The following is a 230,686-nucleotide window of genomic DNA, read 5'->3' as shown; positions in this document are numbered from 1 at the left end:
CTGTGTCAGGCTCTATAAAAAGTTATCGGAACGAAAATATGATTGATAAGATATATTCTGAGCTGATGAAAAATGATAAAAAATTGAAAGCCTTTGACAATAAACTCATCGAATCTTTTGAAGAAAGCAGAAATGTTTTAGCAATTTACGGCCAAACCCTGCAGAAATCAGAGTCTTTTTATCTTGATGCCCATCAGCAGGCGGCAAGTATTAAAGATTCTCTTCTGAAACAGCAGATTCAAAAGGAGATTAAAATAAGCGCCGATCAATACGATCAGAAGATAAGCAAAGTAAAAGAGCTCATCGGAAAAGTGAATAAGAGCAATGATGACATCAACAATCTGTATACTGCTTTTAAAATCAGAAAAACACTTCCTGAAATAGAAAAATACCAAAACGGGCATCCTCTGAAAACAGACAGCCTTGAAACTCTCATCAATAAACAGAACCAATTGGTGAACGAACTGAAAAATCTTAAATAAAAAATGAATTATACCACGAAATGGCTTGATAATGCAATCAGAACTGAAGAATTGGTAGACTTTTTCATCACCCACAAAACAGATTCCTATATTTCGCACAGTGAAATTATTTACGGAAGAGCCTTAGATGCCAATCACTGGAGTCCTGATCTTAAAACCATTTTAACGAAACAATTTGAGTCCGGATTTGATGAGGATCAAAATTCAAAGTTAAAAATCCTGATTGCTGAAAACGGGGATAGAAAAATCGTTGGAATGTTGATTTTTAATATCGTTAATGGATTTAAAAACTATGCCATACTGGAAGATATGTTATTGGATGGTTCTTTAAGAGGACAGTCACTGGGAAGCACACTGCTGGAGAAGGCTTTAGAGGAATCCAAATCTTGGAATATCAGCTTTATGATGCTGGAAAGCGGGACTGACAATGCCGGAGCTCATCATTTTTTTAATAAATATGGTTTTAAAAAGGTATCTGAAAACTATATTTTAACCTTATAACAAGATCAGAAATCAATCCTTATGAACAGCATTTCAATCATAGGAGCTGGAATCGGAGGCCTGGCTTTGGGAAATACTCTAAAACAACATGGACTGGACTTTACGATCTATGAATCCGCCGCGGAAATAAAACCTGTGGGAGCAGGAATTATGATGGCTATCAATGCCATGCAGATCTTCGACCGTTTGGGCATGAAAGAAAAAATTGAAAATGCAGGAAATAAAATCCATGGAATTTCTATAACGGATGAGTCCTTAAAACCGATTACCCAAACCAATATTCTTCCGCTGGAAAAAAAATACAATTCCTGTAATGTAGCCATTCACAGAGCTGAACTTCAGAAAATTCTGGCTGAAAATATAGGCTATAAGCATATTAAACTTGATCATTCTTTGAATAAGATTGAAAAAACGGAGAATTATTCTTTATATTTTGACAACGGAACCCGGACAGAAAGCCAGATTGTCTTTGGTGCTGACGGCATCAAATCAAACATCCGGAATCAGATTCTGAAGACAGGAAGCATACGGAATGCAGGGCAGAAATGCTGGCGGGGATTGGCTGAATTTGAGTTACCCGAAAAATTTAATCATGAAGCTTTTGAAATCTGGGGAAAAGGGAAACGTTTCGGTTTTGTAAAGATCTCAGAGAAAAGGGTGTATTGGTATGCTTTGGTTAATGAGCAAAAATACAAACGCTACTTAGATATCTCTGAAAATTTTCAGGAATTTCACCCGCTTGTTTTAAACATTCTTGAAGCTACTTTAGCAACAAATATTATTCTAAATGATATTATTGACCTGTCTCCTATTCCAGCCTGGTATTCTCAAAACCTCTGCCTGATTGGAGATGCCGCTCATGCAACAACTCCTAATATGGGTCAGGGAGCCTGCCAGGCCATTGAAGATGCCTACATTATTGGAAGATTATTGGAAAACACAACGGATTTCAATCAAGTTTTTAAGGAGTTTCAAAGAATCAGAAGAAAGAAAGTAGATCATATCGTAAGTACAAGTTGGAAAATCGGAAAGATCTCTCAATGGGAAAAAGGAAATTCTTTACGGAACTTCTTGATGCAGCTTATCCCCGGAAGCACCAACCGGAAACTGGCAGAAAAAATTGTTCAGCTGGAATTATAATTAGGGCTCTTAATGAGCTTTTTCTCCATAAAATACTTTCTCTCTTTTTAAATAAGGAGTTTTATCCATATAATTTTAAAATAAACGAATAAAAATTATAATTGCAACATTGTTGCTTTTGTTTAAAAAATAAAATAAACTATTATTTTAAATTAATAATATTCAACGAATTAACCTTTACATTTGTTTTTTTTTCAAGCTTTAAAATGGAATGGTATTTTTCATATATTTAAGTACGAAAAATTAAAAAATGAAAAAAATATTCTATGTACTCATCTTAATGATAGGATTACAAACCACATACGCACAGGAAGTCCCATTGCTGGACAGAGAATTATTTTACGGAAATCCCGAAATTTCCGGCGGACAGCTGAGCCCGGATGGAAAATGGATCTCATTTATGAAACAATATGAAGGGATCATGAATATCTGGGTGAAAAAAGTAGATGAACCTTTTGATAAAGCCCGTCCGCTGACAGACAGCAAGCGCCCGCTGGCAGGATATTTTTGGTCCGAAAACGGAAAATACATCCTGTATGTAAAAGACAAAAACGGAGATGAAAATATGAATATTTTTGCCGTGGATCCTACTGCAAATGCTACCAAAGGTGTTCCCGAGTCAAGAAATCTGACTCCACTTAATGAAGTGACGGCTCAGATTCAGATGGTCAGTAAAAAAGATCCTGATTTAATGATGATCGGATTGAATAACCGCGATAAAGCATGGCACGACCTGTATTCATTAAAAATTTCTACCGGTGAACTGAAAAAGATCTATGAAAATAAAGACCGCATTACAGGATATGAATTCGATTGGGACGAAAAGCTACGAATTCTGTCTAAGACCGATGAAAAAGGGGTAACTCAGTTCCTGTATAAAGAAGGCGACAAACTGACTCCTATCTATGAAACATTGGTAACGGAAGGTGCTTATATTCCCAGCTGGAATGAAGATAATTCAAAATTCTATCTGGTAACGGATAAAGGAAATCTGGATAAATCCACGTTGTTTCTTATGGATCCAAAAACCAAAGAGATGACAAAAATTGAAGCTGATCCGAAAGGAAAAGTTGACTTCGGAGGTTTATTCATGGATAGAAATACAAGAAAAATGATTTCCACAACATACACAGGAGATAAAACGGAAAACTATTGGAAAGACAAAACATGGGAAGCGAATTATAAATTTCTTCAAAGTAAATTCCCGGGAAGAGAAGTTGATTTTTCAAGCTCTACGAAAGACTATTCTAAATTCCTGATCTCTGTTTGGGGAGACAAATATGCTTCCGAAGCTTATTTTTTCGATGCTAAAACGAAAGAACTGATCTTCCAGTATACTCCGAGAACTGAGCTGAAAAAAGTAGAAAAGTATCTGGCTTCTATGACCCCGATTACTTATAAAAGTAGCGATGGACTTGAAATTCCGGCTTATTTAACGGTACCTACAGGATCAACAGGAAAAAATCTTCCGACAGTTGTTTTGGTTCACGGAGGACCAAAAGGACCAAGAGATTATTGGGGTTATAACGCTACCGTACAGTTTTTAGCCAACAGAGGATATGCCGTATTACAGCCTAACTTCAGAGCAAGCGGTGGTTATGGTAAACAATTTAAAAATGGCGGAGACTTACAATGGGGCAAATTGATGCAGGATGATATTACCTGGGGAGTAAAATACCTTATTGACAAAGGAGTCTCGGATAAAAACAAAGTGGTCATTATGGGGGGAAGCTATGGAGGCTATGCAACACTGGCCGGTTTGGCATTCACACCCAACCTGTATGCCGGAGGAGTAGATATTGTAGGCCCTAGTAATATTTTCACACTTCTGGACTCGGTTCCTGCTTATTGGGAATCCGGACGTGCTTTCCTGTATGGAATGGTAGGTGATCCCAAAACTGAAGAAGGTAAAAAACTGATTAAAGAAGCAAGCCCGCTGTTCAGTGTAGATAAAATTGTAAAACCATTGCTGATTATTCAGGGAGCCAATGATCCAAGAGTAAAACAGGCCGAGGCAGATCAGATTGTAATAGCCCTTCGTGATAAAGGAAAAAAAGTAAATTATATCCTTGCAGATGATGAAGGACATGGTTTCAGAAAGCCTGTAAACAATATGGCTATGTATGCCGAAACCGAGAAATTTCTTGCAGAAGTTATTGGTGGAAGATATCAGAAAGAGATGCCTGAAGCTGTTGCAAAACGTCTAAAGGAAATGACCGTTGATATTACAAAAGTGACATACACACCAGCTGAAAAAACATCAGGTGCTGCCCAGAAACCTGTTAAATAAATAGAATTGCCGGGCCAATTTAATCCTATAAAAAGGCTGTCCTCTTTTTGGGCAGCTTTTTTATTTTTTCCTAAAATAAGTTGACAAAAACTCGATTTATTTAAGAAAAAATATTTTTTATTTCTTCTCTTTATTAAATTTTTGATATTGTTTGAAATAGTTAGTGAACGATTCACTTTCTTTCGGATTTGATTTTTGCCATGCTTTTAAAGCCTCGCTCTGCTCCTTATAATCAAGCAATTTTTGGCTCTCTATAATTGCATTTCCTTGTGTTTTTATTTCCTGCAGAACTTCAGTTCTTATCTCTTGCTTCGTACGAACACTTTCCTTGTACCACTTCACTCCCGAAAGAGCACTAAAGATTCCTAATCCCCAGCCCGATAGAATAATAAAAAAGGAGACATATAAAAGAGGCTTATAGTGATTAAAATAATCTTTGTAGGTTTCAAGCTGATTCAGATCTTCCGGAGAAATTCCTACTTTGATATTCCCCACTTTTTCCTTCAGTTCCTTCAAATTTTGCTCAATAAAGTATTCCGTTCCTTTTAATTTTTTATCCATAATGGAAATCCCGGAATTTAGGTTTTGAAATTCTTTGTAAAGAGATTCCGTTTTAATCTTGAGCCATTCCATTTGTTCCATCAAGTTGGGGTCTTCCGTACTGAAATTTTGATTTTCTTCCATAAATGATTTTTATACTTAAGACTTATTCCTTTGTTTTCATATATAAAACCTGATACAAAATCTAAAAATGAATGATTTTGTTCTATATAATAATGTTTTTCAGGCTATAAAAAGTTAAAATTTAGAAACGAAACAAAAAATAAATATCACAAACAATTGAATATTAATAAAATAAAACTCATTGATTTTTCAAGATGAGGATATAGTTGTTATCAATCAATATAATGCTCATTTTTTACGTTACAAATATAAATTGGTTATAAAAATCCATGTTAATGTCGATATTAATTAAATAAACACTCATGTTTCAATGGATTTTATGAAAATTAAATAATTTAGATAGATCATAAACAATATTTTTATTCAGGAATAATGATGAATGGGCTTACAGTGAAAGATTAAAATAAAAAAATACAAGAAAAAATATCCTCGCACTTATATGAAAGTACCAAAACAACTCAATGTTTTCAGAAGAAAATTGATGCATAATATTACAAAAAATATAGGCAAATCAAGCTCTTCTACTATACTACATGTCCAAAATACAACTATAAAAAAAATCTTAATTTCACGGCCAAACCATAGGTTAGGAAACCTTTTATTGCTTACACCTATTGTTCAAGAGGTTGCCAATACCTTTCCCAATGCCAGGATTGATTTATTTGTAAAAGGAAGCATTTCTCCCACTATTTTCAAAAACTACGAAAATATTGATCAAATCATCCAACTTCCGAAAAAGCCATTTAAGAATATATTCAAATACATAAATGGCTGGTTTTTATTACGTTGGAAAAAATACGATTTGGTGATCAACTCAACCCACGGTTCATCATCCGGAAAACTTTCCACCCGTCTGGCTAATGCCCAATACAAATTTTACAGTGAATGGGATGATGAACTTCATCTAAAATACTCCGACTATCAGCACTCCGCGAAAAATGTAATATACAATCTGAGAAAGTTCCTAACACAATTGGGGTTTGAAGAAAATACAAGCAGACTTCCTTATTTAAATATAAAGTTGGATAAAGATGAAATAGAGACCGGTAAAAGAAAACTAACGCAAATCAACAACAATAACAACAAAACCATTTGTCTGTTTACCAATGCAACAGGAGATAAATGCTATTCCGAAGATTGGTGGAATTCTTTTTATGGACATCTACAATCTGAGTTTCCTGATTATAACTTTGTGGAACTTCTGCCAGTAGAAAATATTTCCAAGTTAAATTTTAAAATTCCTACTTTCTATAGCACCGATATTCGTGAAATGGGTGCATTCATTGCCAATACCAGCATTTTTATCGCTGCCGATAATGGAGTCATGCATTTATCGGGTGCAGTAGGAACGCCAACAGCAGGGTTATTTTCGGTCACTAATGAACATATGTATAAACCTTACAATGACAAAAGCTTTTCTGTAAATACAAACAATGTCAATGAAAATGAAATATTAGATCTGATAAAAAAAGTACTTCAGGAATGAACTATATACAAGTGCTAAACACATGATATCAATAAAATTTGAATATATTAATACTACACCTAAGTTACTATGAATCATATTTTTGCAACAGATTACTCACATCACATAGGTGATATACTTCATATTATAAAAAATTTTAAAAATGAAGGAACTTTAATAGGACCCGGAACCAGAAATATTGTTAAATGGATCTCCATTAACAATATGATGCTCAATTTTAAATCATTTAAGCAACATAATATAATCAATAGGCATGTATACAAATATTACAGGAAATCTAAAGCAAAACGTTCTTTCGAATATGCCCATTTGTTGATTTCTAAAAATTTCTATACACCAAAACCTATCGCTTATGTAGAATTTCACGACTGCATTGGATTAACGAACAGTTATTATATAAGTGAACAGCTGGAGAATAGCTTTACATTACAAGATGTATTTCTAGGCAAAAATTCTTTTGAAGACTGGAAAGAAATTGTTAAGGGATATACTTTGTTAATCTATCAATTGCATGAGCAAGGAATTGAATTCATTGATAATTCTCCCGGAAACTTTTTACTAAAGAAAATGGATAATGAATACCGCTTTTTTTTAGTAGATTTAAACAGAATGAATTTTCACCATCAGTTTGAAATTTATGATCGGTTCAAAAATTTTGCCCGATTAACGAATGATCCGGATATCCTTAAAATCATAAGCCTGGAATATTCACTATTATCGGGAATTTCTCAGGAACACTGCTTAGAACAAATCGTTAAAGCCACAAAAAGACAAGAAACCAAGCGTAAAATAAAAAAAGTATTGAAATTTTATAAATACTTTCTAAAATAACATTCTGGAATCAATATAATTTACAAAAGGCTGCCCTATTCGGCAGCCTTCTATTTAGTAGGTTAAAGTAAGTCCGGCTCCCCAGCCCGTTTCAACATCATAATTTCCGGAGACCGATAACCATTTCTGTAAAATATACCTTAGTCCGGTAGAAAATTCACCATCAGAATTAATGCTGAAATTCGCTCTCACTCTTCGGGAAATAGGAATATCTTCCCTGCTGAGTTCCAGCAATACCTTTCCGTTATGATCTACACTTGCATCTGCTGTCACCAACATGGGCAGAAGATATTGCACACCAACGATAGCAGTATATTGGCTTCTGGAAGCTTTTTCCTGTCCGAACCAGGTTTTCTTACCGCGGAATTTCATTCCTGCATTTTCAGCCATCTGCCGCTCCATAATTTCGTGATTCTTCTGTACACGGAAACCTGCATAAGGAAGTGCCCATTGAAATTTCCCCAAAAATCTTCCGACTTTAACGTTTCCTTCAAAGTGATCAAAGTTCCAGTTAGAATGAAATTCATTCAGATTGGCCCATCTTGGTCCGAACATCGTCATGCTTTCCCCATGTATCTTATTGCTTGCCACATCCAACATGCCCATGGAACTGATCATTTTATTGTCTTTCAAAAAGTTTTTCCAGGCCAGTTTTCTGTTGGGAAGCTGCGGATTGGGTTTTGAATCTTCGTAGCTGAATATCCTTCCCATTCCGGCCATCATATGGTATAAAATATGACAGTGGAAAAACCAGTCGCCATCCTGATTGGCTGCAAATTCAATGGTATTGGTTTCCATCGGCATAATATCTACTACATTTTTCAGCGGGGAATATTCTCCTTTTGAATTGATAAGTCTGAAATCATGACCATGAAGGTGCATCGGGTGGCGCATCATGGAATTGTTGTACATTGTAATTCTAAGAATTTCCCCTTTTTTTACAAGAATTTTATCTGTTTCTGTAACCGTTTTATTATCCAGTGTCCACAAATACTGGTTCATATTTCCTTCCAGTGTAAATTTGAGTTCTCTTACATTATCATCGGGAAGAATCGTTTTTTCGGGTGATTTCAGAAGATTGTAAGAAAGTCTTTTGATTGTTTTTTCTTCCTTCATATCCATCCCTGAATGATTGTCATGATTCGTGGTGGCTGAGGCTCTCGAAGCCACCTTTGAATGATCTTCTTCCTTAGTCTTAATACCCATCATCTCATTCATGTGCTTCATCGTCATTTTTCTCTGGCTTTCCGGAAGTTCAGGATACATCACTTCATTCATATCCATTACCTGGTTGCCCATCTTCATGTTCATCGGTTTCATATTTCCACTCATTTCCATCATGCCATTCATCATTTTCATTCCTTCAAAAAGTAACAGTCTCGGCAGATTGGGTGCTTCTACTTTTTCACCGGATCCAAGCCACAGAGAGGCGTGTCCTACTCTGTCTTCCGATGTGGAGCGGAATTCAAAGCTTTTGTTTTCAGGAATAGTTACTTCAATATCATACGTTTCAGAAACCCCGATGATAAGACGGTCTACTTCTACCGGAACCACATCGTTTCCGTCATTTCCTACCACTTTTATTTTTCCGCCACCATAATTCAGCCAGAAATAAGTGGAAGAACCGCCATTGGCAACCCTCAGCCTTACTTTATCGCCTGCTTTCAGGTTTGAATAATCAGAACTTGGAAGTCCGTTGATTAAAAATTTATCGTAGTAAACGTCACTTACGTCCATGGCTTCCATTCTTTTCCATTCATTCAGGGCTTTTGTCCCGAAATTTCCTGATTTAATGGCTTCCCAATAACTTTGAACCGCATTTTTCTTGATCGCATACCAATCTGTATTGGCCATATGAAGTCTTCTGGCGATCTCCATAGGATCTTCATCGCTCCAGTCGCCCAACAATACAGGAATTTCCTTTGTGTAAGACGGTTGAGGTTCTCCTTCTCTTTTATTGAAGACCAGAATTCCATTCATCCCGATCTGCTCCTGAAGAGCTTCGTGGGAATGGTACCAGTACGTTCCGTTTTGAGATACTCTGAATTTATATACATGCGTTTCTCCGGGAGTTACAGGTTTTGTCGTAAGATACGGAACCCCATCCTGCTCATTCGGTAAAATAACCCCATGCCAGTGAAGACCGGTATTTTCTTTAAGCATATTATGAAGATGAATCTCCGCAGTATCCCCTTCCGTAAAATACAAGGTTGGTGCCTGAAGCTTTCCGTTGATGGCAATCGCTCTACGGCTTTTTCCCGTGAAATTGACGATGGTATCTTTAACATACAGATCATATCTTACCGTTTTTCCTCCGAAAGTTACTTTCCCGTTTTCGGAATTTCTTTTGAATACAGGTTGATCTTTTTTCTGTGTTTCTGTTGTAAAGTGTTGATGATTTTCTTCAGACTGAGGCTTGGATGTTTTCTCTGTCTGAGCTTTAACTTTATTTGTGCTATTTTTAATTTCTGCTGATTTTTGTTCTGTTTTAAGCTTCTGCGACTGTTCCGCCATGTCTGGGGTTACTGCAACAGTTTTCTTTACCAGCGTCATATTGCATTTCGGGCAGTCTCCTGGTTTTGAAGACACTACTTCCGAATGCATTGGGCAGGTATAAAAAGTTTTCGTTGTTTGAGCGAAGGTAAAAACAGAGAACAAAAGCATCAGAAATAGGATGAAATTTTTCATAATTTTCCGAACTTTTCAAAGATGTAATGCTTAAAGTTAATTACACTTAAAGCAACGCAACTTATTGTTTTAAAATCTAATACAATACTTATTTTATTTCTGACTTCACATTTCCACAAGTAAGCATAGACTTCCCGTAGTATGGATTGGCGATCTGTTTTTCATCGCTTAGCCAGTTTGAATCTGCCATTGGGCAATATTGTACGTAAACCGGGTTTTCTGAAAGCTTAAACTCCTTTGTTAAAGCAATCATATTTTCGGAAAGGTTGGAAAAAGTTTCTCTTTGTGCTGAAATACTTCTGGCGTCTGAGATGGCTGTGGCATCTTTTCTCAGAATATTCAGATTGCCTTCGGAAACAAGCTTGAAATCAACTGTTGAAGCTGTTTTAATGAATTCAGTAGCTGCTTTCGACGTTTTGTCTGCATCATCTGAAGATAAAGCTGATTTGATGGCAATATAATTCTGGTATAATTTCGAAATCTGAGCGTCTTTTTTAGACTGTGCGGAAAATAAACCTATTGAGAATATAGATAAAGCTGCTGTAATGATATACTTTTTCATTGTTTTAAATTTTAGAATTAATTTTTAATAAAGGATAACTGATGCACGTCATGTGCAGAACCGTGTTGTCTGTCAGGGCATGATCATCTGAACAAAACCAGACAACTTACGGATCCTAAATCCTAAAATTACAATGATTGATATAGAGCGGAACCGGCCTGTATTCGGGTGGCCCGTTGATCTTTATCTGAGTGAATTTTGTTGCTGAAAAAGATTTGTCCTGAGAAAAAAACTGATGCTGGGCAAAGGCAGGAGCAATCAGACTCAGAAAATCGATCGTCAGCAGATCAGACTTTTGGGAGTCATCTACTTTTACTAATTTAACCTCTGTTTTACAACATCCTTTCTTTTCTTTAACCTCACATTTCCCACAGATATCTGTTGTTTTCTGGCTTACGGAAATCAGTTCCTTCATACAGAAATGTATGCTGAAAGCTGCTCCGGAAGAGAATCCAAAGTAGAAAACAGAAAATAATATGGCAAGAATCTTTTTCATTGATAGGACAAAGTTAAAGATATCTCAGAAGCCTTTGTTATAAAATTCTGTATACTTGTTACAAAATTCAGCCAGCAAAAAAGCTTCTGAAAATCTCAGAAGCTTTCTTTATATTGTACTGTCAAAGGCTAATTTCTTAATTTAAGTTATCAGGAGCTCTCCCACTAACTTCCAGCCTCTAACTTCTAATTTCTCAAAATTACAGTTTGAATTCAAGTTTTACATTGAAGAAACGCCCGGTAAGACGTACCGGAACCGGATACATTACATTTGAATTGTAATCTGTAATCCATTGGTTGGCCACTGTGTTATTGATGTTAAATGCATTGAAAACCTGCACCCCTAAAGTCAGTTCTTCAAAATTACCCCAGAACCCGTAACGTTTTTTCTTGTCTTTGGAATCAATGAATACTTTTGAAAGTCCCAAATCCACTCTTTTATAAGAAGGCAGCGTTCTTTGATACTGATAAGGATCTGTAAATACCGGTGCTCCGTTCGGAAGTCCCATAGCATATACCAGGGTAAGATTGACACGCATTGACGGGAATTTCGGCATATAATCCTGGTAGAACATCGCAAATCTGAATCTCTGGTCTGTAGGTCTTGGAATATCTCCTCTGCCATCGATATTTTCATAGACTCTCGCGTAACTCGCAGACAGCCAGGAATCTACTCCGGGAACAAATTCTCCGAATAATCTGGTATCTATTCCATAAGCATATCCAGAAGCATTGTTCTTACCAGAATAACGGATTCTTACATTGTCCATATAATAAGGAATCAGATCATCCATTTTCTTGTAATAAGCTTCAGTAGTCAGCTTAAATGGTCTGTCATACATATAAAACTCGTAGTCGTTGGCAAGAATTAGCTGCATAGAACGCTGAGATTTTATACTGGAATTAAAGTTTCCGTTAAGATCTTTAATTTCTTTATAAAAAGGAGCCTGATAATAGATTCCTCCGGAAAGTTTGAAAAGCATATCCGTATCCCAGTCTGGCTTTATAGCAAACTGGAATCTTGGTGAAAAAATAGTTTCTTTATTAAAACTCCAGTTGGAAACCCTTGCTCCGGCATTAACAAATACTTTGCTGGCACCCCAGTAAAACTTTTGAGAATACTGTGCATAGGCAGACAATCTTGAAGGTTCTATCTTGTTTCGTCCTGAAATCTGATAAAATAAGTTCAGATCTCCTGAATCTCCCGTTCTGGGATCGTCAATAGGACGGGGAATGCTATATCCTGCTGCGTCTACCAACTTCCATTCATTGGTATTGTCATTCAGATTTTCTTTTTCGTATTTAAAACCTACTTCTATATCTGTATTGATATTGGGAGAAAATTTAGCTCTGAACTGAGTTCCGTACGTTCTCACAAACAGGTCATTTCTGGCATGCTCTATCTGTCCGCCACCATCAAAAGAAGGATTAGGTGATCCGCTTACAGGGTCAAAAGTCTGAATTTCATAGCTTGAAGCAATAGTATAGTATTCTTTTTCTCTGTTTTGATAGGAAAAACTATCCAGTGTAAACTTCCATTGGTCTGAAGGCTTATAGTTCAGAGAGAAAGTTCCCATCATATTCTTATACATATCCTCTTCTTTCCCGCCGTAACCAATATTAACCGTGATAGGCTGCTGAAGGCTTCCGAAAGTGACGCTTTTGGCCTTAGGAACCATTTCGTAGTCATTCTTGGAATAATATCCGATGAATGACATAGAGAATTTATCACTGAAATGATAATTGATATACGACTGGAAATCCCAATACGTAGGGTTAAAATCCGTATCCTCATTCAGGGTATTCAAAACGAGATTCGTGTTTCTGTATCTTCCTGAAAATAGAGCCGTTAATTTTTTATTCTTTGAAGCTAAACCTGTTGTCAGTCTTCCCCCGATTAAACTGGCTTCCCCTGAAAGTTCAAATTTCTCAGGTTCCCGGTAGTAAATATTAAGGGCAGAAGACATTTTATCCCCATATTTAGGTTCAAATCCTCCTGCAGAGAAGTTGACTGCTGAAACCATATCAGGATTAATGATACTCATTCCTTCCTGCTGCGAATTTCTGATCAGAAAAGGTCTGTAAATCTCAATATCATTAATGTAGATAAGGTTTTCATCATAGTTTCCACCACGTACCATATATTGGGAAGACAGCTCGGTGTTGGAGTTTACGGAAGGAAGCGTTTTAAGAAGTCCTTCAATTCCGCCGCCGATAGTGGCGATCCCTTTAGCATCTTTTGCTGAAATCCTGACATTGGTAATGTCGTTGGTTTTTCCGACCACTTTTTTCTGGAAAACGACCTCCTCAATATCGGTTACTTTATCTGCTGTATCTCTTTTTCTATTTTGAGAGAAAATAAGCATAGGAACCATAAGGCTCAACGGTAAAACTAGTTTTTTCAAAAGAAATATTTTAAGAATTTCTAAAAATAGGGATTTTTTAACAATTACAAAATGGATTCTCTGATTCTTGTTAATTTCTGTAATAAATCTTCCAACAGATCCAGTCTTAGCATGTTTGCACCGTCTGATAGCGCAGTCTCAGGGGTAGGATGAGTTTCAATAAAAATCCCGTCTGCTCCTACAGCAATTCCTGCTTTGGCTACTGTTTCTATCAGATCCGGTCTTCCTCCTGTAACTCCGGAGCTTTGGTTAGGCTGCTGTAAGGAATGGGTAACGTCCAAAATAACAGGTGCATATTCTCTCATCGTAGGAATACCTCTGTAATCAACAACCAAATCCGTATATCCGAATGAATTTCCTCTTTCAATAATTGCTACTTTCTGGTTATTGGAATCGGTAATCTTCTGAACGGCAAATTTCATGGATTCCGGGGAAAGAAATTGTCCCTTTTTCAGAGTTACACACTTCCCTGTTTCTGCCGCAGCTACCAAAAGATCAGTCTGACGTACTAAAAATGCAGGAATCTGCAATACATCAACATACTGCGCAGCCAGTGCTGCATGCTCATTTTCGTGAATATCTGTGGTCGTTGGTATATTGAAGGTTTCCCCTACTTTTCTAAGAATTTCCAGAGATTTTTCTTCTCCAATGGTGGTAAAAGAATCTACACGGCTTCTGTTTGCCTTTTTAAAACTTCCTTTGAAAATATAGGGAATGTTGTATTTGTCTGTTATGCTGATTACTTTTTCTGCAATTCTTAATGCCATATCTTCTCCTTCAATAATGCAAGGACCGGCGATCAGGAAAAAGTTTTTGGAATCTTTGTGGTGTATATTATCTAAATACTGAATCATTTTTATGTAAATTAAAAAGTTCAGTAAAAATACTTATAAAGTTTCAGAATCGGAAATTATTTGAGGAGTTTGATTCGTTGGGTTGCGAGTTTCGGGATACGGGAAAATAAATGGAATATTGGAAAGATCTAAAGAAAAATTAAACATTTCCGTGAAAAATATACACAATCATGTGTGCTCATCTGTGAAATCCGTGGTTAAAATAATTATAATCTCACGCAGATTTCACGGATAACGTAGAGTCTTATTGTTCTTTGAAATATATAAAGCAACCATCAGTGCTCATCTGTAAAATCCGTGGTTAAAATAATTATAATCTCACGCAGATTTTACGGATAACGCAGATTTTAATCGTCAGTTTCTGCAAATGTAAAGCATGTATACGCAATCATCTGCCCAATCTGAACAATCAGCGAGAACAAAATAAATAAGTTGATCAGCCCATTTTCTTCAGAATCTTCTCAAAAGTATTAACATTCCGGCTTGTGAACTGATCTTTAAGACTTTTCTTACCTAAAACTTTCCCAAAAGAAGAATCCAGCGTATTTCCTTTTGGAACCTGCCAATAAAACAGTTCTTCCTTAATCTCCGCTTTTTCATTTTCAGCTTTGGAAGCCGCTTCAAACTCCTCCATCAAAACATTCTCCACTCCGGGATTTCCTACAAAACCATAAATATGCAGGTCGTCATTTTTTTCAAAAGGAATGCTGTTCCAGAAAATCTCAGTTTCTTCCTTAGATTTTACAAATAAAAAAGCTTCATAGGAAAAATGATCAGACATCGCTTTTTCCAGAATTACCTTTAAATCTCCTGCATTTTTGTCAGAAGAAAATACAATATTTCCTGAGGCCAGCACAGAAGCTACCTCTTTCGTTCCGGCTTCTTTAAAAACCTGGCACACATCGGCCATTTTCATATTGGTTCCTTTTACGTTTACGCCACGGAGAAAAGCACAGTATTTCATAGTTTTTAGGGATTAGGTGAGAGGTGTTACAGTATTAGAGTTTGAGGGCTTGAGGGTTTGAGAATAATAACACATACATTTCTAATGTCCAACTCCTTCAATCTTTCAATTTTTAAATCATTTAATCTTTCAATCTATCTTCACATACAAATTGTAATCCGTCCCTGAAGGCTTTAAATGATAAATCTTTTCCAGAATGCGGTTATCACTTTTCAGGTTATCTTTTATTCTGAATTCTTTTAAAAGTTTATAATGAGCCTGATAATAGGCGGCATCCTTTCCTGTAAACAGATTATTGTAAGAAAGAAGGTATTTTGGCTTTCTGTTTTTTACAGTATTGAGCCAGTAGTGGGCTTTATCTTTTTTAACCTCAGTCTGGATCTGTTTGTCTACCAATCCTACTTCATCAATGGTTTTCAAACCGGAAAAATAAGGAACATAACCCGCAGGTTCAAGTAAAATCCATTGGTTTTTATCTTTTTCATATGAATTTAAAAACAGACCTATTTTTCTGCGGTAATTCCATTCTCCGTTTCCTGTAGCAATAGAATGTATGGTTTGAAAAACGGTCATCGGAAGAATATAAAATACTACTAAAAGAGACAGCCATAGATTTCGTTTCTCTTTCTGTTCCAGAACAAAAATAAGGACAGGAACAAAAAGTAAAAGCTGAGGCACCCAGTAATACCAGTCGAATAAGCTTTTCTGAGAAATAAAAATAATTTGTTTTACCCATCCGAAAATAAAGATCATCCAAAGAAAATAATTTCTCTTCTCTCTTTGTCTTACCAGATAAATAAAGCACAACAGCTCAAAAATAAGGACGATAACCGTTACCGGATTAAAGTTTCCGGGAAGTTTCAGCATTCCCCAGAAATTACCAAAGCTTACAAGGAAATAGTCGAGATTCTGTGCAAAAGTAAAATCATGTTCGTAAAGAAGTTTTTTGGCTACAATCGTATTATTCACGAGTTCTCCAAAATATAGCCAGTTGAAGGAAAGTACAGACAAAAGACCTAAAATTCCACCCCAAATATAGCTCCATCTGATCTTTCTGTTCCAAAAGATATCCACCAAAAATACAATTCCGAGGAAAATAATGGTATCAATTCTGGTGAACATAATCAGGATCGGCAAAAGAATCAAAGCCCATTTCCTGCCTTTACTGAAACCGTAATACAGAAGGGACATTTCCAGAAAGAAGAGAATCCCATACTCCATTCCCAGAATAGAGATCTTCACAGCAGGCGGCAAAATTCCGATCAGAACTATAAAAATAGCTTTATGCCAGGGATTTTTAAGAGTAAGATGGGCTAGAAATAATGTTCCGATTGTAAAAAGGATGGAATTGAAAATCAAAAGGGGTTCAATAAAATATTCTTTCCCTAAAACCAGATTGAACAGATAGGAAACAAAAACATAAAGATGGGTGGTAGAGGCTGAAATCTTGGTTTCTCCGTTAAAGCCTATTACACCGTAGTCTAATAGATTCTGGGCCACTCTCCAGGTTATGAAAGCATCTTCCTGGATATAATGAGTCAGTAAAAAGAGAAGTTTTAATAAGACCGTAAAAATTACGGCATAAATTGGGAGTCTGTTATTTTTATTTTCTGCCATCACGCATTTTTAGTTTGACAAATATAATCTTAAAATTCAGGAATCCCAATAACAAAAAAACGGAACTTCGGTTCCGTTTTTGTTAGCTGTTTTTATTCTGTTGCTTTGATAATTGCTTTGGTAATCTGTTCCTCTTTTTCCTTTGAATAAGTGGAATCAAAAGGTTCCATCACATCAAATAAATACTGGTAGAACGGCGTAATTTTCTGCACGTTTTCAGATTCTTTTATGGCTTTTTGTTTTCCCATCTGCTGAAGGTCTTTGATAAAAGTATTGAACTTTTTATCAATCGGTTCTATGGATTTTACAAGGTAAGCATAGGCTTTATCATCCTGCCCTAGCTTTTTGTAAGCATCAGTAACCGCAGCTACCACAAGAGAATATTCCATAGGTTTTGTTCTCATCTGTCTTCTTGCGAAATTCTGATCTGCAGGAGCAAGGCTTAAATAATAATCATATTCTTCAAAAATTCCTTTTTTAAGAATTTCCGCCAGCTGAAGCCCTTTCTGTTCCTGTCCTGCTATGATATATCCTGTAACCATTGCGCTCAATGAACGGGGATCGTTGAATTTCTGAGCAGGAATTTCTTTTGAAGCCAGATCCAGTAATTCTACCGCTTTAGCTTTCTGTCCGCTTAATGCCAATGCTGAAGCAGCTCTGCTTGCCGACATTCTGTAGCTCATGATATTGGAAGTAGCGGTTTCATCAAAATGACTGTTCAAATCTTTAAAATTCCCCCATCTGAAGTTTTTCACTACGTTGTATAAAGAATTGGCATCTACTCTTCCCATATCTCCGTCTACGCTCTGAGCGGTATGGATTGGAACTAATCTGTAGCTAAATCCGTCAAACTGAAGATATTCATCAAGATAAAAAATATTTTCACTGTCATAGATTCCTCCTGATGAGAAATTGATCGGACGCTTCCAGTCGAAATTCGCCAGCATATCCAGCATGATCAGGTTGTTTTTATAAAGGGTGTTTCCTTTGTACGTGATCATAATCTGGTTTACTACGTTCGGAAGATCTGCCTGGGTAATAATTCCTGCTCTTAATGCATTTTCTTTGTTTACAGGAAGGATGAATTTGTCTACCGGAAGAATATTATATTTTTCATACTTTTCTTCCCCGAAATACATTTTTAAAAGTTCATCCTTTTCCGGAGATTTAAATTTAATGAAATCAACAGCTTCTTTTAATGTCAATGAATCCTGAGTAAGGTATTTTTTGAAAGCTCCGAATTGGGTATCCGGAACGCCCTGTTCTTTCAACATAGAGAAAACGCCTTCCCAGTCTTCTTTTTTCATCATATAGATCTGGTCGTTTACTCCATCCCTGTAATCATCATGAGTCAATTCACTTGGAATTCCTGCTGCATTATATGTTTTTCTCTTTACCTGATCAAGGTTCCAAGGTGTTGAAGCTAGAGTAAAGTTGACTACTTTTACATCATCTCTGAATCTTTCTGTTTCCTGAATGGCCCAAACAGGGTAAGTATCATTGTCTCCGTATACGAATAAAATATCATTTTTCGGAAGCGATTTTAATACGGAATAAGCATAGTCATAAGCTGTATATCGATTGCTTCTGTCATGTACGTTGTAATTCTGGAAGCCCATCATAAACGGTACACCTAATAAAACTACTCCCAGAGCAATATTAGCTCCGTTAGATTTTACTTTAGACTGAATAAACCATAAAATAGCTCCGGCTCCAAGACCAATCCAGATCGCAAATGCATAGAAGGAACCTACCATCGCATAATCCCTTTCTCTTGGTTCAAAAGGTTTTACTCCTGTATAGAAAATAATTCCGACACTGGTTAAAACAAATAATGAAAGAAGCGCATAGAATCTTCCAAAGTCTCTGTTTAGCTGGAAAAAGAAACCAATCAATCCTAAAATTAAGGGTAAAAAGAAGAACTTCACCGTACTTTCATTCTGGAATTTAGCAGGCATTTTATCCTGATTCCCCAATAAAGCATTATCTATAAAAGAAATCCCCGAAATCCAGTTTCCTTTGGTGTTTTCCATATTTCCTTCAAGATCGTTCTGTCTTCCTACGAAGTTCCACATCAGGTATCTTACAAAATAATACCCGTTCTGGAAAGTGATGAAATAATCCATATTCTGAGCCAGTGAAGGCTTTTGAACATTAATCAGGTTATAAGGCTTCACCTTTAAATAATCTGCTGCGGTAATGGATTTATCTTCATATTTTGCTCTAAGCTCGTCAAAGATCTGTTTTGCCTGAGGATTGTCCGCTACATCTTCATTGCCATAATTGAAGGTAAAATCAGGAGCTCCATACATAGAAATGTAGTTGGCCATCACATCTTTATCTTCGTTGAACATTCTCGGCATTAAGCTCACCTGAGATTTACTGAAAACATAGTTGAAACGGTCTCCTGTTTTTCTGTACGTTCCGGTTTTCTCATCTTTTTCATAGATTTCTCCGGTCTTCTGAGTCTTGAAACTTCCGTCTTCATTTTTCTCAATTCCGTTGGCATCAAGGAAAGCGGTGTAGTTTTGTCCGTAGATCGTCGGCCAGTCACCGTATTGTTCTCTGTTGTAATAATCCAGCATACCGATTGCCGTATCCGGATCGTTAAGGTTCATCGGTGGATTCGCATTCGCTCTGATGGGAATAACCATCCAGCATGAGAAACCGATAATCATATAAACCACAGACAATGCAGCAGTCTGAAAAATATTTTTCTTTGCTTTTCTGGCATACTTAATCATAAAGAAACACGCCAGTGTCATTAAAATAAATGCAGCTATCGTTCCCGAGTGGAAAGGAAGTCCAAGACCGTTCACGAAGAATATTTCAAGTCTTCCGAACATCGTCATAATCAATGGGAAAATAATTTTGAAAACAATAATCAAAATTCCCAAAGTAATGGCATTGGCCCAGATAAAGTTTTTCCAGGTGAATTTGTAGTTTCTTGCATAGTACACCAGACATACAGCCGGTACTGCAAGCATCCCCATCATGTGAACCCCTACGGAAAGACCTAATACAAAGAAAATAAGGATGATCCATCTTTCGCTGTCTTTCGCCAGATATTCGTTTTCCCATTTGGTAATTAACCACACCAAAAGAGCGATAAACATAGAAGCCATGGAATATACTTCTCCTTCTACTGCAGAGAACCAAAAGGTATCTGAGAAGGTAAAACATAACGCTCCTACTGCTCCTGCAAAAAGAATTGAAATTTCCTGATGTTTTGTTACTTCATCAAAATCTTTGTTTAAAAGTCTTCTTACAAAATGGGTAATCGTCCAGAATAGAAATAAAATCGTCAGCGCACTGAACAATGCAGACATTGCATTGATTACGATAGAATAATTTTCACCTTTCCCTAAAGCAAAAATGGCTGCCACGGCACCCACAATCTGGAATAAAGCCGCTCCGGGAGCATGCGTTACTTCAAGTTTTACTGCTGAGGAAATGTACTCGCCGCAATCCCAGAAACTGAAATTGGGTTCTATGGTCGACAAGTACGTGAAAAAGGCAATGACAAAAATCACCCATCCTAAAACGGTGTTCCATTGCTTAAAAGTCCAATTTTTCATAGTATTAAATCAATTACGCGAAAATAAGGCTTTTATAGCATTCTATGGTGTTTTTAACAAAATTTAAAAAAAATGGCGTAGTATTTGTGATCGTACTTGATTGAAGATTGCAAATCAGAAAATAAATTTTACCGAATCGCTGGCTTGAAGTCAAACAAAAGTTTAGTAATTATTTATTTTTTTGTATTTTTGCGGTCAGATTTTTATTGAAAATAACAAATAATGAGTAATGTTTACGATAATATTCTTGGCCTAATAGGAAATACTCCTATGGTGAAGCTTAATACTGTTACAAAAGATATTCCTGCAACCGTTTATGCCAAGTTAGAATCATATAATCCTGGACATTCCACAAAAGATAGAATAGCACTTCATATTATAGAAAACGCTGAACAAAAAGGTTTATTAAAGGAAGATTCTGTAGTTGTAGAAACTACCTCCGGAAATACCGGTTTTTCTATTGCAATGGTCTGTATTATTAAAGGATATAAATGTATTCTTGCGGTAAGCGACAAAACAAAGCCTGAGAAAATTGCTTATTTAAAAGCATTAGGCGCAACTGTATACATTTGTCCCGCCAATGTTGCAGCACATGATCCCCGATCTTATTATGAAGTAGCTAAAAGAATAGCTTCAGAAACACCAAATTCAGTTTATATCAATCAGTATTTCAACGAGTTGAATATTGACGCACATTATCAGACTACAGGTCCTGAAATTTGGGAACAGACAGAAGGTAAGGTAACGCACCTTTTTGCCTGCACTGGAACGGGTGGAACATTGTCTGGTTCGGGAAAATTTTTAAAAGAGAAGAATCCCAATATTAAAATCATTGGTGTGGATGCCGACGGATCTATCCTGAAGAGCTACCACGAAACCGGTGAGATTCACAAAGAAGATGTTCATCCTTATCAGATTGAAGGAATGGGAAAAAATTTAATTCCTGCTGCTCTTCTTTTTGACAAAGTAGATGAATTTGTAAGAGTAAACGACGAGATGTCTGCCTACAGAACCCGTGAAATAGCCCTTAAAGAAGCTATTATGGGAGGGTATACTACAGGAGCCGTTACCCAGGCACTTATTCAGTATTCCCAGTCTCATGAACTTACCAAAGATGATATCATAGTGCTTATATTCCCTGATCACGGATCAAGATATATCACTAAAGTATACAGCGATAAATGGATGGCTGAACAAGGCTTTGTCAATAACTGTGTACACAATTACGATGAAGTTTTCAAAACGGAATTCATTAAATAGAAATCAATAACCCACGATACAAATCAGGCCTTTTGTGTTTTACAGGAAAGGCTTTTTAAATTTACTTATACAAAATGTTGGATATTTTTGAAAGAATAAAAGAAAATCCAGGACCTCTTGGACAGTTTGCAGATTACGGAGAAGGCTATTTTATTTTCCCAAGACTGGAAGGGCCTATCGGTCCCAGAATGCAGTTTCAGGGAAGAGAAGTAATTTTCTGGAGTGCTAATGACTATTTAGGATTATGCAACCACCCGGAGGTTATAGAAGCAGATGCCAAAGCTGCTGCAGAATATGGAATGTTCTACCCTATGGGCGCAAGAGCTATGTCCGGTGAAACGGATCAGCACCTTCAGCTGGAAAAAGAACTGGCAGATTTTGTACAAAAAGAATCAGCGTATTTATTAAACTTCGGTTACCAGGGAATGGTTTCTACCATTGATGCTTTGGTAAGCAGAAATGACGTTATCGTATATGATGTAGATTCTCATGCGTGCATCGTAGACGGTGTGAGGCTTCACTCCGGAAAAAGATTTACTTACAGACACAATGATATTGAAAGCCTTGAAAAAAACCTTCAGAGAGCGACTAAGGTAGCAGAAGAAAACGGAGGCGGTATCCTTGTGATTACTGAGGGAGTTTTCGGAATGAGAGGCCAGCAGGGAAAACTTAAAGAGATCTGTGATCTTAAATCAAAATATAACTTCAGACTTTTAGTAGATGATGCCCACGGATTCGGTACTCTTGGAGAAACAGGAGCCGGAGCTGGTGAAGAGCAGGGATGTCAGGATCAGATTGATGTGTACTTCTCTACTTTCGCTAAATCTATGGCTGGTTTCGGAGCTTTCCTTGCGGGAGATAAAGAAATCATCAGATATCTGAAATTCAACCTTAGATCTCAGATTTTTGCTAAGTCTCTTACGATGCCAATGGTTATCGGAGGATTAAAAAGACTGGAGCTGTTGAGAACAAGACCTGAAATTAAAGCTAAACTTTGGGAAAATACCTACAAGCTTCAGAACGGTCTTAAAGAAAGAGGCTTTAATATCGGGGACAGCAATACCTGTGTAACTCCGGTTATGATGCAGGGAACTCCTGTAGAGGCTACTCTTCTTGTAAAAGATTTAAGAGAAAATTACAGAATATTCACTTCTGTCGTAGTATATCCGGTAATTCCGAAGGGAATGATTCTTTTAAGACTTATTCCTACCGCATCTCACACGGATGCAGAAATTAATGAAACACTGGCAGCGTTTGAAGCCATTCATGATAAATTAGTAAGTGGTTACTATAAAGAGCAGGAACAGAAACTGCTGCAGGAGCAGGGTTTAAGTTTTAAGCCGATCTAATTTGAAAAAATAGAAAAACCACTGAATTATTTCAGTGGTTTTTTATTGATTGTCTATCCTATAAAATGTACAAATAAAAATGAAGTTCAAAGGTTATCTGTTAGGAATATTGTCATCCGTATCTTACGGACTTATTCCCATCTTTATCCTGCCGTTGAAGCAGGCTCATTTTTCAATGGATATCACTTTGTTCTACAGATTTTTATTTTCGGCCTTAATGGTGGGCGGATATCTTCTGTATTCCAAAGAGGGTTTCAGAATCAATAAGAAGGAAGCTTTGATTCTTAGTGTTTTAGGAATCTGCTATGCTCTTTCTTCGGAATTTTTATTCATCGGGTATGATTTCCTGACACCGGGAATCGCCTCTACCGTTCTCTTTATTTATCCTGTAATAGTGGCATTAATCATGTTCTTTTTTTATAAGGAAAGATTAACAAAACTCTCTGTCATGTCTCTGTTTCTGGCTTTTGCAGGCGTTATTGTTCTATGTTTAAAAGGAGAAAGTATGGAGATCAATTTTGCAGGCCTCGGAATTGTTATGCTGAGTTCATTATTTTATGCACTCTATATGGTGATAGTCAATAAATCGGATCTGAAAGTATCCGGATTTAAGCTTTCCTTCTACTCCATGATTTTTACGTCTGCATTTTTTATGCTTAAAGCTTCTATGGAAAGTGAGTCTTTTGCCATACCTTCCGTATCGGTCTTCGTGAACTTCATTATTTTTGCATTTCTCACCACAGTTATTTCCAGCCTTTGCCTTGTGTACGCCATAAAATATATCGGATCTACTCCTACGGCTATTTTGGGAGCATTGGAACCTGTAGTTGCCGTCATGGTAAGCGTTCTTATATTTCATGAAAAGTTCACCACCAATCTGCTTATTGGTATTACTCTGATTCTTTCAGGAGTGACTCTTAACGTGATTGCAGATCATAGAAAATCAAAACGTGACCAGTATAAAACATTAAAAAATGCCTGACGTTGGTCAGGCATTTTTCTTTATTTCATTTTATTAAACATATAACGGGCAATCTTCCATTTTCCGTCTTCTTTCTGCATGACAAACAGTTCGCGGTTTTCTTCCGGCGTTGTTTTTTTGTCTGCATGAATTAGTTGGGTTCCCTTAGACATGGTACGGGCAATTGCATAGTTATCATTAATCACCGTAACCTCTTCAATGGTAAATTTCACATTGAGCTGTAATGTCTTAAAAACAAAGTCATAAGCTCCTTTCAGCTGTTCCTGTCCTTCCGCACTGGGTGCTCCCTGAGGCATAAAAATTCCGTTTTGGGTATATAACGGCAGTACCTGTTCAGTAGATGAAGCATTCAGTGCGTTTCCATAGGCGTAAAGAGTTTCCTCTATATTCTTTTTTATATTGGTTTCCATTGTTGTATTCTTTTCTGTTGTTGTAGTTGAAGGATTGTTATTTTCTTTTTTTCCGGTGCAGGCTGATAATAGAAGAATAATCTGGGCTGCTATCAATAAGTTTTTCATTATTACAGTTTTGATTTAGCTTCTTCAAGGCTCACTGCTTTTCCAAGCTTACCGAATTCATGAAGATCTCCGAAAACTTCAATTCGGATCGACTGATCTATTCCCCCCACTTTTAGAGGATCAAAACCTGAATTCCTGATCACATCTTCAATATCATGATCAATTCCTTCATCATCGGAAGCATAAAACAGAACGTCTTTTTCAGGTTGGTGATTGGAAGATGAGGCCAGGGTTCCCGCACTAAGCGTACCGAATGCCTTTACCAGCTTAGATCCTTCAGGCAAAATGGCTTTGTTCAATTCTCCCGCAGATTCTCTTTCACCAATCACTTTTTTTAATCCACCATTTCCATCCGGAGCAATAGGATTAGATACATCAACAATGATCTTGTTGCGTAAGCTATTCCCGTTGTCATTGAAGAAATCTTTAAAAGAACCAAACCATATGGCCGGGATAATAATATCTGCAGTATTGATTGCCTCTTCAATGCTTGCACTTTGAGCAAATCCTCCTGACTGTGCAGCAAAATCATTGGCTTCTTCAGCATTTCTTGTTGCTACAATTACCTGGTGTTTGTTGCTTACTAAATTACCGGCTACTGCTTTACCAATATTTCCTAATCCGATAACTGCTACTTTTTTCTGTGTTTCCATTTTCTTTAAATTTTAATGTTTTTGTATACACCAAAATTAGTATGGACAGACCCAAAAAATCGACAAACAAGTTTAAGAAAACATCTTGACATTTGTTAAGCTAAATTCTTAACATAGTTTCATAAAACAAATTATTATTTTATTCTTTTTGCCCGGATTTTACTGAGAAACTGAGGGGTAATCCCCAAATAGGAAGCAATTTGAGTATTGGAAAGGCGATTGGCCAGCTGAGGATACTGTTTAAGGAAAAACTCGTACTTCTCATCGCCGGTAGCACTGATATTCTGAAGCATGCGGTTCTGAAGTTCAATAAATTTCTGTTCAATAATGACTCTGAAGTTACGGTCAAACTTTGGATAATAAGTATAAAGGTACCAAAGATCTGTCTTCTCAATCTGGAGCACAATAGAATTTTCCAGGGCTACGATATACAGTTTGCTGGGCTTTTTATTATGAAAGCTGTCAATATCTACAATCCAGTCATTTTCTGACGCAAACTGGAGATTATGCTCAATACCGTCTTTGTCTACACTATACATTTTAAAACATCCGGAAACAATAAATGTATAATACAGACATATCTCGTTTTCCTGTAAAATAAATTGTTTTCTCTTGATTCTTCTTTCAGTTATTCTGGCTTTTAATACTTCTGTTTCCTCCTTCGAAAGCGGAATATAGCTTTTAAAATAATTGATAAGAGAAGCTGTTTCTTTTGACATTATTATAAATGTGTTTTTATACTGATCATAAGGTGATCGCAATATAACCCTGTTAATTGATTTCCAAAAGATATTCGAAATCAATCTCTATGACAATATATCAAAAAAAACTGAAATTAAAACTTATCCCTATTTTAAATTTACACAAAATATTAAGGCTTCCAAAAGCTCCATAATTTGCCATTAAAAACAGCTAATAGCTTTGAGGCCGTATCGTAAACAATCATTCCTGCTGACGGATTGATGATATTTAAATGAGGATGAGCAACTTTTGGAAGTACCATTGCCTTATCTGTATCTTCAAGTACCAATATACCGGGCGTATTCGTATGATTCCCAATTGATGTTCTTCCGGTTGAAGCTTCAGGTTCGTTATATTGAACCGTGACTCCATCCAGACCCGTCATAGGGTCTACCGTTGTTCCTGTAGTGCCTACTGTAAGGTCTTTCCATCCTGCATTATATTTTACTTTAACCTTATGATCCGTAAGATCAAAGACAATAGAACCGTTTACAGCTGATGCTAATGCAGATACTGAGCTTATCCAGGGGAGAATAATTCCTCTGTCTTCAGCTCCAAAATCGATGGAGGCGGATGGAGATGCTACTGTTTGTTTTCCGATTGCAATTTGTGCCGAAAGAAAAAAAGAAATTGTTAAAAGATATAATGTGATTATTTTCTTCATTTGATAAAAATTAAATTTATGGACAGGTTTGGGTATTAAAGCATTTCCAGCCGGAAGCAGTACCGTCTATGTTAATTTGCAGGCAGTTTAACGTTGTATTGTACACCATCATTCCTTCTACCAGATTGGCTGCAGGAATGGCTGAAATCTCAGCTGAAGAAAGCCTGTTAGGAACAAAACTTTTTGTTAAAGCTTCCAGCGCTATCCAGCCTCCTTTTCTTAACATTGGCCAATTTCCAGTCTCTTCTCCAGCGCCTGCTCTGTTTAAAGCAGTAATACCAAAGTTGGTATTCAGCACATTCCCATCGGTAATAGAGGGTTTGTAACAATAACAGTTTTTAATCGTGCTGTCGGCAGCATCACCAACTCCTTGTCCTTCATCTCCTCCCATATCTGCGGGACCTCCGTTATCAACCAGAACCGGAACTCCTTTAACATCAACATTTCCAAGTATTGTTCCGGTAAGATCTATTTGTTCAGGAGAAACATTTTCATCGCCTTCAATGGCATCAAAACAACCGTCTCCGTCGGAATCAAGATCCAGATAATTAGGAATTCCATCACCATCCAAGTCATTCCCGGCACATGCCGACTGGCTCGCAACAAACGCCCATATATTAGCAAAAAGCCGGTCACTGTTAGAGGTAATTGCACTTCCCGGTGTGATTCCTCCTACAACGGTGAAGATATCTACATCTGCTACCAATAAGTCATTATAAACCGCATCAAAATAGATAACAGGTCTATTATTACGATCTACGGCTATGGTATTAGCGAAGCAGGAAGTCGTACCAGAGGAAAAATAAGCCTGAAAGCTTCCACCCTGATTAAAAGAATTGATACTCCCGAAAGGACCACTAAAAATTTTGGTACTGCCAGCAATACCTACCGGAAAATCGGGATTTACATTTCCTGAAATAATATCAGCTCCCCAGGCCTTTGTCTGAAACTGAGTGGAAATTACAAAGTTTTTAAGTGAATCATTTGACCAGTCTTTAATCGCCAGTAATTCACTATCCGATAAATAAGAAGATGAGCCGTTATCAATTCCACCTAAAAAAACAGCATTTAAATTCAGACTGGTTATGCTTGCTTTGGTAATAGGATTATCCGTAATCGGGACTAATACAATATCTGCTTTTACTGTTCCGGAAGGACCAAAATTAGCAGGATTCGTAAGTTTTAAGGCAGATGATCCACTCATGTACATTCCATCAAAAGTATACCCGTGAAAACCTGTTTGGGTATCCAAATCTCTCGAATCCTGTATATAACCTACACGGATAGTTTGTCCGGATAAAGCACAACTGTTCTCTACGATGTCCAGAATACCATCATTATCATTATCCAGATCACAGTTGTCCTGAACTGCATCTTCGTCTTTATCTAAACAGGATGACACACTGCTATCAGCTGAAAAACCAACTCCCTGCCCCTGGTCTCCTCCTATATCTGCAGCCCCACCTGAATTAACCAATATAGGAATTCCGTGACTATCTACTTTGCCCAGTATTTTACCGTTTGCATCTACCTGAGATAATGAAACTTTTTCATCTCCTTCAATAGCATCAAAACAACCGTCTGCGTCTGAATCATTATCCAGATAATTTGGAATTCCATCGCCATCCAAATCATTACCAGCACACGCTGACTGGTTGGCAACAAAGGCAAAGATATTGGCAAAAAGCCGGTCGTTATTGGAGGTTATTGCGCCTCCCGGTGTAACTCCACCCAATGTGGTAAATGTATCTACATCCGCTACCAATAAATCATTATAGACATTATCAATGTGCATTACATTTCTATGTCTGGCGTCAACAGCTGAAAAAGCTGCAAAGCAAGGATTAAAAGAAGAACCAAAATAAGCTTGGAATCCTCCTCCTTGATTAAATGATCTTATACTCCCAAATGGCCCGTTAAAAATTTTATTACCTACTGCCAGACCTACCGGAGTATCAGGATTCACATTTCCTTTTTTGATAGATGCTCCCCAAGCGGGTGTCTGAAATTGTGTAGCCACAACAAAATTCTTAGGAGAGTCGTCTGACCAATCTTTAATAGCAACAAATTCGCTATTAGACAAATAAGAGGTTGAACTATTATCAATTCCTCCTAAAAAAATGGCATTGAGGTTCAAGCCTGTAATGCTTGCCTTAGTAATAGGATTAGCATTAATAGGTACCAGCACAATGGTTGCTTTTACAGTTCCGGAAGGTCCGAAATTAGCAGGATTAGTAAGTTTTAAAGCAGATGAACCGCTCATATACATTCCATCAAAAGTATAGCCGTGAAAACCTGGTTGTGTATCCAAATCCCTTGAATCCGGTATATATCCGATACGGATAGTTTGTCCAGATAAGGTACAACTATTTTCAATTATATCTAAAATACCATCATTGTCATTATCAAAATCGCATTGGTCCTGTACCAGATCTCCATCGATATCCTGCCCATAAACTCCATTCAATCCGCCAAGCCAGAATACAATAAAAAAGGTAATAATTTTTTTTTTCATAAGTTAAGCCTACATGTGTGTTTTTTATTTTTGAAAACACTGCATTAAGAATTATCTGTAAAATCTTAATTTAGTATTTCCGCATATTTAACTGCATCATTCAAGAAAATTGATATGATTATTACAGTTAAAATTCGGTCCCAAAAATGCAATAATTCATTCTTAAAATTATAAATACAGGTGCTAACTTATTGTTAATAAGAATCACACTTTAGAGATAAAAATGTTATTTATGACAATAATAAAATATTTAATTTCAAGTAATTAAATAATCAATATTGTTAAATATAGAGGCTCGATCAAATAACTCTTTATTTGCAGTTTAACTATATATTCTACTCCATTTTCAATGAAAAACTTTTTTGGAAATGGGTAAGAAAATATCTAACTTTGGTCCATCTATTAAAAATAGCAGTACAGCGCTATACTTTTTTAAAATAACTTTGCAAAAATCTCCTGTTGAAAGACCTGCTTCTTATCACTCCGCCTTTTACCCAGCTTAATACTCCTTATCCGGCAACTGCTTATATTAAAGGCTTTCTGAATACAAAAAATATTTCCAGTTATCAGATTGATCTGGGACTGGATGTCATTCTGGAATTATTTTCAAAAAACGGAATCGAGAAAATTTTCAACATGCCTATCCATCTTCAGGAAGTGTCTGAAAATTCACAGAGAATCTATGCGCTGCGCGAAGAATATTTAAAAACAATAGATCAGGTTATCCCTTTTCTGCAAGGAAAAACACCAACACTTGCAAGACAGATATGCAGTATGAATTTTCTTCCGGAAGCTTCCCGTTTCAACCAATTGGACGATATGGATTTCGCATTTGGAAATATGGGACTTCAGGACAAAGCAAAACATCTTGCCACACTTTATCTGGAGGATATTTCGGATTATATCATTGAAAATATAGATCCTGATTTCGGATTCAGCAGATATGCGGAACGTTTAGGGAAAAGTGCAAATTCATTTGATGAATTATATGCCAAGCTTTCTGAAAATAAGACATTTATTGATGAATTTACACTGAAAATTCTACAGGAAAAATTAGAATTAGTCCAACCCAAACTGGTTTGTTTTTCGATTCCTTTTCCCGGAAACCTGTATGCAGGATTCAGGTGTGTCCAGTTTATAAAAGAAAATTATCCCCATATCAAAACAGCGATGGGCGGAGGATTTCCTAATACGGAATTAAGAGAAGTAAAGGATCCGAGAGTCTTCGAGTTTTTCGATTTTATTACGCTTGATGATGGAGAGCTTCCTCTTGAGCTTCTTTGCAGCAACTTAAATTCTGAAGAGGAAAATAAGGAGTATAAAAGAACTTTTGTAATTGAAAACCAAAAGGTTACCTATAAAAACAGTTCTAAAAGGCACGATTATAAGCAGTCAGACATCGGAACTCCGGATTATACCGATCTGCACCTGGATCAATATATTTCAGTCATTGAGATTGCCAACCCGATGCATAGTTTGTGGAGTGACGGAAGGTGGAATAAACTGACTATGGCTCACGGTTGTTATTGGGGAAAATGTACTTTCTGTGATATTTCTTTAGATTATATAAAAATTTACGAACCTATTTCCGCGAAAATTCTGGTGGACAGAATGGAAGAACTCATCAGAACAACCGGAGAAACCGGATTCCATTTTGTAGATGAAGCTGCCCCTCCTGCCTTAATGCGTGAAGTGGCACTGGAGATTTTAAGACGAAACCTGGTCGTTACCTGGTGGACCAATATCCGGTTCGAAAAAAGTTTTACCCAGGATTTATGTTATCTGCTGAAATTATCAGGGTGTGTCGCGGTTTCCGGAGGACTTGAAGTCGCCAGTGACCGATTGTTGAAACTGATTGATAAAGGGGTTTCCGTGGAGCAGGTTGCGAGAGTTACAAGGAATTTCACCGAAGCCGGGATTATGGTTCATGCCTATCTTATGTATGGCTACCCGACTCAGACGGTTCAGGAAACGGTAGATTCTTTGGAAATGGTGAGACAGATGTTCGAAATGGGAATTTTACAGAGCGGATTCTGGCACCAGTTTGCGATGACGGCTCACTCACCTGTAGGAATACGCCCTGAAGAATTTGGAGTAACTCCGGTGAAGGAAGAAATTCTCTTTGCCAATAATGATATTGATTTTAAAGACAAAACAGGAATCGACCACAGTAAGTTCAGTTTCGGTTTGAAAAAATCTCTTTTCAATTATATGCATGGAATTAATTTTGAGTTTCCACTTCAGGAATGGTTTGATTTTAAAATTCCGAGAACAACAATTCATCCGGACCACATTCATGATTGCCTTTTGGATGAAGCCCAGTTTAGTTTTAAAGGGAATTCAAAAGTGGTCTTTTTAACCAAAAACGTAATCGCTGAGAATCGCGTAAAAAATAAAAAGAAATACTCTGGGACGTATACCTTACTTACATTCCACTTAAAAACAAACATTATCAAGATTGATCTCGAACAAGCTCTAGCAGAATGGTTAATCAAAATATTGGAAGAACATTCCATAGAAAATCCGAAAAGAATTACAGTTCAACAACTTAAAGATCAGTTTGAGGAAAATTTTGAAGATTTTGAACTGTTCTGGTTTTCAAAACCAATACAACAACTTAAAGAAAATGGAGTCATTTTGAGTCTCTGATTTAATCACAAAAAAATCCCGGGAAATTCAATTTCCGGGATTTTTTATAAATTATCAGGTTTAAACCATTAAGATCATTGAAGGAGGTAAGAATAATTAAGATAAAATCTGAAGATTTTTATTTCCTCAAGATTGGGGATAGTTATTTCAATTTTTATTTTACCGTATTATCTTTCTCTACCGGACCTACAATTACTTTTTCCTGTACTTTAATAAAGCTTGGATCCATAATTGCCATGCGCTCTGCAATGGCCTTATAAGTCGGATATTTTAGGATAGATGCTCTTCCCGACATTTCCCTGTAAAGAGTAAAGGTCTTTCCTCCTGCTGTTTTCAGCTGTTTGGTCGTGGTAATATACCTTCCAATTAATTTACTTTTAGCATCATAGATCTCAATATCTACAAATGACTTATCGGTAATAGTGTCTTCCGAGCCAAAGCTTACCGGGAGATTGGTAAAATACCCTACAGGAACCCCGTTGGACAGAATCTCTCCTACTTTATTGACTTCAATATTCAGTTTATCTATTTTACTTCGGGTGGTGTAGGCATCTTTTGTCTTGGAATCCAGTTTTCTTTTGGGAACCTCTTTAAAAATTTCGTCCAGAGTCTTAATATTAATTCCTTTATTATCAATAATTTTCAAGCCTTTTATTGAGGTATAAACAGCCGATCTTTCTTCGCCGGAAAATGCAGAAGGAGAAATATAATCCAGTTCTATTGTTTTATCTCTGTTGTAAACCCTGTTTAGTTTTATATAGCTGTCTCTTACTGAATCCACGATGCTTTTATCAATAAATTCTATAGTATACATCGGGGTTTCCTTCAGGTCCATGAAAGTATAAATATTGGATTTATTTGAGATTTTAGCTACATGAACTCCATCCAGACTTATGATTCCTCTTTTGGTTTTAAAATTCTGAGCACTGAATAAAACACTCAGAACGGTAAAGAATATGATTGTACTTTTCTTCATAAAATCAGACTTTTACACAATAAAAAAAGTGTAACCAAAGTTACACTTTCTTGAAAATATATTTAGCTTTCATTTAATTATTCACAAAGGATGATACCTTTATTATGATTAAATTCTACAACACCGCTTTTGATAGAATAAGAAAAAACAGAGTCTTTATCGTTTTCCTTAGTTAGATTTTTAGCATAAGCTTCTTCAACTGAACCTGTAAAAAGCTTTACTTTGCCTCCGATCAAAGAAGAAACAATTCCTGCGTGGTTGTTCATGATGTGAAATTCACCATTTTTTCCAGGCAATAATACTGATTCTACTTCTCCTTCAAAAACTACGTATTCTGGTGTTAAAATTTTTATATTCATATTTCTTAGATTAAAGAGAAAAGAGAAAAGAAAAAAGAAAGAGACAGTGTCTTTACTCTTTTTTCTTTATTCTATTTATCTAGTTAAGCGTTTTCAGCTAACATTTTTTGTCCTGCTTCGATAGCTTCCTCGATAGTTCCTTTCAAGTTGAAAGCAGCTTCCGGTAGGTGATCCAGTTCACCATCCATGATCATGTTAAATCCTTTGATGGTATCTTTGATATCTACCAATGATCCCGGAATACCTGTAAACTGTTCTGCTACGTGGAAAGGCTGAGATAAGAATCTCTGAACTTTTCTAGCACGGTAAACTACTGATTTATCTTCTTCAGAAAGTTCTTCCATACCAAGGATTGCAATGATATCCTGAAGCGCTTTGTATCTCTGAAGAATTTCTTTTACTCTCTGAGCGCAGTCATAATGCTCGTCACCGATAATTTCCGGAGCAAGGATTCTTGATGTAGAAGCCAATGGATCTACAGCCGGGTAAATACCTAATGAAGCAATTTTTCTGTCTAGTACTGTAGTTGCATCCAAGTGAGCAAACGTAGTTGCAGGAGCCGGGTCAGTTAAGTCATCCGCAGGTACGTAAACTGCCTGTACTGAAGTAATTGAACCGTTTTTAGTTGAAGTAATTCTTTCCTGCATCGCTCCCATCTCAGAAGCAAGAGTTGGTTGGTAACCTACCGCAGAAGGCATACGACCAAGAAGTGCAGATACCTCAGAACCAGCCTGTGTAAAACGGAAGATGTTGTCTACGAAGAAAAGTACGTCTCTACCTTGTCCGCTTTCACCACCATCTCTGTAGTACTCAGCTAATGTAAGACCAGAAAGGGCTACTCTAGCTCTTGCACCTGGCGGCTCGTTCATCTGTCCGAAAACGAATGCAGCTTTAGAATCTTTCATAGCTTCTAGGTCTACTTTAGAAAGATCCCAACCTCCGTTTTCCATAGAGTGCATGAAATCATCACCATACTTGATAATTCCTGATTCAAGCATCTCTCTCAAAAGGTCATTTCCTTCTCTCGTTCTTTCACCTACTCCGGCAAAAACTGAAAGACCTCCGTGTCCTTTTGCAATATTGTTAATCAACTCCTGAATCAATACTGTTTTACCTACACCGGCACCACCGAACAATCCAATTTTACCTCCTTTTGCATAAGGCTCAACTAGGTCGATTACTTTAATACCTGTAAATAAAACTTCTGCAGAAGTTGAAAGTTGATCAAATTTCGGAGCTGGTCTGTGAATTGGAAGACCACCTTCCTTAGATATATTTTGAAGTCCGTCGATAGCATCACCAACAACGTTGAATAGTCTTCCGTTTACAGCTTCACCGATTGGCATTGTAATAGGATCTCCATAGCCGATTACTTCCTGACCTCTTTTAAGACCATCTGTAGCGTCCATTGCGATACATCTTACTGTATCTTCTCCAATATGCTGTTCTACTTCTAAGATTACTTTTTCACCGTTTTCTTTTGTAATTTCTAACGCATCATAAATACTTGGAACTGCTTCCACATCTGTAAATACCACGTCGATTACCGGACCAATAATTTGAGAAATTTTACCTTTAATTTGGTTTGCCATTGCTAAATTTTTTCTTGGTGCAAATATAATGATTCTTGATAAACCCGCAATTGGTAAAAAAAAGATTTTTATCATGCTTTTTATATAATTTCCCAATCTAACAGTTTACCAGTATAACAATGTTGTTTACTGAAAATATTGCTTCATTGGTAAATTGGTACATTGGTACATTATCTTTATATTTGCAGTCAAAATTTTTCCGTTTTGAAAGTTTTCAAAAATTTTAAAGATTATTCCTCTCAAAAGCCTTTAGCACTGTCTTTAGGAATGTTTGACGGAGTACATCTTGGACATAAAAGTATTATCGACGAACTGATAAAGGTGGGTACAGAAAATAATCTGGAAACTGCCATACTTACTTTTTGGCCGCATCCCCGATTTGTTTTTAACCCGAATGAAGATCTCAAACTTCTGAATACGGTGGATGAAAAGAAAGAATTAATTGAAAAATACAGCATTGATCATTTATTTCTAAAAGAATTTGATGAAGAATTCAGAAATCTCACAGGAGAAGAATTTGTACGCCAGATATTGATTGATAAACTGAATGTTAAATACCTTATTATAGGTTACGATCATTCGTTTGGAAAAAATAAAAGTGGAAATTTTGAGCTTCTTCAAACACTCTCCCAGGAACTTGATTTCGTTGTAGAGCAAATGGAAGCCATTAATATCCACGAAAATAATATCAGCTCAACCAAAGTACGTAATGCGCTTCTTACAGGAAATATTAAAGAGGCCAACGAAATGCTCGGATACTCCTACTCTGTTTCCGGAACGGTTGTTCATGGGAAAAAAATAGGAAGAACCATTGGCTATCCTACTGCCAATATTGATACGGAATCTATTAAACTTCTTCCTAAAAAAGGAGCTTATATTGTAGAAACAGAAGTGAAAGGCCAGCAATACAAAGGAATGCTCAGCATTGGCACCAATCCTACTGTAAATGGCGAAAAATTAACCGTTGAAGTTTATATCCTTGATTTTGAAGGAGATATTTATGGTGAAGAAATCACAGTAAAATTCAGAGATTTTCTCCATGAAGAAATTAAATTTGAAGGTCTTGAAAAACTGATTGAAAGATTGGATGAGGATAAAAGGCTGACGCGGGAGTTTAATTTTTAAATTTAATTACTTAATTCCAGCGGATTTCCATATTTCAGGTTTTCCTCTCTTTCTTTTTCTCTTTGTCTTAACATTTCCTGTCCTTTTATAATGGTTGTTCCGTAGCTTGCAAGTACTGCAGCGGCATTGGCTTGAACATCTCTCAATGCTTGCTTTAATTTTGGTTGCGTTGTTTCTATAGCTCCGGTATATCTGCTTTCCTTAATGTTAATTAATTTACCTTTCAGTTGAGAATTAGGCACAGATTTTACCAGTTCAAAATCATAATCTCCTTTCTCATCCGTTATTTTAATGATCAAGCCAGGCAGTCCACTGAATTTCATCGGACCATAAGGAAAAGGAATTTCGGGAGAGTACCAGGCAATCCAGTTTCTTCCTTTAAAGTTCACCTCTGCTTTTTTACAATTGATTGTATTGATTATCCTTGTCTCATCCACAAGTTTCCAGTTCTTAATGACCGGCGCTTTGTAAGTAAGTAATGTCATGAAAGCGGATTCAAAGTACTGTATACCTTCATTCGATTGTATAATGGTAAAGTTTAAATTGGTTTTTGGAATCACAACTCCTTTTTTCCAACCAAGAGTTATACTTCCATCTGGATTTTTTGTCGTTGTTCCCGAGCTCGCCGTTACCGAATCTCCTTTCAATGATAGAGTACTTGCAAAAAATGCCCGATCATCAGCTATCCGTAATGATAAAAGTTCTTCATGTCTGTAATCATTCCGTTGATCAAATTTAGCTTTTAGCAGATAGGTAAACTCGCCGCGTAAGGTCTCTTTGTTGTATGATTGAGCATAAAATATAATACTATAAAGCAGGATTAATAGTTGAAATATTTTTTTATGATAACGCATAACAGGTTCATTATAAAATTGCACTTATACTGCTGTAGTAATTTCCACTATAAGTTTCAAATTGAGATTAATTTATACTACACCATTACTAGAGCCACTATGGGTGGGTTTCGGACAGTAATTTGCTTCAATTTTATCTCGCCATTCGCTTGCTTGTTGTGGAGTCCAATCTTGAGTTGTAGTAGCTTGTACACCACAAGAAGTATCAGCAAACCAAACTTGTCCAGCTTTTACTATTTTAAGTTCCTTTCTGGATAATTTTTTTAAATTTTTCATTGTAATAAATTTTTAAATGTTAAAATTAATTTGTGTTTAAACTTTCTGTACATTGGGTTTCAACAGTCCAAAGAAAAAAATAAAAAAACACTAAACAAATTTTAATGATCACAATTGTTTGAAAAATTTATTCTTGTAAATTATTAATTTTCAGTATTTTAAAATATAATTAATTCATTCGATAAATATGTAATTATATTTTAATTTTAAATAGTGGCAGTTATTCAAATTTTAATTTAAAATAATGAAATAGGTTCTCCTGAAAAAATTACATCTTTTAAAACTATTTTTCATCTACCGAAAACCATACGTAGAATTTTTTTCTATGTATGAAATAAGGAATTGAGCCAAAATTTACGATTCTAAGAATTTATAATTTCTTCTCTCGCCTTTTTAGTTAATGAATTAAAAACCAATTCATAAGACTGGTCAATCATTTTAAAAATAAGATCTTTTTTCAATCCGTCTGTCAGTACTGAATTCCAGTGGGTTTTGTTCATATGAAAGGCGCCAGTAATCTGGGGATGCTGCTCGCGGAGTTCTGCGCTCCATTCCGGATCGGTTTTTACATTGATACTTAATGGCTGCTTTTCTAAAGGCATTAATAAAAACATTTTCGTTCCCACTTTCATGACAAGTGTTTCATTATCAAAAGGAAAGGTTTCCGTAACTCCTTTTTTGGCAAGACAGTAATCTAGAATTTCGTTGGCATCCATATTTTTATGAGTAATGAGTAACTGGTAATAAGTAATTAATGATCATTGATATTAATTTCAAATTTAGTAAATTTAAGAGAGAAAATACGGTCTCTAAAAATTACAATTATTATGAAAGCTTTGGTAATAGGTGCTACGGGCGCCACAGGAAAAGATCTGGTAAAACAACTTCTCAATGACAAAGAGTTTGAAGAGATTGATATTTTTGTACGAAAACCGGTAGAAATTCAGAACGAAAAGCTGAAAATACACGTTGTTAACTTTGAAAATCCAGAGGAATGGAAGGATAAGGTAAAAGGCGACGTTGTGTTTTCCTGCTTAGGAACCACACTGAAAGATGCCGGAAGCAAGGAAGCTCAAAAGAAAGTAGACTTCGGTTACCAGTATGAATTCGCCAAAGCTGCCCGGGAAAATGATGTGGAAGATTATATTCTGGTTTCCGCCTACGGAGCCAATCCGGCATCCAAGATTTTCTATTCCAAAATGAAAGGAGAACTGGAAGAAGCCGTAAAACAGCTGCATTTCACCAAAATTACGATTTTTAAACCCGGAATACTTGAAAGAAAAGATTCCGGAAGAACAGGAGAAGTTTTGGGCAGCAGAATTATAAAATTTGCCAATAAACTGGGACTTTTGGAAAGCCAGAAACCTTTACCTACGGATATTCTGGCCAAAGCAATGATCAATTCTTCCAAAATAAAGAGCAATGGTTATTCCAGTATTAAGCTGGGAAATATTTTTTGTTTTGCGGATAAGAAGTTTGAGAGTTAATTCGCTTGGCTTCATATAACAGAATACTATAAATAAACGCTTCGACTCCGCTCAGCGTGACACAGATAATACAAGACGTATTGTTTGATATTGTCACATTGAATGAAGTCGAAGCGTTCGTTTGTATAGTTTTTAACTTACTTCAGATACTTTGTAATAGCCTCGTCAGTAGGTTTTGTCGTGCTGATGAAGGTATCTACCAATTTTCCGTTTTCATCAATCAAAAACTTTGTGAAGTTCCAAAGGATGGTTGTATTCTTTACTCCGTTTAGATCTTTCTCTGTTAAATACTTGAAAATAGGTGCGGTATCATCCCCTTTTACAGAAACTTTTGCGGCCAGAGGGAATGTAACTCCATAATTTTTTTGACAGAACGCTCCAATTTCTGTATTGGTTCCTGGCTCCTGACCTCCAAAATTATTGGCCGGAAATCCTACGATCACCAATTTATCTTTATATTCTTCATATACCTTCTCCAGATCAGCATATTGCGGTGTAAATCCACATTCTGATGCTGTGTTGACGATAAGAATTTTCTTTCCTTTAAAATCGGCAAAGTTGATCTCGCTACCGTCAAGACTTTCAACTTTGAAGTCATATATTGTTTTTCCCATAAGTTCTTTGGTTTTAGCTTGAGAAATTTCACTTTTCTGATTGATACAGCTCTGTAAAAATGCTGCACATGAAAGCAGCCATAAGAAAATATTTTTCATTTTTTACAATTTAGTTGGCAGTTTTGCCGTAATTATTGGTCTTTTAATGAAACATCAAAACTTCATTAAATCAGATTAAAACTTAAAAATATTGGCCGGAAATACTTTGTTGATCTCCACTCTGTTCAGAATCATTGTATAATCACCGTCTTTTTTGGTGCTTGAAGACTCAATTCTGAAGGACATCACAAGGTTTCCTACTTTTTTATAATCCGAATAGATCAGGGTTTCGTCTTTTTTAATTTCTTTCAAAAGCATATAGCTTTTTACATCAAAATAATAGATGTTTTTATTGACATTTTTCGTCAGTTCCACTTTATGACAATAGATCTCTCCTACTTTTTCTTTTCCAAGATATTTGGCATCAAAGCCTTTATTTTCCCAGTCTATAAAATCGTTATCAAAACTTTCCGGTACATATTCAGGGTATTCCTGAAGTTTGTTGGCTGCGTAATTCATAGCATATCCTTTATTCCCGTCATAGCCTTCAATAGCAGTTTCTTTACCACTAATGCTGATCACTGTTTTTGTAAGATTGGGACGTTGCTGATAAATTTTTATAGGATACTCATCTTTGATTCCCAAGATCACTTTTCCCTGCAGCAACACTGAATTTAAAAGCTTCCAATTCGTTAATCCTCCGGACAGTTCTATGTTTTTATCTATAATTTCCTTTGCCGTCTGTGCAAAAGATAACTGAGAGGATATCAGCACGAATACTAAAAGTAATTTCTTCATTAATCTTATTTATAATTCAAATATAAGAGGAATTGGGAGAAAAGCAAAGAGAAAACAGCAAAGAAAGCCGGGAAGACTGATAAGCTGATTCAAAATTTCACTTTCTCAGCTTTCTTTGCTATTAAATTAGTTTCCTCGCTTTTTCCAGATCCTCCGGAGTATCAATTCCTACCCCGATGAAATTGGTTTCTACTAATTTGATTTTCATTCCGTATTCAAGATAGCGGATGCACTCTATTTTTTCTGATATTTCAAGCGGCTTCATTTCCAGTTTGGAGAACTGAAGTAAGGCATGTTTTCTAAAAGCATACACTCCAATATGTTTAAAATAACTGATATCATAAGAAACTTCTCTGTGAAAAGGAACTACGGAACGGCTGAAATAAAGGGCAAATCCGTTGTTATCTGTGATTACTTTCACGTTATTCGGGTTTTCAATTTCCTCTTTTTCAGTCAGCTTAATTTTTAATGAGGCCAGGGAAATTTCCTGATTATCATCTTCTTTAAAGACATTAATCAATTGCTTTAAAGGCTCCAGTTTCAGGAAAGGTTCATCACCCTGTACATTGATCACGATATCACAATCTATGTTCTGTACGGCTTCAGCAATACGGTCGCTTCCGGTTTCATGCTGTCCCGTCATGACTGCTTTTCCGCCATTTTTCACAATTTCACCAAAAATAATTTCAGAATCCGTTGCCACAAAAACTTCATCAAACAATCCTGTTTGTGAAACATTCTGATAGGTAGTGGTGATGACTGTTTTATCACCCAGCATCTGCATCAGTTTTGCCGGAAAACGGCTTGCTTCGTAACGTGCAGGAATGACAGCTATGATTTTCATGTATGATTAAAGTTATAAATTATGAGTTGATATAATTGGCTAAAAAGATAATTCCGTAAATCCAGAAGATATACAAAAATGAGTAAAATAGTCCAAAGGCCATGCTTTTCAATACATTTCCCTTGCATTTTCCTGAATTTTTAAAAACAAGACGTAACGCCCTGAAAAAGATCCAATATAACATAGCCATAAAAAATAAAACGGCACACCAAAAGAAGACTCCCAGAAAATATAAAAGAAAAACAAGAAGTATGGAAATCAATATCCACAGAATAATGGATATAATAATTCCTCCGATTCCGTCTCCCACTGCACCACCGTCAAAATCAAAGCTTCCAATTTCAGGAGTTTTATCTGAAAATATTTTGATTCTTTCTTTGGTCAAGATAGGTCCGATATTATCTCTCAGTTTTAAACCGTAATACAATCCACAACTGATAAACAGGAAAAATACAACCGTTAAAATTGAAGTAGATATAACAGAATTCTGGAATAAAGACCTGTGAGAGCCTGTTCCTGAAAGCCATACACTCAGAATAACCAAAACAATGATTCCTAATGTGGAAAAGCTAAGCAGCCTGGTTTCCAGAAACATTTTTTTGGGAAATTTCATTTAATACAACCTGGTTTTATTAATATCTTATTTTTTTAATGTACCAATATATCAATGTAACAGTTTACCAATACTGTAAGTACCGAATTTGTTACATTGATAGATTGTTATGTTATATTGTTACATTAAATTATTTAAGGTTATTCAATGCATTCTCAAGCTTTGGAAGCATTACTTTGATCTCATCTACTGCTAAACCTCCAACAGAAGCACGGAACCACGGTTCAGATTTCGCTTCTCCAAAAGCCGAGAACGGTACCAGAGCAACGCCTGCATCATTAATCAGATAGAATACCAGATCAGAAGAGTTTTCAATCACAGATCCATCAGGTTTTGTTTTTCCGATATAATCCAGTCTGATGGTAAGATACAAAGCTCCCATTGGCTCAATACTTTCTACAGCAAGCCCTTTCCCTTTTAAATCCTGGATTCCTCCGTGAAGAACTTTTAAGCTTTCTTCAATTTTCCCTTTGAAATCATCAACAAAAACATTAACGTTTTCAGGGTTTTCAAAGAATTTAGCAGTAGCTTCCTGCTCCGGTTTAGGGGCCCATGCTCCCACATGCGTCAGAAGCGCTTTCATTTTGTCAAGAATATGAGACGGCCCGAATCCCCATCCTACACGTACACCTGTTGCAGCAAGGCATTTAGAGATTCCGTCGATATAAATAGTATATTCCTTTAGTTCAGGGAAAAGAGAAACCGGATCTACATGTTTTGCCCCGAAAGTAAGGTTTGAATAGATCTGATCATACATCAGGTACAATGGTTTTTCATCTGCCCCTCTTTTTTTATTTTCTTCAAGGACCAGTTCGCAGATCGCTGAAAGCTGCTCTTTGGTAAACATGGTTCCTGTAGGGTTCAGTGGTGAACATAATGCCAACAATACTGCTCCTCCTAAGTGAGGTCTAAGATCGTCTGCTGTAGGAAGGAAATTGTTTTCAGGCGTGGTTTTCACTTCTACTGCGTCTGCAGAAGTAAGATAAGCATAATGGTTGTTGTTCCATGAAGGTGTAGGATATACCACTTTATCACCTTCATCAACGATCGTTTTATACACAGCATAGATCAATGGTCTTGATCCGGCAGTAATTAAAATATCGTTGGGTGAATACTCCAGGTTCCATCTGTTTTTAAGATCTTTGGAAACTTCTTTTCTTAAAGATAAAAGTCCGTTGGCTGGCGGATAATTCGTCAGATTATTCTGATATGCCTTCTGAATCTCCTCCTTCAGCAATGCCGGAATAGGATATAGATCAGAATTCAGGTCACCAATAGTAAGATTGGCTATCTCTGCCCCTTTTGCTTTTAAATCATTTACTTCATTACCAATTTTTACAATTTCGGAACCAATCAGGTTCGCCGCTAATTTTGAAACTTTCACTTTATTTTTATTTAAATTTACTAATAATTACTTTCAACATTCATTTTATCACGTATCTGCTCTACAGACATTCCGGCATCAAAAAGACTGACGAATTCCTGAGCTCTCTTTGCCGTATATGAACCGGGATATTTTTTTATAATCCTTTTATATTCATTTCTGTTTTCTTCATATAATTTTCCGTCTGCCGTTTCGTACGTTGGGGTATTATCCATTCCGTACAGATAATCATACAGATAATTATTATATTCCTTTTTAACCGTTTTCTGCAGAGAACTTTTAGGATATTTCTTCAGAAAATTTTCCCAGAATATCAATCTTTCTCCCAATTCCTCCCAGGTAATAATAAGCCCTGCATCTGCTGCATAATTATCTTTGGCTTCTACCGCATTCTGAGCTATATAGGCATTGTAATCCGGCGTTAATTTGTTTTTAAACAGAATATAATAATAGTCAGGAACCGATTGTATTTCCGTCATTCCTTCTCCTACTTCTCTGAACTCCAGTCCTTCTTTATTAAGCCGGGCAGCCAGTTCTTTTACATGCTCCGGGAATTTATAACTTTCCGTTTCGGAATCATAGTAATTAACGTATTTATCCAAAACATCGGCATGCAGTCTATTGAGGCTTTCCGTATATTTATTTCTTATTTCAACGTAATCTTCATATACCTTATTGTTTTGCCCGAGACTTCCTTCCGCTATTTCCTTTTGGGTTTTTGCGTGATAATAATGAAGAGCTTTCATATAATCCTCCATCTTATATGCAGGAGAATATAAAGTATCAATCGGTTTAAACAGGTCTTTCTTTGTATCTGTTATGGCTGCCGAATCGCGAACTGTTTTTGGTTCTGATTCTTTCCCTACCTCTTTTTTACAGGAAAAAACAAACACGGACAGCATACAGGCTGCTAAAATTCTTTTTATCATCTTCTGAAGAGAACTCCGCAAGATTAATCCAGCTTTAAATCTTTTCTTACCTCCTCGATTTTAGCTTCAAGCGATTTCAGTTTATCTTTAAAATCCGCTTCAGAAGTCACCGTATCTTTTACTGAAATATAAAACTTAATTTTCGGCTCTGTTCCGGAAGGTCTTACACAGACTTTGGTTCCATCCTGAGTATAGTAAATCAACACATTCGATTTTGGAATGTCGTTCATTACTTTTCTTTCGTTTTTCGAAATGGTCAAACTTGTTTGCTCTTTGAAATCCTTTACTTCTTCCACTAATGATCCGGCTAATTCCTTTGGAGGATTTTCACGGAAATTCTTCATCATATTCTGGATTTCTTCTGCCCCTTCTTTTCCTTTTCTTACGATATTCACCAGTCCTTCGTAATACATTCCAAGATCTTCGTAAATCTCGATCATGTACTGATACATTGTTCTTCCGTTGGCTTTGCACCATGCAGCAATTTCACAGGCAACAAGGATACTTCCGCATGAATCTTTATCGCGGACGAAATCTCCGGTCATAAAACCGAAACTTTCTTCCCCGCCACAAACAAATTTTTGTGTCCCTTCCGCTTCACGGATCATTTTTCCGATCCATTTGAATCCTGTTAATCCGGATTTACATTCGACTCCGAATTTTTGAGCAATATCAAAGAAAATATCTGATGTTACAATTGTAGAACCAATGAACTCTTTTCCTGTGATTCTCCCTTGTTTTCTCCATTCATTTAAGATGTAGTAAGTAAGGATTGTATTGGTCTGATTACCATTCAGAAGCTGCATGTCTCCATCCAGATTTCTTACTGCAATTCCTAATCTGTCCCCATCCGGATCTGTTCCAATAACGATATCCGCGTTGGTAATTCTTGCCAGATCCATTGCCATTTCCAATGCTGCAGGCTCTTCCGGGTTTGGAGATTCTACCGTGGTAAAATTACCGCTCGGAATCATCTGTTCTTTTACCAGATCCACTTTTTTGAATCCTGCTTTTTCCAGCGCTTTAGGAATTGTGGTATAGGTAGTTCCGTGGATAGAAGTGAAAACAATATTTAAATTCTCTTTTCCTACATTCTGGTAGGTTGAATTTTCTATGCAGGCGTCGATATACACGTCATCCTGTTCTTCTCCGATCCATTCTATCAAATCATCATTTCCGTTGAATTTAATTTCATCAAACTTCACAGAATATACTTCATTGATAATGGCTTCATCGTGTGGCGGAACAATCTGTGCTCCGTCATTCCAGTATACTTTATAACCGTTATATTCAGGCGGATTGTGGGAAGCTGTAAGTACAATTCCCCCATTGCATTTCTTGTCCCTTACGGTAAAGGATAATTCAGGAGTCGGTCTGTGATCCTTGAAAAGAAGCACTTTAATCCCGTTTGCTGTTAAAACATCAGCCACCAGTTTCCCGAATTCTTTTGAATTATGGCGTACATCATAAGCAATCGCCACTTTGATTTCCTCTCCTTTAAACTGCTGAAGCATATAATTGGCCAGTCCCTGTGTAGCCTGCCCTAATGTATATTTGTTCAAGCGGTTAGTTCCTACTCCCATGATACCTCTCATTCCTCCTGTACCGAATTCCAGTTCTCTGTAAAACGAATCTTCCAGATCCGGAGAATTGCTCTCTATCAGTTGTTGTACGGCATCTCTTGTTTCTTTATCGAATGTATCACTTAACCAAAGTTGTGCTTTTTCTAATGTTGTCATAAGTGTATTTAAGTTTGAAAGCGGGAAGTCTGAAGATGGAAAGTATTTTGTACCTCAATTCATGTATCCTGCTTTTATTTACTATTCTTTTTATTCTGTTTTGAAGATGGAAGCTTGAAGAGATTTTGCATTCAAATTTCCTTCTTTGTTTTTACTATTCTGTTTGTTTTTGTTTAGAAGATGGAGACTTGTGGATGGGAGGAATCCTTACAATCAAATTTGAAACTCATCCATTTCTTTTTTATCCATTATAACTTCCCTCATCCAGCTTCCGTCTTCCTTCTAATTAATCCAATTTCTTATTCTCCACACGAGCCTGCTTATCAATTTTAAAGGCACGGATCGGGCTGTTATAATAGATGAATTTTGCTGTATTCTGAACATTTCCTTTTAACGAATCTTTTACATTCACTTCTGCGTAATTTCCATTCCTGGAATCAATATTCAGGTTGTCTATTTTCCAGTACGGCGCAATCAGACTTGCTGTATCTGAGATTTTTATCAGTGCATTTTTAGTCAGTCCCAAAAAGTTGGCCCTGCTTTTATTCTGCATGTCTACTTCTGCTCTTCTTGTGTTCACCGAACCCATAAAAGTAGCATAATTTTTTAAATTAAGCCTAAAATTATCGGTCTTAATTTCACTGGAAATATTCATTTCTACAGAATCTGCTATAGCGACTTTTTCAAGATTATACTTTGAATAAATGGTCACATTATAGAAATCTACCCCTTTTGTCCCCCGCTTTTCTTTGATAAAAAGCGTTTTGTCTTTCACATCTATATCCAGGTTATCAGCTACATTGGGATAGGTCTCGATTTCCACGAAATTCTTTGCTCCTCTGGCATAAAATACCCGGAACTTTCCTTCCATATCAAGATTCACAAATTCTGAAACATCCACATCTTTCCTTTCAATATTTCCCTTCGGAGAAACTTTTCCACAGGAAACTGCCACAACAAGCAGGGAAATGTACCCTATTTTTTTCATATTTAATTTAAAATATTCGATATAAACATCCATTGAAAATGCTCACAGAAAGTTTCTGCAAGCCAATTTATTTAACAAAAATAAGATTAAAATTTCTAAAAAGACTTATTCTTGCAGGGATAAATGACCGTACTTTTACAATAAAAAGAAAATATCCCAAAAAGTAAAATCTCTTTGGGATATTATTATCTTAACTGATGCTGTATCTCAATTAGATCACTTCATCAATATTATAGTTTTTATGCTCCCTGTTGGTTCTGATGATCATTTCGCCTAAGAATCCGGCAATGAAGAGCAATGTTCCCATAATCATCATGGTCAGAGCAATATAAAACCACGGATTATTGGTAATTAAATGTCCGTAAATTCCTCTTGCCACATCTATCAGCTTCGAAACTCCCAGCCAAAGCGCAGAAAGAAAACCTACAATAAACATGACAGTTCCCACAGCCCCGAAGAAGTGCATAGGCCTTCCTCCAAAACGGCTTACAAACCAAAGCGTTACCAAATCCAGAAAGCCTCTGATAAACCTTTCCGTTCCGAATTTTGAAGTTCCGTAAGGTCTTGCCTGATGCTGTACCTCTTTTTCCGTAATTCTTCTGAATCCGGCATTCGCAGCCAAAACAGGAATATAACGGTGCATATCTCCATATACGTCAATAGATTTTACAACCTGTTTTTTATAGGCTTTAAGACCACAGTTGAAATCGTGAAGATAAACTCCCGATACTTTTCTGGCAGCCGCGTTGAACAGTTTTGACGGAACATTTTTCGTCATTACATTATCAAAACGCTTCTTTTTCCAGCCTGAAACAATATCATAATTATCATCAACAACCATTTTGTAAAGCTCAGGAATTTCTTCCGGAAAATCCTGCAAATCAGCATCCATTGTGATTATCACATCACCGTTTGCTCTTTCAAAAGCGGCATGAAGTGCCTGAGATTTCCCATAATTTCTGGAAAATTTAATAGCGTGGATCTGAGGGTGCTGAACCTTCATATTTTCAATAATGCTCCACGAAAGATCCGTACTTCCGTCATCTACAAACCATATTTCATAGGATAAGCTGTTGGAATAACAAACCTTATCAATCCTCGAAAAAAGCTCTTCCAGAGATGCTTCTTCATTTAATAACGGAATAACTATAGATAAATTCATTTAATTCTGATAAAAATTATTCTTGATTTTCTGTTTCCTGATACACTGTTCTCGTTCTGAAAAACGCTCCAAAAAACACCGACAAAACTACGTAAAATATAAGAATTGCCGCAAAATATCCTGAAAAATGACTTGCAGTAAGCATATCTTTTCCTTTAACGGCTTCCGGAGAGAAACTTGGGAGCCTTTCCTGGTATTTTTTGTCTAATTCATCAATGTCTTTCTGATGCTTCATAATCTTCCTTGCAGACTGATATTCAGTATCCAATTCTGTTTTCTGTCTCTGTACATACTGATAGTTCAGAAGCTTTTTAGCATCTGTATCTCCGAAATTCAGAAAGGCATACATACTGAAGATGGAAAGAATTCCTCCGATGAACATCGGAATGAACGCTCTTGAAAACGCATCTTTAAAACTTACCACTCTATTTTTGTTCCAGAATGTTTTTACAGACCAGAAAGCTCCTCCTGCATATAAAATAGGGAGAACAAATGCATTGATTTTCAAAGAAGTATCAAAATAATTGATTCCCGAGAAAAAGAAATAAGCTACAAAAAAGATGATCATTGTAGCGATAAAAAGTATAATTCCTAATGTTGATGGACTTTTCGTCATGTTAGATTTTTTAAAAAAAGTTGAAAAATTATTGCTCTAAATTCCAGCTGTTTAGCTTTATTACTGCATTTTTTCGACTAATTTTCTTTAATAATATTTTGAAGTTTATAAATTATTCCTACCTTTGCAACGGCAAGTCCTAAACAACCAGCTCCTGAGAATCCTCCAGGGTGGGAACACAGCAAAGGTAATCGGTCGTAGCGGTGTGATTTAGGTAGCTTGCCATTTTTTTTTGATTTAAGTTGAAGTAAGGTAATTGAAAGATTATCTTTTTTTGTTTCTATACTTTTCAACATTCCGATTCTCATTTTCAAATTACCTTTCTTTTTTTAATTAAAATTCAAACTCCTCTCCTAATTTCGGAAGAATAAGTTCTACATTCTGATCAGAAAAATGTTTCAAAGCACTTTCGTGATTGATTTCTATAGCAGGAAAAGTATCAAAATGACATCCGATTACTTTTGGAGTCTTCAATAATTCTGCTGCTGCAAAAGATGCTTTTCTAGGACACATGGTATAATGGCCGCCAACAGGAAGGATAGACAGGTCTATATTCCCGAAAAGCCTTGGAAAAAGCTCCATATCGGACATTACTCCCGTATCTCCTGCAAGATAGATGTTCTTACCTTCAGGAAGTCTGAAAATATATCCCACAGGAACGCCTCCATAGCTTCCATCCGGGAACGAACTCGTGTGGTGAGCCGGTACCATGGAAATTTTAAGATCGTCGATTTTTGCCGACCCTCCTAAGTTCACATCATCTTTATTTTTTGCTGCGGTAAAGTAAGCACAGATTTCAGGAACTGCAATAAGGGTTGCTTCCGGATGAAACTGCAGCACCTCTTCCACATCAGCAATATGATCTCCGTGTGCATGAGTCAATAATATATAATCGATCTTCTGAGCCGATATATCAAAACCGGACTCCGCTTTTTTATAATTGTAAAAAGGATCGCACAAAATTGTTTTGTCCTTGTAAGTGAACAAAAAACAGTTTTGTCCTAAAAATTGTATTTTCATTTTAAATTGATTTTTAAATTAAGTACATGAAATCGTTGAATTGAACAAAATATTATACAACAATAAACATGTAGACAGTATGATCAGAGTCTGGAAAATAAATAACGGTCTTTGAGGCCTGATTTTTCCTGTCAATAGTAAAAATCCCATCACTCCATTGGCAACAACTATTAAAGTGATTAAAAGGGGAATCAACGCAATATCAAAGATAGACGAACCTTCACTTAACTCCTGAATCACTATATAAAGCAGAGACAGGGCTACAACAATAGATAAACATGATATAACCTTATTTACTATATTATTCATTGATTTTCTATTTTTGTGGAAATTTATCCTCAATTAAGTTGAGCTTAATTCCATGCTCAAGATACGCTTTACAACCGTCCAAAACAGTCGTAAAACCACCTGTATTATCATTAACCGTTCTCAGCAGCGCTTCACCCGACTGAGCAAAGCCATAGCTCTTAATGACCACAAGCGTCCCTTTTTCCATTTCTTTAAATTCATAATCCACCTGTACTGCCGGATCGCCCCATTCTGTTTTGATCAGCTGGTTTGGAACAATATCGTGAACCTTGACATCAGACTTTACGCCATACATTTCCCATTCCCAGGTTAAGGTTTTACCCACTTCCAGTTTTCCTGTAGATTTTGTAAACCAGAACTGCGTGGTTATTTCAGGATTGATAAATGCCTCAAAAACATCCGAAACCGGTTTTCTGATCAGCATCTGAGCTTCAACAAAAATATCAGTACTCATAATCGTATTATTTTAGTTAAAAAAATTGAGTCCAAAAGCTGTAAGAACTGCCATCATGAAAGTCATAATTCCGACCTGTTTCAGATATTGATCCAGTTCTTTCGGTTCTTTCACCACCATAATATTTCTTCTCAGCTTCATTAAAGGTAGTAACAGAATCATTACGATAAATACATAATAGTTCTGAGTTTGTATAAAACCATTTACCCCCAGAAATACAAGAATTAAGATTAATGGAAGCTGTAACAGCACCATTTCATAAATCATTGCATTTTTAAAGCCTATTCTCAGGGCTAAACTCTTTTTACCGGAAAGTCTGTCGCTTTCAATGTCTCTCATGTTATTAAGATTCAAAACCGCCATACTCATCATACCGATGGCTGTTCCCGGAAGCAGCATATCCCAGCTGAAAGTCTTTGTAAACAGGAAATAACTTCCGCATACCGATACCAATCCGAAGAATACAAATACAAAAAGATCTCCCAATCCCATGTATCCGTACGGTTTTTTTCCTACCGTATATCCTATTGCCGCTAAAATACAGGCAATACCCAATCCTATGAAAGTATAGAATTCTTTCATGAAATCAGGGAAAAAAGCAATGTATAAAAGAGCAATTGTTGCCACAAATGACAACACCGAGAAAAGAATAACCGCATTTTTCATTTGCTGAGCCGTGATCTTTCCTGAAGCTACCGCCCTTGATTCTGCTTCGTTGATTCTTTTGGCATCAGTTCCTTTCACGCCATCACCATAATCATTGGCATAGTTTGATAAAACCTGATACAACAGCGTAACCAAAAGAGCAAGAGCAAAAATTCTCCAGTCCCAGGTTCCGCCTTCACGGTAAAGCCTCCATTTTGCAATGAAAGCACCCATAATAATTCCGCTTAATGAAAGCGGTAAAGTTCTTAGCCTAGCGGCTTTTATCCAATCTGACATAAATATTGAGATGTTAGATATTAGAAGCTAGAAATTAGATAAGAAAACGCATAAGTCTAGTATCTAATTTCTAACCTCTAACTTCTTATTTTAAGATATCCACTGATTTTCTCCGAAATCCGGTTTTCTTTTTTCAAGGAATGCATTTCTTCCTTCCTGAGCTTCTTCCGTCATATAAGCCAAACGGGTCGCTTCGCCGGCAAATACCTGCTGCCCCACCATTCCGTCGTCCGTAAGGTTCATGGCAAATTTCAGCATTCTGATAGACAGTGGAGATTTGGCTAAAATTTCCTGCGCCCATTCATACGCTGTATCTTCTAATTCTGCGTGAGGAATCACAGCATTCACCATTCCCATATCCATTGCTTCCTGAGCAGAATAATTTCTTCCTAAAAAGAATATTTCACGGGCTTTTTTCTGGCCTACCATTTTTGCCAGGTAAGCAGATCCGTAACCTCCGTCAAAACTTGTAACGTCAGCATCCGTCTGTTTAAAGATAGCATGTTCTTTACTCGCTAAAGTAAGATCACACACAACATGAAGCGAGTGTCCTCCACCTACTGCCCAACCGGGAACCACTGCGATAACTACCTTTGGCATAAAACGGATCAAACGCTGAACTTCCAGGATATTTAAACGGTGTCTTCCATCTTCTCCAACATACCCCTGATGTCCTCTTGCCTTCTGATCTCCTCCACTGCAGAATGCCCATCCTCCATCCTTCGGACTTGGCCCTTCCCCTGAAAGCAAAACAACGCCTATTGAAGAGTCTTCAGAGGCATCGTAAAAAGCATCGTATAATTCGGAGGTAGTTTTTGGACGGAAAGCATTTCGAAGTTCCGGTCTGTTGAAAGCAATTCTTGCTACACCATTACATTTTTTATAGGTAATATCTTCGTATTCTTTGACGGTTTTCCACTCAATCATATTGTAAAAATTTTTCTCAAAGATACGGAATTACGGAGAATTTTAATATTGATTTTTGATGATAATAACCGGCAGATATCGGTGATATTTTTGTTTAAAATTTAGGACTAGAATTAAAAGAATGGTATGGAATATTTTTTCTAATTTCGAGGGAAGAATGTGTAGTATTTTTTAAACTAAAAAATTGATGAGACCAATTATTCTATCATTAGCACTTATCTTATTATCATTGAGTGTATCTGCTCAAAAAGTAACGGTTATAAAATCTCCGGCACCCTTGCCTGCTGAAGATAAAAGATTAAAAATATTCCTGGGCGGCAGCATTGATATGGGCAATGCTGAAGACTGGCAAGCCAGAGTTACCAAAGAGTTATCTGAAAAGAATATTATATTATTTAATCCGAGACGGGATGACTGGAATAAGGACTGGAAACCCGTCAGCACAGAACCCAATTTCAGAAAACAGGTAGAATGGGAGCTGGAGGCCTTAGAAAAATCAGATCTTATCATCATGTACTTTACCCCTCAATCGCAAAGCCCGATAAGCTTACTGGAGCTGGGACTTTATGCCAGAACCAATAAACTGATGGTTGTTTGCCCTGAAGGATACTGGAGAAAAGGAAATGTAGATATTGTATGTGAAAAATACAACGTCAAACGATATGAATCGATCGATATGCTCATCAATGCTCTGAAAGAAAAAACGAAATAAAATATTTCCGGCAGAATCAATACTCGATTTTCCTAACCTTTGATGATCTTATAAAAAAAACCGGAACATTTCTGTTCCGGTTTTTTTTATTATTCAATTAAAGACAATCTATTTGGCTTTTGCTTTAAGCTCAGCTTCTTTAGCTTTTAGTTCTTTAACTTTATCTATATTTTTTGTAACAATGTAGATATCCTTTAATGTAGAAATGGCATCAAGGCTTTCCGGTGATGCTTTGTACCATGCTTCAGCGTATGGAAGAGCTTTCGTGAATCTTTCTCTTCTCGCATCAATAAGTTTGCTGGCTTCATCCGGCTTCTCTTTTCTTGTCGCGTTGATCTGCTCTACTATTTTAGAGTCGTCACCAACGATTGTGTAAACGATATTCTGGTGAGCATTATCAAAATCAGGCTTTACTTCAAGCGCTTTTTTGAATGAAGCAATGGCATCCTCTACTGTGGCAGGGTTTTTAGATTGCATAACCCCAAGATTGTACCAGTTGGTAGCATCATTAGGATTTTTAGCCAGCTGCTCTTTCAATGCACCAATGAATTTTTCCGTATTTCCGGAATCATAATAAGCCGTACCCTGAGCATCTTTCAGTTTAACATTGTTTGGATATTTTGCCAATCCTTTTTCAATGATTACTAAAGCGTCATTAGGTTTTTTTGCATTAAGAAGCAGGGTTGTTAATGTTTCATACAATTCAGGCTCTACACTTGGTGTTTGCTCTGTTTTGAAATCTGAATAGTCTGAATTTTTCTTCATCAAATCCCATGTAGCTTTATCTAAATTCACTACCTGTCCCGATTTCTTTTCTTTTGCAGTATAAGTCGTCTGAACTCCTGTAAATCCGGAATTAACGAGATCCGTATATATTTTAATGGACTCATCGTTGTTATTTCCCAAAGCATAGCTTAATCCCGCATAATACATGTATATCTTGTCATCCTGACCATTGGTTTTTAATAAGTTGTACACTTCTAAAAACTTAGGTGCAGCTACAGCATAGTTTTTTGCATTGTATGCATCCATTGCTGCTTTATTGGCTTCCTGGAGCTTGGCATTCACATCGCCTTTCTCCCCTTTTTGTCCGAAAACAAAGGCAGAAGCTACGATGGCCATTCCTAAAATGAGTTTCTTCATAATAACTATATTATATTAATTGTACATTTATTCTTCTGAATCAGAATTCTCATTTTCCCCGGCTGTATTTTCATTTTCAGCCTGAGGCTCTGTTTGGTTTTCCTGGTTATCGGCAACAGTTTCTGCTCCTTCTTCTATTTCCTCAGAATCCTCTTCCACATCTTTATCCATTTCTACTTTTGCAATAGCAGCAATTTCGTCATTTTTCTTCAGATTGATCATTCTTACTCCCTGAGTATTTCTTCCCATCACTCTCATCTCATCCATATTCATTCTGATAGCAACACCGGACTTATTGATAATCATCAATCCGTCTTCATCTGTTACATTCTGGATAGCGATAAGATTTCCTGTTTTTTCGGTAATGTTAAGGGTGATAACACCTTTTCCACCTCTATTGGTAATTCTGTAATCTTCAACAGCAGTTCTCTTGCCATATCCCTTTTCAGAAACGACAAGAACTGTTTCTTTGTCTACATCATTCACAACAATCATACCAATTGCTTCATCATCATCTTCCATGCTGATCCCGCGAACCCCGATAGAACCTCTTCCTACTTCTCTTACTTTCTCTTCCGGGAAACGGATACATTTACCGTTTTTGGTAGCGATCATAATCTGAGAATTTCCGTTGGTAAGGTAAGCACCCAACAACTGGTCATTATCTCTGATTTCAATAGCATTCACCCCATTTACTCTCGGTCTTGAATACGCTTCAAGAGATGTTTTCTTGATGGTACCGTTCTTGGTAACCATCACTACACTCATTTGGTTGACATACTCGGCATCCTTCAGGTTGTTGGTTCTGATATAAGCTTTGATCTTATCGTCCTGTTCAATATTGATCAGGTTTTGTACAGCTCTTCCTTTGGATGTTTTTGAACCTTCAGGAATTTCAAATACCCTCAGCCAGTAACATCTTCCTTTTTCTGTAAAGAACAGCATATATTGGTGATTGGTTGCAGAAACAATATACTCAAGGAAATCTTCATCCCTGGTAGTTGCCGCTCTGTTTCCTACCCCTCCTCTGCTCTGAATTTTATATTCGGAAAGTGAAGTTCTCTTCACATATCCTGCGTGAGAAATCGTAAGAACTACCGCCTCATTCGGGATGATATCTTCAATAGACATCTCTCCTCCGGAGTAATCGATTGCCGTTCTTCTTTCGTCACCGTATTTTTCTTTAATTTCAAGCAATTCATCTTTGATGATCTCAAATCTTCTGCTTTCATTAGCCAGAATATCTTCCAAGTTAAGGATTTCTTTCATGATCGCATCGTATTCGTCACGGATCTTATCAAGTTCCATTCCGGTAAGACGTGCCAATCTCAAGTCAAGAATAGCCTGAGCCTGAATATCCGAAAGTTCAAATGCTTCAATCAAGCCTTCTTTTGCAGCCTGAGGGTTGGCACTGTGACGGATAATAGAAATGGCTCTGTCCAGAGAATCCTGCGTTCCGATTACCTTCATGAAACCTTCAAGGATATGAGCTCTTTCTTTTGCTTTTTTAAGCTCATACTGAGTTCTTCTCACAATCACTTCATGTCTGTGCTCTACAAAGTGATGGATGATATCTTTTAAATTCAGCTGTTCCGGTCTTCCTTTTACCAGAGCAATGTTATTGACACTGAAAGACGTCTGAAGTGCTGTATATTTATAAAGCAGGTTTAGGACAACATTTGGAATGGCATCATTTTTAAGCTCATAAACAACACGCAGACCATTTCTGTCCGATTCGTCTCTGATCTCATGAATACCACCAATTTTATCGTCTTTGATAAGCTCCGCTGTTCTGGCAATCATATCCGCTTTATTGACCTGATAAGGAACTTCTGTAACAATAATAGCATTTCTGTTTCCGATTTCCTCGAAATTCACTTTTGCTCTTAATACTACTCTTCCTCTTCCTGTATGGAAAGCATCTCTCACCCCGTCATAACCATAGATAATACCTCCTGTAGGGAAATCCGGTGCCGTGATGTGGTGCATCAACTCATCAATTGTTATTTCTCTGTTATCTATATAAGCACAGATGGCATCTATAGACTCAGAAAGGTTGTGCGGTGCCATATTGGTGGCCATCCCTACGGCAATCCCCGAAGTACCGTTTACCAGTAGATTAGGAACTTTTGTAGGCAATACGGTAGGCTCCTGCAAGCTGTCGTCGAAGTTATTCTGAAAATCAACGGTTTCCTTATCCAGATCCGAAAGAACCTCGTCAGAGATTTTTTTAAGTCTTGCCTCGGTATAACGCATTGCTGCAGGCGGATCTCCATCCATAGAACCGAAGTTACCCTGCCCGTCTACCTGAGGATAACGTAAGCTCCATTCCTGGGCCATTCTTACCATTGCATCATATACTGAGGAATCTCCGTGCGGGTGATATTTACCCAAAACATCCCCAACAATTCTTGCAGATTTTAAATATTTTCTATTAGAAAAAACCCCTAATCCATACATACCGTAAAGTACTCTTCTATGAACGGGTTTCAGGCCGTCTCTTACGTCTGGTAACGCTCTTGAAACGATAACCGACATCGAATAATCGATATAAGACGATTTCATTTCATCAACAATGTTGATAGGAATCAGTCTTTCTCCTTCTTTTTGCATAAACAAATTTTATTATAATGACAGTCAGACCTTTAGCTGTGCGTCTGAAAATTATTTATTTCCAATTTTTATTAACGGGCTAATTTACGAAATTTTTACCGATTTTTGCGTTAGAATTTATCCACAAAATCTTAAAAATTCATAAAATATGAGCTTATTGAGTATAACTTTCCACTGCACGAAAAACAATATTGAAGAATGGGAAAATTATATTGACGAAACACTGGTTCTGTTGGCGGAAAACCTGATGGACGTCAGCAAATATATTCTTTCTGAAGTACACAGTGATTATATTGATGAAGGTAAAAATTACAATCTTCTTCTGATCTTTGATAACGAAGAGCTCAGAGAGGATTTCATCAAAAGCGAAATGCTGAACATTGCGGAAAGGATTGAGAAAAAATTTGGAACGGAAGTCATGATCTTCAATACCTTCCTTAATCCCAAAAAATCCAGATTTTAAATACAAATCAAAAGCCCCGAACAATAATTCAGGGCTTTTTTATTTTTCTCAATCTCTGTGATGTTTTCTTCCTTTGTGCTTGTGTCCGCGGCCTCTGTCGTCATAGTCATAATAATAGACTCTCTTTTTTACCTGGCCCGGTGCATAATACCTTGCACTTCCTCCATACATTCTTTTGGCGTGTCCCGGCGGAACTCTTCTCACATGCTGATCGTGCACTACACACGATGACATCATGAACAAGACCGTCACTACCCCTGTGATTTTAATCAAACTTCTCATTTTCTACTTTTTCAAATTTCGATAGTGAGATAACAAGGTTGATGCCAAAATTTAAAAAGAAGTTAGATATTAGAAACTAGAAGTTAGTTTAGTGATATATTTCACAGATTCATCCTAATTTCTAATATCTAACTTCTAATTTCTCTATTCTATTATATCGCTTCTTTTTTCCATCATCACTAGGTCTTTCCATTGCCCGTTAAGCTTTCCTATTTTTTTTCTTACTCCGATGGTTCTGAAACCGTTTTTCTGATGAAATCTGATGGACGCTTCATTTTCCGGGAAGATACTTGCCTGTAATGTCCAGAATCCGTGACTTTCACTATCGAGAATCATTTTTTTGAGCAACACTGACCCTAAACCTTTTCCCTGATAAGAATTTTCAAAATAAATGCTTACTTCAGCCACGCCTTTATAACATTCCCTTTTGCTCACCGGTTTCAAAGCGCACCATCCTACTATTTCACTGGTTTCATTTTCAAGTACCCACCGGCAGTCGTTGAAATATTCCATATTCCATGCTTCTGCAGTAGGAACTTCGGTTTCAAAAGTAGCTATACCGCCTTCCAGCCCCTGCTTGAATATTTCGAGCACCCTTTTTTCGTCGCTGGGAAGCATTTCCCGTAATTCGTAATTCATACTATTTAATGGTATTTCCGTTTGTTTTTTCTTTTTATTCTAGAATAATGCGTCTGTTTCTGCGTTTCGTCCTGAGAAACCACACTGATATTTCCGTCTACCTCGAGAATAGAAAGTTTTACGTCATTTATTTTTTCCACGCCATGTTCCCTTATGGCTTCTTCCAGTTCATCGCGGGTAATCTTCACTCTGTTCAAAGCAGGCTGGTCAATTACTCCGTCTCTGATCAGGATAACGGGATCTTCTTCCATGAATGTTTCAAACTTCCGGTTAGAAAACATCAGTCTTTTTAAAACGAAATTGGCCGCAAAAAGTACAAGCGCCGCAATAAGACCGCCTTGCAGTGAAGTATCCTGCCCTACCATAGCATTCTGAACCGCATTAGAAATCAGAAGAAGCAACACAACATCTCCCGCATTGAGCTGGGAAAGCTGATTTTTTCCAAAAAGACGGATGGCGATCACCATAAAAAGATAAACACACAAAGAACGGACTACAACATCAAGAATTGGATTCACAGGTCTTATTTTATAATCAAATGTATACATTTTTTATGATTGAATGCTCAAATTATTTTTAACCTATTTATTTTAAAATATGAAAAAATCTGGCATATGATTTGACGCTTCAACGGAAAAAAAATTACACTCATGGTTAAACCATTATTTCTCTACCTAAGCGGTATATTATTATTCTTTGTAAGTTGTAAAAACAACGAAAACCGTACCTCCGAATCTGCAGAAAAAGAAATTACCCAAAAAGTAAATCAGCTTTATACGGAATACGACGGCCGCAAAACATCTATATACAATCAATCCTTTTCAGACAGCCTGTTTTCTCCGGAATTGAAAAAAACTCTGGAAGAAGCCATTGATGCATCAGAAGCAGATATTGAAAAGGTAAAAAAGAGCGCACATCCCGATGAAAAACCGATGCTGATTGAAGGGGATCTATTTTCAAGTGTATTTGAAGGATATACCGGATATAAAGTAAAGTCGGTTACCATAGATCCTTCCGGAACCTCAGCAGATGCAACCATTGCCCTTGAAAATACAATGTCCCCGCCGAAAATTACATGGACCGACAAAGTACAGTTCATTAAGTCTGATCAGGGATGGAAAATTGACAATATCCAATTTGACAGTATCGCGAATGAAAAAGATCTGAAGACCAGTCTGAAAGATTTTACTCAAAATGCTAAAAAGTAATTCAATTGATATCATAAAAAAAAGCTGCCCGATGAGCAGCTTTAATTTTTTTAAGGACACTGAGCGATTGGAATCTCACTGCATACTACCTTATTCAGTCTTTCGCAGTATACGCAGTATTTCTTTGGTTCTCCTCCGTAAACAGATTTCAAATCGGCTTTTGCCAATCTTTTTAAATTTTTCATATCGTTTTAATTTTATGTTTGGTGAATTTATAACGGATTCACGCTTCATTTATTACAACTTAATATTTAAAATTTTCATTATTAATAGATCTCTTGGGAGAAATTCAACCATTCAACAGCCATACATCGGGATTAAATTCGGTTTAAAATTTATTTTATATCTTTAAATACCAAAACATCACACACTTAATCACTAAAAAATATTAAAATGATCACACCAAAAGGCGCCCAGGTCGGGCAATTCGAACCAGCAAAAAAATCATTGATATCCAATGGTCTGCTTTCCGGTCAGGACGAGATGGGCAATTACAACAAAGGCGTATGTCACGATGTGGTAGCTTATGCCCTGTATATGAGAGGGGCAGCGATATCTCCTGATGAACTTGTACAGTTCCGTGCCCAGGGATGGCTCAATAAATTCAACTATCCCGCGGGCGACAAGTGGGATGGATATGCTATTATTCCCAAAGGAAAAGCAATCGGTTTTTACAGAGTAAGAGATAAAACCTGGTTCCACTCGGCAGTCACTACCGGAAACGGTGCGGAGATCAGATCCGTGAATGGATTTTCACTGGGCCCGGCATGGTCTATTCCTGTGGATATGAAATGGGTTCTGGGTAAAAAGAATGAAGACGGAACCTTCAACTACGACGGGACAAAAATAGAGGTTTACATCTCTTCTTTATAAACAGATGTGAGGCACTCTCAAATCAATTAAAAAATGATAAAACCTATCAATATCAAAGAGCGAACCCCTATCTGGATCGCTCTTTCTGATTTCTATCTGGATACGGAACTTCAGGATTCTGATTTTCGATACATCGCAAGAACCATTCTGGAAAGCCCATATACTTTTGAGGAAATAAAAAATATCAATATCTATGAAGTCTTTCCAGTCCTTCAGATCAATCTGTTGCAGCCTGCGGGAGAATGGGCGGGTTTCAATGAGAAATGGCTCGTGGAAGTTATTACCACACGTCTTGAAGCAAAAAGCAGCATTGATAATACGGTAGTTGATATTCAGTACAAAAAATATGGCTGGATGCAGGAAGATTATTGGGTCCGGCTGGAAAGTATTTATCATGAAATCCGGGAAAAATAAAAAAAGCCACAATCTATGTTGTGGCTTTTCTATTTTAATTCAATTTCTTATTCCAATTCTCTCTTCAGAAATTTCCCGGTCAAGCTTTTCTTAGATTTCACGATCTCTTCAGGAGTCCCCTGAGCAACGATCTGTCCGCCATGCTTTCCACCTTCAGGTCCTACATCAATAATATGGTCTGCAAGTTTGATGACATCCATATTGTGCTCAATGATAATGAATGAGTTGCCTAATTCCACCAGCTGATTAATGGCATCCATTAAAATTTTTACATCCTCAAAGTGAAGGCCTGTTGTGGGTTCATCCAGGATATAAAGCGTATTTCCGGTCTGTCTTTTCGAAAGTTCTGTTGCAAGCTTGATACGCTGTGCTTCACCTCCTGAAAGTGTTGTCGACTGCTGTCCAAGCGTAATATATCCCAATCCTACATCCTGAAGGGTTTTCACTTTTGCAAAAATCTTAGGAATCGGCTGGAAGAAATCTACCGCTTCATCGATGGTCATATCCAGTACATCGGAAATAGATTTTCCTTTGTAGCGTACTTCGAGGGTTTCTCTGTTGAAACGTTTTCCGTTGCAGGTTTCACAGTGAACATATACATCCGGAAGGAAGTTCATTTCAATAACTTTCAATCCTCCACCCTGACAGGTTTCACATCTTCCTCCTTTTACGTTAAAAGAGAATCTTCCTGGCTTATAACCACGGATTTTACTTTCCGGAAGCTCAGCAAAAAGATTTCTGATATCCGTAAACATTCCCGTATAGGTTGCAGGATTTGAACGGGGTGTTCTTCCAATCGGAGTCTGATCTACATCTACAATTTTATCAATATTATCCAGCCCTTCGATCTTCTTGTACGGAAGAGGCTCCTGGACCGCTCTGTAGAAATGTTTATTTAAGATTGGGTATAAAGTTCCGTTGATCAGGGAAGATTTTCCGCTTCCTGAAATCCCAGTTACCACCACTAATTTTCCTAATGGAATATCAAGTGTAACATTTTTAAGGTTATTTCCCGTAGCTCCTTTCAACAGGATATTTTTACCACTTCCTGCTCTCCTTTCTGCAGGAACTTCAATTTTTCTGTCTCCATTGATATACTGAGCCGTAATGGTATCTGCTTTTAAAAGATCTTTCGGTTTTCCCTGCCACAGTATTTCTCCTCCGAATTTTCCGGCTCTCGGGCCGATATCCAAAACCTCATCGGCTTCCAGGATCATATCTTTATCATGCTCTACCACAAGTACAGAATTTCCGATGTCTCTGAGGTTCTTCAATGAGTTGATCAGTCTTTCATTATCTCTTTGGTGAAGTCCTATACTTGGCTCATCCAGAATATACAACACATTCACAAGCTGCGACCCGATCTGTGTAGCCAGACGAATCCTCTGTGATTCTCCACCCGAAAGCGTTTTGGAACTTCTGCTTAAACTCAGATAATCCAAACCAACATCCAGAAGGAACTGAAGTCTTGTTTCGATTTCCTTTAAGATTTCGTAGGCGATGATTTTATTTTTCTCCGAGAATTTATCTTTAACATCCGATAACCATTCTTTCAAATCGGATAAACTCAAAGCATTTACCTCAGCAATATTCTTTCCATCTATTTTAAAGCTTAAACTTGAAGACTGCAGACGGGTTCCGCCACATTCCGGACAGGTTTCCTCCGTTGTGAAATGTCTTTCCAGCAATACCGCTTCATAAGATTCCCTTTCCTCAATGATCTCTTCCATAAAAGTGATCAGACCATCAAAGCTTATTTTTATCTTTTTGGTAATCCCTGCATATTTCAGGTCTTTGTTGAATTCTTTATGACATCCGTTGTAAATATAGTCTAATGCCTCTTCGGGAATATCCTGCATAGGTGTTGACATTCCCAGTCCGAAGATCTCAAGAATGTTTTTAATCTGAGACAGGATCCATTTGTTGGATTTAATGTCCTCCAGCGGCAATAAACCTCCCTGGTTAATGGAAAGCTTAGGATTTTCAATAAAATAATCAGTATTGATCTTTTTAATGGTTCCTAATCCCTTACAGTCCGGACAGCTTCCTTTCGGAGAGTTGAAAGAGAAGGTGTTTGGTTCAGGAAGCGCCAATGAATGTCCTGTTTCGGCATCCATCAGATTTTTAGAGAAGTATTCAATATCGGTACCGCCCAGTTTCTGAATTCCTATAATCCCCTCACCCATTTCCATTGCGGTACGCAAGGATTTTTCCATTCTGGTTTCCGAGGCATTTTCCCCGATAATCCAGCGGTCAATCACAATATCAATGTCATGGGTTTTGTAACGGTCAAGTTTCAGATCGTATTCTATATCCTGCAACTCTCCATCAATTCTTGCCTGTCCGTATCCTTTCTTGGCCATCTGCACGAAAAGCTCATGATAATGTCCTTTTCGAGAACGTACTACGGGAGCAAGAAGCATTATTTTTTCCCCTTTATAATTTTCCTTAATGGTTTCAAGGATCTGATCTTCCGTATAGCTTACCAGCCTTTTTCCGGTAGACAGGGAGTAAGCATCGGAAACTCTTGCATATAAAAGACGTAGGTAATCGTAGAGTTCGGTAACGGTTCCAACTGTAGAACGCGGATTTTTGTTGGTGGTTTTCTGCTCAATGGCAATCACGGGAGAAAGTCCTTCAATTTTGTCTACATCAGGACGTTCCAAACCTCCTAAAAACTGACGGGCATATGCAGAAAATGTTTCGATATAACGACGCTGTCCTTCCGCAAAAATGGTATCAAAGGCCAGCGAAGATTTTCCGCTTCCGGAAAGTCCGGTAATGACTACCAGCTCATTACGCGGGATCTTGACATTAATATTTTTAAGGTTATGCTCACGTGCACCGTAAACTTCTATATATTCTGTTGATTTACTCATAATTTGGAGTGACTCTGCCTGAAAATCACGATGTGCAAAATTACGGAAATTTATGGAATTGTATAAGCTGTAAAGTTCTTATTCGGGTTTAATTTTAGTTAAATTTTTATAGAATTTGAAAACACCAAATGTTTAAGGTGCTCAAGGAAATATTCGGGGATTTGTTGTCTTCAAAAGAGTTCGTTATTTTATTTGATTTATTTCATCTTCAAGCTTTCTCTTTATTTGAAGATAAAGTTTTAATTCAATTTTTCCTTTGCTCTTCTCCTCTTTAAGAACATTCAATTCTTTATTAATCTCTATTCTCCTCTTTGTTTTTTCCGAAGGTTCCGTGGATGGGTACAATTGATCCAGTTCATCCTCAATATTCCCGGTTTTGCTTAATACTTCTTCAAGGCTTCCGCCGAGATAAGCCATATTTTCATAGGATAAATCTCCACTGCTGACCGCAACGATCTTCAAATTTTTCAAATCCCTGAAATCATAAGCGTAAAATTTGCCTCCGCCATTTAATGCAACCGGTAAAAGAAGCGGTGCCCATTTTATAAATCCATAAGCCAGATAATAATACCGTATTTCCTGTAAAGAAAAGAAGCCGAATTCGCGTTGTCCGTTAATAATACCTCCACCGTTTGAATACTGTAACAGCTGCAGGAATTCTAAAGGCAAATGAAAAGCATGAAGAGTGGTTTTATCTTTAAATTCCAGAAATTCAGAGTAAAGTTTTACTTCCTCTTCCGTTAAAGATCCGGAAAAGTAATGATCTTCCGGAAGAACTGACAATCCGGTCTGTTTATCAAAAAAAGTAAATTTATGGTACCACATTTATTCAATTACTCCCACCTTCACCTGATTATTAAAGCATAAATAAGTCTCTTCAATATCATTATTTTCCGGTGCTTTCTTAATATATTTTTATTAAACATACGTAATTTTTTAATACTTTGACCTGATCCTGCAGTTCTTTTCCTGAAAGTCTGGAGGAAGGCAATATTCCTTCCGCTTTTGAAACTTTTTTGTATAAATTGAGTAAATAGGAAGATTTTAAAGCATAATTCACATTTTCTGTTTTTGTTCCGGCCGCTTTTAATTTGGCGGTTGTTATCCCTGCTACATTTCCGTCTTTATTGAAGAGCGGGCCGCCGCTATTTCCGGGCTGCAAAGGCACTGAGATCTGATAATACCGCCCATCATCAGCAATACCGGATGTGGCACTGATAATGCCATCGGTAACCTTATAATTACTTCCCATAATATCATTTAAAGGATACCCCAGCGTAAAAACCCGGGAACCAATTTCCTGACTCTCTATAATGCTGTATGGAATAGCTTCCACGCCTTTGAATTGGCTGTCAGTTATTTTCAGTAAGGCTACGTCATTGGGAGAATCTATTGTCAACAGCTTTGCTTTGTATGTAGATACACCTGATTGACCGTTTACCGTCACCTCAATATCAGATGCTCCCTGTACAACATGGGCATTGGTGGCAATGATACCGCTTGTGGTTAAAAAAAATCCACTTCCTGATGCTATCGAATTATCTTTTTTAAAAATAGTGTCATTTCCGGCAACAGGATATGTCTTAATGAAATAATCGACGCGTTTCTGCAATGTTTTTGTGTCTTTCAGCTCTATTGAAAGGATAGTCTCGCTTTCCAGATCTACATTCGAAAAGGTTTCATAAAGCGTTTTATCGCTCATGTACCATTTGGTGGAATACAGTCCTTTTGTAGCGCCGGGTTCAAAAACGGCTTTAACTTCACCCGGTTTCCAACCGGATACTTCCGTTTCCAGAATAATGGCTTTATATACAGGTCCATCTTTTATAATTCCTATTTTGTAATGCGGCATACCATCACGCTGATAACTTTTATAAATCCCTTCTATCGGATTAAACGGTCTGGAAGACATATTCGATTTGATGGATTCTTCTGTCCACTTTGTACGTTCTGCTGTCTTTTGTGCAGGCTGAGCCAATGCCACAAAGGAATAAAGCAGGAACAACAGCAGGAAGGTTTTATTTTTCATTCGTCTATTTTTAGTTGAAAAACGCCCCATAACCAAGAGAGGTTACAACCTCAAAAAATAGTTTTCACTAGCGGGTTAAGAAATAGGTTTGTTTATAAGTAGTATTCCCTTCAGTGGCGCTATTACTGAATGTAAATTTATTATTGGTCAGTTCCAGGATTTTCTGTTCCTTTTGCCACAGAATCATGGTATTGTTTACTTTCACTTCGTAAGAATACTCTTCTTCCCCTTCTGCATTTGTTCTCACTTTTCCATTGGATAAAAATTCAAAATAAATGTTTTGAGGATTGTTGTTGATGACTTCAGGAGGTTGGTTGCCCACTGTTGTTTCTTCTGTAAATTTCACTAAGTTCCAGCGGCCCAGAACTTTTTGCTGCATGGCGGCAACCGCATTGTTTTCGTCATCTTCAGAACTGCTTGTCCGGCATCCCGCAGTACTTATTAAAATGATTATCAGCAGGATGAATATTGGTAATAATTGATGTGTTTTCATATCCATTCATTTTGTGTGTTGGTATTATTTACTCAGATTATAGGTTTGCTTTCTTGTATAATTGGCATTTTCTTTTACAAATTCAAAAACCAGTTTTTGCTGGGTAAGTTCTTTTATCGTAGAAATAGTACCCTCGATTTTAAGTATATTTCCGTTTTCAATGCTGTAAGCCTCTATCTCCTCTTCATTTCCTCCTAAAGCATAATACAGATTTCCATCATTACGAAAATCAAAATAATCGCCTTCCGCACCTTGTTCAGTCGTAATTTCAACAGGCTTGGATGGTCTGATGGTTTCAGTCACTACCGAAATAAATTTCCATTTACCCAGTATTCTTTCCTGTGGAGGTATTTCTGCAGGATCGTCTTTTGAGCAACCCGTTACAATTAAAACTGATAGTAGGGTAAGCAGGATTAATATTGTTTTTTTCATATCATTAAATTTTAAAATAAGTATTGATGTAAGCATTAGAGAAAACAGAAACAGTCGTTTTGATACTGAGAATTGGAGAAAGAACACTGAATTTGGCTCAGCAACCTCTATTACAAAGATGCTGTCCGATGTGCAGATTTTCCAACAAAAAGACATCTACAAAACATCTACAAAAGCAGAAAACCGATTTATAAAGTATATACAGGCTCACTTTTATCTACAGCTCTGTTTACATCAGTTCAGGAAATATACCTGTAATTAGATGACAAATTGTACTTTTGTTGTATTCAGCATTATGAAATTCATATTTAACCTGGATTTGGGTTAAGGAAATGAAGATGAAGAGAATAATCCTTAACAAGGATACAACTTTCCTCTTTGAGCTTTCTGGCCCCATTATATCAACCACCCGTATGATGAAATATAATATAAAGTTCATAATTACCCTGTTCTTATTTCTCGCCGGGCTCCATCAAGTCCGTTCACAATCTATTATTGTTGATTCTTTAAAAGGCCTTCTTCGTAATCCGAAGCTGGAACCTGAAAAAAAAGCAATGATTCTTTCGCATCTTGGCCGCAACCTTTACGAAACAGATATGCCGTCGGCTTTGAATGCTGCCAACGAAGCCCTACAACTTAGTCATCAATTTTCTGACGGGCAGTACAGTGCTTTTGCTCTGGCTACATTAGCTTATTTAAATGTACAGCGGGACAGTCTTGTTTTGGCTCAAAAAAATATCGATAACGCTTTAATTTATACGGAAAAATCTAAAAATAAAGTCATTAACGGATATGTATGGTTACGAAAAGGCTGGCTTGAATACACCGTTAACAATACCGCTAAAGCTACCGCAAGTCTTTTTAAAGCCCTGCAATTGCTTGACGGCCAAAAAGCATACGCCTACGAGAGCCTTGTTTATCATTATTTAGCCAGTATTTACGCCGATTTAAAAGATCCTGAAAACTTAAAGAAATATACCCGTCTCAGCCAAAATTCTGCAATTCAATCACGGGATCCTGATATTATCTGCAATGCTTATTTGGCCACAGCATCTTCATTTTTACAGAACTTCAGAAAAGATACATCCCAAAAAAAATCACTGGATTCTGCTATTTTCTACAATCAGCAGGTGCTTCAAATTTCTCAATTACAGCCCAAACGAATTGTAAACCACATCAATGTAGCAGCAGCAGCTTTAAATATAGCCAACATTTATTGGGAATTTTTTCCAAAAGATTATAAAGACAGAGCCGAAAAGAATATTAACCATGCTTTAGCTATTGCCCGGAAAACAAAACATGAAGAAGTAATTGCCAATTGCTATGGAATACTAAGCGAATATGCCATAGCCGAGGGCAATTATGCCGAAGCGGAAAGACTCTTCCTTGCCGGATTTGCTGAAGTAGAAAATAGCGCCGGCAGCAGTATGCGGGTAAAAGCTTCCATGATGAAAGGATTGGCAACCGTAGCAGAAAAAAGCGGAAATACAGAAAAAGCACTCCACTATTATAAGCAATACATGCAGTACGAACAGGAAGCATACAATGCTGCAAAACTGTCTATCGTGCAAAGGCTTGGCGTGCAATACGAAGCAGAAAAGAAAGAAAAAGAACTTGAAACACTGCAGGAGCGGGCTATTTTTAACAGAAAGCTTAATTTTATTTCCATCGGACTGATCATCGCAGGACTGCTTGCTCTAGTATTTCTTTTCCGTTCTTATCATTTCCGTTTAAAATCCTCAATTCAGCAACAAAAACTCCGAACGGAGGAATCTGCCCGTCTCAAGGCAGAACAGGAACTATTAGAAGAAAGACAGGATAAATTACAAAAAGAACTATTGGCAGGAAACTTACAGGTAGAGCAAAAAAATGAACTTTTACAGACGATGCGCAACAAATTGGCAGACCAGCCTGAAAGCGGAATGCTTAAAAACCAGATCGAGCGGATATTAAAAGAAGGCCAGCATATAGATGAAGATTTTGAACATGCAAAAACCAGCCTGGCGAACATACATCCGGAATTTTTTAACAGACTTCAGCAGCAGGCTAATAACAAACTTACCCGGCTGGATCTGAAGCACTGCACCTATATATTAATGGGATTTTCCAACAAAGAAATTGCCCATCGTTTAGGTGTGGATCCTAAAAGCATTATCATGGCAAGATACAGGATAAAACAAAAATTAAACCTGGAGAAAGAAGACAGTCTGGATCTTTTGATACAGAAACTGAGCTAAACAGAACAACAGCTTTCAAGAATGAAAACTTTAATGCACTAATGGATAAACAAAAAAAGACCAACTTATGTGTTGGTCTTTTTCTATTGCTTTCTCCCGTCTTTATTTTACAAATGAGTTGTATGAATTCAATACCGACTCATAAGAAGAATCAACCTGCTGAATATTGCTGTCAGAAATTTGTCCTTCCCCTTTTGAATCACGAATCAGTTTTCTGTAGACATCCAGGAAGCTTGAAGCTGTTTTGTTAAAACTTTCAAACTGAGATTTCTTGTACGCATATTGAGGATCTTTTACATTAAAATCCAGTTTTGAATTGGCTTCTATTGCTTTGGCCAACTCATCGTATTTTTTCTGAGCTTCCGCCTCATTGAATTTTCCGGAATACTGTTTATCCAATGTATCTAAAGTAGCATCCAGAGAATTCATTACATTTTTGGAAGAAATGATATACTCTTTCAGCGGATGATCTTTCAGAATAACTTCTTCTGCAGCATCTGTCGCAGGTTTTATTTTGGCTACTACATTTTCCCCTGAAGTGAACAATGCCTGAGCATCTGTTTCAATTTCTTTGGTAATAGCATCTGCTTTCGCTCCTTTATCATCCTTATAATCTTCAGAATTCATATAAGATTTCAGTTCCTCAAACTTTTTCTCTATGTTTTCCTTTTTAGCTTTATACGCATTGAAATCGGCTTCTATAGCCGCTTTATCTTTTCCAAACCCTGAAGGTATTTCTTTGATCTTTCCAAAAGAATAATCCATAGAACTGATAACAATCGGCATGATCATCACATTCTCCCCTTTAGCTTTTGCCGAAGCGGCATCTGCGTATTTAAGAATGCTTTCAATATGTTTCGAGGTGCTTTTATAAGAATCCAGAAAATTGTTATTAAAATCAATGATAGCATTGGCATCATTGGCTCCTCCGAGGTTCAAAACAGACTGCCCCAGTTTACTGACATCTTTTTTACAGCTGACCACAGCAACTGATGTAAAACTCAGTGCCATGGCAAGTACGATCATCTTTCTCATATTTTATAGTTTTTTTGGTGTATTTATATTTCATCAAGATCAATATCCTCATTGCTTATTTTCACAACGTACTCAATTCCGTCAATAGCTTTTGAAATAATCTGATTTCTGAGAATATTGGCCATGTTTTCCCAGTATGCTCTTCCATAAAAAGAGTAATTCTGCGGAATAATTTCTACCTCAACCGTTCTTACAAAGCCTTCTTTCGGACGGTTGCTTATCATGGTTCCTCTTCTTACTCTTACTTCTTTTACCTCATCTTTCAGAACCATTCTGCAATAATTCTTTACATCTTCAAGAGAGATAATTTTGTCTCTTGTGGTCAAAGCATATTTATAAGCCTGAATACTGTCCGTACCCTTTTGTTCTTCCGCTCCCCCTATGGTTTCGGTGAGAAGAACTACCGTCTGGGATTTCAGCTGATTAGAAAGCTCCGTTCCCGGGCGCATATGATTGGCTAGTGTACAGTGAGTAATCCAAAAAGACGCATAGGTATGATCAGTCTTTTCTACAGGCTCCATAATCACATAATTCAGTTCCTGCCGGATGTTTCTTTTGGCATTGTTTACTTTTTGTACCATGGTCTTCATCTTATCAGACATTTCACTCAACACTCCTTTCACATTATCCCTGTTTAACAGTGAAAATGCAGCAATTTCATCTCTCGTAAGCTCCAGCACATTGGCAATCATATCTACAGCGTTTCTGTTCGTAAAACGTTCCATTCCGCCTTTTCTTACCGTATATAAGCCTTTTTTAAGATCGTCTGCAGGAGTAAAAGGAATCTCTGTATACTTCCGGCCATCTCCGTCCTGCACTTCATCTACATACAGAAAATGTTCGCCTTCATCTGTAACCAGAGGAATATTATTTCCCATAATATCCAGACTGTATTCTGTTTTTTTCCAACCCCGGTTGTAAATCGGAAAAGCATTCATTACAAATGAAAAGTTATCTAAAATCTCAGCTGAAAACTGCGGTGGAAATTCAAAAGTAAGCCACAGATAACGCTTATCTCCGATCTGTTTTTTAATTTCTTCCTTCCCGTCAAGAAAGCTCAGATTCTCCGGCAGTTTTCCAGGTGCTGAAAAAAGACTGCTTGAAAGTCCTGTGATCTCAATAAACTTGTGACGATAAATACTTTTAATATCTTCAATAGCTTTATTCCGGATAGACTGTTCCCTGAACATCTGCTCATATCCGTCCTGCTGATTATTCGAAAGATAACTAAGTCCTTCCCTTACAAATAAAGGATTCCCATCACTGGTAACGTTGATGTATGGAAGAAGTTTATACACAAAATCCATATGCTCAAAAGCCGGATTTGAGCAGAAAACACTGATATATTTAGGGAAATTCTCACTCACATATCTGCTTACATCTACTCCAATCGTAATTTTTCTATAATCTTCCGGTTTACCCTGGAATCTTGCTACAGGGATTTTATTCAGCCTGTCATCTACACTATAGCATGTATTTCCTACAAACATCACCGAGGTCTGTACTTTATTGATCCGCACATTGCCTACCGGAGTGAAAGGAATATTAATCTGCTTATCCGATTCCGATTTCACGGTGGAAGTCATCTGCTTGCGGAAGAAAAACTCCGTATGTTCCAGCAGGATTTCCGAAGACTCATAGGGCAGCGTAAAAGCAACCGCATGAGCAGGAATTGGATGAGTATAGATGGAAGGGGTCAGAAGTTTTGCCAGTTTCTCCAGAATCCGGGCATTCACGGTCTGAATTTCATTATTAGCCTTGAAGACTTCTGTACTGAACGCGTCTATCAATAATTTTACAAAAGGATCCAGAGACTGCGGGCTCTTCAGTCCCCATACTTTGGTGGCGTTCTGAAGCATTCTGGCCTTTACAGATTCTTTGGAATATATATTCTGATCTAAGTTCATAAATTTTTCTTACTGTTAAAAACATTTAGTCGATAGACATCGGACTTAAAAATAATTCTGTAGAAAAGCTGAAACGCTCTCCCGTTGCCTCCATTTTTGCATTGATGGCAATCCTTACTTTCTTTTTGATTTCTGTGTGTTCTTTGGTATCGTAGCTGTGCTCTACAAATTGAATGTGTGCATCAACCTGTGCCTGTACAATGCGGGGCTCATATTCCTGAATCTGTCTTCTCAGGCTTTTAATGAAAACGCTCTCCCAGACTGCACTGGTAACCCCATTATCGAATTCAAGGTTCCAGACGTCGTTTCCATAGTTGTCATCATATCGGTTTTCGCCTTTTTTAGTGGTGATCAGCAGCATGATATTGTGCGCAATGCTTTCGCCCATGTCGCAGGTATCAATGCTTCCGCCTTCACTCATGAGTGTTGAAGGCGCAAAAGGCATTCTGTAATTTGGTGTATCCATAGTCAGCTTCTTGTTTTTACTTCATGGTCTAGTTTACTTAAAAAGAAATACCAAAATACACATTTTCATGAAATAAACAGGAAAAGACATCAAAAATATTATATAGAAGAAAGGCTTCCAGATCGTTCCGGAAGCCCTCAATAAGTATAAATGTCGTTATTTTTCGTTATTAATCCGCTTTCTTTTTCCTGTTAATAAAATAATAGACAGGAAGTCCCAGCAATACCATTAAAAATCCGGGCCAGGTGTACTGCTGTTTGTAAATCAGGAGAAGTACACAGAAACCTGTTCCGATTACAAGATAGATGATAGGCGTTACCGGATACAGCCAGGTTTTATAAGGTCTTTCAAGATCAGGCTTTTTAAATCTTAAATAGATGACTCCAAAAACAGTAATCATATAGAACAGAACAATGACAAATGAGATCATATCCAGCAAATTTCCGTATTGCCCACTCAGACACAATACCGAAGCCCAGATCCCCTGCATCCATAAAGCATTCTCCGGAACTTCATTTTTGTTGTTATTTTCTGCCGATTTAAAAAACATTCCGTCCTTCGCCATGGTCTGAAATACTCTAGCCCCCGCCAGAATCAGTCCGTTATCACATCCGAATGTGGAAACCATCACAAGAACCGCAATGATAATAGTTCCTGCACTTCCAAAAATATTCTGTGATGCTGCTACCGCTACCCTGTCATTGGCTGCAAAAGCAATGCTTTCTCTGTCTAATGCATTCAGATATACAAAATTGACTGCCAAATACAATATCATCACAGCGGAAGTTCCATAGATCATTGATTTAACAATATTTTTCTTTGGGTTTTCCACTTCTCCGGAAACAAAGGTTACACTTTCCCAGGCTACAGAACTGAAAACAGACCCCACCATGGCCGCAGCAATACCTCCCATTAACGTCATTCCACCAATAGGTTCCCAGCCTTCTTTAAGAAAATTACCGCTAACATCTTTTTTAAGATTATTAAAGGAATCAAAACCCAGACTGAAGTTTTCAGACATATGCGAAAAATCCACCAAGATAAATCCGGCTGCAATCAAACCCACTAAGGCGATGATTTTTGAACCTGTGAATATATTCTGAAGCAATTTCCCGCTCTCTACTCCTCTTGTATTAATATAGGTAAGTAAAAGAATAACGGCTATTGCAAGAATCTGTATCCATGTGATTTTAAATTCTCCACTTTGAAAAAGAGGTGCCGCATCATTCAATGAAGGAACCAGATAGGCTGTAAACTTTCCGAAAGCCATAGCCACTGCGGCTATAGTTCCGGTTTGAATTACTGTAAACAAGCCCCATCCGTAAAGAAAACCCATCTTTTTACCGAAAATTTCTTTCAGATAAGTATACTGGCCGCCTGCTTTCGGAAACAGCGCAGAAAGCTCTCCATAGCTGATGGCTGCTGCTACCGTCATCACTCCCGTAATGATCCAGACTGCTATCAGCCAAAATCCGGAACCCATATTCCGCATCATATCGGCACTTACGATAAAAATTCCACTTCCGATCATTGAACCCATTACCAACATAACGGCGTCCCATAGTTTCAGTTTTTTCTGCATAGTCAAGTATAGGCGTCAAATATAAACAAATCTGCCGTTCGTTTTGAAATTTGTTTAAAATTTACTGCACCACCTGTTTTTTATCAATCTTTTATCAATTTATTATTCGATTTTAATTAGTACTTTTGAAAAAAATATTAAAAATGAAATTCAAAGCGATATTATTGGCAGCGGCCGTGAGTGTTTCTGCTTTAACCTTTGCACAGGAGACTTCACAGAAAAAGTCCGGACCTCCGGCAGGAAATGCTTTGGTAGGTGATGCTTACGGAGCCGGAGTTGTTTCAGCGTCTGAATCCAAAGCTATTACAGTAGATAAATTAAGCAAGAAACTTAAAAAAGATAATAAAAAAGTAGAAGGTGTAGCCGTTAAAGGAAAAGTAACCGATGTATGCGAGAAAAAAGGATGCTGGCTTACGATCCAGACTGAAGATAATTCTCAGTTTTTTGTAAAAATGAAAGACTATGCTTTCTTTGTACCTACAGCTTTAAAAGGTAAAAATGTAGTATTGGAAGGTACCGCGGAAAGAAAAGTAACTTCTATAGACGAGCAGAAACATTATGCTGAAGATGCTAAAAAGCCTCAGGCAGAAATTGATGCCATTACGACTCCTAAAGAAGAGATCAGATTTGTAGCCAATGGAATTAAAGTGGTGAACTAAGTCTGCTTAACCATAAAAATAATGTCCTCAGAAAGTAGTATTTTCTGAGGACATTTTATTTTCACAGCTCTATTAAGCTTTTTTAATCTTCTATTGTAAATTCTACGATAGCATCCAGTTTCGGATATTTGGTGGGGGCTACAAATTTCTTTCCTGTACAGTCTATCTCCACCCAGCCTTTTCTTTTTTTCACTTCTCCCACTTCCATCACAAATGGTACAAAAGAAATTTCATCTTTACCTTCTTCTTTTGTTTCCCGGTACTGAACCGCCACATCCAGAATGCATTCATGATCTGTATTCAGTTTTACATTTCTGTAGATAATATCATAGTGTGTTTCCTGATTTTCCGGAATTTCAAGGTATTTTTCCCAGCCTTCAATACCAGAATTCAGTTCACTGATTGCTTTTAATGCATAATATAAAGCTATTGTATAGTATTTACGGGTTCCTTTTCTCGCATAATCTTCAGCAAAATGACCGCCTTCGAATAAGATAGTTGGCATTCCGGCTTTAATAAAATTGTCTCCTGTAGAAGTTGGATAGAACTCATCAGAATAGCGTCCTATCTGATCAGGAATCAGTTCTTTCAGATGATCGTAAACCCTTCCAATTACAGCCATGCATTTTTTACGGTTATCCGTTATGGTACGTTCTACATTCTCTGAAGGTGCCAAAAAGGAAAGCGTTGCAGGATGTATCCCGTCTGTTGTAAAAATAGTTCTCTGTTCATGCAGGTTGAGTGCATAATCATATCTATTCTCCGCTACTGCTTTTTTAAGGAATTTAATCTCTTTACTGGCTTCATTATGAAAATCCCTGTTCAGATCAATATCTGAGGCATTCAGTCTTGTCCACTTCTCAGATCCGTCTGGATTAAGCATAAAAATAAAATCCAGTCTGATTTTTTTAAAAAGATCTTCCTTCATTTCCGGAGCTTTATCCAAAGTTTCAAGAAGATCAAGCATGGCATGAGTAGCATTAGATTCATTGCCGTGCATTTGCGACCAGGCAAGAACTTTAATCGGTCCGGTTCCGATGCTTAACTGATAAATAGGTTTATCTAAATACGACCTTCCAATCTCCTGAATGTAATCGCTGAGATTGGTCTGTAGGTAAGAAAATAATTTTTCAGGGGAAATATAGCGGTTTAAGAAATTAGGATTTGGAAAATAGATCTGTTCAAAATTCATTATAAATAATTTACAAGAGTCAAATTTAACGATTTTCAGGGAGAAAAAGGCAGTTAACATATGTAATTTATCTAAACAACACCGACTGCCATTTTGTCTGTGGATAAAATTGTTAATTGAAGATAATTTAAATTGAAACATGTAACTAAATAAAAGTCAGTATTTTATAAAATTTATATCAATCAAAATAGTAATAATACTTTAAGTGGAAAAAAGCCTGTTAATCAGCAAATAGGCATAATATTGTTAAACAAGATTAATGTGGAAAACTTACTTAATCACATATGTATACAAATGTAAATTCTTGTTTTTATACGTTTATCCCTGAAATTCAATCAAAATTTAGCCTTGATATTAATTCTAATGCTCTTATCAAAAAATAAAGGTTTTTTGCAGGTGTAATTTTGAATGGAGCATCTATAAAAAGCTTATAATTAGGTATTTACCTGTGATATTTACGTTTGTATACAGCAAAATCCAGTCTTTTAATGCTCAGAAATCTTAATTTTATAATAATATACAGCATTTATCAATTTACATATGAAAACACTAATAATCAGGTGTTTATTATTAATTAATAAGTAAATAAGCATTATTGGAATCCTATCAAAATAGAAAGTTTAAGAGTAATCAGTGGTTAAGCTTATCAAGCTAAAAATGGTGTTTACTTTGTTAAATAGATGTATAGCAATTTAGTCAATCCCATAAATAGCTATATTTAAGCGTATTATGATAGTTTACAACTGTATATTCATTAATTTAAATTTCATTTACTTTTGTAATTTGCTTATGTAAATTTTATTATTTACATTTGTAAAACAATTGACAACTTATTTTTATGAGTTTAAACGAAAGAATTTCCAAAGTTATAGAGTATTCCAATCTCAGTCCTTCTGAGTTTGCCGATGCTGTAGATGTACAGCGTTCTTCTATTTCGCACATCACTTCCGGAAGGAATAAACCGTCACTGGAATTTATCATCAAGATAAAATCAAGCTTTCCTGAAATTCTTTGGGACTGGCTGGTTACCGGCGAAGGAGAAATGCTGAAATCAGAACTACCGGAAATCAACTCCGTTGTTGAAGAAAAAACCGATGATGAGAAGGCAAAGCCAACTCCTCTCCCCGATTTATTTACGATGATGAAAGATGATGAAGATTTCGGAGCGGAAGAGGAAAATGAGGCTGTAAAAGAGAGCCCGCGAGAATCGTTTATACCGCCTCCTTATAAGAGACAGGAAAATATATCGGATTCTCAGCGATTAGAAAATTCAAATGAGCAGATTATCAATCAAGTCACTGGAAATCAGTCTAATAAAATAAAACGAATTGTTCTGTTCTACGAAAACGGAAAATTTGAAAGTTTTGAACCATAAAAAACCTGACCAAAGAAAATTGGTCAGGATAAAAAATATTTGAAGAAGAAAACTAAAGCTATTTGCTTGGCTAGCTTTATAATTTTTGAAGGCTTGCCTTCCTGTTTATTTTTAGAATCTATTCTTTTTCTGTAATTCTTAAAACCTTTTGCTTTTCCTCAATTTTAGAGTCCATTATATTGGTCCGGAAATATCTACTATTTCGGCAGCTTGTTCTGAACCTTCAGGAATTAAATATGAAATTATCTTTTTATGGGATTGAGGTAAATCTGAAACCTTTATGATCAGGCTTTTGATTAAGTAACGTAGAGGGTAATAAGTAGTTTTTTTTCATGCACTATTTTTTATTATCAACTCAAATATAGAAAATTATAATTAAATAAGCAATAAAAAGTTTATAATTTTAAATCATATTTAACGTATCATTAATTTTGGGTAATTATCAATAATAATTGTTAAGGGTTAGAATTTACAATGATCATAGATGTGTTTAAAAATAAAAAGACCCGCATTTCTGCAGGTCTTCAATATCTTAAAATTAAAAATATTATCCTCTTTTTCTTCTCTCCAATTCTTTTTTGATCAGTCCCAGCTCTCTTCCGGTCTGTCCGGCTACAGAGGTGTTTTCTCTGGCTCTTCTAGTAAGATAGGGTACAACATCCTTTACAGGTCCGTATGGAAGATATTTAGCCACATTATAGCCCTTATCTGAAAGATAGAATGTAATATTGTCACTCATTCCATATAACTGTCCGAAATACACATGTGGATTCCCGTTTTCAAGAGATTTAGCCTTCATTTTATCCATTACCAGCTCTGATGAAATCTCATTGTGAGTCCCAAAAAAAGCAGATACTTTATCCAGATGATTCATTACAAAATCAATTCCGGCATTATAGTTTTTATCGGAAGCTTCCTTAGTAGGCTGGATAGGATCCGCATACCCTTTTTCTGCAGCTCTTGCTCTTTCCTTCTCCATGTAGGCTCCGCGAACAATTTTATAGCCAATGAAGTAATTCTTTTCTCTGGCTCTCTGAAGGTTTTCCTCCATATATTCCAATCTTCCGGTTCTGTACATCTGAATGGTATTCCAAACAATTGGTTTTTCCTGGTTGTACTTCTCCATCATTTCTTCACAAAGATGGTCAGCAGCATCCTGCATCCAGGTTTCCTCTGCATCTACCATTACTTTTTTATCATTTTCATGACACAGGCTGCACACTTCATCAAACCTTTTGACTACCCTGTCCCATTCCTCTTTCTGGCTTGAAGTAAATTCAGCACCTGTTCCTACCGCTTCATACAGATCAATTCTTCCGAAAGCTGTGGGTTTAAAAACAATAAAAGGAATAGCAGGATTCCCGACAGAAAATCTGATGATATCTTTAATCTCTTTACAAACCGCATCAAAAGTTTCTTCATCTTCCTTGCCTTCAATAGAATAGTCGAAAATACTTCCAACACCTCTTTTAAAAAGCTGTTTCACCACTTTCATACTTTCTTCACGAGTTTCTCCACCGCAGAACTGTTCAAACAAAGTGCTTTTTACAATTCCGGTTACGAAAGGAAAGTTATTGTGTACTGTAAAATTAAGGACAGAAGTTCCAAGGCTGGTAAGAGCAGGCTGTTCAATCATTTTAAACATCCAGTAAGCCTTTCTCAATTGTGCATCAGACTTGTCTGCAAATGCAACTTTAGTATCATTAAAAATGGGCATTCCTTTTTATTAAATTTAGTTTTGCAAAGGTAATAATAACCTCAGTTTATTTAAAGATTTTTTTCTTATAATTTATTCTCAATTCCGTTCAAAAGCATCGCAATAATTCCTACAAAAACCCAAAACCTTAATATATTGAGGGTAAGGAATTTACTTTTTCTTGAAGAATTAAGCAGAAGATAAATACACAGGATCATGACAAACAGACCGCCGGTAAAATAATAGGCCATGAAGCCGGAAATCCCTGTTTTAGCAATGAGCTTCATAGAAACAGCTATGGTGATCATCAGTAAAGAAATAATAATGATCAGACTATTCCGGTTTTTAAAATAATTAGGAATCGTGATATATCCAAATGCCTTATCCACACTTTTTGTAAGCATATCTTTTACAATATCAATGCATAAAAGAATCAGGAAAAGAAAAATAGCCATCAGCAAAACCTTCTTTGAAAAAGTTTCGTAATACACCATCATTCCGAAAAAAGGATACAGGGTAAGACTTACAAAAGTAAGGTTATTAATAATCAGAATCCGGCTCAGTTTATGGCTGTAAAACCACATAAAAAACTGATATACAACAAAAAACGCAAAAACCTTATGGGAAATCATCCATGCTACTCCCAAAGAAATAGCCGTAAGAGCGAGATAAGCGTATAAAAAGTATTTCTGTTTGATAAAATTTTGAATCCTTGTCCGGAAAGGCTTTACCACATGATCTTTTTCCTGATCATAAAACTGATTGATAATTCCTCCGGCAAGAATAGTGATTACTGTACAGAAAATAATTCCGTGTACTTTAAAATCGAAGACAAATTTTCTGAAAGTTTCATCCTGATTGAACAGGAAGAAAGTGGATACATACAGAGCAAACGTCAGCAATAGAGCTACAAAAAAACGGGCACCTATCAGAAACCCCACCAATTGGGAGAATCTGTAAAATATAGATTTAGAGATATAATTTTTTGATTGGAAAGTTTCTTTTTCAGAATTCATTCCATCTTTTTTAAAATCTGTAAATCACTTCTTTCTGGAAACCATCAAGCATTTTTTCTGCTTTTGCATAGTCTTTCGTAAAGCCCAGAATATATCCTCCGCCGCCGCTTCCGCAAAGCTTCAGATAATAAGCATTAGAATCCAGCCCTTTTTTCCAGATGTTAAAAATACTTTCAGGAATCATTGGACGGAAATGCTCATATGCCCAGTGAGAAAGCTTTTTCAGATTTCTGAAGAAAGGGTTCATATCTTTTTTCAGGAAAGATTCAATACAGGCATTATTATAGCGGATGAACTCTTCTTTAAGGGTTTTACGGAAACCTTCTGTTTTCATCTTTTCAAAAAAGATCTGAATCATAGGCCCGGTTTCTCCTGTAATGCCGCTGTCGATAAGAAAAATGGCTCCTTTTCCCTCTTCCCCTTCCGGAATGGAAACTCTGTCCAGATTTTCTTTATTTTCTATCAGAATCGGAAGGTTCATGTAGCAGATCAAAGGATCCATACCTGAACTTTTACCGTGGAAATAGCTTTCCATTTCGCCGAAAACGGTTTTTAATTTCTTCAGATTATCTTTTGAGATCTGTTCAGGATCCAGTTTTCTGATTGCGTATTTTTCAAAAATTGCAGCTACTAAAGCACCTGAACTTCCTACTCCATATCCCTGCGGAATATTGGAATCAAAGAAAAGTCCGGATTCAATATCTTTTTTAAAGTTTTCAATATTCAATTTGAAACCTTCAGATAAATTAAGTGCTGCAAGGAAATCAGCATATTTCTGCAGATGTCTGTTAGATTTAAGTTCAAATTCAGAGCTTAAATCAGAGAATTTAAGAGTTCCTTTGTAGAAACTGTAAGGTACTACAAGTCCTTGGGAGTCTTCAATCATCCCATATTCTCCGAACAGAATTATTTTTGCATAAAATAGAGGGTTCGTCATTTTGACAATAAATCTTTTTACAAAGTTAAAATTATTCCGCTGAATATAAGCAAAACTTAAGCCGAATTCCAATTTATTTATGCATAAAAATTGTTTTTCAATTTAAACAAATCAGAAAAAACAGCGTCTTCTTATTGAAATACAGTAAAAAAGCCTGCATTTATCAGGCTTTCTTTATTGATTTTATAAAAATAATTAGTGCTTAATTAATTTTTTATTAACTGTCTGCTTATCCGTTTCAACCGTCACAATATAATTCCCTGTCTGGATAGAAGAAAGATTAATTTCCTGTTTATTTCCTTTCAATGAAGAAGCCGACAGCACCAGCCTTCCGGATTCATCATAGACTTTATAGGATTTTAAAGCCTCTTTAGAAGAAATAATCATCATATTTTTGGCCGGATTCGGGTAAATACTTACAGCGTTATTTTTTACATCCATATCTTCCACACCTAAAACCATACACGAAAATTTAGCTTTCCATCCCGTCATATTCACCGCAGAATCCGATTTATACTTTACCGTAATAGCCCCTGAAGAATTAGTAGAAGTAAACGGACCAGGCAACGTGTTCCCTGTAAGATTATTTCCGTTGACAAATAACGGAGAGGCAGTAGAAGGACCATTATAAACAGACATAAAATCATAACCTTGTTCCATGGCAAATTCTGTAAACGTCATCGTTAAAGATGATCCTGAAGCAGGATAGAATGTTTTGATGACCTCTTCGTTGTCTCCATAGTTTGCGTTCGGTCCTCCTGTATCCGTAAATTGAGCACCATCACACCAACTACCGTCTGTTAAAAACATCCAGGATGACTGGTATGCATCAGGCAGAGAGCAATTTGTTCCGAGGTAAGCTTTATAATAAGTGGCTGGCTGAAGCCCTGTAACAGCAATAGTCTGAGAGCTCGTATTTCCGGCAGTTACCGGAGTTCCGTCTATTTTAGTCACTTTATATTTCCATGTTCCGGAAACACTGTCTGTGAAGTTAATATTAGCCGAATTCTCAGTAATATTTGTAAAATTCACTCCTGAAATAGGCATTCCGCATGTGGTAATACAATTAGTTCCCAAACAGCCTTTAGAATCAACCGTGCTTCTTATCAGGGCTGCCGGCTGGTCTCCAAAACCATTGCTGAAATTAATTCCAATATTTGACATTAAATGACAGTAGCTCATAATAGTGCCCGATGCCGGTAATACATTACTGGAACATGTAATTCCTTCGCTGGTTATAATGGAAGGTCTCGCAGTTGGGCCACACCAGTCAATAGGAGTATTGTTTCCATTCCAATAACAATTGTGGGTATGCGGAGAACCCAAACTATGCCCCATTTCGTGGGTCATCGCCTGAATTGTCCAGGAATATACCGGAACATTGGAATACGTCTGGGAAATCCCGGAATACGCATATTTGGTAGCTGAACACAGCGAATTTAAATTGGCTACACTTGTAGTAGCCGGAGCATTAATCAAGTGTGCCAGGTCTCCATTGAATGTGGGTCTGTTTCCTTCAAAAGCAGTAAGATTACCATCAGGACTGCCATTATAAGGATCCTGAGTAGTCCAGATATAAATCTCACTCAAGGATATTCTTATATCATCATTAGAGTATAATGTACTGATATTGTTATGAATTGCAGTAAGCCAGTTCGTTGTAGTCACTGTATTGGAACCGTTATTCTGATACGGTTTAAAACACACTTCATAATAAACCCTTACACAATTCTGAGTCGGTGATTTTTTAGCGGTATCCGGATTCAATATTACTTTTTGGTCTCCTTTTAGCTCATCAACCCCACAGATAAAAGGGTTTACGCCAGTCAGCTTAGAATCTGAATAGCTGACAAAGTCTTCCGAGCCTTTTACTTTTCCTATCACGATATTTCCAAGTTGAGGCGTTGAAGCTACCCCTACAATATCATCATTAAAAAAGCTGAATGCTACGACAGAATTATTATCATTCTTTACAATTCCCTGATAATATACTCCCGGCGTATAGCTTACCTCTTCATCTTTACCCGTTTTCACCTTAAAATTATTGGTAAAAATCTCATTTTTGTATAATTCCACAGTAATCTGTTTATCCTGATCAAAAGGAAAAGTGAACTCAATAACTTCCGGTCTTTCGTTGACGATTCTTTTTAATTCATTAGATTTTACGGTAATAACAGTAATATCTGTAGCGGCCTCTTTATATTGGAGCAATTTTTTTGATGCATGATCTGCTTCAAATACATTATATTTTTCAAAGTCTTTCGTTTGTCTATGGTATTCTGAAACTTTAAAAGCAATTGGCTTTAGCTTTTGAGCAAATCCAAACATAAAGCACTGTAAAAGAGCAATTAATAAAACTTTTTTCATTGTCAATATTTTAGATATACAAATAAACAAAAAAGATATTTAAAATTAAATAATCAATAAAAAATAAAACAAATAAATGATTTTAATTTAAAAATTAAACCAAAACAAAATAATAATCACACTTAAAATAATTAAATTATATATTTAAATAAAAAAAAGACCTGAAATTATCAGGCCTTTTACTTTTTTATATTTGATCTAAAAACAACTCGATTTTTTATCGATTTATTTTAGAATAACGACTAATATATTTTAATGTTTAATTAATTTTTTATTCACTGTTTGTTTATCCGTTTCAACCGTTACAATATAATTTCCTGTCTGGATCGATGAAATATTCACTTCCTGCTTATTTCCTTTTAATGAAGAAGCCGACAATACCAGTCTTCCCGATTCATCATAGATTTTATAAGATTTTAAAGCCTCCTTAGAAGAAATAACCATCATATTTTTGGCCGGGTTCGGATAAATGCTTATTCCACTATCATTTTTAACAACATCATCAACTCCTAAAACATTGCATGAAAAAGAAGCCTTCCATCCATTCGCTATAGCCCCTGGATCAGAAACGAACTTTACCGTAATAGCCCCTGAAGAATGGGTAGACGTGAAAGGTCCCGGAACTGTATTTCCCGTTAAATTATTTCCATTGGCAAATAATGGTGAAGCAACAGAAGGACCGTTATAAACATACATAAAATCATAATCCTGCTCTAAGGCGAATTGCGTAAAAGTCATAGTAAGAGCACCGGAAGCAGGATAAAATGTTTTAATAATAGTTTCATCGTTGCCATACTGTCCCGTTTCACCGCCGGTATCTGTAAACAATGCTCCTTCGCACCATGATCCATCCGTAAGAAAGACCTGATTTCTCTGATAAGCATTGGAAGCAGAACAGTTTGTTCCCACAAAAACCTGATAATAAGTAGCCGGCTGAAGCCCTGTAAAACTAAGGGATTGAGAGCTCGTATTCCCTGACTCTACTAAAGTCCCGTCCATCTTCATAAGCTTATATTTCCAGGAAGTAGAAACAGCATCTGTAAAGGCTGTATTGGCGGAAACCTGGGTAATATTTGAAACATTCATCTCTGTTATGGTATATTCACATTTGGAAGTACAATTCGTCCCCAGACAAGCCTTTGAATCTAACGTGTTTCTGATCAAAGCAGCAGGCTGCGGACCAAAACCGTTATTGAAACTGATTCCTACTCCGGAAACCAGGTGACAATAGCTCATAATCGTTCCTTTTACAGTTGATGAAGGAATCGGGCCGGTACATCCTTCGCTGTACCCTGCCTGAGCACCACATCCGTCAATAGCCGTATTATTTCCGTTCCAGGCACACGCATGCGTGTGAGGAGATCCTAAGCTATGCCCCATTTCGTGTGTCATTGCCTGGATCGTCCATGAATAGACAGGAACCTCAGAATAGGTCTGGGAAATCCCTGAATATGCATGCTTATAGGTTCCACATAAAGAATTTAAATAAGCCACACTCGTTGTGGAAGGAGCGTTGATCAGGTGGGCGAGATCTCCGTTAAAAGTCTGCCTGTTGTTTCTAAAGCTGGCCAGATTATTATTCGGAGTTCCTGTATATGGATCTTGTGTAGTCCAGATATATATTTCGTTCAATGCCACTCTGATCTCATCATTGGTGTAAAGAGCGGCAATATTGTTATGAATAGCCGTAAGCCAGTTGGTCGTTGTTGTCGTATCAGAGCTATTATTTTGATATGGTTTAAAACATACTTCATAATAAATTCTCACACAGTTTTCCGTCATTGCCTTCTTATTGGCAGCCGGATCGAACGAGATCTTTTTTGGCTGATTTTCTTTCAGCTCATCTACCCCGCAAACAAAAGGATTGGATCCCGTAAGTTTGGATTCCGAATAGCTTACAAAGTCTTCTGCGTTTTTTGCTTTCCCCACGATCACATTTCCAAGCGCAGAAGTAGAAGCTACCCCTACAATATCATCATTAAAGAAACTGAAAGCAGCAATTGAAGTATCATCACCTTTCACGATTCCAATATAGTAAGCTCCCGGAGTATAGTTTACAATATTTCCTTTATTGGTCACTACCCTGAAATTGTCCGTAAAAATCTGATTTTTGTAAAGCTCTACCGTAATCTTTTGATCTCCATTGAAAGGAAAACTGATTTCAAGGTATTCAGGTTTTTCACTGATGAGTTTTTTAAGTTCGGCGGATTTAACTTTCATTGCTGTAATATCCGTAGCTGCCCTTTTGTACTCGGCCAGCTTCGGAGAAGTCTTATTAACTTCAAACAAATCATAGGTCTGAAAAATATTTTTCTCAGCATGGTACTCGGAAATCTTTTGTGCAACAGGTCTCAGTTTTTGAGAAAAACCAAGAATAAAGCATTGCAGCCAACATAAAAGTAGAATTTTTCTTGTCATTTTCACTTAATTAGATTTACAAATAAACAAAAAAAATCAAACTTTAGTGAAAAATAATTATTGTTTTAATATATTTTCTTAGTCCACCTATAAAAAACTAAGAATTAAAGGTAAATTCAATAATTTAACATAATAAAAAAGATAAAAGCAAAAAAAAGACGCTATCCAATAGCGCCTTTATATTTATAGAGTATCTCTGTTTTTCAACATATTGACTTTTAAGAACCGAATCAGGACGAGTCCTGCTGCGAAAAATAAAGTCATGGAAAGCGCTGCGATACGCATATTATTGAAATGCTCGATTAAGGTTGCAAAAATAAACGTTCCGATTATGATCGCTATTTTTTCCAGTACATCATAAAAACTGAAATACGTGGTATTTTCCATAGAATCTTCAGGAAGAAGCTTTGAATAAGTAGATCTCGACATCGCCTGAAGACCACCCATCACTAGCCCTACCACTGCTGCCACACCATAGAACTGATATTCTACCGTAGGATTTTCCTTATTCAGGAAGTAGGCCCAAAGACATGCTACAATCCATAATATGATCGCAATAGAGATTACATTTTTATTTCCAATCTTTCTGGAAAGTCTGGAGAATATTACCGCTCCTATAATGGCTTCAATCTGAATGACCAAGAGCGTTCCGATCAGTTTATCCTGAGCCAGATTGATCTCACTTTTCCCAAAAAGAGTGGCCATCAGGAAAATAGTCTGCATTCCTACACTGTAAAAGAAGAAACTGGAAAGAAAGAATTTCAGGTTTTTATCTTTAAACAATACGCCTCCTACCTTGAACAGCTCATGAAAACTCTCTTTTGCAATGTCTTTATAAAAGCTCATATTATCTTTCAGTACCTCGAAGAAACCACCCTGCTCTTCATGCTTTTTAAAGATATTTTTATAGTTTAAAAGCACAAGGTCTTTAGGAAGCTTTTCTTTAACATCCCCGAATTGAGGAAGATGTTTAAAAGTATACTGAGAAAAACCAAACCACCATGCTCCGGTCAACAGAAAGCTGATTCTTGTAAACAACAGCTGTTGAGCCGCTCCTTTAGCAAAAACCTGAATAAGTACAAGACAGATCACCACCAAAACTACAGAGCCAATATATCCGTATACATATCCTTTTGCAGAAAGGGCATCCTGCTTGTCCCGCGTTGCAATATCAGGCAGAAAGGAGTTATAAAACACAAGACTTCCCCAGAACCCGACACTCGCCGTAATACTGAAAAGAAGGCCCAGAAACACATTGTGCATCCCTGTAAACATAGCCAGTCCCATACATGACGTAGCACCAAGATAACAGAAAAACTGAAGAAACGACTTCTTATTCCCGATGGTATCTGCCAGTGAAGACAGGAAAGGAGAAAGCAGTACTACGATAAAAAAAGATATCGTGAGTGAATACCCGTATACTGCATCCGGCTGATACTCATTTCCAAAAATCTTTATCATATGCCTTACCGGAACATCAATCCAGGATTTTGTTTCCTCCACGTACTCCTTTTTCTCGTAAGCCGTAGTAAGTATGGAATAATAAATAGGGAAAATAGTAGAAGTAATAACCAGTGAATATACAGAATTCGCCCAGTCGTATACAGCCCAGGCTTTCATAATCCGTGGATTATTCTTTATGTTTTGAGGCTGTTGATTCTCAATTTCAGACATTTCAAATAAATATTAGTAGCACAAAAATAGAAAAACCATTAAGAAATCGATAAGAATTTATAAAAATTATCGATTCCTTAATGGCAAAATATTATTTAAGAGTATATTACATATTTTCAATCACGATAGCAGAAGCACCGCCACCACCGTTACAGATAGCTGCAGCACCGTATTTTGCATTATTCTGCTTCAGTACATTGATTAACGTAACAATGATTCTTGATCCTGAACTTCCCAGTGGATGTCCGATGGCTACTGCGCCTCCGTTTACGTTTACTTTAGAAGCATCCAGATTTAAGATTTGGTTGTTCGCAAGACCTACTACAGAAAACGCTTCGTTAAATTCGAAGAAGTCAATATCTGAAATCTCCAGACCTGCTTTTTTAAGAGCAATCGGAAGTGCTTTTGCAGGAGCAGTCGTAAAGTTCTCAGGCTCCTGAGCTGCATCTGCATAAGATACGATTCTGGCTAAAGGCTTAAGTCCCAGTTCTTCCATTTTTTCCTTAGAGACAAGGATCAATGCAGAAGCACCGTCATTTAACGTAGACGCATTGGCTGCTGTTACCGTACCGTTTTCTTTTTTGAATACCGTAGGAAGTGTAGGAAGTCTGTCAAAATTTACAGCTTTATATTCTTCATCTTCTGCAAATATAACCGGATCTCCTTTCCTTTGAGGAATTTCAACCGGTACTACTTCTTCCGCGAATTTTCCTTCGCTCCAGGCTTTAGCAGATCTTTTGTAAGATTCTATAGCAAAATTATCCTGATCTTCTCTTGAGATATTGTAGTCTACAGCACATTTCTCTGCACATACTCCCATATGTACTTTACCGTATACGTCTGTAAGACCGTCCAGAACCATTCCGTCCTGCATTTTGATATCTCCCAGTTTAGTAGCTATTCTTGCATTGTAATAATGCGGAACTGAAGACATGTTTTCCATACCTCCTGCTACAATTATTTCAGCATCACCAGCTTTAATAGCCTGTGCAGCCATACTCACGGCTTTCATTCCTGATGCACACACTTTATTTACCGTAGTAGAAGGTGTCTCAATAGACAAACCTGCTCCTAAAGCCACCTGGCGGGCCGGTGCCTGGCCCTCACCTGCCTGCAGCACATTTCCCATATAAATTTCCTGAACCTTTTTCGGATCAAGACCAATTTTATCTAATGCTCCTTTTACGGCAGCAGATCCAAGCTTTGTAGCCGGAACTGTTGAAAGGCTTCCCATAAAACTCCCGATAGGAGTTCTTACTGCGGAAACAATGAATACTTCTTTCATGTGTATTATATTTACTTTTTTTTTAAACAAAATGCTGCCTTCCGGCCTCACTGTATTATACTATTTTTTTTCTTTTACGTAGATCACTTCAAACTGATCATTTCCAATTTTAGAATGCAACTTGATTAAATTGTCCTGTGTTTCCACAATCGTATTATTCACAACATCCCCAACCTGCATAGGATCGTTCTTATCAGATTTCTCCAATACGATCACTTTATAATTACAGTCGTCTACAAAGACCAATGTAGATTTTATATAATCTTTTCCGTTATTAAAATATTCGGTCTGGGTATTTCCTTTAATAGTCATATACCAAATCCCCTCCGGATAATTAGCACGCAAAAACTTTCCACTTCTTATGTTTTTGCATTTAGCAGGCTTATCAGGTTTACCAAATTCTGTATCCTGAGATTTAGCCTGTGAACATACCAGCACCAATAAAGCGGCTGATACTATTTTTAAATAATTCATATCTGAGTACGTTTATTTACTTTTCTGTTACCTGAAGAGAATATCATCAGAAAAGCCCCTAAAAATTCTATAATCCAGCCCCATTTCAACTTTACCACTCCTGCAAAAGCCTCTCTCCAGGATTTGAAAGGCAGGAAGCTGAAATATTCCAGAGATTGCATTTTAACCGCCACCAGAGTGAACCCGAATAATGCAATCAACAGAAAGCCGAACAGCCTTACCATTTTCGCATTATTATTTACAATTCCGAAAACAGCACAGGCCGAAAAAATCCAGCATGCAATGGCCAGATAATGGTCCAGTTTCCAGTAGTTCCAGTTGCCGATAATAGGCACATGCACAAGAGGCAGAAAACTGCCTGCAACCACTAGTATCAATCCTAATAACTGAATATTTTTCATATTTACTAAAGTGCCAAAATACAAAAAAAAACACACTTTTAAACAGTGTGTTTTAAAAACGGATGATTGGCGCACAAACATTCGTTAGCATCAATAAAAACCAATTAAAATTACATTATATCCAATATATGACATTATAAATTATGAATTTAAAAAATAATATTAACGAATTCTATCCCGATCTGTACTCCGTATTTATTCTTTAGAAGCGCACTATCGCTAAATACAGGCGTAAAATCTTTCTGAACAAATACCTTAAAACTTCCGTAACTGATTCCGAATTTTCCACCCACGATAAAATCATTCACACCCTGCATTATTTTTTCTCTTTCTACGATTCTTCCGGAATTTTCGTTGGAATATTTTATATAATTGGTACTGCCTACTTTTACACCGCCATAAACTCCCATTACCAGACTCAGCTGTCTTTTTCTGTTATCAAGATACTGAACTCCTCCATGTTCTATATACTTTGGATTCAATACAAATCTTAAATCAACGGGTATGTAGACATAAGTATTGTTGAATTGGGTTCTTTTCAAACTGCCACGGTCAAAATCATCTACAAATAAATTATGACCTTCCTGCTTGAAAATTTTTCCGTATTTAGGAACATATTGATCAAGTCTCATTCCTAAGCCTACTCTGTAAAATACAGGACTTTTAAAACCTCCCAGCTGCCCTTCATATCTCAACGCCATCTGTGAAGAATTGATAATCGTATTTCTGGTATCGGAGTTTTTATCATAAAAATTAAAAGGCTGATTTTTGGATGTCAGTCCGGTTCCCATCATACTGGCAGAAAACTCCACGGTTTGCAAAGCCTGCTTTGGATCTTTATTTCGTTTCTGACCCAGTTTCATATTCAATCCATTAAACCCGAACCACATTTCATTCCTGTTACCGGTACTGTCCCGATCCATAAAGACTGCATTTTTAACCATTTCTTTTGTTGCGTCCTGGAGTTCACTTTGCTGGGCATCTACTTTTTCATTAATGGTTTGCTGGTATTTTGAAGCAATTTCAGAGCGCTGTTTCTGTTTCTCTTCCGATGTGATTTTCTTTTCTTTAAAATCTTTATCAATCCTATCCAGCTCTGTATTCATTTTAAATTTTTCCGAAACTACAATACTGTCAATTTTCTTTGAATAGATTTTAATCTGCGGGTTTATATCTGGCCTTTCCTGAGCGATACCGTATGTAAAAGCCATTACAACAGCCATGAAGATTAGTTTTGTTCTCATATTTTTTAATTTTTAGACCCTATTTTAGCGCTGTCCCTACTTCAGGACAGTATCATGATTCTATAAAAAGTTTATAATTTATTTGGATTCGAGGTAAACAGTTACTCCCAAAACAGTAACATTCCCTACATTCGGAACCACTTTATTAAATTTAAAAGCTCCTAATTTCCGTTCGTCTTTCCTGGATCTTTCTCTGGCTTTATCAAATTCCCGTCCTTGTAAAAGTTCATCAGAGCTGATGTAATTGGGTTTTAACGGATTAGCATCTGCAATGACTGGAGGATCGGAAGGGTTCATATTTTCAGCCCTTTCCGGATTAGCAAAAATATTTTCCGGCTGGCTCAAATTCTGGGTTGGTTCTTTATGCTGGATAATTTGAGTTTCTGCTATTTTATTTTCTTGATCAGAAAGTGGAACCTGATCAGAGGCATCTTTTTTACGATCTTCATTTACAATTTTCATGTCATCTCTCTCAACCACTTGGTCATTTGAAATAACAGGTGGATTTTTAAAATCAACGTTGATTGGATTAACTGTTTTTTCTACATCTTTTTTCACGGCATAGTTCGTTTTCTGACCATCCAATTTCGTTTTATAAGTATTGAAATAAATAAAAGTTCCGGCAGAAATAAACAGCAAGATTACAGCAGCGTATTTCCACCACTGAAAAGACCATTTTAAAGGCATTTCAGGAGCTTCATCCAATTTCTGATCCATTCTATCCCAAAGATCCTCAGAAGGCCTTATTTCGAGCCTTTCATAATCAGACTTTAACTGATTCAGTATCTCTTTTTTCATTTTCTTTTGCTTTTAAAAATTCTGTAAGCCATTTTTTTGCCTTGCTCAGCTGGCTTTTACTGGTCCCTTCTGAAATATTCAGAATTTCTGCGATCTCCTGATGCTTTTTCTCTTCAAAAACATATAAATTGAAAATCAATCTGTATCCCGTAGGCATTTGTGAAAATATTTCCTCAATATTAAGCGCCTCAAGCCGTTCATCCGTATCTTCATCTGAATAATCGTCCGCGATTTCTATATCAGTATAAAGAATATTTCTGCTCTTCCTGACAAAGGTGATAGAATCGTTAACCACAATTTTCCTCAGCCAGAACGGAAAGCTTTTCCAGTCTCTGCATTCATCCAGCTTCGTAAAACATTTCATAAACGCGCTGAGAAGAATATCTTCTGCATCATGAACATTGTTCGTATAAGAATTTGATATGGCCAGCATTTTAGCTGAAAACATCTCATAGAGAGCTTTCTGGGCCTTCCGGTCCTGCTTTTTAGCCAGTAAAAAATTCTTTTCGAGATTCTCCATGTATCGTTTTCTATCTATAAGACGGAATTTATTTTAAAAGGTTGCCTGGAAATAAAAAAAATTGCACTTTTTTTCAAAAGTGCAATTTAATATTTTATCAATCAGATCGGCAGATTAATGTTTCACTGAAGAAACGTCTTCCGGATTGTGTTTATGTCTGAATAAAATAGCGAAGAATATGGCAAGAACCAACGCATAGATTGCGAAAGACAACCATATATTCTGCCAGTCTTTCACCATCACTACAGAAGAAAGAGTTCCATCCGTATTGACTGCTGAGTTGAAACTGTCTTTAAGAATCTGCAGAAAAGTAGGATTATCGGCAGTAGTATCCAGATAAGCAGACAAATCTGAAGCTGTGGTAAATTTATGTGTAAAAAATTTATCAATAGCCCAACCTGCAATATAACTTCCGAAAAGAGCACCAAACCCGTTGGTCATCATCATAAATAACCCCTGAGCAGAAGAACGTATCTTTTTGTCGGTCGTTGTTTCTACGAAAAGAGAACCTGAAATATTGAAAAAATCAAATGCCATTCCGTATACGATGCATGAGAAAATAATCAGTGAAAGTCCAAAACCATCCGGAACTCCGTAGGCAAAGAACCCAAACCTGAGTACCCAGGCCAGCATTGACATCAGCATTACCTTTTTAATTCCGAATTTCTTCAGGAAAAAAGGAATGGCCAAAATAAATAAAGTCTCCGAAACCTGTGAAATCGACATAATAATCGTAGATCTCTGTACTACAAATGAATCTGCATATTTCGGGAAATGGGCAAATTCACTTAAAAATACATCTCCATAAGCGTTCGTTAACTGAAGCGCTGCCCCTAAAAGCATTGAAAACAAAAAGAACAGGGCCATTTTATAACTTCCGAAAAGTTTAAAAGCATTAAGACCCAGCTGCTCGTATAGCGGAGCACTTTTATCAATAAGTTTCTGCGGCGGACATTTAGGTAAAGTAAGCGCATAAATTCCTAAAAATATAGCAATAGCTCCTCCGATATAGAACTGCCCTTCCGTAGCCTTATTTCCTGTAAGATTGGTAATCCACATGGCTACAATAAACCCAATGGTTCCCCAAACACGAATCGGCGGAAAATCTTTCACGACATCCAGATTACTGTTTTTCAGGATTGTATAAGAAATAGAATTCGCAAGAGCAATGGTAGGCATATAAAAACACATAGCCAAAAGCATAAGCGAGAAGAAAGAATTGGGATCTGCAGAATGAGGCAGTATAAAAAGGATCACCCCATAAAGGATATGCAGTACCGAAAAGATACGTTCTGCATTGATCCAGCGGTCTGCAATAATACCGGTGATGGTTGGCATAAAAATAGAAGCTATTCCCATTGTTCCGAAAACGGCTCCGAACTGGGTTCCATCCCAGTGTTTTGTACCGAACCAAAAATTAGCCATCGTAATCAGCCATGCTCCCCACACAAAAAACTGGAGAAAACTGAGGATGGTCAGTCGTAATTTTAAATTCATAGTTTAGTATAAAGTATCTCTTTTAATCAATTTTCCTTTTTCTTCTTTTAATTTCTTCCTGAATTTCCAAAGCTGTATCAAAATCTTCTTCTTTTACAGCTTCTTCCAGTAATTTTTGAAGTTCTTCCATTGATACCGCCTTCAGATTGTCCTCCGACTGTACGGTTTCAGAAAAAGGCTCATCTTCTTTTGAAACATCTTCCAGCTCCAGAAGAATTCCCGCTTCATTCAGCACCTGCTGCGTGGTAAAGATAGGAGCATCAAATCTTACCGCCATGGCAACAGCGTCAGAAGTTCTAGCATCAAGGATCAGCTCTTCTTCGTTCGCCTTGTTTTTGAAATTAATATTGGAAAAAAATACGCCATCTACAATCTGATAGATGATTACTGAAACCAATTCATAATTGGCTGAAACTATAAATTTTGTGAATAAATCATGGGTAAGTGGACGCGGCGGATGGATATCTTTTTCCAATCCGAGAGAAATGGACTGAGCCTCGAAATTTCCTATAACAACAGGTAATTTTATATGTGTCTCTTCATGTTCCAATAACAAAGCGTACGCCCCCGATTGGGTCTGGCTGTACGATATTCCGCGAATAATTAGCTGCTTATAATCCATAGCTACAAATATAGATTAATTTTTTATTGTGATTTCAGTTTTTTACGCAAAAATAAAAGCCCGGAAAAGCCCGAGCTTTTATTGTATATGTGAAAATTGTGAATAATGAACAGTCAATTTTACTTCATCAACGAATCAATATCGTAATGCATTGATTTTATTCAGTTGACAGTGTAGCGAATTGACAATTCAATATTGACTTTCTATCCTTTAATTGCTTTAATTTTTTCAGTTAATGCAGGAATAATCTGGAATGCATCTCCCACAACTCCGTAATCTGCAGATTTGAAGAACGGTGCTTCAGCATCATTGTTGATAACTACGATCGTTTTTGAAGAGTTTACTCCAGCCAGGTGCTGAATAGCTCCTGAAATTCCTACCGCGATATAAAGGTTAGGTGAAATTGCTTTACCTGTTTGTCCTACGTGTTCTGTGTGAGGTCTCCAACCGATGTCTGAAACCGGTTTAGAACATGCTGTAGCAGCTCCAAGAACATTCGCCAGCTCTTCAATCATTCCCCAGTTTTCAGGACCTTTCATCCCTCTTCCTGCAGAAACAACCACCTCTGCTTCTTTAAGGTCTAATTTACCTGAACTCTGCTCGTGAGAGATCACTTTGGTATCTTCATTAGCTACAGATAAGTTTTTCACTTCTTCTGAACCTGATACTGCATTTTCTTTTACTCCGAAAGCATTTTGAGAAACTGTAATGATTACTCCGTTTCCTTCAGCTTTTGCATGCATGAATCCTTTTCCTGAAAAAGCTTTTCTTTTCACCTGGAAAGGAGAAAGGCTTTCAGGAGCTTCCAATACGTTGGTAATTAAAGAATAATTCTTCATTACTGCAAGCATAGGAGCAACAGAAGAAGCATCTGTAGTGTGAGGGAAAACAATTGTATTTCCGTCTGCCACTTCACTTACCGCCTGAGCAAATGCTTTTGCCGAGAAATTTTTAAGACCTTCGTCTTTGATATTGATTACATTGGATGCTCCATATTTGTATAATAAATCTGAAGAATCTGTAGGGTTTACAGAGATTGCCGTAACGGTATCTCCAGCCTGATCTGCCACTGCTTTAGCATAAGAAACTGCTTCCAAAGCCGCTTTCTTGTAAACTCCATTTATATTTTCTGCGTATACGAATACTGCCATTTTTTTAAAATTTAAAGATTAAAAAATTTAAGGATTGAAAGATTAGATTACCTTAGCTTCTTCGTGAAGCAGTCTTACCAATTCATCAAGATTATCCGGAGAAACCATTTTCACGGCAGCTCTTGGCGGCACGCTGTCATAAGATACTCCCTGAACTTTTACTTCGGAAGAAGTAGGCTCTACCACCTGCAAAGGCTTTGTTCTTGCAGACATAATTCCTCTCATATTCGGGATGATAAGCTCTTTTTCGTCTACCAAACCTTTCTGTCCTGCAATTACCGCAGGTAATTTTACTGATATTGTTTCTTTTCCACCTTCAATTTCTCTTACAGCAGTAGCTTCGCTTCCGTTTACATCCAGTCCTACTGTTGCGTTTACGAAAGGCTGATTCAATAACTGAGCTACCATTCCCGGAACAGAACCTCCATTGTAATCAATAGATTCTTTTCCGCAAAGAACAAGGTCGTACCCACCATTCTGAGCTACAGCTGCAATTTCTTTTGCTGTAGAATAGCTGTCTTTAGGGTCTAAGTTTACTCTCACAGCATCATTGGCACCAATAGCTAATGCTTTTCTGATGACCGCTTCTGTAGCCGGATCCCCTACGTTGATCACTGTTACAGTTGCACCCTGAGATTCCTGAAGTTTAACCGCTTTTGTTAATGCAAATTCATCCAAAGGGTTAATTACCCACTGAATTCCATTTTTGTCGAAAGCAGATTTATCTGCCGTAAAGTTAATCTTGGAAGTAGTATCTGGAACACTACTGATACAAACTAATATTTTCATGTGTACTATTTTATTTTTCCCCATTTACGCATAAAAACCTTCGTATTTTATGCTGAGATTTTGTTATATTTTACTTTTGCTAATATAATTAAAAAATATATTATGCATGCATAATACTTATTATTTTACTATTCAATACATTAAATGCGTTTATCAGGCTGGTTTTGTTGCCCTAAACTCTATCTTGCTAGGCAGAACGCGTGGATTCATTTTCAAAATATCCAGAACCAGATTCCCCATATCTTCAGGCTGAATCTTCCAGCTGTCTTTTTCCGAAGGAGTATTTCCGTTAAAATGGGTAGCCACCGATCCCGGCATAATCACTGTTGATTTAATATTATATTTTCTCAAATCAATCATGGCTGCCTGCGTAAAACCTACCACTCCGAATTTTGAGGCGTTGTAGCCTGTTCCGTTTTCGAAGAAGTTGGCTCCTGCAAGACTGGAAACCGTAATATAATACCCTTCCGTCTTTTTCAATTCTTCAACGGAAGCTTTTAATGTGTAAAAAGCCCCGGTAAGATTGGTTTCTATCATATCATTCCATTCTCCGGCAGTAAGCTGATCCACCGGTTTGAATATACCAAGCCCGGCATTCGCTACTACAAAATCCAGTCTGCCAAATTTGTCAACAGCATATTTTACAGCTTCTTCTTCACTTTCAAGACTTCTCACATCTGAGACAACTCCCAAAACATTCTCTGAATACTGTCTAAGCTCCTGTTCTGCTTTCTCTACATCATCTCTCTTACGTCCCGAAAATGCCACCGAGATTCCGTTCTCCAGCAATACTTTTGCTATTCCGAAACCAATCCCTTTGGTTCCTCCCGTTATATAAGCTACTTTATTTTCCGGCATGATTTTAAATTTTAATTCCCTAAAATAACAAAAACGCTCCAATTGGAACGTTTTACAGGACTAAGATTTATCAGTTATAATTCTTTGATGATTTCCGGCTATTTTTTTACCAACTTTTCAGAAAAATTTCCCTCTTCGGTTTTTATGTTGATCCAATATAAACCTGCCGGCAGATTACTCACATTTACCCTGTTGTTATCTAGTTTGGCGGAAGCTTTCTTTCCTGAGCTATCGTTTATTTCAATACTTTTTATTTTGTAGGGAGTATTGATGTTAATAAAATCTGAAGCAGGATTTGGAGACACAACAACCGCATTTCTATATTTATCCGTATTGGAGACCGACAACAATGCTTCGCTGTGAACTTTAATATGATCTATATAGGCAATTCCCTCTGCATTGTTGTGTACAAAACGTAACTGATTTATTGGAATACTTTCCAGTGCTGCTCCGGAATAAATCAAAACTCCGTTTAGAAAGTACTTAACATCTGCAGAAGTCCCCACAACCTTAAGTCTGTACCAAATATTTGGCGACCAGGTTGCAGATGCAGATTCCATTACAGAACTTCCCGAAAGATTTTTCATCACTTTAACCACTCCGCTGCTGTCAAAATCCAGCCTGACCACAAATATTTCCTCTGCGCTGCTCACACCCTGAAAACTGAAAATTGATCCGTTGAGCTGTGACATATTGATATCAAAAGAAACGGTAAAGTTATTATAAGGAAGTAATATGGGAAGATTATCAAACGCTCCGATTATAGGAATACTCTGGGTTCCGTAGGTATTTTCTTTTACAATTTTCAGAGAATTATATCCATCTGTTGCATGGTCTGTACAGATCACCTGATTGTCTATATTAGGAGGTATGTCACCGGTCGGAGTACTGATCCACGTTCCCTGATTATGGATATTTCCAATATAAAATCCATCTATATTTTCGAAGGAAACCATTTGTTGCGCAAAGTAAACTGCTGAGAATAAGCAGCACGCAGTAAAGTAAATTTTTTTCATGGTATTATTTTTAGGTTGAACTAAAAATAAAAACATACATTCACAAAAAAAATACCATTTGATAGGTATATTATCATAAAAAAGCGTAAAGCGTTCCGACATCGGAACGCTTTATTTAATATCTTTACAAAATATTAATTATTTTGAATAGTTTTCAAAAAACAATGGAATACTTTCAATTCCTTTATAAAAATTAAACAATCCATAATGCTCATTTGGAGAGTGGATGGCATCAGAATCCAATCCAAAGCCCATCAATACGGACTTAGCCCCCAATACTTTTTCGAACATCGCCGTGATTGGAATACTTCCTCCGCTTCTGTATGGCAGAACTTCTTTTCCAAACGCCGTCTCCATAGCCTGTTTAGCTGCTAAAAACTCTTTGGTATCACTTGGAAGCACATAAGGCATTCCACCGTGATGAGGCGTTACTTTTACTTTTACGTTTTCAGGAGCTATTTTTTCAAAGTATTTCGTGAACTTCTCAGTGATTTCTTCCGGAGTCTGGTAAGGAACAAGACGCATAGAAATTTTAGCAGAAGCCTTCGAAGGGATTACCGTTTTGGCTCCTTCTCCAGTATATCCGCCCCAAATACCATTACAGTCTAAAGTTGGACGTATAGAGGTTCTTTCAAGCGTTGTATAGCTTTTTTCACCTTCCACTCCGTTCAGTCCGATAGACTTCTTGAATTCTTCAGGATTATCTTTCAGTTTGTTCATTTCTGCTCTTTCCGCATCGGATACTACTTCTACGTTATCATAGAACCCGTCAATAGTAATATGTCCGTCTTCATCAATCAGCTTAGCAATCATTCTGGAAAGCACATGAATCGGGTTAGGAACCGCTCCTCCGTAAAGTCCTGAGTGCAGATCTCTGTTCGGGCCTTCAATTTCAACCTCCACATAGCTCAAACCTCTTAAACCGGTCGTTACAGTAGGCTGTTCATTGCTGTAGATATGCGTATCGGAAATCAGAATGCAATCACAAGAAAGTTTTTCTTTATTTTCATTCACAAAATCACCTAAACTTACTGATCCTACTTCCTCTTCCCCTTCCAGAATAAATTTAACGTTGCAAGGAAGAGTATTGGTTTTCATCATCGCCTCAAAAGCCTTTACATGCATGAAAAACTGCCCTTTATCATCCGCAGAACCTCTTGCGAAGATGGCGCCTTCAGGATGAAGCTCTGTTTTTTCAATATAAGGTTCGAAAGGAGGTTTTCTCCATAATTCCAATGGATCTGCTGGCTGTACATCGTAATGTCCGTACACCAATACCGTAGGAAGATTTTTATCTAAAAATTTTTCTCCAAAAACAATCGGATATCCTTTTGTTTCGCATACTTCAACATGATCGGCACCGGCATTTCTAAGATGCTCTGCACATACATCTGCACATTTCAATACATCATTTTTATAAGCCGGATCTGCAGAAATAGAAGGAATTCTCAATAACTCAAATAATTCATCTACGAAACGCTGTTTGTTTTCGTTGATGTAATTTAATGTCTCTTGCATTTTAAAAATTTGTTTTGTTAAAAATAAAAAAAATGGCCTGCAGCAGCAAACAAAAACAGATAATTTTCCGAAGAACTGTTATTATTCAGGTGTCTGCAGATTCTATACAAAAAATGCCCTGCATTTCGGCAGGACATTCTTTATATTGTCTACTAGTAATTAGTGTTCAGCTTTCGGAGCTTTTTCAGCTTCGGCAGGCTTCGCAGCAGCAGTACTGTCTGCTTTATGAGCTTCACCTTCGTGCTTTTCAGCAGGCGCCGCTTCTTTATGTCCTGCAGCAGCTTCGTGGCCATGTGCTTCACCTCCACCCTGTGCATCGTCAGAATATCTTTCTACCCCTTCTTCCAGTTTCAGGGTATTTTTGTTTCCTCCTGCCTGGATCTTTTTACAGCTTACGGCTACTGTTGCAACAGCTAAACATATAATTAGTTTTTTCATATGTAAAATTTATTTTTTAAAGGTCTTATGGAATCGCATTATTTTAGCCGTTTCTCATTGTTTTAACAGCAAGCGATTTCATGCTTAAATTTTTGATTGCCCAAAATTAAGAAATCCTGCTTTTTTCGGCAACATTTTTACCCTGATTTTAAAATTATTTTCCCTTTTTTGGATTGTGTAAAAATAAGGTAGTCTTCTCCGCCGTCTTTTATCTGGTATTTCTTTTTAATCTCTTCCGGTTTTAACGGATAGTTTTTTGAAATGATATTGAATTTCTCTTTCTTTTTAATCTGCTTGGAATCAATAACTTTCATTTCTAAAATTCTTCCCGGAAAATCATTTATCTTCTGATCTGAGGTATAAATATGTGTATTGGGATGAAGTTTTTTCAAACCCAATCTTTCTGAAATTAAATTAAAAATTCCGGCTTTTAAAATCGCATTATTGGGGATATAGATGAATTTTTCGGGTTCAGAATAGGCAGCGTGGCTGTTTTCGGCTTCCTCAAATGTAAATTCAAAGGCAGGTTCCCCACTTTCCAGATTGATACAATTGACTGCAATTGCTCCTTTTTCCTGATTTGAAAGAAAAATAACCACCTCTTTAACATCATTCTTTACCGCTATAATTTCTATTCTGAAAATATCCGGTAAGACAGACAGTAGATATTTCAGATCAATCAAAGGCGAAAGCTTTATAACCACCTGATCTGAAATCGACAGCAGCTTTTCTTTAATCTGAAGAATATCCGGAGACAAATCTTCCAAAAGAAATACTTTGTTCCTGTTCTGATCTCTTCTTGCCGGGTCCAAATAAATAACATCAAAATGTTTCTGATTGCTATTCAGGAAATCTTCCAGATTCTGATTGATAAATACAGCTTTTCGTCCTAAAACACCCCAGTTATGTTCTACCAAATTCAATAATTCTGAGTTCTGTTCCACTAATGTCACTTCATCAAAATTTTGAGATAAATAGTAGGCATCAATTCCAAAACCGCTGGTGAGATCAATAAACGTTTTTCCTTTAAGGATTTGCGATTTATATTCTGCTGTTTTCTCTGAAGAAGCCTGTTCCAGATTAAGCTGCGGAGGAAAAACAATCCCTTCTTTTAATAAAAATGGGAACTTCTTCTGAGCCACCTGTTTCCCTTTAATCTGCTGCACAATTTCCTGCATGGAAATGTCCGGAAAAGGTGATTTTTTTAGCAGAAGGGCATGCAGATCTGCATTTAGATTTGCATTGATGTAATTTTGAATTTCTTCGTATACTATTTTGTTGTCCACGGATTTTCTTATTCCATTATTGTGAATTCAAAGCGCCACTTCAAATTGATTAAATTATCTTTTATAAAAAATATAGTCCGTTAAGACAGGCTCTATACCACTCTGCTTCAGAAGAGAATTGATCTGCCCTCTGTGATAGGTAGAATGATTGACCGCATGGAAAAGCATCTCAAAAATACTGTTTTCAAATTTCATCCCTCTGGAATTCTGATATTCTATTCTTTGGTCCCAATCCAGATTTTGAACAATATCTTTACTTTTCAGAAAATTCTGATGATTGATATCCTCAAGAGTTTCAAAAGGATTGATCTGCCAGACTCCAAACGCAGGTTCTCCCAATATACGGGCGTTCCAGATCTGTTGTGCATTGAGCGTATGATTGATTAAACTAATGGTCTTTTCATCTGCTTTGGCGATGTTTTCAGAAATAACCCTGATCATTTCTTTGTTGAAATGATGGGTGTATTCAAATAAGTCAACCAGTTTTTCTTTCATGGCTAAAGATTGTTCTTCTTATTTATTAACCACAGATTATTTTTATAAATGAGAAATTGTGGAAAGCAATGGAATTACTCAAACATTTCAGCCCAACGTACGGCTTTTATTTCTTTTTCGTTGTATAGATCTTCAATTGATCTTTTAACGTCTAATTTAGGATATAAATTCACTCCTATCAGCTTTATTTTACCCTCTTCTACCCATTTCTGTTCTTCAACAGCCTGGTCGTAGATCTTTTTCTGAACAATTCCCTGTTTTAAAAGTTCAAGATAACCTCCTGCTTCTTCCATTTCAACAAAGAGTGCCCATGATTTTTCTGCAATCTGGCGGGTAATATCTTCTACATAATAACTTCCATTCGAAGCATCCTCAAAAACATTGATGATACTTTCATAGGCCAGAACAATCTGCTGTTTGAAAGAAATTTCTTCAGAGTTATCGGTACTTCTGCTTACCAGATAATTGGTACTGAAAACGGCATCAGCTCCGGCAATCATTGCAGAAGCCAGCTCCAGTGTAGAACGGATCAGATTGTTTTCATTATCTGAAACAGCTTTATTTCTTAAAGATGTTTCGGCAAAAATGTAAGGGGTTTCATTTAAACCGTATTCTTTCGAAAGTTGATTAAAAACGATTTTAAAAGCCCTTAGTTTAGCCATTTCAAAGAAATAGTTTCCACCGACTGCTATTCTGAAAATCAGTTTATTCAGAATTTCAGGGCCATAAACTTCGGCAAGCTCTTTTGCTTTTGCAAGGGCAATGCCTAACTGTTGGTAAATTGCTGCTCCTGCGTTCTGATGAAGTGATATATCAACACAGATATTTCTTTTAAAGTCTTTGGATAAAAGTTCCTTAGCCAACTGGTCATCAATAGTTCCATTATTTTCATTAAAAACATCAATCAGTGAAAAGTACTGATCTTCTTCTTTAGGGCTGATATGGCTGGCAAGATCTTTATTATTAATGAAAAGCGTCTTTTGTTCAAGAGTTTCCACATTCTGGTCTAAAATGAATGCAAACACATCTTCCTCAAGACTTTCGTGATATCTGGCTACCAAATGGGTGTTTTCTTCTACTTTTGGCAGATTGGCCAGCGGTTTCTGAACTTCACTGTAAAAAGGTTTTACATCAATTCCTTCCAGGTTTTCTTTTTTCAGAATAGAATAGATGTCTTCTGTTTTAAGCTGCTTTTTTACTAAATTTTCCCAGTTTGGAAGTATATCTGTATTGGACATTGGCTATTGGTTTTGGTCAATAGTGAATGGTTAATTTTGGTCAACAAATCAATCCTGAAACTACAAAACTGATGATTGACAATTCACTATTGACATTTATTTACTTTGTTTTGTGAATGGTGAATTTTTGCTCCGCAAGGCAATCCTGAATCTATAAAAATTGACGATTGACCATTTACCGTGAAACTCATTGACTATTCACATTTCAATTTTTCTATTTTTTAGCGACATTGGTACTGTCTACTACCAGAATGAAGATTTCCTCATCCGGTTTTTTCATAAAATAATTTTCTCTGGCGTATTTTTCTTTTTCCGACTTATTGTTCATCAGCTTTTTATAAAAAGAGTCATTCTTTTCGTATTCCTTTTTATAATATTCCAGCTGGTCTTCATATCGGCTGATTTCGCCGTTCAGTTCATGAATAACAAGGAAAGAGGTTTTATCAAAGAAAATCATCCAGACCAGAAACATACAGATGGTAATAGTATATTTATTCAGAACATATTTCTGAATCATTTTGAATGTTTCAGATTTCGGCTGGATGTCTTTAATAAGTTTGTTTTCTTCCATTTTTAATGTTTTCTCAACGAATTTTTAATAACAGTAGTTAAAAAATCAATCGCTACGGAATTCTGTCTCATGTTCGGAATGATCAAATCGGCTTCATTCTTGGATGGTTCTATGAATTCCTGATGCATCGGTTTCAATGTGGTTTGATAACGGTGAAGCACTTCTCCCAGGTCTCTTCCTCTTTCCTGAGTATCTCTCCTGATTCTCCTGATCAGCCTTTCATCAGAATCTGCATGAACGAATACTTTTAAATCGAATTCTTTCAGCAGTTCTTTGTTGGTAAGGACCAGAATCCCTTCTACTACCAATACATTTTTAGGTTCTACAGTGACGTGGTCGCCCGTTCTGGAATGGGTTACAAAGCTATAAACAGGCTGTTCTATCGGCTCATTGTTTTTCAAAGCTTTTACATGTTTTATCATCAGATCAAAATCGATAGACTTTGGGTGATCATAATTGAGTGCCTCTCTTTCGGTGAGGGTCAGATTCTGATTATCGTGATAATAATTATCCTGGGAAAGGATATTCATTCCTTCAATATCAAGCTGTTGAAGTATTTTGTCAACAACTGTAGTTTTGCCGGATCCTGTACCTCCAGCAATTCCTATTACAAGCATTCTTTTTTTGTTTCTTTATAGTTGGTACAAATATACTATTTTAGATGAATGCAAATAAAACAATCCCGGTATAAATTGGTCTTAAACAAAAAAATCCGATGCCTGAGCACCGGATTTAAAATAGTCTATTAATTTTTATTTCTTGATAAATTTAGTTGACAGCTCAACTCCTTTTACCGTCAGAATGTAATTTCCGGCTGAAAGATTTGAAATATCAATTTTACTTTTACCGTTTCCAAGCGTTGTTTCCAATACTTTTCTGCCTTCCATATTGTAGATTTCGGCTTTTTCCTCTTTGCTTCCTTTTAGTATAACAAAAAGAGCATCAGTAGCCGGGTTTGGATATACAGAAAGCGTATTTTCTTTTTTGGAAACATCATCTACACTTAGCTGGCAGTTATAAGCCGGTAAAGTATATCCTGCAGCAGTAAATTCCTGTGTCATTACAGCAATATCCGCACAGTTGAATCCGAATTGTCCAAGCATATCAATAGCAGCCTGTCTTACAGCTATAGCAGCACTTTGCTGGTTGGTACTGGAGTTCGTAACGCTCAATCCCTCTAAAAATGCCCTGTCTGTTTTCTCCTTACCAATTTTATCATATATTCTCATCAGCGAAGAAGCCCAGATTTGGCCTCTTGTGTGGATGGCCCCGGTACCAGGATATAAAACAGTATAGTTGGTAATTCTTCCTCCCCAATATTCGTTATGACCATCCCAACTAAACATCCAGTTATATGCAGGTGCTGACGAAGGCCATTGGTTCAAACTTCTGCTGTATGACTGTGCCCAGTAATCTCCACAACCTTCACTAAGTCCCTGAACCTGAGACAAACTTCCATTGGTAAGCCAGTCGTGAATTCCGTGTCCCAGTTCATGTAAAACAACATCCGCATCTTCAGCATCGTCTACTCCTCCTTCTCCAAAAACAAGTCTTCCATTGCTGTAATAAGAATTGTCATCACCATCAAGGCCATGTGGATCGAACCATAAAATACCTTCATTGGTTAAAGGTTTGCAAACAATATTTAAAGTTTCATTGATATAACGTAAGCTGTTATCTACATGCCAATAAGCATTTACAGCCTCAAATCCCTGATCATTTCTGTTAAATAAAAACTGATTTGTAGCTTGGGTAAACAATCCCGTACTAGGTGTCTCAAGATCTTTAATTTCTGCATAAGATCCTTTTAATTTATATACTCCTGCTGCTAATTCTACTTCAGGAATCGTAACCAAAGATCTTGCAGCATCTAAGCTTGCATTGGTGGCGTCATTGTTATCTACATAGTTTCCGGCATAAGCCACCTGCATTCTGGAAAGTGGATCCGGATTGAAAATATAGCCGTTACCTGAAACATACTCCTTCTTAGCGCTTATTCCTTTTTTTGATTTTTTTTTAGGTTGCCCCGGAGTACCATCTTCATCACGGTTGTAATGAGCGATATTTTTAACGCTTATAATATCTCCGTTTTGTGCATCTACAATGGTTTCCCAGTTTCCTGAATGTTCAAAAGAACTGGTTAATACCCTGTAAGCCAATTTCGTATCTCCTGCATCGGTAAGATAAACCACCAGCTTGCTTTCTTCAGAAGTAACGGCTCCTTTTGTATTAGAAGCAATATGAGCTTTTTGAAGAGCTTCTGAGGCTGGTAAAGAAGGATTGATATTCACCTCCTTTATGTCTTTTTTAAAGCTTTCTGCACCGGTATAAGTTATTATTCCATCTTTATTAAAATGGACTACAATTTCAGACTGGAAAACAGGAACAGTCTTTATCATCTGCTGAAAACGTAAAGTTTCACCTGTATTTCCTTTTCTTACTGAGCTTAATTTGAGACCACTGAATTCCTGGATTCCCAAATCTTTTGAATTTTCTTTGATCCATTTTTGGGCTGAAGTTTCAAAAGATGATGTCTGGGCGTTCAATGCTGAAAAACATAGTATACCGCAAAGCGCCAACGAAGTAATTTTTTGTTTCATTTATTTATATTGATTTAGGGTGTATTAATTGCTAATATAAACAAAATTACTTTAACTCTTTGTCAATAAATCTGTATTTAGTGAGAAAAATTACATTTTAATAAAAAACTCTGCCCGGGAGCAGAGTTTCATTTATACTATTTCACTGGTTAATTCCCTTGAAAGCAGTTTTTCGTGCATGGGTTTCAGAACATCAATAGATCCTGTTTTCACCGTACATTTTCCTTTGTAGTGCACCAGAATAGTACATTGTTCTGCCTGTTCCAGTGTATGTTTGCAGATCTCCATCAGACAGTCGATCACATAATCAAAAGTGTGAACGTCATCATTGTGAAGAACCAGCTTATATACTTCATCCGTATCGTCCAGAACCAGTACTTCTTCTTCGTACTTACGTTTTGGATCCTCGTAGTCTCTTATATTATTGTAAAAAGTCATCTGTATTGCTCTTTAAACTTCTCCTATTTTATCTGCAAGATCACTCAGTACATTCGGGCCTTCATATACCAATTCTACGAGCTCTACACTTTTATTATTCATTTTCAGAATCTTAAAATGGTAATTCTCGAGATCGAATTCCTGGTTTTCTTCCGGAATATCTTCCAGCTCGTGCAGAATAAATCCTGCCAATGAATTGTACTCACTCTCCTCAGAAAGAGGCAGTTTTTTAGGGAGATGCTCATTGATCTCATCCAACGGCTGCGTAGCCTGAACCCAATAGATATTGTCTCCAATTTTATCCACCAGCTTATCTTCATCATCCTCTTCATCCTGAATTTCGCCTACCAGCTCTTCCAGAATATCTTCCAGGGTAATGATTCCTTCCGTTCCACCAAACTCATCAATAACGATAGCAAGGTGCTGCTTTTTCTGCTGGAATATCTTCAGAAGATCAGAAATTTTCTTACTTCCTACCACAAAGAATGCATCACGCATCAGGTCTTTAAGATCATCGTGATTCAGATCTCCTTTTCTTTTAACAAATTCGCGGATAATTTCTTTCGTGTATAAAACCCCGATCACATTATCTATGGAATTAAGATACACCGGAATACGGGAATACCCGCTGTCCATGATTTTGTTGATAATTTCGTTAATATCTTCCTCAAAATCAATGGAAGTAATATTTTGTCTGGGTACCATAATCTGCTTGGCAGAATGATCCGTAAAATCAAAGGCATTTTTGATGATCTCGTAATTCTCTTCTTCAATCTCACCGCTGTCCGCGCTTTGTTTTACCAAAAGCTGAAGCTCCTCAGTAGAGTGAATTTCCTGCTCTGAAGCCGGATGAATTTTAATTAATCTTAAAAATCCGTTTGACATTAAATTCATCAACCAGATAAACGGCTTGAAGATGGTATAAAAAACTCTTAGCGGTACCGCCGTTGCCATTGTGGTTGCTTCCGATTTTCTGATAGCTATAGATTTTGGAATAAGTTCTCCAAATACAATATGCATTACGGTAATCAATACAAAGCTTGTCACCACGGAAATGGTGGTAACGGTTGCCTGAGTAAGATCAACATTTAAAGAGTGGAAGATACTTTCTACCACATGATGTAAAGCGCTTTCACCTACCCAACCCAGCGCAAGAGACGCCAATGTGATACCAAGCTGAGTTGCAGAAAGATACTCATCAAGATGTTTGATAATATGCTCTGCCTGCTTCGCCATAGAGTTACCTTCGGCTGCTTTTAACTGGATTTGTGAATAACGAACTTTAACAATTGAAAATTCTGCGGCTACGAAAAAGCCATTTAGTAAAACAAGAAATAAGGCTAGCAAAAGCCTGACTATGTCCGAGTCCATTTAGAAATTATATAATTTTAAGTACAAAGATAGATAAAATAAAAATAACCTGTATTGGAGATAAAATATTTTGGAAATGGAATTTTTATAAAATGAAGAATAGAAGCGGAAAAACGGAGTCATCCAGAGTATTAAAAAACCATTTAAAATCTTTTTTGAATACGGAATACATATTTGGAAAGATACGAGGCTTTACTCACCAAAGAGCAAGAAAAGACTGATTCATTCTTCGGTAAAAACATTTAAAACACAAAAAAATCAATAGTGAATTGTCAATCTGCTATGCTGTCAATGGGATTCACAATTTTCATCTTCACTCACCCCAACTTTAATCCCATAAAAAAAGCACCGACAGTGTCGATGCTTAGTATGATATTAAAATAATTCTTTATGAATTTTTCAAAGCTTCTGCCCCGGAAACGATCTCTAAGATTTCGTTTGTAATGGCAGCCTGTCTTGCTTTGTTGTAGAAGATCACAAGATCATTTTTCAACGCCTGAGCGTTGTCTGTAGCTTTATGCATTGCAGTCATTCTCGCTCCGTGTTCAGAGGCTACTGAATCTAAGATTGCTTTGAAAACCTGAGTTTTGATAGATTTTGGAATCAAATTATCTAAAATCTCTGCTCTGTTAGGTTCAAAAATATAATCTGTTTCAACCTGAGGTTCTGTAGTTTCAGGCATTGAAATCGGAAGAAGCTGCTCTGTAGTTACTTCCTGAGTAGCTGCATTGACAAATTTATTATAGATTAAATAAACTTCGTCAAATTTACCTTCTTTGAAACTTGTCATTACTCCTTCGCTCACGTGAGCTACCGTATCGAAGTTCAGATTATCAAAAACAGCGCTTTCATTAGAATACACTGTACGTGTTTTTCTTACTGCATCATACGCTTTTTTACCAATTGAAAGAACTTCCACTTCGTATTGTGAATTATTCTGAAACTGGGCATTAAGCTCTTTTACGATGGAAGAGTTGAAAGCTCCTGCAAGACCTCTGTTTGAAGTAACAGCAATGAAAAGTACTCTTTTCACTTCTCTTTTTTGAGCATAAACAGAAATCTGATCAGGATCAGAGCTGGAATTTACATTCTGGATAAGCTCCTGTAATTTTTCAGAATAAGGTCTTAACATTACGATTGCATCCTGTGCTTTTTTAAGTTTCGCTGCCGAAACCATTTTCATAGCACGTGTAATCTGCATCGTAGATGAAATGGACGCAATTCTACCTCGTATTTCTTTTAAGTTTGCCATTAATTTGGGTTCAAAGTTTATGGTCTAAAGTTTAAGGTTTAAAACAGTTGGTTTCAAACCTTAAACATTGAAGATTTTAGTTATATTTAGAAGCTAGATCGTTAGCTGCCTGCTTAAGAACGTTTGTAATATCGTTGTCGATTTTACCAGCTTTAATAGCCGCCATAGTATCAGGATGCTTAGATCTCAAGAACTCGATATATTCAATCTGGAATTCTTTTACTTTTCTGATAGGTACGTTTCTTAGAAGGTTTTCAGTTCCCGCATAGATCATAGCTACCTGGCTGTCCACTGGAAGCGGAGAGTTTACCGGCTGCTTAAGGATCTCTACGTTTCTTTCCCCTTTAGAGATTACTGCTAAAGTAGAAGCATCAAGGTCAGAACCGAATTTAGCGAACGCTTCAAGTTCTTTATACTGAGCCTGGTCTAATTTAAGAGTACCAGACACTTTTTTCATTGATTTGATCTGAGCGTTACCTCCTACTCTGGATACAGAGATACCTACGTTGATCGCAGGACGAACCCCTGAGTTGAAGAGATCAGACTCCAGGAAGATCTGTCCGTCTGTAATAGAGATTACGTTGGTTGGAATATACGCAGAAACGTCACCAGCCTGAGTTTCGATAATTGGAAGTGCAGTTAATGATCCACCCCCTTTTACGATTGGTTTTAGAGACTCAGGTAAGTCGTTCATCTGGCTAGCAATTTGGTCATCAGCGATTACTTTTGCAGCTCTTTCCAATAGTCTTGAGTGAAGATAGAAAACATCTCCAGGATAAGCTTCACGGCCCGGTGGTCTTCTCAATAGTAGAGAAAGCTCACGGTAAGCTACCGCTTGTTTAGATAAATCATCATAAACGATCAAAGCAGGTCTACCAGTGTCTCTGAAGAACTCTCCGATAGATGCTCCAGCCATTGCAGAATATACCTGCATTGGAACCGGGTCTGATGCGTTAGCAGCAACAATTACAGTATATGCCAAAGCTCCTTTATCAGAAAGAGTTTTAACGATTTGTGCTACAGTAGAAGCTTTCTGACCGATAGCAACATATATACAATATACAGGCTTACCTGCATCAAAGAATTCTTTTTGGTTGATGATGGTATCAATAGCAACAGTAGTTTTACCTGTCTGTCTGTCACCAATGATAAGCTCTCTCTGTCCTCTTCCTACAGGGATCATAGAGTCGATGGCAACGATACCTGTCTGTAAAGGTTCAGTTACCGGCTGTCTGAAGATAACTCCAGGAGCCTTTCTTTCCAATGGCATTTCGTATAAATCCCCAGTAATAGGACCTTTACCATCGATAGGGTTACCAAGAGTATCTACAACTCTTCCTAACATACCTTCTCCTACTTTAATAGAAGAGATTCTGTTTGTTCTTCTTACTGTATCTCCTTCTTTTACTAATTTACTTTCCCCAAGTAGAGCAACACCTACGTTGTCTTCTTCAAGGTTAAGTACAATACCTTCTACATCACTAGAAAATTTCACCAACTCTCCGTATTGTACGTTTTCTAACCCGTATACACGAGCAATACCATCACCGATGGTTAAAACTGTACCTACTTCCTCAACGTTGGATTGAGTGTCGAAGTTGGCCAATTGTTGTTTTAAGATCGCAGATACTTCTGCCGGATTTATTTCTGCCATTGTATGGTTGTTTTTCTTAATTTAACTGAAAATCTTTTTTAACTTGATTAAGCTTGGTCTTTACAGATGCGTCTACCTGCTGATCTCCTACTCTTAGAATATAACCTCCTAAGATTTCAGGTTTTACCTGCACATTCAGATCAAAATTTGAATCTGCATTCACCAGATTGGTAGATCTTAAAATCTGATCAAGGTTTTCTTTAGAAAGCTGAGTTGCCGTAGTAAGAGTAATTCTCTGTACTCCGTTGATATCCTCTACTTTATTGATGAATTCCTGAGCGATATTCTTCAACTGGTTTTCACGTCCGTGCTTGATCACTAATCTGATCAAGTTCTGTGAAGAAACTGAGAAATTTTTGAAGATCTGGTCTGCTACCTCTATTTTCTTTTTTGCATCAATATAAGGTGTAAGAAAGAACTTGTTCAAATCCGCAGATTGAGACATGATCTTCACTACATCTTTCATTTCAGAAAATACAGCAGCTGTCTGACCGGATTCATTGGTGAAATCAATCAGTCCCTGTGCGTATCTTTTAGCTACTTTAGATGTAAGCATTCTTAGTTAAGGTTAGATTTGTTTAAATAATTTTGAACTAATTCGTTTTGAGCTTCGTTGTTATCCAACTTTTGCTTTAGGATAGATTCAGCGATGTTTACAGATAAAGCACCGATTTGAGTTTTGATGTCTGCCATAGCAGCATTTTTCTCAGTTTGGATAGTTTGCTTAGCCGCTTCAATAATTTTGTCTCCTTCATTTTTAGCAGCATCTTTAGCCTCACCTACGATTCTATCTTTAATTTCTCTGGCTTCTTTAAGGATAGCATCTCTTTCGATCTTAGCTTCACGAATAATTCTTTCGTTGTCCTCTTTTAAAGTCTCCATCTCTTTTCTTGCTAATTTAGCTTGATTAAGAGCATCAACAATAGAAGTTTCTCTGTCGTTGATCGATTTTAAAATAGGTTTCCAAGCAAATTTACCTAACAAAAATAACAATGCTAGAAAAATAACAGACTGGATAATAAATAATCCTGATGAAAACTGGTGAATTAATTCCATTATATAAATGTATAAATAATTATTACTTTTTTTCTTAAATAACCATTACCTGTAACCAACCGTTACGGGTAATGGTTTGATTTTAATTAGTTTACTGCGAATAGAGCAGCAAACGCAACACCTTCAACAAGTGCAGCAGCGATAAGCATAGCTGTTTGGATTTTTCCAGATTGCTCAGGTTGTCTAGCGATAGCTTCAAGAGCAGCAGCTCCGATTTTACCAAGACCGATACCTACACCTAGTACTACGATACCAGCACCTACAATTTTAGGGATTTCCATAATATATAATTTTAAAAAATTTGTTTTACTTTAATTTATAATCCAATTAGTGAGCTGCATGATGTTCATGCTCGTGCTCCTGTACTGCCATTCCGATGAACAAAGCTGATAACATGGTAAAGATATAAGCCTGTAGGAATGCAACCAATACTTCCAATAAGTAGATTACTAATGTTAAGAACGGGAATGCAACACCAGCTGCGAAGTTCTTGAACACATAGATCAATCCGATCAAACTCATTACTACGATGTGTCCTGCAGTCATGTTTGCAAAAAGACGGATCATCAAGGCGAAAGGCTTAGTGATAGTTCCTAACAATTCGATTGGCAACATGATTAGTTTCATTGGAACAGGTACTCCCGGCATCCAGAAGATGTGTTTCCAGTAATCTTTATTAGCAGAGAAAGTCGTGATTAAATAAGTAAGGATTGCAAGGAAGAATGTCATGGTAATATTACCTGTAACATTAATTCCGAAAGGCATTAAACCTAATACGTTAAGGAATAAGATAAAGAAGAATACGGTTAATAAATACCCCATAAATCTTTTGTACTTATGTCCGATGTTTGGAATAGCCACTTCGTCTCTTACGAAAATGATTAATGGCTCTAAGAATCTTGCAGCTCCTGTAGGAACAACAGACTTCTTATAAGATTTAGCCATTCCTCCAAACAGCACCAACATAAAGACAGATACTAACAATAAGATAAGAACACTCTTTGTAATAGAAAGATCCAAAGGCTTCTCATTCAAAGGATGACCGTCTTCTCCAAGTGTTAAAGTTCCTGCTGCATCAGTTTTATAGATTTTCTCGTGGTGCAATACGTAAAAAGAACCGTCTACTTCAGTAGGCTCACCGTGCATGAAACCTTCTTTACTGTTGCTCATAAAAGCGTGGATTCCGTTGTCGTAAAAAATAATCGGAAGAGGAAAACCTATGTGGTGACCATCTTTATCCACCATCAATGTAAAGTCGTGTGCATCCAACAAGTGATGATCGATGAACTCTTTGTTTTCTTTACTTGTTTTGTCTTTTTCTGAAAGCTCTTGTGTAGGAGCTGTTCCGGCAGCAGCCTCTCCGTGCTGTGCAGACACTACGTTTAATACAAAAATACTGTAGAATAAAACTGCGAATTTCTTAAACATTGATAGGTTTTTTTCGTTGTGCAAAAATATAATATTTTTTCTAGTTTCAATAAATAATTTTACTGTTTTTTGTCATGATTGATCAGCTTGATCGCATAGTACGTAAGTAGCGTGGTCAGGACAAAATACGGGATAATAAAATGAAATTTATAGCCTGGAATCACTTCAAAGTTCAATTTCTTCCTGATTAAGTACATTAAACCGAATTTTAAAAGGATTAAACCAATGACAGACAACCCCAAAAATTCGGGCACTACTCTATTAATTAAAACAATCATGGTGATCATCAACATGAACATTACACTTAAAAAAAGATAGAATTTAACAATAATAATCTCATCCAGGTGAAAAACAAATTTCCAAAGAGAAAAATGAATCAGAAATGTTAAAAAGAATAATACCGTAACCAGGATATTAGGATTTAATTTCATTATAAACTTGTTTTCAACCGCTGTACATAACAGGGTTTATTTTAACTGATCGCAAAAATAGACTTTTTCTATCGTATTTTAGTACGATTTGATTTTTATCATTTTTTCTCTATATATAATATTACGTGTCCGAACACTTTAGATATGCCAAAAATTCCTTATTTTTGCAAACCTATAATTTACAATAAATATGTTTAATAGTTTACAGGATAAATTAGACAAGGCTCTACATAATATTTCCGGACGCGGAAAAATCACAGAGATCAACGTTGCGGAAACCGTAAAGGAAATCCGTAGAGCGTTGGTAGATGCCGATGTTAACTATAAAGTTGCAAAAGATCTTACCAAAAGAGTTCAGGATAAAGCTTTAGGACAAAACGTTCTTACTTCCCTTACACCGGGACAGCTGATGACGAAAATTGTTCATGACGAATTAGTGGATCTGATGGGAGGTTCTCAGGAGGGAATCAATCTTTCAGGGAAGCCTTCTGTAATTCTTATTGCAGGTCTTCAGGGTTCCGGTAAGACTACTTTCTCCGGAAAACTGGCCAACTACTTAAAAACAAAAAGAACCAAGAAGCCTTTATTAGTTGCGTGTGATGTTTACCGTCCGGCTGCTATTGACCAGCTTAAAGTATTAGGCGGTCAGATCGGGGTTCCGGTATTTACAGAGGAAGGTTCTACCAATCCTTCTACCATTGCTGAAAACGCCATCAATTTTGCCAAAGCTAACGGTCATGATGTAGTGATTGTGGATACCGCAGGACGTCTGGCTATTGATGAGCAGATGATGAACGAGATCAAATCCGTACATTATTTCATCAAGCCTCAGGAAACTTTATTCGTAGTAGATTCCATGACGGGTCAGGATGCTGTAAATACGGCAAAAGCATTCAACGATGCTTTGAACTTTGACGGTGTTGTTCTTACCAAATTGGATGGAGATACCAGAGGGGGTGCTGCATTAACGATTCGTTCCGTAGTAGAAAAACCGATTAAATTCATTTCTACAGGAGAGAAAATGGAAGCTTTAGATCTTTTCTACCCGGAAAGAATGGCAGACAGAATCTTAGGAATGGGAGACGTTGTTTCCTTAGTAGAAAGAGCTCAGGAGCAGTTTGATGAAGAAGAAGCTAAAAAACTTCACAAAAAAATCGCTAAAAACGAATTTGGTTTTGATGATTTCTTAAAGCAGATTAACCAGATCAAGAAGATGGGTAATATGAAAGACCTTATGGGAATGATTCCAGGGGTTGGAAAAGCCATCAAAGACGTTGAAATCAGCGATGATGCTTTCAAACATATCGAAGCGATTATCTACTCTATGACACCGGATGAAAGAAGAAGACCTTCTATTATCAATACTCAGAGAAAACAGAGAATTGCAAAAGGAGCCGGAAGAAAAATTGAAGATGTAAACCAACTGATGAAGCAGTTCGAGCAGATGGGTAAAATGATGAAGATGATGCAGGGGCCTCAGGGAAAACAGATGATGCAGATGATGAGCAAAATGCCAAACATGCCTGGAATGGGCGGAATGATGGGGAAATAATCCTGTTTACAGCAACAAAATATAAAAAAACTCTCAGGGATTCTGAGAGTTTTTTTGTTTGTATTAGAATCTGAATTTGCATTCAGTTCTACCCGGAATAAATTCATTTTTCAGCTACCTGAAAGCAATATTTTTGCCTTTCCTATTCAACTCTCTATAAATTATTGAGCTCGGTTTCAATCAGGATTTTGGATTTAATCTCCCTTCTATACGCTCAATTCCATACTCCTATCTTTATCATATAGTGCCAAAAAAAGCCCTAAAATAAATCTTAGGGCTTCTATTTTATAAATGCTTTGTTAATTACTTAGCAAAAACATACTTAACTCCGAAAGTTACAGAAGATAAATTCAATCCGAACTTGTAGTTGTTTACGCTTTTAGCACCATCAACATCAAATTTAGAAGTGTTGTATCCGAATTCACCGATAGTAGCTTCAATGCTCCAGTTTTTGTTTAAGAAATAATCTAAACCTGGCTTGATGTTTACACCAATTGAAGTGTAGTTAGATTTAGTAGATGTAGAAGAAGTTGATGTAGTACTTCCTAAAGTAGTAGTAGAAACATCTTCATTCTTAACGTTACCAAATTCCATAGGAACTTCTAACTGACCGAAGATATACAATTTCTCAGCAATAGTCCAGTATTTTCTTACGAAAGGAGCTACAACGAATGCAGATTCAGTATCTTTAGATTCAGCAACAATTCTTCCACCAGGAACAAGTGTAGTTCCAGTTTCAGTAGTTTTGTCATTCTTGTAACCAACACCTAAACCAACAGCTAAGTTTGTACCTACGAAGTAACCTGCAGTAGGGATTACTTTGAAGCTTTCTACTTTCTTGTCAGTATTGTTGTTCTCTTCCTGAGAATAACCTACCTGTCCTGAAATATATGCAGTTCCTTTTGCAATCTGAGCATTAGATAAACCGAAAAGTGCAACAGCACCCGCTAATAATAATTTTTTCATTTTAAAAAATTTTAATACTTTCTGAGGGCAAATTTACAGTGACCCCCGCGAATATTAAAATTTGTTAATGTGATTAATATCATTGATGAATATTGGCTTTTTCCAGGAATAAAACGTATTCATAATAAGACTTTGTTTTTTTCACAATATTATGAATAAAAAAATCACAATTTTACAATAAGAACTCCATATGTTTATTTTTTTTGATTTATACATTTTGTTTAAATCAGCTTATTTTTACAATTACGAGAAGCTTTTTCCTCATAAAACACTCATGTTTAAGGTATTATATCTTAAAAATTAAACATTTGCTTATAAATTAAAATAAATTCTGTCAGGGAACTGCTGCAATTCTCTTAATCACTGATGAAATCATCAGTTTTTTAACATATTCATTGGTATTGTATAAAAAAACTCCGGCCTTCGGCCGGAGTTTTTCGTTCTTATGGTTAAGGAATCTTCTTATTTCAGGAAGAAATTATACCCGATATTGATTGCTCCCACGTTCCAGCTAGCGGTATACCATCCGTAATCACGTCTGTTGCTGATCGTCTGATACCCTAAATACAACTCCCCTGATTTCATCTGATATCCGAATTTAGGCTGCGCGTAGAAACCTCCGTCTACACCATCTTTTACAGAAATTCCGTATCCAAGATCCAAACCTACAAAGATAGGCGCACCGGAGAATTTATATTTTCCGGAAACCGCTACAGGAATAAATCCGAAATCATCAAAATTATCTTTTCCGAAGAAATGAGAATATCCGGTTGTAACCCCAAGGTCAAGTCCTTTTGTAATATTCCACATATAAGCTGCGTCTACTCCTAATGTAAATGAAGAAGCATCGCTTGCATCACCCACCGGAATACCGATATGTCCTCCCAGCTTAAAACCTTCCTGCGCCTGTGCTGCACCTCCTAAAAGCGCAAAAGCACCTAATAAAAATAGTTTTTTCATTTTTTAAATAGTTTTGATTGATACCACAAAATTACTAATAATTTTCATCATTAACATAAAATTAACAACTACTATAAATAGGAACAATAAAAAAGCGGAACAAAATTCTGTTCCGCTTAATGATATTTTTTTAATAAGGTTTTGAAAATTAGTTCCCTCCGAATTTGAAACCTACCCCAACCTGAAGAAAACTGTTGGTTGTTTTCTCTCCATTCATAGGATCTTTAGCTAAATTGGATATTCCCATATTATATCTGGCATCAAAGAACAATCCGTTTTCCAAAGCATATTCCGCGCCCAAGAAAGGAGCAATATTAAAGGTATTCGTCTGATCTTTAATATCTGTTTCGTCATTACCGCTAAGTTCTAATCCTGGGATAATTCCTCCTAAGCCCAAATCGGTTACCGTTTTAGATTTTGCCGTAAGAATATACCCGAAACTGGCACCTGCAGAAACCGATAAACCTTCAGTAATAAAATATTTAGCAGAAACAGGGACCAGTATGGTTCCAAAAGTCATTTTATTTTGAATTTTGAAATAATTATCATCCTCATCTTCAACACCTTCTGATATTTTACCTCCCAATTGAGAATATAAGACTTCTCCCTGCAAACCGAATTTATCACTGATCTTATATTCAACCATACCTCCTGCGTAAAAAGTATGTGATGGATCCGTACTTTCTGATCCTCCATTATCCTTAAATTTTAGAGTAGATAAAGAATAACCTGCTTTAGGCCCGAATCTCAATTCCTGCGCGCTCAGATTGGCGCTAACTACAGCCACTGCTGCAATCAGTAAAAGTTTTTTCATGATTTTATATTAGTATTCGGCTGCAAAACTAATTATTTTTTCCAAAACACCAAATAATGGTGAAAATATTAATTCAATACAGCTACTAAGAATATAAAATCATGAAAAATTTATTTTAATATGAAAATACACAATTAGTCTTTCAGCCTTTTATCTTCTTCGTTATAAGCCAAAATAATCTTTTTAACGACCGGATGTCTTACCACATCCTCTTCAGTAAGGTGTACAAAGCCGATTTCTTTAACATCTTTCAAAATTCTCATCGCTTCTTTCAGCCCCGACTGTTGTTTCGGAGGCAAGTCAATCTGGGTTGGATCCCCGGTAATAATGAACTTTGCATTCATTCCCATCCTGGTAAGGAACATTTTCATCTGGGCATGTGTTGTATTCTGAGCTTCATCAAGAATCACAAAAGCATCATCCAGTGTACGTCCTCTCATAAAAGCCAATGGAGCTACTTCAATTACTTTTTTCTCCATAAAACCTTCCAGCTTTTCATGAGGAATCATATCCCTCAATGCATCATAAAGGGGCTGTAAATAAGGATCCAGCTTTTCTTTAAGATCTCCCGGAAGAAATCCGAGACTCTCTCCCGCTTCCACCGCAGGTCTTGTAAGAACAATTCGCTTCACTTCCTTATCTCTCAGAGCTCTTGCTGCCAAAGCCACACTGGTATATGTTTTCCCCGTTCCTGCCGGACCAATAGCAAAAACCATGTCTTTTTTCTCGGTTTCTTTTACCAGTTTTTTAAGGTTGGTTGTTTTCGCTTTGATAATCTTACCATTGACCCCTTTTACAATAATATCCTGATCAAAAATCAATTGTTTTTCGTTCTCATCCTTGATATTCAGAACATTTTCAACGTCTTTCAGAGCGATAGAATTATTTTCAGAGATGAATTTTACAATATCATCCAGTTTTAGTTTAAGTATATCTAAAGCTTCCTGATTACCCATTGCGAAGATAAAATGATCTCTTCCGGTAATTTTCAAAGTGGGAAAGCTTGATTTTAACAAATTGAAATATTGGTTATTAACGCCATAGAAGGTCTTTACATCGATATCTTCCAAATCATATGTTAATTCGAACATGCAGTATTTTATTTTTATTAGATTTTAAAATTAAAGCTTTTTTTCAAATTTATATCAATTCTTTCCTACAATCTTTCGGGCTTTCTTTTTATTTTAAATAACTTTGCAGTAAACACTATTTATTCTACGAACAATCCATGTCAATTATTACCCTTACTTCGGATTTCGGAAATTTAGATTACAGAGTTGCCGCTGTGAAAGGCAAAATTCTGTCTCTAAACTCCAAGGTTAATATTATTGATATAACCCACGATATCCAGGCATTCAACCTTATACAAACGTCGTATATTGTACGAAATGCCTATAAATATTTTCCTAAAGGCACCATTCATATACTTTCTGTAGACAGTTTTTACAACAAATCAAGGAAAAATATACTGTATAAAGCAGACGGTTCTTATTTTCTAGCGGCAGATAACGGGCTTTTAAGTCTCATCTTTTTCGACATTAAACCGGAAGCCATCTACGAAATCACATTAAACAGCCGTTTTGATGATGTTGTGAATTTCACTTCCACGGATGTTTTTGTTCCCGCAGCCGTTCATTTAGCTAATGGCGGGCTACCTGAAGTGATCGGGCGAAAAATAGATTCGGCCAAAGAACTTTTCTTCCCAAAACCTGTCTTCAATGAATCTGAAAAAATGATTATTGGGGAGGTTACCTATATTGATAATTTCGGAAATATAATCTCAAATATCAGCAGAGACTTTTTTGAAAGCAATGGCAAAGGAAGTGAAGGTTTTATTATAAAATTCAGAAATTTAACACTTTCCCGGGTGTATTCCAGCCATACAGAAGTAGTTTCTGACTGGGAACGGGAAACAGAATTCCACGGGCAGTCGGCTGCCATTTTCAATGACAGTCAGCTTTTGGAGCTTACCATCTATAAAGGAAGCAAAAAAAACGGAGCTAAAAGCCTGTTTGGACTCAATGTAGGCGAAAATATTTATGTTGAATTTGTCTAAGATTATATATTTCATAAAAAAACCGATTTTTTTTATATATTTGTCAAAATCTAAAAATTAAAAATGGCAGAATACAAATTATTGCTTCCTTCCATGGGAGAAGGTGTTATGGAAGCGACGGTTATCACTTGGTTATTCAACGAAGGCGATAATGTAAAAGAGGATGATTCCGTAGTTGAAATTGCAACAGATAAGGTAGATTCAGACGTTCCGACACCAGTTTCGGGGAAAATTGTTAAAATTTTAAAACAGAAGGACGAGGTTGCAAAAGTGGGTGAAGCCATTGCTATTTTAGAAATTGAAGGAGAAGGCGGAAATACAGCTTCAGAAGAATTACAGACAGAAACTCCTGCTGCTCCGGATACAGAGACTTTAAAAACAATTGAAGGGCCTTTACAGAATTCTGCTTCCAATGTAGAGTTTTCGGGAGACCTTTATCTTTCACCACTGGTAAAATCTATTGCACAGCAGGAAAACATTTCTGAATCTGAGCTTAAATCTATTAAAGGAAGTGGTTTAGAAGGAAGAATTACAAAAGAAGACATATTAGCTTACGTTTCCAACAGAGGAAATCAGCCTGTTCAGCAAACTGCTCCGGTACAACAGGAGGTTGCTGCTGCGCCAAAAGCTCCGGCATCCGCTCCGGTTTCTACGGTTCCTGTAGCAGTAGGTGACGAAATCATTCCAATGGACAGAATGAGAAAGATCATCGCTGAAAACATGGTAAAAGCCAAGCAGATTGCCCCACACGTGACTTCTTTCATCGAAACAGATGTGACCAACGTTGTAAAATGGAGAAACAAGCATAAAGATATTTTCGAAAAACGTGAAGGTGAAAAACTGACTTTCATGCCTATTTTCGTAAAAGCTGTAGTGAAAGCTATTCAGGATTTCCCAATGATCAATGTATCTATTAATGGTGAAAACATCATTAAAAAGAAAAACATCAATATCGGTATGGCCACTGCTCTACCGGACGGAAACCTTATCGTGCCTGTTATTAAAAATGCTGACCAGCTATCCCTTTCAGGTCTTGCAAAAGCGATTAATGATCTGGCATACAGAGCAAGAAATAAGAAACTGAGACCTGAAGATACTCAGGGAGCAACGTATACTATTTCTAATGTAGGAAGTTTCGGTAACCTGATGGGTACTCCTATTATTCCTCAGCCTCAGGTAGCTATTCTTGCAATTGGAGCTATCGTTAAAAAACCGGCAGTTCTTGAGACCAAAGACGGCGATGTGATTGCTATCCGTCAGCTGATGTTTATGTCTCACTCTTACGACCACAGAGTAGTAGACGGATCTTTAGGTGGAATGATGCTGAAACATGTTCATGACTATCTTCAGAACTGGGATCTGAATACAGAAATATAAAAAATGAAAAAGCTTCCTCCGGGAAGCTTTTTTTATGATCATGTTTGTGGTCTTTCTTAATATAATTGATAATCTCTCTTCTTCATATTCCTTGATATGTGACATCAGAATAGAGCTTTCTGTAAAATATTAAATAATTTGTTTTTTATCGCAAAGCTTGAATATTGTTACTTGATAGTTTAGGGATGCAAAGAGGAGAATCAATCGTTGATTAATTCGATGAAGCGAATGAATACAATAAAAGCCTTTACTCTCCTTTCAGACTGCCAATCACCTTTTCTCTATGTATTTCACCCCAATTGATCAGCTCCGTAATCAGAGGCTTTAACGATTTTCCATGATCTGTAAGTTCATACTCAGCCTGAGCTGAATATTTTGACGTTCTCCTGACCAACAAATTGGTTTCTAATTTTTTAAGTTCAATAGAAAGCATTCTGTCCGTGATCTGACCGATCAATACGGAGATTTCCCTGAATCTTTTAGGCTCATCCAGCAGAACAGCAATAATCTTCATCCTCCATTTTCCGTTCACCGCTTCCAAAGCATCCCCAATGGACAATAATACTTTCGAAGAATGCAGCGGACATTCAGTATTTCCTGGTTCTTTTTCTTTCATAAACCTATCTTTTAAGTTTCGCAATTGAAATGTACAGTAAAAATAAGAAACTTAATCGACTGGGAAAAGTTAATGAGTAAAGAAGACCGGAGCTGGAAAGAGAAAGCTAACTATGCGAAAGAAACAAATGAAATCCTTTTTATTCTATTAGACTACTTCGAATTAAAAAATCAATAGTAACTTCCATCCTCCCTCTCCCATCTTCCTAGTTAAATTGGTTTGAATGAACAAATTCATTGAATTTCTTTGGGTTTCTTCCAAGCACTTTTTGAATACCGTCTCCTGTATTCTCGTTTCTTCCATCCAGAATTTCATCAAATGCCACTGCCATATGATCTGCCACAAATGCAGGTAAGCCTACTTTTTTCAATAAATTCTGATAGTCATTTTTACCAAGATAACGATATTGAATATTTCGGTTAAGCTTATGACCTATCATCCTGACAGCTTCTTCAAAAGTGAATAATTCACTTCCTGTTATTTCATAAATACCCCCATTGTGCTTTTCATGAATCAGGCATTCCACAACAACATCCGAAAGATCATCCAGATCCACAAACGGCTCTTTTACAGACCCGGCCATAAAAACAACCTCTCCGGACTGTATCCCGTGAAGAAAATGTCCTTCACTGAAATTCTGGTTAAACCATGCAGAACGCACAATAGCCCATTTCAATGGCGAACCGATCAAAATATCTTCACATTTCCTCACCGATTCCTGCCCTCTTCCGGAAAGCAAAACTGCTTTTGAAACAGAATTCTTTACCAGACTGTTGACCAGTTCACGAATCTGCTCATCAGCTCCCGGTGTAGAAGTATCAGGATGTACAATGTATACTTTCTGAATATCCTGTAAAGCCTCATCATAGGTTTCAGCATCATTCCAGTCGAAAAAACGGGCATCCTCACCGGCTTCTTCCTGAACACGGGTTGTAGAAAATACTTTATACCCAAGCGCTTTTAATTTCTGAACAACTCGTCGTCCGTTTTTACCACCACCGCCAATTACCAGGATATTTACGTTATCTTTTTTCATGTTTTTAAATTTATCATACAAATCTATGAATGGCTGTAATGGATTAATGTTTAACTATCATGGAGTATAGCTATTTTCTTTTCCTTTCTTTAATCTGTTTTCACGAACAGACTGTTTTTTTAAAGCAGATATTTTTAATTACCATCTAATTTTACTATTTTTCGATTTGATAAAATGTCTTACTACACCAATGCTGAAATTTCTCTCCCTCCTTCGAAAAGGCCTCAAAAAGTCTTTTGACAACATCCGGAATGAACAGCTGAAGAACAATCTTCTTCAGGCCATTCCTTTCTGGATTGGTTCTGTAATCACAGGATTTTTTGCAGTGATGTACGCTAAAATATTTGCCTGGGGAGAAAACCTTCTTAATCTGATCATGAACTGGCATGACTGGATGATCTTCATTATTGCACCCATCGGATTTGTACTTTCCTGGTGGCTGGTGAAGGAGTTTGCCCCCAATGCCAAAGGCAGCGGTATCCCACAGGTAATGGCCGCCGTAGAACTGGCCAATCCAAAAGAACATACCAAGATCAGAAGCCTTTTAAGCCTTAAAATTATTGTTTTCAAAATTATTTCCTCCGTAGTCCTTGTTATTGGCGGTGGCGCCGTAGGCCGTGAAGGACCTACCATACAAATTGCCGGTTCAGTATTCAGAAAGGTGAATGAATATCTTCCGCAATGGTGGCCCAAGATTTCAAAGAAAAACATGATTATGACCGGTGCGGCGGCAGGGCTTGCAGCGGCTTTCAATACGCCTTTGGGAGGAATTGTGTTTGCTGTGGAGGAACTTTCCAAAACACATATCAACTATTTCAAAACCGCTTTGTTTACAGCGGTAATTATTGCCGGATTAACGGCTCAGACCTTAGCAGGATCTTATCTGTATTTAGGGTACCCTAAAACCAATGATGTATCTCTGATGGTGATGTTCCCCATCATTCTGGTAGCAGGTACAGCCGGAATTATGGCCAGCCAGCTTTCAGTAACCATGCTGAAAATGAACGAATGGAAAAAGAAAAACCTTAAAACAGACAAAGCCAATATTGCCTTTTTAGTGATCTGTGCCCTCTTCATCGCTTCTATAGCTTACTTTATCAACAGAGAAATTCTCGGTTCCGGAAAAGAAATTATGGAGCGCGTACTTTTTACCAAAGACAAGCATGAAGACTGGTATGTCCCTATTTTAAGAATGCTGGGGCCTGCCCTTTCCTTTACTTCAGGCGGTGCGGGCGGAATTTTCGCTCCTGCTCTTACAGCGGGTGCCAGTATAGGTTCCGTGATTTCTGGGGCTATTCATTTAACATCCAACGAAACCAATGTGGTTATACTTGCTGGTATGGTTGCTTTTCTTACCGGAATCACCAGAGCACCTTTTACTTCAGCCATTATTGTTCTGGAAATGACGGACAGACACTCCTTGATTTTTCATCTGATGCTCGCAGGAATGGTCTCTTCCATAGCCTCTATTCTCGTCAGCAGACATTCTTTATATGATGTGATTAAAGTCAATTTTCTGGCGGAAATCAGGGGGAAGGACTAGTTGCGAGGTTCGGGTTACGAGGTTCGGGGCGCGAGTTATTATGATGAAATTTTGAAGTTGAGAATATGGAGTTTGGTTACCCGTTGCTGTAAAAAGTCTCATCTCTAATATCTATGTCTTGTATCTAGAATCTTTGCCCTCATTGTCTCCCACTTGTCCCAATCATTAATCCCCACTCACAAATATTCATACAGATATTGCATATTTCAAATATATTCTCTAATTTTGCACCTCGAAATAATTAACAAATTCATTTAACATTATGAACAATTACGAAACTGTTTTCATTTTAACTCCCGTTCTATCTGAGTCACAGGTAGAGGAAGCAGTGAACAAGTATGTAGATCTTATCAAAGAAAAGAACTGCGAAATCGTTGCCAAAGAAAACTGGGGATTAAAAAAATTAGCTTACCCAATCCAATTGAAAAAGAATGGGTTCTATACTTTAATCGAATTTAAAGGCGAAGGTACTGTAGTTGCTGATTTAGAATTAGCATTCAAACGTGACGAAAGAGTAATCCGTTACCTGACTACAAAACTTGACAAGCACGCTGTTGAGTACGCTGTAACTAGAAGAGCTAAAGTAAAATCAGCTAAAGCTTAATTAATTAACCCTATTTTTTAAAAAAGACAAGACATGGCAATAGATGAAATGGCTAAACAAGCCTCAGCTGGAGGAGAATCAGAAGTAAAATTCTTAACTCCACTTGATATCAATACAAAATCTGAAAAGAAATATTGTAGATTCAAAAAATACGGAATTAAGCACGTTGATTACAAAGATGCTGATTTCTTATTACAATTCGTAAACGAGCAAGGTAAAATCTTACCAAGAAGATACACTGGAACTTCTTTAAAATACCAAAGAAAAGTTTCTGCTGCTATCAAAAGAGCAAGACACCTTTCTTTACTACCTTACGTAGCTGACTTATTGAAATAAGACAAAAAAAATAAATAAAGGAAGAGGGCAACCTCTTCTTTTGTTGCTGAATAAATAATTAATTCTAACTTGATTTTAGGTACATGATTTAAGATAACAGACATTGTCTAACTTCTAATTTCTAACATCTAAATTCTAAAAAAAGGACAACAACAATGGATATCATCCTAAAAAAAGACGTAGAAAACTTAGGACTTGAGTTTGATACAGTAAGCGTAAAGCCTGGTTATGCTAGAAACTTCTTAATCCCTCAAGGATTTGCACTTTTAGCTACCCCTAAAAACAAAGCTGCTTTAGAAGCTACTCTAGAAGCTAGAAAAGAAGAAGAAGCTAAATTAATCGCTGCTGCTAACGCGGTAGTTGAGCAATTGAAGAAAACTTCTATCACTATTCCTGCAAAAGTAGGTTCTGGTGATAAATTATTCGGATCTATCAACAATGCTGATTTAGCTGAAGCTTTAGGAAAAGCTGGTGTTTCTGTAGAGAAAAAATACATCAAAATTCCTGGTAACACGATCAAGAGAACTGGTAAATTCACAGCTCTTATCAGACTTCACAGAAACGTTGAATACAACTTCGAATTCGATATTGTATCTGACGCTCCGGTAGTAGCTGCTCCAGCTGCTAAAAAAGAGGAAGTAAAATCTGAATCTGAGGAAGCTTAATTAAGCTGAGAATTTTCTCACCATACAAAACCACTTCAATTTATTGAGGTGGTTTTTTTGTTTATTGTTGATCATTTCATAGGGCTTTTTGTACAGCCTACTATACTTCTATGGGATACAGGTGGCTTCGAGAGCCTCAGCCACCTGTTTTTAACGTACTTTTTTCATTATTAATGAAAACCTCACTATTGGTGGCTGAGGTACTCGAAGCCACCAATGTCGAAGGACTTTTTACAACAATATTAAGTGAAATTCACAATCGGTAGCTGAGATTCCCGGAGCCACCTGTGTTTTTTAAAGACTTTTTTTCATTATTAATGAAAACCTCACTATTGGTGGCTGAGGCACTCGAAGCCACCAATGTCGAAGGACTTTTTACAACAATATTAAGTGAAATTCACAATCGGTAGCTGAGATTCCCGGAGCCACCTGTTTTTAGCATACTTTTTTCATTAATAATGAAAACCTCACTATTGGTGGCTGAGGCTCTCGAAGCCACCAATAAATCAATTCCCGCCTTTCAGTTTCTGTTGATACTCCGTAGGCGGTATTCCGATTACTTTTTTAAAGATATTACTGAAGGAAGACAGGCTGTTGTAGCCTACCATCATGGCTATTTCATACATATTGTACTTTCCTTCCAACATTAACTCCAGAGAGCGGGTAATTCTCAAAGCCCTTAAAAAACGGACATAATTCATCCCTAAAATCTCTTTAAACTTTCTGGACAGGGTTCTGGTACTCATTCCAAATTCTTTTGCCGTAGATTCAATGGTAAGAGGCTTTTCCAGGTTGGCATGAATGTATTTTGCAATCTTCAGCAGGGTTTCATCTTTGGGAAACGGATGCTGAACAGGAAAAGCGAGTTTCTTATCTCTCTTTTCAGGAAGTATTCCTTTTAAGGCTTTGAGGAAATAATATTTAGCTCCATCATTTTTTGTGATTTTCCCATCCCAGTCTTTTGCATATAAAATCATTTCTCTCAGGAGATGACTTACCGAATAGATATTAATTTCATCAAAAAAGCCACTTTCATTTTCTTCTTTCTTGAAATAGAAATTATAAAGATCTACCTGCGGACTGGTAGAAAAAATATAATGGGGAGTTCCAGCGGGAATCCACATAAAACATCTTGCAGGCAGATACCAATGTTTCTGATCTGTAAAAACATGAACTATTCCGCCTTCAGCATAAACTAATTGGGCAGAACTATGATGATGGACATCCGTGGTTACATTCCCGGTAAGTACATTGTAGACATAAAATTCTGCATCTTCTTCCTCTACTGCTTCAAAATGACTGTCATTCATTGAATAAAGGTAAAAAGAAAATTCCACATTGGCGTAAATGAGCAAATCTTTTTCTGTTTTCACAAATCAGGTCCGATAATCTCTACCGTAACTTTGCAGCATCAAAATCATTTCAGCAAAAATCCTTTACTTAAATTATGAATATGATATTTAACGCATGCCGATATCAGGGCGTAGCGTTGTACTTACTGCTGACAGGCAGTCTTTTACACTCACAGATGATTGATTACCGGAATCTCAGCCTTCAGCAGGCCATTGAGACCGGTTTAAAAAACAACAAAAACATCCGGATAAGTCATTTGAAGAATGAAATGTCTGTCACCAGGGAAAAAGACCTTGCGATGGAAAAACTTCCGGATATTGAGTTTCATACCAGTTACAATCAGGTGACCAATCTTTTTCAGCATCAAAATGGCTTTTTCAATACCGCCACGAAGTATGATATCATCAACGGAATGTATGATTTTACGTTGTCTGCTTCTATTCCGGTTTATATGGGTGGAAAAATAAAAAATACCGAGAAAAAAACATCTATAGACACTGAAATCTCAGCTTTAAAAACCCATCAGGATGAAAGGCTGCTGAAAATGGAAATCATTACCGCTTTTCTTCAGATTCATCATTTAAAGGAGCAGCAGCATCTTATCAACGATAAAATCAAAGAAGATTCCGTCAATATCAAACAGGTAAAAGCTTTAAAAGCCAATGGAGTGGTTACCGTCAATGAAGTGCTCCGTACCTCTTTGCAGCTCTCCAACCATACCATGAGCTGGACGGAACTGAACAACGACATTCAAATCGCGGAACATAAGCTTAAAACAATCCTCTCACTACCGGAAACACAGGAAATGCATGCAGACACCCAAGATCTTCTCTCTGAAGGAGCCACCATTCCTTATATTGAAGAACTGACGGAAACTGCATTAAGCAGGAATGAATCCGTACAAATGGCACGGAAAAACCTTTCGCTTAAAGAATTGGATAAAAAAATTACAAAATCCAACTATTTACCCAAAATCACGGCAGGCGGAGAATATTTTATCAAGTATCCCAATATGATGTTCTTTCCTCCTGAACCTTACGCATACCGCTTAGGAATGCTTGGAGTCAACCTTACGTACCCTATTGAAAACCTGTATAAAAATAAATATAAAATGCAGGAAGCCAGAGAGAATATTGATCTGGCCAAGCTTCAGATCGAAGAAAATGATGAAACAGTGAGACATCTCGTGTATGAAGCCTATAAAAAGTTCGAAGAAACAGATCAGAAAGTTAAAATTGCAGAAGAAGCCATTGGGCAGGCAAAAGAAAACTATAGAATTGTAAAGACAAAATATGCCAATAAGCTCAGCCTGATCACCGAATTGATTGACGCTGACAATGCTTATCTGGAAGCTGAATCCAATCTTATTTCTGTAAAAATCAACCGACAACTCAAATATTACCAACTCCAGTATACGATTGGAAACCTATAAAAACTATGGCAAAGAAACAACTGACACAAAAGGAGAAAAGAATCAACAAAACCATTACACTTCTGGCCTGGATTCTCATTATCAGCGGAATTACAGGAATGGTAAGCTTCTACCTTTTCACAAGAAAAAATGTCACGACCAATGATGCTCAGATTGAACAGTATATCACTCCGGTTTCCAGTAAAGTTTCCGGATTCATTAAGACCATACAGTTTGAAGAAAATCAATTCGTTCACAAAGGAGATACTTTAATCGTCATAGACAACAGGGAGTTCATTAATCAGGTTAAAATGGCCGAAGCAGGTCTTCATGCCAATGCTGAAAATATTACGACCATCGAAAGCGGTGTGAATACCAAAGAAAGCGATTCCAAAATCATTGATGCCAAAATAGCTTCGGCAAAAATTGATATATGGAGAACCGAACAGGATTTTAAGAGGTATAAAAATTTAGTTTCAGAAGATGCCGCAACAGAGCAGCAGTTTGAAAACGTAAAAGCCTCTTATGATCAGGCCAAAGCGAACCTTTTAGCCCTTGAAGAACAGAAAAATGCTGTAAGAGCAGGCGCCAGTGAACAACAGACTAAAGTTGCTCCTGTAAAAAGCCAGATTCAGCAGAGTTCAGCCAACCTTAATAATGCCAGACTTTTTCTTTCCTATACCTTGATCACAGCTCCATACGATGGCTGGGTAGGCAAGAAAACCATCCAGGAAGGGCAGCTGATTAAAGAAGGTCAGGCTCTTGTACAGATTGTCAGTAAAGAAAAGTGGATTATCGCCAATTATAAAGAAACCCAGCTCGGACAAATAGATCCCAAGCAGGAAGTAACAATTACTGCAGACGCTTATCCAGATATTGAATTCAAAGGAAAAGTAGTTTCCGTATCGCCTGCATCAGGGTCCCAGTTTTCATTGGTAAAACCCGATAATGCCACAGGAAATTTTGTTAAAATCGAACAGAGATTCCCGATAAAAATTATCCTGAATAATAATCAAAACAACAAAAAACTACTTTCCGGGATGAATGTCCTGGTGAGTGCGAAGAAAATATAAATTGTTAGTGTGTGAATGTTGGAATAAGCAGAAAGGCGAAATGGAGAAATAGTTAAAAGGCAAAAATGCTAATTTGCTGATTTGCCTGCCAAAAACTTACATTTTTTTGCGCTTTTCTGCTTTTCCTCTATTATACCCTTTTGTCCTTTTACATTTTAGCCCTAAAAAACTCTCCTTCTCATGCAGCACAATACCGTATATCACAAATGGGTTCCCCAATGGCTTAAACTTCCGTTATTGGTACTTGCCCTGTTTCCTCACCTGATGCTGTTGTCGCTCCTTCATTCCAACAGTGCCTTCACTTCTTCTTTTATGGATGTAGATTCTGATGACATTCAGTATCTAATGATCCTGATGTACGGGACATTTGTAGTCACTCTTCTGGTATTACAGCGGTTTATGGCGTATTTCAGTGTGAAATATTACATTCTGCTGATGTCCTCCGTTTCTGTGATTATACTTTATGTTTTGTCGGTCACCAGCAATTATCAGGTCATTCTCGTCATCCGGTTTCTGGAAGGCATCTTTGGATTGTTTGAAGGGGCCATTTTCCTGCCTCTGATCATTGCCGAGCTAAAAACCAGACATGCTAAGGTAATTGCCTATCTTTTTATGTATACCATTATGCTGACCGGTGGAACCATAACCACTTCTTTGCTGAAATCCAGCATAGAAAATTATGATTTTCAGCACATGATTTTAATGATGGCCTATTTTCATATTTTTGTTCTGATCATCGGAATCACTCTTTTTAATACCAACCGGTTTTTTCCTAAAATGCCTTTGTATCAGCTTGACATTACGAGTTGGTTTCTGCTTTGGGCGTGCCTGCAGTCGGGAGGTTATGCCATTATCTACGGTAAAAGGCTGATGTGGCTGGAGTCCGATACCATTATCATCTGTGTCTTCCTGTTTTTATTGTCCGGAGGATTGTTTATGCTTAAACAGCGAAATTCCAAAAGACCCATTTTTCATTTTGAAGTTTTCAGTTCAAAAAATGTAATTGCCGGAATGATTCTCTTCTTCATTTTTTATCTGATCCGGTCGGGGTTGAATAATGTATACAGCATAATGGCCACAGTCTGGAAATGGCCCTGGGATTATATTGTGAATATCCAGTACTGGAATGTGGCAGGAACTTTATTAGGGGTAGTTTTATCCGGAATCTGTCTGATGCGGGGCGTTTCTTCAAGAATTGTTTTCTTTACTGCATTTTTGCTTCTGGCTGTAGATTGTGCATGGTTTACCTATACTTTTTATCCCGATACTACGCTATCAACCATTTGTCCGCCATTATTCCTGCAGGGAATTGCTCAGGGACTTCTTTTTACGCCGCTCGTTTTCTTTTTAATTTCCGGCATGCCGGAAGGATATGTGGCCAATGCTACCGCTTTAGGAACTACTACCCGTTTCTGGACCACCGCCATAGGCTATGCTTTGATGCAGAATTTAATGCTGTTTTTAACTTTAAAACACTCTGATACTCTCAGTTTCAATATGACAGACACCAATCCTGTTTTTTACAGCCAGTGGAGCCAGGTTTTCGGAAGCAATCTGTCTAAACTGCCTGTCAATGATTCCTTATCTATGACTGCCGGAGCGTTTAAAGCCAAAATAACGGCCCAATCTATTCTTCTTTCGAATATGGAGATTTTTACGGGACTTTTCTGGCTGGCTCTTATCACGGCTTTTGCTTTACTCCTCTATCATCCGGTAAAAATTGCGGTGAGGAATATTATGTAATTTTAGGCCGGAAATTTGCTGTATTTATGGAAATTCTACGATATGAACATTCAGGAAATTGTATCCCTTCAGAACGCTTTCTTCAAAACACAGCAGACGAAAAGCATCAAGTTCAGAAAAATGTACCTTGAAAAGCTACGGGATATCATCATAAAAAATGAAAATCTTTTATACGAAGCGATTCACCTGGATTTCGGGAAATCAAAATTTGATACGTTTACAACAGAAATCTCTTTCGTTCTGAATGATATCAATTATTACTTAAAAAACTTAAACTCATTTTCAAAACCTAAAAAAGTACGGACGAATCTGGCCAATCAGATCGGGACCAGCAAAATACATCCGGAACCTTTGGGTTGTGTCCTTGTGATCGGGGCCTGGAATTATCCTTATCAATTATCGCTTTCCCCTATGATTGCGGCGTTAGCTGCGGGAAATTGCTGTATATTAAAACCGAGTGAAATAGCGGAAAACACCATGAAAGTGATGGCAAAACTCATCAATGAAAATTTTCCTCCGGAATACCTTTATGTTTATGAAGGCGGTATTGAAGAAACAACAGCTATTTTAAAGCAAAAATTTGACAAAATATTTTTTACAGGAAGCACGAAAGTGGGAAAAATCGTTTATAAAGCTGCAGCTGAACACCTCACTCCTGTTGTTCTTGAATTAGGTGGAAAATCGCCTGTCATCGTTACGAAAGAGGCCGATCTTGACATAGCCGCCAAAAGAATTGTCTGGGGAAAATTCATCAATGCCGGACAAACCTGTGTAGCCCCCGATTATCTGCTTGTAGAAGAATCTGTTCAGGAGCAGTTTCTGGAGATGCTGCGAAAATATATTATTGAATTTAAATATCAGCCGGATTCCGAACATTATACAAGAATCATCAACCGAAATAACTTTAACCGTCTGATAAAGCTTATTCAGAAAGACAAAATTTATTTTGGAGGAACTTTTAACGAAGAAGAACTGTATATAGAACCTACCCTTCTGAACTCTGTCGACTGGGAAGATGATGTGATGCAGGAAGAAATCTTCGGACCTGTATTGCCTGTTATTTCTTATACAAGTTTTAATAAGGTCCTGAATACGATCCTGGAACTGGAGAAACCTCTTGCCGCCTACCTTTTCACCCGAAATACTGAAGAAAAAGAAGCCTTTACTTCAAAATTGTCTTTCGGAGGCGGATGTATCAACGATGTGATTATGCATTTAGGTAATGATCATCTCCCGTTTGGAGGTGTTGGAACTTCCGGAATCGGAAATTATCATGGAAAATTTGGTTTTGAAGCATTTTCGCACCAGAAATCTATCCTTGAAAAAGCAACCTGGGGCGAACCCAATATTAAATACCCACCTTACTCTGAAAAAAAATTAAACTGGATCAGGAAACTGCTTTAATTATTCCCATTATTGAGATTTATAGATCATAATTTGTACATTTCATGATGAACATTTAAATCTATATAATTATGAAAAATTTAAAAAAGTTATCCCGCAAACAATTAAAAATGTTTTCTGGTGGCAGTTCATGTGCAGGTACGTGTTCAGATGGTTCCTTTGTATTTCTAAGTTCTTGTACTTCATGCTTAGATTATCAGGGAGGAGGTGTGGCATGTTTTAATTCACATGATAACAGCATCCATGTGGAAAGCTGTTAGCTTAAAAAAGAGGCTATCCTTATGGAGTAGCCTCTTTTTTATCTTAAATATATAGTTTTAAGCTTTACCCGTTTGTAAAAACTTTTTTACTTTTTCTTTACTATATCCTTTTCCTTCCTCTAAAACTTCACTTTGTTGTACATTCAGTTTTTTTCCATCCTTATCCAGTATAATAAAAAAAGGATAAAATTGCTGTTCATTTATATTGATGTACTGACTAAAAACTTTTTCATTTTTATTTTCAGGAGAATAATTCAAATGATAGTACAGATAGTTTTTATCAACAATTTCCTTCAGTTCAGGGGTGCTTTGAACAAAATTATTAAAACGGAGACACCAGATGCACCAGTTACCTCCTGCCTGAATAATGATATTCTTTCCTTCTTTTTTAGCCTGAGCTTTTAATTTATTGATATCCGCCTGGGCATCAGCTTTCGGATCATAAGGTTTAGGAAGTTTGGCTTTTTCTTCACCTGCTTTCTTCTTCGCATCCAGTTCTGCATGATCAGATTTTACCAGAAGGGCATTTTCAGGCTTTCTTTCCTCCTGCGTTTTTATTGTTTCCTGAGAAAAAGCGAATAAACTTAATCCTAGGAAGGCTACGATCGACAATTTTTTCATAACATAAAAGTAAAAAAAATAATACTTATTACAATCAAAAATAGAACCATAATTTTATTATCACTAGATTTGCATGTTTTATGAATTTCCTGATCAAAATATTATATTTCATCTCAAAATTTCCGCTTAAAGTATTGTATATTTTTTCGGACGTTATTTTCTTCCTGAATTATTATCTGGTAGGCTATCGAAAGAAGGTTATTACTCAGAATTTACGAAACTCTTTTCCTGATAAATCAGAAGAAGAAATTGCAGGCATCAGAAAGAAGTTCTATCTAAACTTCTCCGACTATCTTGTAGAAACCATTAAATCCTTCAGCATCTCTGAAACGGAATCCAGAGTAAGAATGCAGCATATTAATCAGGAACTTTTTCACGAAGCGAAGGCCGAAGGAAAAAATATTATCCTGCTTGCAGGTCATGTTTTCAACTGGGAATGGATCAATGCACTGGCCAAAATTATTCCGCAGGAACACTGTCATCCCGTATACAGAAAGGTAAACAATGATTTCTGGGAAAATCAGATGAAAAAAGTACGAAACAAGTTTGGAAACGAAGCCCTGGAAGCCAATGAAGTAATCATGAATATTTTCAGATCTAAAAACGACGGTGAATCGGCTTATATGTTTGTGGCAGACCAAACTCCTCATGTAGCTCACGTTAATTACGGATTAGAATTTCTGAACCAAAGAACCCCTGCATTTATTGGTTATGACAAATTAGCCACCAGAATGGACCTTGCCTTCATTTATTGCGAAATGAAGAAAGTAAAACGGGGATATTATCAGGTAAATTACCATAGAATTTATCCTGACGGAGAAAAATTTGTAGAGCATGAGGTGGTTAAAAAATTCCATAAGCTTCTTGAAAATACCCTTCATAAAAGTCCGGACAACTATCTATGGTCTCATAGAAAATGGAAATACCAAAGCTCCATTAAAACTTTTGACGGCGAAAAAAAATAAATCCTGATGCCTAAAAAATTAGCAGTTGCTATCTTAAACTGGAATGGTAAAAACTGGCTTGAGAAATTCCTTCCAAGCGTTATCAGTTATTCTCAAAATGCAGATATTTTTGTCATTGATAATCTTTCTACCGACGACTCTGTAGAATTTGTTCAAACTCAGTTTCCTACTGTAAAAATCATAAAAAACACGCAGAACTACGGTTTTGCGGGCGGCTATAACGAAGGTTTAAAAGAAATAAAAAACGAATATTACTGCCTGCTCAACTCTGATGTGGAAGTCACCGAAAACTGGACAGATCCCGTTTTGGAATTATTTGAAAAAGATGCCGCAATAGCAGCCATACAACCTAAAATTCTATCTTTCAGCAATAAAAAATACTTTGAGTTTGCCGGTGCTGCCGGAGGGCTTATCGACAATCTGGGCTATCCGTACTGTCGGGGACGTGTCTTTGATGATCTGGAAGAAGACCGCGGACAATACGATGACGAAACAGAGATTTTCTGGGCTTCCGGATGCAGTTTTTTTATCCGTTCGAAGGATTTTTGGGAGCAGAAAGGTTTTGACGAAAGATTTTTTGCCCATCAGGAAGAAATAGATCTCTGCTGGAGACTTATCAATTCCGGAAGGAAAATTTTCTACACAGGAAAATCAAAAGTCTATCATGTAGGCGGCGGAACCCTTAATAAACAAAGTGCACAGAAAACCTATCTGAATATCAGAAATAATCTGTCCATGATGCTGAAGAACCTTCCCTTAAAGCTGATCCCTTTAATCTTTTTCAGACTTTGCTTAGACGGAATTGCAGGAATTTATTTCGGGCTGAAAAACGGATTTCCCCATCTCTGGGCTGTTGTAAGAGCCCACTTCGGATTTTACGGACAGCTTCCCGGTACGTGGAGATTACGTCAGAATCATCAGAAAAATCAATTTTATCAATCAAAATGGCTGATTTTTAGACATTTTTTAGGGAAAAATAATTCTTGAAATATCCTTTTAAGAAAAAATACTTGAACTCCATGTCTATTTTCTAAACAAACCAATAATTCCCTTTCTCTGAAGAGATGGATTTTTGTGAAACAAAAAAACGGGTAGTTTAAACCTACCTGTAATGAGAAGTTATGAACATAAATTCATAAAATTTTTATAACTTACAGTCTAAATAATACTCAATCTCAAATTCCAACCCATTAACTTACCTTTCATAACATTAACCTCATTAACTCAACATGGACTTCTGCGCAATAGATTTTGAAACGGCCACTCACGAGAAAAATTCCGCGTGTGAGATGGGTATTTGTGTTGTTCAGAATTCCAAGATTATAGAAACCAGGACCTGGCTGATCAAACCGCCCAGCTTTCCTTATTTCAGCAAATTCAATATTGATATTCATGGAATCAAACCTGAAGATGTAAAGGATGCTGCTACTTTTGACGAAATCTGGTATGAAGCTGAAGAAATGATGTACGGAACACTGATGATAGCCCACAACGCAAGTTTTGATGCAGGCGTTTTAAGAGGCTGCTTTGAGCACTACGGCATGTTTACCCCTAAGCTGAACTATCTCTGCAGTATTCAGCTGGCTAAAAAATCATGGAATTATCTGCCGAGATATGGTCTCAAACATCTAGCAGAACATCACCAGATTGACCTTAACCATCACCGTGCAGGAGATGATGCCGAGGCCTGTGCCAAGATTTCCCTGCTGGCTTTCGAAAAATTAATCATGACAGAAAATGAAGAACTCCATGAATCTTTTTTAAGTAAATACATCAAAAAACTATAACCGAAATGAAAAAACTTTTACTATCTGCCGTCTTAATGACCGGCACTTTATTTCATGCACAGAGCGCGGAACTGCTTAGTACAACATGGTATCTGAGAAAAGTGATAAAGAGTAACATCACTTACATGCCTCCTCAAAACAATGAAATAGGTTCCCCAACTCTGACCTTTACTCCTACTTCCGGATCATCAGGAACAACGACCAATATGAGCAGCCCGATTTGCGGAACCAGTATTTGGGCTATGATCTATCTTAATGAAATCACAGCCAGTCAATTTTCTTTCTGGACTGCGGGTGTAGGGAACAATTCGACATGCACACAGCCCGGAAATATCTCCTTTTTCAACCAGTATTCTAATTATTTTGCCTTCTCCAACTTACATAATTACGAAATTACTTATTCCGGAAATACAAAAAATTTAGTACTTACCAATGATTATGGAGATAAGGCTTTTTATGACAGCGCTTTTCTGGGAACCAAAGAAGAATCAGGTACATCCAAAGCTACGTCAATAAAAATATACCCTAATCCTGTTAAGGACAGTTTCCTGGAAGTTAAAGGTGCTGAACGTATGGAATGGACAAAAATTTATAACGCTGAAGGAAAACTCATTCAGCAGAATTCTGCAGATTCCGGAATAGATGTATCCGGCCTTCCAAAAGGAGGTTACTTCTTAGAAATCAAATCACAGAAAGGCATAAGCAGACATTCATTCATTAAAGAATAATACTAATTGCTCAATACTTCAGACAGCAGGTTAAACTTAGGGATCTCAATCTCGAAAGTTTCCTGCGTCTCCATATTTTTAACAAGGTATTTTCCGCTCATACTTCCTACACCGGATCTAAGCATCACATTGGAGAAATAAGCGAAATTTTCGCCTATGGGAATTTCTGGTGTCAGGCCAATCACGCCATCACCAATAATTTCTGTGTATCCAAAGCCTACATCAAAGATGAGCCATTTTCTTTTAAGTACTTTAATAGGAAAGCTTCCGTCATTTTCTATTGTAATATTGTACTTAAAAACGTAACGGTTTTCGGAAGGATAACTGTTTTTACTATCATATTCAGGTATTACTGAAACTTTGATATTGGAAGTCATTTTTGAGAACATCACTTTAGTTTTTATAATGGATACAAAAATCTCGCCTTTTTTAAGGCGAGATCGTAAGTTATCTTATAATTTTGTTAAAATCTATAATCCAAGGCCTTTTCTTTCGTCACCTCCCATTAAAATTTCAACCGGATTGTCGATACCTTCTTTTACCGCTACAAGGAATCCTACAGACTCTTTTCCGTCGATAATTCTGTGGTCATAAGACATAGCAACATACATCATTGGTCTGATTACTACCTGTCCGTCTACCGCTACCGGTCTCTGGATAATGTTGTGCATTCCAAGGATAGCAGACTGAGGAGGGTTGATGATTGGTGTAGACATCATAGATCCGAAAGTACCACCGTTTGTAATGGTAAATGTACCTCCAGTCATTTCATCAACAGTAATTTTACCGTCTCTTACTTTAGTAGCAAGATCTTTGATATTGGCTTCCACTCCCGCAAAAGACATATTTTCAGCATTTCTCAATACCGGAACCATAAGACCTTTAGGCCCTGAAACGGCAATTGAAATATCGCAGAAATCGTAGTTTACTTTGAAGTCTCCGTCAATAGATGCATTCACATCCGGATACATTTGTAATGCTCTTGTCACCGCTTTTGTAAAGAAAGACATAAAGCCTAATCCTACTCCATGTTTCTGAGCGAATTCTTCTTTATATAATTTTCTTAATCTGAAGATTTCAGACATGTCAACCTCGTTAAAAGTAGTCAACATCGCCGTTTCGTTCTTCACAGAAACCAGTCTTGAAGCAATTTTTCTTCTTAGAACTGAAAGTTTAGTTGTCGTAGTGGTACGGGCTCCTGTTGCTGTAGATGGGCTTCCTCCTAAAGCAGGAACTGCAGCTAATTCTGCATCTGATTTAGTGATTCTTCCGTCTCTTCCGCTACCTGAAACCTGTCCTGCCTCAATACCTTTCTCGTCAAGGATCTTTTTAGCTGCCGGAGATGGAGCTCCTGTAGCATAAGTTTGTGGAGCAGCTACCGGAGCAGCTGGTTTTGGAGCTTCCTGTTTAGCCGGTTCAACAGCTTTCGGAGCCTCTTCCTGTTTTGGAGCTTCAGCAGCAGGTGCGCTTCCGCCTGCCGGTTTAGGAGCATCCATATCAATTAAACAAACTACCTGGCCAACCTGTACTACATCACCTTCTTCTGCTTTTAACGTGATTACACCGCTTTGTTCTGCAGGTAATTCAAGAGTTGCTTTATCTGAGTCTACTTCTGCAATGGGCTGATCTTTTTCTACATAATCACCATCTTTCACAAGCCAAGTTGCAATTTCAACTTCTGTAATGGATTCTCCCGGTGAAGGAACTTTCATTTCTAAAACTGACATATTGAGTATTTTTTTATTTTTTTAATTGGGTACTATTCTTATCTCTTAATTATACGGTAACAGGTCTTTTTACAGGGGCATCGTCTCTGTCGAAAACTCTGTTGATCACTGCATTCTGGCTTTTCTCAAACATTTTGTGACTTCCCGGAGCCGGAGCACCGCTTGGTACCGGAGCAATTACCTGAATTCCTGTATCTCTGAAATTTCTCAGGATATAAGACCATGCTCCCATGTTTTCAGGTTCTTCCTGAGCCCAGATCAACTGGGTTCTGCTGTCATATTTATTCAAGATTTCTTCAATAGCATCTGCCTGAAGCGGATACAACTGCTCTAATCTTACCAATGCAATATTTTCACAGTTAAGCTCTTCTTTCTTCGCTAATAATTCGAAGTACAGCTTACCTGAACACAATACTAATTTTTCAACTTTTTTAGCATCTGCCGCAGGATCATCCAATACAGGCTGGAATGAACCGTTTGCGAAATCTTCCAGTGGAGAAACCACTTTAGGGTGTCTCAACAGAGATTTAGGACTCATTACCACCAATGGTTTTCTGAATGTCCATTTAAGCTGTCTTCTTAATAAGTGGAAATAGTTGGCAGGAGAAGTTACGTTCGCTACTACCATATTTTCGTTCGCACAAAGCGTTAAGAATCTTTCCAGTCTTGCTGAAGAGTGTTCTGCACCCTGACCTTCTGAACCGTGAGGCAATAACATCACCAATCCGTCCTGAATCTTCCACTTCTCTTCTGCTGCTGCTAAATACTGGTCAACGATGATCTGAGCACCGTTCACAAAGTCTCCGAACTGAGCTTCCCAGATCGTTAACGTATTAGGAGAAACCATCGCGTATCCATAGTCGAAACCTAAAACACCGTATTCTGAAAGGTGAGAGTTGAATACATCAAATCTGCTTTCTGACACGTGTCTCAACGGGATATATTCCTCTTCCGTATCTTCAGTTTTCACTACTGCGTGTCTGTGAGAGAATGTACCTCTTTCCACATCTTCTCCGGAAATTCTTACATTGTGACCTTCCACAAGAAGGGTAGCATAAGCCAGCCATTCTCCAAGAGCCCAGTCTAGTGAGTTTCCGTCGATAGCCTTAATACGGTTATCAAACAGTCTTGTAATTTTATTGATGAACTTTTTATCAGCCGGAAGAGTTGACATTTTAATAGCCAGTTCTTTAAGCTTCGCAAGATCGTATTTCGTATCTACAGGAATCTGAACCGCTCCTCTTTTTCCGATAGGATAATTAGTCCAGTCATCGGCCATGAAAAGATCCATTGTATTTTTCTCGATCTCTTTGGAAGCATCAAAGTCCTTATCTAAAAGTACTTTGAAATCTGACTCCATTTTTGCAATTAAATCATTAGAAGTAATGCTGTCTTTTAATAATTTATCTTTATAAATTTCTCTTGGATTCGGATGTTTTGAAATTAATTTATAAAGGTTAGGCTGCGTAAATCTAGGCTCATCACCTTCATTATGCCCGTATTTTCTGTATCCTAATAAATCGATATAAACATCTTTTCCAAACTTAGCTCTGAAGTCTGCTGCAAAATGCATTGCGTGTACCACAGCTTCAGCATCATCTGCATTCACGTGCATTACAGGAGATTCTGTAACTTTTGCAATGTCTGTACAGTATGTTGAAGATCTTGCATCTGCATAGTTGGTTGTAAACGACACCTGGTTGTTCACAACGATATGAACAGTTCCTCCTGTCTTGTAGCCTTCTAATGTCATCATCTGAGCCACTTCGTAAGCAATCCCCTGACCGGCAATAGCTCCGTCCCCGTGGATCACGATAGGAAGAATCTTAGAACCGTCTCCTTTGTATTTGTCGTCTATTTTTGCACGGCAGATTCCTTCTACAAGGGCTGCTACTGTTTCAAGGTGAGACGGGTTCGGCGTAAGGTTGATAGCCACTTCTTCTCCTGAAGCTGTTTTTACTATTTTAGATGATCCTAAGTGATATTTAACATCACCGGAGAATACATCTTCTTCAAATTCTTTTCCTTCAAATTCAGAGAAAATCTGTTTGTACGATTTCCCGAAAATGTTAGACAACACATTCAGTCTTCCTCTGTGGGCCATACCCAATACCACTTCATCCACTCCAAGCTGAGAAGATCTTGAGATCAACTGATCCAAAGCAGGAATCAATGTTTCCCCACCTTCCAGTGAGAATCTCTTCTGTCCTACAAACTTGGTATGAAGATAGTTTTCAAAAGCTACCGCCTGATTTAATTTTAGTAAAATCTCAGTTTTTTCATTAGCAGAAAGACTTGGGTGATTTTCGTTCACCTGAAGCCACTTCTTAATGAAATCTTTTTCCTCAACATTGTTGATGTATGTGTATTCTACCCCGATAGAATCGCAGTAGATACTTTCCAAATGTTTGATGATGTCCTGTAATGTTGCAGGTTCTTTCATCCCTGTTTCAACAGCACAGTTGAATTTTGTATTTAAATCCTCCTTGCTAAGACCGAAGTTTTCGATGTCTAAAGTAGGGGTGTAATGTCTTCTTTCTCTAACCGGGTTTGTTTTTGTGAACAGGTGCCCTCTGGTTCTGTAAGCCTCGATAAGGTTAACTACCTTAAATTCTTTTTTGATGTGCTCAGGAACCTCTCCGCCTGATACTGCCTGAGAGATCTGCTGCACTGCCGGAGCAACGCTGGCCGGAGCCTGAATGTATTGAATGTTATCGTCATCTCCATAGTTCTCCAAAGCAAAATCGAAACCTTGAAAAAAGGCTTTCCATGAAGGCTCTAAAGAATCCGGGAATTTTAAGTACTGTTGGTATAAATCCTCAATTAACTGAGAATGAGCTGCGTTTAGGAATGAAAATCTGTCCATTATTACAGTTTATCTATTATTAAAATTTATTTGTAGAATTAATCTTCAAATTTAATAAAAAAAACCGAGTTAAGACAGCCTGAGACCGTTAAAAAATATTAAGAAAAAAATAATTAAAAAAAAATCACTTAAACACTGATAATGAGAGCTTCATGTTTACCTCCTGCCCCTCTATCGGACGTTCAATAAAGGTCTGACGGATATCTCCGAAGCGCATCTCGTCTTTTTTCGCCTTCTGAATCAGCTGCTGAACTGCCCTTATTCTGCCTTCGTAGTTTCCTTTGTAGTACATAATGTAGTTTTGGGAAGGATTTACAGTCCGGAAATTGAAATTATTATCCGTAACCCCGATCTTTTTGGAAAGTGGAATTCCGAGAAAGTAAGAAACCTCTTTATCTTTGTAATTATCCGCATCGGTAATCAGCACCGGAAAACCAAATTCATCGTCTCTTTTTCCAAGATCCATCGTCACATAATTATAGATTTTACTGTAATTCATAACGATATTTTTGTACAGTGCATCTTTCTTGTTGGAAGCACTTACATTGATTCCCAGAAGCAGTTTATCGTCTTCATTTTCCACCATAAGGCTATCATATTTTATGGAAGCCATCTGGTGATCTTTCTCCACTTTGTTACCCAGTACGTTTTTCAGATTGACCATACTTTTGGTAATATTTTCCGCAAAACGGTCTTCTGTCCAGAAATTTTCAACTCTTCTCAGTACAGAAAGTTTTGGCGTATGAACATACCACGTAATCTTCGTTTTCTCTGCAGAAACCGGTTTGAACTGAACATCTACCACCGTCGGATTTTCGTTTCTGTCTTCAAAAAGCTGATAACGCAGGCTTTTGCCGGGATTTTCATATCGGATAAACATTTCCCCGTCCGTATCATTTTTAGGGTCCACATAGCTAATCGCACTACCCTGTCCTTCATATGGCGTATAATAATCTATATCCACAGACTGGGAGCTTGTAAAAAAATTGTTCCAGCGGGTAAAATGCTGCAGGTTATTGAATTGGGAAAAGACTTTATCCAGCGGATAATCAATCTCTTTTTCTATCTTAAAATCCTTGTTTTCATCCACAAAATAATACATGGAAGCAGCATAAGCTCCTACCAGTAAAACAAGAATCGCGGCTGTAATTTTGAAAAAACGCATCGCACAAAAGTAATACAAATAAAAAAAGTGACCAATATGTTGATCACCCTAGTTTTTATGTTTAACACTAATTAACCTGATGGAGGTTGAAGGCTGGAAGTTTATATCCGGGAATCCAATTCATGAAGTTCCTTTTTAATCACTTTTTTAAACCTATCCCGTTTGAACCGGTTTTATATTTGGTTAATCGCAAAAGAACGCAAAATTTCTTACCTACTTTATGTTTTAAGGCGCAAGGATTTTATCTCCGATAAAATTGTATAATGTCATTGCGAGGAGCGAAGCGACGAAGCAATCTCTAAAATACTTTTATGGCGTAAATCTGAGATTACTTCGCCTAAAGGCTCGCAATGACGGTGTTCAAAGAAAACAGCTTAAAAAAGTATCCTCTTTCTTATCCAATATGAGTTCCTGAAGGAAGAACCGCTCCTTTTTTCACTACAACAATTCCATCCTGAACAGAATGGGTTCCGTAGTCACCATCCGGAAGATGTTTTCCTCCTATGATTTTAACATTATCGCCGATATAACAGTTTTTATCGAGAATAGCCTTTTCAATATAACAGTATTTTCCGATTCCCATATTAGGGCGGCCACTTCTGTCGTTAAGGACAATTTCTGTGGTATTCTGATAAAAATCGGCACCCATCACGTAAGAATTCACAATGGTACTTCCTTTGTCTATTCTCGTTCTGTTCCCAATCACTGAATTTTCAATCTTATCTGCCATAATGATACAACCATCACCGAAAACAGCCTTACTCACATAAGAACCATTGATTTTTGACGGCGGAAGCATTCTGGCTCTGGTGTAGATGGGTGAAGAAGAAAACAGATTAAACTGCGGAAGATCCTGACAAAGATCCAGATTCGCTTCGTAAAACGATTCTATAGTTCCGATATCTGTCCAGTAACCCTCATATTGATAGCTTAATGTTTTGTACTTCCCTATTGAATTCGGGATAATATCTTTACCGAAATCGTCTCCAGCTCCTTCTTCAAACATCTTTTTCAGAATCGTTCTCGTGAAAATATAGATCCCCATAGAAGCCAGATATTCTTTTCCTTTATGTTTGTTTTCCTCCGAAACTTCAGATTTCAGGCTATCCAGAACATCATACTCCGGTTTTTCATAGAAGGAGGTGATATTTCCGTCATCATCGGATTTTAAAATTCCGAAACCTGTTGCATCTTTGGCTACAACGGGAATGGTAGCAATGGTCACATCGCCGCCGTTTTCAATGTGAAAATCCAGCATTTCCCTGAAATCTATCTGGTAGAGCTGATCTCCGGAAAGAATCAGAATATAGTCATAATCATACTTTTCCAGATGCTTCATCGACTGGCGGACTGCATCTGCCGTTCCCTGATACCAGCTTTCGTTTTCCACATTCTGCTCGGCCGCAAGAATATCTACAAAGCCTTTGCTGAAAATATCAAAATGGTAAGAGTTCTTGATATGTGAATTTAAAGAAGCTGAATTGAACTGCGTTAGAACCAGGATTTTATTCAGTCCCGAATTCAGACAGTTTGAAATAGGAATATCTACCAGCCTATATTTTCCTGCAATAGGAACTGCCGGTTTTGATCTCGAATACGTTAACGGGAATAATCTTGTCCCTCTGCCGCCTCCTAAAACAATGGAGATTACATTTCGTTTCATAAGTATCTTGCGTTTTATTGAATTAAATTTACTGTTCTATTCTTAGTGTTTACTGCCAATCTTAAGCATTCTTTGTTTTCATATTTCAGGTCATTATTATAAACAATCACCCTGAAGTCTCCTTCATCACTGAGTTCAAATACGTCTTTATCTACATTATCAATTTCAATGTAATGCTTTTTAAGTTCTTCCCTGAATAATTTATTGGTGATCAGAACATCCATTACATCTACCTTTTTCATCATAAAATGATCAATGTCTCTATTGTATTTTTCTCTCCAGCTTTTCCCTAATTTATTTTCAATGGCAGCATAGGTCTTTTTGTTTTTGGCATCCACAGTATTCCTCATTTTCTGATCGATCATACATCCGGAAACAGCATGGTATTTAATTTTCCATTTCTCGGAAATTCCCTCTGCCGCTTCGAAAAACTCCATTCTTGGATATCCATAGGTGTAAATCCAGAAATAGTCTCCATAATAGCTTCCTTGATCTTCTTTCTTACATGAAAAAAGAACGATCATCATTATCAAAAAAGCTCCGGAAATTTTCATCGTATCAGTTATTATATAAAGCTATATATTTTTCTGCGGATTTCTCCCATGCAAAATCAAAATTCATATTGGCATAGATCAGATCTTTCATTACCCCTTTCTGGTTATAGACTGCCAATGCCCTGTTCATAGCATGAACAATATCATCTACACCCGGATACGTAAAATTCAGACCGGCTCCTCCTGTGGAAATATCTTCTACGGTATCTCTCAAACCTCCGGTATATCTCACGACAGGGACCGTTCCGTATCTCATGGAATACATCTGATTCAGTCCGCATGGCTCCACTCTCGATGGCATCAGCAGGAAGTCTGCAGAAGCATAGATCTTATGGGAAAGATGTTCTTTATACCCCAGATCCAGTGCAAAATTGGTGTAGGTATGCTGATATTCTTTCAGTTTATTTTCGATATAAGCATTTCCTGAACCCAGAATCATAATATTTAATGCTCCATAGCTCTGTTTAATACTTTTCCAGACTACATCCGGAAGAAAATCGGCACCTTTTTCCGTAGCAAACCTTCCTATAAATGCGAAAAGCGGAAGCTCCGGTTTCAAACCATATTCTTTACAGAGTTTTTCTTTATTTTTTTTCTTCTGGGCTACTGCATTTTTGATGTTAAAATTAAAATCCAGCATCGGATCGGTCTCCGGGTTCCATACTTCCGTATCAATTCCGTTGATAATCCCATATGCCTTTCCGAATTCTTCGCGCACCAGACTTTCCAGGCCGCGGAAACTGATAAAGAGCTCTTCAAGATAGCCTTCCGAGACTGTGGTAAAAGCATGTGAACATTTGATCATGCTTGCCAGCGGATTAATAAAACCGTTCCAGTCTAAGAGTCCCCATTTATAGGAGTCAAAAGAAGGCATATAATTCGCCATATTCCAGCTCATCATTCCCTGATATTCTCCGTTATGAATGGTTCCTATGGTTTTTACACCTTTTAAAAATTCAAATTCAGGGCAATGTTGCGTCATAAAAGGCACCAGACCTGTATGGTAATCATGGCAATGTAGTACATCCGGACAGATTTTCATTGCGGAGAGCCAGTGAAGCACTCCATTCTGAAAAGCCAGAAACTGAAAACTTTCGTCCTGATAGCCATAAGGATTGTCTCTATCTAAAAGCCCCGGAATTTTCACCATGTACAATTCAAATCCCAAAACATCCGTTTTCTCTTTCATCACCTGAACCTGAAGCATATTCGGTCCCTGATGGATAAAACCATCAAAAACAATATCAAATTCATGCTCATGAACAAAAGGTTTGTTGTACCAGGGCATAACCACCTTGGCATCTATTCCTTTGATTTTATTCTGATATTTCGGCAATGCCCCCACCACATCTGCCAAACCTCCTACTTTGGCGATGGGATAACATTCCGTGCTTAAATGATATATTACCATAGTCTCGGTGTCATTTGTATTTTGTTGCATCTTCCTCTTCATTATTTTTATTTCTTATGTTTTATTCGGTGTAATTTATACTTTTTATCTTTTCTCTGTCTTAAAATAATCCCGGCCATCGGAGGAATTTTTAAGGTGATGGATTTCGGATATCTTAACCATTCTTCATGTTTCTCATTCAAAATATCTGCATCTGCACCACTTCCATTGTATTTCTGATCATCGGAATTAAGAATGACTTCCCAATGAGTTCCTGCATTCACGCCAATTCTGTATTCCAATACTTGCGGTTTCAGGTTCAGAACTACAATTAAAACATCATCTCTTCTTTTCCCTTTCCTCAGATACACATATACTGAATTCTCCAGATCATCTGCTTCTACCCATTCAAATCCGCTTTTATTAAACTGATTTTCATATAAAGCATGTTCAGATCTGTACAAATGATTCAGGTCTTTTACAAGCGACTGTACGCCCTGATGAACAGGATACTGCAGCAGATGCCAGTCCAGACTCCGGGTAAAATTCCATTCTCCTGTCTGGGCAAATTCGTCGCCCATAAAGAGAAGTTTCGCTCCCGGATGCGTGTACATATATACATAGAGCGCGCGGAGGTTGGCAAATTTCTGCCATTCGTCGCCCGGCATTTTATAAATCAGACTTGCTTTTCCGTGTACCACTTCATCATGTGACAGTGGCATCATATAATTTTCATTATACATATACACAGAGGCAAAAGTAATTTTATGGTGATGGTATTTCCTGTGTTCCGGAGCCTCTTTGAAGTAATCCAGAGTGTCGTGCATCCATCCCATCATCCATTTCATCCCAAATCCTACTCCGCCATCATGAACTGGTTTTGTAAGCATCGGAAAATCCGAACTTTCTTCTGCAATAGTGATAATACTATCCCCGAATTCCTTATAAACTGCCGTATTGAATTCCTGCAGGAAAGTTTTCGCCTCAAGGTTTACATTTCCTCCTTCAATATTGGGTTCCCATTCGCCCTCATTCCTGGAATAATCGAGATGAAGCATTGAAGTCACCGCATCTACGCGGAGCCCGTCTGCGTGATAACGTTCCAGCCAGAACATGGCATTGGAAATCAAAAACGACTTCACCTCATTCCTTCCGTAATTAAAGATATAAGATTTCCAGTCGGGATGAAAACCTTTTCTGGGATCTTCATGTTCATAAAGGTAAGAGCCGTCAAAACGGTGAAGACCGTTTGCGTCCCCCGGAAAATGAGAAGGTACCCAGTCCAGAATAACCCCGATATTATTTTTATGAAGCTCATCAATCAGAAACATAAGATCCTGAGGTGATCCGAACCTTGAAGTAGCCGCATAAAATCCTGTAATCTGGTATCCCCAGCTTGGATCATAAGGATATTCCATAACCGGCATAAATTCTACATGGCTAAACCCCATCTCTTTCACATAAGGAACCAGTTTTTTCGCAATATCCCTATAATTTAAATACCTGTTCGGGGCATCGCCCTGCCTTACCCAGGAACCTAAATGAAGCTCGTAAACGGATATCGGTGCATCAAGACTGTTTTTTTCGTGTCGTTTTTCCATCCAGTCCTGATCGCTCCATTCGTACCAGGTTGTAGAAACCAGTGATGCCGCCTGTAAATTCTGCTCCCAGCTTAATGCATACGGGTCACTTTTTTCCAGAATTTCACCTCTGGCTGTTTCTATGGCATATTTATATAAAGTTCCCCAGGTAAGTCCGGCAATAAAGCCTTCCCATATCCCGGACCCGTCCCATCTTGGAAACAAAATATGATCTTTATGATTCCAGTTGTTGAAATTTCCGATAACGGAAACCTTTTTGGCATACGGAGCCCATACGGAGAAATACACTCCTTTTACACCGTCTTTTTCTACGGAATGTGCCCCGAACTTCCCATACAGCTTATAATGTTTACCTTCTTTAAAAAGATAAACATCATGGTCCGTAAACAGCGTATAGGTTTTAACAGAATTCATCAAGATATCGTTGTACTTTATTTTTCTTTGAAACTACGAAAATTCCCTGCAATAACGGTTAATAATTAATCAAATTATTATTATGTTAACTGATCTCGGAATAAGGTGTTATTTTATTGTTGAGTTAAGAGGCAAGAGTCAAGAATCAAGAGTCAAGAATCAAGAACCAAGATGTCAGATATCAGACATCAGATTTTAGATAGGAGACTTTTGGATTAAGGTTGAAATTGATTTTAGAAAATACTGGTGGGCAGTTTTAAAATGTCTGAGCTAGGAAATATTGAGCATCCTTGTCAAGGTTTTGAACCTTGACAAGGATTTTTTCCGCAAACCTTGCTTCAGGTAATTTAATTAACAAGCCCCTTCAATAATTCTTCTTTCAGGCCTTAATAACTTCCTTCTTTCAAATGTATTCAATCCATGTGTAAAGCATGAGGCAATAACCACATTAACCTACTTACTCTACATCTGTAACCAATAATATTATTTTAACCAGCAACTGACAACCGATAAAACTCCACATCCATAGTATTCATAAACCTCAAACTCCTTAAAAACAGCCCGGAACCCGAAACTCATTATCCCACATCCCGCAACTCGAAATTTTCAAACTTTTCGGCATATTAATCAAATATATTATTTTTTACATTCATTTTTTTATGATTTTAAAACAATCTTTTTTATAAATTTAGCTTTCAATTTATATTAAACACATAAGATGAGGTTTGAACTTTATAGCGAAGAAAGCGACGACAGGACGGTGTATATCACCGGAAATTTCAACAACTGGAACCCAAGAGACCCCAGTTATCAGCTTAAACAGCTGGATCCGAACAATTATTTCATAGAGATTGACAGTAAAATTCTTCCCGATATTGTGGAGTACAAATTCACTAAGGGAGGCTGGGAAAATGTAGAACTTGATAAATACGGAAACATCACTCCCAACCGGAAAGCCCGGAAAGCAACGGAAAAGACCTCCGACAGTGTAGAAAAATGGCGACTCAACTGGGGCCCATTTAAAAAAGAATTCTTTCCGATTGCAGAAGTTATTTCCGACGAATTTTATATTCCCCAGCTGGACAGATACCGTAAAGTATGGGCTGTACTACCCTATGATTATTACATTTCAGATAAAAGCTACCCAGTACTTTATCTCCAGGATGCTCAAAATCTGTTCAATGAAGGAAGCGGATACGGAAACTGGGAAATCGACAAAAAACTATCTATTCTTGCAGAATACGGCCGGGGAGATGTTATTATCATAGCCATAGAACATGGCAGTGAAGAACGCATTAAGGAATACATTTTCGATAATGATAATGTAGCGAATGGCTCGGAAGGAAAAAAATACATCCGCTTTATCACAGACACTTTAAAACCCTTTGTTGATGAGCATTACCGAACGAAGAAAGACCGTGAAAATACCGGAATCGGAGGCAGTTCTTTGGGAGCACTCATCAGTATTTACAGCGGTTTCCTCTATCCTGAAGTATACTCTAAACTGCTAATCTTCTCCCCTTCACTCTGGGTAGAACCGAACAACAATTTCCCAATGATGAGTTTCAGAGTTCCTTTTAAAACAAAAATATATCTGTATGGCGGCGGTCAGGAAGGCTCTAAGATGGTGAAAAGGATTCATGTTTTTGAGGAATATTTAAAACGCTGGGAAAAAAAGAATCTCTTTGATTTTGAATTTAAAACCAGTATCAATCCGGAAGGAACCCACAGTGAATTCTACTGGTCTCAGGAGTTCCCAAGAGCCATTGAATGGCTATTCTACGACAATACGGAAAATCCTGTAGAAGTAAAACCACAGCAACAAAGCATTAAAAATTAAGTTTATGAAACTAATTAATAAAAAGAATAAAAAATATACCCAGACTTTCCAGCTTTTCACAGAAGAAGAATGGACCAAATCCAGCAAAAATTACAATAAAAATGTAGCCTCTTTTTTCTCCGGGAAGAAATATGAGGTTTTTATTCATACCCATGAAGAAGGTATTATCTATCTCATCGGCTTGGGAAAATCCAGTCTGCAGAATTTTGAAATCCAGCAGGTGGCGGTTAAATTTTCCCAGACTCAGAAAGAAAAGATCCATGCAGTTCCTACCCTTGTTTTAGCAGATTTTCTGAAAGAAAAACAGTTTGAAGAATTCATCAAAGGACTGCTTCTAGGAACCTATCAATATCCTTTTGACAAGAAGCATGCTTTTTGGAATCCTCAATTTGAGATTCATTTTGAAAATATAAGTCAGAAAAAATTAGATGCTATCCATTCAAAAGCTGAAGCCTTAGCTAACGGGCAAACAACCTGCCAGGAATGGCTGAATAAACCTGCCAACCTGAAAAAGCCGGATGTTTTGAGTCTGTATCTTAAAAATCTGGCAAAAAAATATGAATTAAAATATACCGTATTTAATAGAAAAAAATGTGAAGAACTGGGATTGGGCGCCTATCTTTCAGTCAATCAGGGAAGCGCTTATGATGCTGCTTTCACCATCATAGAATACAAAACTACCGTTAAAAATGCCAAAACATTTGGTCTGGTAGGAAAATGTGTCCTGTTTGACACAGGAGGTATTTCCTTAAAAAGCCACGAAAATATGCACTATATGAAGTCTGACATGGGTGGGGCCACTGCCGTGATCGGAACTTTGATTTATGCGGCGGAAATGGAACTTCCCGTGAATATTGTAGCCGTTCTTCCTATTACAGACAATGCTATTTCTGAAAAGGCTTTCCTTCCGAGCGATGTTATCACTGCTTATAACGGAACAACCATAGAAGTCCTTAATACAGATGCAGAAGGAAGAATGATTCTCGCTGACGGGCTCTCCTATCTGGCTAAAAACTACAAAACAGATTATCTTATTGATCTTGCTACCCTTACCGGAAGTTCCGTCAGAATGTTCGGAGATACCTGCGGTGCTCTGTTTTCCAATAATGAAGACCTTAAAAACAGCCTCGTAAAAACCGGAGACAAGACCAACCAAAGACTATGGAATCTTCCTTTATGGGATATTTGGAAAGATGACATTCAATCTGATGTAGCAGATCTTAAAAACATATCCATGAAACCAATCGGAGACTGTATTGTAGCTGCTAAATTTTTGGAACAATTTATTGAAAATCACCCTAAATGGGCCCATCTGGATATTGCGGGAGTCGCTTTCGGAAGTACAGGATACTCAAAAGAAAAAGCAGCCACCGGCTTTGGGGTACAATTACTGGCTGATTTAATTGAAAATTATCAATAAAAATTAGTTTTTTACAAAATTTCTCTGTATACTTGAGTGTACATTTTCAAAAACGCAGTTTATTTCGGTTTTTAACATTAATTAATCAATAAAAAATTGCTTTTATTTTTGATCATTTACCAAAAATAAAAAAACATTATATGGAGGAGAAAACAATAGTATGTATTTCGTGCTATTACAAGGGCTATGACTTCATGGATGAAATGAAGAAGCTCGGTAATAAAATCATTCTGGTAACATCAGACGGACTTAAAGAAAAAAACTGGCCCTGGCAAGCCATAGACGAGGTATTTTATATGCCTGAAGTACGGCCCTCCGTCTGGAATCTGGAGCATCTGGTCCAGGGATTTTCACATCTCATGACCACCCGGAAAATAGATGCTGTAGTAGCACTTGATGATTACGACGTAGAAAAAGCAGCCCTGATCAGAGAAACATTCCGTATTCCCGGGATGGGGCAAACTACCCATAGGTATTTCAGAGATAAGCTGGCTATGCGCCAGAAAGCCAAAGACTCGGGCATTAATGTTCCGGAGTTCACTGCGGTTTTTAATAACGATGAAGTCAATAGCTTTATAGAAAAAGTTCCGGCGCCATGGGTGTTAAAACCCCGCTCTGAAGCATCAGCATCAGGAATCAAAAAACTGTCTACCAAAGATGAACTTTGGGATGAACTGAATGCACTCGGAGAAGAACGCCATCTGTTTTTACTTGAAAGCTTTAAACCGGGTGACGTGTATCATGTGGACAGCCTGACCTTTAACAAGGAGATTGTATTTACCTCTGCTTCGAAGTATCTGGCCCCACCCATGCAGGTTTCCCACGAAGGCGGTGTTTTCAGATCGAAAACTTTAGGAAGGTATTCTGATGAATTTAAAGCCCTTGATGAAGCAAACACAAAGGTTCTTTCCAGTTTCGGGCTTCTTAACGGAGCTACCCATACTGAATTTATCCGGGCAAAAGCAGATGGAAAATGGTATTTCCTTGAAACATCATCCAGAGTGGGAGGAGCTCATATTCCGGATCTGGTAGAAGCCTCCAGCAATATTAATATTTGGCGGGAATGGGCAAAAATTGAAGACGCCCTTCTTCGTTCAAAAGATTATGAAATAGCCAAACCTACAGGCTATTATTCGGGGCTGATTGTAGCACTGATTAAAGATAAAGAACCGGATTATAGTGTTTTTGAAAGTGAAGAAGCCATCAAGTTTCTTCCCATCGATCACCATGTCGGAATTGTTTATAAATCAAGCGACCCGGATATTATACAGGAAAGACTAGACAGTGCAGCAGAAAAAATTCAGGCAGAAATGCTGAATATTCTCCCGCCCAAAAGTAAATTAACCAGCTAAATACAAAGCATAAAAGAAATCAATCAATGCCGCATATAGAACACACAGATTATTATTCGAATATACTAGGGACAAGTTTAAAAGTTGAAGTTACCGGACATTACGGACATCCGATTATCATGTTTCCAACTTCGCAGGGGCAATATACCCAGAACCATGATTTCCACCTTAACGGGAGCATCAACTGGTTTATAGAACAGGGAAAAGTAAAGCTTTATAATGTTCAGACTATTGATGCTTGGAGCTTTTATGATGAAAAAATTTCGCCTCAGCAAAGAATCAAAAATTATGAACTGTACGTACAGTTCCTGATTCAGGAGTTCATTCCATATATCCAGAAGATTCACAAAACACACCGTGTGGCTGTGGCAGGAGCAAGTTTTGGTGGGTATCATGCCGCCAATTTTGCCTTCAGGTTTCCGGATGTAGTTTCGCATTTATTTTGTCTGTCCGGAGCATTCAGTATCAGAAATTTCATGGATGGATATTCCGACGAACTGGTTTATTTCAACTGTCCAAGAGAATTTGTAAGAAACGATGAAGCCTGGAAATACAAACATATGCATATTGTCCTAAGCACTTCCGATCAGGATATCTGCAAGGATAAAAACATTGAAATGGCGGAAATATTAAGTGTCAAAGGGATTGACTTCTGGTACGATGAACGAAAATGGATCAATCATGACTGGCCGTTATGGAGAATGGTCTTTCCAACATTTATCGGTGCATTTTTTTCCTAAAAAAACGTACATTTAAAAAGATTTAAAAAACAACACATACACCTTTAAAAACAAAAATTATGGCAAAAAAAGTGGGAATTCTATTCGGTATGGAAGATACATTTCCTTGGGCGTTTATCGACAAGGTGAATGAACTGGGCGGCGGAGAAATCATTGCTGAACCCGTAAATATCGACAAACTTGAACAAGGCGCCGATTATGGCTATGCAGTGATTATCGACAGAATTTCGCAGGATGTTCCTTTTTACAGAGCTTATCTGAAAAATGCAGCACTTAACGGAACTTATGTAATCAATAACCCATTCTGGTGGAGCGCAGATGAAAAATTCTTCAATAATGCATTGATGACCAAACTAGGCATTCCGCTTCCTAAAACGGTACTGCTTCCTTCGCACGAAAGACCTACAGATACTTCAGAAACTTCATTCAGAAACCTGAAGTTCCCTCACGACTGGGAATATATTTTTAATTATGTAGGATTCCCGGCGTATATGAAACCTCATGACGGTGGCGGCTGGAAAAGCGTATACAGAGTAGAAAATCCAGAAGACTTATGGGATAAATTAAGTGAAACCGAACAGCTGGTAATGATGGTGCAGGAAGAAATTGTTTTCGATGATTATTACAGGGTTTACTGCCTGGGCAAAAAATACGTTCACATTATGCCTTATGAACCGCGCAACCCGCATCACCTGAGATATGCTACTACCCATCAAACCCAGGGCGACGATCTGGAAAAGTTATTAAAAACAATCCACGATTATACCATAAAAATGAATGAAGCACTGGGCTATGATTTCAATACGGTAGAATTTGCGATCAGAGACGGAATTCCTTACGCCATTGATTTCTGTAATCCTGCTCCTGATGCCGACAAAAACTCTGTAGGTGAAGAAAATTTTGCATGGATTGTAGAGCATGCAGCCAAACTTGCCATTGAAAAAGCAAAAGAATATGTTCCGGGAAAACAGAATATTTCTTGGGGCACTTTTGTAAAAGACTCAGTAAAATAAACATTAAAAGAATAAAAAACACGAAAAAAAATGCATCAATTTACGATAGGAATCGAGGAAGAGTACCAGATCATTGATGTTGAAAGCAGAGACTTAATATCTCATGTTTCAAAGATCATTGAAGGAGGAAAAGCCGTTTTAAGTGAGAATTTAAAACACGAAATGCACGAATCCATGATTGAAATGGAAACCGGCATCTGCCAGAATATCAAAGAAGCCAGAGCGGAACTGACCAACCTGAGAAGACATTTGATCAACACAGCCCATGAACAGGGTCTTCGTGTATCCGGAGGCGGAACACATCCTTTTTCGAACTGGGAACATAATACCATTACTAATGGCGAACGCTACAACAAAATTGTAGATGATATGGGTGATGTCGCCCGCGGAAATCTAATTTTCGGGCTCCATGTTCATATCGGGATCCCCAACCGTGAAGAAGGCGTAAGAATTCAAAACGTAATGCGTTATTTCCTTCCGCACGTGTACGCACTTTCTACCAATTCACCTTTCTGGATTGGGCGAAATACAGGTTTCAAATCTTACCGACAGGAAATTTTTGTAAAATTCCCGAGAACCGGTATTCCCAGCTATTTCAATTCACTTGCTGAATTCGACAGCTATGTAGAACTTCTGGTGAAAACCGGAACCATAGATAACGCCAAGAAAATATGGTGGGATCTTAGAGTACATCCGTTCTACCCTACTATTGAATTCAGAATCTGTGACATGCCTTTAAGGTTAGAAGAAACGGTTTGTATGGCTGCCATTATGCAGAGTTTAGTTGCAAAAATTTATAAGCTTCACCAACAAAATTTAAGTTTCAGAAGCTACAGAAGATTATTACTGAACGAAAATAAGTGGAGAGCCTCCAAAAGCGGTATTGAAGCCCATCTGATTGATTTCGGAAAAGAAGAATCCGTTCCTTATCCTCATCTTTTGAAAGAACTCCTGGAGTTTATTGATGACGTTGTAGATGAACTCGACTGCAGAAAAGAGGTGGAATATGCCTGGACTATCCTGGAAAACGGAACCGGAGCCGACAGACAGCTTAAAGTATTCAATGAAACCGGCGATCTTACCAAAGTGGTAGACTATATGATCTCTGAAACAGAGTTTGGCATAACACATGGAGAAATGGCTTCATAATATTTTTGGTAACTTTGCAAAAAATATGAAGTAGTATGAAAGATATTCGAATCGCTTTGCTGGACATGAACAACAATCATGTAAATCAAGGCTTTAGAAATATTAAAGAAATTTCGGAGGCATTCCAAAAGAGCTCTGAAGAAAATGTAATCATCAAAACATTTGATGTAAGGTTTAAAAATGAAATGCCGGACATTGGAGACTTTGATATCTTTATTTCCTCAGGAGGCCCGGGAAATCCACACCGAGAAGGCCTGGAATGGGAAGACCGGTATGCAGATTTTCTGGATTCCGTTCTTGAACACAATACCAATAACGCCGATAAAAAATATCTTTTCCTGATTTGCCATTCATTCCAACTGGCAAGTATCCACTGGAAACTGGGAAATATATGTAAGAGAAAATCTTATTCTTTTGGCGTGATGCCCGTTCACAAAACGGAAGAAGGCGAGCAGGAATTCCTGTTCAAAAATCTTCAGGACCCATTCTATGCTGTAGATTCAAGAGCTTATCAGTTCATTGAGCCGGACATGGACCGTTTTGATGAATTGGGTATGAAAATTACGGCTATTGAAAAATTCAGGCCTCATATCAATCTGGAAAGAGCGGTGATGGCTGTACGTTTCTCCGATGAAATATTCGGAACTCAGTTTCACCCGGAAGCAGATCCTAAAGGCATGATTGAAAATCTGAAGGACGAAAAGAATAAAACAGCCATGATTGAAAACTTCGGAATGGAGAAATATCTGGAAACGGTAGACAGAATAGATGATGAGGACAAAATTATCCTGACCAGAAGCCAGATCCTGCCAAGATTTCTTCAGTCTGCAAAAAAAAACATTTTGAAAGAATGTGAAGTTTTAGCATAAAGAGAAAACGCGGATTTAAAAATAAATTGATTTAATATAAAACCACAAAAGTCACAAAAGTTTTAAACAATTAAGTAACGGTTGCAAGTGTTGACAAGAACACCTAAGCTTTTTTGAAAACCTTTCATTTTCATCTTATGTGAACTTTTCATGCATTATCAAACTATCTTAAGTAGCCTGAAATGTTCAAAACTTTTGTGACTTTTGTGGTTAAATCTGTCTAAGGTTTGATATTAAACTTTGTTTTAAATCAGCTAAAATTAAAATGTATAGAAATCGGGCAGAAATGCTCGATTTTTTAAAATCAAATCACAAAGAAAAAATATGATCCCAAAATACAGAAAACAGTTTAATCAGGAATTTTCACAGGAAAAATACAGCCAGCTTAAAGAAATCCTTGCTCAAAAAGGAGGCATTACTCCGGCATTCAGAATTTCGGAAAGTCCGCTCTTTCTTTCCAATGAATTTAAAAATAAACTTCTGGACGCCAGCGAAAGTATTATTGACCAGATCAAAGAACTTCCCGCTGAAGTGCTTCATAAAGCCGTTCCCGATAACTGCAGGGTTCCTCATGATACCAACCAACCTCATTTTTTCACTATAGACTTTGGTATCTGCCGAAGCGAAAACGGAGAAATTGAGCCACAACTTATAGAATTACAAGCTTTTCCTTCATTATATGCTTTTCAAAAGACTTTTGAAGACACTTTCTGTGAAGTCTACCCTTTTCTATCGGAAATCAAAAATAAAATGCCTCATGATGAATTTAAAAACCATCTGAAAAAATTGATTGTAGGAGACGAAAATCCGGAACATGTTATCCTGCTTGAAATATTTCCTGAAAAACAAAAAACAGCTATAGATTTTGCATTAACAGAACAGTTATTAGGAATAAAAACAGTATGCCTGACAAAAGTAAAAAAAGAAGACCGGAAACTTTTTTATGAAAATGACGGAAAGCTTGTTGAAATCAAAAGAATCTACAACCGTGTTATTTTTGATGAACTCGACAGAATTCCCGATCTGAAAGCAGGCTTTGATTTCCGTGAAGACATTGATGTAAAATGGATCACCCATCCTAACTGGTTCTTCAAGATCTCCAAATTCCTTCTTCCTATGCTGAAACACCAGTTTGTTCCTAAAAGCTATTTCTTGCATGAATTTCCTGAGCACGAAAATCTGGAAAACTTTGTTCTGAAGCCTTTATTTTCATTCGCGGGAAGCGGAGTCAATTTAAATCCGACAAAAGAAATCACGGAAGCTATTGAGGACAAAGAAAACTATATTTTGCAGAGAAAAGTAACCTATGAACCGATCTTCGAAGACATCAACGGAGAATTTTCAAAAGCAGAAATCCGTCTTCTTTATATCTGGCACGAAAATGAAGACCGCCCTGTTCTACTCGAAAACCTGGGAAGAATGACAAAAGCCGCCATGGTAAATGTGGATTTTAACAAGAAAGATGCCATATGGATTGGCAGTTCTAATGCTTTTTTTGGGGAATAGCCATCAATAATAAACCAATCAAACTTTGATTAAATAACAAATCCTTCTGAACTCAGAGGGATTTGTTATGAATAAGGATTTTATTTCTATATTTTTTTAAACGCAAAGATTGATCTTAAAGTTGCATATTTAAGGGAAGCAAAGACAGAATCAATTTCATTGATTCGAATAAGCGAATGTTGTATCCATGTAGCTTCATCAATGGTTTATCGCCTTCTTAGTATTCCTTTAAACTAAAACATAATTTTCATCAGACTTTGCATTTAAAAATCTCTCGCAGATCAGACAGATATAGCAGATTCTTATCCTATTTTGTTTAAAATAAAAACGGCTGAAAAACTCAGCCGTTTTAGTATAGATTATTTACTTTATAAATTTTTATCGTCTTCCAAGAGTTCCCGCGCCTGATATTCCTGGACAAGATCAATGGCATTCGAAATAACGTCACTTAAAGCTGTGATGAACGTTCCGTCCTCAGCCATTCCCATAGCATGTTTCAAAGCCTCAATTTCTTTAGGAATAATCTCATAGCTTACATCTCTTCCGGCTTCATTGATCCCGTCGATAATAAGTCCGTTGATTTCATCTTCAGTTCTTCCTCTCAGATGTTTTTCATTTCTGATAATGATGTAATCAAACATTCTTCCGGCAATTTTCCCGCATTCTCTGATATCACTGTCACGTCTGTCTCCTACTCCGGAAATAATACCAATTTTCTTAGTAGATTCTACGTTTTTAAGATAATCCTCAATTGCTTCATATCCTGAAGGATTGTGAGCAAAATCAATCAAAACCTTAAAGCTTTTGAATTTAAATACATTCAGTCTTCCCGGTGTAAGCTGTGCACTTGGAATAAAAGTTCTCAGAGAGTTTGAAATATCTTCAATTCCAAAACCATACAGATAACTCGCTAAACTTGCAGCCAGTACATTTTCAATCATAAACCGGGCCTTACCTTCCATGGTAATCGGAAAATCTTTGGCTTTCCCAATTCTGATCTTCCAGTCACCTTTTTTAATGGTTACAAAACCTTCTTCATACACACAGGTAATACGTCCTTCTTTAGCAAATTTTACGATATGGGGATTATTTTCATCCATGCTGAAGATCGCCACATTACTGTCGAGATCATTGACTATTTTCATGGAATACTCATTATCTGCATTCAGAACGCTCCATCCGTTTTTCTTTACACTGTCCAGAACTACTCTTTTTACTTTAGCCAGATCTTTAAGCGAATGAATATCATTCATTCCCAAATGATCTTCTTCAATATTGGTTAAAACACCAATATCACACTGCGAATATCCTAAACCTGAACGCAGAATTCCCCCTCTGGCCGTTTCCAGTACAGCAAATTCTACGGTAGGATCTTTTAAAACAAATTCGGCGGAAAGCGGGCCTGTAGTATCCCCTTTCGACAGCATTGTATTTTGAATGTAAATACCATCGGAAGTGGTAAAACCTACCCTATAACCGTTGCTTTTTACAATATGTGAGATCAGTCTTGTTGTCGTTGTTTTTCCGTTTGTTCCGGTTACTGCGATAATGGGAATAGTGAAAGGTTTTCCCGGAGGGTACAGCATATCAACCACCGGAGCGGCTACATTTCTTGGAAGTCCTTCACTTGGAGCAAGGTGCATTCTGAATCCCGGAGCAGCATTCACTTCTATGATGGCTGCACCACTTTCTTTCAGTGGCTGCGTCAAGTTTTCAGCCATAATATCGATCCCGCAGACATCCAGACCTATAATTTTAGAAATTCTTTCAGCCATCGTGATATTTTCCGGATGAACCATATCCGTAACATCTATGGACGTACCTCCGGTAGAAAGATTGGCTGTAGATTTCAAGTAAACAACTTCCCCTTTCTGAGGAACCGTATCAAGGGTGTACTGAAGTTTTTCAAGAAGTTCCAAAGTATCTTTATCCACTTCTATTTCCGTAAGAACATTTTCGTGTCCGTATCCTCTTCTCGGATCCTGATTTTCTTTTTCGATGAGCTGTTGAAGATTCATTTCTCCGTCACCTACGACATGAGCAGGAACTCTTCTGGCTGCAGCCACCATTTTATTATTAATGACCAATACTCTGAAATCATATCCTGTAATGTATTTTTCAACAATTACTTTTCTTGAATATTTTTGGGCATGTTCCAATCCTATTTTTGCGGCTTCCCAATCGTTTACATTAATAGAAGAACCTTTGCCGTGGTTTCCGTCTAGTGGTTTAAGAACAATCGGGTATCCTATTTTTCTGATGACATGCTGTAAATCTTCTTCATCTACCACCAAATCACCGATAGGAACAGGAATTGCGGCATCATGAAGCATTTTTTTGGTCAATTCCTTATTGCACGCAATATCTACGGCAATAGAGCTTGTATTTCCGGTAATCGTAGCCTGAAAACGCTGCTGATTTACTCCATATCCCAGCTGAACCAAAGAATTGGTTCCCAATCTGATCCATGGAATTTTTCTGGAAACGGCCTCCTCTACAATACTTCCCGTAGAAGGGCCTAAACGGACACGCTCCCTAATTTCCTTCAGCTTGTGAATACATGCGTGGATATCATATTCTTTGTTTTCAATAAGAGATTCAGCAATCTTCACCGACTCTTCAGCGGCATAGATCCCTGCATTTTCTTCAATATAATTAAAAACTACATTATAAACGCCCGGAGTTTTGGTTTCCCTCGTTCTTCCAAATCCTACATCCATACCTGCCAGGGTCTGTATTTCCAGCGCTATATGTTCTATCACATGCCCCATCCAGGTTCCGGTTTCCACTCTGTGAAAAAAACCTCCTTCCACTCCCTCCGAACATCTGTGGGTAATGAGTGATGGGATCAGTTTTTCAATCCTTTCTCTGAATCCGTCAATTTTGTTGGTAGGATAATTTTCCATTTCCTCAAGGTCCAATCTCATCTGTATCAGCTTCTTCCGTCTGATGCTCCAGATATTCGGGCCGCGTAGTGCCTGTATCTTCTCAATTTTCATAATCTATTTGCATTTTTATCAGTTAACAATAACTCCTTCAAAAATCAAAGATAATGTAAAACCCTAAACGAAACTATACCACATTTAAAGATTTCTCAAAAAAGCATTAAAAAAAGTTCACAATCCTAAAACATTAACAATCAATTAAAATGTGGTATGAATTTCGTCAAATATTAATTATTTTTTAAATTTGTACCCTATGATGAAACCCGTTGGAAAATTAATTATTATCGGAGGCGCTGTAAACAAAGGAAGTTTTGCAGAAACCGATTTTGACCAGAACATTGAAAAAAATCTGAATTTCTTTGAAAGAGGTATTTTGCGAAAGATCATTAATGAATCAAAGCATAAGGAAAACTCTGTCATTGAAATTGTAACTACAGCATCTCAGATCCCACAGATTGTAGGAACAGAATATAAAAAGGCTTTTGAATTTTTAGGAGCCAAAAATGTAAATATCCTTGATATCCACAACCGTGACGAAGCCAATTCTGATGCAATGACGGCAAGAGCCAACGCAGCAGATGTAGTGATGTTTACAGGCGGAGATCAGCTCCGGCTGACCTCCATTCTTGGCGGAACCAGATTTCACGATACCATATTGCTGAAATATCAGGAACAGGATTTTATTTATTCCGGAACTTCTGCCGGGGCTGCAGCAGCTTCTGAAAATATGATTTATCAGGGAAGCAGCTCAGAATCTCTTCTTAAAGGTGAAATTAAAACAACACAAGGGCTTGGCCTGATAGATAATGTGATCATTGATACCCATTTTGTACAGCGTGGCAGAATCGGGCGTCTTTTCCAGGCGGTAGTGAACAATCCGAGAACCTTAGGAATCGGGCTGGGTGAAGATACCGGTCTTTTCATTCATAACGAAGTAATGACTGCTGTAGGTTCCGGACTTGTGATCCTTGTAGACGGAAGGTTTATTAAAGATACCAACCTTACAAATATCAATCTTGGAGAGCCTATTTCAATCGACAACCTTACCGTACACGTGATGTCTATGAATGACCATTACGATCTTACCACGAAAAAACTGACGATAGAAAATTCACAGTTTAATCCGATACCACAGGATAGGTAGTTGCGGGGTGCGTGTTACGAGATAAGAGGTGCGGGATTCGGGTTGAATACAGTTGGTAAAGTTCTTTACTGTTAAAAGTGAGTAATTTTACTCTTAAATCAAAAAGTTATTAATTAAAAAAATAACTTTCTGAAAAATAAAAACTTAAAACTCATACCCAATCTCATAACTCGTAACCCCGAATCTCGTATCCCGAATCCCGCACCTCGAAAAACTCGTATCCCAAAGCTCGAAACCCGAAACCCAAAACTCTTATGAAAATAATCATCCACGGCGGTTTTTTTTCCGAAAGCGATCAAAGCCATGAAGTAAAGACAGCCAAACAGAACTCTTTAAAACATATCGCTCAGAAAGCCTTTGAATACCTTCAGACTCATTCTGCTTTTGATACAGCAGCTTACGCCGTTTCCCTATTGGAAGACGATCCTCTGTATAATGCAGGGATAGGTTCCCAAATACAGAGCGATGGAGTGATCCGTATGAGTGCAGCCATTATGGATGGAGAAACTCAAAGACTGAGTGGTGTCATCAATCTTCAGGATGTAAAGAACCCTGTTTTGGTTGCCAAAGAGCTGATCAATGAAGACGACAGGGTTTTAGGAGGAAATGGGGCTAAAACATATGCATCTGAGCATGGTTTTGAAAATTTCTCAACTGAAATTCCTCAACGGAGAAGTGAGTATGAAGCTAAACTGAATAATGGAGGAAAAGGAACGGTAGGCTGCGTAGCCCTTGATAAAGACGGAAAACTGGCTGTAGCCACCTCTACCGGAGGAAAAGGTTTTGAAATTCCGGGGAGAATATCAGACTCGGCTACAGTGGCCGGAAATTATGCCAATGCCATTTGTGCCGTAAGCTGTACAGGTGTAGGAGAAGATATCGTAAGCAATGCTACAGCAGCAAAAATTGTCACAAGAGCTACGGACGGAATGACACTAGAACAGGCATTTACCAAAACATTTGATGAACTTAAAACCATTGACGGATTTGCCGGAGCCATTGCCATTGATAAAGATGGAAAGATGTATCATCAGGATTCTTACCCTACTATGGTTTTCGCCAGTTATGATGGAGAAAAATTTGAAGTCTTTCAATAAATTTAACATTTATTTATAATTCCATTTAATTTTTTGGCACGTATTTTACATGTTTACTAATAACAAATTTTAATACAACATTTTAAAAATAGAAATCATGGGAAATAAAACAAAAGGATTGTTAGCTTTATTAGGTATCGGCGCTTTAGCTTATTGGAAATACAAAAACTCCAGTGAAGAGGATAAGCAGGCAGTAAAAGACAAAATCAATACTGCTAAAGACAATTTGAACAAATGGGGAAATGATCTTAAAACGAAGGCTAATGATGTAGCATCCCAGGTTCAGAACAAAGTAGATGAAGCTAAAACAAAAGCTGAAGATTCATTAAGCTAAGATAAGAGTAGTTAGTTTTTTTAACATTCATATATATAGAAAGTCATCATAATCTCCGGATTATGATGACTTTTTTATGAGGATTATTTTCTTTTTTCTCCTTTAATACTGTATACCAAAGGCATTTTATTACCGAACTGAGAAATTCTCCATTTTCCTTTTTCAAATTCCTCTACGTGTTTGAAGCTTGGATACGGCGACCAGTCGAATTCCTGAAAGATCAGTATCTCTACTCCTTTATTAATGAGGCTCTGCAGTACTTCTGCCAAAGAATGGTTCCACATAACATATTCCTGAACAATATCCGCCGACTGATCTGCGTAAGTTCCTTCATAAGTTTCTACAATAGGGCTTTCGTTAAAATAATTGTAGTTTATTTTTGTAAAATCATCATCGAACATCCATACGGCCGGGTGAAATTCAGCCATTATAAACTGCCCGCCAGGCTTTAGAAAATGACTGATGACTTCTGCCCACCGATTTAAATCGGGAAGCCATCCGACAACTCCGTAACTGGTATAGACAATATCAAATTTTTCATCCAGAACATTTTGCAGGCTGTAGACATCCGAACAGACAAATTTTGTATCGGTTCCACATTTCTGTGCAAGATCTTTTCCCGTTTCAATCGCTTTATCCGAAAGATCTACTCCCGTAACGTCTGCTCCCATTCTTGAAAGAGAGATAGAATCCTGCCCAAAATGGCACTGCAGATGCAGAATACTTTTGCCTTTCACATCGCCCAAAAGCTCTGTTTCTATACTATTTAACGAACTTCGTCCTTTGAGAAATTCATCTACAAAGTAGAAATCCGATTTCAGATGCGGATCTACTTTGGCATTCCAGGAATTTTTATTGATTTCCAGGTAATTTTCCATGGTATTATTATTTTTACGCTAATATATCAAATACTTTTAATTATTGAAGCTGTTTTGAATTTATTTCTCTTAATAATGAAATATACAAAACAGATTATGCAGATTTATCGAATTTTCATAATTAGTACTGAAAATATCTGGCCCGGCAATCGTTTGATTGTATTCTTTATAGTTGGAAAAGCGCAAAGGACGCAAGATTTTTTTACATGCTTTATGTTATTAAGGACGCAAAGCTTTTATCTCCGATAAAATGGAGTACGGTGTAGTTTCATTTTTAAATTTTGGCTAAAGCCATGATGGAGGTGGTCATTTTGATAAGTGGGCTAAAGCCCACTCCTATTGAATTTTTATTGAGATCGATTATTCTTTTATTTTGGTAAGCGCAAAAAACGTGAAATATGATGATTATGGAGATTTTAAAGCATAAGATTCTCTCCGATAAAATGGGGTCCGGTGTAATTTCATTTTAAATTTTGGCTAAAGCCATGATGGAGGTGGTCATTTTGATAAGTGGGCTAAAGCCCACTCCTATTGAATTTTTATTGAGATTGATCTTTTTATATATTTTATAGTTGGAAAAACACAAAGAAGATTGTATTTATTGACCAGACTCAGACTGGTATTTAAAAAATCAAATGCCGGGAATGACAATGGAGGTATAAGGACTGTACAGCTTCCAGCCCTTTGATTCATAAAGAGCCTTTCCTTGTTCTGTAGCAACCAGAAAACTATTGGAAATACCTTGCGCTGAAGCAGTTTTTTCAAGTTCCTGCATTAAAAAAGAGGCAAGTCCTTTTCTCCTATGCTTTTCTTCTGTGATAATCCTGTCATAAACAGCCACGCCATCCACAAGTACAATACGGCCAGTAGAAGCCTGTTCACCATTTTCTGCTATGATTTTACAAACGGTTGTGGAATGATATTTTTCGTATTCCAGCCAGTAGCCCTCACAAAGATTGATTTCAGGGTTTTTCATAGGTCCGAAACAGCACATCATGTAGCCGGGAGGCTGTATAATCCACTTTTCAGGTATCTGTTTTCTCACTTCATGAGAAGAAGCACATACTTTAAGGTAGATCCACGGTTCATTGATCTGCTTGGAGAGTTCGATAAAATCATGGGTAATTGTGGAAAAAACATACCGTGTTTTCTGCTGTTCTTCTCCCACTTCTACTTTAAAGCCTGATTTATATTTTACCGGAAGGGGAAGCTTTCTGGACAATGACCATCCTTTCAGCCATTTTTCTACCAGATCATTAGATACATTGTCTGTAATCATCTGTTTTATATTTATGGAAGTTGACCCAACAGTTTCTTTTTCTGCTCTGCAAACTCTTCTTCTGTGAGTATTCCGTTTTCCCTTAATTTACCCAACTTTTCGAGTTGTTCAAAAATATGTTCTGAAGAAACTTCTTTAACTTCGGTTACCTGTTTCTCAGATTTTGGGGTATTATAAATTTTTTCGATACTGCTGTAAAACCTTTCTGCATCGTCTTTATCAAAGAAGCATTCAAATTCTACAACGCCCTCTTTCATATGGATCTTAATAACAGGAGATAGGGGATTTTTTACAATGCTGATCTCGTTGATAACTTCATTTAAATATTCATTCACTTTCAGCGCAGAAAACACTCCTTTTGATACGGAAACCATTCTGTGATGGGTTACAAGAAGTATTCCTGCATCCAGAGTTCCTGAAAGCTGAGCATCCGTTGCAGCGATAATTCTTTCACCCGTATTGAGTATCCGTGGCAATTCTTTTATTTCGCCTTTCGTAAACATGGAGAGGTTGGCATTCACCTGTATCAGTTCATATTTTATTTCCTTCAGCCTTCTTTTATAAAGTTCACGGGGCATTGAACCCGGTTCTGCATTTTCAAATATGGATATATTCAATTCTTCACTCTTCTCAATCGGTTTTTCCTGTTCCGTAACTGTATTTTGAACTAAGCTTTTAATATCATCAATGCTAAATTCATGAAGATTATAAAGAAGCTCCTGATTGATTCCGCTTACCTTTTCCAGGCATTTATTACACAGTTTTCCTCCATCCGAAAGCCTGTTCTCCCCTAAAAGTGTATCCATGGACACCAGTTCTGACTGGCATAATGTACAGGTATTGCTCATATTTCTGTTATCTTTTTTAAAGTCTTGCCAACAGTTTTTTCTTCTGTTCGGCAAATTCTTCCTCTGTAAGAACTCCTAATTCTCTAAGTTTCCCCAATTTTTCAAGCTGTTCGAAAATGATGGCAGGATCTTCTTTTTGTTCAGAATTTTGTTGTATTTCAACGGTTTCCGGTTTCCTTTCCTGCGGCTTGTGTTCAGCCTTTTGCGATCCGGAGCTTCCTATAAAGTCTTGTACAGCTTCAGAAAAGTTTTTGGCTGCACTTTTTAAATGCAGTTTAAATTCGGCAGTAAAACCGGGGGTATAAACTTTTAGTGTTGAAGATATCAGACCTGTATCATGCTGTATGGAACTGACTTTATGGAGTGGGAATTCGTTTTCAAAGACTCCTCCAAGAATTTTTTTATTAATGAAAATAATTCTTTTTTCCGTAGAGACTACAATCCCTTCCAGATCATTATAAAGATATTTGCCTTCTGCAACTGCAATCAATTTTTCATTTTTATCAAGAATGTTTACCAGCTCTTCTACTTCCCTGTCCACAAAAATACTGAGTTTAGCAGTTGTTGCCACAATCTGATCCTTAATTTCATCAAGTCTTGTAGGTGCATCAGCGGTATACGTAAACTGGATACTTTGAGAAGGCGTCGGAACAATGCGGGGCTGGGAAATAATTACCTCTTCCACTTTCTCTACTTCTTCTTTCTCTTCTCCGGCATCAGTCAATACCATATTTCTTATCTGAACAATGCTGTAATTGGCAAGGTCGGAGACAAGATCTTTATTAACATTGGTTGCTTTATTCAGGCATTTATTGCAGAGAATTCCTCCGTCTGCCAGTTTGTTTTCGCCCAAAAGCGTATCCATGGCGGTAAGCGGAGTTATACATAAGGCACATTCGGTATTCATTTGGTTTTATGTTTAATAGTTTATCTGTAGCATAAAACTTCTGCTTCATGCTATACTTTAAATGCATATGACCAACAGAAAGTTTTACTTCATCTTTTATATTTTAAAAGTAAGTAATTTTTAGAATCTGTCACTTATATTTTCGTTTGAATACTTATTTTTTCATGTATTATCTGTTCAATCTGCTTTGAAAACTGTGTATTAATTATAAAAAATCTGTTTTTATTTTTAACCATTATTTCGTTACCGGATCAGGTCTTCCTCTATCTCTTCAAGGGTTCTTCCTTTTGTTTCAGGAACTTTTTTCCATACAAAGATTAATGCAATGACAGCGGCTGCCATATACAGCCAGAATGTATATGCAGCTCCCAAAGTGCCCATCAACACAGGGAAAGTTTGTGAAACGGCAAAAACAGCCAGCCAAAGAAAGAAAGTAGCGACAGACATCGCAGTACCACGGGCTCTGTTAGGGAATATTTCAGAGATAACAACAAAAGTAAGCGGTCCCAACGACATCGCAAAGCTGGCGATATATCCCAGTATCGCAATAAGAATCAGGTTTCCCTGCACCTGCATAAAAAAAGCAGTTCCTATGATCCCCAAACAAATAATCATCCCAGTAATTCCGTAGATCAGAAGAGATTTCCGGCCCCAATAATCAACATATTTTATAGCCACAAAAGTGAAAATCAAATTAATCGCTCCCACAATAATCGTCTGACAAAGAGCAGATCCTGAGCCCACCCCTGTAGATTTAAATATCTCGGGAGCATAATACATCACCGCATTTATTCCTGTAATCTGCGAAAATACCGCCAGCAGAATTCCTATGGCAAGCGCTTTTTTCAACTTTGAGTCTTTCAGATGGGAAAACGAAAACGGAAGGGTGTCTTTTAATGATTGATTAATGTAATCAAGCTCTACCACTGCTTTTTCTTCTCCATGAATAAGAGAAAGTATAGATAAAGCCTCTTTGTTTTTCTTTTTTTCTGCAAGCCATCGCGGGCTTTCAGGAACAGTAAAGAGCAGTGCTATAAAAACTAATGAAGGAATAATTCCTGAGCCAAACATCCATCTCCAACCGTGAGAAATATTCCAGCTTTCATTGTAGATTCCGGCAATATAGGCATTCACAAAATAAATAACCAGAATCCCGGTCACAATCCCAAGCTGAAAAATTGAGACGAGCCTCCCGCGTATAGCTGCCGGAGCCATTTCTGAAATATACATGGGCGAAAGTATAGATGCGATCCCAATTCCCATCCCGCCAACAATACGGAAAACAACAAAAATACAGAGATCGGGAGCCAATGCGGTACCAACAGAGGAAATTGCGAACAAAAGAGCGGAAATCATTAAAACTTTTTTCCGGCCGATCTTGTCACTCAGCATTCCTGAATACATAGCTCCGATGAGGCATCCCAACAAGGCACATGAAGCCGCCCAGCCTGTCATAGCATCAGACAAATGATAATAAGTCCGCATAAAACCAATAGTCCCGGAAATGACAGCGGTATCATAACCGAATAACAAACCACCCACCGATGCTACCAGCACGGCTTTATAAATAATGTTAGAATTTCCCGTCTGCTGCATATTTATTATTTTAAGATTTTCTCTTTCATCCTATCCATACGAATGGATGCCTTAACAGTTGCACATTCCTTCCCCTCACTTTCGCCATATGGTGTAATGGTATACGTTCCTACCGAAGCCGGAACTATAAAAGTTTCAGCATAGCGTACAATATACGGAGCAAAACTCTCATCCGGACTTTCTACAAGCACTTCCCTACCCTCAACCAGGTTTAAAACATTCACAGAACCTTCTGTATGATGTATTACTTTTTTACTAAACCAATGCCGTCTGGTTTCAATAAATGACAACTCATCCAGTCCGGTTCGCTCTTCCCGCCATCCATCACCTTCAGAAATCGGTGCTGTAAGGTTCAGTATATTCTTTTCGGTCCATGATGCATCACGGTTCCACTGTATATTTTTTCTGCCGTGCTCCAGAGAAATGGGTCTTGGTTTTCCATCAAGCCCCATTCGTTCCCAATCCCAGAGTTTAAATGTAAAGATATAAGGGGTAGCACTTATTTCCAGAACTACTGAATTAGCTCCCGAGCAATGAACCGTCCCCGCAGGAATAGATACATGATCATGTTTCCGGACAGGCCATTTCTGTACATATTGATCGGCATCGAAAGCAGTCTGGGTACTTTGTGCTTTTTCAAGATCAGCCATCATATTTTCCGGGTTTATATCGTTTTTCAGTCCGAGGTATACAAAGGCATTTTCCCCGGCATCCAGCATATAATAACTTTCATCCTGTGTATAGTTCATCCCGAATTTTTCCTTTATATATTCTTTCAACGGATGTACCTGCAGACTCAGATTGCCACCTTCCATGGTATCCAGAAAATCGAAGCGAATCGGAAATTCATCGCCAAAGCTTTCGTATACCTGTTTTCCCAATAGAGCTTCCGGCTGGAAAAACACTAAATTTATGGAGGGGATTTCTACAACCTCATCCCCAAATCCTAATAAAAGGCTGTTCTCTTCCGGAACACAGTCAAAGCCCCAGGCGTAATTAGGAAGGCTTCTGTCAAGATCGCATACTTCTTTCAGCCATTGCCCGCCCCAGGGACCGGGATCGAAAAAAGGAACCACTCTGAAGGGAGAACTAACCGTTTGTTTTAAAGCATCCAGCACTGCATTGACGCTAATCATTTTGGGTTGATGAGGCTTTGTGGTGTCCAGAATAAAATGACAGTTTCTGAATATCCTTTTTTTATAACGGTCGCATACACGCCAGTCTACAAAGTAAGCATGCTTATATTGATAGGCAAAAGCTTCAGTATAGTTGGTTTTCCCCAGATTACAGGCGGTATTATTTCGATACCGTTTCTGAATTTCCCAGCGTGCCATATCTGCATACAGTATCAACTTTGGCTGGTTATGCAGCAGAAGTGCTCCGGGCCCCACAATAACCACGCAGCCGTCGGTAGTATCTATTTCTTTCTTCAGGGCAGTTATTTTCACCTCATCGAAATAATCTTCCAGTTCAAGAGAGGTCATATACCCAAAAACAGGATCATCGGTTACATAAGGCTCTACCATGCTGCTGATTTCACTTTCCGGTTTCATCGCCTCTGAAGTATTAATGATCAAAGCCGGGTTTAAAAGATCTTTGAATTCAGCTATGATTTCTTCCACAAAAACTCCGGGATAACATTCAACAGCTATAATTCCGGGGATGCCTTCTTTTATTTTATCCGTAACGTTCTCCCAGCCGGAAATGCAGGTATGATCTTTTATGGGTATTACAGGAAATTTGTTGTAATTCGATTTCATTATTGTTCTATTTCATTCATTTTATTTCACTTATTGATGTTGCTGACAAGATAGGCCATGCCGTACAGCGCTGCAGAATCCGGAAATACTGCTGTTTCAACTTTCACATTTCCCCAGGGAGTCCAGGCATGTTTTTCCGTTTGATTTCTGATATAGGGCACGATAGAAGAACCGCTACCCATAATACCACCTGTAAGCAGAAGCATTTCGGGATCATAAGCGTGGATAAGGCTGATAGCGCATGCTGCCCATGCCTGTAAGCTCTGTTCACGGATCTCTGCAGCTGCTAAATCACCTTCTTTTGCCAATTGAAAAACCGCTTTATAATCTACAGAAGGCAAAGATTTCAGTTTACTTTCCGAATACGCCTTATTTTCTCCCGCTATTGAAGGTAGCTTCCAGGTAGAAGCTTCTGTTTCCACACAGCCTTTGTTTCCGCAATTGCAGATTGTCCCTTTATAATTAATCACAAAATGGCCACCCAATATTCCGGCTGTAAAATGTTTCCCCTTCAGCAGATTCCCTTCCACTACAGCCGCAGTTCCCACACCTGTCCCCAGACTCATTAAAACAACATTATCATAATCTTTTGCTCTTCCATATTTCCATTCGCCTAACAATGCAGCGCGGGCATCATTTTCTATGGTAAAAGGAAGACCGAATGCCTGCCAGCACCATTCCTCTAAGTTGATATCCGGAGCATCGCCAAATTTTTTATCAATGGAAAGTATTTTCTTTTGATGACTGTCCACGATACCCGGAGAAGCTATCCCAAGCCCTGCCATATCTTTAAAGGAAAGCTGTTGCCGGGCCAATGCCTCTTTTACAGCTTTTTCTATGTGAGGTAATCTCACTCGGAGCCCGTTTCCGGAATCAGCATTGATGGACACCGAAGAGATTAGGATATTTTCTTTTATAATTCCAATTTTGATCATGGTTCCACCCATGTCTATTGTGATCACTGGTTTTGACATAACTTTTATTCAGACTTGATCCTATTTTAAAAACACAGCATAGAATTAAGGCATTACCTTTATTTCTACTACATCCATTCCTGCAAGCGTTATTTTTTCATTAGTTGAAAAAACTTTTCCTGTTTTAAGAATAATCAGCTTTTTAGGCTTTAATTTTTCCCATAACAAAGTACTTGACTGTTCTTTTTCATCCGGATTATACAATCTGATGACGAAACTTCTTTCTTTCTCCGGGGTGACAGACGTAACAACAATTCTATCATTGCTCATCTGAAACAGGCTTTCTCCTGAAGACCACTTATCTTTAACAGGAACAGCGGTAAGAGGCTGAGTGAATTGAGCAGCTGCTTTTTCATTTTCTACAGAATTAAAGGCATCATGCGGACGAAGCACATAGTGATAATGCACCGGGCCTTCCTGATCTGCTTTATAATTGGTGTGCCAGTAATTATTCATGGCATAGCTGAACCAATTGGTTGTTCCCGGATTTCCTTTATCTTTCCACTTTTTATGGCTGTTGTCTATGATCATTCTTTCATCTATCATTTCCGATGCCTCAATTAAAGGGGTTTCCAGCATCATCCATTGAATTCCTTTTTTTCCTGAAGAAGCATCCACCCAACGGCGGCTGTACCAGTAATCCATATTAGATCCCGGAAGCTGGTCCGTAAGGTATTTCATGACCCCATATCCTGCATCCACTGTTATATCTTTAAATCCTGAATTAAAAGGAAAGCCGAAATGCACAGATTCTTTGGTACGCACGGGCTTTTTATCTACGATATTTTCCAGAAAAACCTCATCACTGTCTGCAAACAGCGTCAGTATACGTTCAAGGCTTTTGGCTCCGGGAGCTTCTGATAACAGGGATATTTTAACAGCAACAGGACCATTTTCAAGGATTTTCACTTTCGTATCTGTATTGGATAAAGCATCCTGAGGATTTAGTCCCGGAACGTACCAATAGCTGTTAAGTCCCTGTTTATTAAAACTCCCCGCATGATTAAATTCACTTTTATCCTTAATTTTAATAATACTTCCTGTTTTTGTATCCCATGCTACAGCCACTTTTCCGTTAGAAACCTCATTAGCTGAAACAGAAAACGGATTCTGTCCTTTTACTTCTTCTTTTATAACTTTATATGAGGTATATCCCAGTGCTGGAACGTTTTCCGCGATAAATGCGACTGTGCCGTCTGTAAGCTTCTGTACAGGGATTTTATTCCCTTTAGCATCTTCCAGTCCGTTTCCGTCTAGATTATTTTTCATAATCACCGTTCCGCTTCGTTTCCATGATGAGGTATTGAATACGGCAATCGTTTTTGAAGCAGGACTGGTTATAGGTTTCAGTAAATCTTCTTCCAGTTGGTTTGCCAGTATATTTCCATCGGAAGAAAACTGTTTTTTCACTTTCCACTGATCGGTAACAAAAGGAAGGTCAGGAGCTGTAATACTGTTGAATGCTCCCCAAGTATGTTCATGAAAAAGAATAACGTTTTTCCATGCTTCATAGAATTTTTGACGGTCATACAATTCAGGATTCAATATGGAGTAAAGGGTGGTAAGCTGCTGAAGCTTCAGACTGCTGTTCCGGTTTACACCTTCTTCTTTCGCCGTAGACATGGCTCCGTCTTCCCAATAAGGGCTGATATCTCCTTTTACGACAGGAATCTGATTACCGTATTTTTTCTCAAACGCTTCAAACATTTTTTCATTGGTACTCAGAATTATTTTGGGAGAAGCATATTTTTTATTCCATTCATCTATAAATTTTGATACCGACGTATCAATCGGGCCGTTGTCTGCCACTATATTATATCGCCACTGAACGATATCGTAAGGATATTGACTTTTAGTAAGATCATTGAGATATTCGGCTATTTTTTTCTTTCCGTTTTCGAATACTTCGCCTGGATGAATACCATGCCACGAAGAATAGCCTCTGCCGCCTGTCCAGAATAATATTTTACTTTCACCCGAAGGAGATTCCCACCAAACCGGTCTATCTCCCCAGCTTTTCACAAAATTTCCGACACGATCTCCCAGATAAGGATTGCTTTTCCCTAAATAGTTGGGACCGCTGGAAAAATATTTGACTCCCGAAGAAGTGAGTGCAGGCACTAAAGACCATGCAAATCCGGGAACATCAGACATCATTGCACTTTTGATAGATAAGCCATATTCTTTTTCCAGCTTTTGAGCATATTCTGTATAGTGGAATAACTCTTCAGGCTGGCTCAGCCCTGTTAAAATATTCGCATACATTGCGGAAAGTCCTATACTTCCTTCTTTTACGGCTTTTACAAAGGACTGTATTTCTTTAGGACTGGCTTTCTGCATAAAATTTTCTACATCCCAAAGGGCTTCCACATTCCATTTAAAGCGGGCTTCTTCCGGCAAACTGCGTGTCTCTTCTATCATTTTAAGCGCATCATAGATGTTTTGGGTATGAATTTTGGCCACTTCTGCCTGCAAATGAGAATATCCTACATCTGTATGGGAATGATGAATAAAATACAATGTACGGGGTACAACAGTTTCAACAGCAAGATCTTTCCTATATAATTCCTTTTCGTCTGCAGTCACCGTTATCAGCACGGATTTCTCCTTTTCTGAAACAGATACAGGTATTTCAAAACTTTTAATGCCATCCTCCATATTAAAAGAGAATGTTTCTTTATTATTGATTTTTGCTGTTATTTTTTGTTCTTTTCCAAAATGAAGACTGGTCAGTGTAATCATTCTTCGTCCGTCTTTCAGAATAAAAGGAGTCATTTCTGCGTCCATTTTTTCCTGAAAGGTGAATTTATAGGTCATGAACCAGTCTCTGCTGTTTTCTGCTTTTCCGGTCATTTTTAACTTCAGAGGTTTTCCCGGGGTTACTTTATTAAGAGGAATTCTTAAATAAGCAATTCCGTAAGAATCTTTAAGCCCGTCTGTTTTTGTCTGATGAAATACAAAAGCTGTACTGTCTGCCGCTTTAGCAATCCAGTCCGGATTTTTATTTCCGGGGTAAGTTGTGAGAGTAAGTACTTTTTTATCATTGATAGAAAGATCGAAATGGCGTATTCCGCCGCTGGATCCTGAAGAATGAGATGCCAGCCAGCTGAAATAAATATAAGGGCCTTTAATTTTCCCCGGTACGGCTTCTGTTTCCCATTCTATAATTTTAGCTCCATCTGTTGCACGGGTAAGTAATGCCTGGTTCGCATAATCAGGGAATGCAGAGAAGTAACCGATGTTCTCACCGCTAATTTCACGGGCATATCCGTTGACAGCCTCAATATGGCCAAAAAACGGCACTTTTTTCTGTCCGTAAAAAAAATTACCCGATACAAGAATAAACACGAATAAAGTAAAATATTTTTTTTGCATAAGATTTATAATTTTAAATAATATGTAAGAATGTTTGAACATATATAAATATGAAAATACCTTTAATTTTCAGCTGATTTTGTAATATCAATGCTATACGTAAATTTATCTGACCTGTAATACCCGACATTATACTCCACCGCCTTTCCATTGATGTCATAAACAAAACGTTCCCTTTTCAAAATAGGAAAAGAAGCCGGAACTTTCAATTTTTTCCCTATCACAGTACCTGCATTACAGGCGCTTATATTTTCACGGGACCGATGAACCACTACTCCATAACGTTCCTGAAGCATTGTATATAAAGGAATATTAAAATCATCCTCCTTGCTGACCCCTAATCTTGGATGAAAATAACTTTCAAAATAAACAATAGGTTCATCTGAGTTTTCACCTTTTAATTTTGAGAGTTTAAATAATTTTCTTTCCGGAGTACAGTTAAAAAAATTACATAAAGTTTCGTTGGGGGTTTCGTTTTCTGTTTTTAATAACAGATTAATGACCTCAATTCCTTTTTCCTGCATCTCTCTTGTAAAGCTGTACCAGTGATCCAGTCCTGTTACTAAGCTTTTCTTTTCCGCAACGCGGGTACCAATTCCTTTTTTCCGTACAATAAGTCCTTCGTGCTCCAGTTTATTGGTTGCCTGACGGATTGTATTTCGTGATACTCCCCAAAGATTGGCCAAATCCACTTCCTTAGGCAGTAAAGCTCCTTTATTAAAAGGTTCCATCTTGATAAGTTTTCGGAAAAGCTCTTCTACCTGCACATGAAGAGGCAACTTACTTTTATGATCAATGGTAAAATTCTTTGTAGGTATGTTCATACATATAAGATTGAAGCAAATGTAATTATTTTTTCTTTTCGAAGATTAAAATTTTTAAAAAAGTTTATTAATTTTTAAATATCACAAAAGAATTATTGAGAAAAATTGAGAGAAAAAGCCTTATTATTAAAGCATAAAAAATCCTGTTACCCAAGTTTAGACTAAGCTTTTGAATTGCCCGGAATAAACTCCTGTAACAGGATTTTTAGTTATCTTAATTTTTACAGACCTAAAAACTCCTCTACAGAAACTGTTTTCTGTTCTCCGGCAGTAAGATCTTTAAAAGTAACCGTTCCATTTTTGATTTCTTCTTCTCCTAAGAAAACAAGATTTTTTATTCCTTTCTTTTCAGCAAATGTAAACTGTTTGTTCAGTTTTGAATTCTCCGGATAAAGTTCGGCAGAAATTCCTTTTTCTCTCAGCTTCATAATCAGCTTCAGGGCTTCTACAATTTCTTCTCCTCCGAAATTAGCAAACAGATACTCTACATTGGTTGTAGCTTCCTCAGGGAAAAGCTGAAGTTCTTCCATCACCAGATAAACTCTGTCCAGACCAAATGAAATCCCGATCCCAGGAATATTTTTCACACCAAAAACTTCTGTAAGGTTGTCATACCTTCCACCGCCTCCAATAGATCCCATAGCCACTTCATCTGCCTTTACTTCGAAAATGGCTCCGGTATAATAATCTAAACCTCTCGCTAGCGTAATATTGAAGACAAGGTTTTGCATATCTACGCCAAGATTTAAAGATTGAGTAAGAACAAATTCCAGTTCTTCCACTCCTTTCAATCCAATTTCACTGTCTGCAAATTTTTCTTTCAGCTGAAGAAGGTTTTCCAGGGCATCATCTGTCTGGTTGAATAAAAACTCTAGTTTATCAATAGATTCCTGAGCAATTTCTCTTTCCAATAATTCCTTAACAACGCCTTCTTTTCCAATCTTATCAAGTTTGTCCAAAGCTACAGTAAATTCAATCAGTTTATCGGTAATACCTGCATATTCTGCAAGTCCGGAAAGAATTTTTCTGTTGTTCATATGAATGGTAACAGGAATTTTAAGATCCGAGAATGATTTCAGATACAGCTGAACTAAGTCTACTTCCTGTAAAAGGCTTTCGCTTCCAACTACATCAGCATCACATTGATAAAACTCTCTGAATCTCCCTTTTGCAGGTCTGTCGGCCCTCCAAACCGGTTGAATCTGATACCGTTTAAAAGGAAAAACCAATTGACCGTGATTCATAGACACGTATCGTGCGAAAGGAACTGTTAAGTCATATCTCAAAGCTTTTTCGGAAATCTTCTTAGTCAATGCCTGATGATTGTCCACGTGCAATTCTTCTGCAGAAACCTTATCCAGATAGTTTCCGGAATTTAATATTTTAAAAATCAAACGGTCTCCTTCTTCTCCATATTTTCCTGTGAGTGTAGAAAGATTTTCAAAACTTGGAGTTTCCAAAGGCTGAAATCCGAATAATTCAAAATTCTTCTGTAAAGTATTGATAATATATCTTCTTCTTGAAACTTCCAACGCGGAAAAATCACGGGTTCCTCTTGCTAAGCTTGGCTTCATTTGCTGTATGTCATTTTGATAGATGCAAAAATAAGGAATTGAAAGGACTTTTGCGAAACATATAAAAGCTGAGGAGTATTTTTTCCTCAGCTTTCAATGCTTAGTTATCTTTCAATCCGAAAAATCAGACACTTTCCAGGATTTCAAGAATCTCTTCACCATAATTTTCAATTTTATGTTTCCCGAAACCTTTGATCTCCAATAGCTCTTCTTTTTTAGCAGGTTTATATTTGGCGACAGACATCAGCTCTTTATTGCTCGCGATAAAATAAGTGGGGAGATCCTGTTCCTTAGCCTTCTCAGATCTCCAGTATTTCAGGGCATCTAAAATTTTCTCTTCATCGGAGTTTAAAATATCATTGTCTGCAGAATATTTCACTGCCTTTGATTCTTTCACTATATTTTTGGCTGTTTTCAGCTCTTCAAAATATAGAATGACGGACCAATAACATTCATCATTTACAAAAGCGGTTTCCACTTTTATAATTTCGTTCACTTCCAGAAAATCATCCAACATTTTCTGATCCTGATAGAGAAACTCTTTGGGAAGCCGAATTTTAAAAACTTTTACTTTCATCATCTGTGTTTTTACTATTATTTACCTCCCAAAAGAAGAATTTCGTCTACTCTGATCTCTGTAATGTACCGCTTCACCCCATCTTTATCATCGTAAGATCTGTAGGTAAGCTTTCCTTCCACAGCAATTTCTTTTCCTTTTGGGACATACTTTTGAAGGATCTCAGCCGTTTTTCCAAAGGCAATAAGATTGTGCCATTGTGTTTCTTCCACTTTCTCTCCTTTTGCATTCGTATAATGATCGCTGGTGGCCAAAGACACACTTGCTTTTATACTTCCGCTTTCAAAATTTACGGTTTCAACTTCTTTTCCTGTGTAACCAATAAGTGTTACTTTGTTTCTTAGTGACATAGCTTTAAAATTTTTAAGATTAATAATTCAGATATGAGACGTTCACTGTGTTTCTCAAATCTCTGTAGCAAAGATGGAAACCTTGCCCCACCTTAGTCGGTTATAAACTATTTAAATTCGTTTGTAGTCGTTTGCAAACGGATAATTCCGTATCTTTGATGAAACATCACCTATGAAGAAAGCCATCCAAATTTTTGAGTTTCCTTTTAATTTAGGACTGAAGAAAAAGGATCATGAAACTGAACCTGGTGTCAAAAAACTGCCGGACTGGCTCAGAAAGTTGGGTTTTCATCAGGAAATTAGTCCTACAGATGTTTTCAGATTAGACACCCCGAAGTATTCTATGAACCTGGATCAGGAATCGGGTGTTTTAAATGCTGATATTATTGTTGAATATGCCCAAAAACAGGCAAATCTCATCCTGGATAATCATGAAAAAAATAGTTTCAGCATCATGCTTGGAGGTGACTGCAGTATTCTGATCGGAACTGCTCTCGCTTTAAAAAAACTGGGAAATTTCGGATTATTTTATCTGGATGGGCATACTGATTTTATTCCACCTCACCTTTCTTCTACCTCTGCAGCAGCAGGAATGGATTTGGCTATTATTACCGGAACCGGACCTGAGAAATTAACCAATCTTCAGGGACTTCAACCTTATTTTAAAGAAGAAAACATTTTCTGTGTGGGAAATGCAGAAACCGATGATAAAGAATATGTTCAACAAATCGTGGATTCCGATATTCATTATTTTGATCTGTATCAACTGAGAAAAAACGGCTTTCGAAAAACTGAAGACGACTTTCTAAAGATGATCGACAGTAAATCCCTTGACGGGTTTTTCATTCATTTTGACGTAGATGTTCTGAAAGATGAACTTATGCCTGCAGTAGACAGCAGAATGGAAGCAGGTATTGATTATGAAAATCTCAGAGAAATTTTGGTACCTCTGGTTCATTCTCCCTCATGTTTTGGAATAGAAATCACTATCCTGGATCCCGATTATGATGAAAGCGGAACCTTTACTCAGATGTTTATAAAAAACTTAATTCAAATTATAAAAAATAAAGAAGATTAATGAAGAAGACTATAAAAAGAACGTTCAGGGTATCCAAATATGTGATCTACAAAGAAACTCTGGTTGATTATAAAGAACATTTCTGGTCATTTCTGGGAGCTTTCGTCGGAATTGGAATTATTGCTTTTATCCAGTCCCATTCCGTATCAGCTACTGAAAATATATTTCTGATAGGATCTTTCGGTGCCTCCAGTGTGCTGATTTATGGTGCTATCCAGAGTCCTTTGGCCCAGCCCAGAAATTTAGTCGGAGGACATGTGATCTCCGCTATTGTTGGGGTAACCGTTTACAAGATTGTTCCTGATATTATCTGGCTTTCTGCTCCTCTAGCTGTAGCTTTTTCCATCGTTCTTATGCAATATACCAAAACCCTGCATCCGCCCGGCGGAGCAACGGCTCTGATTGCTGTGAGTTCTGTTGGAAAAATTCCGGAACTGGGATACTGGTATGTTCTCTCGCCTGTTTTATCAGGTTGTATTATTCTCCTCCTTGCTGCTTTGCTGTTCAATAATATGACTCCAAACCGAAGCTACCCTTCCCACAGCAGATTTAAAAGGCTGTTGAGAAAAAAACATGAGCATCCACACAAAATGAAAAAATAAAAAACATGAACTGTCTCGAATGCGGCGAAAAAATTATCGGAAGGGCGGATAAGAAATTCTGCAATGATGCCTGCCGGAATGCCTACAACAATAAGCAGAATAAGGATTCTTCCAATCTGATGCGGAACGTTAACAACAAACTCCGTAAGAATTACCGCATCCTTTTGGAACTGAATACAGACGGAAAAGCTAAAATCGCCAAATCAAGGATGAACGGTCTGGGTTTTGATTTCGAATATTTTACCAATCTGAAAGTGTATAAAAATGGCTCTGAATATAGATTTATTTATGATTACGGCTATAAATTTCTGGAAGATGATTATGTTCTAATTGTAAAAAATCAGGCATAGAAACTTTTAACCTTAAACATAAAAGTATGAAAGAAATCGTTCTGATAACCGGTGCCGGAGGTATGATCGCCCGTGAACTGGCTAAAAAAATTGAAAACGAATATACCGTAAGATTTCTGACCCGAAAGAAAAAACATGACCGTGATTTTGAATGGGATATCCAAAAAGGAACCATTGATGAATCTGCTTTTGATCAGGTCTCCCACATCATTCATCTTGCGGGCGCCAATATTTCTGAGAAAAGATGGACTCCGGAAAGAAAAAAAGAACTTATATCCAGCCGCGTAGATTCGGCCGGGCTTCTTTTGAAAACCTTAAAAAAGAAAAACATACAGCTTAAATCTTTTATCTCAGCATCAGGGATCAATTATTACGGAACAGTCACTACCGATAAAATTTATACGGAAAATGATCCTCCGGGAAATGATTTTCTGAGTGAAGTTGTGGTTTTATGGGAAAAAGCTGCAGATGACTTCAAAGAACAAAACCTTGCTGATAGAGTGGTTAAAATACGCACGGCAGTAGTTCTTTCCAAAGAAGACGGAGCGTTGAAAAAAATGGGTCCTACCATACAATACGGGATTGGATCTGCTTTGGGAAGCGGAAAACAATATATGCCATGGATTCACATCGAAGATATCTGTTCCATTTATGAAGCCGCTTTGAAAAACCCAGCTATGAATGAGGCTTATAATGCCGTTTCTCCTCAACATACCACCAATGAAAATTTAACGAAGAAAATTGCTGAAGTCATGAATAAACCTCTTTTTATGCCTAATATTCCGGCTTTCGTTTTAAAACTTATATTCGGAGAGCTTGCAGATGCTTTACTGGAAGGATCAAGAGCTTCTTCACAAAAAATTCAGGACACAGGATTTCAGTTTAAATTTCCGGATCTCAGAAAAGCTCTGGAAGATTTATTAATTCTACATCGAACAAAATAAAATACTATTAAAAGATTCAATTCATTTATGCACACACCAGATATTAAAATCATAAAAACAGAAATTCTTTCAGACAACTGGTATACTTTAAATAAAGTCACCTACACCATTGCCAAGAAAGACGGAACTACGGAAACCCAAAGCAGAGAAGCCTACGACAGAGGAAACGGCGCTGTTATTCTTCTCTATAACACCACTTCAGGAACCGTAATCCTGACCAGACAGTTCAGACTGCCGACTTTCATCAATGGAAATACATCAGGAATGCTTATTGAGGCCTGTGCCGGCCTGCTGGACAATGATAATCCTGAAGAATGCATCAAAAGAGAAACGGAAGAAGAAACCGGCTACAAAATCTCAAAAGTAGAAAAGGTATTCGAAGCTTATATGTCGCCGGGATCTGTAACAGAGATTCTTCATTTTTTCATTGCAGAATATTCAAATGAAATGAAGATTACAGACGGCGGCGGCCTTGAAGAAGAAGGCGAAAACATTGAAGTTCTGGAACTTCCATTTGACAAAGCACTTGCCATGACCGGAAACGGAGAAATTATGGATGCCAAAACCATTATGCTCCTGCAGCATTTAAGAATCAACAATATTGTATAGAAAAATATGAAAAACCTTTTTCCTGCAATCGCTTTACTCAGTTTGGTTTCATGTAAAAAAGAACTTCCGAAAGATCCTCCAATAAATGAGGTATCGGTAAAAGAGGAAGGAACGGACACAATTAAATCCAAAACGGTAAAAGATGCTTTATATATGGAGTTTAAGCCCAAAACCATCTCTAATTTAAAAATCAGCGGATTTGATGTTTCGAAGGCATTTTCTATCGGAGAAAATACAATTGCAGTGGGAAGTTATTCTGCTTTGGATGGAAAAATTACATTACCAGATACGGAAGAAAACTTTGGAAAAAGACTTTTATTGCTGAATAATAAAAACCAAATCATCTACACATCGCAAGGATCAGGGGAAGCTTATCTTTATGAGCCTCATTTTTATAAAAACAACCAAAACGGAAATATCATTATCGTCTGCCAGCAGGCCTTTGAGTATTTTTTTGGCGGGGATGCTTATTTATTACAAAGCGGAACAATAAAACATATTGGAAATCTGGATATTGAACCCAACAATGAGGAGAAAAGTTTAACCGATATCTTAAAGATTAAAGAATCAAAAGATGAAATCATTTTTACTTTCAATGCAGACTCACTGGTTCTGAAACCGGGAAATGAAGATATTATCATTAAAAATAATAATAATACTCAATATATCTACAATCATCAATCATTGAAATTACATCAGTAGAAATGCTGACAAACGGCTTATAAAATTGCAGAAATCTATAAAAAAAATTTAAAATGCTACAGGATCATATTACAGTGGAAAACCGCCACAAAGATTTTATAAAAAAAGTGAGTGAAACAGAAGTTGTTTATGCTTTGGAAGATGAAAACGGATTTGCTGTCTCCTACTCCAACGAACTTGAATATGAAGACGGCGAACCTGTACAGATCATTTGCTTCTGGTCTGATGAGGCAAGGGCAAAATCATGCATAAATGATGAATGGATCGGGTATAAAGTTTCAACTATCCCTCTCAGCGATTTTATAGAAAACTGGTGCCTGGGAATGAATAATGACGGCATCGTTGCAGGAACCAATTTCGACTCTAACTTGTTCGGTTATGAAGCTGAGCCTTTGGAACTGGTTCTCGATATTTTAGAAGTGCTTAAAAAAACGGAGAAAAATTTCCCTTTACGAAAGTTTGAAAGTTTTGATGATATGCAAAAACAGATCAAAGAAGTTTTGAACAGTTAAAAAATTAAGAAAAGTTCATTAAAAATATTTATAAAAAGCATGGAAATTCAAAGTATAGATCACATCGTGCTTACAGTGGCCGATATTGATACAACTATAGAATTTTACACTTCTGTTCTGGGATTTCAGGCCGTCATATTTGGGGAAGGTAGAAAAGCATTGGTATTCGGGAACCAAAAAATCAATCTTCATCAGAAAAACCATGAATTTGAACCGAAGGCAGATCAACCCACCTGCGGCTCTGCCGATCTGTGTTTTATCGCGAAAACTGAAATCCATCAGGTTCTGGAAGAACTGAAACTGAAAAACATTGAAATTATCGACGGCATTGTAGAAAGAACGGGTGCTGTAGGAAAAATAAAATCAGTTTATTTCCGGGATCCCGATATGAACCTTATAGAAGTAAGTAATTATTTCGGGATTTGATTTTAAAGATTCAAAAATCATTTTCAAATATAGATTTTCTTCTTTTTGTTTTAAATCTAAATATTAATTTTGTAACCATTCAAAAAGTCTTTTCAGAAAATGATGATTCACCAAAAAATATGAAAAAAATACTATTTACTTTTTCGCTCGCCCTTTCTGTAATAGTCTGGGGACAGAAAAAAACAACGAAGACCAATAATAACCTGGTATTGTATACGTACCAGACTTTCAACTGCGACAATAAAGGATATTTTGACGCCGGAAAATACAAAAAAGAAGAAATAGATGGGGTTTACCAGCTTCTTTATCAATTCAACGGTGCTCTGTTTGACAACCATACTGTTTTTAAACTTTCTGATGTGGATGATGTCCGAAAAAATAAAAACATCTACCTGCAACAGCTGGAAAAGCAGTATCAGGAAAAGAAAAAAGAGTTGTATGGCATACAGGTAATCAATCTTCCGGAATGGAAAAACCTCCATCAGGAAACTATCCGGATTTTTGAAAATGAATATCAGCTGAAAAAAGAAGATCTTATTGCTTATTCAGATCCCGCTTCGTTAAAAAACAGTCAATTCTACGGTACCTGTAAAGAATATATTGATGCCGTTTCTTCACCCGACAAACAGAAAATGTACACTCTTTGGAAAAATTTTGTTGAGACCAAAAGTAAAAACAATGCGAGTCCACAATCAGTAATAGATAAATTTAATGCCCAGTTCAACGATCCGAGGAAAGATGATTACGCTCTGATTCAACTGGTTGGTTTTGGTTTCTACAACTGTGCTAACGAAAGTTTCAGACCCGATCCGAATGATGAAGGAACACTCTATGAAAAATTTGATCAGATTTTTGCAAAGCTGAAACAGGATTGTGATGAGCCTTAATCCTTGATTTAAAGATTGAAAATTGAAAAATTTAAAGATTATTATAATGGCAGTATTCGTTGGAGTACTGCTTTTTTTATTTCCAGAGAGTCTGAATTCAGGTTAAATGTTTACTCCGTGGGTGTTTTTCACTTCAGCCATCACAAAAGTACTGTGTGCACTTCCGATAGAATCTACCGACCCTAATTTGTTGAACACAAAATCCTGATAATGCTTCATATCCCTTACCTGAACTTTGAGAAGAAAATCGTAATCTCCGGAAATATTATAGCATTCAGCCACTTCATCAATCTGCAAAATTTCTTCTACAAACTGGTTTCCCACCGAACGGTCATGAATTTTAAGCTTGATCTGGCAAAAAACAGTAAATCCCCGGTTGAGTTTCTCAGCTTCTAAAACGGCAGCATAATGCTTGATATATCCATCGTTTTCGAGTCTTTTCATCCTTTCAAAAACAGGTGATGGCGAAAGGTTAACTTCTTTTGCAAGCTCCTTCACAGTCAGTTTCGCGTTTTTTTGCAGGATTCTCAGCAACTGAAGATCCTTTTCGTCAAGTCTTTCCACAGAATAATATTCTTTTCTAAGTTATATTTTTCAAATTTACAGAATAATTAACTTAAAAATCAACAACAAACCAAATATTAATCTTAATTTTTCAAATTTAACCGACCAAACCACTTTATTGAATATCTTTATCCCAAGTTTTGCTCTTTAACATACTTCATCATACAGAAGAGGTTTTACTTAACGTAGATTAATAGGGAATCGTGTGAAAATCACGAGCTGTCGCGCAACTGTAAGTAACCCACCAAAGGTTTTTATCCCAGCATATCCACTGCCAAAAAGCGGGAAGGATGATAAAAACTGTTACAAGCCAGGAGACCTGCCTATTCTGAATGGACAATGCTTTCGCGGTATGAAGCTTCAGGTCTTACAGATGATACTTTTTGAACAAACTGCCCTTTTACAGGCGAAATTACGTCCTTATTGTATCTCCCCATTTCCTTAAAATTCTTTCCTGACAGCATTGCGGAGCATTCTAAAAGAGCTTTTAAAATCTAATGTTTAATTTAAAAGTTGAAGAACATGCAAACGCACATTCTAGGCAGCCCGCGTATTGGCAGCCACAGAGAACTCAAAAAAGCCTGCGAGCAATATTGGGCAGGTAAAACATCATTAACCCATCTTCTGGAAACCGGAAAAAATATCTGTCTTCAGAACTGGAAATTACAGCAGGAAGCAGGAATTGATCTTATTCCGTGTAATGATTTCTCCTATTACGATCAGGTTTTGGATATGACCCTAACTGTAGGAGCCATTCCTGAACGTTACCAGGAAATTGCTTCCAGAGTATCCACATCCGAACTGGATCTGTATTTTGCCATGGCAAGAGGTTATCAAAAGGAAGGTCTTGACATTACCGCTATGGAAATGACCAAATGGTTTGATACCAATTATCATTATATTGTTCCGGAATTTCAAAAGAACCAGGAGTTTAAATACTTCTCCAAAAAAATCATCAACGAATTCATCAGTGCAAAACAGGCCGGAATAAATGCAAAACCTGTTATCATAGGCCCTCTTACCTATCTTCTGCTTGGAAAAGAGAAAGAAGAAGGATTTGATAAACTGGATTTAGCAGAAAATCTGCTTCCTGTTTATATTGAGATCTTAAAAGAGCTTGAGAACCATGGTGCGGAATGGATTCAGTTTGATGAACCTTTCCTGGGGCTCGATCTTAGTGAAAAAGCAAAAGCAGTCTATGCGTCTGTTTATCAAGAAATCAGAAAACAATTCCCAAATCTTAAACTGATCCTTGCAACTTACTTTGAAGGATTAAAGGATAACCTTTCACTCGCTGTTTCTTTACCTGCCAATGTTCTGCATATTGATCTGGTACGCTGCCCTGAACAGCTTGATGAGGTTCTCAGCGCCATTCCACAAACCATGAGTCTTTCTTTAGGTATTGTAGACGGAAGGAATATCTGGAAAAATAATTTTGAAAAATCACTGGATTTTATTGAAAAAACAGTAAGCACTATAGGTTCTGAGAGGGTTTTCGTTGCTCCATCCTGCTCTCTTCTCCACTCTCCTTTCGATCTTGATCTGGAAACGAATGAACAAACATTATCTCCGGAAATCAAACAGTGGCTGGCTTTCGCGAAACAAAAAGTCTATGAAATTACAGCATTAAAAAAACTGGCTTCCGGAAAAGCAGATTATCAGGCTCTTCAGCAGTTTGCAGAAAATAAAAAAGCACTTGATAACCGCAGAATATCATCACTCATCCACAATCAGGGTGTAAAAGACCGCGTAGAAGTAACCACCGAAGATGATGCCAAAAGAAACAGCCCTTTCAGTATAAGAAAAGAAGATCAGCATAAAGTTCTGCAACTTCCGTTGTTTCCAACGACTACCATCGGTTCATTTCCTCAGACCCAGGAAGTAAGAACCTGGAGATCAAAATTCAAAAAAGGAGAACTTACTGCCGAACAATACGATGATCTGCTAAAAAAAGAAACCGAGAGAACCATCCGCTGGCAGGAAGAAATTGGCATCGATGTCCTGGTTCATGGAGAATTTGAACGTAATGACATGGTGGAATATTTCGGAGAACAGCTTTCCGGGTTTGCTTTTACTCAAAACGGATGGGTTCAGAGCTACGGAAGCCGTTGTGTAAAACCTCCGGTTATCTATGGTGATGTTCACCGCCCTCACCCAATGACTGTTTACTGGTCTCAATATGCTCAATCCCTTACTCAAAAGTGGGTAAAAGGAATGCTTACCGGGCCTGTCACTATTCTGCAATGGTCTTTTGTACGTGATGATCAGCCGCGTTCTGTCACCTGTAAACAGATTGCATTGGCTATCCGTGATGAAGTCAATGATTTGGAAAAAGCTGGAATCAGAATTATTCAGATTGATGAGCCCGCCATCAGAGAAGGTCTTCCTCTCAGAAAATCCGAATGGCAGCAATACCTTGAATGGGCCGTTGAAGCGTTCAGAATATCTGCTTCAGGAGTTCAAGACACTACGCAGATTCACACACATATGTGTTATTCCGAATTCAATGACATTATTCATAATATTGCCGATATGGATGCCGATGTGATCACCATAGAATGCTCCAGAAGCCAGATGGAGCTGCTTCAGGCCTTCGCCGATTTCAAATATCCGAATGAAATTGGTCCTGGGGTTTATGATATCCACTCCCCAAGAGTTCCATCAAAAGAAGAGATGATTCATCTGCTGAAAAAAGCACAGGCAGTAATTCCGGCACAACAGCTTTGGGTAAATCCGGACTGCGGATTGAAAACCCGTCATTGGGATGAAACCGAAAAAGCACTGATAGCTATGGTAGAAGCCTCGAGGGAAGCTGCCAGCACGTATGTAACGGAAGAAAAGCTAAAAAATCATTAATTGTAATTATTAAGCAGGAGCAAAACTCCTGCTTTTTTATTTTGGCTGAAGCCGTTTTCATTATTTTCATTATAATAATCGGGCTAAAGCCCGATCCTATTGAATTTTTGGATGGTTGATTTCTTTATACAACGTTTATCTTATATAGTGGAAGATTTAAGGAACGCAAAGAGGAATCAATTTTTCAAGTTGATTTAATGATGATGAGGAAATTTTTGGTGGACATTTTATTCAATAGAAATGGGCTTTAGCCCATTATCAAAAAGTAAAATTATTCTTATGGCTTTAGCCGAAAATAATATCCTTTTCCAATAAAAATTACCGTAGTTTTGATATCGCATTAAACCATCAATTATAATGAGAAAATCTATTCTTACCATAAGCTTTTGTATTGCTACATCTTTTTTATACGCACAAACGGAAAGAAAATCTGAGCAACAGAAAAGCCTGATTTCTCAAACCGACAAAGACAAAGCTTTTGAACAATGGATGAAGGAAAATAAGATTCCCAACGTAGGATTAGGTATTATCAAAAATGGTAAGCTTGAAAAGGCCAAAGTATATGGAGAACAGCGAAAAGGAAATCCTGCGCCTGACAATACTCTGTTTAATGTAGCTTCACTCACTAAACCCGTAACAGCCATCATTACTCTAAAATTAGTAAGTGCGGGCCAATGGAACCTGGATGAACCTCTCAGTAATTATTGGACAGATCCTGATGTTGCAAGTGATCCCAGAAGTAAAAAACTGACCACAAGAATGGTTCTGAGCCATCAAACTGGTTTTCCCAACTGGCGATGGATGAATGCTGATAATAAACTCAACTTTCAGTTTGATCCGGGAACAAAATACCAATATTCAGGGGAAGGTTTTGAATACCTGAGAAAAGCACTGGAAAAGAAATTCGGTAAAACATTACAACAGCTTGCCGAAGAACTTGTTTTTCAGCCATTACAATTGAAAGACACTTCCTATATCTGGAATGAGAAGAAAGATGCCTTACGCTTCTCAGAAGGTTATGACAAAGAAGGGAAACAATACCAAACCGTAAAAACAACAACCCCCAACGCAGCTGATGATCTCATCACCACAGTATCAGATTACAGTCAGTTCTTAATTAGCGTTATGAACAGCAAAGGACTTTCTAAAAAGGTTTTTGATGATATGACATCCGGTCAGGTAGTGACTAAAAAGGACAAATCTTTTGGATTGGGTCTTGAAATCTACAATTTGGGAGATGGAAATATTGCACTTTCTCACGGAGGATCTGATAAAGGAGTACAAGCCATTTTCTTTCTTCTCCCAAAAACAAAGGACGGAATTGTTATTTTCACAAATGTTGATGACGGTTATAAAGTCTTTGAGAAGCTTTTAACGGAGTATCTGGGTGAGGATGGGAAGAAAGTTGTGGAGATTGAGATGAAGAAAACAATATAATTTCTGAAGGTAGAGAATTAGAAGCCAATCTTTATCAATATTTTCATGGAAATAAATTTAATTACAATCAATCTATAGTTCAAGATAAAATGAAGAAAACCATTCTGTTCATTATTTTAGCATTAAGCCAAATTGTTCACGGTCAAAATAAACTTTTTAAATCTGATAATTTAACTGATACAGATTCTGTCAAAATAATAGGTATGTATCCTAAATGGGATAAAAACAAGAGTTATGAAAAATACAATTTTTTAATTACTGATAAAAAAGTGATTGATTCACTAATAGAATCTGTTGAGTATGCGGAACCTACAAAAAATATAAGTGAGCAAAATAATTTTTCAATTATTTTAACGAAAGGCAACAAAGTGATTAACAGGTGGTCTATAAGTCCTAAGTTTACTAATATTAATATTAATGGATCTAGCCGACAGTTTGATATTTCAATTGTAGATAATCTTTCAAAAAAGTATTTTTTCAAGTACATATGGTATGAAAAGGAGTTTAAAAATGAAAAAGAATTCAGCAAATTCAATGCTGAAATATTAAAACAGGAAAAAACTCTATACGTAAATAAACCAATTTTTGTTTATGAAGGGTCATTTGAATTACAGTTTCCTAAAAACGAAACCTTTCCCCACCCTAAAGCTATTGATGAATATCTAAGGCCACAAATTGAAAAAATTGTTAAGGAAAAAAAGTTTAGTATCTCTTATAAACTTGATGAGTTTAATATGAAAAACAGGGATCAGTATACTATAACAGTAGAAGGCCCTTATTTTCTTTTTACAGATCTAAAAGAAAAAAACAGCAAAAAAGGGAAATGGGTTCCTGCAAAATTTATTGCGACTGTTTATGAAAAAGAATAATAAAAACCAATCCACAGTCTTATGCACTTTATATTTTTATCTTTAGTTATCAATCATTTATCTCATATGTAAACAAAGAGAGTTTACAAAGACACCCTCCCCAAAACCTTCAAATAAATTAATAATGAATAACTTACGATTTTTCAAATTAAATTCCTTAATTTTGCACTCCGAAAATAAGGATTTACAGTTATGAAAAAATTAGGCGAATACAGAAAGCTTCTTAATGTTGATAAGACCGTTACTTTAAAGGAATTAAAGACTATTTACAGAAATACGATGAAAGATTCGCATCCTGATAAATTTATTGATGACGAAGCTGGGAAACTGGAAGCAGAAGAAAAAAGTAAGGCTGTAATTGAAGCGTACCACTTTTTGGTAAGCATTAACCAGGAAACACAGGAAAAATATAAAGAAGAATATACGGAAACGATTACAAAATCAAATATTCAGGATTTTTATCTTGAAAAGGCGGTTTTGAAAGTTCAGCACCTGAATGGAAATATGTACGAATATATCGGAGTTCCAAAAAACATCTATATCAAAATGGTTAATGCCGATTCGCCAAGCCGTTTTGCAAGAAGACACATTTACGGAAGTTTTATCTACAGAAAAGCCGGTGAGGCGATGGTAGATTAATTCTGTACATACAATATAAATAAAGGCTTTCAGGTTACTCTGGAAGCCTTTGTTCATTAAAAAAACAATGATTGGAGCGAACAAAGTATTCAAACTTTTTGTGATTTTTTTTAAACGCAGAGCTTTACAAAAATTAGGTTTTACTTCAGGAATACAAAGAGGACGATAAAAATCGCGGATGAAGCTTTATGAATACAGCGCCCGCTTATTCAAATCAAGGAAATTGATTCAACCTTTGCAAATCTTGAATACGCAGTTTTAAGATTAATCTTTGCGTTGAAGAAAACATAGAAAATAGGAAATATAAGACAAAAAAAGCGCATCAGAAATCTGACGCGCTTTTAGGTTAATTAAGGTTGTTATTTTAGTCTACGTGTTTCGGCGTAAATCCGTCTTCACTTAGTTCTTTGTGTACATAGTCGGCTTTCATTTCGGCTTCATAGTCTACTTTCTCATGTTTACCCATTCTTCTTAGGATGGAATCAAACAGCGAGTATACTACCGGTACGATAATCAAAGTAAGGAATAGAGACGATGTCAAACCACCGATAACCACCCATGCAAGACCTTTGTTCATCTCTGCTCCTGCTCCCGTTGCCAATGCGATTGGAAGCATACCAAAGATCATCGCGATCGTGGTCATAAGGATCGGACGAAGACGAGCGTGGTTGGCCTGTATCAATGCATCATGAGTATTCGCTCCTGCCGCTTTTCTGGCATTGGTAAAGTCGACAATCAAGATTGCGTTTTTAGCAACAAGACCAATCAACATAATCATACCTAACATAGTAAAGATGTTCAATGAATTGGCAGTTAAGGCAAGAATGACCATTACTCCAATCATAGCCAACGGAATTGAGAACAATACCACAAACGGATATACAAAACTGTCATACAATGAAACCATTACCAGGTATACCAATACGATAGCCGCCAATAAAGCAATTCCTAACGTACCGAAACCTTCCTGCTGGTTTTCCATATCACCACTCCAGATATAATCTACTCCGGCAGGTTTATTTTTGCTGTCTTTGAATTGGTTGGCCCATTCATTAGCTACGTCACCCACAGGTCTACCTACTGCTTTTGCTCTTACTTTTACAGATGGTGATTTATCTCTACGTTCAAGCAAACTCGGTCCTGAACCCATTTTTACATCTGCAAACTGGCTCAGACGAACCTGCTCTCCCTGAGGATTGGTAAACATCAGGTTTTTAACATCATCAATTGACTGTCTGTTTGCATCACCAAAACGGATATTAATATCATATTCATATTCTCCGGCTCTGTATTTTCCGTCTGTATTTCCGTTGAATGCAGTCTGCATCGTTTGTCCTACACTTGAAAGGTTTAAGCCTAAAGAAGCCATTTTATCTCTGTCGATGCTCACCTGAACTTCAGGGTTACCTGTATCTGTTGACAATTCAGCATCTACTGCTCCCGGAACTTTCTTCAATAATTCCAGAATTCTTGTTGCTTCTTTTACTGCCGTCGCGTTATCCGGAGCTGTTACTACCATTTCGATCGGTGCATTCTCTGCCCCCATGATACCGATTGGAGCAGTCTTAAATTCAACTCCTGTGAATTTCTCCTCTAAAGCTCTTTTGATCTTTGCTGCTTTGATGTTGGTACTTTCAGCACGTTCAGACTTATCTGTAAGGTTTACCTGAACCTCAGACTGATAAGTTGTAGCCTGAGCTCCACCAAATCCGGTAGATTGCTGACCTACTGTTGTAATCAAATCAACAACATCTTTATCGTTTCTTAAAAACTTCTCAACATCTAGTGTCAATTGGTTTGTTTTTTCAACCGTAGCATCTTTTGATAATTCCATCTGAACAAGGAACTGTCCACGGTCTATCGGAGGGAAGAATTCACCACCAATGAAACCGAATGCTACCAGCATAAATGAAGCGATCAATACAACAAACGTGATAATAACTGTTGAAATTCTTCTTAACGTAGATTTAAGACACCATTCAAGGATATCTGTGATCCAATGCGTGAATTTTTCAATGATTCCTTCAAACCAAAGGATAAATTTCTCGAACCAGTTTTTTCCTGTTAAGTGCTCCAGCTTACCAAATCTGGATGATAGCCAAGGGATAATGGTGAATGAAGCAAGCAATGAAAGTAAAGTAGCAATAACCACCGTGACGCAGAACTGTGCCAGGATGTTCGCTACCAGACCTGAACTCATCGCAATCGGTAAGAATACCACCACAATTACCAACGTAATTGCCGCCACCGTAAATCCGATTTCCGAAGCTCCGTCATAGGCGGCTCTGATTTTACTTTTACCCATCTCCATGTGACGGTAAATGTTTTCCAGTACCACAATCGCGTCATCCACAAGAATACCTACCACAAGCGATAGTCCCAGTAAACTCATTAAGTTCAAAGTATACCCCATCAGATTCATTCCAATGAATGCTGCAACCAATGAAGCCGGGATAGAAACCATTACAATAAATGCATTTCTGATACTGTGAAGGAATAATAACATCACAATGGCCACAAGAATAATCGCCAGGAATAAGTCGAAAATAACGTGGTTGGCAGATTCCAGGGTAAAGTCTGTAGTATCGTTTACCACTTTTACTTTAATTCCCTGATTTTTATAGGTTGCTTCTACGGTTGCAATGGTTTTCTGAACACTTTCAGATACGGCCACCGCATTGGCATCAGACTGCTTTTTCACCTGCATTAGGATCGTAGGAAACTGGTTGAATCTCGCTACTTTTTCAACATCTTTCTGAGAGTCGAAAACCGTTGCAATATCAGATAAACGAACCTGAGCTCCATTTTTATTGGAAACAACAAGGTTGTTCATTTCTTCAATAGACTTATATTTTCCGGATAATCTGATCGTAGATTTTGAAGTTCTCGTTTTCAAACTACCTGTCGGGAAGTCAAGGTTGGAAGAAAGAATGGCCTGTTGTACATCTGCTATTGAAAGCCCGTACCCCTGTAATTTTTTCTCATCCAGATTCACCTGGATTTCTCTTTCCTGCCCACCTACAAGATCTACCTGCGCCACACCGTTTACACGGGAGAAAATAGGTTCAATCTTTTTATCTAAAAGGTCATAAAGATCCTTACTGTTTAGTTTATCAGATGCAACACTCATCGTGATAATCGGTAAATCATCTAATGAGAATTTATTCAGTGACGGTGCATCTACATCATCCGGAAGGTCTGCCAGAATTGCATTTACCTTTCTCTGAGCATCATTCAATGCATAGTCTACATCTGCCCCATCATTCAGCTGAACCATGATTACAGATAAACTTTCGTAGGAAGAAGATTCCACTTTTTTTACGTTTTCCAAAGACCCTACGGCATCTTCAATCTTTCGGGTAACGGAGGTTTCCACCTCTGCAGGCGAAGCTCCCGGATATACCGTAGAAATGGTTACCATATTGGTTTCAAACTTCGGGATCAATTCGTATCCCATGAGTGAATAACTCAGGAGACCTCCCAGCGTCAGAATTGTAAATAATACAATAACTAACGAGGGTCTTTTAATCGATATTTCTGCTAATTTCATACCCTTTCTACTTTATGATATTCACTTTAGACCCGTTGTCAAGGTTGATCTGTCCGCTGGTTACGATCTGCTCACCCCCATTCAGTCCGCTTAATACCTGAACTTTATCGCCATATACTTTTCCAACAGTCACTTTGATAAGCTTGGCAACCCCGTTCTGAACGACGAATAACTGACCTGAACTTACTCCGTTCACAAACGCTTCCGCAGGAACAGTTAATATATTTTGAGTTTCTGCTCCGTTATTCGTTTTAAATACCGCTGTAGCATACATACCGGCCTTTAAGTTTCCTCTGTTCTGTACTTCAATTTCTACAGGGAAATTAAGCGAAGCATCACTTTTAGGAGCAATGAATGTAATTCTTCCGCTGAAAGAATCTTCCGGCAATACGTTTACATTGATCGGAACTTCCTGACCCAGCTGAATTTTTCCAATTTGGCTTTCGTCCACCAGTACAGAAAGTTTCAGGCTGTTGATATTTACGATTTCAAACATGGAAGTCCCCACTGAAACTACAGTTCCCGGTTCAACCATTTTTTTATTGATCGTACCGCTGATCCCTGCACGGATGCTGGTATCGTTTACTCTTACACCCTGAGCTCTTACCGCTGCCTGTGCATTTTTAAGCTGTAATCTTGAATTATCTACCTGCTGTTTGGTAACTCCTCCCGTTTTAAAGGCATTTTCATAACGCTGATTGTCAATAATAGCATTCTGTAAATTATTCTGAGCCTGGGTTACATCCACCTCAATAGCATCTCTTTTAATAGTTGCCAAAACCTGCCCTGCCCCAACTCTAGATCCTTCTTTCACCAAAACACTTACGATACGTCCGGCTATTTCAGAAGACTGGTTCATTTCCTGCTTAGGAAGGAAAGTTCCGTTTGCAGAGTAATCCGTATTGATATTTTCTCTGCTTACCGTTACAACATTTACGTTGATCTTGTCTACCTGTTTGGCAACTTCCTTAACCTCCTTCGTTTGTTTTTCTTTATTACCTGCAATCTTGTAAGCCGCTAAACCGACTAAGACCGCTGCTACGATGATATATATTAAAGTTTTTTTCATTTTAGTTTATTATAAGTTTTGTAGTGTGTTCAGTTCTCCTTTAGCTTTAATTAATTTGATCTCAGCCTGTTTGTAATCCAACAGAGCATTTGAATAATTCTGTTTTGCCTGCGTTAATGCGTTTTCAGAATCAAGTACTTCCGTAAGGGTGGCCAAACCATACTGATAGTTCGACTGAGTGTTCTTCTGTACTCTTTCCGCAAGCTCAACGTTATCTTTCATGCTTTGAATATTGATGATAGAATTCTCCATATTCGTAATGGCATTTTTATAATCTAAGCTCAGGCTCAGCTGTTGATTCTGAATATCCTGATCAAGATCCTGAATATCAATTTCAGCCTGCTGAATTTTAGCTTTTGTAGCTCCTCCGGTAAAGATCGGAACATTCACGTTCAGACCTATCGCAGAGTAATCACTCCAAAGAACTCCGTTGTTCAAGCCATTGGTTAATGGAAACTTTTTACCCATACCAGCCCAGCCATAGTTGGCGGTAAGGCTTACTGTAGGATAAAGATAGGCTTCGGTAGCTTTTTTGTTAAACTGAAGAAGCTCTCTGTTTTTGTTTAAAACTTTAAGCTCTGTACGATTCTCAAGATTTACATTGCTTGCCAGCAGTTCAGGTTTAGGCTCGATCGTTTTTTCTTCAAGCTCAATATCTGTACTGATAGAGACTCCCATATAGAATTTCAAAGCATTTTTAGAAAGTTCAACGGAATTAATCAACTGCTGCTTGTTCGAACCTATATTGGTTAACTGTACATTGGTACGGTCCAGATCAATCGCTTTTGCCAGTCCGTTATCAACCAGACTTTTAATTACATTTCTTACTCTTTCTGTATTGGCATAGCTCGCTTCTACCGTTTTAAGATTCTCTTCCTGTACAAAAACCTGATAATAGGCTATTGCTACATTTTCAATAATCTGTTCGTTGGTAAGCTGGGCATTAAGAACATAAAATTCTCTGGTGGATTTTGCCGCTTTAAGACCTGTGAAAACTCTTTGATCAAACAAGGCCTGCTGAAGCTGTACAGAAGCTGTAGAACTCCATGGCTGTCCCAATTGGGCTCTGATTCTCTCTCCACCAAATTCAAGTAAAGATTCCTGAATCACGGGATTATAGGTTAAGCCTGCAGTGGCAGTGATTTGTGGCAAAGCCCCGGCTCTGGCCTCATCAATTTTATATTCAGCTTTTTTGATCTGTAATGCTGCTTTTTTGGCTTCTGCTTTATTCTGCAGTGCCTGCTTTATGGCCTCCTGTAAAGAGACCTGCTGCTGGGCAGATACCGATGAAAAGCCGAAAATCATAAATGCTGCAGCTATCCCAATTTTTAGCTTGTTAGCAGTTATACGTTTTCTTTTCATAATTGTATACTTCGTTTATTTTTTTAATTTAATTTTTCTCGTCAATGTTTTTGTTTCTAAAGGACGAATCATTTCATAAAATACTTTAACATTTTTTTAATTTTTGAAAAGCATATTGATAATGATTTCTTTTCTTTCTGAAATAATCTGATCATATTCTTCATCACTGATCATCAGATTCTCCATAAATAGAGGTCTTACAGCACTTGGGAATACCAGTAATGAAACCATATTCAGAATAAACTGTACGGGCGCCATTTTCTCAATATTTCCCAGCTCCATTTCTTTTTCGATGTCTTTATAAAGAGTTTGCAGTACTTCTTCTTCAATTTCTCTCTCATTACAATTTCCCTTATTGATCTGTGAAACGATATAGGTTTCCAGATACGGGTACTGAAGACTTGTAGAAAGGCTACTTTCTATGAATTTGCTGATCTTTACTTTAAAAGGAAGATCTGCATTCTGGATGATCTTGGATTTTTCCTGTTCCACCCGTTGAGCTTCATCAAAAATGATCTGAATAAGATTATCTCTGGAACGGAAATAATAATTAATCAGGGTTCTGTTTACTCCGGCTTCATCTGCGATCTCCTGGGTAGTAGCATCAAACTTCCCTTTCACAAAGAATAAATTCTTCGCTGTCTCCTTGATCAATTCCTGTGTTTGGTCTTTTTTCGCTTGATTTGACATTATTGTTAAACAATTTTGTGCAAATGTAAATCAAATTCTGTTTTTGACAAAATTGTTAAACAAAATAATTAAACAAAATTGTTATGATATGCATCATGTTTTTGGATGCTCAGTATAAGAAAGATAGCGCAAATGGTTTCTGCTAAAGAATAGGTAGAAAAATAAAAACGAGCAGAAAATTCTGCTCGTTTTTAATTTTATAATAATTTTATTTTGTCTTCTGAAATATCGACGATTTTGTCTTTATAAAGTCCGCCGAGTGCTTTTTTAAAATTCTTCTTGCTCATCTGAAGCTCATCTTTGATTTCTTCAGGAGAAGATTTATCGGACAAATAAAGAAGTCCGTAGTTTTCTTCCAGCTTATTCAGAATCTTCTGTTTAAATTCATCTATATTTTCAAAACCCTCAGGCTGTAAGGAAACATCAATCTTTCCATCTTCACGGATTGCCTTTATATAACCACCTTCTTCTGATAACGGATACAGTTTTTTGAATACATCTGATGCATATACAAGCCCGATATACTTTTTATTAACCACCACGTTCCAGCCCAATTCACTTTCATTCATCATGAGCAGATCTACTTTATCGCCTTTTTGAAAAGGAAGATCCTGATATTGAGGATTTCTTTTGAATTTTGTAGTTCCTGTGATCAGATCCAGATCTTCATCCACATACAGATAAACCAGGTATCTTTTTCCTTCAATAATCTTGGATTTCTGCTGTTTGTAAGGAATGAAAAGGTCTTTTATGATACCCCAATCCATGAAGGCTCCACTCGGAAGACTCTGTACACAGCTCATTACCGCATACTCCCCTACTTCAGCCAAAGGAATTTCAGTGGTTGCTTTTAATTTGCCGTCATCCTGATAGACAAAAACTTCAACATCATCATCAATTTCTTTTTCATCGCTGGTGAAAACCTTAGGCAGGAAAGCTTTCTCGCCTGATTCGTCCACCAGGATCCATCCTGAGTAATTTTTATCTGAAATTTTTAAAGTCTGGGTTTTTCCGAGTTGCATTGAATATAAAATTAGCTGCAAAGGTACGGAAAATTGAAGATTTTACATGACTTTTACCTTCCATTTCAATGTTGTTCCGGTAAAAACCACTCCAGCCCGTGTATAGCCTTCCAAAATGAATGTAAAAAGAGAAACCTCAATTTCTTAGTTAATTCTGAGATATCTTCCTATTATATCACCTTAAACTAAGCTTGAATTTCTTTCAGCTTCATATACATCTTTTCCAATAATAATGAAGATTAAAAATTCCCTGTATAATGATTTATCTCATCATATGAAAGATCAATAAAACTAAATATTCATTTAAATTTGTTTTAAACAAAAAACTATACCATGAAAAGAATACTATTGCTTCTCTCTGCAGTGGCATTGATAAGCTGTACTACGGAGTCTGAAACGGAGTCTGTTCAAAAGAACCCTGAACCGGAATTTCTGGCCGGAATTAAAGACAAAAAAGAATTTTTCTTCAAAGTTGTGAATGATCCCGTTGGCAACGGATTTAAACTGGATTCTACCAATAGCTTCAATCGTTTTTATTCTAAAATCGACAGGAATCCTAAAAAAAGCATGGCGATTATTATTCCGCTAAAATATTCCGCTAAAAATTCATTTAAAAATCAGTCTACCCCACACACATTATACTACCTTCAATCACAGGAATATACCGGATGGTTTGGCTACGATAGGGCTTACGCCGGTGGTCCCAATGAAATTATCTGGGGGAATGAGACTAACGGCTTGGAAATTCGCAATGGTGTTGTTCTGTATAATCCCGGACAATTAGCTCAGTCAGTAGATACATTCTCGGGAACCGGACTGTTTATACCTGACAGAGATGGCTATATTGACTGTGATAAATACATATTAGATACTCCTTCCGATGATTTAAGGTACTTTTAATTAAAAAACTATACCATGAAAAGAATACTATTGCTCCTCTCTGCAGCGGCATTGATAAGCTGTACTACGGAGTCTGAAACGGAGTATATTCAAAAGAACCCTGAACCTGAATTTCTGGCCGGAATTAAAAACAAAAAAGAGTTTTTCTTCAAAGTTGTGAATGATCCTGTGGGCAATGGATTTAAACTGGATTCTACCGATAGCTTTAATCGTTTTTATTCGAAAATTGACAGAAATCCTAAAAAGAGCATAGCGCTTATTATTCCGCTAAAATATTCCGCTAAAAATTCATATAAAAACAAGTCTACTCCCGGTGCCATGTACTGGATTGACTCACAGGAATATACCGGATGGTTTGGTCACGGCATGCCTTATCCCGGCGGGTCCAGAGATATTATCTGGGCGGATATAGATAATGGTTTGGAAATTCACGGTGGTGTTTTTATTTACAATCCAGGACAGGCAGGTTATTCGGCAGATAAAATTTGGGGAACCGGACTGTTTAGCCCTGATGGGCTTGGCTATCTGGATTGTGATGATTACATAACAGATACGCCTTCCGGTGATTTACAACACTTCCATTTCTAATAAAAAAGCCGTCTCACCAATACAATGAGGCGGCTTTCTGTATTATTTAGGGAGCTGTGGAGCTCTCATTTTATACTGATAACTATGAAGTGTTTTCAGAAAATTTTCAAGGTCTGTAAGTTCAGTATCCGTAAGATTCAGCTTTTCCAGCATCCCTGATTTTTTCGGGGCCAGCGGGCTGTCTCTGTTTCTTTTTTCATTAGGCATTCCTGCGTTGTACATATTCAGAACTCCTCTGATGTTGGGAAAAAGCCCGTTGTGCATATAAGGTGCGGTCTGGGAAACTTCTCTCAACGTAGGAGTTTTAAATTTTCCTACATCTTCATTTTTCTTACTGATATTGTAAAGCCCCAGATCTTCATATTCTCTTCCGAAATAGGTAAGGCCCAGATTATGAAACTTCTGATCTGAGAAATAAGGGGTATTATGACAGTTGATACAGTTCGCTTTCGTTCTGAACAAATGCAGGCCATTAATTTCAGAATCAGTGAATGCCTCTTTTTCTCCCCCTACAAATTTGTCGAATTTTGATTTCGGGCTGATAATCGTTCTTTCAAAGGTGGCAATAGCTTTTACGATATGTTCTTCCGTAATTTTATCATCTCCGAAAGCTTTTTGAAAATACTCTCTATACCCTTTGATCTTGGCAATTCTTTTCACTGCCAGTCTCGAGTGAAGATTCATTTCTACAGGATTTTCTATCGGGGCTTTGGCCTGCTCTTCCAGACTTGCCGCTCTTCCGTCCCAGAAATATTCCTTAGCATAGATAATATTCAGGATGGTAGGTGTATTCCTTGTTCCCTGCTGCCTGTCGTGACCATAAGCCACTCTCCTTCCGTCTGCCCAAGCCAGTTCCGGATCATGACAATTGGCGCAGGAGATCTGCCCGGATTTGGAAAGCCTCGGATCGAAAAAAAGTATCTTTCCAAGCTCTTCTTTATCTTTGGAATAAGGATTGTCTTTAGGAAATTCAGGTTTAGGCAAAGATCCTATGTCCTGAAAACCTTCTTTAGCCTCATCAAACAAATGAGGTTTCGGCCAGAGCTCGTGATTTCCGCTTCCATAAAGGTCTCTCAGTTCCTGACGGGTGTAGCCTTGGTAAACCTTCCCAAAACTGGAAAATGTATATATTGCTGATATTACACCTAATAGTGCAATAATTCTTTTCTTCATTAATAATAAAAATTTATTCCAAAATTAAAGTACCGATTAACTTTAGTATTTAATAAGCTTTTATAATACTGATTATCATTATTTACAAAAAAAGTCTGGTTAACACCTGCATATATTTCGTATCTCACTTTTTTTAAATCCAGCAGATACTTTAGCTGCATACCCAGTCTCATCTGGGTTGAAGTGTCATAAGCATTATCCGGTTCCACTATATTTTTCACAAAAACATTAGTTTGGTTGCTTTGATACGGAAGATAATCATACAACTTATTAATTGGTAAATATAATGATTGCGAAACATTCACTCCAAGCTTTTGGTTGGTTGCTATTCTCAATTCCTTCTCCGCATTAACAACGTAATCAAAATAACTCAGTTTCTTATGCATTACGACAGAAAGATCCCGAATATCCTGATCTCCGAAGCCTGCTTTAATGCCTATTCTAAACAATTCGTTTTTAGCATTAAAAGTCGAAAAATAATTCTGAAACTTGATCTCCGTATTGTAAGCTCTATATGATGTATATAAATTCTGATAATCATAATTCATGTCTTTCTGATCTTCGAAAATAAGATCAGAATTCCACTTCCATTTGCCTAAATTCCCTATATAATTAATATAAATAATGTTCCTGTCTGTTTTTAATCCTGTGATTTTTAGTTTATCCCTATAATACTGCAATACATTATTTTCGTCTCTACTCTGATAGATATTCCAGAAAAACATTCTGTCAATATAATATTTGTTTTCATAACCTACAGTAAGAAATGACCTGTCAGATATAAACCTATATTCCAGTCCGTAAGAAATTCCATCATAAGCATATTCTGTATTTTTATATCCATCATTGTAATAATAATTCCCATAACCTTTATTAAAACGGATATAGGTATCATAATTACTTGGGGCATTCAGCTCCGTAATGTTATAAATAATATCAGATTCTTTTTTCCTATTAAAATAAGATCCTTTTACAAAAACACCGTGCTTTTTGAAAATATAACCGATTTTAGCTTCTGCTTCATACTCAAAATTACCAATTTCGGGACGTGGATCAGAATTGGCATATGCTTTTAGGAAGCTTCCTTTTACCCCTGCTGTCACAATTAAATTTTTAACCGGCTGATAAGCAAGTTTACCTTCTATGTGATAATTCTGCTTCATCCAGTCGGATTTTCTCGGAGCATAGAAATAAGAAGGATTGGAAATATAATTTTGATCTGTAGTTCTCTCATCCGTTAAGATATAAGGAACATCTTTCTCATCAATTCTGTTCACATCCAGCTTTCCTGAAAGAATTACATTTTTATTCAACTGAAATACTCCTGCTGCTCCAAATCCATACTGTGTAGATTGACCTGGAGTTTGTACTCTTTTAAAGTTAAGCTTTTCTGTATTAAAATATATTGCCGTTTTGGTAAATTCTAATGGAAGAGAAAATGAAATTTCTGGGTTTTGAAGTCTTAGTTGCTGTTCAACAGGATCAATATTAATGCTGTCCAAACTTTGAACCTGGGCTCCAATCGAAGGGAAAGTAAAAAAACAACAAAGACAAAATACTGCTTTTGTCTTTGTTATTGAAATATGCTGTATCATTTTATTGGGCATATCCTTTTGGATTTGCTTTAATTGTTACAAAATCATTTGATGAGTTATTAGTATCCTGCAAAATCACTCTACCACTCACTGTATTTTTAGTTTTACGGATTACTGCCTGTGACGTATAATCTCCAAATGCTTCTCCTGCCGGGTTTTTTATATAAGCTAGGCCTGCATCAATATTATCAGGAAGATCCTTAGGTGCTGTTAAAGTTTTGTTAGTAGTATCAACTCCATCCATAATTACATTTTTTGGTATACGCATAAATAGCTTTCCTGCTAAGTCTTTAGGATTCGGAATTTTTATATAATTATTGATTTCAGCATCAGAAACTCCATTAAAAATTACAATAGCTGGTCTTGATACAAGGTTTAAAATCCAGTCGTTACCATTACTCCAAAATACAACTTTCATATCCGGAACTGCAGGGTTTTGAACATCAGATCCAAAAACAGATCCTCCATTGGCAACTAAATAATCTCCCAAATAAGTTTCAAATTCTGCCCCACTCAGATCTACTGTTAAGCTAGGATCCTGAATAGATACATTTTGTCCATTGTTATTGGTATAAGGAGCTTTATGGTTAATTGCTGTTTGTGCAATAACAAAGCTTTTTCCCGGTTGAATTGGGTAATCTGTACCAGATCCAGGAATTTTGAAAACAGAGGAGGCATATACATAGTCTGTATTTGCCGCACTTCCTATACTATTTCCGGTGGATTTACTCCAGTCATATTGCCCGTTTGCCTGTGTGTAAGCAGCAACTGTATTATTGGTATTTCCTTCAAGTATAGCTACATATAAACCATCAGCGTATAACACCTGATTAGAATTATTATGAATTTCTACAAACTGATCTCTAAAAAGAGCTCCCACTGAATTACTTGATCCTGCGTAATAATATTGTTTAACTACAAAATCTCCCACCCTTCCATTGGAAAGTACAATTGTTGCAGAACTTACATTAATGTTAACACTTATTTTTTGCTGAGAACCATTAAAGTTAACTTCAGACTGGTTTGTTGAGATTCCAAAAATCTGATAATACTCTGAAGATGTTAAAGCAATATTGGCTGTTACATCGTAAGTTCCCGGAAGTACTTGAGCTAATTTCAATTCTCCATTAGCATCTGTTTTTCCGGTAACCGTTTCTCCCGTTTCAAGATTTTTTAAAGTCACATTGGTATTAGCCGCTGCTATATTTCCTACTGAAGGATCGTATTTCACCTGAATATTGAAGGCTACAGGAGTGAGATTGTTTCCTCCTACAAAATCATCATCCCGACATCCGGTAAGGAAAAGAAGAAATGCCATCATTAAAAATAAAACTTTTTTATCCATGCTATAATTCATTATTTTATTAAAATTTATAAGAAAGATTACCCCCAAAAGAGATAGGAGTAAAATTGGTATATGCATACCCATTATTGTTATACACTTTCAGATTAAACATATTGTTCAAATACACCGAAATCCTTATACCGCTTAGAAAATCTTTAGTAACCCGTAAATGAAAATTATGGAAAGTCCTTCCATCCAGACTATAAACTGATAATGGCTGAGCATTCTTCATAGACTTTATAGTTTGATTGTTAAGGTCTGCTGTAGTTACTTCATGTCTCACCAGATTCTGGTCAAGATATGCTATGGGAAGTTTATCTCCTTCTGATCTTCTCTCATCTAAAAGAAAGTGATCCGTATTCAATGAAATAATCAATCCGGCTTTCGGAATATGATAATCCAACATAAGCCCAGCTCTGCTGAGTTTTGAAATTTGTTGATATGGGCTGAAAACTCCATATGCAACCTGCGGATCCTTTATCGTGGACTCGGCTAATGTTTCAACAGTTTTGTTACTTTTAGTTTCTACATAGCTTCCTTTTACTCCAATGGATAAATTAAGCATTTCAATTTTTTTGAAATTCAGTAACATCTCCAAACCTTTATCTACAGAATCATAGCCATTGGTTTGTAAAGCCTGAATCACTCTATATTGTTCAGTTCCCAAAACCTGGAAAGTAGGTAAAGAAGTTCCCGAAACAGTAACATCTACCTTTGCTTTCTGAAGTTCTGCAATATTCTGATATGTTGTAAAACCATCATATAATCGATTATAATAACCTGTAATTCCTGCGTTCACAAAAGGCAACCTCCAATCAAAACCTATCTCAGAGCGCCAGCTTTTGGATGGTTTAAGGTCTATATTATTAGCAGGCGTCACTAAAGTCTGTACAATTGCTACAGAATATACCCCCGGTAAACGGTAGTCTCCTAAAAGCAGATCTATATATCTAGGTCCTGTATACAACATACTTAGAGAAGGAGCTTTCGTAGATAGTCCTGTTCCCCCTCTCAAAGTAAAAATATTATTAAAGCTGTAAGAAGCATTAAGTCTTGGAGAAACCGTGGAAGCTTTATTTTGCATATCGTATCTCAATCCTACATTTAGCAACAAAAAATCCTTGTTAAATTTTTTAATAATATTGTCCTGAGCATATACTGCAAACTGAGACATAGAAAATACATTATCTCTGTAATTGTAATCTCGGGTTCCATCCGACTGATCTCCTACACTGGATAACCCTGCAAATTGTCCTACAGTTCCCGATCTTCCTTTCCCGAAATTATCATTGTAACGGTAATTCAGACCAAAAGAAACATTATGAATCCATTTATTTTCGGTTTTAAAAACTGAATTGGCATCTATGTCTGCAAAAATGTTGAAAGGCTGCCCATCTACATAAATGCTATTGAAATATTGTGGAAGTGTATACTCGCCATAATACACACTGTCTGTAAGTGCTGTTCCATAAGGCCTTCCCTGAGAGTTTATAAAATTACGTCTCATTGAAGACTGTTCAGAGTAACTGACTCCAAAATTGGAATTGATACTTTTTATAAAAGCATTATCCTTAAATCTGTAGCTGCTGTTATTGCTTAAAGAAAAAGTTTTATTGCGGGCCTTGATATAAATTCCGTTATATTCATCTTCTCCAGCCTGACCTTCATTTAGATCAGTTGAAATATTTAAGCCTAATTTATTTTTCCATCGCTTCGATTTCCCAGATGTAGACCACAACATATTTCCAGTGTATCTTTCATAGGTTACATCAGACATTCTGGGATCTGCTTCGGAATTCATATAATTAAGAGAAACGTTGATAGCATCTCCTCTTTCATTAAGGCGGAAACCTTTACTTGCGCCAAACTGGTAAGTCCCTTCCACAATAGATGTAAGTAGTTGTAAAGGTCTTTCTCCTGCTTTTGTTTCCACTTTTATAAGTCCGGATGTAAGATCTCCATATTTCGCGTCCGGAATTCCTGCAATTACTTCTATCTTTTCTATATCATCGGTTGGAATCTGGCGAAGGTCTATCCCATAATTGGCTTTTGCTGATACAAGATTTCCTTTGTTCGTAGAGATTGAAAAAGGATAAGTGATCTGGCCGAAAGGATCTCCATAAGGAGAATTGTAATTCTGCATATTCCCATTATTACTAACTTCCACATCATTGATCATTAACTGGGTCCCAAATGCTTTATTTCCAAAATCAGAAGTATTTTCACTTGTTCCGATAACAGACTGGCTATTGGCTGTACGGAATATAATATTTTTCATCTCCGTATTGCTAATGGGCTGAATATATTGCCCAGGGAGCTGCTGAAGTACATCACCTATTGAAAATGCCTGTATTTTCTGTAATGCCTCTTCTTTAATTTCTATTTGAGAAAAGTTTTTCTTTTTGGCAGCCAATGCAATTTCTCTGATACGGATAGATGCAGCCTGCATCTCTACCGTTATCATATCAGTAGGAAGCGTAACATATGTTTTTCTTTCTTCTAAAAGACCTGATCTTGAAAAAACCAGTGTCTCATCTGCATTATAATTGATCTTAAATAACCCTGAATTATCAGTTAAAGCCCAGATTCCAGTGTTCTCAACACCGACCTTGACTCCCGAAACAGGCTTCTTACTGTCCGCTGCTACTACAATTCCGGTCACAGTCTGGCCACTCACGGAAAGGATAACAAACTGAAAAGCAATCAGTAATACTCTTTTCTTCAACTTTAACAATTTTTGGTAAAATTATTTATAATTTTTCTAAATAAAAATAAAATTTTAAAATTTTTCATGATTTATTTCTTCACAAATTAAGGAATTATTTAAAAAAATAACATTCTAATTATAATAATAAAAATTTGCCTTGTCCTATTCCGCTTTAAAATCGATAAATACTGAAATATTATTACCAATAAAAAAGGAGAAGCAATTAATGCATCTCCTGTAATTTATCTAAACATATTATTTTATGGAGTTAAAATTCTCCTGACTGTTTTAACAGGATCATTCAATTCCCAACACTCACCATTATTAACAGCTCCTTTAATTGTTATTGTATTGAAATGTAAAACTATACCTGTTAATGTAATAAAAAAGATACGCTCTTTATTTTCAGGATCTACCATAAACATTGGTGCCGTATACACATGATTTCCACATTCCTGTTCTGCTGTACCATCACCAAGATATTCAGAATTGTCAGCAAACCAATACCAGCCTAATTTAGCTGCCTTAGATTCATTATCTGCTGTATTAACATATAAAACTCCTTTCCCTTGATTAACCAGGTATTCATTAGCAGATAGAATAAATTTTTCAGTTCTTTCTATTCGTCCATTATCATTTACCTCAACCAAATTTTTACCGTTTAATTTTAATGCAGAAACGTCTAGTGTTTTACTTTGTAAGGGAATTGTTTTTGCATTATTTTCAGTTTTAGAAATTTCTGAGTCACTTTCACATGAAACATTGATTATTGTTAGTAGACTTAATAAGCCTACAACTAAAAATTTTCTCTTCATAATTATAATTCTCGTATATGAGATAAATTTATATATAATTTTTCTAAATAAAAATATATTTACTCATTCTTTTAATGATATTTATCAATACAAATAACATAATAAAAAATATTTTTCACGTCAGCATGATTTATATGTAATTTTAAGTATGTTTGTGCTACAAATTTTAAAATAAGAACATGAAAAAAACTTTAAATTTAGCCGCCCTTTTTATAACAATGTACATTTTGAATTCATGTAATGATGAAAAAATTGTTCCTGAAGAAGTTTCTTTAGAACAGACTATGCAAGTTTCTCGAATTGGTATTTTAGATGACAAGCTATCGATAAAGGAAAAAAAAGAATTATATAAAACTTTATTTGCTAATCCTGAAAAATTTGGTTTCAAAAAAGCGGTTAATGATTCTCGTTTTGATTATTTTAATAGAAAAGGGTATATAGTATATTTAAGAAAATTACCTAATGTAAAAGAAGAAAATATCGTTATCTCTCAAAATATTTCTAAACAAAAGAAAACACCTAGTAGTTTCTTTGTTTTTTCTTTTAATTCTATATGTAGTGGAATTGCGACTGAAAATGATCCTACAGAGAATGCTGTAGATGATGATTGTATTGATTCTTATGGTGGTATTATTAATTTAGATGAAGTAGGGAGTGATTATATAGAGGCTTATGAAGTAAATGGTGTTACAAGTAGACCATTAGGACAGTGGGTTACTATGGAAGCTGGAACTTTTTCTGGAGGTGGTGGAACTTTTATTCAAGACATAGCTGAACAACTTCCAGATGGCTGGATTTCAATGAATTATTAAAATACAAAAAGAGAAGCATTTCTGCTTCTCTTTTATATTTTAAGACCTTGCTACAAAATCCATGAGCTCCCTTTTACTGTTTTCAAAATCAAAGGCATCGTACACCAGAAAGAATTTGTTTTTATCAACACATTTTCTGTACATTGATTTAGCTAAAGTCAGTTTATTTTTATCAAAACTCATATACTTCACGAGATCCCTGATCTGTGCCGAAGTAAATAAAGTAGTCCTCATCTGCTGGTTGATTAAAGCCAGTTTCCCATCATCGAACTTTTCTTTTTTCTGCAGCATTTCAAAAAACTGGCGGAATGTATTATTATCCATCACATTGTCATCATAAAATCCATTTTCAGGATGATTTCCGTACGGGTTGTTCCAAACGTCATTCCAGTCGTTAAATCCGTAAGTCTGGCTCTTTACAGGGTACATATCCAGCAGATAAAGGCCTTCATTTGTGAAAAAGTCCAGTACCATCCGGTTATTGTTCCGGATCATTAAAGTGGTTCTGTACATTAAAAAACCATTTTCGTAAATGGAAATAGGGACTCTTCCTGACTGCAAATCGAAAAACCGGTATTTCCCCGAGCCATTTGAAATTGCCTGATCACCTACTTCAACCGTAAAATAACCTTGTTCCGGAATGCGGAGAAAGACTTCTGCATATCCATAATTCCGGTTCCATTGATAGTTGGAGTTTCCTGATCTGTTATTTTGATTCTGCTGATTACGGTATTTTGACTGATCAAAGATCCTGGCATTTGTTTTTGAATTTCCTGACGACTGCATTTCAGTTACCGAGGCCTCATTCTTTAAAAGTTCTCCTGCTTTCCCTGCTTCCTGAGCAAACGAATGTATTGCTGCAAAAAAGACTAAACTGATAAAAATCTTCTTCATAAAATAAATTTATTAGGTCCAACTCCATTTTTATGCCAAAAAAAAGAGAAGCATACACTTCTCTTTTTATTATTTAAATTTTTAACTCTTTCAATTAAAAATTAGATATGAATAGGTCTCTTACCTGTAGCATCCAATGCCGCTTCTTTAATCGCTTCAGCATAGGTTGGGTGAGCGTGAGAACTTCTTGCAATATCTTCAGCACTTGCACGGAATTCCATAGCAATTACTCCTTCAGCAATAAGATCTGCCGCTCTTGCTCCGATAATGTGCATACCTAAAACTTCATCTGTTTTTTCGTCTGCAATGATTTTCACAAGACCATCAACATCACCACTTGCACGGCTTCTTCCTAAAGCTCTCATTGGGAAAGAACCTACTTTGTAAGCCACTCCTTCTTCTTTTAGCTGCTCTTCAGTTTTACCAACTCCGGCTACTTCCGGCCATGTATAAACAACTCCAGGAATCAGGTTGTAGTTGATATGCGGTTTTTGACCAGCCAATATTTCAGCTACTAAAGTTCCTTCTTCACTCGCTTTATGAGCAAGCATTGCTCCTTTGATCACGTCACCAATCGCGTAGATATTCGCTACATTCGTCTGTAAATGATCGTTTGTTTTTACTCTTCCTCTTTCATCCAGCTCAACACCTGCTTTTTCAAGGCCAAGACCTTCTGTATAAGGCTTTCTTCCTACAGAAACCAAACAGTAATCTCCTTCTACAACTACCTCCTCTCCTTTTTTATCTTTAGCCGTAACTTTTACAGTATCGCCGTTTCTCTCAACAGCAGAAACCGCTGTAGAAAGCATAAACTTCATTCCCTGCTTTTTAAGAACTTTAGTCAGCTCCTTGCTTAGAGCGCCATCCATTCCAGGAATAATTTTATCCATAAATTCTACCACTGTTACCTGAGCTCCTAATCTTAAATAAACAGAACCTAATTCAAGACCGATTACTCCACCTCCGATTACCACAAGGTGTTTAGGAATTTCTTTAAGGTTTAATGCTTCAGTAGATGTGATCACTCTTTCTTTATCAAGAGAAATGAAAGGTAGTGAAGACGGCTTGGAACCTGTTGCAATGATGGTATATTTTGATTCGATGGTTTCTGAAGAACCGTCTTTTTTGGTTATTTTGATCTGAGTTGCAGATTCAAAACTTCCTACACCTTCAAAAACAGTGATTTTATTTTTGTCCATCAAAAAGTTGATACCTTTCGTTGTCTGATCTACCACTTCGTTTTTACGCTCGATAATTCTTGCAATATCAGCTTGGGGCTCATTAATAATGATTCCGTGGCTTGCAAAGTTATGTTTTGCGTTTTCGAAATGTTCAGAACTGTCTAAAAGCGCTTTTGACGGAATACATCCAACGTTAAGACAAGTTCCGCCTAAAGTTGAATATTTTTCAATAATTGCTGTTTTGAAACCTAATTGAGCTGCACGGATAGCAGCTACATAACCTCCAGGACCAGAACCGATTACGGTAACATCGAATTGACTCATGTTTTTATATGAATTTGTTTATTATTATCTTTCTTAACTCTCACAAATTTACATATAAATTACCAAGCACCAAAGTGAGTTTTATCAATTTTGAAATTGATTATTGAATCACTAAATTTTGTATAGTCATATTATTTCAGCAGTTTTATATTCTCTTCATTGCCTTCTTTCAAATAAATGGCAGTAAAAACAAGTTTATTTTCTGCTGATGCATTATCAAAATGCAGGATTTTTACATTTTTAGGTTCATAGAAAGCTTCTCCTTCATGAAGTATCACTTTCGGCTGACCTTCTATCTGAAAAACGGCTTCACCGGAATTTATTATTCCTAAAACGGGACAGGGGTGCAAATGTTCCGGAGCACTTTGCCCTGCAGCTATTGTGATCTCCTGAATCTCTGTGGATTTTACTTTCTGATCAATTGCAGTTTTTAATAATTCTTTTCTGGAGATTGACTTCTGCTGAGCCATCATGACAACAGTATTCAGCATCAAAATAACGATTATAAATGGCTTCATTGATTTGATATTTATTTTTATTAAATCAGCATAAAATACTAGACACTCAACTTTCCCTGTCCAATAGTACCTGTACTTTCAAAAAACGAACCTCCATAAACATACCATTCAAGACTTTCTAAATAATCAACTGCATTTTCAGGGGTTATCTGTAAACGGTCTTTTTTCGAAACGATTCCTTTGTACCATCTTCCTGATTTGGAAAAATGTTCAAATTCAACGAAATAACGAACCCATATTCTTTGACAAAGTTTACACTGTTGAATTGTTACTTCTGCGTATCTTCCGTTTGTATGGTCTATGCCTAATTCAGAACTTCTGTATTCAGTATAGTCCGAAGTCGGTTTTTCACAAGCACATCCAATTTTGGGAATTTTATTCATTGATGAATATTGATTTAAAAAATTAATGAAGGTCAAATGTAAAAAAATGGGAAGCTATATTGCAAATCCGGCCCTTATTTCATCATCAGATCAATCAGAAGCTTTTCGTATTTATTCAGAATAATATCTTTTGAAAACCTTGATTTGATTGAATTTTTAATAGCATCCCGGTTATGACTCTCCTGAAGAACCGTCATTATCCTCTGAGAAAAACCGTCATAATCTTCAATATTCGAAATTTCCCCATTCACCTGGTATTGAATGATTTCATTGATTCCTCCCGGGCAGTGATTGGCCAGAGAATAGGTCCCGCATGCACCTGCTTCCAAAAGAACATTCGGAAAGCCTTCATACCTTGAAGAAAGAATAAAAAGATCCGCATACTTCAAAAACTGGTAGGGGTTATCATGTCTTCCATGAAAAATGACATTTTTCAATCCTAAAAAGTCTTTCATCTGAAGAAGAACCTCTTTGTCTTTGCCATCGCCCAGAATATGAAGCAGAATATTTTCATTTTTAAGCCTTGAAAATACTTTCAGAAGGTTATCAAACCCTTTTCTGGCCGAGAGATTCCCTATGGCAACGACGTGTTTGTAATTGTATTTAAAACAATCCGGTCTCACAGAACCTGCGAGCTTTTCATTGATAAAATCAAAATCTACCGGATTATTGATCTTCACAATTTTCTTTTTCTTAATATTAAAATTATCAATAAGATCGTGCATCATATCATCGCTTTGCGCAATGATTTTCTGATAGTTATTATAAAAATTATAAAAGAATTTGATCTCTTTACGGGTAACATGCTGCGTGACTACATTGGTTTCTCTCGCAATAAATTTTGTTCTCGGAAAAAGCTTGATAAACAAGGCCAGATAAGCATTTACTTCTCCGAAACCTGAAAATACTATATCCGGTTTTCTGCGGTAAATCTCTCCTAAAATAGGTTTTAACGAATGCCTGATACGCTCTGTATTGATGTCTATAATTTCAACATCTTTTTTTACAAAATTAAGATATCCGCCCTGTTTGCGGAGCAGCAGGATTTTGGGATCAAACCGATCTCTGGAAAGATGATTCGCAATGGTGGTAACAATCCTTTCTGCACCACCGGTTTCCAGATCCGGCAGAATAAATATGACAGAAATCTTTTTCATCTATGTAAAATTAGTAAAAAGTTTTGGTAAGTTTCAAATAATGATGAGCAGATAGGGTTTTAATACTAACGTGGGTGTTGTATCAACCACAAAAGTCACAAAAGTATTCTTTACACTTTGATTATTTTTAAAGTTGAAAACTACATGTATGAAAGTTCACATAAGTTTATAAAAAATCTTCGATTTTAACTGAATACTAATACATAAGCATCTGTGAAAATCCGTTCCATCTGTGGTTAGAAAGTGTCTAAAATTTGGAAAAATCTGATATTTTTTTGGATGGCTAGATTTTGAACCATTAAGAGTTTTTTTAAGGTTTTAAGAGGATTAAGATTAGCTTCGCTTTAAGGAATGCGGCTTAAAAAATCTTTAGATTTTCACTTAACTGTTCTTAATCCCTTTCATCATCTTAATGTTAATCATTCAATCTTACATTTTGAGTTTCATCAAAAAAGCCCTTCCGGAGAAGAGCTTTAATACTTTATGATTAGTAATTAGTAAAAAGTTTTAATAACCTTTAATTTTAAGTTTTCAAAGATAGGAATCATTTCATTGATATTTTCAACACTCAGAAAGGTATATTTATCTTCATCAAAATTCATCCCTCTTCCTCTAAAGAAAGAAAAAGGTTCATCAGTTTTCCCAAAAATAGTTTCAGGCTCGCCGAAAATAATATTTCCAAAAAAGTTATTATTCATTTCAATATTGATCTGATCTATTTCACTTAAACTTTTTTCTTTTATAATTTCTTTGGTTAGCTTTTCAGCGATAATAATTCGCTTATTAGTAATGAGATAATAATTATCTTTCAAATCAAAGTACCTTAAAATCCATCTGAAAAAAGCAATATAAAGTCCTGCTCCAAAAAAGATGATGGCAAAAAAGAAAAAGAAAGAGGTCATATTTATCAGCAGTATTACTGATATCCCCAAATAGAAGAAAGAAAAAACAGTTCTGATTTTTTCTGTCATATTAAAAAAGAAACTCTTCTTTGGAAGAATTTCTTTTAAAATTATTTCGTCATTATGTAAATTCATTCTTAATTAGCTACATCGCTGATGAATTTTATTCTCAGCATTCTTACTTCTTCATCAGAGAGTTCATCACCGAATTCATCGAGAAGTACTTTCATGCTGTCGCTTTCAGATTCTGTCATGAATTCCATAAAACCATCTACAATATCTTCATCGAAATTATCTTCGATATAATAATCTATATTAAGTTTGGTTCCCTGATAAACAATACTTTCCATTTCTTTTAAAAGTTCGTTCATGGAAAGATTTTTGGCTCTTGCAATATCTTCCAGATCTATTTTTTTATCTGTGCTCTGGATAATAAATACTTTATGGCTGGATTTGTTGGCAACCTGTTTCAGGACCATATCCTGAGTACGCTCTATATTGTTTTCTTCAACATAAGCTTTTATGAAGTCTGCGAATTCCTTACCATATTTTTTGGCTTTTCCTTCTCCTACCCCATAAATTTTTGCAATCTCCTCTACCGACACAGGATACTGAACCGTCATATCCTCTAAACTGGGATCCATGAAAACCGTATAAGGAGGTATTCCATGCTTTTTGGCTACTTTTTTCCTTAAATCTTTTAACTGATTAAACAGGTTCTGATCAAGTCCGCTGCTGGCCTGCATTTGCCCCTGATCAGTTTCCGCTTTGGTCTGAGTAAGATCAAATTCTCTGTCTTCAGCAATTAAAAACAGTTCTTTGGACTGATCATCCAGGAAACGTCTGGCTCTGTCAGACATTTTCAAAACACCGTAGGTTTCAATATCTTTTTGTAGAAAACCCTGAACGGTAGCCTGTCTCAGAATGGTTTTCCAGTAATTATCTTTTTCCTCTTTTCCGAATCCGAAATGAGAAGTCTGTTCCAATTTATAGGATTTTGTAACCGCTGTCTCTTTTCCAACAATCACGGAGATCAGATCTTTGGATTTGAATTTTTCTCCTGTATCTTTAATCAGTTCCAGGACTTTTTTAAGATCTGCCTTTGCGTCTTTCAGTTTTGGAGGATTGGAAGAGTTATCACACATTTCTGCTCCGTCACCTTTTACCGGGTCAAAATTTTCTCCGAAATAGTAAAGAATATACTGTCTCCTGCTCATGGATGTTTCGGCATAACCTACCACTTCATTCAGAAGCTGCAGCCCGATTTCTCTTTCGGAAACCGGTTTCTGGGCAAGGAATTTTTCCAGTTTTTCAATATCTTTAGGATCATAGAATGCAAGACAGTGACCTTCGCCGCCATCTCTCCCTGCTCTTCCCGTTTCCTGATAATAGCTTTCCAGAGATTTTGGAAAGTCGTAGTGAATTACAAAACGTACATCCGGTTTATCTATCCCCATTCCAAATGCAATAGTAGCCACAATAACGTCTACTTCTTCCATCAGAAATTTATCCTGATTGGCCACTCTCACTTTCTGATCAAGACCTGCGTGGTAAGGAAGCGCATTGATACCGTTTACCTGCAACAGCTGGGCAAATTCTTCTACCTTTCTGCGGCTTAAACAATAGATAATTCCTGATTTCCCTTTATGCTGATTGATAAACTTGACAATCTCTTTGTCTACATTGACTTTCGGGCGTACCTCATAATACAGATTGGGACGGTTGAAACTTTCTTTAAAAACCAGCGCATCACTCATCCCCAAAGTTTTCTGGATATCATCCTGAACCTTTGGAGTGGCCGTTGCCGTTAAAGCGATTACCGGAACATCGGCAATCTTGTCAATAATGGATTTCAGGTTCCGGTATTCCGGTCTGAAATCGTGTCCCCATTCTGAAATACAGTGCGCTTCATCAATAGCCACGAAAGAAATTTTCACATCTTTCAGGAATTCCAGATAATCATCTTTAATTAATGATTCCGGAGCTACATACAATAATTTGGTCTTTCCTCCCTTGATATCGTCAAAGACCTGTTTTGTCTGTGTCTTATTTAATGATGAATTTAAAACGTGTGCCACCCCGTCATCAGATGAAAGGCCGTTTACCGCATCTACCTGATTCTTCATTAACGCTATTAGGGGCGAAACTACTATTGCGGTACCTTCTGAAATAAGTGCCGGAAGCTGATAACATAATGATTTACCACCTCCTGTCGGCATTAAGACAAATACATCCTTCCCACTGAGTAGGTTTTCTATGATTTGTTCCTGCTGGCCTTTAAATGTAGAAAACCCGAAATACTTTTTCAACTCGCCTGATAAATTGGCTTTTTTTGCGCTCATCTAATTTTCTATTGCTAAATTTGCATCCAACCCAAAGTTATAAAAATTCTGCTTAAAATAAAAGCGAACGAATTTATAAAAAATAAAACTTATATTAAATATTCTTTTTTAAATATAACGTTTTTCATTGGATTTTTTGTATACCTTATACTTATAAAATGGAAAGAACCGACATTATTTCAATTGCTAAGAGCACTTTAGAGATAGAAATTTCAGAACTTGAAAAATTAAAGAACAGGATAGATGAAGATTTTGCCAAAGCAGTAGAGATTATTCATTCGGCAAAGGGAAAACTGATTGTAGTAGGAATAGGAAAATCTGCCCACGTAGGCAATAAAATTGTAGCCACACTGAATTCTACGGGTACTCCTTCCCAATTCCTTCACGCTTCGGAAGCTATTCACGGAGATCTTGGAGTAATCCAGAAGCAGGATGTGGTTTTATGCATCTCCAATTCCGGGAATTCACCTGAAATTGCCAACCTTGTTCCTTATCTTAAAGATTACTCCTCTGCCCTGATTGGAATGACAGGAAATAAAAAAAGTAAACTGGCAGAGTTCTCGGAAATTGTTCTGGACACTCACGTAGATGTGGAAGCCTGCCCGAATAAACTGGCACCTACCAGCTCTACTACGATTCAGATGGCGTTGGGAGATGCTATGGCGGTTGCTTTAATGGAGCTTAATGATTTCAGGGAAAATGATTTTGCTAAATTCCATCCCGGTGGAAGTTTAGGAAAGAATCTGGTTTCAAAAGTAGATCAGTTTTTATCACCTCAGAAACCTCAGGTGGAAGAAGATGCTCCGGTAAGAGACGTGATTATTTCCATCAGTGCATCCAGCCACGGAATTACAGTGGTGACCCATGAGGAAAAAATCATTGGAGTGATTACCGACGGAGATTTAAGAAGAATGCTGATGAAAGGAGATGACATTACAAAGGTTCAGGCCAAAGACATCATGTCTGCCCATCCCAAAACCATTGAAAGAGATATTCTGGCAAAAGAGGCTATGAAGATTTTAAAAGAAAACAACATAGGCCAGCTTATTGTCACAGAAAACGGAAAATATTTCGGAATCATAGACCTTCATACCCTGCTTGATGAAGGAATTAATTAATTGATGTCCGGCTTTTTCACGGAAAAAATAAATCTGCAGACGGTATCCATTAGAATACCGTCTGTTTTTTTCTGAAAATCAAACTTAAATAAAGATCTGTGATAAACTTAGACAAAATCATCTGCAATAATTCTAAATACTGATTATTATTTCATAATTTCGCAGACTTAAACAGCATAACTCTTATGGGTTTACTATTTTAAGATAGACTGTATATATGGACGAAAAAAAAGAAATGTCCTTCCTGGGACATATTGGAGAATTAAGAGGTCATCTTGTCCGCTCAATTATTGCTATTATAGTGGTTGCGATAGCCGTAGGATTCAATATCAACTGGATTATGGATCATATCTTTTTTGGACCTACAAGAAATGATTTTCCAACGTTCAGGGTGGTTAATCATTTTTCCAGAATGCTTTTGGGAGAAGACAGTATTAAGCTTCCTAAAGAATTCCCCGTTCGTGTACAAAGGCTTTATCAGCAGTTCAATGTGATGATGGCTGTTTCTGTCTTCGGAGGTATTGTAGGAGCATTTCCATATATAGTATGGGAATTGTGGCGATTTATAGGCCCGGCTCTTCATCCCAAAGAAAGAAAAAATTCTATCTTTATTATCAATGCTGTATGGATTTTGTTTATGACAGGCGTTTTGTGCGGTTATTTCCTAATCCTTCCCTTCGCTGTCAATTTCGGGGTTATTTTTAAAATCTCAGATATTATTATTCCTCTTTACGACCTAAGCGATTATACCACATTATTTTTACAGGTTATTTTAGGAATGGGTGTTATCTTCCTTTTTCCTATTCTGATTTATTTCCTTACCAGTATAGGAATCCTGACGCCTATGTTCATGAAAACCTACCGCAGACATGCTATTGTTCTGATCATGGTGGTTGCCGCCATCATTACACCTGCGGATGTTTTAAGTATGCTGATGGCTGCTTTCCCGCTTCTTATTCTTTATGAATTCAGTATCATCATGTGTACTTTTACATATAAAAAAGTACAGAAGAATGCCGGAAATCTTCCTGTAGTTCAGAAATAATCACGGATCAAAAAATAATTTACATACAAATCCTGATTCTACGTTTAATTAATATAGAAATTCAAATGTAGGATCAGGATTTATTGTGCAGATAAATGACTTGCAGGTATGCCCTTTTATTTTTTATCTAAGGAAAATTCTGTACTGTTCAATTGAAAATTATTGCCTGTCTGAATAAAAAAGAATCTCGCAACAATATTCTATCTAAATTATCAGAAAGCTGAAACGCTACCTGTTTTAGTGGAAATGTAAATTTCTGACAAGATTATTAATTTAATATTTCTTTCATCCAAACAATACTTATCAAGTAAAAACATACTACATATAAAATAATATCTATTTAAAAAATTCTATAAAAAAATCAAATAATAAAACATAATACACTGTATATCAATTTATTACATTTTGAACCGAGGTTAAATAGCTCTATATTTGTTTTAACAATCATTAAAATAGTATTATGAAAAAGAAAATTATTCTCGTTTGTGCACTTGCAACGGGCGTTATAAGCCTGCATGCACAGCGTTGGGAGCCTGTATCCCAGAAGATAGCTCCGATAAGGAAAGAAGTGAATGTAAAATATGCTTACAGGATAGACCTGAATTCTTTGAAAAGTATTTTAAAAAATGCTCCTGAAGCAGGAAAAGGTGGCAGTCCGGTTACCATTTCCATCCCAACAATTGATGGAACCATTGAACAGTTTTCTGTTTACAGCTCTCCCGTAGTAGAAAAATCCATGGCAGACCGGTATGAACTGGGAGCTTTTTCCGGAGTCGGCATAAATAATCCTCATAAACAGATCCGATTCAGTACGGCCCCCAACGATTTCCAGTGTATGATTTTTGATGCCGTTACAGGAAGATATGAATTTATTGAGCCTGTTACTAAAGAAAAAGACATATACGGCGTCTTTTTAAAATCTAACAAACCTCAGGGTGGAGCTTCTTTCGAATGCAGAACTTCTGAGCCTGAACATTCGAAAAAAGAGATCAGTAAGCTTTTAAAGTCTAAAAATGTGCTCAACTCCGGAAGTACCCATAAAAACAATGATCAGAAATACAAGACCTACAGAATAGCCATTTCCGTAAACGCAGAATATACCCAGTTGGCCGGAGGTGTTCCTCAGGCTGCCGCACGTATTAACGCAACGATGGCAAGAGTAAACGGTGTATTCGAAAAAGATTTCGGCATTCACATGAATGTTCTGGATCTTCCACAGCTGATTTATACTGATCCTGCTACTGATCCTTACTCCGATGTAATTCAAAATCCTGATGGAAGCTATGATGCTCCGAGTGCCTGGAATCTTCAGGTACAACAGACAATTACAGCCGCTATAGGAGATGCGGGATATGATATCGGGCATTTCTTCGGACACAGAGGCGGTGGCGGAAGCGCAGGCCGTGTCGGGAATGTATGTATAAATCCGGCCAATAACAATGATGCCACTTCAAAAGGAGCAGGAATTACTTCACCTCTTATACAGGATCAACCGTTTGGAGATACCTACGACATCGATTTTGTAGCCCACGAAATAGGGCATCAGTTCGGAGCCGCTCACACCATGTCCCTTGCCCAGCACGGAGCTCATATGGAGCCCGGATCTGGCTCTACGATCATGGGATATGCCGGGATTACCAGTGCCAATGTTCAAATGAATTCTGATGCCTATTTCCATATTAAGAATATTGAAGAAGTACAGACTTATGCCAACTCTAAAGAATGTGGAACCACTATTGCGGTAGCCAACACTCCCCCTACCATCCAGCCATTGCCCAACAAAATGATTCCAAAAGGAACTGCATTTGTTTTAACGGTAGCGGCGGCGGATACACAAAATGATCCTATGACCTATACCTGGGAACAGTATGATCTTGCAGGAACTCCATTTGGGCCTGTAAGTGCTACCCGTAACAATGGAGCGAATTTCAGGTCATTAATGCCTAACGCATCCCCAACACGTTATTTCCCAAAACTATCCAATGTACTTAATGAGACACTTACAAGCACACAAGATTGGGAGACCGTATCCAATGTGCCGCGAACGATGCATTTTAAAGTGAATGTAAGAGATAATAACCCGAATATTGCTCAGCAACAGACTCAAAGCAGCATGGCTACTTTGCAGGTTGGAAATGAAGGTCCTTTCAAAGTCACTTCAGCTACCGTATACAATAATATGCCGGGTGCCATTACGTGGGATGTCGTAGATACCAATAACAGCAGCTATAATGTACAGAATGTTAAAATTGATTATACTACGGACAACGGAACAAGTTGGGTTGTAATTACACCGTCCACTCCTAATGACGGTGCAGAACCGTTTTCATTCTCTTCATTAGCTACCAATTCAAATGTAAAGATCAGAATAAGTGCTATCGACAATGTATTCTACGCCATTGGAAAGGCTACAGTAGCTGCGTCCTCAGGAACATGTTCTCCTGCTGCGCCTACCGGAGTTACCGTCTCAGGAATTACAAGGTTTTCAGCGAGTGTAAGCTGGCCTGCTCTACAAACGGCAGCTTATTCTTTACAATACAGAAAAGTGGGAGCAACAACATGGACTATAGTTCCGGTAACAACAAATTCTTACTATATCACAGGGTTGGATGAAGCCACCCAATATGAAGTTCAGGTGGCTAACAGTTGTGCATCTGTTATAGGAAACTACTCAACTTCCACCAATTTCACAACACTTTCGTTTACTTCCTGCGCTATAACCGGAACCAATTCGGCGGATGAATACATTTCCAATGTTACAGTAACACCTTCAGGTATGACCGCTGTCTCCAACAACAGCATAGGTTCACCTTACACAGACTACACAACAGATGCTACAAAGCTTATTACGCTCACCAAAGGAACCGCCGGCAATACCATAAGCATTACAAAACAATGGCCTGCCGACCAATACGATGATGGAGTAACTGCCTGGATAGATTTCAACAGAGACGGTATATTCTCTGATTCGGAAATAATACATACCAGCAGCCCTAGTATTGTAACCCCTGTTTCAGGAACCTTCTCGGTTCCCGCAGATGCTTATACTGCAGGAAACGTCATCATGAGAGTCGTGTTAGCTTATGAAAACCAGCCAACCAACGGATGCGGCAGTCATGCCTATGGTGAAGTGGAAGATTACCCTGTTAAAATTCAGGATCAGGCTCTTAGTACAAGTGATGTGGTAAAAGACAATACTGCAGTACAGATTTATCCTAATCCTGCTTACGATGTTCTGAATATCACCAATATTTCGTCCAAAGCACAGTTCAGTATTTTCAATATGACAGGCCAGGCAGTAATGAACGGCCCTATTGTGAATCAAAAAATTCCGGTATCCAAACTGAGTACAGGAGTTTATGTAATTACTGTTGAAGACAAAGGAAATATTTCACGATTAAAATTCATTAAGAAATAAGCCTTATTTTCATCATACCAAAGCCCGGTTATTCCGGGCTTTTTTTGTAAAACATATTGACTCATCAACGCTATAGACTTCACATAAAGCACTACCAGACAAACACTTATGGTAAAGGTGTTATTTTTTTAATATTTTATTTTCAATAATTACTGAAAATTCAAAAATATTTTTAACTTTGAATAAAATTTAATGATCCTAATTCATTAACCCATGAAAAGTATCTATAAACTATTAAATTACGGTATTGCCATAGTCTGGATCATCAATGGTCTTTTCTGTAAAGTATTGAATTTTGTTCCGCGCCATGAAGAGATTGTTGCAAGAATTTTAGGTGATGCCTATTCAAGACCGTTAATTATTCTGATCGGATGTTCAGAAATTGTAATGGCTGTATGGATTTTAACAAGAATTAATTCCAGATTCTGTGCAATTGCCCAAATCACAATCATCGCAGCCATGAATATCCTTGAATTTTTATTAGCTCCGGATTTGCTGCTTTGGGGCAGATTCAATTCACTATTTGCTTTTGTCTTCATTTTACTTATTTATTGTAATGAGTTTCGCCTGAATCCAAAAAAATTAAATCATCATGTTTGACTTTTTAAAAAACCATCCATTTGCTGTTGAAGCTTTTTTTGAAAGCTCTCTTGTTCTGACCTTTGCAGTTCCCAAAGAACAATTACAGCATCTTATTCCGGAATGTCTGGAGCTTGACACTTTTCAGGACCAATGGGCTTTTGTAGCCGCAGCAATGGTTCAGACACAAGATTTACGTCCGAAAGGGTTTCCTAAGTTGATGGGAAACAATTTTTTCCTGATCGGCTACCGTGTATTTGTAAGATACAGAAGCAATACCGGAAAGAAACTACGCGGGCTATATATTCTTAAATCTGAAACGGATAAAAAGAAAATGGAACTTATGGGCAATTTATTCACTCATTACAATTATTCTACGACAGATATTCTACAAACTGAAAAAGAGAACGTAAAAGAAATACAGTCTGTTAAGTCTAATTTTAAAATCAGCATCAGCAAAAAAGAAGACACTATTCCTCTCCCACCCGATTCTCCCTTTGCAGACTGGAAAGAAGCGAGAAGGTTTGCAGGACCGCTGCCTTTTACTTTTACATACAATAAAGAGACTCAGGAAGTTCTTATTATCGAAGGAGTAAGACAAAACTGGACTCCTGCACCCGTAGAGGTTGTTGATTATTATTTCGGATTTTTAGATACCTTAAAACTGGAAAATCCTGTTTTAGCGAATGCATTTATTATTAAAAACATTCCATACTACTGGAAAAAAGGAAAAATTGAACCATGGAAACAAAAAGAAGAAAATTTCAGGGCGTCTTAAATATTTTAAGCTTTAACCGTCATTTTTATATCATAGGAATAGGAATTTTAGCTTTAATTACCGCCAGTCATCAAATATTTGAATGGTCAGATCTTCTATACTGGATCATCATAGCTGCCTTTCTTTATGGGCTTATCATTCCACTAATAGTCTCAGCGTATGTCTATGATTTTTCTGGATATTATGATTTTCAATGGCTGAAGAACTGTTCAGTTGATGATTCAAAAGTAGAACAGATTTTAAATATTAATGCAGGTTTTGATGAAACAAGCTACATTATTAAAGACCACTTCCCACAGGCCGATTTAAAAGTTTTTGACTTTTATGATGCAAAACGGCATACGGAACCGGCCATTGTAAGGGCCAGAAAAGTGAGTATTGTATATCCTGACACGCAACAGATGCAGTCGAATTCAATCCATTTAGCTGATCAGTCTATTGATGTTATTTTTCTGCTTTCTGCGGTACACGAAATAAGATCACATGAAGAAAAGATCCTGTTTTTGAAAGAATGTCACCGTTTATGTAAAACCGGCGGGAAAATAATTATGGTAGAACACCTTAGAGATTTTCCGAATTTTCTGGCTTTTTCTGTAGGCTTCACTCACTTTTTCTCAAAAGCGGTATGGAAAAATGCTTTCAGCAATGCAGGTTTTGCATCATTTAAAGAAGTAAAATTCACCCCATTTATGTCAATTTTCATCTGTACTCCTTAATTATTCAATATAATGGAACTTCATTTACAAATCACCGGAACGCTTTTAATTGCTTTAGCATTTGTGCATATTATTTTTCCTAAATATTTCAACTGGGAAAAAGAACTTCAGTCATTGAGCCTGATGAACAGGGAAATGATGAAGATTCACACCCTTTTTATCGCTTTAACGGTATTTCTTATCGGCTTGCTCTGTGTAACTTCTCCTCATGAGCTGACAACAACCGGTTTGGGTAGAAAAATTGCGCTCGGACTGGCGGTCTTCTGGACTACCCGGTTATTCATTCAGTTCTTTGGATATTCTTCAGCATTATGGAAAGGAAAAACGTTTGAAACGGCCGTTCATATTATTTTCTCTTTATTTTGGATCTATATGAGCATTTTATTCTGGATGATATACTTTAATAGATAGAATAAATTTATTTGTATTCAAATTTAAATTATTGACATTAATTTTTCTATTTTTGGTAGAATTTAATTTGATTTAAATGAAAAAACTGACTTATACACTTTTATTTGCTTCGGGACTGGTTTTCGGGCAGTTCTTTGAAAAAGATAAAACGTTTACGAAACAGGATACGCTGAAAGGTTCAGACACCCAATTCAGAAACTTTTGGGACGTTAAAAAATATGATCTTTCCGTAGAACCTGATTTTGCACAGAAAAGCATTAAAGGCTATAATAAGATCAGTTTTGAGATCACAAAAGATGTTACTGATCCTACTTTCCAGATCGATCTTCAGCAGCCGATGAAAGCTGATAAAGTAGAAGCTAATTTTCCGATTGCCAATTATAAGCAGGACGGAGATTTTATCTTTATCACCACCAAAAAGAAGTTCAAGAAAGGAGAAAAATACACCGTGGATGTCACCTATTCCGGAAAACCCCTGATCGCGAAAAATGCACCCTGGGACGGAGGTTGGGTATTTGCTAAAGATGAAAAAGGAAATCCCTGGATGAGCGTTGCCGATGAAGGCATCGGAGCTTCCATATGGCTTCCCACAAAAGATATCTGGAGTGACGAACCTGAAAACGGGATCGTTATGAAAATCATTACACCGAATGACCTTGTAGGGGTAGGAAACGGAAGACTCATCAGTAAAAAAACAGAAGGCAGCAAAACGGCATACACCTGGGAAGTGAAAAATGCCATCAATGCCTACTCTATCATCCCGAATATCGGTAAATATGCTAATTTTAAAGAGACATTTACGGGAGAAAAAGGAAAACTGGATCTGGATTACTGGGTATTGGATTACAACCTTGAAAAAGCAAAAAAACAGTTCCAGCAGGTAAAACCTATGATGTCAGCCTTTGAATACTGGTTCGGACCTTACCCTTTCTACGAAGATTCTTACAAACTGGTTGAATCTCCGTATTTGGGAATGGAGCACCAGAGCAATGTAGCTTATGGAAACGGCTATGCTAATGGTTACCGTGGCAGAGACCTTTCGGGGACGGGTGTAGGATTGAATTGGGACTACATCATCATTCACGAAAGCGGTCACGAATGGTACGCCAATAATATCACGGCAAAAGATCAGGCTGATATGTGGATTCACGAAAGCTTCACCATGTATTCCGAGGTACTTTTCACAGAAAAATTTATGGACAAAAAATCGGCTGACAAATATGCCATAGGAATCCGTGGAAATATTCAGAACGATGTTCCTATCATCGGAAAATACGGTGTAAGAAATGAAGGCAGCGGCGATATGTATCCAAAAGGAGCCAGCATGATTCATACCATCAGACAGATCATTAACAATGATGAAAAATTCAGACAGATTCTGAGAGGAATGAATAAAGAATTTTATCATCAGACTGTTACTACCAAGCAGATCGAGGATTATATGTCTTCAAAATCAGGAATTGATCTTTCAAGTATTTTCAATCAGTATTTAAGAACCGTAAAAATTCCTACGCTTGAATATTCCCAGAATGGCGATACTTTAAAATTCCGTTACACCAATGTGGTGAAGGATCTTAAACTTCCTGTGATCATTAACGGAGATCAGACCATCAATCCAACGGAAAGCTGGCAGACTGTAAAACTTAAAAAGTCTACTCCTATAGAATTTAACAAGAACTATTATATCGATTATAAGAACGTTCAATAGAGCAAATAGGCTAAAAAGCAAAAAGGCAAAATCACGTAATGTGAAGTTGCCTTTTTTGTTTCAATTCCGAAAACTATTTTTACACATCAGCCAATTTATCCATTCCGCAATTCCTCCTTCTTAGCCATCTTCGCCTCTCCAAAAAAAATTAAGAAAACTTTAATATCCTCTTCGTAACAAAATGACAAAAAAAACTACTATTTAACTATAATAATTAAACCTAATGAGAAAAACAGCAATCAGTCTGGGTCTGTTCGCCGCTTTTATGGCCAATGCCCAATCCATAAAAACAACGATTGATCTTGTGAATGTAAAAGACGACAAGGTAGCCGTTACCATGGAGTTTCCAAAAATGAAATCAGGAGACATCAAATTTCACTTTCCTAAAACCGTTCCCGGTACTTACTCTGTAGACGATTACGGAAGATTTGTTGAAGGCATCAAGTTTTTTGATAATAAAGGAAGAGAACTTACCTATACCAAAGTGAATGAAAATACCTATTCATTAAAAAACGCCAAAGATTTAACCAAAGTAACTTATCTGGTGAATGACAGTTTTGATGATGAAATGGATACCTCGAAGCATAAAGCTGTATTTTCTCCATCAGGAACGGATATTGAGGAAGGAAAAATCTATATGATCAATACCCACGGTTTCATTGGATATATTGACAATATGCAGGATGTTCCGTATCAGCTGGTTATTCAGAAACCTGCAGGCTTTTATGGTACGACAGCATTGGTAGATCAGGATAAATCTGATGCTACAGATACCTTTACCCTGGCTAATTATGCTAAAGTGACAGATTCTCCGCTGATGTATACCAAACCGGATTATATTACATTCAATGCAGGAGGAATGGATCTGGTACTGGGCGTTTATTCTCCAACAGGAAAATACAAGGCAGCTGATTTTAAAGATAATTTAGAAAAAATGGTTCTTGCTCAGAAGAAATTTCTGGGGGATATGAATACCAATAAAAAATATGCAATCATGCTTTATCTTTCAGGAGGTGACGGACCGCATATTAAAGGTTTCGGAGCATTGGAACATCACGAATCCACAAGTGTTGTGCTTCCTGAAATGATGCCTAAAGAAGCTATCGACAAAACCATTACGGATGTAGTTTCCCATGAATTCTTCCACACGGTGAATCCATTGAAAACCCATTCTGAAGAGATCCATTATTTTGATTATGCAGATCCTAAAATGTCTCAACACCTTTGGATGTATGAAGGAGGTACGGAATATTTTGCCAATCTTTTCCAGATTCAGGAAGGCCTGATCAATAAAGATGAATTCCTTCAGAGAATGAATGAGAAGATCACCAATTCCAAGAATTACAATGATACCATGCCGTTTACGGTGATGAGTAAAAATATTCTTAAAGACGAATACAAGGATCAGTACCGGAATGTGTATGAAAAAGGAGCATTGCTGGCTATGTGTCTGGATATTGAGTTAAGAAAACTGTCCAACGGGGAAATGGGCTATCGCGATATGATCCGAAAACTGTCCCAGAGATTCGGAGAAAACAAGCCATTTAAGGATGATAAACTGATTGATGAGCTGGTAACCGTAACCGGATATCCTCAGGTAAAAGATTTCTATAATAAATATATTGCCGGAGATCAGCCAACCCCTTATGCAGAATACCTGAATATGGTTGGGGTGGAAGCTAAAAAGAAAGACACACCTCCGCTTTTCTGGTTTATTAAAGATCCGAATCAAACGGGTTATAACGATAAGAACAATACATTTGTATTTGATGAAAGCTCAGCATTATCCCCATTTGCAAAAAGCATAGGATTTAAAATTACCGATGAAATTCTTGCTCTGGACGGAAAGACCATCAATGTACAGAATATGCAGGATTTTATCAGTTATGCCAAATCCATCAAGGACGGACAGAACGTTACGGTAACTATTCTTAGAAAAAATGGCGATAAAACAGATAAAATAGATCTTAAAGGAAAAGCCATTTTAGATAAAATGACGATAGAATCTTTACAGTATAAAGCGAATCCTACACCGGCCGAACAGAAGCTGCAAAATCAGTGGCTGACCGGAAAGAAATAGTTAAAAACTAATTGGAAATAAGTAAGCGGGGAAAATTTCTCCGCTTTTTTGTTTTTTATTTATGACTATTAAGACCTGGTTTTTCGCCCGGAATGATCGGGCAGATAAATAATCAATCCTTTAACCCGATATGGGTTAAAGGACTGATTTAAGGTTTTTAATTAAATTAATTTTTAATAAATTTCTTCTTATAAATTTCACCATTAATCTCAAAAGTAATAAAATATATTCCTTTTGTTAATTGGGATAAATTTATTGTATTGTTATTATCTTCATCATAATGCACTTTTACACCTGAAGCATTATAAATATTAATATTACTAACTTTCTTGTCTGTGAAGAATGTTAATTTATCACTTATTGGATTAGGCCCGATTTTGATCGTTTTTAATTCATCAACCTCATTTGTACTCAAATTATTAGTTCCAGTCAATTTGTAAGTATCCAAGCCAGCGCCCCAACCCCAATCATCATCCATATATTTGAACTTAACACGGAAATTTGCATTTTTATAAGCGGTTACGTCTATGCTTTTAGCTTCAAATAACATGTCGCTCGTTTGCGAAAAAACCTGAATCCAAGAAGTTCCATTCCAAACAGAGACGATAAAGTCTCCAGAACCAGCATAGTCTTCAAGGGAGTATTCAAAGCTTAAAGTTATTGTATTGTAAGATGTAGTATTTACGGAGGGTGAAATTAAATCGGCTTCATTATCAATCTCTTCATAAAGATCATCATCAAAAGTTGCTGCATTTGATGAAAATGGTGTATAACTTGAATAACCACTGGAACCAAATTCCCAACCAACTGTACCAGTAATAATATCCATTTGCCAACCTGCGGGCAAAGTGTTTGCTTCAAAATCCTCGCTTTGAATCTACGTTTGCGAATACGCAAAGAAAGCGAATAAACTTAATAATAAAGAATAATTTTTTGTCATGATTTTTATATTTTTAATAACAAATATAAAAAAAATTTAACATTCTTTCTTTTTTAATTAATTTAAATTACCACAAACAGATATCTGAAATACATATAAAAATTAATTGTATATTTCTACTATCTTGACCAACTAATTCTAAATTAATTTGGCCATAACAAAATAGGTATAAAACCTTCACTAGGGTATTTATTTTGGGCGATAAAGAAATGCATTATTCCAACTCAAGTTATTTGAGCTTTCTTTGAACAATCTTTATAATGACAGAATTTTTTTAAGCCTTTCTGATCGTTATTCTAAACGTACTTCCTTTCCCAACTTCAGTCTGAGAGATTTTTATATCTCCGTTATGGTACTCGTGAATTACCCTTCTGGCCAAAGAAAGCCCCAATCCCCAGCCTCTTTTCTTGGTGGAATATCCCGGTTTAAAAGCGTTTCTTGCCTGCTGTTTCGTCATTCCGCTTCCGGTATCTTTTACTTCAATCAGAATATTTTTGTTTCTTTCAAAAACATACATCTGCAATATACCTTCTCCTTTCATGGCATCTACCGCATTTTTCACCAGATTTTCAATTACCCAGCTCATCAGGATTTTGTTGTGAGGAACCAGAATATTGTAGGTAGGAAGATGCAGGCTGAAATCTATTTTCTTTGAAATCCGGGTTTTGAGATAATCGTAATTTTCAGAAATGGTCTCATTAAAATTCATATCATTCAGCTCAGGAACAGATCCTATTTTAGAAAAACGTTCGGAAATGGTTCTCAGTCTTTCAATATCTCTTTCAATTTCGTGTATACCTTCAGAATCCGGGTTATCCAGCTTCATAATTTCTATCCAGCCGATCATGGATGAGAGCGGGGTTCCGATCTGGTGAGCTGTTTCTTTGGCCAGTCCTGCCCAGAGATACCCTTCATCCGTTTTCTTAATCGTTCTTAAAAACCAGAATGAGAACAGGAAATAGCTTAGAATAAAAAATCCTAAAATATAGGGGGAATACCTTAAGTTATTAAGTATCTGCGAGTTATCATAATACACAAACTGATTATTGCCATCCGGCACCTTAATTTCTATGGCAGGATAGCTTTTGGCCATTTTTTTAGCCAGAATGCTTATCTGAACAGGATCGTTTTCAATTTCCTGAGGAATATTCTTGTGAACCATCGGGCGGTCTTCCCTATCCAGCACGACCATCGGAATAGTGGTATTGGAGCTGTATATTTTAAGGATGAGTTCCTGAACTTCCAGACTTGGGGTTACTTCCTGCTGAAACTTCAAAGCACTTACCAAAATATCCACCCGTTTGATTTCTTCTTTACGGAGAAAATTAATAAGAATGGTTGAGGCGACTACAATAGTAACC

The 230,686-nt window shown here is 37.1% G+C and carries 205 protein-coding genes, 1 other RNA gene and 1 riboswitch (2 of these 207 cut by a window edge); of the genes, 72 read left to right on the top strand and 134 right to left on the bottom strand.

Going from position 1 to position 230,686, the window contains the following annotated elements; translation table 11 throughout:
• From ACM46_RS12760 to ACM46_RS12745, 4 genes are all read left to right on the top strand, one after another.
• Positions 1–482: the 3' portion of a hypothetical protein gene (locus tag ACM46_RS12760; protein WP_048507002.1), read on the top strand. The gene continues 112 nt to the left of window position 1, outside the view; 482 of the gene's 594 nt are visible here — the last part of the coding sequence; its start codon lies beyond the left edge, outside the window; it ends in the stop codon at positions 480–482.
• Between the two features lie 3 nt (positions 483–485).
• Positions 486–983 carry a GNAT family N-acetyltransferase gene (locus ACM46_RS12755; RefSeq protein ID WP_048507001.1) on the top strand — a complete coding sequence of 166 codons (498 nt, stop codon included), beginning with the start codon at positions 486–488 and terminating at the stop codon, positions 981–983.
• Between the two features lie 21 nt (positions 984–1,004).
• Complete coding sequence (locus tag ACM46_RS12750; RefSeq protein WP_048507000.1) at positions 1,005–2,123, top strand: FAD-dependent monooxygenase; 1,119 nt, start codon at positions 1,005–1,007, stop codon at positions 2,121–2,123.
• A gap of 250 nt (positions 2,124–2,373) precedes the next feature.
• Positions 2,374–4,413, top strand: coding sequence for a S9 family peptidase (locus ACM46_RS12745; protein ID WP_048506999.1), 2,040 nt, complete (start codon positions 2,374–2,376; stop codon positions 4,411–4,413).
• Positions 4,414–4,530: 117 nt separating this feature from the next.
• On the opposite strand, the gene ACM46_RS12740 is transcribed toward ACM46_RS12745, so the two are convergent.
• The gene (locus ACM46_RS12740) at positions 4,531–5,097 is read right to left on the bottom strand and encodes a hypothetical protein (RefSeq protein WP_048506998.1); all 567 of its coding nucleotides are present in this window, start codon (positions 5,095–5,097) and stop codon (positions 4,531–4,533) included.
• Between the two features lie 601 nt (positions 5,098–5,698).
• Here ACM46_RS12740 and ACM46_RS12735 point away from each other — a divergent pair.
• Together ACM46_RS12735 and ACM46_RS12730 are read left to right on the top strand one after the other, a co-directional pair.
• Entirely contained in the window at positions 5,699–6,583 is an 885-nt protein-coding gene (locus ACM46_RS12735; RefSeq protein WP_338151994.1) for a glycosyltransferase family 9 protein, read from the top strand.
• A 69-nt stretch (positions 6,584–6,652) separates the two neighbouring features.
• Entirely contained in the window at positions 6,653–7,414 is a 762-nt protein-coding gene (locus ACM46_RS12730) for a lipopolysaccharide kinase InaA family protein (protein ID WP_048506996.1), read from the top strand.
• A 54-nt stretch (positions 7,415–7,468) separates the two neighbouring features.
• Here the strand turns inward: ACM46_RS12730 and ACM46_RS12725 are convergent, their stop codons facing one another.
• The 8 genes from ACM46_RS12725 to ACM46_RS12690 all read right to left on the bottom strand — a co-directional run bounded on the left by ACM46_RS12725 (position 7,469) and on the right by ACM46_RS12690 (position 20,577).
• The gene (locus tag ACM46_RS12725) at positions 7,469–10,102 is read right to left on the bottom strand and encodes a multicopper oxidase domain-containing protein (protein WP_048506995.1); all 2,634 of its coding nucleotides are present in this window, start codon (positions 10,100–10,102) and stop codon (positions 7,469–7,471) included.
• An 88-nt stretch (positions 10,103–10,190) separates the two neighbouring features.
• Positions 10,191–10,664: a DUF3347 domain-containing protein gene (locus ACM46_RS12720; protein WP_048506994.1), complete on the bottom strand. Its 474-nt coding sequence runs from the start codon at positions 10,662–10,664 to the stop codon at positions 10,191–10,193.
• Positions 10,665–10,779: 115 nt separating this feature from the next.
• Positions 10,780–11,160: an HYC_CC_PP family protein gene (locus ACM46_RS12715; RefSeq protein WP_241486007.1), complete on the bottom strand. Its 381-nt coding sequence runs from the start codon at positions 11,158–11,160 to the stop codon at positions 10,780–10,782.
• A 199-nt stretch (positions 11,161–11,359) separates the two neighbouring features.
• Positions 11,360–13,564 (bottom strand): TonB-dependent receptor plug domain-containing protein, encoded by a 2,205-nt coding sequence (locus ACM46_RS12710; RefSeq protein ID WP_048506993.1) that lies wholly within the window; start codon positions 13,562–13,564, stop codon positions 11,360–11,362.
• A gap of 44 nt (positions 13,565–13,608) precedes the next feature.
• A complete protein-coding gene (gene kdsA / locus ACM46_RS12705) occupies positions 13,609–14,418 on the bottom strand; it encodes a 3-deoxy-8-phosphooctulonate synthase (protein ID WP_048506992.1) in 810 nt (269 codons plus the stop codon).
• 436 nt (positions 14,419–14,854) lie between these two features.
• Entirely contained in the window at positions 14,855–15,382 is a 528-nt protein-coding gene (locus tag ACM46_RS12700) for a DUF1697 domain-containing protein (RefSeq protein WP_048506991.1), read from the bottom strand.
• A gap of 129 nt (positions 15,383–15,511) precedes the next feature.
• Positions 15,512–16,999 (bottom strand): hypothetical protein, encoded by a 1,488-nt coding sequence (locus ACM46_RS12695; protein ID WP_048506990.1) that lies wholly within the window; start codon positions 16,997–16,999, stop codon positions 15,512–15,514.
• Positions 17,000–17,091: 92 nt separating this feature from the next.
• On the bottom strand, positions 17,092–20,577 hold the full coding sequence (locus tag ACM46_RS12690) for a glycosyltransferase family 117 protein (protein ID WP_048506989.1): 3,486 nt from the start codon (positions 20,575–20,577) through the stop codon (positions 17,092–17,094).
• 222 nt (positions 20,578–20,799) lie between these two features.
• Here ACM46_RS12690 and ACM46_RS12685 point away from each other — a divergent pair, with 222 nt between their 5' ends.
• The 3 genes from ACM46_RS12685 (at position 20,800) to ACM46_RS12675 (ending at position 24,168) form a co-directional block, all read left to right on the top strand.
• Positions 20,800–21,837, top strand: a complete 1,038-nt coding sequence (locus tag ACM46_RS12685) for a PLP-dependent cysteine synthase family protein (protein ID WP_048506988.1) — start codon at positions 20,800–20,802, stop codon at positions 21,835–21,837.
• A gap of 77 nt (positions 21,838–21,914) precedes the next feature.
• A complete protein-coding gene (locus ACM46_RS12680) occupies positions 21,915–23,186 on the top strand; it encodes an aminotransferase class I/II-fold pyridoxal phosphate-dependent enzyme (RefSeq protein WP_173426487.1) in 1,272 nt (423 codons plus the stop codon).
• Positions 23,187–23,265: 79 nt separating this feature from the next.
• Positions 23,266–24,168: a DMT family transporter gene (locus ACM46_RS12675; RefSeq protein WP_083997399.1), complete on the top strand. Its 903-nt coding sequence runs from the start codon at positions 23,266–23,268 to the stop codon at positions 24,166–24,168.
• 20 nt (positions 24,169–24,188) lie between these two features.
• Here the strand turns inward: ACM46_RS12675 and ACM46_RS12670 are convergent, their stop codons facing one another.
• From ACM46_RS12670 to ACM46_RS12650, 5 genes are all read right to left on the bottom strand, one after another.
• Positions 24,189–24,686 (bottom strand): YybH family protein, encoded by a 498-nt coding sequence (locus ACM46_RS12670; protein WP_048506985.1) that lies wholly within the window; start codon positions 24,684–24,686, stop codon positions 24,189–24,191.
• A gap of 2 nt (positions 24,687–24,688) precedes the next feature.
• Entirely contained in the window at positions 24,689–25,339 is a 651-nt protein-coding gene (locus ACM46_RS12665) for an NADPH-dependent F420 reductase (protein ID WP_048506984.1), read from the bottom strand.
• Positions 25,340–25,473: 134 nt separating this feature from the next.
• The gene (locus ACM46_RS12660) at positions 25,474–26,058 is read right to left on the bottom strand and encodes a Crp/Fnr family transcriptional regulator (protein ID WP_048506983.1); all 585 of its coding nucleotides are present in this window, start codon (positions 26,056–26,058) and stop codon (positions 25,474–25,476) included.
• Positions 26,059–26,210: 152 nt separating this feature from the next.
• A complete protein-coding gene (locus ACM46_RS12655) occupies positions 26,211–26,744 on the bottom strand; it encodes a hypothetical protein (protein WP_048506982.1) in 534 nt (177 codons plus the stop codon).
• Positions 26,745–26,760: 16 nt separating this feature from the next.
• A complete protein-coding gene (locus ACM46_RS12650; RefSeq protein WP_048506981.1) occupies positions 26,761–29,259 on the bottom strand; it encodes a hypothetical protein in 2,499 nt (832 codons plus the stop codon).
• A gap of 459 nt (positions 29,260–29,718) precedes the next feature.
• On the opposite strand from ACM46_RS12650, the gene ACM46_RS12645 reads away from it, so the two are divergent.
• A complete protein-coding gene (locus tag ACM46_RS12645) occupies positions 29,719–31,908 on the top strand; it encodes a B12-binding domain-containing radical SAM protein (RefSeq protein ID WP_048506980.1) in 2,190 nt (729 codons plus the stop codon).
• Positions 31,909–32,062: 154 nt separating this feature from the next.
• On the opposite strand, the gene ACM46_RS12640 is transcribed toward ACM46_RS12645, so the two are convergent.
• From ACM46_RS12640 to atpD, 3 genes are all read right to left on the bottom strand, one after another.
• Positions 32,063–32,884, bottom strand: coding sequence for a hypothetical protein (locus ACM46_RS12640; protein ID WP_048506979.1), 822 nt, complete (start codon positions 32,882–32,884; stop codon positions 32,063–32,065).
• Positions 32,885–32,961: 77 nt separating this feature from the next.
• Positions 32,962–33,243 (bottom strand): FoF1 ATP synthase subunit delta/epsilon, encoded by a 282-nt coding sequence (locus tag ACM46_RS12635; protein ID WP_048506978.1) that lies wholly within the window; start codon positions 33,241–33,243, stop codon positions 32,962–32,964.
• Positions 33,244–33,326: 83 nt separating this feature from the next.
• A complete protein-coding gene (gene atpD / locus ACM46_RS12630; RefSeq protein ID WP_048506977.1) occupies positions 33,327–34,835 on the bottom strand; it encodes a F0F1 ATP synthase subunit beta in 1,509 nt (502 codons plus the stop codon).
• A gap of 204 nt (positions 34,836–35,039) precedes the next feature.
• Here atpD and ACM46_RS12625 point away from each other — a divergent pair, with 204 nt between their 5' ends.
• The gene (locus ACM46_RS12625; RefSeq protein WP_048506976.1) at positions 35,040–35,960 is read left to right on the top strand and encodes a bifunctional riboflavin kinase/FAD synthetase; all 921 of its coding nucleotides are present in this window, start codon (positions 35,040–35,042) and stop codon (positions 35,958–35,960) included.
• Positions 35,961–35,962: 2 nt separating this feature from the next.
• On the opposite strand, the gene ACM46_RS12620 is transcribed toward ACM46_RS12625, so the two are convergent.
• The 3 genes from ACM46_RS12620 to ACM46_RS12610 form a co-directional block, all read right to left on the bottom strand.
• Positions 35,963–36,814 (bottom strand): GLPGLI family protein, encoded by an 852-nt coding sequence (locus tag ACM46_RS12620; protein WP_048506975.1) that lies wholly within the window; start codon positions 36,812–36,814, stop codon positions 35,963–35,965.
• Positions 36,815–36,886: 72 nt separating this feature from the next.
• A complete protein-coding gene (locus tag ACM46_RS12615) occupies positions 36,887–37,090 on the bottom strand; it encodes a bacteriocin-like protein (protein ID WP_048506974.1) in 204 nt (67 codons plus the stop codon).
• A 362-nt stretch (positions 37,091–37,452) separates the two neighbouring features.
• Positions 37,453–37,806, bottom strand: a complete 354-nt coding sequence (locus tag ACM46_RS12610) for an MmcQ/YjbR family DNA-binding protein (protein WP_048506973.1) — start codon at positions 37,804–37,806, stop codon at positions 37,453–37,455.
• Positions 37,807–37,917: 111 nt separating this feature from the next.
• Here ACM46_RS12610 and ACM46_RS12605 point away from each other — a divergent pair, with 111 nt between their 5' ends.
• Complete coding sequence (locus ACM46_RS12605) at positions 37,918–38,577, top strand: NAD(P)H-binding protein (RefSeq protein WP_048506972.1); 660 nt, start codon at positions 37,918–37,920, stop codon at positions 38,575–38,577.
• Positions 38,578–38,714: 137 nt separating this feature from the next.
• On the opposite strand, the gene ACM46_RS12600 is transcribed toward ACM46_RS12605, so the two are convergent.
• The 10 genes from ACM46_RS12600 to ACM46_RS12555 form a co-directional block, all read right to left on the bottom strand.
• Positions 38,715–39,290: a glutathione peroxidase gene (locus ACM46_RS12600; RefSeq protein WP_048506971.1), complete on the bottom strand. Its 576-nt coding sequence runs from the start codon at positions 39,288–39,290 to the stop codon at positions 38,715–38,717.
• Positions 39,291–39,365: 75 nt separating this feature from the next.
• The gene (locus tag ACM46_RS12595) at positions 39,366–40,028 is read right to left on the bottom strand and encodes a histidine kinase (protein ID WP_048506970.1); all 663 of its coding nucleotides are present in this window, start codon (positions 40,026–40,028) and stop codon (positions 39,366–39,368) included.
• Between the two features lie 121 nt (positions 40,029–40,149).
• Entirely contained in the window at positions 40,150–40,872 is a 723-nt protein-coding gene (gene kdsB, locus ACM46_RS12590) for a 3-deoxy-manno-octulosonate cytidylyltransferase (RefSeq protein WP_048506969.1), read from the bottom strand.
• 19 nt (positions 40,873–40,891) lie between these two features.
• The gene (locus tag ACM46_RS12585; RefSeq protein ID WP_048506968.1) at positions 40,892–41,485 is read right to left on the bottom strand and encodes a hypothetical protein; all 594 of its coding nucleotides are present in this window, start codon (positions 41,483–41,485) and stop codon (positions 40,892–40,894) included.
• A 130-nt stretch (positions 41,486–41,615) separates the two neighbouring features.
• On the bottom strand, positions 41,616–42,869 hold the full coding sequence (locus ACM46_RS12580; protein WP_048506967.1) for a pyridoxal phosphate-dependent aminotransferase: 1,254 nt from the start codon (positions 42,867–42,869) through the stop codon (positions 41,616–41,618).
• Between the two features lie 20 nt (positions 42,870–42,889).
• Complete coding sequence (locus ACM46_RS12575) at positions 42,890–43,798, bottom strand: hypothetical protein (protein ID WP_048506966.1); 909 nt, start codon at positions 43,796–43,798, stop codon at positions 42,890–42,892.
• A gap of 23 nt (positions 43,799–43,821) precedes the next feature.
• Positions 43,822–45,537 (bottom strand): phospho-sugar mutase, encoded by a 1,716-nt coding sequence (locus tag ACM46_RS12570; protein WP_048506965.1) that lies wholly within the window; start codon positions 45,535–45,537, stop codon positions 43,822–43,824.
• 286 nt (positions 45,538–45,823) lie between these two features.
• Entirely contained in the window at positions 45,824–46,525 is a 702-nt protein-coding gene (locus ACM46_RS12565; RefSeq protein ID WP_048507171.1) for a GIN domain-containing protein, read from the bottom strand.
• A gap of 211 nt (positions 46,526–46,736) precedes the next feature.
• Positions 46,737–47,687, bottom strand: a complete 951-nt coding sequence (locus ACM46_RS12560) for a glycosyltransferase family 2 protein (protein ID WP_048506964.1) — start codon at positions 47,685–47,687, stop codon at positions 46,737–46,739.
• A gap of 16 nt (positions 47,688–47,703) precedes the next feature.
• On the bottom strand, positions 47,704–48,303 hold the full coding sequence (locus ACM46_RS12555; protein ID WP_048506963.1) for a DUF4199 domain-containing protein: 600 nt from the start codon (positions 48,301–48,303) through the stop codon (positions 47,704–47,706).
• Between the two features lie 130 nt (positions 48,304–48,433).
• Between ACM46_RS12555 and ffs the strand changes: the two genes are divergently transcribed.
• Positions 48,434–48,531, top strand: an RNA gene (gene ffs, locus ACM46_RS23000) — signal recognition particle sRNA small type.
• A 105-nt stretch (positions 48,532–48,636) separates the two neighbouring features.
• On the opposite strand, the gene ACM46_RS12545 is transcribed toward ffs, so the two are convergent.
• The 4 genes from ACM46_RS12545 to ACM46_RS12530 form a co-directional block, all read right to left on the bottom strand.
• Complete coding sequence (locus ACM46_RS12545; RefSeq protein ID WP_048506961.1) at positions 48,637–49,323, bottom strand: metal-dependent hydrolase; 687 nt, start codon at positions 49,321–49,323, stop codon at positions 48,637–48,639.
• A 316-nt stretch (positions 49,324–49,639) separates the two neighbouring features.
• Complete coding sequence (locus ACM46_RS12540) at positions 49,640–50,086, bottom strand: SRPBCC family protein (RefSeq protein ID WP_048506960.1); 447 nt, start codon at positions 50,084–50,086, stop codon at positions 49,640–49,642.
• A gap of 12 nt (positions 50,087–50,098) precedes the next feature.
• Entirely contained in the window at positions 50,099–51,028 is a 930-nt protein-coding gene (menA, locus tag ACM46_RS12535; RefSeq protein ID WP_048506959.1) for a 1,4-dihydroxy-2-naphthoate octaprenyltransferase, read from the bottom strand.
• Positions 51,029–51,118: 90 nt separating this feature from the next.
• Positions 51,119–51,979, bottom strand: a complete 861-nt coding sequence (locus tag ACM46_RS12530) for a 1,4-dihydroxy-2-naphthoyl-CoA synthase (RefSeq protein ID WP_338151997.1) — start codon at positions 51,977–51,979, stop codon at positions 51,119–51,121.
• Between the two features lie 163 nt (positions 51,980–52,142).
• On the opposite strand from ACM46_RS12530, the gene ACM46_RS12525 reads away from it, so the two are divergent.
• Positions 52,143–52,667, top strand: a complete 525-nt coding sequence (locus ACM46_RS12525) for a nucleoside 2-deoxyribosyltransferase domain-containing protein (protein WP_053082702.1) — start codon at positions 52,143–52,145, stop codon at positions 52,665–52,667.
• Positions 52,668–52,775: 108 nt separating this feature from the next.
• Here ACM46_RS12525 and ACM46_RS12520 read toward each other — a convergent pair whose 3' ends face one another.
• Both ACM46_RS12520 and gyrA read right to left on the bottom strand, forming a co-directional pair.
• Positions 52,776–53,810 (bottom strand): tetratricopeptide repeat protein, encoded by a 1,035-nt coding sequence (locus ACM46_RS12520; RefSeq protein ID WP_048506957.1) that lies wholly within the window; start codon positions 53,808–53,810, stop codon positions 52,776–52,778.
• Positions 53,811–53,837: 27 nt separating this feature from the next.
• Entirely contained in the window at positions 53,838–56,423 is a 2,586-nt protein-coding gene (gyrA, locus tag ACM46_RS12515; RefSeq protein ID WP_048506956.1) for a DNA gyrase subunit A, read from the bottom strand.
• A 148-nt stretch (positions 56,424–56,571) separates the two neighbouring features.
• On the opposite strand from gyrA, the gene ACM46_RS12510 reads away from it, so the two are divergent.
• A complete protein-coding gene (locus ACM46_RS12510; RefSeq protein WP_048506955.1) occupies positions 56,572–56,886 on the top strand; it encodes a DUF4286 family protein in 315 nt (104 codons plus the stop codon).
• A gap of 48 nt (positions 56,887–56,934) precedes the next feature.
• On the opposite strand, the gene ACM46_RS12505 is transcribed toward ACM46_RS12510, so the two are convergent.
• From ACM46_RS12505 to ACM46_RS12495, 3 genes are all read right to left on the bottom strand, one after another.
• The gene (locus ACM46_RS12505) at positions 56,935–57,168 is read right to left on the bottom strand and encodes a hypothetical protein (RefSeq protein ID WP_048506954.1); all 234 of its coding nucleotides are present in this window, start codon (positions 57,166–57,168) and stop codon (positions 56,935–56,937) included.
• A gap of 144 nt (positions 57,169–57,312) precedes the next feature.
• Entirely contained in the window at positions 57,313–57,807 is a 495-nt protein-coding gene (locus ACM46_RS12500; protein WP_048506953.1) for a GNAT family N-acetyltransferase, read from the bottom strand.
• A 5-nt stretch (positions 57,808–57,812) separates the two neighbouring features.
• Positions 57,813–58,325: a DUF421 domain-containing protein gene (locus ACM46_RS12495; protein ID WP_083997411.1), complete on the bottom strand. Its 513-nt coding sequence runs from the start codon at positions 58,323–58,325 to the stop codon at positions 57,813–57,815.
• Positions 58,326–58,457: 132 nt separating this feature from the next.
• Here ACM46_RS12495 and ACM46_RS12490 point away from each other — a divergent pair, with 132 nt between their 5' ends.
• The gene (locus ACM46_RS12490; RefSeq protein ID WP_048506951.1) at positions 58,458–59,015 is read left to right on the top strand and encodes a YqhG/Tai3 family protein; all 558 of its coding nucleotides are present in this window, start codon (positions 58,458–58,460) and stop codon (positions 59,013–59,015) included.
• Between the two features lie 50 nt (positions 59,016–59,065).
• Here ACM46_RS12490 and ACM46_RS22995 read toward each other — a convergent pair whose 3' ends face one another.
• Positions 59,066–59,200 (bottom strand): bacteriocin-like protein, encoded by a 135-nt coding sequence (locus ACM46_RS22995; RefSeq protein WP_083997398.1) that lies wholly within the window; start codon positions 59,198–59,200, stop codon positions 59,066–59,068.
• A gap of 208 nt (positions 59,201–59,408) precedes the next feature.
• Here ACM46_RS22995 and ACM46_RS12485 point away from each other — a divergent pair, with 208 nt between their 5' ends.
• Together ACM46_RS12485 and ACM46_RS22835 are read left to right on the top strand one after the other, a co-directional pair.
• Positions 59,409–59,888 carry a hypothetical protein gene (locus ACM46_RS12485; RefSeq protein WP_048506950.1) on the top strand — a complete coding sequence of 160 codons (480 nt, stop codon included), beginning with the start codon at positions 59,409–59,411 and terminating at the stop codon, positions 59,886–59,888.
• Between the two features lie 33 nt (positions 59,889–59,921).
• Complete coding sequence (locus tag ACM46_RS22835) at positions 59,922–60,302, top strand: DUF7079 family protein (protein ID WP_053082701.1); 381 nt, start codon at positions 59,922–59,924, stop codon at positions 60,300–60,302.
• A 47-nt stretch (positions 60,303–60,349) separates the two neighbouring features.
• Here the strand turns inward: ACM46_RS22835 and uvrA are convergent, their stop codons facing one another.
• The 5 genes from uvrA to ACM46_RS12455 all read right to left on the bottom strand — a co-directional run bounded on the left by uvrA (position 60,350) and on the right by ACM46_RS12455 (position 66,135).
• Positions 60,350–63,181 carry an excinuclease ABC subunit UvrA gene (gene uvrA / locus ACM46_RS12475; RefSeq protein ID WP_048506949.1) on the bottom strand — a complete coding sequence of 944 codons (2,832 nt, stop codon included), beginning with the start codon at positions 63,179–63,181 and terminating at the stop codon, positions 60,350–60,352.
• A gap of 183 nt (positions 63,182–63,364) precedes the next feature.
• Positions 63,365–64,006 carry an SMI1/KNR4 family protein gene (locus ACM46_RS12470; protein ID WP_048506948.1) on the bottom strand — a complete coding sequence of 214 codons (642 nt, stop codon included), beginning with the start codon at positions 64,004–64,006 and terminating at the stop codon, positions 63,365–63,367.
• A gap of 79 nt (positions 64,007–64,085) precedes the next feature.
• The gene (locus ACM46_RS12465; RefSeq protein WP_048506947.1) at positions 64,086–65,210 is read right to left on the bottom strand and encodes a S1C family serine protease; all 1,125 of its coding nucleotides are present in this window, start codon (positions 65,208–65,210) and stop codon (positions 64,086–64,088) included.
• Positions 65,211–65,277: 67 nt separating this feature from the next.
• Positions 65,278–65,703 carry a hypothetical protein gene (locus tag ACM46_RS12460; protein ID WP_131707586.1) on the bottom strand — a complete coding sequence of 142 codons (426 nt, stop codon included), beginning with the start codon at positions 65,701–65,703 and terminating at the stop codon, positions 65,278–65,280.
• Between the two features lie 24 nt (positions 65,704–65,727).
• The gene (locus tag ACM46_RS12455) at positions 65,728–66,135 is read right to left on the bottom strand and encodes a hypothetical protein (RefSeq protein ID WP_131707585.1); all 408 of its coding nucleotides are present in this window, start codon (positions 66,133–66,135) and stop codon (positions 65,728–65,730) included.
• Between the two features lie 413 nt (positions 66,136–66,548).
• Here ACM46_RS12455 and ACM46_RS12450 point away from each other — a divergent pair, with 413 nt between their 5' ends.
• Positions 66,549–68,372, top strand: coding sequence for a helix-turn-helix transcriptional regulator (locus ACM46_RS12450; RefSeq protein WP_048506944.1), 1,824 nt, complete (start codon positions 66,549–66,551; stop codon positions 68,370–68,372).
• A gap of 102 nt (positions 68,373–68,474) precedes the next feature.
• On the opposite strand, the gene ACM46_RS12445 is transcribed toward ACM46_RS12450, so the two are convergent.
• The 4 genes from ACM46_RS12445 to ACM46_RS12430 form a co-directional block, all read right to left on the bottom strand.
• Positions 68,475–69,407: a DUF3829 domain-containing protein gene (locus ACM46_RS12445; protein ID WP_048506943.1), complete on the bottom strand. Its 933-nt coding sequence runs from the start codon at positions 69,405–69,407 to the stop codon at positions 68,475–68,477.
• 23 nt (positions 69,408–69,430) lie between these two features.
• Positions 69,431–71,314: a type VI secretion system baseplate subunit TssF gene (locus ACM46_RS12440; protein ID WP_048506942.1), complete on the bottom strand. Its 1,884-nt coding sequence runs from the start codon at positions 71,312–71,314 to the stop codon at positions 69,431–69,433.
• A 25-nt stretch (positions 71,315–71,339) separates the two neighbouring features.
• A complete protein-coding gene (locus tag ACM46_RS12435; protein ID WP_048506941.1) occupies positions 71,340–71,780 on the bottom strand; it encodes a GPW/gp25 family protein in 441 nt (146 codons plus the stop codon).
• Between the two features lie 169 nt (positions 71,781–71,949).
• Positions 71,950–73,362, bottom strand: a complete 1,413-nt coding sequence (locus tag ACM46_RS12430; protein ID WP_048506940.1) for an APC family permease — start codon at positions 73,360–73,362, stop codon at positions 71,950–71,952.
• Positions 73,363–73,505: 143 nt separating this feature from the next.
• Here ACM46_RS12430 and ACM46_RS12425 point away from each other — a divergent pair, with 143 nt between their 5' ends.
• Entirely contained in the window at positions 73,506–74,021 is a 516-nt protein-coding gene (locus ACM46_RS12425; RefSeq protein ID WP_083997396.1) for a DUF4920 domain-containing protein, read from the top strand.
• Between the two features lie 82 nt (positions 74,022–74,103).
• Here the strand turns inward: ACM46_RS12425 and ACM46_RS12420 are convergent, their stop codons facing one another.
• Positions 74,104–75,213, bottom strand: a complete 1,110-nt coding sequence (locus tag ACM46_RS12420) for a M14 family zinc carboxypeptidase (protein ID WP_048506939.1) — start codon at positions 75,211–75,213, stop codon at positions 74,104–74,106.
• Positions 75,214–76,051: 838 nt separating this feature from the next.
• Here ACM46_RS12420 and ACM46_RS12415 point away from each other — a divergent pair.
• Positions 76,052–76,588 carry a helix-turn-helix transcriptional regulator gene (locus ACM46_RS12415; RefSeq protein ID WP_048506938.1) on the top strand — a complete coding sequence of 179 codons (537 nt, stop codon included), beginning with the start codon at positions 76,052–76,054 and terminating at the stop codon, positions 76,586–76,588.
• A 547-nt stretch (positions 76,589–77,135) separates the two neighbouring features.
• Here ACM46_RS12415 and ACM46_RS12410 read toward each other — a convergent pair.
• The 35 genes from ACM46_RS12410 to ACM46_RS12240 all read right to left on the bottom strand — a co-directional run bounded on the left by ACM46_RS12410 (position 77,136) and on the right by ACM46_RS12240 (position 113,127).
• Positions 77,136–78,305: a proline dehydrogenase family protein gene (locus ACM46_RS12410; protein WP_048506937.1), complete on the bottom strand. Its 1,170-nt coding sequence runs from the start codon at positions 78,303–78,305 to the stop codon at positions 77,136–77,138.
• Positions 78,306–78,370: 65 nt separating this feature from the next.
• Positions 78,371–79,300, bottom strand: coding sequence for a UbiA family prenyltransferase (locus ACM46_RS12405; protein WP_048506936.1), 930 nt, complete (start codon positions 79,298–79,300; stop codon positions 78,371–78,373).
• Positions 79,301–79,310: 10 nt separating this feature from the next.
• Complete coding sequence (locus ACM46_RS12400; RefSeq protein ID WP_048507167.1) at positions 79,311–80,237, bottom strand: mevalonate kinase family protein; 927 nt, start codon at positions 80,235–80,237, stop codon at positions 79,311–79,313.
• Positions 80,238–80,432: 195 nt separating this feature from the next.
• Positions 80,433–82,604: a T9SS type A sorting domain-containing protein gene (locus ACM46_RS12395; RefSeq protein ID WP_048506935.1), complete on the bottom strand. Its 2,172-nt coding sequence runs from the start codon at positions 82,602–82,604 to the stop codon at positions 80,433–80,435.
• A gap of 252 nt (positions 82,605–82,856) precedes the next feature.
• On the bottom strand, positions 82,857–85,022 hold the full coding sequence (locus ACM46_RS12390) for a T9SS type A sorting domain-containing protein (protein WP_048506934.1): 2,166 nt from the start codon (positions 85,020–85,022) through the stop codon (positions 82,857–82,859).
• Positions 85,023–85,205: 183 nt separating this feature from the next.
• Positions 85,206–86,696 (bottom strand): MFS transporter, encoded by a 1,491-nt coding sequence (locus tag ACM46_RS12385; RefSeq protein ID WP_048506933.1) that lies wholly within the window; start codon positions 86,694–86,696, stop codon positions 85,206–85,208.
• A gap of 106 nt (positions 86,697–86,802) precedes the next feature.
• Positions 86,803–87,981, bottom strand: coding sequence for an acetyl-CoA C-acyltransferase (locus ACM46_RS12380; RefSeq protein WP_048506932.1), 1,179 nt, complete (start codon positions 87,979–87,981; stop codon positions 86,803–86,805).
• A gap of 60 nt (positions 87,982–88,041) precedes the next feature.
• Complete coding sequence (locus ACM46_RS12375; protein WP_048506931.1) at positions 88,042–88,455, bottom strand: hypothetical protein; 414 nt, start codon at positions 88,453–88,455, stop codon at positions 88,042–88,044.
• Complete coding sequence (locus tag ACM46_RS12370) at positions 88,452–88,856, bottom strand: hypothetical protein (RefSeq protein WP_048506930.1); 405 nt, start codon at positions 88,854–88,856, stop codon at positions 88,452–88,454. Before ACM46_RS12370 ends, ACM46_RS12375 begins: the two co-directional genes overlap by 4 nt.
• A gap of 149 nt (positions 88,857–89,005) precedes the next feature.
• Positions 89,006–90,100, bottom strand: a complete 1,095-nt coding sequence (locus tag ACM46_RS12365; protein WP_131707584.1) for an OmpH/Skp family outer membrane protein — start codon at positions 90,098–90,100, stop codon at positions 89,006–89,008.
• A 78-nt stretch (positions 90,101–90,178) separates the two neighbouring features.
• Positions 90,179–90,898, bottom strand: a complete 720-nt coding sequence (locus ACM46_RS12360) for a hypothetical protein (RefSeq protein ID WP_048506928.1) — start codon at positions 90,896–90,898, stop codon at positions 90,179–90,181.
• Positions 90,864–91,418, bottom strand: coding sequence for an RNA polymerase sigma factor (locus ACM46_RS12355; protein ID WP_048506927.1), 555 nt, complete (start codon positions 91,416–91,418; stop codon positions 90,864–90,866). Before ACM46_RS12355 ends, ACM46_RS12360 begins: the two co-directional genes overlap by 35 nt.
• Before the next feature lie 114 nt (positions 91,419–91,532).
• Positions 91,533–92,915 (bottom strand): nucleoside permease, encoded by a 1,383-nt coding sequence (locus ACM46_RS12350; protein ID WP_048506926.1) that lies wholly within the window; start codon positions 92,913–92,915, stop codon positions 91,533–91,535.
• A gap of 22 nt (positions 92,916–92,937) precedes the next feature.
• Positions 92,938–93,537, bottom strand: coding sequence for a bifunctional nuclease family protein (locus tag ACM46_RS12345; protein WP_048506925.1), 600 nt, complete (start codon positions 93,535–93,537; stop codon positions 92,938–92,940).
• 203 nt (positions 93,538–93,740) lie between these two features.
• Entirely contained in the window at positions 93,741–94,688 is a 948-nt protein-coding gene (locus ACM46_RS12340; RefSeq protein ID WP_048506924.1) for an electron transfer flavoprotein subunit alpha/FixB family protein, read from the bottom strand.
• Positions 94,689–94,730: 42 nt separating this feature from the next.
• On the bottom strand, positions 94,731–95,477 hold the full coding sequence (locus tag ACM46_RS12335) for an electron transfer flavoprotein subunit beta/FixA family protein (RefSeq protein ID WP_048507166.1): 747 nt from the start codon (positions 95,475–95,477) through the stop codon (positions 94,731–94,733).
• Between the two features lie 153 nt (positions 95,478–95,630).
• Complete coding sequence (locus ACM46_RS12330; protein WP_048506923.1) at positions 95,631–96,335, bottom strand: SDR family oxidoreductase; 705 nt, start codon at positions 96,333–96,335, stop codon at positions 95,631–95,633.
• A 98-nt stretch (positions 96,336–96,433) separates the two neighbouring features.
• Positions 96,434–97,351, bottom strand: coding sequence for a T9SS type A sorting domain-containing protein (locus tag ACM46_RS12325; protein WP_157859455.1), 918 nt, complete (start codon positions 97,349–97,351; stop codon positions 96,434–96,436).
• A gap of 138 nt (positions 97,352–97,489) precedes the next feature.
• On the bottom strand, positions 97,490–98,869 hold the full coding sequence (locus ACM46_RS12320; RefSeq protein WP_048506921.1) for a dipeptidase: 1,380 nt from the start codon (positions 98,867–98,869) through the stop codon (positions 97,490–97,492).
• A 159-nt stretch (positions 98,870–99,028) separates the two neighbouring features.
• Entirely contained in the window at positions 99,029–99,307 is a 279-nt protein-coding gene (locus tag ACM46_RS12315; RefSeq protein ID WP_048506920.1) for a hypothetical protein, read from the bottom strand.
• 137 nt (positions 99,308–99,444) lie between these two features.
• Positions 99,445–100,593, bottom strand: a complete 1,149-nt coding sequence (locus tag ACM46_RS12310; protein WP_048506919.1) for a class I SAM-dependent methyltransferase — start codon at positions 100,591–100,593, stop codon at positions 99,445–99,447.
• 54 nt (positions 100,594–100,647) lie between these two features.
• The gene (locus tag ACM46_RS12305) at positions 100,648–101,088 is read right to left on the bottom strand and encodes a DinB family protein (RefSeq protein WP_048506918.1); all 441 of its coding nucleotides are present in this window, start codon (positions 101,086–101,088) and stop codon (positions 100,648–100,650) included.
• 74 nt (positions 101,089–101,162) lie between these two features.
• Positions 101,163–102,326 carry a methylmalonyl-CoA mutase family protein gene (locus tag ACM46_RS12300; RefSeq protein WP_048506917.1) on the bottom strand — a complete coding sequence of 388 codons (1,164 nt, stop codon included), beginning with the start codon at positions 102,324–102,326 and terminating at the stop codon, positions 101,163–101,165.
• A 214-nt stretch (positions 102,327–102,540) separates the two neighbouring features.
• Positions 102,541–102,897 carry an FtsB family cell division protein gene (locus ACM46_RS12295; RefSeq protein WP_048506916.1) on the bottom strand — a complete coding sequence of 119 codons (357 nt, stop codon included), beginning with the start codon at positions 102,895–102,897 and terminating at the stop codon, positions 102,541–102,543.
• Positions 102,898–102,899: 2 nt separating this feature from the next.
• Positions 102,900–103,514 (bottom strand): uridine kinase, encoded by a 615-nt coding sequence (gene udk, locus ACM46_RS12290; protein ID WP_048506915.1) that lies wholly within the window; start codon positions 103,512–103,514, stop codon positions 102,900–102,902.
• Between the two features lie 135 nt (positions 103,515–103,649).
• On the bottom strand, positions 103,650–105,497 hold the full coding sequence (locus ACM46_RS22830; protein ID WP_083997394.1) for a T9SS type A sorting domain-containing protein: 1,848 nt from the start codon (positions 105,495–105,497) through the stop codon (positions 103,650–103,652).
• Between the two features lie 132 nt (positions 105,498–105,629).
• On the bottom strand, positions 105,630–105,935 hold the full coding sequence (locus ACM46_RS12280; RefSeq protein WP_048506914.1) for an ATP-dependent Clp protease adaptor ClpS: 306 nt from the start codon (positions 105,933–105,935) through the stop codon (positions 105,630–105,632).
• A gap of 12 nt (positions 105,936–105,947) precedes the next feature.
• On the bottom strand, positions 105,948–107,306 hold the full coding sequence (locus ACM46_RS12275; RefSeq protein ID WP_048506913.1) for a hemolysin family protein: 1,359 nt from the start codon (positions 107,304–107,306) through the stop codon (positions 105,948–105,950).
• A 388-nt stretch (positions 107,307–107,694) separates the two neighbouring features.
• Positions 107,695–108,558: an ATP synthase F1 subunit gamma gene (gene atpG / locus ACM46_RS12270; protein WP_048506912.1), complete on the bottom strand. Its 864-nt coding sequence runs from the start codon at positions 108,556–108,558 to the stop codon at positions 107,695–107,697.
• Between the two features lie 76 nt (positions 108,559–108,634).
• Positions 108,635–110,212, bottom strand: coding sequence for a F0F1 ATP synthase subunit alpha (gene atpA, locus ACM46_RS12265; protein ID WP_048506911.1), 1,578 nt, complete (start codon positions 110,210–110,212; stop codon positions 108,635–108,637).
• A gap of 16 nt (positions 110,213–110,228) precedes the next feature.
• Positions 110,229–110,768, bottom strand: coding sequence for an ATP synthase F1 subunit delta (gene atpH, locus ACM46_RS12260; protein WP_048506910.1), 540 nt, complete (start codon positions 110,766–110,768; stop codon positions 110,229–110,231).
• A gap of 2 nt (positions 110,769–110,770) precedes the next feature.
• Positions 110,771–111,268, bottom strand: coding sequence for a F0F1 ATP synthase subunit B (locus ACM46_RS12255; protein ID WP_048506909.1), 498 nt, complete (start codon positions 111,266–111,268; stop codon positions 110,771–110,773).
• Between the two features lie 86 nt (positions 111,269–111,354).
• Entirely contained in the window at positions 111,355–111,549 is a 195-nt protein-coding gene (gene atpE, locus ACM46_RS12250) for an ATP synthase F0 subunit C (RefSeq protein ID WP_002979108.1), read from the bottom strand.
• Between the two features lie 46 nt (positions 111,550–111,595).
• The gene (gene atpB / locus ACM46_RS12245; RefSeq protein ID WP_048506908.1) at positions 111,596–112,696 is read right to left on the bottom strand and encodes a F0F1 ATP synthase subunit A; all 1,101 of its coding nucleotides are present in this window, start codon (positions 112,694–112,696) and stop codon (positions 111,596–111,598) included.
• Positions 112,697–112,755: 59 nt separating this feature from the next.
• Positions 112,756–113,127 carry a hypothetical protein gene (locus tag ACM46_RS12240; RefSeq protein WP_034725372.1) on the bottom strand — a complete coding sequence of 124 codons (372 nt, stop codon included), beginning with the start codon at positions 113,125–113,127 and terminating at the stop codon, positions 112,756–112,758.
• Positions 113,128–113,317: 190 nt separating this feature from the next.
• Between ACM46_RS12240 and ffh the strand changes: the two genes are divergently transcribed.
• Complete coding sequence (gene ffh / locus ACM46_RS12235; RefSeq protein ID WP_048506907.1) at positions 113,318–114,679, top strand: signal recognition particle protein; 1,362 nt, start codon at positions 113,318–113,320, stop codon at positions 114,677–114,679.
• A 303-nt stretch (positions 114,680–114,982) separates the two neighbouring features.
• On the opposite strand, the gene ACM46_RS12230 is transcribed toward ffh, so the two are convergent.
• The 4 genes from ACM46_RS12230 to ACM46_RS12215 form a co-directional block, all read right to left on the bottom strand.
• Positions 114,983–115,645 (bottom strand): outer membrane beta-barrel protein, encoded by a 663-nt coding sequence (locus tag ACM46_RS12230; RefSeq protein WP_048506906.1) that lies wholly within the window; start codon positions 115,643–115,645, stop codon positions 114,983–114,985.
• Between the two features lie 462 nt (positions 115,646–116,107).
• Positions 116,108–116,605 carry a hypothetical protein gene (locus tag ACM46_RS12225; RefSeq protein ID WP_048506905.1) on the bottom strand — a complete coding sequence of 166 codons (498 nt, stop codon included), beginning with the start codon at positions 116,603–116,605 and terminating at the stop codon, positions 116,108–116,110.
• 148 nt (positions 116,606–116,753) lie between these two features.
• A complete protein-coding gene (locus tag ACM46_RS12220; RefSeq protein ID WP_048506904.1) occupies positions 116,754–117,419 on the bottom strand; it encodes a porin family protein in 666 nt (221 codons plus the stop codon).
• 134 nt (positions 117,420–117,553) lie between these two features.
• Positions 117,554–118,510, bottom strand: coding sequence for a PhoH family protein (locus tag ACM46_RS12215; protein ID WP_048506903.1), 957 nt, complete (start codon positions 118,508–118,510; stop codon positions 117,554–117,556).
• 137 nt (positions 118,511–118,647) lie between these two features.
• On the opposite strand from ACM46_RS12215, the gene ACM46_RS12210 reads away from it, so the two are divergent.
• Positions 118,648–119,475 (top strand): SAM hydrolase/SAM-dependent halogenase family protein, encoded by an 828-nt coding sequence (locus ACM46_RS12210; RefSeq protein WP_048506902.1) that lies wholly within the window; start codon positions 118,648–118,650, stop codon positions 119,473–119,475.
• Between the two features lie 63 nt (positions 119,476–119,538).
• The gene (locus ACM46_RS12205) at positions 119,539–120,852 is read left to right on the top strand and encodes a dihydrolipoamide acetyltransferase family protein (RefSeq protein WP_048506901.1); all 1,314 of its coding nucleotides are present in this window, start codon (positions 119,539–119,541) and stop codon (positions 120,850–120,852) included.
• A gap of 247 nt (positions 120,853–121,099) precedes the next feature.
• Here the strand turns inward: ACM46_RS12205 and ACM46_RS12200 are convergent, their stop codons facing one another.
• Positions 121,100–121,468 (bottom strand): winged helix-turn-helix transcriptional regulator, encoded by a 369-nt coding sequence (locus ACM46_RS12200; RefSeq protein WP_048506900.1) that lies wholly within the window; start codon positions 121,466–121,468, stop codon positions 121,100–121,102.
• A 205-nt stretch (positions 121,469–121,673) separates the two neighbouring features.
• Positions 121,674–122,504, bottom strand: coding sequence for an NAD(P)H-binding protein (locus ACM46_RS12195; protein WP_048506899.1), 831 nt, complete (start codon positions 122,502–122,504; stop codon positions 121,674–121,676).
• Positions 122,505–122,694: 190 nt separating this feature from the next.
• Here ACM46_RS12195 and ACM46_RS12190 point away from each other — a divergent pair, with 190 nt between their 5' ends.
• The 4 genes from ACM46_RS12190 (at position 122,695) to rplI (ending at position 125,652) form a co-directional block, all read left to right on the top strand.
• Positions 122,695–124,047, top strand: a complete 1,353-nt coding sequence (locus tag ACM46_RS12190) for a chloride channel protein (protein ID WP_048506898.1) — start codon at positions 122,695–122,697, stop codon at positions 124,045–124,047.
• Positions 124,048–124,309: 262 nt separating this feature from the next.
• Complete coding sequence (gene rpsF / locus ACM46_RS12185) at positions 124,310–124,651, top strand: 30S ribosomal protein S6 (RefSeq protein ID WP_048506897.1); 342 nt, start codon at positions 124,310–124,312, stop codon at positions 124,649–124,651.
• Between the two features lie 33 nt (positions 124,652–124,684).
• The gene (gene rpsR, locus ACM46_RS12180) at positions 124,685–124,987 is read left to right on the top strand and encodes a 30S ribosomal protein S18 (RefSeq protein ID WP_034706728.1); all 303 of its coding nucleotides are present in this window, start codon (positions 124,685–124,687) and stop codon (positions 124,985–124,987) included.
• A 155-nt stretch (positions 124,988–125,142) separates the two neighbouring features.
• Complete coding sequence (gene rplI, locus ACM46_RS12175) at positions 125,143–125,652, top strand: 50S ribosomal protein L9 (RefSeq protein WP_048506896.1); 510 nt, start codon at positions 125,143–125,145, stop codon at positions 125,650–125,652.
• Positions 125,653–126,158: 506 nt separating this feature from the next.
• On the opposite strand, the gene ACM46_RS12170 is transcribed toward rplI, so the two are convergent.
• A complete protein-coding gene (locus ACM46_RS12170; protein WP_048507164.1) occupies positions 126,159–126,962 on the bottom strand; it encodes a helix-turn-helix domain-containing protein in 804 nt (267 codons plus the stop codon).
• A 137-nt stretch (positions 126,963–127,099) separates the two neighbouring features.
• Here ACM46_RS12170 and ACM46_RS12165 point away from each other — a divergent pair, with 137 nt between their 5' ends.
• The 4 genes from ACM46_RS12165 (at position 127,100) to ACM46_RS12150 (ending at position 132,636) form a co-directional block, all read left to right on the top strand.
• Positions 127,100–128,437 carry a TolC family protein gene (locus tag ACM46_RS12165; protein WP_241486006.1) on the top strand — a complete coding sequence of 446 codons (1,338 nt, stop codon included), beginning with the start codon at positions 127,100–127,102 and terminating at the stop codon, positions 128,435–128,437.
• Positions 128,438–128,442: 5 nt separating this feature from the next.
• A complete protein-coding gene (locus ACM46_RS12160; RefSeq protein ID WP_048506894.1) occupies positions 128,443–129,489 on the top strand; it encodes an HlyD family secretion protein in 1,047 nt (348 codons plus the stop codon).
• 180 nt (positions 129,490–129,669) lie between these two features.
• Positions 129,670–131,232 (top strand): MFS transporter, encoded by a 1,563-nt coding sequence (locus ACM46_RS12155; RefSeq protein WP_048506893.1) that lies wholly within the window; start codon positions 129,670–129,672, stop codon positions 131,230–131,232.
• A 42-nt stretch (positions 131,233–131,274) separates the two neighbouring features.
• Positions 131,275–132,636: an aldehyde dehydrogenase gene (locus ACM46_RS12150; RefSeq protein ID WP_048506892.1), complete on the top strand. Its 1,362-nt coding sequence runs from the start codon at positions 131,275–131,277 to the stop codon at positions 132,634–132,636.
• Between the two features lie 317 nt (positions 132,637–132,953).
• Here ACM46_RS12150 and ACM46_RS12145 read toward each other — a convergent pair whose 3' ends face one another.
• Positions 132,954–133,517, bottom strand: a complete 564-nt coding sequence (locus ACM46_RS12145; RefSeq protein WP_053082699.1) for a thioredoxin family protein — start codon at positions 133,515–133,517, stop codon at positions 132,954–132,956.
• Positions 133,518–133,597: 80 nt separating this feature from the next.
• Here ACM46_RS12145 and ACM46_RS12140 point away from each other — a divergent pair, with 80 nt between their 5' ends.
• From ACM46_RS12140 to ACM46_RS12125, 4 genes are all read left to right on the top strand, one after another.
• Entirely contained in the window at positions 133,598–134,482 is an 885-nt protein-coding gene (locus ACM46_RS12140) for a lysophospholipid acyltransferase family protein (protein WP_048506891.1), read from the top strand.
• Between the two features lie 6 nt (positions 134,483–134,488).
• On the top strand, positions 134,489–135,469 hold the full coding sequence (locus ACM46_RS12135) for a glycosyltransferase family 2 protein (RefSeq protein WP_048506890.1): 981 nt from the start codon (positions 134,489–134,491) through the stop codon (positions 135,467–135,469).
• A gap of 242 nt (positions 135,470–135,711) precedes the next feature.
• Positions 135,712–136,269 carry a 3'-5' exonuclease gene (locus ACM46_RS12130; protein ID WP_048506889.1) on the top strand — a complete coding sequence of 186 codons (558 nt, stop codon included), beginning with the start codon at positions 135,712–135,714 and terminating at the stop codon, positions 136,267–136,269.
• 5 nt (positions 136,270–136,274) lie between these two features.
• Positions 136,275–136,997, top strand: coding sequence for a T9SS type A sorting domain-containing protein (locus ACM46_RS12125; protein ID WP_083997393.1), 723 nt, complete (start codon positions 136,275–136,277; stop codon positions 136,995–136,997).
• A gap of 2 nt (positions 136,998–136,999) precedes the next feature.
• Here ACM46_RS12125 and apaG read toward each other — a convergent pair whose 3' ends face one another.
• The 8 genes from apaG to glgB all read right to left on the bottom strand — a co-directional run bounded on the left by apaG (position 137,000) and on the right by glgB (position 148,377).
• Positions 137,000–137,386: a Co2+/Mg2+ efflux protein ApaG gene (gene apaG, locus ACM46_RS12120; RefSeq protein ID WP_241486005.1), complete on the bottom strand. Its 387-nt coding sequence runs from the start codon at positions 137,384–137,386 to the stop codon at positions 137,000–137,002.
• 81 nt (positions 137,387–137,467) lie between these two features.
• Complete coding sequence (odhB, locus tag ACM46_RS12115) at positions 137,468–138,724, bottom strand: 2-oxoglutarate dehydrogenase complex dihydrolipoyllysine-residue succinyltransferase (RefSeq protein WP_048506886.1); 1,257 nt, start codon at positions 138,722–138,724, stop codon at positions 137,468–137,470.
• Between the two features lie 49 nt (positions 138,725–138,773).
• Positions 138,774–141,590 (bottom strand): 2-oxoglutarate dehydrogenase E1 component, encoded by a 2,817-nt coding sequence (locus tag ACM46_RS12110; RefSeq protein ID WP_048506885.1) that lies wholly within the window; start codon positions 141,588–141,590, stop codon positions 138,774–138,776.
• 124 nt (positions 141,591–141,714) lie between these two features.
• A complete protein-coding gene (locus tag ACM46_RS12105; RefSeq protein WP_048506884.1) occupies positions 141,715–142,755 on the bottom strand; it encodes an SRPBCC domain-containing protein in 1,041 nt (346 codons plus the stop codon).
• A 394-nt stretch (positions 142,756–143,149) separates the two neighbouring features.
• Positions 143,150–144,418, bottom strand: a complete 1,269-nt coding sequence (locus ACM46_RS12100) for a glucose-1-phosphate adenylyltransferase (RefSeq protein WP_048506883.1) — start codon at positions 144,416–144,418, stop codon at positions 143,150–143,152.
• A 14-nt stretch (positions 144,419–144,432) separates the two neighbouring features.
• Positions 144,433–144,972, bottom strand: a complete 540-nt coding sequence (locus ACM46_RS12095) for an FEKKY domain-containing protein (protein WP_048506882.1) — start codon at positions 144,970–144,972, stop codon at positions 144,433–144,435.
• A 4-nt stretch (positions 144,973–144,976) separates the two neighbouring features.
• On the bottom strand, positions 144,977–146,413 hold the full coding sequence (locus ACM46_RS12090) for a glycogen synthase (RefSeq protein WP_241486004.1): 1,437 nt from the start codon (positions 146,411–146,413) through the stop codon (positions 144,977–144,979).
• Between the two features lie 17 nt (positions 146,414–146,430).
• Entirely contained in the window at positions 146,431–148,377 is a 1,947-nt protein-coding gene (gene glgB / locus ACM46_RS12085) for a 1,4-alpha-glucan branching protein GlgB (protein WP_048507161.1), read from the bottom strand.
• Positions 148,378–149,095: 718 nt separating this feature from the next.
• On the opposite strand from glgB, the gene ACM46_RS12080 reads away from it, so the two are divergent.
• The 8 genes from ACM46_RS12080 (at position 149,096) to ACM46_RS12045 (ending at position 158,266) form a co-directional block, all read left to right on the top strand.
• The gene (locus tag ACM46_RS12080) at positions 149,096–150,217 is read left to right on the top strand and encodes an alpha/beta hydrolase-fold protein (protein ID WP_048506881.1); all 1,122 of its coding nucleotides are present in this window, start codon (positions 149,096–149,098) and stop codon (positions 150,215–150,217) included.
• Between the two features lie 4 nt (positions 150,218–150,221).
• Positions 150,222–151,637 carry a leucyl aminopeptidase family protein gene (locus tag ACM46_RS12075; RefSeq protein WP_048506880.1) on the top strand — a complete coding sequence of 472 codons (1,416 nt, stop codon included), beginning with the start codon at positions 150,222–150,224 and terminating at the stop codon, positions 151,635–151,637.
• Positions 151,638–151,777: 140 nt separating this feature from the next.
• Positions 151,778–152,989: an ATP-grasp domain-containing protein gene (locus ACM46_RS12070; RefSeq protein ID WP_048506879.1), complete on the top strand. Its 1,212-nt coding sequence runs from the start codon at positions 151,778–151,780 to the stop codon at positions 152,987–152,989.
• Between the two features lie 26 nt (positions 152,990–153,015).
• Entirely contained in the window at positions 153,016–153,729 is a 714-nt protein-coding gene (locus ACM46_RS12065) for an alpha/beta hydrolase-fold protein (protein ID WP_048506878.1), read from the top strand.
• A gap of 59 nt (positions 153,730–153,788) precedes the next feature.
• On the top strand, positions 153,789–154,742 hold the full coding sequence (locus ACM46_RS12060; RefSeq protein ID WP_048506877.1) for an ATP-grasp domain-containing protein: 954 nt from the start codon (positions 153,789–153,791) through the stop codon (positions 154,740–154,742).
• Between the two features lie 30 nt (positions 154,743–154,772).
• Entirely contained in the window at positions 154,773–155,891 is a 1,119-nt protein-coding gene (locus ACM46_RS12055) for a carboxylate-amine ligase (RefSeq protein WP_048506876.1), read from the top strand.
• A 35-nt stretch (positions 155,892–155,926) separates the two neighbouring features.
• Positions 155,927–156,760, top strand: coding sequence for a type 1 glutamine amidotransferase (locus tag ACM46_RS12050; RefSeq protein WP_048506875.1), 834 nt, complete (start codon positions 155,927–155,929; stop codon positions 156,758–156,760).
• Positions 156,761–157,084: 324 nt separating this feature from the next.
• Positions 157,085–158,266: a hypothetical protein gene (locus ACM46_RS12045; RefSeq protein ID WP_048506874.1), complete on the top strand. Its 1,182-nt coding sequence runs from the start codon at positions 157,085–157,087 to the stop codon at positions 158,264–158,266.
• A gap of 368 nt (positions 158,267–158,634) precedes the next feature.
• On the opposite strand, the gene cphA is transcribed toward ACM46_RS12045, so the two are convergent.
• The gene (gene cphA / locus ACM46_RS12040; protein ID WP_048506873.1) at positions 158,635–161,265 is read right to left on the bottom strand and encodes a cyanophycin synthetase; all 2,631 of its coding nucleotides are present in this window, start codon (positions 161,263–161,265) and stop codon (positions 158,635–158,637) included.
• Positions 161,266–161,467: 202 nt separating this feature from the next.
• On the opposite strand from cphA, the gene ACM46_RS12035 reads away from it, so the two are divergent.
• The 3 genes from ACM46_RS12035 (at position 161,468) to ACM46_RS12025 (ending at position 163,786) form a co-directional block, all read left to right on the top strand.
• The gene (locus tag ACM46_RS12035; protein ID WP_048507160.1) at positions 161,468–162,355 is read left to right on the top strand and encodes a cyanophycinase; all 888 of its coding nucleotides are present in this window, start codon (positions 161,468–161,470) and stop codon (positions 162,353–162,355) included.
• A gap of 254 nt (positions 162,356–162,609) precedes the next feature.
• Positions 162,610–163,452: an isoaspartyl peptidase/L-asparaginase gene (locus ACM46_RS12030; protein WP_048506872.1), complete on the top strand. Its 843-nt coding sequence runs from the start codon at positions 162,610–162,612 to the stop codon at positions 163,450–163,452.
• Between the two features lie 97 nt (positions 163,453–163,549).
• Positions 163,550–163,786 (top strand): YtxH domain-containing protein, encoded by a 237-nt coding sequence (locus ACM46_RS12025; RefSeq protein ID WP_048506871.1) that lies wholly within the window; start codon positions 163,550–163,552, stop codon positions 163,784–163,786.
• 83 nt (positions 163,787–163,869) lie between these two features.
• On the opposite strand, the gene ACM46_RS12020 is transcribed toward ACM46_RS12025, so the two are convergent.
• From ACM46_RS12020 to ACM46_RS11965, 12 genes are all read right to left on the bottom strand, one after another.
• Positions 163,870–164,664, bottom strand: coding sequence for a class I SAM-dependent methyltransferase (locus ACM46_RS12020; RefSeq protein WP_048506870.1), 795 nt, complete (start codon positions 164,662–164,664; stop codon positions 163,870–163,872).
• Between the two features lie 631 nt (positions 164,665–165,295).
• Complete coding sequence (locus ACM46_RS12015) at positions 165,296–165,943, bottom strand: GNAT family N-acetyltransferase (RefSeq protein ID WP_048506869.1); 648 nt, start codon at positions 165,941–165,943, stop codon at positions 165,296–165,298.
• A gap of 11 nt (positions 165,944–165,954) precedes the next feature.
• The gene (locus tag ACM46_RS12010; RefSeq protein ID WP_048506868.1) at positions 165,955–166,791 is read right to left on the bottom strand and encodes an SHOCT domain-containing protein; all 837 of its coding nucleotides are present in this window, start codon (positions 166,789–166,791) and stop codon (positions 165,955–165,957) included.
• A gap of 16 nt (positions 166,792–166,807) precedes the next feature.
• A complete protein-coding gene (locus tag ACM46_RS12005) occupies positions 166,808–167,698 on the bottom strand; it encodes a PH domain-containing protein (protein WP_048506867.1) in 891 nt (296 codons plus the stop codon).
• Positions 167,699–167,941: 243 nt separating this feature from the next.
• Positions 167,942–169,294 (bottom strand): sugar porter family MFS transporter, encoded by a 1,353-nt coding sequence (locus ACM46_RS12000; RefSeq protein ID WP_048506866.1) that lies wholly within the window; start codon positions 169,292–169,294, stop codon positions 167,942–167,944.
• A 5-nt stretch (positions 169,295–169,299) separates the two neighbouring features.
• Positions 169,300–171,054 carry a class I mannose-6-phosphate isomerase gene (locus tag ACM46_RS11995; protein ID WP_048506865.1) on the bottom strand — a complete coding sequence of 585 codons (1,755 nt, stop codon included), beginning with the start codon at positions 171,052–171,054 and terminating at the stop codon, positions 169,300–169,302.
• Positions 171,055–171,080: 26 nt separating this feature from the next.
• On the bottom strand, positions 171,081–172,028 hold the full coding sequence (locus tag ACM46_RS11990) for an ROK family protein (RefSeq protein WP_048506864.1): 948 nt from the start codon (positions 172,026–172,028) through the stop codon (positions 171,081–171,083).
• 45 nt (positions 172,029–172,073) lie between these two features.
• Complete coding sequence (locus ACM46_RS11985) at positions 172,074–175,403, bottom strand: glycoside hydrolase family 38 N-terminal domain-containing protein (protein WP_048507159.1); 3,330 nt, start codon at positions 175,401–175,403, stop codon at positions 172,074–172,076.
• 62 nt (positions 175,404–175,465) lie between these two features.
• Positions 175,466–176,227: a GntR family transcriptional regulator gene (locus tag ACM46_RS11980; RefSeq protein WP_048506863.1), complete on the bottom strand. Its 762-nt coding sequence runs from the start codon at positions 176,225–176,227 to the stop codon at positions 175,466–175,468.
• A 221-nt stretch (positions 176,228–176,448) separates the two neighbouring features.
• Positions 176,449–177,801, bottom strand: a complete 1,353-nt coding sequence (hisS, locus tag ACM46_RS11975) for a histidine--tRNA ligase (protein WP_048506862.1) — start codon at positions 177,799–177,801, stop codon at positions 176,449–176,451.
• A gap of 124 nt (positions 177,802–177,925) precedes the next feature.
• Positions 177,926–178,381, bottom strand: coding sequence for an HRDC domain-containing protein (locus ACM46_RS11970; protein WP_241486003.1), 456 nt, complete (start codon positions 178,379–178,381; stop codon positions 177,926–177,928).
• Positions 178,382–178,395: 14 nt separating this feature from the next.
• The gene (locus tag ACM46_RS11965) at positions 178,396–178,728 is read right to left on the bottom strand and encodes a single-stranded DNA-binding protein (RefSeq protein WP_048506860.1); all 333 of its coding nucleotides are present in this window, start codon (positions 178,726–178,728) and stop codon (positions 178,396–178,398) included.
• A gap of 172 nt (positions 178,729–178,900) precedes the next feature.
• Here ACM46_RS11965 and ACM46_RS11960 point away from each other — a divergent pair, with 172 nt between their 5' ends.
• The 9 genes from ACM46_RS11960 to ACM46_RS11920 all read left to right on the top strand — a co-directional run bounded on the left by ACM46_RS11960 (position 178,901) and on the right by ACM46_RS11920 (position 184,838).
• On the top strand, positions 178,901–179,806 hold the full coding sequence (locus tag ACM46_RS11960) for an arginase family protein (protein WP_048506859.1): 906 nt from the start codon (positions 178,901–178,903) through the stop codon (positions 179,804–179,806).
• Complete coding sequence (locus tag ACM46_RS11955) at positions 179,806–180,408, top strand: HPP family protein (protein ID WP_048506858.1); 603 nt, start codon at positions 179,806–179,808, stop codon at positions 180,406–180,408. Before ACM46_RS11960 ends, ACM46_RS11955 begins: the two co-directional genes overlap by 1 nt.
• 5 nt (positions 180,409–180,413) lie before the next feature.
• Entirely contained in the window at positions 180,414–180,758 is a 345-nt protein-coding gene (locus tag ACM46_RS11950) for a hypothetical protein (protein ID WP_048506857.1), read from the top strand.
• A gap of 26 nt (positions 180,759–180,784) precedes the next feature.
• Positions 180,785–181,702 (top strand): TIGR01777 family oxidoreductase, encoded by a 918-nt coding sequence (locus ACM46_RS11945; protein WP_048506856.1) that lies wholly within the window; start codon positions 180,785–180,787, stop codon positions 181,700–181,702.
• Between the two features lie 27 nt (positions 181,703–181,729).
• Positions 181,730–182,311, top strand: coding sequence for a GDP-mannose pyrophosphatase NudK (nudK, locus tag ACM46_RS11940; RefSeq protein ID WP_048506855.1), 582 nt, complete (start codon positions 181,730–181,732; stop codon positions 182,309–182,311).
• Positions 182,312–182,317: 6 nt separating this feature from the next.
• Positions 182,318–183,013 (top strand): hypothetical protein, encoded by a 696-nt coding sequence (locus tag ACM46_RS11935; RefSeq protein ID WP_048506854.1) that lies wholly within the window; start codon positions 182,318–182,320, stop codon positions 183,011–183,013.
• Between the two features lie 53 nt (positions 183,014–183,066).
• The gene (locus ACM46_RS23390) at positions 183,067–183,525 is read left to right on the top strand and encodes a DUF2750 domain-containing protein (protein WP_048506853.1); all 459 of its coding nucleotides are present in this window, start codon (positions 183,067–183,069) and stop codon (positions 183,523–183,525) included.
• 39 nt (positions 183,526–183,564) lie between these two features.
• Positions 183,565–183,951, top strand: coding sequence for a VOC family protein (locus ACM46_RS23385; protein ID WP_048506852.1), 387 nt, complete (start codon positions 183,565–183,567; stop codon positions 183,949–183,951).
• 119 nt (positions 183,952–184,070) lie between these two features.
• Positions 184,071–184,838, top strand: a complete 768-nt coding sequence (locus tag ACM46_RS11920; RefSeq protein ID WP_048507158.1) for a hypothetical protein — start codon at positions 184,071–184,073, stop codon at positions 184,836–184,838.
• Between the two features lie 102 nt (positions 184,839–184,940).
• Here the strand turns inward: ACM46_RS11920 and ACM46_RS11915 are convergent, their stop codons facing one another.
• The gene (locus tag ACM46_RS11915) at positions 184,941–185,402 is read right to left on the bottom strand and encodes an Lrp/AsnC family transcriptional regulator (protein WP_048506851.1); all 462 of its coding nucleotides are present in this window, start codon (positions 185,400–185,402) and stop codon (positions 184,941–184,943) included.
• A gap of 154 nt (positions 185,403–185,556) precedes the next feature.
• Positions 185,557–185,743, top strand: a riboswitch (cobalamin riboswitch).
• 181 nt (positions 185,744–185,924) lie between these two features.
• Between ACM46_RS11915 and metE the strand changes: the two genes are divergently transcribed.
• The 4 genes from metE to ACM46_RS11895 all read left to right on the top strand — a co-directional run bounded on the left by metE (position 185,925) and on the right by ACM46_RS11895 (position 191,203).
• Positions 185,925–188,258, top strand: coding sequence for a 5-methyltetrahydropteroyltriglutamate--homocysteine S-methyltransferase (gene metE, locus ACM46_RS11910; RefSeq protein ID WP_048506850.1), 2,334 nt, complete (start codon positions 185,925–185,927; stop codon positions 188,256–188,258).
• Between the two features lie 357 nt (positions 188,259–188,615).
• Positions 188,616–189,695 carry a serine hydrolase gene (locus tag ACM46_RS11905; RefSeq protein WP_053082698.1) on the top strand — a complete coding sequence of 360 codons (1,080 nt, stop codon included), beginning with the start codon at positions 188,616–188,618 and terminating at the stop codon, positions 189,693–189,695.
• 89 nt (positions 189,696–189,784) lie between these two features.
• A complete protein-coding gene (locus tag ACM46_RS11900) occupies positions 189,785–190,564 on the top strand; it encodes a hypothetical protein (RefSeq protein WP_048506849.1) in 780 nt (259 codons plus the stop codon).
• 192 nt (positions 190,565–190,756) lie between these two features.
• Positions 190,757–191,203: a KTSC domain-containing protein gene (locus ACM46_RS11895; protein ID WP_048506848.1), complete on the top strand. Its 447-nt coding sequence runs from the start codon at positions 190,757–190,759 to the stop codon at positions 191,201–191,203.
• Positions 191,204–191,567: 364 nt separating this feature from the next.
• On the opposite strand, the gene ACM46_RS11890 is transcribed toward ACM46_RS11895, so the two are convergent.
• The 5 genes from ACM46_RS11890 to ACM46_RS11870 all read right to left on the bottom strand — a co-directional run bounded on the left by ACM46_RS11890 (position 191,568) and on the right by ACM46_RS11870 (position 198,896).
• The gene (locus ACM46_RS11890) at positions 191,568–194,753 is read right to left on the bottom strand and encodes an efflux RND transporter permease subunit (protein ID WP_048506847.1); all 3,186 of its coding nucleotides are present in this window, start codon (positions 194,751–194,753) and stop codon (positions 191,568–191,570) included.
• Between the two features lie 7 nt (positions 194,754–194,760).
• A complete protein-coding gene (locus ACM46_RS11885; RefSeq protein ID WP_048506846.1) occupies positions 194,761–195,822 on the bottom strand; it encodes an efflux RND transporter periplasmic adaptor subunit in 1,062 nt (353 codons plus the stop codon).
• A gap of 9 nt (positions 195,823–195,831) precedes the next feature.
• Positions 195,832–197,184 carry a TolC family protein gene (locus ACM46_RS11880; protein ID WP_048506845.1) on the bottom strand — a complete coding sequence of 451 codons (1,353 nt, stop codon included), beginning with the start codon at positions 197,182–197,184 and terminating at the stop codon, positions 195,832–195,834.
• A gap of 96 nt (positions 197,185–197,280) precedes the next feature.
• Positions 197,281–197,874 (bottom strand): TetR/AcrR family transcriptional regulator, encoded by a 594-nt coding sequence (locus tag ACM46_RS11875; protein ID WP_048506844.1) that lies wholly within the window; start codon positions 197,872–197,874, stop codon positions 197,281–197,283.
• Between the two features lie 197 nt (positions 197,875–198,071).
• Positions 198,072–198,896 (bottom strand): CvfB family protein, encoded by an 825-nt coding sequence (locus ACM46_RS11870; protein ID WP_048506843.1) that lies wholly within the window; start codon positions 198,894–198,896, stop codon positions 198,072–198,074.
• Positions 198,897–199,229: 333 nt separating this feature from the next.
• Between ACM46_RS11870 and ACM46_RS11865 the strand changes: the two genes are divergently transcribed.
• Positions 199,230–199,796 carry a hypothetical protein gene (locus ACM46_RS11865; RefSeq protein WP_048506842.1) on the top strand — a complete coding sequence of 189 codons (567 nt, stop codon included), beginning with the start codon at positions 199,230–199,232 and terminating at the stop codon, positions 199,794–199,796.
• A 15-nt stretch (positions 199,797–199,811) separates the two neighbouring features.
• Positions 199,812–200,384, top strand: coding sequence for a hypothetical protein (locus ACM46_RS11860; protein ID WP_048506841.1), 573 nt, complete (start codon positions 199,812–199,814; stop codon positions 200,382–200,384).
• A gap of 42 nt (positions 200,385–200,426) precedes the next feature.
• Here ACM46_RS11860 and ACM46_RS11855 read toward each other — a convergent pair whose 3' ends face one another.
• From ACM46_RS11855 to ACM46_RS11835, 5 genes are all read right to left on the bottom strand, one after another.
• Positions 200,427–201,557, bottom strand: coding sequence for a cytochrome-c peroxidase (locus ACM46_RS11855; protein ID WP_048506840.1), 1,131 nt, complete (start codon positions 201,555–201,557; stop codon positions 200,427–200,429).
• Entirely contained in the window at positions 201,557–203,059 is a 1,503-nt protein-coding gene (locus tag ACM46_RS11850; RefSeq protein WP_131707583.1) for a DUF6850 family outer membrane beta-barrel protein, read from the bottom strand. Before ACM46_RS11850 ends, ACM46_RS11855 begins: the two co-directional genes overlap by 1 nt.
• 94 nt (positions 203,060–203,153) lie before the next feature.
• Positions 203,154–204,497, bottom strand: a complete 1,344-nt coding sequence (locus ACM46_RS11845) for a DUF4876 domain-containing protein (RefSeq protein ID WP_048506838.1) — start codon at positions 204,495–204,497, stop codon at positions 203,154–203,156.
• Between the two features lie 19 nt (positions 204,498–204,516).
• Positions 204,517–207,222, bottom strand: coding sequence for a TonB-dependent receptor (locus ACM46_RS11840; protein ID WP_053082697.1), 2,706 nt, complete (start codon positions 207,220–207,222; stop codon positions 204,517–204,519).
• Positions 207,223–207,464: 242 nt separating this feature from the next.
• The gene (locus ACM46_RS11835) at positions 207,465–208,019 is read right to left on the bottom strand and encodes a hypothetical protein (RefSeq protein WP_048506837.1); all 555 of its coding nucleotides are present in this window, start codon (positions 208,017–208,019) and stop codon (positions 207,465–207,467) included.
• A gap of 179 nt (positions 208,020–208,198) precedes the next feature.
• On the opposite strand from ACM46_RS11835, the gene ACM46_RS11830 reads away from it, so the two are divergent.
• Entirely contained in the window at positions 208,199–208,831 is a 633-nt protein-coding gene (locus ACM46_RS11830) for a hypothetical protein (protein WP_048506836.1), read from the top strand.
• A gap of 39 nt (positions 208,832–208,870) precedes the next feature.
• On the opposite strand, the gene ACM46_RS11825 is transcribed toward ACM46_RS11830, so the two are convergent.
• The 7 genes from ACM46_RS11825 to recQ all read right to left on the bottom strand — a co-directional run bounded on the left by ACM46_RS11825 (position 208,871) and on the right by recQ (position 216,532).
• Positions 208,871–209,725 carry a proline and serine-rich protein 1 family protein gene (locus tag ACM46_RS11825; RefSeq protein ID WP_048506835.1) on the bottom strand — a complete coding sequence of 285 codons (855 nt, stop codon included), beginning with the start codon at positions 209,723–209,725 and terminating at the stop codon, positions 208,871–208,873.
• A gap of 101 nt (positions 209,726–209,826) precedes the next feature.
• Entirely contained in the window at positions 209,827–211,230 is a 1,404-nt protein-coding gene (gene lpdA, locus ACM46_RS11820; RefSeq protein ID WP_048506834.1) for a dihydrolipoyl dehydrogenase, read from the bottom strand.
• 131 nt (positions 211,231–211,361) lie between these two features.
• The gene (locus ACM46_RS11815; RefSeq protein ID WP_083997392.1) at positions 211,362–211,748 is read right to left on the bottom strand and encodes a cupin domain-containing protein; all 387 of its coding nucleotides are present in this window, start codon (positions 211,746–211,748) and stop codon (positions 211,362–211,364) included.
• Positions 211,749–211,786: 38 nt separating this feature from the next.
• Positions 211,787–212,131, bottom strand: a complete 345-nt coding sequence (locus ACM46_RS11810) for a hypothetical protein (protein WP_048506832.1) — start codon at positions 212,129–212,131, stop codon at positions 211,787–211,789.
• Positions 212,132–212,205: 74 nt separating this feature from the next.
• Positions 212,206–213,288, bottom strand: coding sequence for a glycosyltransferase (locus tag ACM46_RS11805; RefSeq protein WP_048506831.1), 1,083 nt, complete (start codon positions 213,286–213,288; stop codon positions 212,206–212,208).
• A gap of 494 nt (positions 213,289–213,782) precedes the next feature.
• Complete coding sequence (locus ACM46_RS23210) at positions 213,783–214,100, bottom strand: hypothetical protein (RefSeq protein ID WP_131707582.1); 318 nt, start codon at positions 214,098–214,100, stop codon at positions 213,783–213,785.
• 227 nt (positions 214,101–214,327) lie between these two features.
• Positions 214,328–216,532: a DNA helicase RecQ gene (recQ, locus tag ACM46_RS11795; RefSeq protein ID WP_048506829.1), complete on the bottom strand. Its 2,205-nt coding sequence runs from the start codon at positions 216,530–216,532 to the stop codon at positions 214,328–214,330.
• Positions 216,533–216,690: 158 nt separating this feature from the next.
• Here recQ and ACM46_RS11790 point away from each other — a divergent pair, with 158 nt between their 5' ends.
• The 9 genes from ACM46_RS11790 (at position 216,691) to ACM46_RS11750 (ending at position 228,385) form a co-directional block, all read left to right on the top strand.
• The gene (locus tag ACM46_RS11790) at positions 216,691–217,650 is read left to right on the top strand and encodes a KpsF/GutQ family sugar-phosphate isomerase (RefSeq protein WP_048506828.1); all 960 of its coding nucleotides are present in this window, start codon (positions 216,691–216,693) and stop codon (positions 217,648–217,650) included.
• Between the two features lie 217 nt (positions 217,651–217,867).
• Complete coding sequence (gene tatC / locus ACM46_RS11785) at positions 217,868–218,695, top strand: twin-arginine translocase subunit TatC (protein ID WP_048506827.1); 828 nt, start codon at positions 217,868–217,870, stop codon at positions 218,693–218,695.
• 460 nt (positions 218,696–219,155) lie between these two features.
• Positions 219,156–222,113, top strand: a complete 2,958-nt coding sequence (locus ACM46_RS11780) for a reprolysin-like metallopeptidase (RefSeq protein WP_048506826.1) — start codon at positions 219,156–219,158, stop codon at positions 222,111–222,113.
• A 213-nt stretch (positions 222,114–222,326) separates the two neighbouring features.
• Complete coding sequence (locus tag ACM46_RS11775) at positions 222,327–222,713, top strand: DoxX-like family protein (protein WP_048506825.1); 387 nt, start codon at positions 222,327–222,329, stop codon at positions 222,711–222,713.
• A complete protein-coding gene (locus ACM46_RS11770) occupies positions 222,706–223,470 on the top strand; it encodes a DUF2071 domain-containing protein (RefSeq protein ID WP_048506824.1) in 765 nt (254 codons plus the stop codon). The genes ACM46_RS11775 and ACM46_RS11770 overlap by 8 nt, the downstream gene beginning before the upstream one ends.
• Positions 223,434–224,186 (top strand): class I SAM-dependent methyltransferase, encoded by a 753-nt coding sequence (locus ACM46_RS11765; RefSeq protein WP_048506823.1) that lies wholly within the window; start codon positions 223,434–223,436, stop codon positions 224,184–224,186. The genes ACM46_RS11770 and ACM46_RS11765 overlap by 37 nt, the downstream gene beginning before the upstream one ends.
• Before the next feature lie 12 nt (positions 224,187–224,198).
• Positions 224,199–224,597, top strand: coding sequence for a hypothetical protein (locus ACM46_RS11760; RefSeq protein ID WP_048506822.1), 399 nt, complete (start codon positions 224,199–224,201; stop codon positions 224,595–224,597).
• Between the two features lie 76 nt (positions 224,598–224,673).
• Positions 224,674–226,305: a M1 family metallopeptidase gene (locus ACM46_RS11755; protein ID WP_048506821.1), complete on the top strand. Its 1,632-nt coding sequence runs from the start codon at positions 224,674–224,676 to the stop codon at positions 226,303–226,305.
• A gap of 223 nt (positions 226,306–226,528) precedes the next feature.
• Positions 226,529–228,385, top strand: a complete 1,857-nt coding sequence (locus ACM46_RS11750) for a M61 family metallopeptidase (RefSeq protein ID WP_048506820.1) — start codon at positions 226,529–226,531, stop codon at positions 228,383–228,385.
• Between the two features lie 166 nt (positions 228,386–228,551).
• Here the strand turns inward: ACM46_RS11750 and ACM46_RS11745 are convergent, their stop codons facing one another.
• Complete coding sequence (locus tag ACM46_RS11745) at positions 228,552–229,232, bottom strand: T9SS type A sorting domain-containing protein (RefSeq protein ID WP_131707581.1); 681 nt, start codon at positions 229,230–229,232, stop codon at positions 228,552–228,554.
• A gap of 367 nt (positions 229,233–229,599) precedes the next feature.
• On the bottom strand, positions 229,600–230,686 hold the 3' portion of the coding sequence (locus ACM46_RS11740) for a sensor histidine kinase (RefSeq protein ID WP_048506818.1). The gene runs 65 nt beyond the window's last position; only the last 1,087 of its 1,152 coding nucleotides appear in the window; its start codon lies off the right edge, out of view — the gene reads right to left on this strand; its stop codon occupies positions 229,600–229,602.

The sequence above is a fragment of the Chryseobacterium angstadtii genome (assembly GCF_001045465.1).
Classification (GTDB): Bacteria; Bacteroidota; Bacteroidia; order Flavobacteriales; family Weeksellaceae; genus Chryseobacterium; species Chryseobacterium angstadtii.
Note: the sequence above shows the minus strand (reverse complement) of the source record. Positions and strands in the feature narration are given on the sequence as shown.

Coding starts and splice junctions, on each gene's coding strand:
- ACM46_RS12755 (WP_048507001.1), top strand. CDS start 486: ATGAATTATACCACGAAATGGCTTGATAATGCAATCAGAACTGAAGAA.
- ACM46_RS12750 (WP_048507000.1), top strand. CDS start 1,005: ATGAACAGCATTTCAATCATAGGAGCTGGAATCGGAGGCCTGGCTTTG.
- ACM46_RS12745 (WP_048506999.1), top strand. CDS start 2,374: ATGAAAAAAATATTCTATGTACTCATCTTAATGATAGGATTACAAACC.
- ACM46_RS12740 (WP_048506998.1), bottom strand. CDS start 5,097: ATGGAAGAAAATCAAAATTTCAGTACGGAAGACCCCAACTTGATGGAA.
- ACM46_RS12730 (WP_048506996.1), top strand. CDS start 6,653: ATGAATCATATTTTTGCAACAGATTACTCACATCACATAGGTGATATA.
- ACM46_RS12725 (WP_048506995.1), bottom strand. CDS start 10,102: ATGAAAAATTTCATCCTATTTCTGATGCTTTTGTTCTCTGTTTTTACC.
- ACM46_RS12720 (WP_048506994.1), bottom strand. CDS start 10,664: ATGAAAAAGTATATCATTACAGCAGCTTTATCTATATTCTCAATAGGT.
- ACM46_RS12715 (WP_241486007.1), bottom strand. CDS start 11,160: ATGAAAAAGATTCTTGCCATATTATTTTCTGTTTTCTACTTTGGATTC.
- kdsA (WP_048506992.1), bottom strand. CDS start 14,418: ATGATTCAGTATTTAGATAATATACACCACAAAGATTCCAAAAACTTT.
- ACM46_RS12700 (WP_048506991.1), bottom strand. CDS start 15,382: ATGAAATACTGTGCTTTTCTCCGTGGCGTAAACGTAAAAGGAACCAAT.
- ACM46_RS12695 (WP_048506990.1), bottom strand. CDS start 16,999: ATGGCAGAAAATAAAAATAACAGACTCCCAATTTATGCCGTAATTTTT.
- ACM46_RS12690 (WP_048506989.1), bottom strand. CDS start 20,577: ATGAAAAATTGGACTTTTAAGCAATGGAACACCGTTTTAGGATGGGTG.
- ACM46_RS12685 (WP_048506988.1), top strand. CDS start 20,800: ATGAGTAATGTTTACGATAATATTCTTGGCCTAATAGGAAATACTCCT.
- ACM46_RS12675 (WP_083997399.1), top strand. CDS start 23,266: ATGAAGTTCAAAGGTTATCTGTTAGGAATATTGTCATCCGTATCTTAC.
- ACM46_RS12670 (WP_048506985.1), bottom strand. CDS start 24,686: ATGAAAAACTTATTGATAGCAGCCCAGATTATTCTTCTATTATCAGCC.
- ACM46_RS12665 (WP_048506984.1), bottom strand. CDS start 25,339: ATGGAAACACAGAAAAAAGTAGCAGTTATCGGATTAGGAAATATTGGT.
- ACM46_RS12660 (WP_048506983.1), bottom strand. CDS start 26,058: ATGTCAAAAGAAACAGCTTCTCTTATCAATTATTTTAAAAGCTATATT.
- ACM46_RS12655 (WP_048506982.1), bottom strand. CDS start 26,744: ATGAAGAAAATAATCACATTATATCTTTTAACAATTTCTTTTTTTCTT.
- ACM46_RS12650 (WP_048506981.1), bottom strand. CDS start 29,259: ATGAAAAAAAAAATTATTACCTTTTTTATTGTATTCTGGCTTGGCGGA.
- ACM46_RS12640 (WP_048506979.1), bottom strand. CDS start 32,884: ATGAAGAAAAGTACAATCATATTCTTTACCGTTCTGAGTGTTTTATTC.
- ACM46_RS12635 (WP_048506978.1), bottom strand. CDS start 33,243: ATGAATATAAAAATTTTAACACCAGAATACGTAGTTTTTGAAGGAGAA.
- atpD (WP_048506977.1), bottom strand. CDS start 34,835: ATGGCAAACCAAATTAAAGGTAAAATTTCTCAAATTATTGGTCCGGTA.
- ACM46_RS12620 (WP_048506975.1), bottom strand. CDS start 36,814: ATGCGTTATCATAAAAAAATATTTCAACTATTAATCCTGCTTTATAGT.
- ACM46_RS12615 (WP_048506974.1), bottom strand. CDS start 37,090: ATGAAAAATTTAAAAAAATTATCCAGAAAGGAACTTAAAATAGTAAAA.
- ACM46_RS12610 (WP_048506973.1), bottom strand. CDS start 37,806: ATGGATGCCAACGAAATTCTAGATTACTGTCTTGCCAAAAAAGGAGTT.
- ACM46_RS12605 (WP_048506972.1), top strand. CDS start 37,918: ATGAAAGCTTTGGTAATAGGTGCTACGGGCGCCACAGGAAAAGATCTG.
- ACM46_RS12600 (WP_048506971.1), bottom strand. CDS start 39,290: ATGAAAAATATTTTCTTATGGCTGCTTTCATGTGCAGCATTTTTACAG.
- ACM46_RS12595 (WP_048506970.1), bottom strand. CDS start 40,028: ATGAAGAAATTACTTTTAGTATTCGTGCTGATATCCTCTCAGTTATCT.
- kdsB (WP_048506969.1), bottom strand. CDS start 40,872: ATGAAAATCATAGCTGTCATTCCTGCACGTTACGAAGCAAGCCGTTTT.
- ACM46_RS12585 (WP_048506968.1), bottom strand. CDS start 41,485: ATGAAATTTCCCAAAAAAATGTTTCTGGAAACCAGGCTGCTTAGCTTT.
- ACM46_RS12575 (WP_048506966.1), bottom strand. CDS start 43,798: ATGATAAAAAGAATTTTAGCAGCCTGTATGCTGTCCGTGTTTGTTTTT.
- ACM46_RS12570 (WP_048506965.1), bottom strand. CDS start 45,537: ATGACAACATTAGAAAAAGCACAACTTTGGTTAAGTGATACATTCGAT.
- ACM46_RS12565 (WP_048507171.1), bottom strand. CDS start 46,525: ATGAAAAAAATAGGGTACATTTCCCTGCTTGTTGTGGCAGTTTCCTGT.
- ACM46_RS12560 (WP_048506964.1), bottom strand. CDS start 47,687: ATGAATTTATCTATAGTTATTCCGTTATTAAATGAAGAAGCATCTCTG.
- ACM46_RS12555 (WP_048506963.1), bottom strand. CDS start 48,303: ATGACGAAAAGTCCATCAACATTAGGAATTATACTTTTTATCGCTACA.
- ACM46_RS12545 (WP_048506961.1), bottom strand. CDS start 49,323: ATGAAAATACAATTTTTAGGACAAAACTGTTTTTTGTTCACTTACAAG.
- ACM46_RS12540 (WP_048506960.1), bottom strand. CDS start 50,086: ATGAGTACTGATATTTTTGTTGAAGCTCAGATGCTGATCAGAAAACCG.
- menA (WP_048506959.1), bottom strand. CDS start 51,028: ATGTCAGATTGGATAAAAGCCGCTAGGCTAAGAACTTTACCGCTTTCA.
- ACM46_RS12525 (WP_053082702.1), top strand. CDS start 52,143: ATGAGACCAATTATTCTATCATTAGCACTTATCTTATTATCATTGAGT.
- ACM46_RS12520 (WP_048506957.1), bottom strand. CDS start 53,810: ATGAAGAAACTCATTTTAGGAATGGCCATCGTAGCTTCTGCCTTTGTT.
- gyrA (WP_048506956.1), bottom strand. CDS start 56,423: ATGCAAAAAGAAGGAGAAAGACTGATTCCTATCAACATTGTTGATGAA.
- ACM46_RS12510 (WP_048506955.1), top strand. CDS start 56,572: ATGAGCTTATTGAGTATAACTTTCCACTGCACGAAAAACAATATTGAA.
- ACM46_RS12505 (WP_048506954.1), bottom strand. CDS start 57,168: ATGAGAAGTTTGATTAAAATCACAGGGGTAGTGACGGTCTTGTTCATG.
- ACM46_RS12500 (WP_048506953.1), bottom strand. CDS start 57,807: ATGAATTACGAATTACGGGAAATGCTTCCCAGCGACGAAAAAAGGGTG.
- ACM46_RS12490 (WP_048506951.1), top strand. CDS start 58,458: ATGGTTAAACCATTATTTCTCTACCTAAGCGGTATATTATTATTCTTT.
- ACM46_RS22995 (WP_083997398.1), bottom strand. CDS start 59,200: ATGAAAAATTTAAAAAGATTGGCAAAAGCCGATTTGAAATCTGTTTAC.
- ACM46_RS12485 (WP_048506950.1), top strand. CDS start 59,409: ATGATCACACCAAAAGGCGCCCAGGTCGGGCAATTCGAACCAGCAAAA.
- ACM46_RS22835 (WP_053082701.1), top strand. CDS start 59,922: ATGATAAAACCTATCAATATCAAAGAGCGAACCCCTATCTGGATCGCT.
- uvrA (WP_048506949.1), bottom strand. CDS start 63,181: ATGAGTAAATCAACAGAATATATAGAAGTTTACGGTGCACGTGAGCAT.
- ACM46_RS12470 (WP_048506948.1), bottom strand. CDS start 64,006: ATGTGGTACCATAAATTTACTTTTTTTGATAAACAGACCGGATTGTCA.
- ACM46_RS12465 (WP_048506947.1), bottom strand. CDS start 65,210: ATGAAAAATAAAACCTTCCTGCTGTTGTTCCTGCTTTATTCCTTTGTG.
- ACM46_RS12460 (WP_131707586.1), bottom strand. CDS start 65,703: ATGAAAACACATCAATTATTACCAATATTCATCCTGCTGATAATCATT.
- ACM46_RS12455 (WP_131707585.1), bottom strand. CDS start 66,135: ATGAAAAAAACAATATTAATCCTGCTTACCCTACTATCAGTTTTAATT.
- ACM46_RS12450 (WP_048506944.1), top strand. CDS start 66,549: ATGATGAAATATAATATAAAGTTCATAATTACCCTGTTCTTATTTCTC.
- ACM46_RS12445 (WP_048506943.1), bottom strand. CDS start 69,407: ATGAGAAAGATGATCGTACTTGCCATGGCACTGAGTTTTACATCAGTT.
- ACM46_RS12440 (WP_048506942.1), bottom strand. CDS start 71,314: ATGAACTTAGATCAGAATATATATTCCAAAGAATCTGTAAAGGCCAGA.
- ACM46_RS12435 (WP_048506941.1), bottom strand. CDS start 71,780: ATGGATACACCAAATTACAGAATGCCTTTTGCGCCTTCAACACTCATG.
- ACM46_RS12430 (WP_048506940.1), bottom strand. CDS start 73,362: ATGCAGAAAAAACTGAAACTATGGGACGCCGTTATGTTGGTAATGGGT.
- ACM46_RS12425 (WP_083997396.1), top strand. CDS start 73,506: ATGAAATTCAAAGCGATATTATTGGCAGCGGCCGTGAGTGTTTCTGCT.
- ACM46_RS12420 (WP_048506939.1), bottom strand. CDS start 75,213: ATGAATTTTGAACAGATCTATTTTCCAAATCCTAATTTCTTAAACCGC.
- ACM46_RS12415 (WP_048506938.1), top strand. CDS start 76,052: ATGAGTTTAAACGAAAGAATTTCCAAAGTTATAGAGTATTCCAATCTC.
- ACM46_RS12410 (WP_048506937.1), bottom strand. CDS start 78,305: ATGCCCATTTTTAATGATACTAAAGTTGCATTTGCAGACAAGTCTGAT.
- ACM46_RS12405 (WP_048506936.1), bottom strand. CDS start 79,300: ATGAATTCTGAAAAAGAAACTTTCCAATCAAAAAATTATATCTCTAAA.
- ACM46_RS12400 (WP_048507167.1), bottom strand. CDS start 80,237: ATGACGAACCCTCTATTTTATGCAAAAATAATTCTGTTCGGAGAATAT.
- ACM46_RS12395 (WP_048506935.1), bottom strand. CDS start 82,604: ATGAAAAAAGTTTTATTAATTGCTCTTTTACAGTGCTTTATGTTTGGA.
- ACM46_RS12390 (WP_048506934.1), bottom strand. CDS start 85,022: ATGACAAGAAAAATTCTACTTTTATGTTGGCTGCAATGCTTTATTCTT.
- ACM46_RS12385 (WP_048506933.1), bottom strand. CDS start 86,696: ATGTCTGAAATTGAGAATCAACAGCCTCAAAACATAAAGAATAATCCA.
- ACM46_RS12380 (WP_048506932.1), bottom strand. CDS start 87,981: ATGAAAGAAGTATTCATTGTTTCCGCAGTAAGAACTCCTATCGGGAGT.
- ACM46_RS12375 (WP_048506931.1), bottom strand. CDS start 88,455: ATGAATTATTTAAAAATAGTATCAGCCGCTTTATTGGTGCTGGTATGT.
- ACM46_RS12370 (WP_048506930.1), bottom strand. CDS start 88,856: ATGAAAAATATTCAGTTATTAGGATTGATACTAGTGGTTGCAGGCAGT.
- ACM46_RS12365 (WP_131707584.1), bottom strand. CDS start 90,100: ATGAGAACAAAACTAATCTTCATGGCTGTTGTAATGGCTTTTACATAC.
- ACM46_RS12360 (WP_048506928.1), bottom strand. CDS start 90,898: ATGAAAAAAGAGATACTGAATCAGTTAAAGTCTGATTATGAAAGGCTC.
- ACM46_RS12355 (WP_048506927.1), bottom strand. CDS start 91,418: ATGGAGAATCTCGAAAAGAATTTTTTACTGGCTAAAAAGCAGGACCGG.
- ACM46_RS12350 (WP_048506926.1), bottom strand. CDS start 92,915: ATGAATTTAAAATTACGACTGACCATCCTCAGTTTTCTCCAGTTTTTT.
- ACM46_RS12345 (WP_048506925.1), bottom strand. CDS start 93,537: ATGGATTATAAGCAGCTAATTATTCGCGGAATATCGTACAGCCAGACC.
- ACM46_RS12340 (WP_048506924.1), bottom strand. CDS start 94,688: ATGGCAGTATTCGTATACGCAGAAAATATAAATGGAGTTTACAAGAAA.
- ACM46_RS12335 (WP_048507166.1), bottom strand. CDS start 95,477: ATGAAAATATTAGTTTGTATCAGTAGTGTTCCAGATACTACTTCCAAG.
- ACM46_RS12330 (WP_048506923.1), bottom strand. CDS start 96,335: ATGCCGGAAAATAAAGTAGCTTATATAACGGGAGGAACCAAAGGGATT.
- ACM46_RS12325 (WP_157859455.1), bottom strand. CDS start 97,351: ATGAAAAAAATTTACTTTACTGCGTGCTGCTTATTCTCAGCAGTTTAC.
- ACM46_RS12320 (WP_048506921.1), bottom strand. CDS start 98,869: ATGCAAGAGACATTAAATTACATCAACGAAAACAAACAGCGTTTCGTA.
- ACM46_RS12315 (WP_048506920.1), bottom strand. CDS start 99,307: ATGAAAAAACTAATTATATGTTTAGCTGTTGCAACAGTAGCCGTAAGC.
- ACM46_RS12305 (WP_048506918.1), bottom strand. CDS start 101,088: ATGAAAGAAAAACTGGTTGACTTATTTGAATACACCCATCATTTCAAC.
- ACM46_RS12300 (WP_048506917.1), bottom strand. CDS start 102,326: ATGTCCAATACAGATATACTTCCAAACTGGGAAAATTTAGTAAAAAAG.
- ACM46_RS12295 (WP_048506916.1), bottom strand. CDS start 102,897: ATGGAAGAAAACAAACTTATTAAAGACATCCAGCCGAAATCTGAAACA.
- udk (WP_048506915.1), bottom strand. CDS start 103,514: ATGCTTGTAATAGGAATTGCTGGAGGTACAGGATCCGGCAAAACTACA.
- ACM46_RS22830 (WP_083997394.1), bottom strand. CDS start 105,497: ATGAAACAAAAAATTACTTCGTTGGCGCTTTGCGGTATACTATGTTTT.
- ACM46_RS12280 (WP_048506914.1), bottom strand. CDS start 105,935: ATGACTTTTTACAATAATATAAGAGACTACGAGGATCCAAAACGTAAG.
- ACM46_RS12275 (WP_048506913.1), bottom strand. CDS start 107,306: ATGGACTCGGACATAGTCAGGCTTTTGCTAGCCTTATTTCTTGTTTTA.
- atpG (WP_048506912.1), bottom strand. CDS start 108,558: ATGGCAAACTTAAAAGAAATACGAGGTAGAATTGCGTCCATTTCATCT.
- atpA (WP_048506911.1), bottom strand. CDS start 110,212: ATGGCAGAAATAAATCCGGCAGAAGTATCTGCGATCTTAAAACAACAA.
- atpH (WP_048506910.1), bottom strand. CDS start 110,768: ATGCTTACATCTAAAGTAGCTAAAAGATACGCACAGGGACTGATTGAT.
- ACM46_RS12255 (WP_048506909.1), bottom strand. CDS start 111,268: ATGGAATTAATTCACCAGTTTTCATCAGGATTATTTATTATCCAGTCT.
- atpE (WP_002979108.1), bottom strand. CDS start 111,549: ATGGAAATCCCTAAAATTGTAGGTGCTGGTATCGTAGTACTAGGTGTA.
- atpB (WP_048506908.1), bottom strand. CDS start 112,696: ATGTTTAAGAAATTCGCAGTTTTATTCTACAGTATTTTTGTATTAAAC.
- ACM46_RS12240 (WP_034725372.1), bottom strand. CDS start 113,127: ATGAAATTAAATCCTAATATCCTGGTTACGGTATTATTCTTTTTAACA.
- ffh (WP_048506907.1), top strand. CDS start 113,318: ATGTTTAATAGTTTACAGGATAAATTAGACAAGGCTCTACATAATATT.
- ACM46_RS12230 (WP_048506906.1), bottom strand. CDS start 115,645: ATGAAAAAATTATTATTAGCGGGTGCTGTTGCACTTTTCGGTTTATCT.
- ACM46_RS12225 (WP_048506905.1), bottom strand. CDS start 116,605: ATGAAAAAACTATTTTTATTAGGTGCTTTTGCGCTTTTAGGAGGTGCA.
- ACM46_RS12220 (WP_048506904.1), bottom strand. CDS start 117,419: ATGAAAAAACTTTTACTGATTGCAGCAGTGGCTGTAGTTAGCGCCAAT.
- ACM46_RS12215 (WP_048506903.1), bottom strand. CDS start 118,510: ATGTTCGAATTAACATATGATTTGGAAGATATCGATGTAAAGACCTTC.
- ACM46_RS12210 (WP_048506902.1), top strand. CDS start 118,648: ATGTCAATTATTACCCTTACTTCGGATTTCGGAAATTTAGATTACAGA.
- ACM46_RS12205 (WP_048506901.1), top strand. CDS start 119,539: ATGGCAGAATACAAATTATTGCTTCCTTCCATGGGAGAAGGTGTTATG.
- ACM46_RS12200 (WP_048506900.1), bottom strand. CDS start 121,468: ATGAAAGAAAAAGAACCAGGAAATACTGAATGTCCGCTGCATTCTTCG.
- ACM46_RS12195 (WP_048506899.1), bottom strand. CDS start 122,504: ATGAAAAAAGATAACGTAAATATCCTGGTAATTGGCGGTGGTGGTAAA.
- ACM46_RS12190 (WP_048506898.1), top strand. CDS start 122,695: ATGCTGAAATTTCTCTCCCTCCTTCGAAAAGGCCTCAAAAAGTCTTTT.
- rpsF (WP_048506897.1), top strand. CDS start 124,310: ATGAACAATTACGAAACTGTTTTCATTTTAACTCCCGTTCTATCTGAG.
- rpsR (WP_034706728.1), top strand. CDS start 124,685: ATGGCAATAGATGAAATGGCTAAACAAGCCTCAGCTGGAGGAGAATCA.
- rplI (WP_048506896.1), top strand. CDS start 125,143: ATGGATATCATCCTAAAAAAAGACGTAGAAAACTTAGGACTTGAGTTT.
- ACM46_RS12170 (WP_048507164.1), bottom strand. CDS start 126,962: ATGAATGACAGTCATTTTGAAGCAGTAGAGGAAGAAGATGCAGAATTT.
- ACM46_RS12165 (WP_241486006.1), top strand. CDS start 127,100: ATGAATATGATATTTAACGCATGCCGATATCAGGGCGTAGCGTTGTAC.
- ACM46_RS12160 (WP_048506894.1), top strand. CDS start 128,443: ATGGCAAAGAAACAACTGACACAAAAGGAGAAAAGAATCAACAAAACC.
- ACM46_RS12155 (WP_048506893.1), top strand. CDS start 129,670: ATGCAGCACAATACCGTATATCACAAATGGGTTCCCCAATGGCTTAAA.
- ACM46_RS12150 (WP_048506892.1), top strand. CDS start 131,275: ATGAACATTCAGGAAATTGTATCCCTTCAGAACGCTTTCTTCAAAACA.
- ACM46_RS12145 (WP_053082699.1), bottom strand. CDS start 133,517: ATGAAAAAATTGTCGATCGTAGCCTTCCTAGGATTAAGTTTATTCGCT.
- ACM46_RS12140 (WP_048506891.1), top strand. CDS start 133,598: ATGAATTTCCTGATCAAAATATTATATTTCATCTCAAAATTTCCGCTT.
- ACM46_RS12135 (WP_048506890.1), top strand. CDS start 134,489: ATGCCTAAAAAATTAGCAGTTGCTATCTTAAACTGGAATGGTAAAAAC.
- ACM46_RS12130 (WP_048506889.1), top strand. CDS start 135,712: ATGGACTTCTGCGCAATAGATTTTGAAACGGCCACTCACGAGAAAAAT.
- ACM46_RS12125 (WP_083997393.1), top strand. CDS start 136,275: ATGAAAAAACTTTTACTATCTGCCGTCTTAATGACCGGCACTTTATTT.
- apaG (WP_241486005.1), bottom strand. CDS start 137,386: ATGTTCTCAAAAATGACTTCCAATATCAAAGTTTCAGTAATACCTGAA.
- odhB (WP_048506886.1), bottom strand. CDS start 138,724: ATGTCAGTTTTAGAAATGAAAGTTCCTTCACCGGGAGAATCCATTACA.
- ACM46_RS12110 (WP_048506885.1), bottom strand. CDS start 141,590: ATGGACAGATTTTCATTCCTAAACGCAGCTCATTCTCAGTTAATTGAG.
- ACM46_RS12105 (WP_048506884.1), bottom strand. CDS start 142,755: ATGCGTTTTTTCAAAATTACAGCCGCGATTCTTGTTTTACTGGTAGGA.
- ACM46_RS12100 (WP_048506883.1), bottom strand. CDS start 144,418: ATGAAACGAAATGTAATCTCCATTGTTTTAGGAGGCGGCAGAGGGACA.
- ACM46_RS12095 (WP_048506882.1), bottom strand. CDS start 144,972: ATGAAAATTTCCGGAGCTTTTTTGATAATGATGATCGTTCTTTTTTCA.
- ACM46_RS12090 (WP_241486004.1), bottom strand. CDS start 146,413: ATGCAACAAAATACAAATGACACCGAGACTATGGTAATATATCATTTA.
- glgB (WP_048507161.1), bottom strand. CDS start 148,377: ATGAATTCTGTTAAAACCTATACGCTGTTTACGGACCATGATGTTTAT.
- ACM46_RS12080 (WP_048506881.1), top strand. CDS start 149,096: ATGAGGTTTGAACTTTATAGCGAAGAAAGCGACGACAGGACGGTGTAT.
- ACM46_RS12075 (WP_048506880.1), top strand. CDS start 150,222: ATGAAACTAATTAATAAAAAGAATAAAAAATATACCCAGACTTTCCAG.
- ACM46_RS12070 (WP_048506879.1), top strand. CDS start 151,778: ATGGAGGAGAAAACAATAGTATGTATTTCGTGCTATTACAAGGGCTAT.
- ACM46_RS12065 (WP_048506878.1), top strand. CDS start 153,016: ATGCCGCATATAGAACACACAGATTATTATTCGAATATACTAGGGACA.
- ACM46_RS12060 (WP_048506877.1), top strand. CDS start 153,789: ATGGCAAAAAAAGTGGGAATTCTATTCGGTATGGAAGATACATTTCCT.
- ACM46_RS12055 (WP_048506876.1), top strand. CDS start 154,773: ATGCATCAATTTACGATAGGAATCGAGGAAGAGTACCAGATCATTGAT.
- ACM46_RS12050 (WP_048506875.1), top strand. CDS start 155,927: ATGAAAGATATTCGAATCGCTTTGCTGGACATGAACAACAATCATGTA.
- ACM46_RS12045 (WP_048506874.1), top strand. CDS start 157,085: ATGATCCCAAAATACAGAAAACAGTTTAATCAGGAATTTTCACAGGAA.
- cphA (WP_048506873.1), bottom strand. CDS start 161,265: ATGAAAATTGAGAAGATACAGGCACTACGCGGCCCGAATATCTGGAGC.
- ACM46_RS12035 (WP_048507160.1), top strand. CDS start 161,468: ATGAAACCCGTTGGAAAATTAATTATTATCGGAGGCGCTGTAAACAAA.
- ACM46_RS12030 (WP_048506872.1), top strand. CDS start 162,610: ATGAAAATAATCATCCACGGCGGTTTTTTTTCCGAAAGCGATCAAAGC.
- ACM46_RS12025 (WP_048506871.1), top strand. CDS start 163,550: ATGGGAAATAAAACAAAAGGATTGTTAGCTTTATTAGGTATCGGCGCT.
- ACM46_RS12020 (WP_048506870.1), bottom strand. CDS start 164,664: ATGGAAAATTACCTGGAAATCAATAAAAATTCCTGGAATGCCAAAGTA.
- ACM46_RS12015 (WP_048506869.1), bottom strand. CDS start 165,943: ATGATTACAGACAATGTATCTAATGATCTGGTAGAAAAATGGCTGAAA.
- ACM46_RS12010 (WP_048506868.1), bottom strand. CDS start 166,791: ATGAGCAATACCTGTACATTATGCCAGTCAGAACTGGTGTCCATGGAT.
- ACM46_RS12005 (WP_048506867.1), bottom strand. CDS start 167,698: ATGAATACCGAATGTGCCTTATGTATAACTCCGCTTACCGCCATGGAT.
- ACM46_RS12000 (WP_048506866.1), bottom strand. CDS start 169,294: ATGCAGCAGACGGGAAATTCTAACATTATTTATAAAGCCGTGCTGGTA.
- ACM46_RS11995 (WP_048506865.1), bottom strand. CDS start 171,054: ATGAAATCGAATTACAACAAATTTCCTGTAATACCCATAAAAGATCAT.
- ACM46_RS11990 (WP_048506864.1), bottom strand. CDS start 172,028: ATGTCAAAACCAGTGATCACAATAGACATGGGTGGAACCATGATCAAA.
- ACM46_RS11985 (WP_048507159.1), bottom strand. CDS start 175,403: ATGCAAAAAAAATATTTTACTTTATTCGTGTTTATTCTTGTATCGGGT.
- ACM46_RS11980 (WP_048506863.1), bottom strand. CDS start 176,227: ATGAACATACCTACAAAGAATTTTACCATTGATCATAAAAGTAAGTTG.
- hisS (WP_048506862.1), bottom strand. CDS start 177,801: ATGAAGCCAAGCTTAGCAAGAGGAACCCGTGATTTTTCCGCGTTGGAA.
- ACM46_RS11970 (WP_241486003.1), bottom strand. CDS start 178,381: ATGATGAAAGTAAAAGTTTTTAAAATTCGGCTTCCCAAAGAGTTTCTC.
- ACM46_RS11965 (WP_048506860.1), bottom strand. CDS start 178,728: ATGTCACTAAGAAACAAAGTAACACTTATTGGTTACACAGGAAAAGAA.
- ACM46_RS11960 (WP_048506859.1), top strand. CDS start 178,901: ATGAAGAAAGCCATCCAAATTTTTGAGTTTCCTTTTAATTTAGGACTG.
- ACM46_RS11955 (WP_048506858.1), top strand. CDS start 179,806: ATGAAGAAGACTATAAAAAGAACGTTCAGGGTATCCAAATATGTGATC.
- ACM46_RS11950 (WP_048506857.1), top strand. CDS start 180,414: ATGAACTGTCTCGAATGCGGCGAAAAAATTATCGGAAGGGCGGATAAG.
- ACM46_RS11945 (WP_048506856.1), top strand. CDS start 180,785: ATGAAAGAAATCGTTCTGATAACCGGTGCCGGAGGTATGATCGCCCGT.
- nudK (WP_048506855.1), top strand. CDS start 181,730: ATGCACACACCAGATATTAAAATCATAAAAACAGAAATTCTTTCAGAC.
- ACM46_RS11935 (WP_048506854.1), top strand. CDS start 182,318: ATGAAAAACCTTTTTCCTGCAATCGCTTTACTCAGTTTGGTTTCATGT.
- ACM46_RS23390 (WP_048506853.1), top strand. CDS start 183,067: ATGCTACAGGATCATATTACAGTGGAAAACCGCCACAAAGATTTTATA.
- ACM46_RS23385 (WP_048506852.1), top strand. CDS start 183,565: ATGGAAATTCAAAGTATAGATCACATCGTGCTTACAGTGGCCGATATT.
- ACM46_RS11920 (WP_048507158.1), top strand. CDS start 184,071: ATGAAAAAAATACTATTTACTTTTTCGCTCGCCCTTTCTGTAATAGTC.
- metE (WP_048506850.1), top strand. CDS start 185,925: ATGCAAACGCACATTCTAGGCAGCCCGCGTATTGGCAGCCACAGAGAA.
- ACM46_RS11905 (WP_053082698.1), top strand. CDS start 188,616: ATGAGAAAATCTATTCTTACCATAAGCTTTTGTATTGCTACATCTTTT.
- ACM46_RS11900 (WP_048506849.1), top strand. CDS start 189,785: ATGAAGAAAACCATTCTGTTCATTATTTTAGCATTAAGCCAAATTGTT.
- ACM46_RS11895 (WP_048506848.1), top strand. CDS start 190,757: ATGAAAAAATTAGGCGAATACAGAAAGCTTCTTAATGTTGATAAGACC.
- ACM46_RS11890 (WP_048506847.1), bottom strand. CDS start 194,753: ATGAAATTAGCAGAAATATCGATTAAAAGACCCTCGTTAGTTATTGTA.
- ACM46_RS11885 (WP_048506846.1), bottom strand. CDS start 195,822: ATGAAAAAAACTTTAATATATATCATCGTAGCAGCGGTCTTAGTCGGT.
- ACM46_RS11880 (WP_048506845.1), bottom strand. CDS start 197,184: ATGAAAAGAAAACGTATAACTGCTAACAAGCTAAAAATTGGGATAGCT.
- ACM46_RS11875 (WP_048506844.1), bottom strand. CDS start 197,874: ATGTCAAATCAAGCGAAAAAAGACCAAACACAGGAATTGATCAAGGAG.
- ACM46_RS11870 (WP_048506843.1), bottom strand. CDS start 198,896: ATGCAACTCGGAAAAACCCAGACTTTAAAAATTTCAGATAAAAATTAC.
- ACM46_RS11865 (WP_048506842.1), top strand. CDS start 199,230: ATGAAAAGAATACTATTGCTTCTCTCTGCAGTGGCATTGATAAGCTGT.
- ACM46_RS11860 (WP_048506841.1), top strand. CDS start 199,812: ATGAAAAGAATACTATTGCTCCTCTCTGCAGCGGCATTGATAAGCTGT.
- ACM46_RS11855 (WP_048506840.1), bottom strand. CDS start 201,557: ATGAAGAAAAGAATTATTGCACTATTAGGTGTAATATCAGCAATATAT.
- ACM46_RS11845 (WP_048506838.1), bottom strand. CDS start 204,497: ATGGATAAAAAAGTTTTATTTTTAATGATGGCATTTCTTCTTTTCCTT.
- ACM46_RS11835 (WP_048506837.1), bottom strand. CDS start 208,019: ATGAAGAGAAAATTTTTAGTTGTAGGCTTATTAAGTCTACTAACAATA.
- ACM46_RS11830 (WP_048506836.1), top strand. CDS start 208,199: ATGAAAAAAACTTTAAATTTAGCCGCCCTTTTTATAACAATGTACATT.
- ACM46_RS11825 (WP_048506835.1), bottom strand. CDS start 209,725: ATGAAGAAGATTTTTATCAGTTTAGTCTTTTTTGCAGCAATACATTCG.
- lpdA (WP_048506834.1), bottom strand. CDS start 211,230: ATGAGTCAATTCGATGTTACCGTAATCGGTTCTGGTCCTGGAGGTTAT.
- ACM46_RS11815 (WP_083997392.1), bottom strand. CDS start 211,748: ATGAAGCCATTTATAATCGTTATTTTGATGCTGAATACTGTTGTCATG.
- ACM46_RS11810 (WP_048506832.1), bottom strand. CDS start 212,131: ATGAATAAAATTCCCAAAATTGGATGTGCTTGTGAAAAACCGACTTCG.
- ACM46_RS11805 (WP_048506831.1), bottom strand. CDS start 213,288: ATGAAAAAGATTTCTGTCATATTTATTCTGCCGGATCTGGAAACCGGT.
- recQ (WP_048506829.1), bottom strand. CDS start 216,532: ATGAGCGCAAAAAAAGCCAATTTATCAGGCGAGTTGAAAAAGTATTTC.
- ACM46_RS11790 (WP_048506828.1), top strand. CDS start 216,691: ATGGAAAGAACCGACATTATTTCAATTGCTAAGAGCACTTTAGAGATA.
- tatC (WP_048506827.1), top strand. CDS start 217,868: ATGGACGAAAAAAAAGAAATGTCCTTCCTGGGACATATTGGAGAATTA.
- ACM46_RS11780 (WP_048506826.1), top strand. CDS start 219,156: ATGAAAAAGAAAATTATTCTCGTTTGTGCACTTGCAACGGGCGTTATA.
- ACM46_RS11775 (WP_048506825.1), top strand. CDS start 222,327: ATGAAAAGTATCTATAAACTATTAAATTACGGTATTGCCATAGTCTGG.
- ACM46_RS11770 (WP_048506824.1), top strand. CDS start 222,706: ATGTTTGACTTTTTAAAAAACCATCCATTTGCTGTTGAAGCTTTTTTT.
- ACM46_RS11765 (WP_048506823.1), top strand. CDS start 223,434: ATGGAAACAAAAAGAAGAAAATTTCAGGGCGTCTTAAATATTTTAAGC.
- ACM46_RS11760 (WP_048506822.1), top strand. CDS start 224,199: ATGGAACTTCATTTACAAATCACCGGAACGCTTTTAATTGCTTTAGCA.
- ACM46_RS11755 (WP_048506821.1), top strand. CDS start 224,674: ATGAAAAAACTGACTTATACACTTTTATTTGCTTCGGGACTGGTTTTC.
- ACM46_RS11750 (WP_048506820.1), top strand. CDS start 226,529: ATGAGAAAAACAGCAATCAGTCTGGGTCTGTTCGCCGCTTTTATGGCC.